Source organism: Nonomuraea sp. NPDC005650, assembly GCF_040605375.1.
GTDB lineage: Bacteria > Actinomycetota > Actinomycetes > Streptosporangiales > Streptosporangiaceae > Nonomuraea.
Genome location: NZ_JBEXCR010000008.1, coordinates 168,018 through 382,646 on the forward strand (window position 1 = coordinate 168,018; position 214,629 = coordinate 382,646).

Here is a 214,629-nt window from a genome sequence, read left to right on the forward strand (position 1 = left end):
GGCCGGGGCCTGTTCCTTGGCGGGTTCGGGCAGGTCGAGGCTGTCGCGGAGCCTGGCCGGTTTGAGGAAGGCCGCGGCGACGAGGCCGACGGTGGCGATCGCGGCCGAGATGAGGAAGATGTGGCCGGTGGCGTCGCCGTACGCGGACCTGACGATCAGCTTGATCGGCTCGGGCAGCGCGGCGATGTTGAGGCTGCCGCCCGCAGTCTGCCCGCCCGCCGGGAGGCCGGCCTTGGCCAGGCCCTCGGCGATGTTGGAGGCCACCCGGTTGGCCAGGACGGCGCCGAGCACCGACACGCCGACGGTGCCGCCGAGCGAGCGGAAGAAGGTGATCGAGCCGCTGGCCGCGCCGATCTCGCGCAGCGGGACGGTGTTCTGGATGACGAGGACGAGGTTCTGCATCGACATGCCGACGCCGATGCCCACGGCCAGCATGTACGCGGAGATCAGCACCAACGAGGTCTGGTGGTCGATGGTGGCCAGGCCGGCGAAGCCGAGCGTCAGGACGACCAGGCCGGCCAGGATGTACGGCTTGGTCTGGCCGCTCCTGGAGACCATCCGGCCGCTGATGGTCGAGGAGAGCAGCACGCCCGCCATCATCGGGATGGTCAGCAGGCCCGCGGCGGTCGGGCCGTACCCGCGCCCGATCTGGAAGTACTGGCCCAGGAAGACCGAGCCGCCGAACATCGCCATGCCGACCGCGAGGCTGGCCAGGATGGCCAGGGCAGGAGTGCGCCTGCTGATGACGTGCAGCGGCACGACCGGCTCCTTGACCCGGGACTCGACCCAGGTGGCCAGGGCGAGCAGGAGCGCGCCGCCGCCCGCCATGGCCGCGGTCTGCCAGGACAGCCAGTCGAACTCGTTGCCGACGAAGGTGACCCAGATGAGCAGGACGCTGACGCCGGCGGCGATGAGGGCGGCGCCCCAGTAGTCGATGCTCACGTCCGAGCGGCGCACGGTCGGGACGCGCAGGGTCTTGGTCAGCAGGGCGAAGGCGATGACGGTGAACGGCACGGCGATGAAGAAGCACCAGCGCCAGCCCAGCCAGGAGGTGTCGGCGATGAGGCCGCCGAGCAGCGGGCCGCCGACGGTGGCCACGGCCATGACCGCGCCGAGGTAGCCGTTGTAACGGCCGCGCTCCTTGGGGCTGATCATCGCGGCGATGATCACCTGCGTGAGGATCTGCAGGGCGCCCATGCCCAGGCCCTGGATCGCGCGGAAGGCGATGAGCTGCCCGGTGTTCTGGGCGAAGCCGCAGGCCAGCGAGCTGACCATGAAGATCACGATGGAGATCTGCAGGAGCAGCTTCTTGTTGAACAGGTCGGCCAGCTTGCCCCAGATGGGGGTGGAGGCGGTCGAGGCCAGCAGGGAGGCCGTGACCACCCACGTGTACTGCGACTGGCTGCCGTCGAGCGCGCCGATGATCTGGGGGAGCGCGACCGAGACGACCGTGCCGCTGATCATCGCCACGAAGAGGACGAGCAACAGGCCGCTGAGGGCCTCGAGAACCTGGCGGTGGGCCATCGGCTCCGCCGCCGACGACGGCGCTGCCGTCTGTGCGCTCATGCGCTGACCTCCAAGAGAGTACGTGAGACCGGGACACCATACATGCTCAATGGGAAACTTTGCGCACTGGGCATCTATTCCCGCCAGGTAAGCTTGCCTGCGTCATGGACAGCACAATGGGGTTGCGCGAGCGCAAGAAGGCCGAGACCCGCACGGCGGTGCACGAGGCCACGCTGCGGCTGGCGATCGAGCACGGCCTGGACAACGTCACGGTCGAGGCCATCGCCGACGCCGCCAACATCTCGCGCCGGACGTTCTCCAACTACTTCGACGGCAAGGAGGAGGCGCTGCTCCACGGCGACGAGCAGCGCCTGCTCGAACTGGTCCGGCGGGTGCGCGAGCAGCCGGCCGAGCTGTCGGCCTGGCAGGCGCTGCGCGGCGCGCTGGACATCTTCGACACCGAGAACGGCGGCCTCGACCGGGAGTGGCTGGTGCGCGCGAGGCTGGTCATGCGCCACCCCTCGCTGCTGGGCCGGCAGCTGGCCAGCCGGATGCGCCTGGAGAAGGAGTTGATCCAGGCGGTGGCCGGGCGCGAGCAGGCCGGGGGCGTCGATCCCACGGTGATCGCCGCCGCCTTCCTGGTCGCGATGCGCATCGCCACGCAGAAGTGGCTCGACGACGAGACCCGTACGCTGCGGGAGCTCACGGACGAGGTGCTGGACCAGGTGGCCCAGCCGTTCGCCTGACGTAGTGCCGGGAAGGGTCGGTGCCGGCCCGCGTCTAGCCAGCTAACTCACTAGTACGTACATTAGGAGCGTCCAACCGAGAGGAAGAACCGATGGCCTCGTTCCTGACAGGGCTGGTCGGCTCGGGCATCGGCCCCTCGCTCAGCCCGCCGCTGCACGAGCGGGAGGCCGTCCACCACGGGCTGCACTACGTCTACCGGCTGCTCGACACCGACGTGCTCGGGCTCGACGTGGGGGAGCTGGTACGCACCGCGCGCCGCTTCGGCTACGACGGGCTCAACATCACCCACCCGTGCAAGCAGAGCGTCATCCCGCACCTGGACGACCTGTCGCCGGACGCCCGCATGCTCGGCGCCGTCAACACCGTCGTGTTCGACGGCGAGCGCGCCATCGGGCACAACACGGACTGGACCGGGTTCGCCGAGTCGTTCGCCCGGGGCCTGCCCGACGCGCCCACCCGCCGGGTCGTGCAGCTCGGCGCGGGCGGCGCGGGGGCCGCGGTCGGGCACGCGCTGCTCACCCTGGGCGCCGACCGGGTGACCCTCGTCGACGCCGACCCCGGCCGGGCGGTGCGGCTGGCGGCGGAGCTGAGCTCCCGGTTCGGCGCCGGCCGGGCCCGCGCCGCCGGCCGCGACGACCTGCCCGCGCTGCTCGCCGAGGCGGACGGGCTGGCGCACGCCACGCCCACCGGCATGGCGCACCACCCGGGGCTGCCGCTGCCCGCCGCGCTGCTGCGCCCCGGCCTGTGGGTGGCCGACATCGTGTACCGGCCGCTGGAGACGGAGCTGCTCAAGCAGGCCCGCGCGGCGGGCTGCCGGACGCTGGACGGCGGCGGCATGGTCGTCTTCCAGGCCGCGCACGCCTTCCGCCTGTTCACCGGCCGCGAGCCCGACACCGAGCGCATGCTCGCCCACCTGACCGACCTGGTGACCGTCTGAGGAGAAGTCGTGCGCAAGTCCATCGCCACCGTGTCGGTGAGCGGCACCCTGACCGAGAAGCTGGACGCCATCGCCGCCGCCGGGTTCGACGGCGTGGAGATCTTCGAGAACGACCTGCTCGTCTGCCCGCTGCCACCCGAGGAGATCCGGGCCCGCGCCGCGGACCTGGGGCTCTCCATCGACCTCTACCAGCCGTTCCGCGACTTCGAGGCGGTGCCCGCCGACCTGCTGGCCCGCAACCTGCGCCGCGCCGAGCACAAGTTCCGGACCATGGAACGCCTGGGCGCCGACCTGCTGCTGGTCTGCTCCAACGTCTCGCCGGCGGCGATCGGCGACGACGAGCTGGCCGCGGCCCAGCTGCGGCTGCTGGCCGAACGGGCCGCCGAGCACGGCATCCGCATCGCGTACGAGGCGCTGGCCTGGGGCCGGCACGTCAACGAGTATCTGCACGCCTGGCGCCTGGTGCGCCTGGCCGACCACCCGAACCTGGGCACCTGCCTGGACAGCTTCCACATCCTCTCGCGCGGCTCCGACCCGATCGGCATCGAGGCGATCCCCGGCGAGAAGATCTTCTTCCTCCAGCTCGCCGACGCGCCGCTGCTGGCCATGGACGTGCTGCAGTGGAGCCGCCATTACCGCTGCTTCCCCGGCCAGGGCAACTTCGACGTCGCCGGGCTGGTCCGGCACGTCCTCGACGCCGGATACACCGGGCCGCTCTCGCTGGAGGTGTTCAACGACCACTTCCGCCAGGCCGGCACCGCCCGCACGGCCCGCGACGGCATGCGCTCGCTCATCGCCTTGGAGGACACCCTGTACGGGGCCGCGCATCCGGCCGTCCCCACCGGGTTCGCCTTCGCGGAGCTGGCAAACCCGGAAGCCCTCGGCGGGGTGCTGACCGCGCTCGGCTTCCAACGTACCGGGAGGCATCCCACCAAACCCGTCGAGCTGTGGGCGCAGGGCGGGGCGCGACTGCTCCTCAACGGCGCCGGCGGGGACCCCGCGCTGGTCGCCATCGGGCTCGACAGCCCCGACCCCGGCGGGGCGGTCAAGCACGCGGAGTCGCTGCTGTCGCCGGTGCTGCCGCGCGAGCGCGCGCCCAGGGAGGCGCGCCTGGACGCCGTCGCCGCCCCCGACGGCACCCAGATCTTCTTCTGCGACACGGCCTGGCTCGACGACTTCCGCCCATCGGGTCCGGTCGCCGGGGAGATCACCCGCATCGACCACGTCGCCCTCACCCAGCCGTTCCACTATTTCGACGAGGCCGAGCTGTTCTACCGCACCGTGCTCGGCCTCCAGCCGCAGGAGAGCCTGGAGCTGCCCGACCCGTACGGACTGCTCCGCAGCAAGGCGATGTCGGCCGCCGAGGGGGCGGTCCGGATGGTGATCAACCTCGCCCAGGTCGGCGCCAAGGACCAGCCGTGGCAGCACGTTGCGTTCGCCTGCGACGACGTCGTGGCCGTCGCCCGCCGCCTGCGTGCCGAGTGCCCGGAGCTGCTGCTGCCCATCCCCGCCAACTACTACGACGACCTGGAGGCCCGCCACGACCACGTCGACCCCGAGCTCAGGGAGCTGGGCGTGCTGTACGACCGGGACGGGCACGGCGAGTTCCTGCACCTGTACACCGTCACCGTCGGCCGCGTCTTCTTCGAGATCGTCCAGCGTACGGGCGGCTACCAGGGGTACGGCGCAGGGAACGCCCCCATCCGTCTCTCCGTGCAGCACGCCGGACCTCACTAGGATGACCGAATGACCACGCAACCCGTCGCCTCCGAACGCCAGCGGGACGCCGAGCGCACCAAGGCGGAGATCCTCGAGGTCGCCCAGCAGGAGTTCGCCCGCCACGGGTACGCGGGCGCGCGCGTGGACGAGATCGCCGAGCGCATGCGCACGACCAAACGTATGATCTACTACTACTTCGGCAGCAAGGAGCGCCTCTACATCGCGGTCCTGGAGAAGGCCTACACCGAGGTCCGCGCGATGGAGCGGACGATCGACGTCGAGCACCTGGCCCCGGTCGAGGCGATCCGCACCCTGGCGGAGCTGACCTTCGACCACCACGACCTGCACCGCGACTTCATCAAGCTCGTCGCCATCGAGAACGTCCACCAGGCCGAGCACATCCGCAAGTCCGAGGTGCTGGCCAACCTCGGCACGCCGGTGCTCGACGTCATCTCGCGCATCCTGGACGCGGGGCAGGCCTCGGGGGAGTTCGTGACCGAGGCCGACGCGATCGACGTGCACATGATGATCAGCTCGTTCTGCTTCTTTCGGGTGGCCAACCAGCACACGTTCGGCGCGCTGTTCGGGCGTGACATGGCGGCGCCGGAGCACCGCGACCGGCTGCGCCGGATGGTGGGCGAGATGGTCGTCGCCTACCTCCGCGGTCAGGTCTGAGAACCCGGCTCCCAGGTAACCGATTGGCAACACCCTTGTAATGTACGAACCAGTGAGTTAGTTTCCTGCCACTGCGCTATCCCATTCCCCCCGTGAGGAGCATAATCGTGACGGTGCAGGGCAAACCTCGCAAAGCGGCTATAGCGGCATGGATCGGTAGTGCCTTGGAGTACTACGACTTCTTCATCTACGGCACCGCGGCCGCGCTGGTCTTCAGCAAGATCTTCTTTCCGTCCAGCTCTCCCGCCACGGGCACGCTCCTGGCGCTGGCCACCTTCGGCGTCGGCTACCTGGCCAGGCCGGTCGGCGCGTTCGTCCTCGGGCACGTGGGCGACAAGTTCGGCCGCAAGAAAGTCCTGGTCAGCACGCTGGTCATGATGGGCGCCTCGACGTTCCTGGTGGGCTGCCTGCCCACGTACGACCAGGTCGGCGTGCTCGCCCCGGTCCTGCTCGTGGTCCTGCGCCTGCTGCAGGGCTTCTCCGTCTCCGGCGAGCAGGCCGGCGCCAACTCGATGACGCTCGAGCACGCCCCCGACAACCGCCGGGCCTACTACACCAGCTTCACGCTCAACGGCACCCAGGCCGGGCAGATCATCGCCACCGCGATCTTCCTGCCGATCGCCGCGCTGCCCGAGGACCAGCTGCTGAGCTGGGGCTGGCGGGTGCCGTTCTGGCTGAGCATCGGGGTGGCCGCCGTCGGGCTGGTCATCCGCCGCACGCTGGAGGAGACGCCCGCCTTCGAGCAGGAGGTCGCCACCGACAACGTGGCCAGGATGCCGCTGGCCGTGCTCTTCCGCGAGCAGCGCGGGGACGTGCTGCGCGTGGTCGTGGCCGCGGTCATCGCCTCGGTGAGCACGATCTTCACCGTCCACGCGCTGTCGTACGCCGTCAACACCATGCACCTGGACCGCGGCCCCATGCTGTGGGTCGGCGTGCTGGCCAACATCGCCGCGGTGATCACGATCCCGCTGTGGGGGCGGCTGTCGGACCGGATCGGCCGCAAGCCGGTCTTCATCGGCGGCTCGCTGGGCTGCGCGGTGCTGATGTTCGCCTACCTGTGGTCGATCTCCATCGGCAGCTACGCCCTGATCTTCGTGGTGGGCATCCTGATGTTCGGCGTCGTGCACAGCGCCACCAGCGGCGTCTGGCCGTCGTTCTACGGCGAGATGTTCACCACCCGGGTCCGCCTGTCGGGCATGGCGATCGGCACCCAGATCGGCTTCGCGATCGCCGGCTTCGCGCCGACCGTGGCCACGGCGGTGGCGGGCACCGGCCCGGACAGCTGGCTGGGCGTGTCGGTCATCACCGCCGTCGTGTGCCTGGTCAACGTGGCCGCCGTGGCCACCGCCAGGGAGACCTACCGCGTCCCGACCGAGCAGCTCGGGCTCAGGGAAGCGGCGCGGGTGTGACCGGCTTCCGCGTGTACGCCCTGCGCTACGCCGAGCGCGACGCCCGGCGCGGCGAGCACTTCCACGGCTACGACACCAGGGGAGCGGAGCCGCACCCCACGGCCTACTACATCTGGCTGGCCGTCAACGACGAGCACACGGTCGTCGTCGACACCGGCATCGGCCGGGCGCGCGCCGAGCGGGCCACGGGCCTGCGCTACCTGGCCTCGCCGGTGGAGGCGCTGGCCCGGCTGGGCGTGGCGGCGGACGCCGTCGACCACGTGGTGCTGACCCACCTGCACTACGACCACACGGGCACCGCCGGTGAGTTCACCTCGGCCCGCTACGTCCTGCAGCGGGCCGAGCTGGACTACTGGACGGGGCCCTGGGCCGAGCGGGTCGCGGGGGAGCGCTGGCTGCTGAACGACGACGACCTCGCCCACCTCCAGGCCGCCCGCCGGGACGGCCGCGTGTCGCTGCTCGACGGCGACGCGAGCGTGGTGCCCGGCCTGAGCGTGCACCTGGTCGGCGGGCACACGGCGGGCATGCAGGTGGTCCGCGTCCGCACCGCCCGCGGCCACGTCGTGCTGGCCTCCGACGCCAGCCACTTCTACGAGAACATCGAGGGCGACCGCCCGTTCCCGATCCTGCACAGCATGACGGGCATGTACGGCGCCTTCGACCGGATCAAGGAGCTGGCCGACGGCCCCCACCTGGTGGTCGCCGGCCACGACCCGGAGGTCCTCAAGCGCTTCCCCCTGGTGGAGCCGGACATCGCGGAGATCGCCGGCTGACCCGCCCCCCGGCCGCAGGGTGCCGCAGCCGGGGGTCACAGGCCGAGGTAGATGCGGCGGACCTGGGGGTCGTCGCGGAGTTCGGCCGAGGTGCCGGTGGCGGCGATCTCGCCGTTCTCCATCACCAGGCAGGTCGTGGTGACGTCGAAGGTGAGCTTGGCGTTCTGCTCCACCAGCAGGATGGCCAGGCCGTCGGCGTTGAGCCGCTTGAGCACGGCGGCGATCTCGGCGACGAGGATCGGCGACAGCCCCATCGAGGGCTCGTCCAGCAGCATCACCTTGGGACGGCACATCAGCGCCCGCCCGACGGCCAGCATCTGCTGCTGGCCCCCGGACAGGGCCCCCGCCAGCCGGTGGCGCATCTCGCTCAGCACCGGGAAGACCGCGTACACCTCGTCGATGGGCGTGCGCTTCCAGCTCTGGGTGTAGGCCCCGAGCAGGAGGTTCTTCTCGACGCTCAGGCCGGGGAAGACGTGCCGTCCCTCGGGGACGTAGCCGATGCCGTGCCGCACCAGGGTGTGCGCGGGCGCGCGCAGGAGGTCGTGCCCGCCGAAGCGGATCGCGCCGGCCTGCCGGGGCGCCAGGCCCATGACGGCCTTGAGCGTGGAGGTCTTGCCCGCGCCGTTGGCGCCGATGATGCCCAGCGACTGGCCCGGTTCGACGGTGAAGGAGACGTCGTGCGCGGCCCGTACGCCGCCGTAGTGGACGGAGAGGTTCTCGACGGTGAGAGTGCTCAACGGGTGGCCTCCTCGGCGGTGGGGGCGGTCATCGAGTCGCCGAGATAGGCGGCCACGACGTCGGGGTGCACGGCGACCTCGGCGGGCGGGCCGTCGGCGATGACGCGGCCGCCAGACAGGACCGTGACCTGCTCGCACAGCGACATGACCAGGCCCATGTTGTGCTCGATGATCACGACGGTCACGCCGGAGTCCCTGATGGAGCGGACGATCTCGCCGAGCCGGCGCACCTCCTCGCCGTTCATCCCGGCGGCGGGCTCGTCCAGCAGGAGCAGGCTCGGCCGCATGGCCATGGCGCGGGCCAGCTCGATGCGCCGCTGGATCCCGTACGGCAGCGAGCTCGGCTCCGCGTCGGCGACCTCGGCCAGCCCGAACCGCTCGATGAGCTCCTCGGCCCGCTCGCGCAGCGCCCGCTCGTAGCCCAGCACCTTCCAGGGCAGGCTCGGGTAGCGCCAGATCCAGGTGGCCGGCGTGCGGTCCAGGCCGATGAGCAGGTTCTCGCGCACGCTGAGGTCTTCGAACAGGCGCAGGTTCTGGAAGGTCCTGGCCACGCCGCGGTGCGACAGCCGGTACGGCGCCGCCCCGGTCACGTCGCGCCCGAGCAGCCGCACCGACCCCTGGGTGGGCGTGTAGAAGCCGCTGATGACGTTGAACAGCGTCGTCTTGCCCGAGCCGTTGGGCCCCACGACGCCGCGGATCTGCCCGGCGGGCACGGTCAGCGACACCCCGTCGAGCGCGACCAGGCCCTTGAACCGCTTGGTCACGTCCCGGATCTCCAGCACGTCGCCGTCCGAAGTGGCGGGCGCGGCCTCGTACGGCCGGAAGGGGCCGAGCTGGGCCCGCGAGCCGTCGCGGCGCCGCCGCAGGAGCTGGCGGGGGAGTCCGGCCAGGCCCTTGGGCGCGAACACCACCACGAGCACGACCACGAGGCCGTAGCCGAGCTGGGCGTAGGCGGAGGCGTCCAGCAGCGCCTCCCTGACCAGGGAGAGCGCGACCGCGCCGACGACGCAGCCCAGGATGCTGCTCCGGCCGCCGATGATCACCATGGCGAGCAGCAGGAACATGTTGGCGATGTTGAAGGACTCGGGCGCGACGAAGCGGATGAGCCCGGCGTACAGGACGCCCGCGACGCCGCCGTACAGGCCGGACAGGACGAACGCGGTCATGCGCAGCAGCGGGATCTCCGCGCCGAGCGCGCCGGCCGCGAGGTCGTCGTCGCGCATGGCGCGCAGCCTGCGGCCCAGCGGCGAGTGGGTGACGAGCAGGGCGAAGGCCAGGACGAGCGCGAAGACGATCAGCTCGACGTAGTAGAACAGGTAGCCGCTGGACAGGTCGACGCCGAACATGGGCGGCACCGGCAGGTCGCTGATGCCTTCGGCGCGGCCCGCGACGGTGGCGTTGGTGACCCAGTTGGTGAAGGCCAGCGCCAGGCCGAGCGTCACGATGCCCAGGTAGTGCGACTGCATGCGCAGCGCGGGCACGCCCACGAGCGCGCCGAAGACCGCGGCGGCCACCACCGCCAGGACCGCGGCGGTCCAGAAGCCGAAGCCGGCCTGCGTGGTGAGGATGGCCACGGTGTAGGCGCCGACGCCGAAGAAGGCGACCTGGGCCAGGTTGATCTGCCCGGCCACGCCCATGGTCAGGCCGAGGCCGACGGCCAGGATGGCGAAGATGATCGCCACGTCGGCGACGTGCATCGAGTAGCCGTCCAGGCCGTAGGGGAGCAGCCAGGCGGCCACGGCGACGGGGACGAGCCAGGCCAGACGTCTCATGCGCGGTTCACCGTGGCCTCTCCGAAGATGCCGGTCGGGCGGATCATGACCACGACGGCGAACACCAGGAACGTCACCAGCTCGGAGTACTCCTGGAAGTTGCCCGCGGCGAACGAGTCGAGCAGCCCGAAGGCCAGCCCGCCGACGATCGCGCCCGGCATGCTCCCGAAGCCGCCCAGCATGGCGGCGGCGAACCCCTTGATGCCCAGGGTGCCGCCCATGGTCGGGTTGACGTACAACATCGGCCCGACCAGGCTGCCCGCCAGCGCCGCCAGGCCCGCGCCGATGGCGAAGGCCATGGCGTTGCTGCGCCCGACGTGGATGCCGACCGCGGTGGCGGCCTGGTGGTCCATGGCGACCGCCTGCATGGCCGCGCCGCGCTTGGTGCGCTGCAGGAACAGCGCCAGCAGGCCGGTCGCGGCCGCCGCGACCGCGATCACGAGCACGTTGTACGTGGGGATCCGGACACCGGCCAGGTCGATCGGCTCGGTGGCGACGGGGGAGGGCACGGCGTGGCCGGTGGCCCCCCAGACGAGGACCGCCCCCGCCTCCAGCACCGCGCCGAAGCCGATCGTGCCGATCAGCATCAGCGTGAAGTCCTTGTTCTCCAGGGGGCGCAGGAAGCGCTCGATCACCAGGCCGATGAGTCCGGTGACCGCGATGGCCACGACGATCGCGACCGCGAAGGGGAGCCGGCTGGCCAGGTAGAACGTGGACGCGGCGTACGCGCCGATCATCACGACGCTGCCGTGCGCGAAGTTGACCAGCCCCATGGTGCGGTAGACGATCGAGAACCCCATCGCCACCAGCGCGTACACCGCTCCGAACGTGACCCCGCCGATCAGGGTCTGAAGGAATACCTGCACGTCAGCTCGCGGCCTCGGGCACGACCTTGCCCTCCTTGACCAGGCCGATCTTGGTGGTGTGGATGCCGACGCCGTTGGCGTCGTAGTCGTAGTCGCCCAGCAGCCCGGCGCGCTTGACGCCGCGGATGGCGTCGGCGAGCTTCTGCCCGCCCTCGCCGTTGGTCCGCTTGAGCGCCTCGATGAGGATCGACGCGCCGTCGTACGCCTTGGCGACGTGCATGCGGGCCTCCTCGTTGTAGGCGGCCTTGTACTTGGCGGCGAACGCCTTGATGGCGTCGCTGGCGTCGTTGCTCAGGTAGGGCGAGCTGACGATCGAGCCCTCGGCGTTCTTCAGCCCGGCCGTGGTGGCGTACACGTCGGTGCCCATCGGGGCGCCGCCGGCGAAGACGGCCTTGAGCCCCAGCTCGCGGGCCTGCTTGGCGATCAGCCCCGACTGGACCTCCTCGGCGCCGATGAACAGCACCTCCGGGTCCTTCTCGCGGATCTTGGCGAGGTTGGCGTTGAAGTCCTTCTGGTCGGGGGTGACGACCTCGTCGGCCAGCGGGGTGACGTTCCTGGTCTTGAGCGCGTTGAGGAAGGCGTCGTGCTCGCCGCCGCCGTACGCGCCGTTGTTGCTGATCAGCGCGATCTTCTTCTGCCCCTTGTCGTCGACCAGGTACTTGGCGAGCGTCTCGTCGAAGGTGACGCTGGTCGGCGCGTTGAGGAACAGGAACGGGCTCTTCAGCTCGGCCAGCTTGGGCGACTGGCCCGAGGTGATGTTCGGGATCTTGGCGTCCTTGAGGATCGGCGCCATGGCCAGGGTGACCGCGCTCTCGGCGGTGCCCAGCATGGCGATGTAGCCCTCGCCGGCGATCTTCCTGGCCACGTTGGTGCCGACGGTCGGGTCGCCCTGGCTGTCGAACAGGTCGAGCTGGATCTGCCGCCCGTTGACGCCGCCGGCCTTGTTGGCCTCGTCGACGGCCAGCTTCACGCCCTTGTGCTCCCACTGGCCGAGCGAGCTGAGCTGGCCGCTCTGGGCGTTGACGTTCGCGATCTTGATGGGGCCGGTGGCGCCGGCTCCTGACTGGTTCGACTGTCCGGGTGGGGCGCAGGCGGCGAGCAGGAGCAACGCGACCGCGGCGATCGGAAATCTCACGATTCACCTCTGGGGGTAGGTGAGAGAGTTAATTCACGGACTAGTACGTTCGTTATAGCGCCGCACGGATGCGGAGGAAATATCGAACGCGCAACGGTTTCAGTCGGAGAACATCCCCTGATAGATGTCCTTGATGTTCCAGTGGCCGGGTGTCGGCACCGGTTCGTTCACCATCGGCACGTCGATGACCGCGGGACGCCGGTTCGCGACGGCCGCGCGCAGGGCCGCGCCGAGCTCGGCGGGCGTGGTGACGGTGTGGCCGTCGGCGCCGCACGCGACGGCGAGCGCGGCGAAGTCCGGGCTGTAGGGCCGCCCGGCCGGGTCGGTGAAGTCGCAGCCGTGGCTGCGGCCGAAGTGGGCCGCCTGCAGGTCCGAGATGGTCCCGTGCGACCTGTTGTTCATCACGACGAAGATCACGGGGGCGCCCTGCTCGACCGCGAGGGGCACGGCGGGCAGCTGCGCGCTCATGCCGCCGTCGCCGACGAGCGCGACCACCGTCCGCTCCGGCCGGGCCAGCTGCACGCCCACCGCCGCGGCCGGGCCGAACCCCATCGTGGAGGCCCCGCCTGGGGTGATGAAGCGCCCCCGCGGCGGCAGCTCGTAGCACTGGGCGACGCCGTTCTTGTTCCAGCCCACGTCGGTGACCAGCACCGCGTCCGCCGGGATCGCGTCGCGCAGGTCCGCCAGGATGCGCTCCGGCCGCAGCGGGAAGTCCTCGCTCCGGCCGCGCTCCCTGCTCGCGGCGAACAGCCCGGATCTGGCCTGGCGGATCTTCTCTCTCAGCTCCGGCCGCTCGGCCGGGGGATGGGCCTTGGCGGCCTCGGCCAGCGCCCTGACCGCGAGCCCCACGTCGGCGACCGCGCCGATGGTGACCGGATAGTTGCGGCCGAGCTCGGCCGGGTCGATGTCGATCTGGATGAGCGTGGTGCCGCCGGAGAAGTCCCACGTGAAGCGCGGGTCCCAGGAGCTGGCGTCGGTCTCGGCGAAGCGGGTGGCCAGGGCGAGCACGACGTCGGACTCGCGGGCGTACGCGTTCGTCAGCTCCAGCCCCCAGAAGCCGGTCATGCCCAGCACGAGGGGGTGGGCGTCGGGCACGGTGCCCTTGGCCATGAGCGAATGCGCGATGGGGAGGTCCAGATGCTCGGCCAGCGCGATCAGCGCATCGGCTTCCTCGCGCAGGCCGCCGCCGACGTAGAGGAGCGGCCGGTCGGCCGCCGCCAGCGTCGCGGCGATCAGCTCGGCGGTGGCCTCGGGCAGGCCGGGCGGCGCCGCGCGGCTGATCGGCGGGTACGGCGCCGCGGGCCGGGAGAAGACGTCCATCGGCACGTTGACGAGCGTGGCTCCCGGGCGTCCCGACAGCGCCGTCCAGAAGGCCCGTTCCACGGCCCTGCCCAGGTCCTGGGCGCGGTGCACGTTCCAGGCCCGCTTGACGAAGGGGCGGAAGACCGACGCCTGGTCGCCGTCGGCGTGCAGGTTGATCTCCTGGTGCGGGTGGCGGCCCCGGTAGTAGGAGGGGATGTCGCCGGAGATCACGACCAGGGGCACCGAGTCGAGCGCGGCGGTCATGACGCCGGTGGCGGCGTTGGTCAGGCCGGGCCCGACGTGCACGAGCAGCACGCCGGGTTTGCCGCTGGCGCGGGCGTAGCCGTCGGCGGCGTGCGCGGCGGCCTGCTCGTGGCGGGCGATGACGAAGCGGACGCGGCTGTCGGCCAGCGCGTCGAGCACCGCGATGTTGGTGTGCCCGCAGGTGCCGAAGACGTACTCGACGCCGAGCTCCTCCAGTTGCGCCACCAGGGCATGAGCGGCGGTGGTCATTGATCTCCCCAGATGGTCAGCCCTTTGAGCATGAGGGTCTTGGTCACGGTGAAGTCCTCGATCATCCAGCGGGGCGACTCGCGGCCGATGCCGGAGTCCTTCACGCCGCCGAACGGGACGTGGTCGAGGCGGAAGTTGGAGGAGCCGTTGACGATCAGGCCGCCGACCTCCAGCTCCCGCCAGGCGGTGACGATGCGGCGCACGTCGTGCGTGAAGATCCCGGCCTGCAGGCCGTACGTGCTGCGGTTGCACTCCTCGATCACCTCGTCGAAGCCGTCGTAGGGGAGCACGGCCACCAGCGCGCCGAACACCTCCTCCCTGACGACCCGCGCGTCGCGGGGCGGCGCGACCACGACGGTGGGCGCCATCACGGCTCCTTCGCGGCTGCCGCCCGTGGTGATCCGGGCGCCCGCCCCGGCGGCCTCGGCGCTCCAGCGGACCACGCGCTCGGCCGCGGCGTCGTCCACCATCGAGCCCACGTCGGTCGCCGGGTCGAGGGGGTCGCCCACGGCGAGGGCCTTCACCTCGCCGGTCAGGGCGTCGGCGAATTCGTCGAAGCGGGCGCGCTGGACGTAGACGCGCTGGACCGAGATGCAGCTCTGGCCGGAGTTGCTGTAGCCGGTGCGGGCGCAGACCCGGGCCGCCTCGGCGAGGTCGGCGTCCTCGCACACGATGGTCGCGGCATTGCCGCCGAGTTCGAGCAGCACCCGCTTCGGCCCGGCGGCGTGGGCGACGGCGTGCCCGGCCGCGACGCCGCCGGTGAAGCTCACCACCGCGATCTCCGGCGCCGCGCACAGCCGCGCGCCCACCTCGCCGCCGCCGTGCAGGACCTGTACGGCCTCCACCGGCATCCCGGCGTCGAGCAGCAGCTCGACCAGTGCCGTGGAGACGGCCGGGGCCTGCGGCGGCGGCTTGACGACGGTGGTGTTGCCCGCGGCGAAGGAGGCGGCGAGCTTGTGGGCCAGCAGGTTCGCGGGCGCGTTGAACGGCGTGATCGCCAGCACGGGGCCCGCGGGGGCGCGCTGGGTGATCGCGGTGTTGCCGACGCCCCGGCCCCAGCCCGCCACCGGCAGTACCTCGCCGCCGATCCGCCTGGCCTCGGCCGCCGCCACGGACAGGGTGTCGGCCACCCTCAGCACCTCGCCGCGCCCGTCCTTGAGAGGTTTGCCCAGTTCGAGCGCCAGCAGGGCGGCGAACTCCTCGCCCCGCTCGCCGAGCGCGGCGGCGGCGCGGTCCAGGATGTCCGCGCGGGTGGCCGGGGCCAGCCGCGCGATCGCCCTGGCCGAGCGCCGGGCGTAGTCGAGGGCTGCGGTGACGTCCTCGGCCTGTGCCGTTCTGGCCCGGCTGACGACCTGGCGGACGTAGGGGCCGACGCGCTCGGCCTGCGGTCCTTCGGTGAGCCACTTGCCGGCGACTAAGCAGCCGGCCTCGTGGATTGCGTTCATGACGGCTCCATGGATCCGCTAAGCGGTTCGTTTGAACCGCACTGTGGATGAGCTCACGGTATGAGGACCGTCAAGGTTCTGGCAAGACCCTGATCCATGTAGCGGATCATCTGGACCGTCAAGCGGACCGGATGTTAGCCTGCGGAGCGCATGAGAAGGTGGGCAGCAGGTTCACCTTCTACCCACAAGTGAGGACCCGTGCCTTCGAACCTTCCCGCAGAGTCCGGTGAGAGCGGCGGCGTGCGCAGCGTCCAGCGGGCGTTCGACATCCTGGCGCTGCTCGGCGAGGAGCGGCGGACGCTGACCATCCGCGAGGTCGTCGAGGAGACGGGGCTGGCCAAGACGACGGCGCTGCGGCTGCTGCAGACCCTGGAGCACATGGGGCTGCTGTGGAGCACGCCGAAGGGCTACGCGGCCGGTCCCGCCCTGTGGCGCTGGGCCCACCTGGCCCGTTCGGCGTGGGAGCTGCCGCCGGAGACCGTTCAGCTCATGCGCGAGCTGGGCGCGCGGCAGCGGGAGACGGTCAACCTCTACGTGCTGCGCGACGTGCACCGCGTCTGCATCGCCCAGCAGGAGAGCCCGCAGCCGCTGCGTCACGTCGTACGGGTCGGCGACGAGCTGCCGCTGTGGGCGGGGGCCTCCTCGAAGGTCCTGCTCAAGGACGCCCCCGAGCGGCTGCTGTCCCGGGTGGCCCGCTCCTCCCCGTACGGCGAGTCCCACACGGTCACCCTGCGGGAGTGGATCGGCCAGGCGGCGCGCGACGGCTACGCGGTCAGCCACGGCGAACGCGAGCCCGGCCTGTCCGCGGTCGCCGTGCCCGTGACGAGCGGCTCGGGGGCGACCGTGGCGGCGCTGACGCTCAGCGGCCCGACGGTGCGCTTCGGCGACGACCGCGTCGAGGCGTTCGCCGCGGACCTGCGGGAGGTGGCCAAGCGCATGTCGGAGCGCGGCTTCGACCACCCCCTCGCCTGAGCGCCGTCAGTAGACGACGATCTTGCCGGTGTTCTGCGGGAAGATCGCGTCGTTGTAGAAGTACTCGCCCGCGGTGTCGAACGTGTGGGTGAAGGACTGGCCGGGCATCAGCACGCCGCTGTCGAACTCGTACTCGAAGAACGACACGGCGGCGTGCGCGGACTTGTTGTCGGCCGGGTTGACGAAGGTGACCGTCGTGCCCTTCGGCACCCGCAGGTGCTGGGGCGACATGGCGTTCTGGGCGACGGTGTTCTCGGTCGGGCCGGGCCGCTGGTTCGCGGCGTCCCAGATCCGGCCGAGCGTGACGGTGGTGCCGGCGACGGCCCCGGTAACGGCCGGTGCCCTGATGTCGTTGCGCTTCCTGGGCGGCGTGGGCGTGGCCGCCGGGGCCACCTTGCCGCCCAGCTTGAACGCCCACAGATGGTCGCCGCGCGGGATGTCCGGATACGGCAGCCCGTTGCCGCCGGCCAGGACCGCGAGGTACTGCTCGCCGTCGATCTCGTAGCTGATCGGGCTGGTGTGCACGCCGGCGCCGCACTGGAAGCTCCACAGGATCCGGCCGTCGGTGTCGTCCATGGCGTGCAGCAGCCCGTCGGGCCCGCCCTGGAACATCACCCGGCCGCCGGTGGTCAGGATGCCGTTGCCGTGCGCCAGCGACCACTCGCGGTCGAGGGTCCACACCGGCTTGTTCGTGCGCGGGTCCACGGCCGCGATGCCGCCCGCGAAATACTCGCCCAGCGGGCGCGAGGTGTTGACCCGGCCGTCGTGGGTGTTGGAGAAGCCGGAGTTGATCAGCCCGTAGCCGACGTAGATCCAGCCCGTATGCGGGTTGTACGACAGGTGCGCCCAGTCCGCGCCGCCGCCCGCGCCGGGGAAGATGATCGTGGCCCGGTCCCAGTGCGGCGTGTAGAGGCCGCCCCAGGCGTAGAACGGCACCGGTCTGGTCGCCTTGCCGAACTCGGGCGCCTGCGTGATGAACGGCTCCCCGCCGGGGAAGGGCTGCGTCGGCGCGGTCTTCTGCCGGGGGTCCTGCGGCACGGGGCGTTCCTCCACGCCGTGCAGCGGCTCGCCGCTCTCCCGGTCGAGGACGTAGAACATGCCGGCCTTGCTGCCGTAGACGACGGCCTTGCGGGTCCTGCCCTTGACCTTGATGTCCACCAGCACGGGCGCCATGACGTTGTCGAGGTCCCAGATGTCGTGGTGCACCGACTGGAAGTGCCACCTGCGTTCGCCGGTCTTGGCGTCGATGGCCACGATCGAGTTGGCGAACAGGTTGTCGCCGCCCCGGCCGGAGCCGTCCAGGCGCGGGTAGGAGCCGCCGAACGTCCAGTAGACCAGGCCCAGGTCCGGGTCCACGGCCGGGTGGATCCACGGCACCGCGCCACCGGTCTTCCAGGACTCGCCCTCCCAGGTGTCGTTGCCGAACTGGCCCTCGCCGGGGCACGCCCAGAAGGTCCAGGCGACCTCGCCGGTGGCGGCCTTGAGCGCGTACGCCCGGCCGCGTGCCCCGCCGGTGCTGCCCTGCATGCCGACGTAGATCAGCCCGTCGTGGTAGACGACGGCGCCGGCCAGCGTGCCGGTCAGGCCGCCGCACTGGCCGTTCTGCGGGTCGCAGCCGCCGGTGTCGCCGCCGCCCTCGTCGTCGGTGATGAGCTGCCGCTGCCAGACGACCTGGCCGGTGTCCTTCTTCAAGGCATAGACGATGTTGGCGCCCGAGGTGGAGAAGACCAGGCCCTCGCCGAGGGCGACGCCGCGCATGTTGGTCTGCCTGGTGCCGAGGTTGGTCTTCCACCTGATCGCGCCGGTCCTGCCGTCCACGGCGAAGACGTTCTGCTGCGTGGTCTGCACGTACAGGACGCCGTTCTCGACGACGCAGGTGCTCTGCTGGTGCGCCGCTGTGCTGCCGCCCTCCAGGTTGACGTGCCAGGCGCCGCCCAGGCGGCCCAGGTTCCCGGCGGTGATCTGCTTGAGCGGGGAGTGGTTGTGGTTGCCCAGGTTGCCGCAGACCTTGGGGAAGTCCTTGCCGGTGACGCCGAGCGCGGCCGGCTGCTTTTCCGTGCTCGCCAGGGCGGGTTCGGCGGTGGTCGCGGCGGTGCTCAGCGCCGCGGCCGCGCCGATGAGGAAGTTACGTCGTTCCACTGGCACACACACCTTCAGTGGTCCGCTACATGGACCTATTGATCCATATGACGGACGCACCATAAGCCTCGGCCGATCGTGAAGGCAAGAGCTTGTCCTCGCGTCGGACCGTGGTTACGCTCGAACCTCTTAGTGGACCATCCGATCCGCCTAGTGGATCGAGGCATGAGGTGCCCATGCGTACCAGACTGTCGATCGCCGCCCTCACGGGTGCGGCGGCGCTCCTGCTCACCGCCACCGCGCCCGGCTCGGCCGCGCTGTCCTCCGGCGAGGGGGCACGGAATCTCGGCGATCCCGACTACGGCGTGTGCCGCGGCACCGACCCGCGCTGCTACCACGACTGGGGGAACTTCGACCCCGCCAAGGGCTACCGGCTGCTCGTCTACAGCCGCACCGCCGGGCCCCGCCACGCCCACCTGGGCACCCCGCTCGGCCCCGGGCTCAACCCGCCGCTCAACGACGACAACGTCGCGATCAAGGCCGTCCTCAAGCTGGGCCAGGACAACGGCTTCGCCGTCGACTACACCGAGGACGTCACCCAGCTGTCCTCGGCGGGGCGGTTGCTGGCGTACAACGCGGTGATGTTCCTCAGCACCACCCGCGACACCCTCGACGACGCCGCGCAGACCGCGCTGCGGCAGTACATCCGGGCCGGCGGCGGGTTCGTCGGCGTGCACAACGCGTTCGGCACCGAGTACAACTGGCCCTGGTACGAAGGGCTGCTCGGCAATGCCAACTTCTACGACCACGCCGCCAACCAGCCGGGCACCGTCGTCACCGCGGACCGGCGCGACGTCTCCACCCAGGGGCTGCCGCAGCGCTGGGCCTTCACCGACGAGTGGTACAACCTCGTCCCGTTCCCCACCCGCGTCCGCGTCCTGGCCAGGGTCGACGAGAGCACGCTGGCCCGCGGCGTGCGCGGCAACCTCGGACACCCCGGCCACGGCGGCGACCACCCGGTCAGCTGGTGCCAGTACTACGACGGCGGCAGGGCCTGGCTGACCACGCTCGGCCACGATGTCAAGGCGTGGACCGACGAGCCGATGGACGGTGACCAGTACTTCGTCCGGCACCTGCTCGGCGGCGTGCAGTCCGCCATGGGCATGGCGCCCTTCTGCCGCTGAGCAGGCGCCGGCGGGTCATTCCTCGATCCGGATGGCCAGCGCCGGGCACACGGCCGCGGCCTGCCGGACGTCGCCGGCCAGCGCGGCGGGCGGCGCCGGGTCGAGCAGGACCACGACGCCGTCCTCCTCCCGCTGGTCGAACACGTCCATCGCGGCCATGACGCACTGCCCGGAGGCGACGCACTTGTCCTGGTCGATGATTACCTTCACGGCTGATCCTTCCGGGTCACCAGGCGACGGGGAGCTCGTAGACGCCGTAGACCTGGCCGTCGTGCTTGAACGGGATCTGCTCCAGGTCCGCCGCCAGGCGCAGTGACGGGACGCGCCGGTAGAGCGTGCTGTAGGCGACCTGCAGCTCCATCCGCGCCAGCGGCTGGCCCAGGCACTGGTGGACGCCGAAGCCGAAGGCCACGTGACGGCGGGCGTCGCGGCGGATGTCCAGCTCGTCGGGGTCGGGGAAGACCGCGGGGTCGCGGTTGCCGATGTCGTTGGCCAGGATCATCCCCTCGCCCGCGCGGATGACCTGGCCGGCGATCTCGATGTCTTCGAGCGCCACCCGGCGGCGCCCGCTGTGGGTGATGTTGAGGTAGCGCAGCAGCTCCTCCACCGCGCTGGCGACCAGCCGCGGGTCGTCGTTGTGGCGCAGGAGGGCGAGCTGGCCCGGGTGCCGCAGGAGGGCGAGCGTGCCGAGGGCGATCATGTTGGCGGTGGTCTCGTGCCCGGCGACCAGCAGCAGCACGCCCATCTGGGCGGCCTCCTGCCGGGTCATCTCGCCGGCCTTGACCCGCTCGGCCAGCTTCGACAGCAGGTCGTCCGCCGGGGCGGCGAGCTTCTCGCCCATCAGGGAGTCCAGGTACTCGAACAGCCTCGCGCCGGCGGCGGCCCGCTCCTCCGGCGTCGCGCTGCGCCTGATGACGGTCTTGCTGTTGTCCTGGAAGAAGTCGTGGTCGGTGTACGGCACGCCGAGCAGCTCGCAGATCACCAGCGAGGGCACCGGCAGGGCGAACGCCTCCACCAGGTCCACCGGGTTCGGGCCGGCCAGCAGGTCGTCGATCAGCTCGTCCACGATCTTCTGCACGGCCGGGCGCATGGACTCCACCCGCCTGACGGTGAACTGGGCCTGCACCATCCGCCGCAGCCGGGCGTGCTCGGGATCGTCCATCATGATGAAGCTGATCGTCGTGCCGCCGAGGCGGGGCGCCTGGATCGGGTAGCCGGGGCGGGTGGCGTCGGCGCTGACCCTGGGGTCGGCCAGCAGCGCCCGCTGCTCGGCGTACGTGGACACCAGCCACGGGGTGCTGCCGTCCCACAACCTGACCTTGGCCAGCGGCCCCTCCTCCTGCAGGGTCCGCAGGGGCGGCGGCGGGTCGAACGGGCAGCCCTCGGCTCTGGGCATCGGGAACTCGTGGATCTCAGTCATCGCCGGCTTCCTTTGCGTGAGGTCGTTCGGGGGTCGAGATCGTGATGGGTGCGGTCCACAGCCCGACGGTCGCGTCGATCAGCCCGGTCGCCGCGTCGTGCCAGCCGGCACGGGGCGTGGGGGCGTCCTCGGCCAGCGCGCGCTCGCGCTCGGCGCACATCTGCACCATGAGGTGGCTTGTCATGGCCCTGCGCTCGGCCCGTACGCCGGGCGGCAGCTCGGGCAGGCACCGCTTCAGCTCGCCGATGATCTCGACGAGCGCGGGCGAGCTCAGCGCGTCGTCGACCATGATGCCGCGCAGCACGGGATCGGTCATCACCTGCGCGCCGAACCGGGCGAACCAGGTGGGGCTGCCCAGCTCGGCCAGATGCTCGGTGACCGGGCGCACCAGGCACGCCACCCAGTCGCGCACCTCGTCGGACCCGGCCGTCTCCGCCAGCATGCGCCGCCGGATGCGCTCGATCCGCTCGGTGTGCTTGCGCACGATCGCGTGCACCAGGTCGGTCTTCGTGCCGAAGTGGTAGCCGACGGCGGCGTTGTTGCCCTGCCCGGCCGCCTCGCTGACCTGCCGGTTGGACACGGCGAACACCCCGTGCTCGGCGAACAGCCGCTCGGCCGCCGTCAGGATCTGCTCGCGGGTCTCGCCGGCCCGCTCGGTCCGCACCGTCATGGTCACCGCGTCCCGGAGGGGCGGCTCTCACCATGTCCTTGACTCACCATGACCTCCCCGAGTCGACCCCCTCCCTGCCAGCCAATCAGGTGCAGAGTCGTAAGTCAAGCGACTGATTTAACTCGTGATCGGGTACGCGGCGAAAGTGTCGGCGACGCTGGTTAATGTCCCCGCTGTGGATCACTGGGTAGAGATCGAGAAGCTGATCGTGGACCGCCGGGCCGACCGGCTCGCCGAGCGGGTCAAGACGCTGGACGAGCAGGCGCGCAAGGAGGTCGCGGCCCGATTACCGGAGCTGCTGAAGGAGCTACGCGGCCGGTTCGGCCGATGGGGCGATGGCCTGGCCGACTACGGGAGCGCGCTACGGGTGGCGGGCGCGGCCACCTTCGGCGGGGCGGCGGCCGTGGCGTCGTGGCTCTACCGGCGCGACTTCGCGCCGCAGTGGGCCGGCCCCGACGCCGACGTCGGCCTCGTCCTGTCGGTGCTCGCCGACCGGCCCGCCGCCTGGCGCGCCGACCTGGCCGAGCGGCTGGTGCTGCGCCTGCGCGGGTCCGACGACCGCGGCATGGAGCTCGCCCTGGCCCTGCTCCGCAAGAGCGGCATCGAGCCGCCGCCGCACGACCCGCTGGTGGCCGGCTGGGTGGCTCGTGAACCGTCGCCGTCCCTGCCCTACGACCCGCTGCTCGACCACCTGCTGCCGCGCCTGTTCGAGGCCCAGGGGGTCGGCCGGGTGCTCCAGTGGGAGCGGTCGCCGCAGGAGGGCTGGCTGCGGGCGCTGCTGGAGGTGGCCGCGTCGGGCCGGGGCAGGCGCGAGGCGCTGATCGACGGCTGCGTGCGCCGCTTCCTGCTCGGTGGCACGCCCATCGACCTGCGGTTCTTCGTACGCCTGCACGAGGCGCTGGCCCCCTCGCCCGCCGAGGGGGCCGCCCGCGCCCGCGACTACCTGCGCCTGCTGCCCGCCTCCCCGGGCCCCGTCGCCGAGCTGGCGGTGAAGCGGCTGCGCGCCTGCGGCGATCTCGGCGCCGACGACCTGGCCGAGGCGTGGGAGTCGCTGCTGTTCCGCGCCGAGCGCAAGCTGGTGCGTGCCGGGATCTCGTGGCTCGACCGTTCCGTACGGCGCGCGCCCGAGCTCGCCGGCCTGGTCGCCGGGCCGCTGGCCGGCGCCTTCGCCGCCGACTCGGCCGAGCTCCAGGAGAAGGCCGTCGAGCTGGCCGTCGCCCACGCCGGCCGCATGACCGAGGAGGGGCGCGCCACCGTACGCGAGGCGATCGAGCTGCTCCCGCCCCACCTCGGCCTGCGGGCCGCCGCCGCTTTCGCGGGCGGCAGCGTGGCCGAGGCCGAGCCCGTGTTCGTGCCGCCGCCCCTGCCCCCGGCGCCCGAACGCGCCGGCGCGTTCCCGCCCCCGATCGAGTCCGTCGAGGAGCTCGGCCGGCGGATGATGGACAGGGCCGGCTCCTGGCAGGAGTGGGAACGGCTGCTCGCCGGGTTCGTCACGCTCGTCGGCAGCCATCGGGCGGGCGTAAGGGCGGAGCTGCGCTCCCGGCTGATCGACCGGACCGCCTGGATGTACCGGCAGGAGACCTGGGAGCCGGCCGACGTGTGGCTCCAGGGCGCCGCGCATTCCCTGGCCGAGACCGCGACCGTCCCGCGCGCCTGGCAGCGCTTCATGCCGAAGCACGGCCTGCCCGCCCCGCTCCGGCTGCTGCTGCATCGCGCGGCCGAGATCCTGCGAGCCGTCGAGGAGGACACCCTCCCACCGCTGCTGCTGGCCACGCCCACGCACAGCACCGGGCACGTGGCGGCGGCCGAGCTCGTGCGGCGGCTGGAGGTGATCGAGGCGGCCGGGGCCAAGCCGCTGGCCGCCGACCTCCAGCAGGCGCTGCTGCGCCTGCCGCGCACCCCGGATCCCGAGGCCATGCGGCGGGCGGCGCGGCTGACGTCCGGCGCGGGCCGGATCGTCGCCGGGTGGACCTGCCCCGAGGTCGAGATCGAGCTCGAATGGAGGTGCAACGGCCAAGGCGCCGACCACGACTGGCATGACCGGAGCCATTCCCACCACATCCTCCTGGTGCCGTCGGCCACTGCCGCGCCCACCGGGCTGCCGCTGGTCGACCTGATGCTCGGCGTCCCCGGTAACTGGGGCGACGCCGAGCACCGCAACTGGTGGCCCGCCATGCTGCCCTCCCACCGCGAGGCCGCCGCCGCGCACCTCATGCCGTACCTGCTCAGGCGCTACTGGGAGCACGACACCGTCGGGCCGGAGCAGGCCCGCGAGCTCGCCCGCGCGGAGGGGCCGGTCGGGACGGCGTTCGCGGTCGTCCTCGCCCGGGTCCTGGGCGACCCGCGGATGCCCGAGTCGGTCGACGTCCTGCTGGAGACCGCCGCCCGGGACGAGCTGCCCGCCGAGGAGGTTGGCCGCCAGACCGGGCTGCTCCTGGCCAGCGGAGAAGTCCGTCTGATCGACATGATCGCCGCGCTGGAGGCCGCGGCCCGGCGCGGCGCCCACGCGCACGTGTGGCGGATCGCCGCCGCGGCGCTGCCCGAGCTGCTGCCCAGACCGGGCGAGCGCCCCCGCAACGGCCTGGCCGCCTTCGTCGGCCTCGCCGCCGCGGTGGCGGAGTGGGGCGGGGCGCGCGGCGAGATCCCCGAGGTACGCGCCATGGCCGCCCGCAGGGGCGACAGCGGCCTGCTGCGCGAGATCCGCCGGCTGCACGGCCGGCTCACCGGCGACGACGGCAAGGAAGGATGACCATGGCGGCCAGACGGTCCCGTAAGAACAGATACTGGCGCTCCCGGCACGACGAGGGTCACGCCATGCGGATGGCGATCGGCGACCTCGCCCGCGCCGCCGCCGAGCCGGGCTGGACGCGGCTGGCCGTGCGCCGTGCCCAGGTCGGCCCGCACGCGGTGACCACGGTCACCCGCGACGGCCGCGAGATCGCCGCCGAGGGGATGGACGAGCCGTTCCAGCGCCTGCGCGAGCTCTCCTACGAGGCCGACGCCGGCACCTGGTTCACCTGCGAGCTGGCGTTCTCGGCCGGCAGCCGGGGCTACACCGGCAGCGTCGACTCCGCCGCGCCGCCGTTCGAGGACGTGCCCCCGTCGGCGGCGCTGGCGGAGCTGACCACGTTCCCCCGCGCGGAGCCGCCCGGGTGGCTGCTGAGCGCGCTGCCGACCGCCGCGCCCATCGGCCTGCCCACCCCGTGGGGCGACCGCCGCGAGAGGTGGGACCGCAACCTCGGCGACCGCCCCCCGCCTCCACCGCCGCACCACGGGGAGCTCGCCTACCTCCCGGCCACGACCATGGCCTGCCGCGACTTCGGCACGAGGGACAAGCACAACCGGCACCTGGTCTACCTGGTGGAACAGGTCGACGATCGCGAGGCCGAGCAACTCGTCGTGATCGGCTACGAGGAGGCCTACCGGGTCGCGCGGCACGGCCTGCGCGACACCGATGAGGGAGTGCGCTCGATCACCCTGGACGGCGCGGCGCTCCGGTTCGAGCTGACCGGGGAGGCCGCCGACGCGCTGGGGACGGAGACCACCTTCGAGGTCCGCCTCGAACTGCCGCCCGAGGCGATCGCCGAGCTGGGCGCCGCCCTGGGGAAGGCGCTCGCACCCGTCGCGGGGGCGCTGGAGCGCATCGGCTTCTGAACGGGCCTCTCGCCACCGGCCGCGGCGTGCTACCCCGAGGGAGGCGGGGTCGCGCGGGCCCGCGAGGTGGTGAGGGCGTCGAGCAGCCCGGGGAACGCCTCGTCCATGTCCGCCCGGCGCAGGGTGTTCATCCGCGAGGTCCCGACGTAGTACTGCCGGATCAGGCCCGCCTCGCGCAGCACGTTGAAGTGGTGGGTGGCGGTGGACTTGCTGACCGGTATGTCGAAGTCGCCGCACTTGATGTCCTCGCCGGACGCGTCGAGCTGCGTGACGATGCTCCGGCGTACCGGATCGACGAGGGCCTCCAGCACCTGCTGGAGGCCGAACTGCGACACCTCGGGGTGCGGCGGTGTACGTGCCATGAGCCAATGGTACGACATTCATCGAAGTTTGACGCTCATCGTACTTCTCTCTACAGTGGGCCGCGTTCGCAGCGAGACGAGGACGGTGTCATGGCCAGGGCTGTGCGGTTTCACGAGGTCGGCGGGCCCGAGGTGATGCGGCTGGAGGAGGTGGAGCCGGGCGAGCCGGGGCCGGGCGAGGTGCGGATCCGGGTGGACGCGATCGGGATCAACCGGGCGGAGGCGCTGTTCCGGAGCGGCCGGTACATCGAGTCGATCGAGCGGTTTCCGGCCGGGCTCGGCTCCGAGGCCGCCGGTGTGATCGAGGCGGTCGGTCCCGAGGTGGCCGGGTTCGAGGAGGGCCAGGCGGTCAGCGTCGTGCCGAGCTTCTCGTACAACGACTACGGCATGTACGCCGAACGGGCGATCGCGCCGGCGAGCGCGCTCGTGCCGCGCCCCGACGGGGTGGACGCGGTGTCCGGCGCCGCGGTGTGGATGCCGTACCTGACGGCCTACGGCGCGATGGTGGAGGTCGGCGGGATGCGGGCGGGCGACGTGGTGGTGGTGAACGCGGCCTCCAGCAGCGTCGGCCTGGCCGCGATCCACACGGCCGGTCGCGTGGGCGCCACGCCGATCGCCGTCACCCGGACCCGTGCCAAGAGGTCGCGGCTGATCGAGGAGGGCGCCGCCGAGGTGATCGTCTCGGACGAGGAGGACGTGGCGGGCCGCATCCTGGCGCTGACCGGCGGGCGGGGCGCGGAGTACGTCTTCGACGCCGTCGCCGGGCCGGGCGTGACGGAGCTGGCCGGAGCCGTGGCGGCCGGTGGGACGCTGTTCCTGTGGGGCGCGCAGAGCGGGCAGCCGACGCCCTATCCGGGGTTCGAGCTGGGCATGCCGGCGCTGAACCTGCGCACGTACACGGTGCACGAGATCACCAGAGATCCCCTGCGGATGCGCCGCGCCACGGCGTTCGTCGCCTCGGGGCTGCGCGGCGGGGCCTTCCGCGCGGTGGTGGATCGCCTGTTTCCGCTGGAGGAGATCGTGGAGGCGCACCGGCACATGGAGTCGAACACCCGGTTCGGCAAGATCGTCGTCACGGTGTAGTTGCCTTCTGTACCTACTAGTATGTACGCTCATGACGTGGACATGAGGGAAAAGCTGATCGAGAGCACCCGCGAGCTGCTGTGGGAGCGCGGATACGTGGGCACCTCGCCGAAGGCGATCCAGCAGCGGTCCGGGGCGGGCCAGGGCAGCATGTACCACCATTTCCGCGGCAAGCCCGACCTGGCGCTGGCCGCGATCGCCCGCAGCGCCGAGGAGATGCGCGCCCGCGCGGAGGCGGAGCTGTCCGGGCCGGGCGGCCCGGTCCAGCGGATCACCGTCTACCTGCGCCGGGAGCGCGACGCGCTGCGGGGCTGCCCGGTCGGCCGCCTGACGCAGGACCCGGACGTGATGGACGATCCCGAGCTGCGCCGTCCGGTCGAGGAGACCTTCTCCTGGCTGCGGACCAGGCTCGCCGCCGTCCTCGCGGAAGCGCGGGCGGCCGGTGAGCTCGGGGCCGGGCCCGACCCGGCCGCCACCGCCACCGCGCTCGTCGCGGTGCTGCAGGGCGGATACGTGCTCGCCCGCGCCGCCGCTGACGCCGAGGTGTACGCGCAGGCCGTGGACGGCGCGCTCGGCCTGCTCGCCGGGCACGTCCGCTGAACGGCACGAAGGGAGCACCCGCATGAACATCGGCCGCGAGCACCTGGTCACCGGCGACCTGACCGGCCGGCCCGGGCGGATCGACCGGGTGGAGACCCACCGGGTCACCCTGCCGCCGGGGGCGGCGAGCGGCCCGCACACCCACCCCGGCGGCGTCGCCGGCTACGTCACCGGCGGCCGGATCGTGTACGAGCTCGACGGCCACCCCGCGCTGGAGCTCCGGGCGGGGAGCGCCTTCTTCGAGCCCGCGGGCGCGACCGTCCGCCGCTTCGACAACCTCTCCGCCACCGAGCCTGCCACCTTCGTCGCCAGTTACCTGCTCACCGGTGACCAGCCACTGATCGAATCGCTGTGAAAGAAGGAACCAATGCCCTTTGTTCGTATTGACGCGCTCCGTGCTGACCGGCAGCGGCTGGAGGCCCTGGGCCGGGCCGTGCACGACGCCCTGGTCGAGGCCATCGGCATCCCGCAGGACGACCTGTTCCAGGTGCTCACCAGCCATGACGGCACGCGGGGCACGTTCCGCTACGACGACGGCTACCTCGGCATCCACCGGGACGACGACCTCGTGTTCGTGGCCGTCACCATGCGCGCGGGACGCACCGCCGACCAGAAGCAGGCCCTCTACCGCAGGATCGCCGAGCTCGCCGAGGAGTACGCGGGCACCGAGCCGCGGAACGTGTTCGTCACGATCACCGAGAACACGCTGCTCGACTGGTCGTTCGGCGAGGGCGTGGCGCAGTACGCCGCCGCCGGCGCCTGACTAGAGCTCGCCGCGGCGCCAGGCCTCGGTCTCGGCCCTCAGCGCGTCCTCGTCCGGCCGCGGCGGTCGTGCCCGGTCGATCCAGTGGCGCAGCGCCCGCGCGAGCCGGTCCGCGTGCTCCGGCCGGACGGATCCGTGCACGGCGAAGTACGTGACGACCGGCCCGGCGGCGGGATCGCCGGCGTCGCAGCGGGCGCACAACAGGACCTCGCTGACGCCCCTGACCTCGTGCCCCGACGCGTTCGTCCAGGTGTGGGGCAGGCGCAGGACGGCGAGGACGTCGCCGGCGCGGCACCGGGGGCAGATCCGGCCGCCGGTCATGCTCCGCCGATCGCGTCCGCGCCGAGCAGGGCCTTGACGTCGCCGTAGAGCGCCGGCTCCGCGGTGACCCGGAACGGCCGCAGGTCCAGCAGCACGCTCCTGGCGCCGGGGCGGTGCAGGCGCACGTGTACGGGCGCGCGCCCCGGATGGGTGGTCAGGATGTGCTTGAACTCCTGGACGAGCCGCGGGCTCAGCTGGGTCTCCTGGATCGAGATCACCACGGGAGGCTCGGTGTCCGCCCGGGAGACGTCGAGGAGGGCGATCTCCTCGCCGTACACGCTCATCGTCTCGTCGCGCACGTTGATCCGGCCCCGCACGGAGATCACGCGGTCCTGGGCCAGCGTCTCGCCGTACAGGGTGTAGGTCTTGGGGAAGACGAGGACCTCCACGGCGGCGTCGTGGTCCTCCAGGGTGACGATCGCCCACGGGCTGCCCTGCTTGGTGACCTTGCGCTGCAGGCCGGAGACGATGCCGCTGATCCGGACCGCCCCGTCCTGCCGCCCGGAGGCCAGCAGGTCGGCGACGGTGGTGTCGCGGTTGGCGTCCAGGACGCGTTCGGCGCCGTCGAGGGGGTGGCTGGAGACGTACAGGCCGAGCATCTCGCGCTCGAAGGCCAGCAGGGTCACGCTGTCCCATTCGCCCTCGGGGATCGCGATCGAGAAGGCGTCGCTCTGGCTCGGCTCCCCGAACAGCGAGTCCTGGCCGCGGGCCTCGTTCCGCTTCACGTCGATGATCGCGTCCACGGCCTGCTCGTGGACCGCGACCAGGGCCTTGCGTTGGTGCCCCAGGCTGTCGAACGCGCCGGCCTTGGCCAGCGACTCGATGACGCGCTTGTTGCAGACGGCGGACGGGACCTTGGAGAGGAAGTCGTTGAAGTCGGTGTAGTGGCCCCGGGCCTCCCGGGCGGCGACGACGGCGTCCACGACGCCGGCTCCGACGTTGCGTACGGCGCCGAGCCCGAAGCGGATGTCGGACCCGACGGCGGCGAAGTCGAGCCGGCTGGCGTTGACGTCCGGGGGCAGCACCTTGATGCCGAGGCGGCGGCAGTCCGACAGGTAGACGGCCATCTTGTCCTTGTCGTCGCCGACGGAGGTGAGCAGCGCGGCGAGGTACTCCTGGGGGTGGTTGGCCTTGAGGTAGGCGGTCCAGTAGGAGACCAGGCCGTACCCGGCGGTGTGGGACTTGTTGAAGCCGTAGCCGCTGAAGGGGACGAGGACGTCCCAGACGGCCTTGATCGCCTCGGCGGAGAAGCCGCGCTCGCTCATGCCGGCGCGGAAGCGGTCCCATTCGGCGTCCAGGACCTCTTTCTTCTTCTTGCCCATGGCCCGGCGCAGCATGTCGGCCGCGCCCAGGGAGTAGCCGGCCAGCTGCTGGGCGATGGCCATGACCTGCTCCTGGAAGACGACCAGGTGGTAGGTGTCGCCCAGGATGGGCTCCAGCACCTCCGCCAGCTCGGGGTGGATCGCCTCGACCGGCTGCTTGCCGGTCTTGCGCAGGGCGTAGTTGGTGTGGGCGTTCATCTCCATCGGTCCGGGCCGGTACAGCGCGTTCACCGCGGCGATGTCGGTGAACGTGGTGGGCTGCATGAGCTTCAGCAGGACCCGCATGCCGCCGCCGTCCAGCTGGAAGACCCCGAGCGTGTCGCCGCGCGCCAGCAGCCGGTACGTGGTGGCGTCGTCGAGCGGGATGTCCAGGATGTCGATGTCGACGCCCTTGTTGGCGCGGACGTTGGCGATCGCGTCGCCGATCACGGTGAGGTTGCGCAGGCCGAGGAAGTCCATCTTCAGCAGGCCCATGTCCTCGGCCTGGGTGAAGGGGAAGCCGGTCACGATCGGGCCGTCGGCCTTGGGCTTGACCAGCGGGATCACGTCGATCAGAGGCTCGCTGGACAGGATCACGCCCGCGGCGTGGATGCCGGTGCCGCGGGTGAGGCCCTCGATGCCGGCCGCGGTGTCGAGCACCCGTTTGACGTCGGGGTCCTGCTCGTACATCTGGCGCAGCTCGGCCGCCTCACCGTGGCGCGGATGGCCCTTGTCGTGGACGGCCGCCAGCGGGATCTCCTTGCCGCCGACCGCCGCGGGGAACGCCTTGGTGATGCGGTCGCCCAGCGCGTACGGCAGGCCCAGCACGCGGCAGGAGTCCTTGACGGCGGCCTTGGCCTTGATGGTGCCGAAGGTGACGATCTGGCAGACGCGGTCCTCGCCGTACCTGCGGGTGACGTAGTCGATCATCTCGTCGCGCCGCCGGTCGTCGAAGTCGAGGTCGACGTCCGGCATGGAGATGCGCTCGGGGTTGAGGAAGCGTTCGAAGATCAGTTTGTGCTCGATCGGGTCGAGCTGGGTGATCCCCGTGCAGTACGCGACGATCGACCCGGTCGCCGAGCCGCGGCCGGGGCCCAGGCCGATGCCGCGCTCGCGGGCGTGCCGGCAGATGTCGGCCACCACCAGGAAGTACCCGGGAAAGCCCATGGCGCCGATGACCGACAGCTCGTAGTCGATGCGGTCGAGCACCTCCTGCGACGGCTCGCCGCCGTAGCGGCGGCGGGCGCCTTCGAGGGTCTCCCTGCGCAGCCAGCTCGACTCGCTCTCGCCCTCGGGCACGGGGAAGCGCGGCGTCAGGTCCCGGTGGGCGAACACCTCGCCGTAGTCGCCGACCCGCTCGGCGATCAGGAGCGTGTTGTCGCAGGCGCCCGGCACCTCGGCGTCCCACAGCGCGCGCATCTCCGCGGCGGACTTGACGTAGTAGCCGCTGCCGCTGAACCGGAACCGCTCGGCGTCGGCCAGCCGCTTGCCGGTGCCCACGCACAGCAGCGCGTCGTGCGCCGGGGCCTGGCCCTCGGTGACGTAGTGCGAGTCGTTGGTGGCCAGGGGCGGCAGGCCGAGCTCCTTGCCGAGCCTGAGCAGCTCCTCGCGGACCCGGCGCTCGATGGCCAGGCCGTGGTCCATCAGCTCCAGGAAGTAGTTGTCCCTGCCGAAGATGTCGCGGTAGCGGGCCGCGGCCTCGACGGCCTCGGCGTACTGGCCGAGTCGCAGCCGGGTCTGCACCTCGCCGGACGGGCAGCCGGTCGTGGCGATGATGCCCTGGCCGTACTCGGCGAGCAGCTCATCATCCATACGCGGATATTTCTGGACATGGCCTTCCAGCCAGGCCCGCGACTGCAGCCGGAACAGGTTCCGCAGCCCCTGCGCGCCGGCCGCCCACATCGTCATGTGCGTGTAGAGGCCGCGCCCGGAGACGTCGCCGCCCTCGCCGGTCTCGTCGTTGGAGCGGCGCAGCGCGAGGTTGTCGCTGTAGTACACCGCCCGCCGGTGATGCCGCGAGAGCGGGGCGACGTAGCTCTCGATGCCGATGATCGGCTTGACCCCCGCCTTCCGCGCCGCCTGATAGAACTCGTACGCCCCGTGCACGTTGCCGTGGTCGCTCATCGCCACCGCGGGCATCCCCTGCCGGGAGACCTCATCCATCAGCAGCCCGACCTTGGCGGCGCCGTCGAGCATGCTGTACTCCGTGTGCACGTGGAGATGCACGAAAGATCCCACCGAATCCACGCCCCCTGGTTGTAGGCTCAGCCGCGAACCCGAGCATTCGACCCGAGAGCAGGCCCGGTTGTCCAACAACCGACACACCGACGAGCCACAACCATCGGTTGTCCAGGAACCGGCGACCGACCTGGACCTCGCGGCCGTCCGCGCCTTCGTCGCCGTCACCGAGGACCGCTACTTCAGCGAGGCCGCCGCCAGGCTGGGCATCAGCCAGCAGGCCGTCTCCAAGCGGATCGCGAGGCTCGAGTCCGACCTGGGCGCGCGGCTGTTCTCCCGCACCCGCACGGGGGCCGACCTCACCGAGGACGGCAAGGCGTTCCTGCACCACGCCCGCGCCCTCGTAGGCATCGCCGACCAGGCACGGGAGGTGCTGCGCGGCCGGCGGCGCTCGCTCCGGGTCGACGTCCTGGACACCCGGCTGTGGTCCAGTGACCTGGTCCGCACCTTCCACGAGACGGTCGAGGACGTGGACGTCGAGATCATCACCTCGAACGGGCTCAGGTCGGCACGCGGCGCGCTCGCCCGGGGGGCCGTCGACGCCGCCTTCGTCCGCGTCGGCGGGACGCCGGAGGAGGACCTCCGGCACGTGCCCGCCTATCTCGAACCCGTGCATCTGCTGGTCAGCCGCGACCATCCCTTTGCCGGCCTGCGGGAGGTGGAGGTGGCACGCCTGTCCGGGTCGACCGTGTGGATGCCCGGCAACGCCCCGGACAGCGAGTGGGCCGAGTTCTACCGCCTCATGAGCGCCGCGTTCGACATCCCGATCGACACCACGGGGCCGGACTTCGGCTGGGAGTATTTCGCGGAGCAGATCGGCTCCGGCGAACGCGTCGGGTTCGTGGGCGAGTGGCTCCGGATGCCCTGGCATCCGCGCACCGTCCAGATCCCGGTCGTCGACCCCGTCCCCGTGTACCCGTGCTCGCTCCTCTTCCACCGGCACAGCCACCATCCGGTGCTGGCCCGGCTCGTCCGGTACGTCATGGACGAATACCGGCCGTTCGACCCGGGCCGCCAGTGGCTGCCGGACCCCGACCGCGCCGCCTTCACCACGGCCCAGACGTGAGCACGGCAGGGTCGCGGTGCCCGGCCGGGCCGGGCACCGCGACCGGTCACGTGCGGGTCGTGAGGGCGAGGACCTTGACGTTGGGCACCGCGGGGCTGGTGAACGAGACCGTCTCACGGGCCGCGTCCACCGGCACGGACACCCGCCAGATGCTCACCTTGCGGCCGTCGGCGGTGCCGTTGACGTTGTAGCGGGTGTCGGCCGTGATCGCCGCCTCCTCGCCGAAGTGCGGTGACGTGCTCGCCCAGCCGGTCACCTTCAGCGGTGTTGTGGCCCCTTGATCCGGGAGCGGGTCAAGGTCGCTCCGGTGCCCGTATCCGGCACGGCCAGGCAGGAGGACCTGACGGTGCGAGAAGGCGAACGGTGTCGCACCAGCCGGGCCCGGAATGGCGAAGATGCGGGCGGACGGTGTTCGGTGGGCGCGTATCGCTCAAATATTCTACCCGAGCATGCAAACTGCTGGTAGTTTTACGGTCACACATCGTCGAGGAGGTGGGCGGGATGCAGGGCGAGAGGCACACGCATCGATGCCATCTCCGGGCGAGGGGTGGTGCATGAGCAAGCTCACCGCGACCGCGACCTGCACCGCCTACTGCGCCACGGTGGAAAAGACCGGCGAGAGCGTCTGTCACGCCCTGCTGGTGCGGCGGATCGCCCGGATGGCCAGTCTGGTGACCGACCTGGCCGTCCGACTGGTCACCGCCCGGTGGAATACGGCTGATCTGGACGTGCTCGCCTCCGGGGTCGGCCTGGACGGGCGGGCGTTGCCGTCAAAGGGGTGGATGGCCCTGCGCCGACTCGGCTGGGGCGTGAGCCCGGAGCCAGGCGTGTACGCCTGCGATCGAGTGCTGCGGTGTGCGCAGGAGCAGGCCGCCCGTGCCATGCGGTTCACGTTGCACCGGCGTCGTCTGATGGCGGCGATCGTGGCGACCTGGCCGCGCAACCCGCGCGCCCGTACCCCCGCCGAGTGGGTGGCGCTGCGCGCAGTGCTGCCGGACGGGGTGATGGCGGCGGAGGTCCGCAATCGGACCCGGCAGATCCGCGCCTACCGCGACGAGCACGGCGGCGTGTTGCCGGGTGATCTGACCGAGTTGGAGGAGCCGCCGGGCGTTGCGGCGCAGATCGTACTGGCGGCGGCCGACCGGCAACTGGTCACCCTGGAGCGCACCGGCCAGCGCAGTGCCCGCCTGCGGGTGCGGCTTCCCCTGGTCGAAGCTCCTGCCTGCCGCAGGGACTGGGCCTGGCACGTGCTGTCGATCGCCTTGCCACCGACCGTCGGGCCGGAGGCCAAGCTGTGTGCCCCCACCCTGTGGGTTAAAAACGGCCGGGTGCGCGTCGATCTGCCGTTCCAGACCCCGATCGACTTCGCGCCCGCCACAGGCCACCTGACCGCATGCGGCTTCGACTGGGGCCTCAACACGCTGCTGACCGGCACCGCCGCGCGACTGGCCGACGGCCGCATCATCTCCGATGGACGTCCGCTGACCTACGACGCCACCGGCATCTCCGCCAAACTGCACCGCCTGCGGGCCAAGCGTGAACACCTCGCCGCCAAACGCCAGCACCAGGAAACGCTGGTGGCCGGGATCACGCCCGCCGATCCCCGCTGCACGCAACTGGCCGCGGCCTGCAAGGTGCTCGGGGTCGAACACGAGCGCGTGTGCGCGCGCATCCGCAACCTGAATCACGCACTGGCTTGGTCGGCCGCGCGCTGGGCGGTCGACCAGGCCGTCGCGACCGGGACGACGGTTATCTACCTGGAAGACCTGGCAACCTTGGAAGCACGCGGACGGCGAGGGGGCGCGAACGCGCGCCTGTCGGGGCAGGTACGCGGGCAGATCGCCGAGGCGATCCGGCACCTGGCGGCCAAGCACACCATCGCCGTGGTCACCGTCCCGGCCCGTGGCACCTCCAAGTACTGCCCTCGCTGCGGCCAAGGCACGTCGGTGCTTCGGCATTGCCCGGCCCCGGACCGGCTCGCCGAGCGGGGCTGGGCGTGGGCCTGGTGTCCGGGCTGCGGTCTGTCGTGTGATCGGGATCAGACCGCGGCCGAGCGGATTGTCGCGCGCGGCCTGCTTGGCCAGCACGCCACCCGCACTCACCGCACCACCGGCACCCGCACCATCGGCAAGGCGGTGGAGGGCAACGTGGTCCGCGCCCGCCGACCCCGCAAGGCGACCAGGGCGGCCCGGCGCGCCCGCCGCACCCGGACCGACCTGCACCCCCGACCGGCAGCACGGGACCGATCCAAGAGCGGCCCCACCCCGAAACGGCCGACCCGCGCCGCGAAGAACACGAAGAACAATGTGATGACCTCCAGCCGTGTGCCTGACCGGCGCACGGTGCCCGCCCCCTCCCCTCAGGGGAGTGGACAGCGTCCGGCGGGCCATGCACCCCAGCCGGGACGGCACCAGCCGAACCGGACAGGGCATGTCAGGAATTCTCACCACCGGACCGGCTTCCACCACGCCCAAGCCACCCCAGTACTCACACTCACTGAGCACGGGAGCAGCCAGGCCAGGCCACGCCCGCCCGAGTTGCCTGATCCCTTCAGGGAACCACAGAGAATTCAAGACGCTGTGGAAGTTGCCCGATCAGCGGGCGTGGGCCGCGGCCGCCGGGACGGCGACGGCCGTGCCGAGCACCATGCCGATGATCGCGGCGGCGAGCCACGAGCGGGGAGTTGACACCTGGTGATCACACCGGCTCACACTAACTGGGCCATGAACAGCCGCGTAAGGGTATAAGTCCGGACAAATAATCCCACGGAGTCAGTACCCCCGCACCTGGGGCCAGGCCAGCTCGAAACCGTCGGCGACCAGCTCGGCCTGGAACCGTTCGAGCGCGGCGGGATCCTCGTGGACCTGCGCCGGTTCGAGCCGATTCTGCAGGCAGTGCGCCGCCAGCGCGCCGGCCGCCTCGCCGACGTTCCACTCCACCGGGTGCAGGCGGTAGCAGCCGTTGGTGATGTGAGTGGTGCCGAGATTCTTCCCTGCGGCCAGCACGTTGCGCGCGCGTACCGGCAGCAGCGCGCCCAGGGGGATCTGGAACGGGCAGCTCGCCACGTCTATGTAGTTGTCGCCGCCGGTGGAGGGGTGCAGGTCGATGCGGTACATCCCGACGCCCACGGTGTCGTGGTAGGCGACCGCGCCGCGCTCGCCGCGCACCGCCAGCGACAGGTCGTGCTCCACGACCGTGCGGCGGGCGCGGATGCGCCGCGACTCGCGGATGTAGGGGCTCTTGGCCAGGCCGTCGGCGGTGCCCATGACGTCGGGGCGCAGCCGCAGCCCGGACCAGCCGGTGCCGCCGTCGGGCCGGGGCGCCTCGGTCTGCAGCCAGTAGAGCATGCTGAGCGCCTGGTCCCTGGCGCCCTGGAGGTGCCGGGCCCGCTCGTCCTCGGTGACGCCGATCAGCGGCCCGGGAAGGTAGTCGATCTGCGGCCAGTTGACGATGACGACGTCGCTGACCGCGAAGCCGGGCTCGAACACCTCGCGGCACAGGATGCGCCGGAACACCCACAGGTCCGTGTCGCCCGGGTCGCGGCTCTGGTCGGCGACGACCGGCCCCGACGAGCCGTGCGGCACGAACGTGCGCGGCTTCGGCTCCAGCGTGCGCGGGTCGGGCGCGACGAGGCTGAGCAGCCGGTCCGGCCAGAACGGCGGCCGGTAGTCGCGCCAGAAGGCGTAGTCCTTGGGCCGGTCGACGGTGTGGTCCTCGCCGGCGCGGTGCTCGACGGCGAAGACCCAGGAGAACGCCTGCATGTTGGCCGGCTGGGCCTGCTCGGGGGCGCTGGGCTCGCCGGTCTCCGCGGCCGACTCGAAGCCGGTGACGTGCTCGATCCCCGCCAGCGGCAGCAGGTCGCCCAGCTCGGTGGCGTCGAGCACGTACGCCGCGCGGACGTGGAACGGCTCGCCGTCCGGGCCCGCGAAGGTCACCCCGGTCACCCGGTCGCCGTCCACGTCGGCGGCCACCGGCCGGTGCAGGTAGCGGATCGTCAGCCGCCCGGCGGCGAGGTAGGGGCCGACCAGGTCGGCCAGCACCGCGGCGGCCACCCGCGGCTCGCAGCAGAGCCTGCTGACCGTGCCGCGCCCGGGGTTGAGGTCGGGCGCCTCCCGCGACTCCCGGGTCAGCGGGTACCACGTGCGGTAATGATCGCGGATCGCCCCGCGCAACCTGCGGTAGGAGCGGGTCGCGCCGAACTGCTCGATCCACGGATGCTCGTCCGGCGGCACGCCCTGGCTGGTGAGCTGCCCGCCCAGCCAGTCGGTCTCCTCGGTCAGCACGACGGTCCGGCCGCGCCGCAGCGCCGCCAGCGCCGCGGCGACCCCGCCCATCCCGCCCCCGACCACCAGGACGTCGGCTTCGGCGCCGGTCACGCCGCACCACCTTTCTCGAAGAAGTCGACCTCGCCGCGTTCCATGAGGACGATGAGGCTCAGCAGCGCGCCCCAGGTCTGGAACGGCTCGCTGTTCGGCTTGTCGCACGCGCCGCCGTGGCTGCTGGAGTAGTTCTCGTGCACGTGGCGGTGCTGGTTCCATTCCTTCAGCACGAGCCGGGAGCTGCCCTCGGCCAGCCACGCGGCCGCCGGCCGTTCCCCGGCGCGCAGCAGCCCCAGGTAGACGAGGAAGTTCACGGGCGGCCACGCCCGTCCCTCCCAGTAGCTGTGCTCGCCGACGTCGATCGGCTCGCTGCGGGGCGAGGTGGGCAGCAGCCACTCGCCGCCGAAGCCGTCGTCGGTCATCAGGTGCCCGGACACCATGCGCCGGGTCCGTTCCCCCGCGCCGACGCCGGCCAGCAGGGGATAGAAGCTCATCGTGGACAGCCGCTCGGTCGGAAGCCCGGTGTCGGTGCGCCTGCTGCGGTAGATGCCGCTCGGCTCGTCCCACAGGGACTCCATCGCCGCCACGACGGCCGCGTGCCGCTCGCGCAGCTCCGCCGCGGCCGCCCGCTCGCCGAGGACGTCGGCGAGGTCGGCGAGCGCCTCGCAGTCGGCCGCGTACAGGCTGTTCATCCCCACGTCGTGGGCGGCGAGCAGGCTCTTGGCCTGGTCGAAGGGCACGTCGTCGAAGACGGGGTGCCCGTCCCAGCCGGTCTCGCAGGTCGCGCCGAAATGCTGGTGGATGCGCGGGATGTCCTGCGGCGAGGGGAACTCGGGGTCGAAGTACGTCGAGCCGGCGCACAGCAGGTCGCCGTCCCGGCGCACCCGCCACCACCAGCGGTTCCAGGACAGCAGCGGCGCGAAGCACTCCTCCAGGAACCACCGGTCGCCGAACCTGCGATAGAGCTCCCGGGTCACCAGCGAGCCCACCGGCGGCTGGGACCCGTCATAGGTCTTGCGGCCGGTGCCCTGCTCGACGTTGGGGACGAAGCCCTCCGGCGTCAGGGCCCGCAGCATCTCGACGGTGTTGACGTAGGCGAGCTCCTTGCTCGACACGGCCGCCAGCAGCGCGTTGAAGAACGCGTCCCAGCAGAACAGGGCGTAGCCGCCGCGCTTGCCGACGTTCCAGAGCCGGCTGACCGTCGTGATCACCCGGGACTTCGCGGGGTCGTAGATCGTGTTCCAGGAGATGGCGTCCCGGACGATCTCGCGGTGCTGCGCCAGGGGATCGGCGCCGGCCGTGCCGATCCCGGCCGAGGCGCGGGCGACGATCTCCGCGATCTCCGGCAGCTCGCGGGCGCGGCCGGTGCTGATCCCGACCGCTCCGGTCAGCTCCATCGCCAGGTACGGCCCGTCGACGTCGGCGTAGGGGTCGTCGACGTGCGGGGCGGTGCAGAAGACCTGGACGGTTCCGCCGGGCCCGTCGGCGGTGATCCGGTCTCCGTCGCGGGTGACGGAGCCGGGCCGGTTCCACAGGTAGGCGACGCCGGCGGTCAGCAGCGCGCTCCTGTGCTGGTTGGCCGTGGGCGTCACCAGCACGACCAGGTCGTCGCCCGCGTGCGCGGTCTGCACCCGGATCGTGACGCCCGCCCACGTCACGGTCGTCTCGGTGTAGCCGCCGTCGTAGGCGTGCCGGCCCAGGGTGACCGTCTCCGCGCCCTCGGTTCGGCGGCCGATCTGGGCGGCGCGCAGCGACGTGCCCCGGTAGTACTCCTTCAGGCCGAGGGACAGGCCCAGGGCGTCGGGAAGTCGGACATGGGTGAGCACGCTGCGCGTGTCCCAGGTGTTCCAGCCCCGGGCGAGCGAGGTCTGGATGTCGGCGTAATTCGTCATTTCTCCTTCAGGCGGTCAGCTGGGGGATCCACACCCGCATGGCGTGCGGGCCGCGGTTGGCCCAGGCGTAGTAGGGGATCAGCGTGATGTCCACGGGGCTCGCCGGCGGAGCCGGCTGCCCATGGGGCCGGTAGGGGGACTCCGCGGGCCCCCGCGCGAGCGCGCCGCCGGCCCGCAGCACGACCACGCCGCCGAGCAGGTCCGGCCGGTGTTCGGGCCGCGGCGCGGTGGCGGGGTCGATGCGGACGTCCTCCAGGACGACGCCGGACGGTTGGTCGGGCTGTTCCATCGCGTAGACCAGCGGCCCCCGGGTCACGGCCACGCACCCCCGCGTGGCGTCGATCCGGTCGTCGGCCACCATGAGCCGGGCGGGCATGGGCATCCGCAGCAGCACCCGGTCGCCGGGCCGGAACACCCGGCGGAGGCGGGCGTAGCCGCCGGGCGGCACCGGCTTGTCGTCCACGGTGGCCCCCTCCGCCCAGTCCGGTACGCGCAGCGCCAGCTCGGCCTCCCGCGCGGGCGCCTCGCGCACGGTCACCGTGACCAGGCCGTCCCACGGGTACTCGGTGTCGACGTCCACCGTGAGGTCGCCGGAGGTCAGCGTGCTCTGCGCGTACAGGTGCACCTGGAGCCCGTCTTGCGTGCCGGTCGCCAGGTACGCCGGGAGGCCGGCCAGCGTACGCATCACGTTGGGCGGGCAGCAGGCGCAGTTGAACCACGGGCGGCGGCCGTGCGCCGGTGAGCGCTGCACGTCACCCCGCGCGCCGGTCCGGCGGTGGAGCGTGTTGACGTAGAAGTAGTCCGCCTCGGCCAGCGACACCGCCGGCAGCAGCGCGTTGTAGAGCAGCAGCTCGATCTGGTCGGCGTACAGGGACTCGCCGGTGGCCAGCAGCAGCCGCCACGCCCACTGCATCGCCCCGATCGCGGCGCACGTCTCCGCGTAGGCCCGGTCGGGCGGCAGCTCGTACGCCTCGCCGAACGCCTCGCCGTCCCAGCGCGAGCCGACGGCGCCGGTGATGTGCTGCTTCTGGCGGCGCATCGTGTCGTACAGCCGGCGAACCGTGTCCAGCAGCCCGGTGTCGCCGGTCTCGATGGCGACGTCGGTGGCGCCCGCGGCGAAGTAGACGGCGCGCACGGCGTGCCCCTCCACCGTCTCCGCCTCGCGCACGGGCACCCGGTCGGAGTAGTGGGCGGGGTCGCCGTAGTGCGACGGATCGAAGCCCGGCTTGCCGGCCCGGCCGTGCCCGCGGGCCTCGACGAAGTGACGGGCCAGGTCCAGGTACCGACGCTCGCCGGTCTCCCGATACAGCTCGACGAGCGCCATCTCCACCACGGGGTGGCCGTCTGTTTCCTCTCGCAGGCCCGGTCCGAACGTGCCGGCGAGATGGTCGGCCAGCCGGGTGGCGACCCGCAGCAGCTCCGTCTCGCCGGTGGCCCGGGCCGCGGCCACGGCCGCCTGCATCAGGTGGCCGGCGCAGTAGTGCTCGTGGCTCATCCACAGCCGCTCGTACCGCTCCTCGCCGCGGACCTGGATGGCGGAGTTGAGGTAGCCGTCCGCGCATTGCGCCGCCGCGATCGTACGGCTGAGCGTGCGCAGGCGGTCCAGCAGCGCGTCGTCGGGGCTGCGCGCGCACTCCCAGGCCACCGCCTCCAGCCATTTGTAGACGTCGGAGTCGCGGAAGCTCGCCCCCTGGGCCGCGCCGGTGGCCTCGCCCGCGGCGATCCGGAGATTGCCGAGGTTGCCCGCCTCGACCAGCCATTCATGGCCGAGCGGGATCGCGGCCCGGTTGGCCGCCAGCCGCCCGGCCCAGAACCCGCCGGCCACCCGGCAGGCCGAGACCGGCAGCGGGCGCAGGGCCACCGCGGCGGCAGAGCTGGGAACGGCCGTCATGCGGGCGCCTGCCGGCGGAACCGGACGGCGTCGGCGATGACCACACCGTTGGCCGCGTCGCTGAGCTCGACATATCCCTCGAGGCCGGCCCGGAAGGAGAAGGTGCCCAGCGACGTCCACTCGCCCATGCGGGGGTCGGGCACGCCGCGCACCTGCTGGTTGACGGCCACCGCGGTCGTGCCTGCGGCGTGGTGGACGACGTACGGGGCGTCGGTCGCCCGGTTGGGGTCGGCCGCGTAGGCGACGAGCACCTCGTACCGGTCGTCGCCCGGGAGCGCCGGCCGCCACCGCGCGGTGTTGGCGCCGGTGCCCTTGGCGTGCGTCAGGTAGTTGAACCCGTAGTAGCCGCTGACGCCCCTGCTGCTCGGCCAGGTGCCGGTGGTCTCGAAACCGAGCCCGCCGTTGTCGACGGTGACCTCCTCGCGTACGTCCGGCGCGGCGGACACCCGGATGACGCTCAGCTGGTCGAGCGAGATGGCCGTGCCGCCGCCCCGGCCGGCGCCGGCCAGCGTGAAGCGGATGGTGTGCGGGCCGGGCCGCAACGCCATCCGGCCCAGGAGGGCGACGTCGTAGCCGTCGGCGCGGAACGCCGTCAGATCCAGCGTGGAGTTGCGGGGCGCCTTCCCGTCCACGGTCACCGTCACGAGGCCCCCGTCGCCGGACCGGAAGTAGCGCAGCCACAGCTCGTCCCGCCCGCCGGGGGCGAGGATGAAGGGGTACTCGATGTAGTCCCCGACCGCGCCGGGGGTGAAGACGGCGCGGGCGCCGCCGCGCGCGGTGGCCTCGTTCACCACGCTCACCGTTCCGCCCGAGCGGCGGGCCCGCTCGGCCGGGCGGCCCAGGTCGTACGCCCGCTCGGTCAGCTTCGGACCCGTGGCCAGGCTGTCGCGCCCCTGCGTCAGCCACTCCAGGTTGAACCGGGCGGCGGCCACGCGCCGCGGACTGCCGTCGAGGTCGCCGTCGCAGCCGTAGAGGAGCACGATCGTGCCGTCGGACAGGCACGCCAGGTCCGAGTAGTATCCCCGGCCCGGGTTGACCGAGCGGCTGTACCTGAAGGAGTGGCCGTCGTCGTAGCTCACCGCGACGGTCATGTTCCAGCGCATCGGCGAGTCGGGCCGGCTGAACAGCACGCGGTTGACGTCCCGGCTGCCCGGCCCGCCGGTGTAGCGGATGAGGCCCGTGTCGACGCCGTTGAAGAGCGAGGGGCTGAAGTCCATCCTGGGCGGCGACCAGGTCACGCCGCCGTCCTGGCTGACCGCGATGTCCCGTGGCCAGTCGTTGCCCGAGCCGGGCCGGCTGTTCATCACCACCGTGCCGTCCGCGCGCTGCACCAGCCTGGCCTCCCCGACGACGGGATAGCCGTCGCCCATCGGCACCTCGCCGCCGGCCTGCCACGTGACGCCGTGGTCGTCGCTGTAGACGGTGGAGGCGCCGTAGTGGCGGTCCGTGGTGGGGACGCCGGTGATGATGGTGCGGTGGGAGACGGTGAGGAGCAGCCGGCCCGAGTCGAGCTGGATGCCGTGACCGGGCCCCGGGCCGTGCATCGCCCAGTTGTACGGGAAGTGGTCGAAGAGGCCGGCCAGGCTGCGCCGCTCGCTCCAGGTGACGCCGCCGTCCTTGCTGGAGATGACATACACCGTGCTGGAGTCGGCCGAGCAGCTGGTGTTCTCCGGTAACTGCTCGCAGAGCCCGTGGAAGAGGAACACCTCACCGGTCTCGCGGTCCACCACGAAGGTCGGGTTGGACCAGCTCTGGCCGTCGACGGACGGCTCCACCGCCTCGGACGGGGTCCACGTCTGGCCCTTGTCGGTGCTGCGGCGGACGAGCAGGTCGTGCGGTCCGGCGTCGCACACCTTGTGCCGCCCTTCGGTGCAGGCCAGGATCGTGTCGTCGGGCAGGACCGCGAGGCCGTACACGTGATAGCTGGCCAGCGGGTCCACGGCGGAGTCCCACAGGGTGGCCTCGGCGAAGAACGGTTCGGCCGCGTTCGACGAGGCGGCCGCGGGGGAGGGCAGGGCGGCCGCGGCGGCGCCCGCGGCGAGCCCGAGGGCGAAGGCCCGCCGGCTGATGGGCATGGTCATGCGACTCTCCTCGGGAGGAGCTTCCTGGAGGCAGGACTGGGGGGTGGCTCAGATCGGTTGCGGGTCGTGGGGGCGTACGAGGTCGTGGATCCGGGCCAGCGCGGCGCGCAGCCCGGCGAGCTCGGTCTCGGTGAGGGGCAGGAACGGCGCCGCGGCGTGCGGCGGGCAGAGCCCCAGCAGGTGCAGCGCGGTCTTGATGACGACCACGCCGCTGGCTCCGGGCCGGACTCCGAAGAGCGCGGCCAGCCGGTCGACGTCGTGCTGGAGCGCCGTCGCGGTGGCGTGGTCCCCGTGGCGGCCGGCCTTGAGCAGGTCGACGCAGAGCGCCGGCGCGAGCATGCCCACGCCCGGCACCAGCCCGGCGGCCCCGGCGCGCAGCCCGTCGGCGAGCTGCCGCTCCACGCCCTGGGCCACCTGGAAGCCGGGACGCTCCCCGGTCAGGGCGCAGAACCCGGCGAACAGGGCGGCGTCCCCCGAGCTGTCCTTCAGGCCGACGATCGCCGGCTCGTCGAGCAGGCGGCGCATCACGGACACGGGGATGGGGTTGCCGGTGTAGCCGGGGCTGTTGTAGACGACCACGGGGCGGCCGTGGCTGGCGGCGTCGCGGAAGTGCGCGTGCAGCTCGCCCTCGGTGTGCCGGAAGTAGGTCGGCGCGAGCACGACCACGGCGTCCAGGTCGAGGCCGTCGAGGCGCTCCATGCGCTCCAGGGTCTCCCGGGTGCCCGTGCCGGTGGCGGCCACCATGATCCGGGCGGACGCCCCGGCCAGCTCGCGCCACATGACGGACACCTCCGCCGCGTACGTCCGGACGGCGCCGGCGGTCAGCAGCGGGCCCTCGCCGTTGGTGCCGGCCAGCATCAGCGTGGTGACGCCCGCGCCGGCGAGGTGCGCCAGCAGCGGCCGGACGGCCGGCGGGTCGGGCCGCCCGCGCGGGTCGAGCGCGGTGACGAGCGGGATGATCACTCCGGCGACCGGATGGTCGGAACGGTCGATGTCGGTGGCCATGGCACCTCCCTCGGCAAACGCTCCGGACGGTATCCGTGATCCGCTCGGGACGCTAGATGCTTATAGGTATTAGCAATTCGCCACTGTTTCCTGCGTTCTTTCTCGCCCAGGTCCATTGACACCTCACAGAAGCGAGAGCCAGACTTTGCGTCCATCGCGTTAGGCGTATTAGCAGGAGGCCCGGGATGAGTCGCGGACCGGTGCGGAGGCCGACTCAGGCCGACATCGCGCGCCTCGCTGGAGTCAGCCAGGCCACCGTCTCGCTCGTGCTGAACGAGCGGGATTCGGACGTGCGGATCAGCCCGGCGACCCGCGAGCGGGTGCTGGCGGCGATGCGCGAGTGGGGCTACGTCGCCAATGCCTCGGCGAGGTCCCTCGCCGGCGGCCAGAACAAGATCATCGGCGTGTTCACCTTCGAACCCGTCTTCCCGACGACCAGCGTCGACTTCTACTTCCCGTTCCTGCTCGGCATGGAGCAGGCGGCGGCGGAGGTCGGTTACGACCTGCTGCTGTTCACCAGCCTCGGCGGCGAGCGGCAGGTCTTCCGCGACGGGTCGACCCGGTTGTCGCTCGCGGACGGCGCGCTGCTGCTCGGGCGTGACCCGAACGTCGAGGAGATCCAGCGGCTGCGCGACACCGGCTTCCCCTTCGTCTACGTCGGGCACCGCGAGGTGTCGGGCGAGCCGGTCTCCTACGTGGCGGCCGACTACGCCACGGCCACCCAGCAGCTCACCGAACGGCTCTTCGAGCTCGGGCACCGGCGCGTCGCGTACGCCCGCATCGGCGACGGTGACGCGCAGCCCAGCCGGGACCGGGAGAAGGGATTCCGGCGGGCCATGCCGGCCGGTGAGACCAGGCGGCTCACCGGCCCGGTGTGGACGCTGGAATCCGCCGACGACGTGGCGGGTCTCCTGGCGGAGATCCGGCACGGCGGCATCACCGCCGTGGTGGCCGAGCAGGTCCTCCTGGCGGAGGAGCTGCTGGCGTGCGCGCGACGGCAGGAAATGTCGGTCCCGGACGACCTGAGCATCGTCGTGCTCGGCGACTCCACCGGCGCCCACCGCACCGACACACCCTGGACCGGCCTGGTGGTCCCGCGGGAGCAGATGGGCCGGCAGGCCACCCACCTGCTGGTGCGGCAACTGGAGTCACCCGAGCCGGAGGCTCGCAGAGAGAACGTCGAGTGCCCCCTCGTGCCGGGCGCGACCGTGGCCCCACCAAGGAGAGAGCAGTGACCGAACCAGGGAAGCCCACATGATCAGGGTCATCGCCAGACGGCTGCTCGTGGGCGTGCTGGTGATGTGGGGCGCCGCCTCACTCATCTTCCTCATCGTCCGCGTCGCACCGGGCGATCCGGCGACGATCCTGCTGGGCCCGGACGCGAGCCGGGAGCAGGTGGCCGAGCTCACCGGGAAGCTCGGGCTCGACCGGTCGGTGTTCAGCCAGTACCTCGCCTACCTCGGCGACGTGGCCCGGTTACAGTTCGGCGACTCCTACCGCTTCGATCGGCCGGCGATGTCGGAGGTGTTCGAGCGCCTGCCCGCGACCGCCGACCTGATGCTCGCCGCCACCCTCATCGCCGTGTCCCTCGGCCTCGTGCTCGGACTGGTGGCCGGCGCCCGTCCCGGCGGCGCCGTCGACCGGCTGGTCACCGCCTGCACCATCGCCCTTCAGTCGTTCCCCACCTTCTGGATGGGCATCATGCTGATCCTGGTCTTCGCGCTGGCGTTGCGCATGCTGCCCAGCGCGGGGGCGGGCTCGGCCGCGCACCTGGTCCTGCCGGCGGTCACGCTGGCGCTGCCGTTCACCGCCATCGTGGCCCGCCTGACCAGGACCAGCGTCGCGGAGACGATGGGCGAGCCGTACATCCAGACGGCCCGCTCCAAAGGGCTCACCGAGCAGCAGGTGCTGCTCGGGCACGCGCTGCGCAACTCCCTCATCCCCGTGGTGACCATCGTCGGGCTGCACATGGGCGGCCTGATGGGCGGCGCGGTCGTCGTCGAGAACGTCTTCGCCTGGCCGGGGCTCGGCACGCTGGTGGTGGACGCGGTCTCCAACCGCGACTACGCGGTCGTGCAGGCGGCCACCTTTCTGATCGCGGGCATCGTGATGCTGTTCAACCTCGTCGCGGACCTGCTGTACTCCCAGCTCGATCCGCGCATCAAACTGGACGGTGCAGCATGACCGTTGTTGCCGGTGCCCTTCGCCGGCCCGTGGTGCGTGGCCGGTGGCTCGGCCGGATCCCGTACGCCGTGCTCGGCCTCTACCTGGTGGTCGCGGGGCTGGGCCCGCTGGTCATCGACTACAACCCCGTGCGCGTCTCCCTCGACGACCGGCTGCTCGGCCCGGGATCGCGGCTCGCGTCCGGCGGCGTCGCCTGGCTGGGCACCGACGGCCTCGGCCGTGACGTCCTCGCCCAGGTCGTCTACGGCGCCCGCACGTCGATGATCATCGGTGTCGCGACCGTCGCCGTCTGCTGCGTGATCGGCGTGAGCGTCGGCATCGTCGCCGGCTATGTCCGCGGCCGGCTGGACACGGTGCTCGCCCGCGGCATCGACATCCTGCTCGCCTTCCCGGCCATCCTGCTGACCATCGTGATCGCGGGCGCCTTCGAGCGCAGCGTCCTGGTGGTGGTGATCGCGCTCTCCGCGACGGCCTGGATCTCCTTCGCGCGGGTCACCCGCGGCGTCGCCCTGTCGGTGCGGGAACGGGCCTGGATCGACGCGGCCCGCGTGCTCGGCGTGCGGCCGGCGTCCATCCTGGTGCGGCACATCCTGCCGCTCACGGTCGGCCCGGTGGTCGCGCTGGCCACGCTGGAGTTCGCCCTCGTCGTGCTGGCCGAAGCCGGGCTCAGCTTCCTCGGCATCGGCCTGCCCAACTCGGCGGTGTCCTGGGGTCAGACCATCGCCAACGGAAAGCAGTACCTCGAAACCGCCTGGTGGATCTCGGCTCTGCCCGGCGTCGCACTGTCGCTGCTGATCATCAACATCGGGATCCTCGGCGACCAGCTCACCGCCCGATACGGACGCGGACACCTCAGGTGAGGCCCCGACCGCCGTCCGGCCGGCGGAAATCCCCTTCCATCACGAGCACCCCCCGAAGAACCATCCCCGGAAGGCGGGAAGACGTCCATGACCAGACCCCTTGCCTCACGTAGGCCGCGGCTCGCGGCACTGGCCCTCGTCGCGGCCGCGGCCCTCGTGCTCAGCGGCTGCAGCGCCGCCAGCGGCGGCGGCACGGGCGACGGCGGCGGTGGCGGCGGCGAGATCACCGTCGCCGGCACCTACGCGATCGACAGCCTCGACCCGGCCAGCCCCACGGGCGGCAGCGCCACCGGCACCCAGCTGGCGTCCAAGGCGATCTTCAGCCGGCTGTTGCGGCCGCGCGCGGACGGCACCCTGGAGGGCGACCTCGCCACCTCGTGGAAGCCCGACAGCTCCGCCTCGCAGTGGACGTTCACGCTGCGCCAGGGCGTGAAGTTCAGCGACGGCAAGCCCGTCACCGCGGACGACGTCGTGGCCTCGTTCAAGCGGATGATGGATCTCAAGAGCACGAACGCGGCCAACTTCGTCGGTTACACGATGACCGCCTCGTCGCCCACCGAGGTGGTGCTGAAGGCGCCGAAACCGGACGCGGCGGTCCCGTACAAGCTCGCCATCTTCTACGTGCTGCCCGGCAGCCTGACGGGTGAGAATCCGGCGTTCTTCCAGAACCCGGTCGGATCGGGGCCGTTCAAGGTGGAGAAGTTCGACCCGTCCGGGACGCTCGTGCTGGTGCCGAACCCCGGCCACTACGGCGGCGCGCCCCAGGTCAAGCGGGTGACCATCCGCAAGATGCCCGAGCTCGCGGCCCGGCTGACCGCGCTGCGGACCGGCGAGGTGGACCTCGCCTGGGGCATCCCCGACGACCAGCTCACGGAGCTGCAGAGCGACTCCAACCTCAAGGTCGAGACGGTGCCGAGCACCGCCGTGTTCACCATGTGGTTCAACTCCTCCACGCCCGCGCTGAAGGACGCCAAGGTGCGACGGGCCCTGTGGCAGGCGGTCGACTTCGCGACCATCATCAAGCGGCTGTATCCGCAGACAGGCACCCTGGCCGACGCCCCGGTCTCGCCCGTCACCCTCGGCTACGTCCCCCAGGAGCCCGTGCGCTACGACCCGGACGCGGCCAAGGCCGCGCTGAAGGACGCCGGTTTCGACTTCTCCGCCAAGCTGCGCCTGCAGTTCGCCAACGCCGAGTTCCGGCCCTTCAACCAGGCCATCGTCTCCGACCTGCAGAAGATCGGCGTCCAGGTGGACCTGCTGGAGAAGGAGCAGGCGGTGTTCACCAAGGACCTGCTGGCCCTGAACTGGGACGTCAACTTCCAGCAGCTCTCGAACCCCACGTTCGACGCGGCGAACACGCTCGGCCGGCTCTATCCCTGCGCGGCCAAGCGCAACGGCTACTGCAACCCCGAGCTCGACAAGCTGCTCGCCGCCGCCGGGGGGAGCTCGAACACCGACGAGCGGGTCAAGCTGTACGGCGAAGCCAGCAAGATCATCTGGCAGGACGCGGTCGGCATGTTCCCGATGGCGGTCAAGTACGCCTACGCCTGGAACCACCGCCTCACCGGCGTCGCACCGGACCCGAACGGGCTGCCCGACTTCGCCGGCGTGCGGATCAGCAGCTCATGAGCCGCACGCGGACCCCGGTCGAGGCAGCGGTCGAGGTGGACGAGCTGCTCGAGGTGGACGGGCTGGTCGTCGACCTGCCCGTCGCCGGCGGTGCCGTCCGCGTCGTCGACCGGGTGACGTTCGAGATCCCGCCGGCGACGACGGTCGGGCTCATCGGCGAATCGGGCAGCGGCAAGACGATGACCGCGAACGCCGTCATCGGCCTGCTCCCGGACGGCGCGGCGACCGGCGGGGAGCTGCGCTGGCGGGGCGAGGACCTGCTCCGGGCGAGCCCCGCCCGCCGGCGCCGGCTGCGGGGCCACGAGATCGCGATGATCTTTCAGGACCCGCTGGCCGCGCTCAACCCCACCCAGACGATCGCCCGCCAGGTGGGCGAGATACTCCGCCGCGCCGGCCGCCCCCGCGCCGAGGTGCGCCGGCGGGTGCTCGAACTGCTGGAGCGGGCGGGAATCCCCGAGCCGGCCAGAAGGATGCGCAGCTACCCCCACGAGTTCTCCGGCGGGATGCGGCAACGGGCCATGATCGCCCTCGCCCTGGCGGGCAGCCCGGCGCTGCTGCTCGCCGACGAGCCCACCACCGCGCTCGACGTGACCGTACAGGCGCGCATCCTGCGCCTGCTGCGCTCCATCCAGCAGGACGAGGGGCTGTCGATGCTCCTCGTCAGCCATGACCTGCGGGTCGTGGCGCACGTCGCGCACCAGGTCGTCGTCATGTACGCCGGGCGGGTCGCCGAGCGCGGCCCCACCGCGGAGGTGCTGGCCGGCCCGGCTCACCCGTATACCCGAGCGCTGGTCGACAGCGTGCCCGCGGTGCGGACCCGGACCGCGCTGGCGCACCCGTTGCCGGGCACGCCGGCCACCCCGGCGAGCCGGCCGCCGGGATGCGCGTTCCACCCGCGGTGCCCGCTGGCCCGCGAGCGGTGCCGCACCGAGGAGCCGGAGACCAGAGCCGTCGCGCCCGGCCGGTGGGCCGCGTGCCACTTCGCCGAGGAGCTGCTGCAGCGATGAGCGTCGATCTGCTCGAGGTGCGTGACCTGCGGGTCAGCTTCGGCCGGCGGGGCCCGTGGTTCCGGTCGCGCGCCGCCCGCCGGTCGGGGGAGTTCGTCGCGGTCGACGGCGTGAGCCTCACGGTGGCCCCCGACGAGATCGTGGGGGTCGTGGGGGAGTCGGGGTCGGGCAAGACCACGGTGGCCCGCGCGATCGTCGGCCTCGTCCGGCCCGACTCCGGCGCCGTCCTGCTCGACGGCGTGCCCCTGGGGCCGGTCGGGCGGCGTACGACGGCGCAGCAACGTGCCGCGCAGATGGTGTTCCAGGACCCGCGGTCCTCGCTCAGCCCGCGCATGACCGTCGCCGCGATCATCGACGAGGCCTGGCGCACCCATCCGAGCTCAGCCCCGCCCGGCGACCGCACCGCGGCGCTGCACCGCCTGCTCGACGACGTCGGCCTCGACGCGAGCGTCGCCCGGCACCGGGCGGCCGAGCTGTCCGGGGGGCAGTGCCAACGGGTCAGCATCGCCCGCGCGCTCGCCGTCCGGCCCCGGCTGCTGGTGTGCGACGAAGCGGTGTCCGCCCTGGACGTCTCGGTCCAGGCGCAGATCCTCCGGCTGCTGGTCGACCTGCGCGAGCGGCACCATCTGGCGATGCTCTTCATCTCCCACGACCTCGGCGTGGTGCACCAGATCGCCGACCGGATCGCCGTCATGCGCCAGGGCGTGGTGGTGGAGGAGGGGCAGGCGACGGACGTGCTGGGGGCGCCGCGGCATGAGTACACCCGCAGCCTGCTCGACGCCGCCCTTGAGCTGTCCGGCGCGGACTCCCCCGAGTAGACGGTCTCGGCCGCGGACACCCGTACCGCTCATCGGGGACGACTGAGGGAATCGGCCAGTTCGAGGACCCGTCGCAGGGCCGCGTCCGCGCGGGCGGGGTCGGGTGACTCGGAGAGGAAGACGAGGGCCAGCATCACCGCCGCGTCGAGCCGGCACAGCAGCGCCGGCGGCCCGGCGGCGGGCGGCGGCTCGGCGTGGCGTGCGTAGCCGGCGCGCAACGCCTGGAGGTCGAGCTGGTTCTCCGGGAGCCGGGCGAACTCTTCCAGGCGCCCGAACTCCAGGGCCGGGTGGGCATGCAGGGCGTTGGACCAGTCGAGCAGGGCGCGTACCCCGCCCTTGTGGCAGCGTACGTTGGCCCGGCGGACGTCCAGGTGGAGCAGGGCGGCGCGGCTCAGCGGCGCGGCGATCGGGAGCAGCCGCCCGGGGGAGGGCGGCGGCGGCCAGCCGTCCCTGAGGCGGGCGATCTCGCGCCAGCGGCGCAGGATCCTGCCGACCACGAGCCGGGGCGCCGGCAGGTGTTCGGCGGCGACGGGGCGCGGCCCGGGGAGCGAGAGCGTGTGGAGACGCGCCAGGAGCTCGCCGAGGTGGAAGCAGTCCAGCTCCGATCCGTCGTCGTCCACGTAGCGGCTGACCAGGAGGTCCGGCTCGTCGGAGGTTTCGGCGAGGACCAGCGTGACGGGCTCGGGCACGGGCAGCCCGTGGTCGCTCAGCCATCGGGTGAGCCGGTGTTCCTGGCTCAGCAGGGCGCGGGTGTCGACCCAGGGGTCGTTGACGTTGGAGTCGAAGCGCCGCTCGCCGACGCGGACGGCGAGCGGGGCCCCGCCGCCGACCGGCTCGGCGCGGAAGACGGAGAACTCCAGGCCCCGCCCCAGCGGTTCGAGGCGGGTGATCCCGAGGTCGGCCAGGCGCTCGTCCAGGCCCCTTGCCATGGGGGTACCTCCATCCAGGGCGCGGACCTGCGGCCCTGCCGGGCTCAGTGGTCGTCCTCCGCCTCCAGCCAGAACCCGGACCGCTCCAGCCACAGCTCAAGCAGGGCCGAATCCCCGGAAACCGCGACGTTCGGCGCGGGACGCCGGTAGACGAACAGGAGCAGCTCGCTCACCGGCCCGCGAACCGTCACGGAGGCGTCCCCGCGCCCGCGCCTCCACGCGGGCGCGTCCCCGCCGAGATCGACCAGCCACTCGTCGTTGAAGCTCAGGCCCCGCCCCGGGCCGAGGAGCCCGTGGCCCTCGTACGCCTCCGGCACGCAGCTGAACCCCAGCCACTCCTCCAGCCCCTCGGCGGCCACCTCGTCGTCGACCCGGAAGCCGGCCCCGAGGGCGAGCGCGGCGTCGGCCCGGTGCAGCACGGTCTCGTACAACGCCCGCCGGGCCCAGAACGCCGGCGTGTCCAGCCCCTGCGGCGTCCACAGTGGCCCCTCGGTCCCGCGCAACGCCTCCACCAGGCGCTCCGCGCCCTCCGCCAGCCAGGGGTCGAGCTCGCTCGCCACCTCGTCCGTGTAGCCGTCGAGGTCGTCGACCAGCTCGTCGGACACCGGCTCCACGGCCCGCGTGGCCGCGACCGTCTCCACCCAGCGATGAACCCCGCCGACATGCCGGACCAGCTGCCCCAGACACCATCCGGGGCAGGTGGGGACGGGGGTCTTCATGTCCGCGTTCTTGATCAGCGATCTCAGCAGCTCGGTCTGCCCGATGATCTCGGCCGGCATCCGGTCGTGGCTCGACAAGGACATGCCCGCCACCCTAGGGCGATCGGCAAGCCTCAGCAATCGCTCACGGCTCCGGCGGCTCAGGGGTGCGGTTCACCAGGACGCGGGCGAGGACGACCGTGACGGCGCCGGCCAGGACGACGGAGAGCAGGCCGACGCGCAGGCTGCTGAGGTCGGCCACGAACCCGACGAGGGGCGGGGACAGCAGGAACCCGCCGCGCAGCAGCCAGCTGACGATGGTCAGACCGGCCCCGTCGGGCAGTCCGGGCAGTTCGTCGGCGGTGTGCATGGCGGCCGGGATGAGGGTGGCCACGCCGAGCCCGGCGAGGGCGAAGCCGGCCAGCGCGGTCGGGATCGACGGCGCGGCGAGGGCGGCGCCCATGCCGATCGCGGCCAGCGCCCCTCCGGCACGCACGACGGTGCGCTGACCGAAGCGGTCCACGACGCGGTCGCCGGTGAGACGGCCGACGGTCATGGCGACCTGGAGGGCCACGACGCCCAGACCGGCGGTGGCGGCGTCGGCCCGCAGGTCGCCGCCGAGGTAGAGAGCGCCCCAGGACGCGCCGGCGTCCTCGACGAGGGCGCCGCACGCGGCCAGCACGCCGAGCGCGGCCAGCATCCGCACGGCGGAGCCCGTGAACGAGCGCCGCTCACCCTGCTGGGCCGGTGCGCCGTCGGCGGGGCGTTCGGCGTCTTCCGGGCCGGGGAGCAGGAAGCGGTAGGCGACGAGGGCGACGACGCTGAACAGCGCCCCCGAGATGCTCAGGTGCACCGCGAGGGGGAGGTCGAGGCCGGCGGCGGCCGAGCCCATCAGGCCGCCCAGGACCGCGCCGATGCTCCACACGCCGTGCAGCGAATTGACGATGGACCGGCCGTAGAGGCGCTGCACCCGCAGGCCGTGCGTGTTCTGGGCGACATCGACGATCGCGTCGAGGGCGCCCACGACGAACAGCACGCCGGCGAAGGCGATCCAGTTCGGTGCGAAGGGGATGAACAGCGTCACGACAGTGGTCACGACGATCCCGAACGACGCCACGCGCGCGGAGCGGAACCTGCGGATGGCGGCGACGGCGAGCAGCCCGGCCAGCAGCGCCCCGATCGGGGGCGCGGCCAGCGCGGTTCCGAAGGCGGCGTTGCTCAGCTCGAGGTCGGCCTTGATCTGCGGGTATCGCGGGACGATGTTGAAGTACACGGCGCCGTTGGTGAGAAACAGCGCGGCGACGGCGGCGCGGGCCCGGCGGGTCTGGCGAGTGGGCGCGGTGAGGGGGACAGCGGGCATCGGCTTTCCGATCGCGGAGGCGCAGAGGAGGGGATCAGCGCAGGTAGCGGTGGATGGCGTGGCGGATCTGCTCGGGCGTCATCGGGTCGGTCGACAGGGCGCTGTGCAGCACGAGTCCTTCGATGAGCGCGTCGAGCTCCCGGGCGGTGGTGGCGTCGAAGTGGCGTTCCAGAGCCCGGCGGCTGCGCGCCATCCACGCCTGGGTGACGGCCCGCAGGGCCGGGTTGCGCGCCGCGGCCACGTACAGCTCCACGGAGAGGACGAGGTCGTGCCGCGAGCCGAGCAGGTCGTCCGACACCAGCGCGATGACGGCCTCGATCGCCGCGTCGGGATCCGGGGCGGCGTTCAGCCGCTCGTCGAAGACGCGGGCCACCGAGTCGGCGTGCCGGGTGAACGCCTCGGCGAGCACTTCCTCCAGGGACGTGAAGTGGTAGGTCATCGAGCCCAGCGGCACGTCCGCGACGCGGGCGATCTCCCGGTGCGTCGTCCCGGCGACGCCGCGCTCGGCGATGACGGTGAGCGCGGCGTCGATCAGCCGGTCCCGCCGCCCGGGGTCGTGCCGGCGCGGACGCCGCAGGGGTTTGCTCATGTCGTGCCGGGCTCGATCGTGCGGATCACGCGGGCGGGATTGCCCACCGCGACGACGTTCGGCGGGAGGTCCCGGGTGACCACCGCGCCGGCGCCGACCACCGTGTTCTCCCCGATCGTGACACCGCCCAGGACGATCGCCCCGCTGCCCAGCCACACGTTGTCGCCGATGACGATCGGCCTGGCCGCCTCCCACTTCGCCCGGCGGGGCTCGGGGTCGACCGGGTGCGTCGGCGTCATGAGCTGCACGTAGGACCCGATCTGCACGTCGTCGCCGATGGTGATCGGCGCGACGTCCAGGGCGACGAGACCGAAGTTGGCGAACGTACGGGCGCCGATGCGCAGGTGGCTGCCGTAGTCGACCCGCAGCGGCGGCCGGATCTCCGTGCCCTCACCGATCGCGCCCAGCAGCTCGGTGAGCAGCCGCCGCCGCTCCCTCGGGTCGCGGGCCGAGGTCGCGTTGTAGGCGTCCATCAGGTCCATGGCCCGCAGGTTGTGCTCGGCCAGCTCCGGGTCGTCGGCGAGGTAGAGGTCACCGGCGAGCATCCGTTCGCGCATCGAACGGCCGTCAAAGTCGGTCATCATACGTACAAGCGTACACATCCAATGTACGTCCGTACATATCCGGCGGCGGGATGTCCTATAGATCGACCCCTTCACTCTGTGCGACGACTGAACTACTTTGAGTAGCGGACGGGTCGCGGAGTGCGACCTCAGCCTCGGAGGTGCCCACCCCCATGCCACGCATCCTCACCAGGATCGCCGCCGCCCTCGTGGCAGTCGCGACGCTCGGCCTCGGCTGCCCCGCCCAGGCGGCCGAAAGAGCCAACTTCGAGTTCACCGACATCACCGGCGAAAGGTTCGTCCTCCAGCTCACCAACCCGGAGAAGATCCAGCATGCCCGCGACCTGCTCTCCGGTGCGACACGGGATCAGCCTCACGTGATCGGGCGGATCGTCAAGCGTCCCGCCTTCTACAACCCGCGCTGGAGCTACCACTACGACCCCGACACGGTCAGCTTCTTCGACATGGCGATCGAGGTGTGCGACGCGACGATCCCGTACGTCGAAGACCACCTGGACGAGGCCGGCGGCGCCTTCCTGCCCGGCCTCCACTGGTGTCCGTGGAGCTCCAGGCTGGTGCGTGAGCTGCCCGTCTAGCCACGTCCTGTCCCGTGCCCGGGATCTTGTTGACACCACCGTGGCGCGCCGGAATGATCAATGCGCACAAGTGAATCGACGAAGACAGCGCCATGGTGGCAGGTGGGTGCGCTGTCGTGTTCGCGCACGTCGCGAACACGACCGACACCCAGGAGGTTGCATGTCCCACCACCGTCCAGGCGTTGACGTCATCGTGGTCGGCGCAGGTATGGCCGGCCTCGTGTGCGCGGAGCGCCTGCGCCGCAGCGGCTGTGAAGTCCTTCTCCTCGAAGCCCGTGACCAGGTCGGTGGCCGTACGGCCGGCACCGAGGTCGACGGCGAGAACGTCGATCTCGGCGGCCAGTTCGTCGGACCGGGCCAGGACCGGATGTACGCGCTGGCCGCCGAACTCGGCGTGGCCGTCTTCCCGACGCACACCGCGGGCGCGAACCTGCTGGAGACCGAGACCGGGCGGTTGCGCAGGTTCCGCGGCATGGTGCCGAAGCTCGGCCCGCTTGCCCTGCTGGACGTGGCGCGCGCCCAGTCCCGCCTCGACCGGCTCGCCCGTACCGTGGACGCCGAGGCCCCGTGGCGCGGCCCGGACGCCGCCGCGCTCGACGGGCAGACCCTGCGATCCTGGATCGACCGTACGCTCAGGACCGAGGGCGGGCGTCGGTTCCTGACCCTCGCCTGCCGGGCGATCTGGGCCTGCGAACCCAGCGAGCTGTCCCTGCTGCACGCGCTGTTCTACGTCAAGGCCGCGGGCGGCCTGGCCGCGGTGACCGACGTCGAAGGGGGCGCGCAGCAGGACCGGCTGGACGGCGGTGCGTACGGCGTGGCCGCCAAGCTCGCCGAACGGCTGGGCGCCGCGATCCGGCTGAACGCGCCGGTCCGGCGGATCGAGCAGGACGACTCCGGCGTCGTGGTCACCGCCGAGGACGGGACCGCCTGGCGCGCCGGTCGCGTGGTGGTCGCGGTTCCTCCGCCGCTCGCGGCCCGGATCACCTTCCACCCGCCGCTGCCGGCCGCGCGTGACAACCTGCTGCAGCGGCTCCCGATGGGCAGCGTGATCAAGTACGTCGTCGGCTACCCGGCGCCGTTCTGGCGGCAGGCCGGCCTGAGCGGCGCGGTCCTCAGCCTGCGCGGCCCCGTGGCGATGACCGCGGACAGCAGCCCGCGGTCCGGCCGGCGTGGCGTGCTGATCGCCTTCGTCAACGGCGCACCCGCCCGCGACCTCGCCGCCCGCGCCCCCGAGGAGCGCCGGAGGGTGCTGCTCGACGGGCTCGGCCGCCTGTTCGGCCCTGAGGCGGCGACACCGGCGAGCTTCGTCGAGCGGAACTGGAACGAGGAGCCCTTCGCCCGCGGGGCGTACTCGGCGCTGTTCCCGCCGGGCGCGTGGACCGGGCTCGGCGCCACGTGGCGCGCGCCCGTCGGCCGGATCCACTGGGCGGGGGCGGAGACCTCGCCGCGCTGGTACGGCTACATCGACGGCGCCGTACGATCCGGCGAGGCCGCCGCGGACGAGATAACGCAGGCCGAACCCCGCTGACGCGACCGGCCATCCGGGAGTCCCGCGCCATCCGGGAGTCCCGCGCCGACCGGCGGTCCGCGCCGACACGGCCGAACCGCTGCCGCCGATTCGCACCCCGCGCCGGGTCGGTGGCGCGGGATTCGTGGGCCGACCCGCGCGGCGGTCAGGACAGCAACCCGCCCGCGCGGCGGTCAGGACCGCAACCCGCCCGCGAGGGCCAGCGTGACCGCCACGGACAGCGCCGCCATCATCGCCATGGCCGTCGTCACCGAGGTGACCTGCGCGACCACCCCCGCGAGCGTGGCGCCCACGCCCTGCATGGTGAGCATGCCCGAGGAGTGCAGCCCGAGGGCGTGCCCGCTCATCTCCTCCGGCGTCAGCGCCATCAGCCGCTCCTGCAGCAGCAGGCTCGCCGCGTACCCGACCGACGCCAGCGCCACGGCCACCGCCGCCACGGGCATCCCCGGCTCCAGCGCGAAGACCAGATACGGTACGGCCAGCAGCAGCCGCAACGGGGCACCCAGGCGCCCCCGCCACCCGGCCGGGACGAACCGGCCCACCAGCACGTCCCCCGCCAGCATGCCCGCCGCCGCGACGGCGAACAGCATCCCCGCGTGCTCCGGCGCGTAGGAGACGAAGAGCGACTCGCTGCCGACGATCAGCCCGTTGGGCACCCAGAGCGCGAGGTACACGTAGCGGCGGGGGACCGAGGACCACAGCCGGGCGTTCGTCCGCCAGGTCTCGGCGACCGACGGCCGCCCGGCGGCCCGCGCGGGCCGGTCGCCGAGCCCGTACCGGGTGATGGCCGCCTCCGTCAGGTAGAGCGCGGCGCTGACGAGCAGGGCGCCGCGCGCGGAGAGCACGGTCACCAGCACGCCTCCGGCCGCGAACCCGCAGATCTGCAGGACTCCCACGCTCATGTTCAGCACCGACCGGCCCAGCAGGTAGCCGCTGCGCGGCAGGAGCTCGTTGAGCAGCCCCCACCGCACCCCGCCGCCCAGCGAGGAGACCAGCCCGAGCCCCAGCACGATCGCGAAGACCCCCCACACCGGCAGCCCCGGGGCGGCCAGCACCGCGGTGCCCAGGCCGAAGACCACGGCGATGCCCGTCAGCGCGGCCCGGGGCGGCAGCCGGTCGGCGGCCGACAGCAGCGCCGTCGCTCCGATCACCTGCGCCAGAGAGGGGCCGAACATGCTCAGCGCGGCCAGCAGCGGCGAACGCGTCGCCCCGTACACGAGCACGCCCAACGCCAGGCCGCTCACCGTCGAGGCCGCCACCTGCGCCGACGACGCCGCGAAGAGGGGCGTGAACTCGGGCGTCCGGAGAAGCTGTCCATAGGTTCGCATGCCGAGAGCTTCAAGGTCACGCCTGCCCGGGCGTTAAAGTTTCGCCGGGAGGCGAAACCATGGGATGGTGGCAGCTCAACACCGACACGCTGGCCGGCAGCAGGTTCGTGGTCTCGCCGCTGGCCGAGGCCACCGCGAGCCTGCTGACCCTGGCTGCAGGAGCGGCGGCGCATCCAGCCGGGAAAGAGTGGCTCGCCGCCCACGCGCCCGCCTACCGCGAGCGGCTCGACCCCATCACCGCGTCGCTCGTCCGGGCCGCGCTGGGCCAGGAGTGGCTCGCCGACTTCTGCACGCCTCCGCCCACCGGGGATCAGCGCACCTTCGCCGAGGAGCTGGACCAGATCCGCCGGACGCCGCCGGAGGTCGCCCGCGCGGATGTGGCCGTGTCCATGCGCGGCTCGCTGCCCGCCGAGCTCGACCGCTCCGATCTCCCTGAACGCATCGCCGACCTGCTGGAATGGGTGTGGACCCGGACGGTGCTGCCCCACTGGCCGCGCCGCCGCCGCATCATCGAGGCCGACGTCGTCTCCCGTACGTCCCAGCTCGGCCAGGGCGGCTGGGCCGCGGCCCTTGAGGACCTGCGCCCCGGGCTTCGCTGGCTGGGGGAAGGCCGCCTGCAGATCAACGCCCGCAACTACCCGCCGCGGGAGATCTCCGGCGCCCGGCTGCTGTTCGTCCCCGTCACCCCCGGCCACGCCTGGGTCGCCTGGGACGAGCCCCACACGTACGCCGTGATCTACCCGTGCTCGGGCGTGCTGGCCGAGCCGGACCGGCCGCCGGTGCCCGAGTCACTGGGCAGGCTGCTCGGCGCCGCGCGGGCCGGTGTCCTCGTCCTCCTCGGCACGCCGAAGAGCACCACCCAGCTCGTGGCGCTGACCGGGCAGGGCCTGGGGTCGGTGGGCCGCCACCTGAGCGTGCTCCTCGACGCCCACCTGGTGCGCCGCCGCCGAGCCGGGCGATCCGTGCTGTACTACCGCACCGAGGCCGGGGACGTCCTGGTACGGGCCCAGGGCGAAGGGTGAGGACGGGTTACTGAGGTGATGCGTCAGCCCGCGACCGTACGACCGAACCACACGTTTCGAGCGCGGAAATAGGTGTCGCCGTCGGGGCCGGGCCGCTGGTTGGCCCAGCCGGCGTCGCCCTCCTCGATATTGGAGGAATAGGCGCCCATCTGAAGATTGATGATGAGCGTCTGCGGGACATTGACCCAGCCGGGCACCGTGTGGGTGTCCACATAATCCCCGTCGAAATAGTAGTCGAGCTTCACGTCGGTGCCGCTCTTGTACATCCAGACGCGATACTTGTAAAACCGGGCGTTGGGGTCGTCGACGGGGACCTCGGAACGGTGGTAGGTCGAGTCTCCGCTGGCCGGCTGATACCAGGAATTGAAGAAATTGACGGCATTGCCCTGGTCATTGACGCCGACATATTCCAGGATGTCGCTCTCCGGCGGCCAGGTCGGCTCCATTCCGGTGGTCCAGAAAGCCGGCCAGATGCCGGGTCCGGTCTGTGTCTGGAACTCGCCTTCGATGTCGTATTCGGGATACTTGTCGCTGACGATGATCTTCTTCTGGGCGTGGATGGCTCCGGAGCGGTACCACAGCGGAGCGTGCGGATTGTGCGGGCTGAGCCCGGGCGACGTGGACAACCGGGTCGCCTTGAGGGTCAGCACGCCCTGGTTGAGGGAGATCTGGCCGGCGTTCATCTGGGCGGCGCCATTGTGGGTGTCGGAGTCCGCCCAGGGGTAGAGATAATTCCACGACTGGGTGAAAGCCGCCTGGCTGTTGAAGGAGGATTTCTCGACGAGGTTCTCCCAGGTGGCCGCGGCACGGCGGGTGCGGCCGGCCGCCGAGGATTCTGCCTGGGCCCCGGACGGGATGAGTGAAATCCCCAGGCTCATTCCGCCGGCGGTCGCCGCCGAGGCCAAGAATTTACGCCGATTGATTCCCTGATCGGGCATGTATTTCCCTTCCATCGCTTCCGGCAATGCCGAATACGGCCCTTTGTACAGCTAATGATCATGGTCGGGCGGAATCAGTATGCCGTACGGGCCGCCGCATTCGCGACAGATGGGAATAACTAACATTGCATGGTGGCAGAGGAGGGTCGCCGACCCGGCGGCGACGGCAGCGGGCCCGGCGACCCGTGGTGGGTCGCCGGGCCCGGCAAACTGGTGGTCAGCTCGGGATCGGGCTGCCTCCGCAACCCTTGCCGATCCGGCCCGTCTCGAAGTACCGCACCACGTCGGCGGCGCACTTGGGCATCCGGGTGGTCGACACGTGCACGTCGTCGGCGACCGTGTAGACGGTGCCGCCGATGGCCCGCCGCGTCTGCAGCGTCCAGTCGTACACGGACATGAACTCGTACAGGTGCCCCGCCAGCACCAGCGACCCGCTGCTCCGCTTCAGCGTGGCCTCCTGCACCGGAAGCGGCCAGCCGGCGCACATGACACCCAGTCCCCAGGACCGGCCGGTCGCCGGGTTGCGCTTCACGAGCTGCTGGTAGGCGCGCCAGGCGGTGTCGAAACCGGCCCGGCTGCTGTCCTCGTTGCACGCGACGGCCAGGTTCATGGTCATGTTCAGGGTTTCGGGCGCGCCGGGAAGGGGCGCCCCCATCATCGGAGCGCCGAGCAGCTCCTTGACGGTGGGCGGGGCGGTGGTGCCCGTAGCCGTCCGCAGTTCGGCCAGCGCCTTGCCCACGCTCACCCACTCGGTCGAGTTGCGCTTGGCCAGGTCGGCGACGGCCGAGCCGTCGACGGGCCGCTGCATGTCGGTGTAGATCTTGGGGCTCTTGTCGTACGCGCGGACCAGCTTGGCCACCTCCTGGCGCACCTGCCGGGCGGTGGCACCAAGACCGTAGGTCTCGTCGCGGCGGGCCAGCCAGGCGGCCATGCGCCCGAAGTCGCGCTCGGCCGCCGCCGCGCTGTCCTTGACGTGCTCGTCGAAGCGGGTCCACGGCGGCGCCACGCTGTCCAGGAAGGCCCGTCCGGTGTGCCCGGGGAACTGGCTGCGGTACACCATGCCCAGATAGGTGCCCCAGGAGAAGCCGAGCAGGTTGAACGTGCGCTCGCCCAGGGCGGCCCGCACCAGGTCCAGGTCCTTGGCCACGTTCGTGGTGGTGAGCTGTCCGAGGAAGGCGGGGTCGGAGCCGGCGCACTTCTGGTTGGTGGCGACCTGGCCGTCGTAGATCTGCTTGGCCGCCTCCTCGGTCATCGCGCCCGGCTGCTGCGGGCCGGTGGGCGAGAGGGAGCAGGCGACCTTGGAGCTGTAGCCCACCCCGCGCGGGTCGAAGCCGATGATGTCGTATCGCTCGTTGAGCTTGGCCATCTCCTGGTTCCTGAGCACGACCCTCAGGACCGGGTCCAGGTAGCCGTTGTTGCCCGGCCCTCCCGGCAGGACGGCGGTGGCGCCGAGCCGGTGGGCCTTGTCCGTGGCGGCCAGCCGGGTCACCGCGATGTCGATCTTCCGCCCGCCGGGGTCGCGATGGTTCAGCGGGACGCTGACCGTCCCGCACTCCAGGCGCTTCATCAAGGCGCGGAAGGCCGGAATCTGCTCCTCCGTCACGCGCAGGCTCCGGATCACCTCATCGGAGTAGGCCGGGCAGGCTTTCCACTGGACGGACGGCACGTCGGGGGCCGTGGTGGCGCCCGCCGCTGAAGGGTGCGCCGCCAGCCCCGCCAGCGCCAGTGCCAGCGCCGTCAGTGAAGTTCGGTACGTCATGCGGATCAGTAGTAGAGCAGCGGTTGTTTCCTCACCGTTTCCATGAGGACGGCCGCCACGAGCGGCCCGGCCCAGGACCATGGCGCCAGCGGGACCCCGGCGATCAGTCCTCCTCGGCGGGGACGGGCCGCTTGCCAGGTGGAGGCGGGGGCGGGAGGGCGAGGACGGCGCGGACCGCGGCCTCCAGGCGTTCTCGTCTGTCGGATCCGATCATGGGCCGGCCGTCCGCGGAGGGCTCGGACAGCGCGCGGCGGAAGAAGGCCGTCGGCAGGTCGACCACGCACATCGTCACCACCTCGACGCTCGCCCGGTCCGCCCGGCCCCACAACGCCCGCGACAGGCGGGTCAGCAGGGCGATCAGGCGCCTGTCCAGGGCGTACATCGCCTCGGCGAGCTCGTCGGGCACCTTGGGGCCGAGCAGTTGGTCGCGGCGCACCGTCGTGAGCATCCGCGCCGCCGCGGGCCGCCGGTCGGCGAGGATGGCGGGCACCATCGCCGCCGCCGCCACCGCCTCGACCGCCGCCTCGTGGCCGCTCCCCGGTGTCGCGTCGACGAGCTCGACCTGGAGATCCAGAAAGTCTCCCGCCGCTCTCAGCCACAGCCGTCCGAGCAGCACGGGAAGTGAGCCGAACGCGTGGTAGATGGCTCCGTTCGACACCCCGGAGGCGGCCGCGAGCCCGCGCACCGTGAACCCCTCCGGACCGCCGTCGGCCACGAGCTGCTCGGCGACGTCCAGCAGTTGATCGAGATCGTGCATCCGGGGACGAGGCATGTTCACCAGAATAATAGCAGAGCGTGCGCTCTAAAACTGGAATCGGATCATAAGCCCAGGCCAAGGAGCACCGTGTGGGCGTTCTCCGGGCCGTGGACGTGCTTTCGCAGCTTCGCCAAGGAGGACACCTTCTCCGCCTTGAGGACCTCGACGAGGTGCCGCGCCAGCCGATCGCCGTCCACGTCGCCCGGGCCGCCCGCGTCGAGCGTCCACGAGCGTACGGTCCGCTCGACCTGCTGCGACCAGCCCTGGTCCGCGTCCGGCGAGAAGTGCTTGAACCAGCCCTTGACGGTGAGCCGCTCGCCGGAGCGGATGGCGAGGACGGAGCGGGTTCCGGCGAACAGGGTGACGCCTACGTGCCTGCCGATCGCGCCCGTCTCGGCGGGCAGCGTGCGGAGGAGCGCCCCGAGCAGGGGCGGGAGCGCCGCCCACCGGGGCACCCGCCATCCACCCGGCGTGCTGAGCCCCTCATTGGCGGCGGTCGGATATTCGATGACGAACCCACCCGGCGCCTGCGACGGCTCTCCCCACTCGAACGTGGCGTGCCGCCACTCCTCATAGGGCTCCGTCGGCTGCAGGGAGAGCTCCGCGCCGGTCACGGTGGCACGTAATTCGAGCGATTCTGCGCCCGGCCGCCGCCAGCGCAGGAACGGGGCTCCCCAGTCCGGCGACGCCTCGTACCAGGGGCCGATCGGGCCGTGGCTCCCGACGCTGTCGGCCGGGCCGATCGCGGCCTCCACCGCCTCGGCATGCCGCCGGAAAGCGGCGGCCGGTTCGCCTTCCAGGGCGAGGGGGACGGCGAGGCCGCGATGTTCCCGGTCGCCCGCGTACCTCCGCTCGTGCTCCGCCACCGGGACCAGCCGGCCGCGCCCCTCGGCCGCCGGCCCCAGCGCCGCCCCCGACCAGTCGCCGGGATCCACCTCGTGCCACAGCCACCCGGCGATGCCGGCGGTGTCGTCCTTCGTCATGGGCGCGATCTTAGGCGGCCCCGCGTCCGCCGTTCCGAAGATCGCGGGTCGCGCCCGGCCGTCCGGGCTCGGGTGCCGGGGTCAGGTCTTCTCGGGGTGGCGCTGCCGTACGGGCGTGGCCAGCGCGATCAGCGCCAGCAGCAGGCACGACGCCCCGGCGACGACGAACACCGTCGTCGCGCCGTAACGCGCGGCGCCCCAGCCGAGGGCGGCCGCGCCCACCGGCCCGAGCGAGAAGTGGATGGTCCAGAACGCCGACGTCACCCGGCCCAGCAGGTGAGGGGGCGTCACCTGCTGCCGCAGCGACATGGAGTTGATGCCGGCCAGGCTCACACATGCCAGGTAGAGGGCCATGATGGCGGCCACGCCCCACACCGAGCCGGCGAGCCCGAGGCTGAGGATGGCGAGCCCCGACACGATCTGCGCCCCGATCCACAACGGCCCGAACCCGAGCATCCGCCGCATCCGCGCCACCAGCGCCGAACCGGCCATCGTGCCGACCGCCGCGACCCCCAGCACGACGCCCACCACGGAGTCCGGCTGGCCGAGGTCGTGCTTGAGCCGGTAGATGACGATGTCCGTCAGCCCGAGCGTCATGAAGATGAAGAACGACAGCAGGATGGTCAGGGTGCGCAGCACCGGGTGCCGGAGCAGGAACTCCGCCCCGGCCAGCAGCTCCCGCCACGGCCGCCGGCCGGGCGCGGGCTCGGCCGGCTCGACGGCCTCGACGGTGTACCGGGAGGCGTGGGTCAGCAGGACGCCGAGTGCCGACAGCCCGAAGCTGCCGGCGTTGATGGCGATCGCGGCGGTCGGGCCCAGGTGACCGCTCACCACGCCGGCCAGGGTGGGGCCGAGGATGCCCGCCGCGGCGGCTGTGGCGTACAGCATGCTGTTGGCCTCGGTGACGCGCTGCTCGCCGGCCAGGCCGCGGACCGCCGCCACGTACGTGACCTGGAAGACCATGCCCACGGCGGCGGCCAGCGGCAGCACCACGTACAGGAGCCAGACGTACTGGCCGAACACCCAGGCCACCGGGATCGCCACATACAGGACGAGCCGGATGACGTCGCAGGCGATGAGCAGCCGGCGCCGGTCGAACCGGTCGGCGAGCACCCCCGCGAACACCCCGGCCGCCACCGACGCCACCCCCGACACGCCGGTGAGCAGGCCCATCTGGGCGACGGAGCCGGTGACGTTCAGGATGAGGAGGGGCACCGCGATGAGCGCGAACGAGTCGCCCGCCACGGACAGCGTCTGGGCGCACCAGAAGATCAGGAAGTCGCGATCCCGCCACAGCGAGCGCGTCACCGGCCGCGCGTCAGCGCGCATCGGTCACGGCGGGGGAGGGGCCTGCCTGGGGCGATCGGTACGTGCCGAGCCGGGGGAAAATCACGCGGGCAACCTTATCCCGCCCGGTTCCGGCCACGCCGCTCAATTTCCGGCAGCCCGCGAGGACCGACGGGCCCGGCCGGTGGCTCCGTCGTGGTTCTCAAGGTCATGGCGGCCATCGTGCCGGATCGCGGACCCGTCGAGCAGCCCGGGGCACCATGGTCGTCATGACCGAGGAACCTCTCACCGGCGGCAACAACGCCCTGGAGGTCGTACGGGTCGGCGACACGGTGCGCCGCGCCCGCGACGCCGGAGCCGCGTTCGCCGCCCGCGTGCTGACCCAGCTGGAAGCCGCCGGCTACCCCCACGCGCCACGACACCTCGGGATCGACGAGCGCGGACGCGACATCCTGAGCTTCATCCCCGGCACCACCACCGACCACCCCGCGCAGCGGGCGCCCGGCGCGTACGCGGCCGGCGGCCGGATGCTGCGCGAGCTGCACGAGGTGACCGCCGGGCACGTCCTGGCCGCCGGCCGGGAGTGCGTGATCCACGGCGACCCCGGCCCGTTCAACGCCATCTTCCGGGAGGGCCTGCCGGTGGCCTTCATCGACTGGTCCTCCTGCCGCCCGGGGGACCGGCTCGACGACCTGGGGTACATGGCGTGGACCTGGTGCATCCTGTCGCAGGGCCGGGTGCCGCCCGTCGAACAGGCCCGGCAGCTGCGCGAGCTGCGTGACGGGTACGGGCCCGTCGAGCCGGGGCGGCTCCTGGACGCGATGGTGCGCGCGCAGTCGCGCATCGTCCACGCGGAGGCGGCGAACGTCGACGACCTCACGCTCCCGCCCACGCGCCGCCGCCACGCGCAAGCGGCCGTCGCCTGGGCGACGGCCGATCGCGAGTTCGTCCGGCGGCACCGGACCCTGCTGCTGTCCGCACTTCGGTAAGGCGAGAGCCGCGGTGCTGTCCGGACTTCGGCGAAACGAGAGGTGCTGTGGTGAGGGGCGCGGCGCCCCCGCGATCAGTTGCCGCGTAGCACCGTCGTGGCCTTGTTGCCGGCGTAGTCCTCCAGGACCGCGACCACCTTGCTCCCGCTCCCGGACATGGTGACCGTTTCGGCGGCCCGGGTGGTGCGGCCGCGGACGATGTACGGCTTGGCGCCCGACCCGTACGTCGTCGCGAACGACTTCGTCTGCCCGTCCTCCAGGATCGTCAGGGTGTGCCAGTCCGGCAGGGCCGGCCGGGAGAAGGTGAACGTGTTCCCGCTGATCTTCACCGCCGACGCCGGGTAGGGCGCGATCTCGGTGTCGGCGAACCTCCCGCGTACGGCGGTCGCCGTGCCCGGTCCGGCCCGCAGGGTGAGCAGGTAGCCGTCGCCGTTGACGGGCACCCCGGTCAGCGTCGTGCCGGTGCTCGTCGCGGGCAGCTCGACCTCCTTGCTGTAGGGACGGGAGGTGTCCAGGCTCTGGACCTTCAGCGTGACGGGCCGGCCGTTCGACGGGGCGGTCCAGGACGCGGCCAGCGTGCCGTCCGGCTTCGCCGCCGCCGTCACCTTGCCCGGCGCCGTGGCCAGGTCGAACGAGGTGGTCGCCGCCGGGCTCTCGGACCCGTCCGGGCCGACCGCCACCAGCCTGATCGTCCCCGAGGTGGCCGTGAAGCGCTTGACGTAGTAGACGTCGTCGTAGATCCCGCCGAGATAGGTGTCGTCCAGGTAGACGTCGTAACGGCGCACCTTGTCGTATCCGGCGCGCTTCCAGGACAGGAACAGCTCGCCCGTCTCGGGGAGCAGCTGGGTGATGCGCAGGTCCTCCGGCGCCGCGGGGGTGTGATCCTTGCCGTCCCGCAGGGCCAGCGCGCCGAGGTTGACCTGGTAGCCCTGGACGGGGCCGGCGCCGGCGGCGACGACCAGGCCGAGCGCGGCCACGCGCTGACCGGCGTACGCCGACAGGTCCACCGACCGCGTGGTCCAGCCCGTGGTGCGCCGGCCCGAGCCGGTCAGCGGCAGCTGGACCACCTTGGTGGGGTCGGAGGCGAGGACGAGGCCGAGCCGCAGCTCGGAGTCGTCGGTGGCCGAGGGCTTGTTGTAGGTCAGGTCGAGGGCCGAGCCCTTGGCGAGCTGCAGGTCCGTCTTGTAGAGCCGTACGGTGTTGTCGCCGTCGAGCGTGCCACTGAGCACCAGGGAGCTGCCGCCGTTGTAGGCGCCGATCTTCTGGTACGAGAACCGGCTCGCCGGCGTGTACGCGGGACCGTAGTCGAAGTCGGCGCGGAGCGGCGTTCCGGCCGCGTCGATCCACCACTGCCAGGTCACCGGGAGGTCCTGGAGGTTGATGTTGCCCCACTCCTTCGGGCTGGACAGCCGGCCCTTGGTCCAGGTGGACAGGCCGTGCCCGGTGTTGAAGGAGGTGGCGAACGTGGTGCCGCCGATGACGGAGCGCTCGGCGACGTACTTGGAGATGCCCTTCCAGGTGCCCTCCGGGGTGGTGGCGCCCGTCGAGGAGCCGGTCCACCAGCGGCGCTCCCGGTCGAAGACGTCCCGCTGGGCGGCGTCGTCGGTCTTGTTCGCGTAGTCGGAGGAGACGAAGTCGGCGCCGAGCGTGGCGATGGCGTTCATCGGCGCGCCGCCGGCGTCGAGGTTGTCCTCCAGGTTGTACGGCTGGTTGAACTGGTACTGCCCGGCCTCGACCCCGGCGAAGACGCTCTTGCGCGAGTCCAGGCCGAGCCCGGCGGCGTAGCTCTTGGAGTTGGTGAGCTTGGTCCGGTTCCACCAGTAGTTGAGGAAGATGGAGTCGGACACGTCGCCGAGCCGCGCGTCGCGCACGAACGGGCCGTTGACCGCGTTGAACTCGTTCTGGTACGAGATGGCGCCCGTCGAGTTGTCGATGGAGTCGTACCACTGCACGTAGAGGCCGCCGTCGCGCAGCTGCTTCAGGAACTGCTTGTACACCGGGATGTCGGCCGGGGCGACCCGCGCCTCCTGATTGATGAAGTAGCCGTCGAACCCGTAGAACTTCGCGACCTGGACGAGCTTGGCGGCGACCGGGAACCCGCCGGCGGCGTCGCGGGCCAGCAGCTCGGAGTAGGTCTGGTCGCCGCGGTCGTTGTCGGAGAAGAAGATGCAGCCCAGCGAGCGCACCCCGTTCGCGTGGGCGGCGTTGGTGTACCCGGGGTTGGGCAGGTTGAGCATCCCGAACTCGAACCACTTCTCCCGCCAGTCCGCGGCCGGGTCGTAGTAGTTCACCGGGACGCCCTGGGTGGGCATGCCGTGCCAGGAGCCGTAGAAGTCGGCGTACTGCCAGTAGTTGAACAGGTACTGGCTGAACTCGTTGGTGTAGTGGTGGCTCTCGAAGAAGGCGTTGCCGTAGTCGCCGGCCAGGGTCAGCAACTGGGTGCCGGCGGGCAGCGCCGGGTTGCGCTGCGTGGCGGCGTTGGCGGCGTTGCGCTGCTGGAGCGGCACCTTGGCGCGCAGCAACTCGGCGCCGGCGTCGTCGGCGGGGTTCCAGCGCAGCAGGTCCGTGGTGGAGTAGCCGTGCTGGTAGGGCTGGTTCGCACTGACGGCACTCTCGCCCGTCCAGGGCAGCGTGTCGCTGGCCGCGGCGCCGGTGGCGGTCAGCGCGACGGCGAGCATCGCGGCCAGTACGGCGGTGCCGGCGCGCGTCACCGCCCTTCTGCGGATGCGATGTGATCGGGCCATCACGACTCCTCACTGTTGGGAAGGGGGTCGGCCGGTCCGGGGGGACGGACGGCCGGGCGGATGGTTGCGTGCAGGTCCGCGAGGTAGAGGTCGGTACGCGCCCGGCCCGCCGCGCCCTCGGCGAAGCAGCGCGCGGCGGGCAGGTCCCAGGCGACGGTGGCACGGTCGCCCGCCGGGACGGTGACCCTGCGGAAGGCGAGCAGCTCGCGGACGCGCGGCAGCACCCCGCCTCCCGCCCGGTGTCCGAACAGCGGCACGACGACCTCGGCCGGGCCGCCGCCGGGGTTGGTGACCTCGACGCTCACCCGGACCGTGTCCGCGCCGGCCTCGGCGGTGAGGCGGGCGAAGTGCACGGGCCGGTAGCGCAGGCCGTGGCCGAACGGGAAGAGCACCGGGTCCGGCGCGTCCCGGTAGACGTCGCCGGCCGGGTGCCGGTCGTTGTAGCGGACCGGCACCGCGCCCGGATGGCCGGGCGCGGTGAACGGCAGGCGCCCGACCGGCTCGTACGCGCCGAACAGCGCGTCGACGATCGCGTGGCTTCCGTGCGGGCCGGGGTAACCGGCCCACAGCAGCGCGTCGGTGTGCGCCAGGACGCCGGTGAGCACATGCGGCCGGCCCGCGATGACGACGGCCACCACGGGGCAGCAGGCCCGCTCCCGTACGGCGGCGACCAGGTCGTCCTGGTCGCCGGGCAGGGAGAGGCCGGCCAGGTCGACGCCTTCCCCGGCGGTCGCCGTGGCCGCCTGGCCGGCGATCGCGCCGTTGGCGGCGAACTCCTCGGCGTACGAGCGGTGGCTCGTCCCGCCGAGCGCCAGGATCACGAGGTCGGCGCCGCTCAGGTCGGCCGCCGTGGGGATGCCCGGCGGGCACACCACCTCGGCATCCGGCAGGGCCTGCCGCAGGGCGAGGTCCAGGCCGGCGGCCGAACCCGGCGGCAGGGGCGGCACGTAGTCGCCCAGCAGGGCGGTGACGTCGCGGGCGTTCGGACCGGCGAGGACGACCTTGGCCGGCGACCGCGGTTCGAGGGGGAGGAGGCCGCCGGCGTTGTGGAGCAGGACCAGGGACTGCCGGGCCAGGCGCCGCGACAGGCCGTCGGCGGCGCGCCCGGCCAGGACGAGCGCCTCACGGCGGCCCCCCAGAGCGGCCCCAAGCACGCCGTCGGGTGTGGTGTCCCCGAGGAGGCCGACGCGGTGCTTGAGGGTGAGCACCCGGCGGCAGGCGGCGTCGACCAGCTCGGCCACCCGCGGATCCGCCACCGCGGCCTGCTCCAGCAGCGGGAAGGACTCGTCCCAGAGCGACAGGTCCACCCCCGCCTCGATCGCGGCCACGGCGGCGCTCACCGGGTCGCCCGTCATCGTGCTCAGCCGGTCCACCGCCAGGCCGTCGGCCATGACGATCCCGTCGAATCCGCATTCGTCCCGCAGGAAACCCGTGAGCAGCCCGCGGTTGGCGCAGCACGGCACCCCGTCGATGTCGTTGTAGGCCGCCATGAACCCCAGCGCCCCCGCCTCCACCGCGGCCCGGGCCGCCGGAAGATGCAGCTCGCGCAGGTCGCGGGGGCCGATGACGGCGGACTGGCCGTTGCGCCCGCCGACCGCCTCGCCCTGGGCGGCCAGGTGCTTGAGCACGATCGCGACCCCGCCGCGGCCCACCGCACCGCGCTCGGCGCCCTGCATGCCGATCACCAGCGCCCTGGTGAGCTCGGCGGCCAGCAGCGGATCCTCTCCGAAGCACTCCTCCGCCCGGCCCCAGCGCGGGTCCCGCAGCAGGTCGAGCGCGGAAACCAGGGCCAGGTGCACCCCGCTCGCGGCGAGCTCGGCCGCGACGGCGGCCGCGGCCTCGGCCAGCAGGGCCGGATCCCATCCGGCGGCCACCGCGAGGTTGGTGGGCAGCAGCGTCCCGCCGAGCGCCTGGTGCCCGTGGGGTGCCTCCTCCGACAGCAGCACGCCGATGCCGTGCCCGCCGGCCCGCGACACCTCGTCCTGGACGAGGGCGGCGACCTCGGCGCGTTCCTCCGGCCGGATCCCGTCGGCCCAGGTGCGGCCCGACCAGGCGTCGGCGCGGAAGACCCCGTACAGGGCGCCGAGCCCGCCCCACCGGTCGAGCTCGGCGCGGGCGAGGCCGGTGAGCCGGAACCCGCCCCGAGGGTCCCGCTCGACGGCCTGCCAGCCGTAAAGGCGCTGGTTGAGCTGGCCGACCTTCTCGCGCGGCGACAGCTTGGCGAGCAGCCGCTCGACCCGCGAGGTCCGCGACGGCGTGCTCGCCGGGCCGGCCTCAGCGCTCGGCATGGGCGGCCATCCGGTCCAGGACCTCCTCGTCGCTGACCGAGCTGTAGAAGGTGCGGCCCGTCGGCTCGGCGTGGACGAGCCGTTCGACGCCGCGCGCGCGCAGCTCGGCCGGGTCACCCGCGCTCGCGGAGGTGACCAGGGCGGGGCGGGCCCCGGCACGGGCGCGGCCCATCCACGTCTCGAAGACGCCGCCGCCGGGGGAGAGCTCCGCCCGCGACACGGGGACGTCGTCGGCGTCGACGGGGACCACGACGGCCTCGGTGCGCGGGGCGGGGCGCGGCCGGTCGCGCAGCTCTGCGGCCAGCTCGGCGAAGCGCCGCCCGATCGGCTTGACCGCGCCGTCCGCGCCGATCAGGCCGAGGCTGTGTTCCAGGTCGGGGAAGTCGGCCAGCCGGCGCGTCACGTCGTGGGAGCACCACCACGTGACCCCCCACAGGGCGTCGCTGTCGGCCGCCGCCCGCACGGTCCCCTCGCAGAAGCCGGGCGCCTGCTCCTCCGTCAGGTGGTTGAGCGGCGCGCCGACCTCCTGCAGCCACACCGGGCGCGCCGGGTCGAGGGCGAAGGCGCGCGACAGCTCGATGAGGTACGCGGCATGGGTGACGCTCTCGTACGACATCGCCCCGTACCCCTGGGCCGTGCCGTTGAAGATCCACGAGTGGATCACGCTCATCTGGCCGTGCCGGGTGGAGTGCGCGGGGGTGAAGGGGTGGTCGTCGGCGTACCAGACGGCGTCGTACTCGGCGTTGAGCCGGAAGTGGCGCGGGTCGCGCGGGCCCTCGCCGTGCAGGGCCCGCAGCCAGGCCGTCACCTGCTGCGAGGTGGCCGGCATCGGGCTCGGGTGCAGGGCGGAGGTGAACTGGTTGACCTCGTTGCCCAGGGTCAGGCCGAGGAAGTTGGGCAGGTCGCGCAGGTGCCCGTCGAGCGCCTCCACCAGCTCTGCCTGCGCGGCGATCGCGTCGGGGTCGGTGAACATGCTGCGCCGGTGCCAGTCCGTCAGCCAGCTCGGCACGAAGTCGAAGCCGGACAGGTGCCCCTGCAGGACGTCGACGCTCGCGTCGAGGCCGGCTTCGCCGGCGATCTCCACGACGCGGCGCACGTCGTCGAGGGCGCGGCGGCGGATCAGCGTCCGGTTCGGCTGCAGCACGGGCCACAGCGGCAGGACGCGTACGTGATCCAGGCCCAGCCCGGCCAGGGCCGCCAGGTCCCGCCGGGTGGCCGCCCAGTCCGGATCCAGCCAGGAGTAGAACCAGTCCTGGGAAGGCGTGTAGTTGACCCCGAATCTCAGCATTTCAACCTTTCAAGCCTCCCGCTTCGAGCCCGCGGAAGAAGTAGCGCTGCAAGATGGCGAAGAACGTGACGATGGGAACCAGGGCGATGATCGTGCCGGCCGCGATGAGGCGCGGATCGTCGTAGAAGGTGCCGCGCAGGCGGTTCAGGCCGACGGTGAGGGTGTAGTTGTCCTCGTCGGACAGGACGATGAGGGGCCACAGGAAGTCGTTCCACGAGCCGACGAACGCGAAGATCGCCACGACCGTGATGACGCCCTTGACCTGGGGGACGGAGACGCGGATGAACCGCTGCCAGGCGTTGGCGCCGTCGACGATGGCCGCCTCCTCGAATTCGGCCGGCAGGTTGCGGAACGCGTTGCGCATGAGCAGCACGTTCAGGGCGGCCACGATCGTCGGCAGGACGACGCCCAGCAGGGTGTTGGCCAGCCCGGCCGCCCTGACCAGCAGGAACTGGGAGATCAGCACGGTCTCGGCCGGGACGAGCAGGGCCGCGACGCAGATCCCGGCCGCCACCCCGCGCCCGCGGAAGCGCAGCTTGCCCAGCGCGTACCCGGCGCAGGTGGCGCCCACGACGTTGCCGGTGACCGCCATGGCGGCCACGACCAGGGAGTTGAGCAGGTAGTGGGGCACCGGGACGCGGTCGAGCACCGTCGCGAAGTTCCCCAGCGTGGGATGGCCGGGGATCAGCTCGGGCGGCCGGGTGTAGAGCGCGTCGCCGGCGCCCTTGAGCGACAGCGAGACCTGCCACAGCAGGGGGCCCGCCAGCAGCACGGCCATCAGCAGGAGGATCAGGTAGCGCACGACCAGGCCCGGCGAGAAGCGGCGTCGTGCGGACGGACCGGACATCAGGAGGACCTCTGCTTGCGTTGCAGGACGAGCTGCGCGACCAGCAGCCCGCCGAGGATGACGAACATGACCAGGCTGATCGCGCCCGCGTACCCGGTGCGGGCCTGCAGGCCGGTGCCTTCGCGCTGGATGAGCATGGTCATCGTGAGATCGCCGCCGCCCACGCCGCCCGTGCCGTCCGTGAGCACGTAGATCTCGCCGAACACCCGGAAGGCCGCCACCGAGGACAGCACGCCGATGAGCCCCATCGTGGAGCGCACGCCCGGGACGGTGACGTTGAGGAAGGTACGCACCGGGCCCGCGCCGTCCATCGCCGCCGCGTCGTACAGGCTCGGGTCGATGTTCGCCAGCGCGGCCAGGTAGATGACCATGTAGTAGCCCAGGCCCATCCACACGGTCACGAACATCGCGCTGAACAGCAGCAGCCACCGGTCGGTCAGGAAGGGGACCGGCGCGGTGACCGCTTTGAGCGTGCCGAGCAGCTCGTTCACCAGGCCGCGCTTGTCGAGCATGTTCGTCCAGATCAGCCCGACGACGACCGGCGACATGATCACCGGCAGGTACATCGTGGTGCGGAAGAACCCCATCAGCCGCCCGGCGCCGCTCAGCAGCGAGGCGAGCACGAGCGGCAGCGCCACCATGAGCGGCACCACGCACACCGTGTAGAGCGTGGAGTTCAGCAGCGCGGTGGTGAAGCGCTCATCGGTGAACATCCGCAGGAAGTTGTCCAGCCCGGTGAACTCCCCGGTCCTGAGCAGGGTGGAGTCCGTGAACGCCAGCCGCAGCGTGTTCAGGAACGGCACCAGGACCAGGACCACGATGACGGCCAGCGCGGGCAGCAGGAAGAGCCACGGGGTCGCGCGCCACCGATGCGTGGCCGGCGCGCTGCCCCCGTCGTTCTGGGCGGAGCCGGTCATCCGTGCGCGGCCAGCCGGTCGTTGGAGTACTTGACCGACTCGTCCAGCGCCTGCTGCACCGTCTTCTTGCCCAGCAGCGCCTGGGCGATCTGCTCGCGCAGCGTGTCGGCGTCGGCGGAGCCGGAGAACGCCGGAGGCCACCACACGACCGCCTTCTTGACCTGGGCCGCGCTCTCCAGGCGCACCTTCGTGGCGGGGTCGCCGTCGTCCTTGGTGAAGTACTCGTCGTCCATCGACCCGGCCGAGGAGGGGAACACCGAGGCCTTCTTGGCGAAGGCGAGCTGGTTGGCGGTGTTGGTGACGTACTTGGCGAAGGCCGTGGCCAGCGGCTGGTTCTTGCCGGCGGCGTTCACGACCAGCGACTCGATGTACATGTTGGGGGCGGCGTTGCTGATCCGTGGCCCGATCCCGAGCGTCTTGTAGACGTCGGGCGCGGTGTCCTTCAGGTCGTTGAGGGTGTACGAGCTGCCCGACAGGTACGCCAGCCGCCCGGCCTTGAACTCCTCGACCTCCTTGGTCTGCAGGTTGTTCAGCGCCTCCTGGGTCAGGCCCTTGCTGGCGAACAGCTTGCGGAACCGCTCGACGAACTCCGCGCCCTTGGCGTCGTTGTAGGTGAACTTCTTGCCCGCGGCGTCCATGAGGGGCACGCCGTACTCGCCGAACATCTCGATGACGGGCATCCGGGCGATCATCGACACGTCCGAGCAGTTCTTGGCCATGGTCTCGGCCTGGTTGAAGAGCTCGTCGTAGGTGGCGGGCAGCTTGGCCGGGTCGAGACCGCACTTCTTGAACAGCGCCGTGTTGAAGAACGCCGGCCCGGTGTTCAGGTACCACGGGTAGCCGTAGGTCCCGCCGCCCAGCCCGCCGAACGTCATCGCCTGCCACGCCTTGTCCAGGTACAGGCCCTTGGCCTGCGGGTCGGCCTTGTTGAGGTCGAGCAGGACGCCTGCCTGGGCCAGCGTGTAGGCGGCCTCGGGCCCCATGTCCACGACGTCGGGCAGCGCCCCCGCCGCGGCGTCGGCCGACAGCTTGTCCTGGTAGCCCTCGGCGGGCTGGTCCACCCAGGTGATCTTCGTGCCCGGGTGCTCGTTCTCGAAGGCCGCGATCAGCTCGGTGAAGTAGGGCGTGAACTTCTCGTTCTTCAGGTTCCACGTCTGGAACTTGATCGATCCCGCCAGCGCCCCGCCCGAGGCCTGCGGCGTCGCGTCGCCGCCGCACCCGGACAGCAGCAGCGATCCCAGGGCCAGTGTCGCGACGCAGGTCCATTTTCTCATTGGACGTCCTCCTTGAGTGATGCATGAGTGGCGATCCGCAGGGTCGCCACCTGGAAGGGGCCGAGGTCCAGGCGCGCCTCGCCCACGGGACGGCGCGTGCCCGCCGGGCCTATGGCGGCGGGCAGGTCCCCGTCCGCGGCGAGCTCCCGTTCGAGCAGGTCGGTCTCCCACACGACCGCTCCCGCGCCGAGCTCCTCGTGGCAGTGCAGCCGGGCGCCCGCCCGTGCTCCCCGCGTCTCGTACACCCGTACGACCAGGTCTCCGGAGCCGTCGTCGGCCTGCTTCACCCAGTCGACGAGGGCGTGACCCGTGAGGAGCTCCAGCCGCACCAGCGGCGCCGGCAGCCCGGCGAGGTCGGGGGCGTTGAACGCGTACGCGGCCTCGACCGCGGCCGGCACGTCCGCGCCGGGCAGCACCGCCCAGCGGAAGGTGTGCGTGCCCGCGTCGGCGCGGGGGTCGGGGAAGCGCGCGCCCCGGAGCAGGGACAGCCGGACGACGGTGGAGTCGCCGTCGGCGCGGGCGTCGGCCCCGTACATCGTGTCGTTGACGATCGCGACGCCGAAGCCGCCGTCGTCCACGTGCACGTAGCGGTGCATCGCGGCCTCGAACATCGCCTCCTCGGCCGCGGTGTTCGTGAGCAGCGGGCGCTCGACGTAGCCGTACTGGGTCTCGAACCGCGCGGTCCGTGCCAGGACCCGCACCGGGACCGCGACCTTCAGCAGGCGTTCGCGCTCCTGCCAGTCCACGGTGCACTCGGTCTCGAACCGCCCGGTGCCGGCCCGCAGCCACATGGTCAGCGTGATCGTGGACGCGCCGGTCCGCCGGATCACCTCCACGCCCGCGTCGGGCCCGCTGCGGACGACCCTGCGGCCGGTGACGTCGTCGAGCGCCTGGGGGTGGCGCAGCACGTGGCGGTCCACGTCCCAGGCGTCCCAGCGCACCGGCTCGTCGCGGAAGAGCTGCAGCTCGTTGAGGCGCCGGCCGGGCGGGACGACCTCCCGGCCGCCGCGCAGGTCGAGGAGCGAGACGACGTGGCCGCCGCCGTCCACCACGACCCGCAGCAGGCCGTCGTCCAGTACGGTGGCGCCGGCCTCGCCGTCGGTGACCGCGACGGCGGCCGCACCCGGATTCGCCGGCGTGACGAACGGGGGCAGCCCGCCTTCGGCCCGCTCGCCGCCCAGCGCCGCGCCGGCCTGCTTGATCAGGTCGTGCAGGCGTTCCTCCAGCACCTGATAGGTGTCGCGGGCCTCGCGGTGCACCCAGCTGATCGACGTCCCCGGGAGGATGTCGTGGAACTGGTGCAGCAGCACGGTGCGCCAGATCTCGTCGAGCTCCGCACGCGGATACGGGGCGCCGCGCAGCGCGCTCGCCGCCGTGCTGAGATATTCGGCCGCCCGCAGCAGCGACTCGCAGCGCCGGTTGTGCCGCTTCATCTCCGCCTGGGAGGTCAGGGTGCCCCGGTGCAGCTCCAGGTAGAGCTCGCCGCGGTAGACCGGCTGCAGCGCCCCGGCCTCGCGCAGCTCGGCCTCGGCGTCCTCGAAGAACTCCGCCGGAGGCCGGGAGATCACGCGTGGCGCGCCCTCCAGATCGCCGAAGCGGCGCAGCCGCTCGGCCATCTCCCGGGTGGGGCCGCCGCCTCCGTCGCCGTAGCCGTAGGGGAGCAGCGAATGGGAGGCGATCGCCTTGTCCTTGAACGTGGCGACCGCGTGGTGCAGCTCGCGGGCGCTCACCTCGGCGGCGTACGTCTCCGCGGGCGGGAAGTGGGTGAAGATGCGCGTCCCGTCGATGCCCTCCCACCAGAAGGAGTGGTGCGGGAAGACCGTGCTGTCGTTCCAGGAGATCTTCTGCGTCAGGAACCAGCGGGACCCGGCCCTGCGGGCCAGCTGCGGCAGGGCGCCCGAGTAGCCGAAGGAGTCGGGCAGCCACATCTCACGGGGCTCGCGGCCGAAGCGGCTGAGGAAGTACCTCTTGCCGTAGGTCAGCTGGCGCACCATCGACTCGCCGGTGGGGATGACGCCGTCCGCCTCCACCCACATGCCCCCGACGGGCACGAACCGGCCCTGCTCCACGTAGTGCCGCACCCGGGCGAACAGCTCCGGATAGTGCTCTTCGAGCCAGCTGAAGTGCTGCGCCGCCGACATCGTGTAGACGAGGGCGGGGTCGGCGTCGAGGAGGGCGAGGGCGTTGGAGACCGTACGGGCGAGCTTGCGGACCGTCTCGCGCAGCGGCCACAGCCAGGCCGTGTCCATGTGCGCGTGCCCGACGGCGGTGATCCGGTGGGCGCTGGCGTGCGCGGGCGTGGCCAGGAGGGGAGCGAGGACCGCCCGCGCCCGCCGGGCGCTCTCCTCGGCGTCCGCCTCGTCGTAGACGTCCAGGGCCTCCTCGATCGCGCGCAGCAGCCGCCAGTGCCGCGGCTCGTCCGCGCTCAGCTCGGCGGCCAGGCCGCCGGCCACGTCCAGGTCGCAGCACAGGGCGTGGATCTCGGGCGAGAACGCGGCGATCTCCGCGCGGCGCAGCCTGAACTGCTCGAACGGCTCCCGCGCGCCCTTCTCGCCGTGCTCGGTGACGACGAAGGGCGGCAGGCCGAGCAGCAGGGGATTGGCCGCGGCCTCGACGTGGAGCACGAACGAGCCGTCGGCGCCGACCAGCCCGTCTTCGCCGTCGCGTAACCGGACGGCGGACTGGCGAGGGTGCAGACCCTTGACGATCGTCCCGTCCGGGGTGAAGACCAGCCCCTCGCAGTGACCGCCCACGGAGTGGTCGAACCAGCCCAGGTCGAACACGAGGTCGATCGGCCCGGTCAGCCGCGGATCGACCGTGCCCCGGACCCGGAACCACGTCGTGGACCAGGCCTCGCCCCAGGCGGTGCCCAGGGGGAAGGGGCGGTATTCGGGGGCGCTCCGGCCGGCTTCGGGTTCGAGCCCGAGGGCATGGCGGGCCCGCACCGGCTCCCCGTCGTCCGGGACCGTCCAGGCCTCGACCTCGACGCCGCCCAGCCGGGTGTGGAGCCGGGGCTCGATCCGTTCCCGCCGCACGCGGGCGAGCCTCTCTAGCGTGCGGCTGAGGTGGTTGTGCATCTCGTACCTCTCCGTAGCGGAGGTATCACAATCGGCCTAATACGTTTTAGTACGTTATGATCAGCAAGCGACCGCAGACTAATACGTTTTAGGTCCAGCGGTCACCCGGGGGGCTCATCAAGTTTGCATAACGACGGCGATGGAGGAGCGATGCTGCCGAACGACCAGGTTCCGCCCCAGGACCCTGCCGCCGCCGCGCCGGAGCCTGCCGAGCCCTCTCTGGCGGGTGCCGCCCCGGCCCGCCTGCGGAGCACCGACATCGCGCGGCTGGCGGGGGTCTCGGTGTCGGCGGTGTCGCTGGCGTTCAACGCCCGCCCCGGCATCAGCGACGCCACGCGCAAGCGCATCCTCGACGTCGCCGAGGAGCTCAACTGGCGCCCGCACCGGGCCGCCCGCGCCCTCAAGGGGGCCAACAACGACGTGGCCGGCATCGTCATCGCCCGGCCCGCCCGGACGCTGGGCGTCGAGCCGTTCTTCGCCCACTTCCTGTCCGGCCTGCAGTCCCGCCTGTCCAACGGGGGCATCGCCACGCAGCTCCTCATCGTCGAGGACACGCAGGCGGAGGTGGCGGTCTACCGCCGCTGGGCCGCCGAGAACCGCGTCGACGGGCTCGTCCTGCTCGACCTCACGGTCGACGACGTCCGGCCCCGGGTCGTCGCCGACCTGCGCGTCCCCGCCGTCATCCTGGGCGGCCACGGGGGCCCGTTGCCGCTGAGCAGCGTCTGGGTGGACGACCATGCGGCGATGACCCGCATCCTGGAATATCTCGCCGGGCTCGGCCACCGGTTCATCGGGCACGTCAGCGGCATACCGTCCTACCAGCACACGCGCCGGCGCCTGGAGGCCATCGGCGACGCCCGCGAGGCGCTCGGCCTCGAGATTGCCAGCGTGGCCACCGACTACTCCGACACCCAGGGCGCCTCGGCCACCCGCCGCCTCCTGCAGGCGAGCCCGCGCTGCACGGCGATCATCTACGACAGCGACGTCATGGCCGCCGCGGGCCTCGGCGTGGCCACCGAGATGGCCGTGCCGGTCCCGGGCGAGGTGTCCATCGTGTCGTTCGACGACTCCATCCTCACTCATCTGCCGCATCCGCCGATCACCGCCCTGACCCGCGACACGTACGCGCTGGGCATGCTGACGGCGACCGAGCTGCTCCACACGATGGCCGAGCGCCCGGAACCCCGCGCGGTCCAGGCTCCGACGCCCGATCTCGTCGTCCGCGGGAGCACCGCCCCGCCGCCCCATGGATGATCGCCTCAGAGCCACCGGTCGAACCACGCGCGGGTGCGCCTGAGGAGGTCGAGCTGGTGGCCGCGGCCCTGGATGGAGTGGCCTTCCCCCGGATAGACGACGAACCGGTGCTCGACCCCGAACCGCCGCAGGGCGCGGTGGAAGTACACGGCCTGGCCGACCGGCACGTTCGTGTCGTCAGCGCCGTGCAGGATCAGCACCGGGGTGCGGATCCGCGAGGCGTAGGAGATGGGGCTGACCTGGTCGTGGCGGTGCGGGCCCGGGCCCTCCCAGCCGCAGCTGCCGCCGAGCCCCGCCTCCAGGGTCCCGCCTTCGCCCGTCGCGACGAGCATGCCCCAGTCGCTGATCCCGGCGCCCATCAGCGCGGCCTTGAAGCGGCCGGTCTGCCCCACGGCCCACGCGGCCATGAATCCGCCGTGGCTCCATCCGCCGATCCCGAGCCGGTCCGGGTCCGCGACCCCGTCGGCGATCAGCAGGTCGATGCCGCGGAGGATGTCCGTCCATTCCGCCCCGCCGACCGCGCCCGCGACGGCCGCCGCGAAGTCGTGCCCGTGGCCCTCGCCGCCGCGCGGGTTGGGCAGGAAGACCGCGTACCCGGCGGTCGCGAGCCACTGCCCCGACGGGATCGGGCCGAGCATGAACTGGTCGGCGTGCCTGGCGTACGGGCCGCCGTGCACCAGCGTGACGAGCGGGAACGGGCCGTCGCCGCGGCTCCTTCCGGGCGGCAGGATCAGCAGCCCGTCGAGGTCGAGCCCGTCGGACGCCTGGTACGAGAGGCGTTCCTGGCTGCCCCAGCCGACCCGGCGCAGCTCGGGCCGGGTGTCGCTGAGCCGGGTGAGCGGGCCGGCGGGCGGCCCGGCGTGGACGTTCACCGGCTCGTACGACGTGCTCGCCAGCACGGCGGCGACCTCGCCCGACCGGCTCACGACCAGTGCACCGGCGAGGCCCCGCACGGAGGACACCTGCCCGAACCCCCGCGACTCGGGATCGAGCCGGTGGATCGCGCTGTCGAGCCCGTCGGCGAACAGCGCCAGCGGCGGCCCGTCCGCGACCTGCGCCAGGCCGGACGGGCAGACGGTCATCCCGAGGGTCAGGTTGCGATGTCCCCCCGCGGGGCCGGGCCCGGAGCCGGTCTCGGGGACCGCCACGTCGAAGACCGCGCGGCCCCCGACCGGGCCGGGCGGGGTCGTCGCCAGGTAGCACAGGTGCCAGCCGCCGACCGCGTTCCACCAGGTCGGACAGGACGCCTCCGGCATGGTCCCGCCGAGCTCCCGGACGTCGCCGGTCTCCGGGTCGACCACGTGCAGCCGGCAGTCGAGGCTGCCGGGGTCGAGGTCCGGGGTGGCCCAGCTGAGCACCGCCAGCGGGCCGCCGTCCGGCCGCTGCCGCACCTCGACGACGTGCCTGTCGCCGAGCCCGTCCACCGCCCGCGACCGGCCGGTGTCCAGGTCGAGCAGCCGCAACCGGGCGTACGGCACCCCCTCGCCCCACACCACGACGTCCTCATGCGCCGGCCGATCCGCGGCCACCACCGCGACCAGCCGGCCGCAGGCGAGCGGGAGGTGATCGGAGATCCCGCCCGCCCAGGCGGTCAGGGCCTCGGCCGCCCCGCCGTCGAGCGGGATCCGATGCACCTGGAGGGGGCCCCGCCGTACCCGGTCCGACCCGAAGAAGAGCGTGGCTGAGTCCGGGGCCCAGCGCGGGAGGCAGTCCCTGGCCGCACCGGCGGTCAGCTTCCTGGGCGGCGAGCTCCCGTCGGTCGCGGCGACCCAGATCGCGCTGCGCGGATGCTCTTCCCCGCGCCCGATCACGGTGACCGGGTAGGCGACCCAGCGGCCGTCCGGGGAGATCGCGGGCGGCAGCGGCACGGCACCGTCCACGACCAGCTCCGGCGTGAGTTCGCCCATCAGCCCTGCCCTTCGTGATTACGCGCGAAAGCGGAGACCCTCGATGATCTAATATCCAACTTTATGATCATTCGTCTATTAGCCGGGACGGCCGCCGGCCTGGCGCTCTTCTCCGGTACGGCGCTCGCCGCGCCGGTCAAGGGCGCTCCCGAGCTCACCAACAACGACCTCTACAAGGCGGCCGGCCTGCGTACGGCCGCCTGCAAGCTGGACAAGGGCACGAGCGCCGCGTCGACCAGGAAGTACATCACCAAGCTGGTCGGCTGCCTGAACACGGCGTGGAAGCCGGCGATCAAGGGTTTCACGCCGGTGAAGGTGGAGTTCAAGGCCGCGGACGACAAGGAGTCCTGCTCCACCGGCATGGACGTCTCCGGCTCGTTCTCGGAGATCTGCACCACGTCCATCCGCGTCCGAGTGGCCGATGACTGGATCAAGGCCAAGAACGACCTCGCGGTGTTCACGTCGATCACGCGGACGTGGGGCGGGGTCGTGACCGGGCAGAGCGGCATCGGGCAGGCCTGGTGGGGGCTCGAGAACGATGCGGACGAAGCGGTCATGAACGAGCAGAACCGCCGTTACTACCTGCAGATCGACTGCTTCGTGGGCGTGTCGGCGAAGGCCGTGGGGCGGGCGGTCAAGGACTGGAAGCCCGTCGCCAAGGTCCCGGTGTTCTGGAAGAACCGGTACCAGGGCAAGACCGCCAACCGCCTCTACTGGCTGGAGAAGGGTTACAAGTCCGGCAAGCCGGGCGCCTGCAACACCTGGACGGCGAGCTCTTCCAAGGTCGCCTGAGCCGCCTCACTGGCCACCGCCCCGTGCGGTGGCCGTCACCTCAACCGTTCTCCTTCGCGATCGCCTCGCGTACGGACGGGGCGATCTCCCGGGCCCAGCGGCCGAGGGTGACGGGGTCCGGCGAGCCGTGATCGGGGGAGAAGAGCATGAACCCCGACGCGCCGTGCTCCAGCACGGCCCCGGTCAGCTCCTCGACCCACTGGCCGGCCGATCCGCCGATCCACCGGCCGTCGCGGTCACGCGTGGCGGGCAGCGGCCGGTCGGTGATGCGCCCGGGGAAGTTGAAGACCGTCCGGATCTCGCGCGGATCGCGGCCCACGGCCGCCGCCGCCTCGTCGATGACCGGCCGCGACTCCCGGTACCGCTCGCTGAGCCAGTCCGCCGCGTGGCCCGGGAGCCAGCCGTCGGCCACCCGGCCGGTGGCGGCCAGGGATTTGCGGCCGACCGATCCGGTCCACACGGGCGGCGCGGCCACAGGAGCCGGCTCGATGCGCTCCACCCGGTAGTGACGCCCCCGGAAGGTGGCCGGCGGGCCGCCGCCCGACAGCGACTTGACCAGGACGATCGCCTCCTCGAAGGCGTCCACGGCGTCGGACGGCGACAGCCGCGGCACTCCCATGTCGGAGATCCGGTCCCACAGCCCGCCCGCGCCCATGCCGAGCACGACGCGGCCGCCCGAAAGCGCAGACAGCGACGTCACCGCACGCGCCAGCATGGGAGCCGGCCGGGTCGGCAGGTTGGTGACGTTGGCGAAGCCCGAGAGGTGTCGCGTGCGTCCGAGGACGAAGCCGATGGTGGCGTACGCGTCCAGCCGCCGGCCGAGGTAGGGGTGGTCGGACAGGGAGAAGAGGTCGAGCCCGTCGCGGTCGGCCTGTTCGGCCATGCGCAGCAGCTCCGGCCCCTCGTCGATGTCGCTGTGCGCGCCGAAGCCGAACACGACTTCTGGTAGAGACAATGTTCTGCCCTTCTCCGAGATATGCGGTTCGGTATACGAACTATATTAGTTCGTATACCGAACCGCAAATTCCCGGTGGTGGCAGGCGGACGGCCCGCCGCGGCGGGCCGTCCGGTTCAGTAGCGTTCGCTGAGGTTGAGGTTGATCTCGGTCAGTACGGTCGTCGCCTTGGTGTACTTGAGCAGGTTCGCGAGGTCGTCCGGCAGCAGCAGGGTGACGTGCGCGTGGCGGGCGGCCTGGGCCACGGACTTCAGCTCCAGCGCGGCGGCGACCAGCGACGAGATCTTCGTCGCCGCGTTGATCCGCCGGTCGGCGAGGTTGAGGTAGGTCGTCAGCAGCTGGGCCCGGAGGAGGTCCGACTGCCTGATCGACAGGGCGAAGACGGCGTTCACCTCGGCCCGGGAGAGAGCGCCGTCCGGGGCCGAGCCGTCGGCGCCGTCGAAGCGGGCGTCGGTCGCCTGGATCCGGGCCAGCACCTCGGGAGTCTGCTGGTCGGGGTGCAGCTGCCAGATCAGCTGGGCCCACGGGTTCCTGGTGGGGGTGACTTCGGTGACGGTGGTGGAGGCGGTCGCGGTGACCGGCTCATAGACGCAGCCGTTCCCGTTCTGGTACGAGGTCGAGGCGGAGTCGGGGAGCGCGTTCCCGGCGACGAACAGCAGGCTCGGCCGGGCGGTGAACTGCACGCTGGAGGTCGCGCCGCCTTCGAGCGACCCGAGCGACCAGGTGAGCGTGGTCGTGCCGTCCGGGTTGGCGGTGACCGACGAGGGCTTGGGCCCCGTGCCCTGGTCGAGGGCGCGGCTGTAGGTGACCTCGGCAGGGAGCGTGTCGGTGAGGGCCACGTGGGTGGCGGTGCCGCTGCCCGCGTTGGTGACCTTCAGGTCGATCGTCATGGCCTCGCCCGCGTTGACCGTGCGTGGCGCGGTCTTGGCCAGGGTGAGCTTCGGGGCGTGCACGGTCGTCTCGGCCTTCGCGGTGTTGTTGGCCGTGTTCGCCTCGGCTCCGCCGCCGGTGTCCTTGGCGGTCGCCGTCGCCGTGTTGGTCAGGACGGTCCCGTTGGCGGTGTCGCAGGGGATCGCGTAGGTGAACGTCTCGGTCGTGGACAGTCCCGAGCCGAGGTAGGGCACCTGGCGCGTCTGATCCGGGCCGCCGGGCGGGGTGTCGGTCAGGCCGATCGCCGTCGCGGCGCCGGTGCCGACGTTGTCGAGCTTCACCTGGTAGGTGAGGGTGTCGCCGGGCTCGGCGTCGTGCTTGTCGACGGACTTCGTCGTGGCGACGTCGGGGTCGTACTGGTTGAAGAAGGAGATCTCCTGCCGTACCGACGTGTCGAAGTCGAGCTCCCTTTCTGACCCGCCGCCCGCGCCGGCGCAGAGCGACCCGTGGGTGCCGGTTCTGTAGCCACTGCAGGCGAGCCCATCGGCGGTGGGGGACAGGTCCGCCCGGAACTCGATGTCCGACCAGTCGTCGTGATCGGTGAGGGGAGGGCTGCCCTTGGTGTCGTTGATGTCCACGTCCACCGTGCCCGGATCGATGATCGGCCTGCCGGCGGCGTCCTGGTTGTCGTTCCAGTTGAGCGGCCCGTTGCCGATGCCCGTCCGCAACAGCCTGGGGCCGCCCGCGGTGGGGTTGTCATGCCACCAGAAGGTGTAGTCGGTGCCGTCCTTTATCCCCTTCGACTCATCCAGCTGTCCCTCCTTCAGCTCGTCCAGCTTTCCGAGCGAGTAGCCGAGGCGGACCGCCCCCTTCTTCCAGTCCCGCATCGCGTCGACCAGCAGCGGCGGCGGGCTGTTGGGAATGCCTGTCTGGAAGAAGTAGTTCATGACGCTGAGGTAGTTGGGCTTCCAGTTCTCCTCGGAGTTGCCGCCGTGGCGCAGGCTCAGCGCGTGGCCGAGCTCGTGCATGATGGTGCCGGCCTGGTCCTGCACGGTGCCGAGCCTGGCGTCGTCGGCGCCCGTGCCAGGCGTGAGCACCTGCCGGTCGGTCGGGTGCGCGCTGGTCGTGTCGCACTTGCGGTCGGGGCCCACGTGGATCTGGGTCCCGCCCACCAACTCGTCGTCGCCGGCCGGCGAGGTCTGCAGTCTGCCGTCGCCCCCGTAGTCGCGGCCGAAGTCTGCCACGCACATGGTTCGCCATGAGCCGAGGGTGACGATGAAGTCCTTGTTGTTGTCCCTGGTGGGTTCGCAGCACTCCCCCGACGTTCCCGGGTCGGGCCTGCTCGCGGTTCCGCTGCCACGCATGATGTCATGCGCGAAGATCGCATAATGGGCGTACCGGGCCAGTTCCTCGGGGAGGTCGGCGTTGCGGGCATTGCGGAAGTCGCCGTTGTTGTCCAGGCCCATGGTCGGCTGTTCGGCTATCTGCCTGCCCGGGATGTGGATGAAGTCGATGCCGTCCGGATGCGTCCCCGGATAGGGGCATGGATTCGCCGCCTTCGTCGGCGCCGCGGCGAAGGCGTTCTTCACCAGGGCGATCGCCGCGTCCTTGGGCCGATGCGAGTGGTTGCCGTTCGCCATCCAGTCGGTCTGCAGGATGATCGTCTTGCGGCACGGGTCGGCGCCGAGTGCCGGAAGGTCGGCGAGCACCGTGCCGTTCCGGTCCCGCACCCCGGAAAGCTCGACGATGTCCGGGATGCCGTCCTGGTCGGTGTCGGGCTGCACGGTGGTGACGCTGATGCCGATCTTGGTGATCCTTCCGTCGTTGTCCTCGGGGTAGCCGTGGTCGCCGTTGCCCTGGACGCAGCTCTGGCCCCTGGACCGGCCGTTCGTGTCGACGCAGGGCGTGCCGGGGACGAGGCCGTCCCCCGAAAGGGTGCCGGAGCGGAAGTCGTAGACGAGGTTCAGCTCGTTGTCCTGGGGCTGGGGGCTGATGTCCATCCGGTCGTCGTTGGTGCGCAGGCCGTTGTCCCAGTCCCACATGGCGACGGTGATGTTCACGGTCGGCTTGTCGCCGGGCAGGTCCGACTTGGTGAAGACCCAGCCGTTGGGCGCCTCGGGCAGGCCCAAGGGTGAGAATTCGTCGTCCTCGATCCGCGGGCCTTCCTGGATGGGCCCGTCGGCGATCTGGACTTTCGGGTAGTAGTCCCCGTCTCCCCCGTCTCCCAGGAGCCCGTCGTCGGGGTTCTCGATCTGGCGGAGATAGTCGATGGAGAAGGTCAGGGAGAGGTTCGGGGCCGCCGCCGCGGCAGGCGTGGCCAGCGCCGGGATCGATGCGACGACCAGCGCGCCGATCGCCCCGATGGTGAGCCGCCGGCGCCATAAGGCCGGCCGCCCCCGCCACGTTCTCGGTCCATGTTTGACGCCCACGGTCGTTTCCTCCAGAAGAGTTCGCCTTCCGGAGGATCGTCCGGCTTCTTGCCGCTCTCGCGCATGAGTAGCCCCTACTCAGGTTGGGAGCGCTTCCCCCTCACCGGCCGCCGCCACACGCCCGCCCGGCTCGGCCGCGCCGTCGCCGAACCGTCCGAGCAGCGCAGGCAGGCACCCTGATCGGCGACCGCCCGAGCGGCGTCGGTGGACCTCCTGATCGCCGAGCCGCCTGGAGAGCTGCCTGGAGGGACGCCTCGACGGCCCGTCGGCGTCGAGACCGTGGAGCCGGCGGGTTCACCGTCGTGGATCGATGTGGATCTTCGGACCGGGGCCGGCGCCGGCGGGGCGGCGGCCGGACAGGGCGTCGGCGGTTTCGGCCAGGCCGATGGTGGCGGCCACGAGCGGGCGGGCGTCGACCGAGCCGTCGGCGTACGCGGCGATGGCCCCGGCCAGGCCCGCCGAGCCGCCCAGGATGCCGACGGCGGTGACGTCCTTGAGGAGCAGGTCGCGGGTGTCCAGGGTGCTCGGGGTGCCGGCCAGGCCGATGTAGACCACCCGCCCGGCCGGTTCGACGAGGTCGAGCGCGAGCGCGGGTAACTCGGGCGCGTTGGAGGCGTCGACGACGGCGTCCCACCGCAGCGCGGGCAGCGACGACCGGGTCCACGCGCCCGTGAAGCCCAGGGACCGCGCCAGGTCCAGCCCCGCGACATCGCGGCCCAGCAGGTGGACCTCGATCCCCTGAGCCCGTGCGAACAGCGCCCCCAGCAGGCCGATCGCGCCCGTGCCCAGGATCAGCAGCCGCTCGCCGGGTCGCAGGCCGGCGCCGCGGACGGCGCGCAGCGCGTTGCCCCCGGGCTCGACGAGCGCGCCCAGCGTGGGGTCCAGCGGGTCCGGCAGCGCGTGCAGCGCCGTCACCGGCACGGTGAGTTGCTCGGCCAGCGCCCCGGCCCGGCCGAGGCTGATGCCGATCTCCGACAGCTCGGCGCACACGTGGTGGCGGCCGGCACGGCAGCGCTCGCAGTGCCCGCAGCCGAGCATGGTGTCACCGGTGACGCGGCGGCCCAGCCAGCCGGTGTCCACGCCTTCGCCCACGGCGGTGACGTGACCGCACCACTCGTGGCCGGGGCGCAGCGGATACCACGACCGTCCGGTGTGCAGGTAGCTCATCTCGCCCGTGAACAGCTCCATGTCGGTGCCGCACACCCCGGCCCGCTCGACGTCCACGATCACCTGCCCCGGCGCGGCGACGGGCGGCTCGACCTCCTGGACCTCGGCCTTGCCCGGGCCGGTCAGGACCAGCGCGCGCACTACCGGGGCCTCGGGACGAGCGGGCCGGGGGTGAGGTCATCCATGCGGAGGAGGGGCAACTTGGACATGTTCCGAAGGCTAGACCACCGTTCCGGAAAGTGGAAGTTATCCGCAATGGGAGCTTCCTCCGATGAGTGAGTATCGGCTAATCTCGCAGCAACTTCCAGAAAATAAATCCTCGTTCCAATTATTGAAATATTGGCTGCGGACCGTCGGCCCGGTGCCGTACGAATCCCACGGAAAGGACCCCATGACCTCCTGCCGCACCGCCCTCATCACCGGAGGCGTCAGCGGCCTGGGCAAGGCCGCCGCGCTCCGCCTGGAGAAGGAAGGCGTCTCGATCATCACCGCCGACGTCGCCGAGGGTGCCGACCTCGTCCTCGACGTCACCGACGCCGCCGCCGTGCAGGCCGCCGCCGACCGGGTGGGACCGGTCGACATCCTCGTCAACTCCGCCGGGATCGTCGGTCCCAACGCGCCGCTGTGGGAGATCCCGCTGGACGGCTGGCTGCGCACGTTCGAGGTGAACGTGCACGGCACCTTCAACACCTGCCGCGCCTTCGTCCCGGGCATGCGCGAGCGCGGCTGGGGGCGCGTCGTCAACATCGCCAGCATGGCCGGCAAGGACGGCAACCCGAACATGTCGCCGTACTCCGCCTCCAAGGCCGCCGTCATCGCGCTGACCAAGTCCCTCGGCAAGGAGCTGGCCACCAGCGGCGTGCTCGCCAACGTCATCGCCCCGGCCGTCATCGCCACCCCGATGAACGCCAGCACCGGCCCCGAGGCCCTGGCCCACATCACCGGCCTCATCCCGATGGGCCGCATCGGCCGGCCCGAGGAGGTCGCCGAACTGATCGCCTGGCTCACCTCCGACAAGGTCAGCTTCTCCACCGGCGCCGTCTACGACATCAGCGGCGGCCGGGCCACGTACTGACGCTTCGCGAGGACCGCGACGATCGATGAGCCCACGGCATGGTTGTCAAAGGCGGCGATCGTGATCGACGATTGATCCGTGGAGCTGCAACAGATGCGCTATGTGGTCGCGGTGGCGGAGACCGCGAACTTCACCCGGGCCGCCGAGCGTTGCCAGGTCGTCCAGTCCGCGCTGAGCCACCAGATCGCCCGCCTGGAGCGGGAGCTGGGCGCCCGGCTGTTCGACCGCACCAGCCGCCGGGTCACGCTGACCCCCGCCGGGGAGGCGTTCCTGCCCGCCGCCCGGCAGGCTCTCGACGCCGCCGAACGGGCCCGCGCCGAGGTGGCGGCCGCCTCCGGCGAGCTTCGCGGCCGGCTCGCCATCGGCACCATCCCCACCGTCACCGCGGTCGACCTGCCGAGCGCACTGAAGAGCTTTCACGTGCGCCATCCGCAGGTGCGCATCACGCTGCGCGTCGGGGCCAGCGACGAGCTGGCCGAACAGGTGCGGCAGGGCACGCTGGACATCGCGTTTCTCGGGCTGCCGCCGAGCGTGCGGCCGAAGGGCGTACGGGGCCGCGCCCTGGCCCGGGGCGAGCTGGTCGCGGTGGTGGCGCCCGGCCACCCGCTGGCCGACGCGGCGGGCGTGGATCTGCACCGGCTGTCGAGCGAGGTGTTCGTCGACTTCCCCGTCGGCACGGCCGCGCGCGCCCAGTCGGACGAGGCGTTCGCCGCCGCCGGGGTCAGCCGCGAGGTCGCCTTCGAGATCACGAACGCCGACCTCATGGCGCGGCTGGTCCGGCTGGGCCTGGGCATCGCCATGATGCCCGCCGCCTTCGCGCCCGAGCTCCCCGGCGTGCGCCTCGTCGAGCTCCGCGATCCGCCCACCCGGGTGGAGCACCTGATCTGGAGCCGCCTGCGCCCCTCGCCGCCCGCCGCCGCGTTCCTGGCCGCACTGGACATCGGGGCCACGGGGGAGACGCCGGAGCCGCCGCCCTCCGAGTAAAGGTCGTCAGGGGGCGGTCAGCGGTTCGGCCTGGTAGGCGCGGTGCAGCAACCGTACGAAGGACTCCGCCTCCGGCAGGGGCGCGGAGCCGATCCGGTGGACGGGCACCCCCGGCATCCACGAGTTCATGACCACGGCCCCGGCCAGGTCGGGCAGGTCGGCGAGGGTGAGCTCCTGGGCGCGCTGGGGGATGCCGAGGCGATCCAACTGGCGGCGGACGACGGCCATCGTGGTCCCGGTCAGCATGTCGGCCACGGGCCACACGACGGCGGTGCCGTCCCAGAAGGCCAGGTTCCAGATCGAGCCCTCGCTGAGCCGGCCGCGCCGGTCGACGAAGGCGGCGTCGTCGAAGCCCTGCCCGGCGGCCTGGCGGAGGAAGTACGTCTTGGCCACCTCGCCGACGTGCTTCACCGCGGGCAGGACCCGCTCGTGCTCGACCGCCGCCAGCGTCAGCGGGCCCGCCGGGCCGGAGGCGGCGGGGCCCGTACGCACCAGCACCTCGGGCTCCACCTCGGGCCCGGCCACGGTGAATTCACCCGCCGGTGAATACACCGTGGCCGTCAGCGAGACGTCGGCCGGCCCGGCCCGCAGCGCCGCCCGCAGGGCGGACAGCACCCGATCGTCGGGCAACGCCCGGCCGAACAGCTCCACCGAGGCGCGCCGCAGCCGTTCCAGGTGCAGGTCCAGGCCGCGGACCCGGCCTCCGCGCACCTGCATGGCGGTGAAATGCGCATAGCCCGCGAAGGCCAGCGGCGCCAGCTCCTCGGCGGTCACGGGCCGGCCGTCGCGTTGAGCGGTGAACATCGAAATCTCCCCTTCACCTGGTGGTCAGGGAAGTCGAGCCTGCCGCAGCCCGGCCGGATCACCCAGAACCCCGCTGGTCCTACTACTGGCAGGGTCAGCCTTGTCCGGCGTCCTATGCGTACGATCGGGTGTTATGACGGAAATAGCCGATATCGGGGAGTTCCTGCGTAGCCGCCGGGCGCGGTTGAGGCCGGAGGACGTCGGGCTGCCGGTCTTCAACCGGCACCGGCGCGTGCCGGGGCTGCGCCGCGAGGAACTGGCCCAGCTCGCCGGCGTGTCCGTCGCCTACCTCACGCGGCTGGAACAGGGCAAGGGCAACAACGTGTCGGCCGAGGTGATCGGGGCGATCACGCGCGCGCTGCGGCTGAGCGACACCGAGCACGAGCACCTCACGCGGCTCGTCAAGTGCCAGGACCGCAGGAAGTACGGGCCGCCGCCGCTGCAGCAGGTACGCACCGCGCTCGGGCAGCTGCTCGCCTCCTTGGAAGGGGTTCCGGCGTACGTGACCGGGCCGCGCTCGGACCTCCTGGGCTGGAACCCGATGGCGGCGGCCCTGTTCGGCGACTGGGACCGGCTGCCGCCCCAGGAGCGCAACTGGGCGCGGCTGGTGTTCCTGGAGCCCGGCCATCGGCGGCTGTTCGCGGACTGGGAGTCGAAGGCGGCCGACGTCGTCGGAGCGCTGCGCCTGTACGCCGGCTGCTATCCCGACGACCCGCGGCTGCTGACCCTGGTGGGCGAGCTGTCGGTGAAGAGCGAGACGTTCCGCCGCCTGTGGGCCGGGCACGACGTCAAGGAGAGCAACCACGGGGTCCAGCGCCTGCGGCACCCCCTGGTGGGCGAGCTCACGCTCTCCTTCGAGTCGTTCCGCCTGCCCGACGACCCCGAGCAGTCCCTGACCGTCTACCACGCCCCGCCCGGCTCCGCGGCGGCGGAGAACCTGCGGCTGCTGGCCAGCTGGGACGCCTCCGTCAGCACTCGATGACGTTGACGGCCAGGCCGCCGCGCGAGGTCTCCTTGTACTTGTCGAGCATGTCGCGGCCGGTGTCGCGCATGGTCTTGATCGCCTTGTCCAGCGAGACGAAGTGGCGGCCGTCGCCGCGCAGGGCGATGCGGGCGGCGGCGATCGCCTTGATGGAGGCCACCGCGTTGCGCTCGATGCACGGGATCTGGACCAGGCCGCCGATCGGGTCGCAGGTCAGGCCCAGGTTGTGCTCGATGCCGATCTCGGCGGAGTTCTCCACCTGCTCCGGGGTGCCGCCCAGCACCTCGGTCAGCCCGGCCGAGGCCATCGAGCAGGCCGAGCCCACCTCGCCCTGGCAGCCCACCTCGGCGCCGGAGATCGAGGCGTTCTCCTTGAACAGCACGCCGATCGCCGCCGCCGTCAGCAGGAAGCGCACCACGCCGTCGTCGTCGGCGCCGGGGACGAACCGCGTGTAGTAGGTGAGCACCGCCGGGATGATGCCCGCGGCGCCGTTGGTGGGCGCGGTGACGACGCGGCCCCCGGCGGCGTTCTCCTCGTTGACCGCCAGCGCGAACAGCGACACCCAGTCCATCGCGTGCAGCGGGTCCTTCTCCGGCGCCTCCGCCAGCAGGCGCCGGTGCAGCCCGTGGGCGCGGCGGCGCACGCGGAGCCCGCCCGGCAGCACGCCCTCGGAGGCGATGCCGCGGCGGACGCACTCGCCCATCACCCGCCACAGGTCCAGGATGCCCGCGCGGATCTCCTCCTCGGTGCGGCCGAACGCCTTCTCGTTCGCCAGCATCAGCCCGGAGATCGACAGCCCGGTGTTCGAGCAGTGCTTGAGCAGCTCCTCCGCGGTCGTGAACGGGTAGGGCAGGACCGTGTCGTCCGCCTTGACGCGGTCGGCGCCGGTGGCCGTCTCGTCGACGACGAAGCCGCCGCCGACCGAGAAGTACACCTTCTCCCGCAGGACCCCGCCGTCGGCCCCGAGGGCGGTGAAGCGCATCCCGTTGGGGTGGCCGGGCAGGGAGATCCTGCGCTCGAAGACCAGGTCCTCGCCGATCACGAACGGCACCGGGTGCGTGCCGCAGAGCGCCACGGTGCCCGACTCCCGCATGGCCAGCAGCCGGGCGTCGACGGAGTCCACGTCGACCAGCTCCGGCTGCTCGCCGGACAGGCCGAGCAGCACGGCCTTGTCGCTGCCGTGGCCCTTGCCGGTCAGCCCGAGCGAGCCGTAAAGGATCACCCCGACCCGGGCGACGGACTCCAGCAGCCCGTCCTGCCGCAGGCCCCGGACGAACCGGTGCGCCGCCGCCATCGGCCCGCCCGTGTGCGAGCTGGACGGCCCGATGCCGATCTTGAACAGGTCGAAGACCCCGATGCTCACGTCACGTACTCCGCCGCCGCGTCCAGCAGCCACTCCGCCAGGTAGGCGGCGAAGGACGAGCGCACCAGCACCAGGAACCCGTCCTCCCGCGGCACGAGCACGACCTGCGCCCGCGCCAGCACGGTCTGCGCGCACCGGCCGGGCCCGAACCCGCTCGGGTGCAGGTCCAGCGCGCAGCCGTGGGCGAGCAGGTCACGCGCCCTGGGCCCGCCCACGAACAGGGTGGTGCGCTGCGCCGAGACGTCCACGGTCGAGCCGTGCCGCTCGCCGAGCGCCTTGCGCAGCAGCTCGGGCCGATACCCGGGCGGGGCGATCACCAGCCACTCGTCCGGCCCCAGCCAGGCAGTGGTGACCTCGCCGGAGGTCACCGCGGTGTTGGGCTCGACCGGCAGCGGGACGCCGAGCTCGGTCCCTGGTCCCACCCGCACGTTGACATGGGTGAGGAAGGGGATCTCCCGCAGCGTCAACGCCCCGCTCCGCGAGGCCGCCTCGAAACGGCCGGCGAACGCCGCGGCCGGACTCCTGCGCTCAACCATCGCGACGCGCTCCTTCGGGGTCATAAAGGACGTGGGACGTGACGGTCACCGGCACCATGGCGTCGCCGACGGGCGCGTACAGCCGCTCGCCGTGCCGCGACTGCCCGCCCTTGAGCAGGGCCAGCGCGAACGTACGGCCGAGCGCCGCGCTGCGGTAGCTGGAGGTGACGTGGCCCAGCATGGGCACCGGCGGCTCGGGCAGTTCGGCGGAGGCGACCAGGTGGGCGCCCTCGGGCAGCAGGAAGCCATGGTCGTCCGGCAGCAGCCCGACGAGCTGCTTGCGGTCGGGCCGGGAGGTGTCGGCCCTGGCGTGGGAGCGCTTGCCCACGAAGTCGGGCTTCTTCTTCGACACCACCCACGACATGCCCAGGTCCTGCGGCGTGACGGTGCCGTCGGTGTCCTGGCCGACGATCGGGTAGCCCTTCTCGGCCCGCAGCACGTGCATGGTCTCGGTGCCGTACGGGGTGACGCGGCCGTCGGACATGATCGCGCTCCACAGGCGGAGCCCGTCCCAGGAGGTCACGTTGATCTCGTAGGCCAGCTCGCCGGAGAAGCTGATGCGGCACACCCGGGCGGGGATCCCGGCCACGCCGGCCTCGCGCCAGGTCATGAACGGGAAGTCGGCCGCCGAGACCGCCAGGTCGGGCGCCAGCGAGCCGAGCACCTCGCGCGAACGCGGCCCGACCAGCGCGACCGTCGCCCACTGCTCGGTCACCGAGGTGAAGTGCACCCGCAGCGACGGCCACTCGGTCTGCAGCCATTCCTCCATCCAGTCCAGCACCGCGGCGGCGTTGCCGGTCGTGGTGGTGACCAGGAAGTGGTCGGCCGCCAGGCGGATGACGGTGCCGTCGTCGAAGACCATGCCGTCGGCCCGGCACATCACGCCGTACCGGATCGAGCCGACGGCCAGGGAGCTCATCAGGTTCGTGTAGATCCGGTCGAGGAACTCGCCCGCGTCCGGGCCGATCACGTCGATCTTGCCGAGCGTGGAGGCGTCCATCGCCGCCACGTCCTCGCGGGCGGCGCGGCATTCGCGCAGCACGGCGGCCTCCATGTCCTCGCCCGGGCGCGGGTAGTACCAGGGCCGCCGCCACTGCCCGACGTTCTCGAACAGGGCTCCGTGCCCGGCGTGCCACTCGTGCAGCGCCGTCACCCTGACGGGGTCGTGCAGCGCCCCGCGGTCGCGCCCGGCCAGCGCCGCGAAGCTCACCGGCGTGTACGGTGCCCGGTAGGAGGTGACCCCGACCTCGCCTACCGGCACGCCCAGCGCGTGGGCCACCACGGCCGAGGTCAGCAGCCCCGACGTCTTGCCCTGGTCGTGCGCGGTCCCGGCGGTGGTGTAGCGCTTGACATGCTCGACCGAGCGCAGCCCCGCGCCGGTGGCGCGCAGCACGTCGGCCGCGGTGACGTCCCGCTGCAGGTCCACGAAGTGCCCGCCCCACCCTCCGACAGGGTCGTCCGCCGGCACCAGCCAGTACGGCATCCCGCCGGGCCCTGGAGGCACCGGCTCGCCGTCCCCTGCGCCGTCGATCAGGCAGCCCTCCAGCGTGAACACGCCCCTGGCGGCCCCGGCCACGCGGACGGCCTGCCGCGAGACCCCGGGCACCAGCGCGGCCAGGTCCTCGTCGTAGCGCAGCGTCCCGCCCGACTGGCTGAACAGGTGCACCACCGGGTTCCACCCGCCGGACACCAGCAGCAGATCGGCCTCGATCTCGGTGCCGCCGGCCAGGACGGAGGAGACCTCGCCCGCGCCCCTGGCGGCCTCGATCGCCTGCCCGGCCAGCACCTCGATGCCGCGCCGCCGGGCTTCGTGCAGCGGCCCGGGGGAGGGGCGCACGTCCACGATCGCGGCCACGTCCAGGCCCGCGTCCGCCAGGTCGAAGGCGGCCTCGTACGCGCTGTCGTTGGTGGTGAAGACCACGGCCCGGCGGCCGGGCAGCACGCCGTACCTGACGGCGTAGGTGCGCGCGGCGCCGGCCAGCATCACGCCGGGCAGGTCGTTGCCCGCGAAGGCGATCGGCCGCTCGTGCGCGCCGGTGGCCAGCACGACCCGGCCCGCCCGGATGCGCCAGATCCGCTCCCTGGCCACGTGGGCGGGGGCGGCCGCGCCGAGGTGGTTGGTACGGCGCTCGACGGCCATGAGGTAGTTGTCGTCGTAGTAGCCGAAGACCGTGGTGCGGCGGAGCACCGTGACGTCCGGCAGACGTTCCAGCTCGGCCGCCACCGCCGCCGCCCACTCGTGGCCGCTGACCTGCTCGTCTCCGGAGGACACCCGCTCGGTGCCGCCCAGCAGGCTGCCGCCCGGCCGGGGCTGCTCGTCGGCCAGGATCACCCGGGCCCCGTCCCTGGCGGCGGCCCGGGCGGCGGCCAGCCCGGCCGGTCCGGCGCCGACCACCAGCACGTCGCAGTGGGCGTGCACGGCGTCGTAGCGGGCCGGGTCGGGCCCGTCGGCCAGGCGGCCCCGGCCGGGCAGGCCGCTCGCCACGAGCCCGTCGTACAGCTCGACCGTGGTGGCCGGCTGCATCGGCTCGGGGAAGGGCCACTCGATCTGGACGAGCGCGCTGGGCTCCTCGCTGCCCGCGGCGAAGATGCCGCGCGGGCGGCCCAGCCTGACGCTGGTGGCGGCCTGCCGCACGCCGTTGGCCAGCAGCGCGGAGGCCAGGGTGTCGCCGGGGTGACCGGTCAGCTCGCGGCCGTCGAAGCGGAAGCGCAGCGTGTGGCCGCGGTCGATCAGCCCGCCGGTGGACAGCCTCATCGGGCCTCCAGGATCTCGTTGGTGGCGGTGTCGCGGACCAGGTTGAACCAGCGGCGGCAGCCCGCCGAGTGACTCCACCGCTCGGCGAAGGGGCCCTTGGGGTTGTCGCGGAAGAACAGGTAGCGCGCCCACTCCTCGTCCGACAGCGCGGCCGGATCGGCCGGGTAGGCGACGTGGGCCTGCCCGCCGTAGTGGAACTCGGCCTCGTCGCGAGGGCCGCACCAGGGGCATGGGATCTGCAGCATCGGCGGCTCCTCAGTGCGCGACCGCGGCGGCGCCGTGCTCGTCCACGAGCGCCCCGGTGGTGAATCGGTCAAGGGAGAAGGGGGCGTTGAGCGGGTGCGGCTCGTCGTTGGCCACCGTGTGCGCGAAGCACCAGCCCACGCCGGGCGTCGCCTTGAAGCCGCCCGTGCCCCAGCCGCAGTTGAGGTAGAGGTTCCGGACCGGGGTCAGGCCGACGATCGGCGAGGCGTCGGGCGAGACGTCCACCACGCCGCCCCAGGTACGCAGCACGTGCGCGCGGGCGAAGATCGGGAACAGCTCCAGCGCGGCGGCCATCTGCCGCTCGATGATGTGGAAGGCGCCCCGCTGCCGGTAGGAGTTGGCCGCGTCGATGCCGGCGCCCATGACCAGCTCGCCCTTGTGAGCCTGGCTGACGTAGACGTGCACGGCGTTGGACATGACGACCGTCGGGTGCACGGGTTCGAGCAGCTCGGACACCAGCGCCTGGAGCGGGTGGCTCTGCAGCGGCAGGTCGATCCCCGCGGTCTTGGCCACGACCGAGGAGTGCCCCGCCGCGCACAGCGCCACCCGGCCGGCCGCGATCGTGCCCCGGGTGGTCTCCACGCCGGTGACCCGGCCGTCGCTCACCTCCAGCCCGGTGACCTCGCAGTGCTCGATGAAGTCCACGCCGAGGGCCGCCGCGGCGCGCGCGTACCCCCAGGCGACGTGGTCGTGCTTGGCGATGCCGGCGCGGGGCTGGAAGGTGGCGCCGAGCACCGGGTAGCGCACGTGGGGCGAGATGTCGACGATCGGGCACACCTCGCGGACCTGCTCGGGGTCCAGCCACTCGGCGTCGACGCCGTTGAGCCGGTTGGCCTCGACGCGGCGCACGCTGTCGCGCACGTCCTGGAGGCTGTGCGCGAGGTTGAGCACGCCGCGCTGGCTGAACAGCAGGTCGTAGCCGAGCTCCTCCTCCAAGCCCTCCCACAGCTTGAGCGCGTGCTCGTAGATGCCCGCGCTCTCGTCCCACAGGTAGTTGGAGCGGATGATCGTGGTGTTGCGCGCCATGTTCCCGCCGGCCAGCCAGCCGCGCTCCAGGACCGCGATGTCCGTGATGCCGTGGTTCTTGGCCAGGTAGTAGGCGGTGGCCAGGCCGTGGCCGCCGGCTCCGACGATGACCACGTCGTAGGAGCGCTTGGGCTCGGCGGCGCGCCACAGCCACTCGGGGTGCTCGGGCAGGTTCATCGCGCCTCTCCGTACAGCGGGTGCTTGCCGGCCAGGACCTCGACCCTGTCGCGCAGGAACGACAGGTCGGCCTCCGGCGTCAGCGCGGTGGCGATGATGTCGGAGACCTCCGCGAAGTCGGCCGCCTCGAATCCGCGCGTGGCCAGCGCCGGGGTGCCGATCCGCAGGCCCGAGGTGACCATCGGCGGGCGCGGGTCGAACGGCACGGCGTTGCGGTTGACCGTGATCCCGGCCGCGTGCAGCCGGTCCTCGGCCTGCTTGCCGTCCAGCTCGGACTCGCGCAGGTCGACCAGGACCAGGTGCACGTCGGTGCCGCCGGTCAGCACCTTGACACCCGCGGCCGCCGCGTCGGGCGCCAGCAGCCGCTCGGCCAGGATGCGCGCGCCCTCCAGCGTGCGGCGCTGCCGCTCCCCGAACGCGTCCCCGGCGGCGATCTTGAAGGACACCGCCTTGGCCGCGATCACGTGCTCCAGCGGGCCGCCCTGCTGGCCGGGGAAGACCGAGGAGTTGATCTTCTTGGCGAGCTCCGCGGTGGACAGGATCACCCCGCCGCGCGGGCCGCCGAGCGTCTTGTGCGTGGTCGTGGTCGTGATGTGCGCGTGCGGCACGGGGGAGGGGTGCAGCCCCGCCGCCACCAGCCCGGCGAAGTGCGCCATGTCCACCATCAGGTACGCCCCCACCTCGTCGGCGATCCGGCGGAAGGCCGCGAAGTCCAGGTGCCGGGGGTAGGCCGACCAGCCGGCGATGATGAGCCTGGGCCGGTGCTCGCGCGCCAGGCGCTCGACCTCGTCCATGTCCACCAGGTGGTCGCTCTCGCGCACGTGGTAGGCGACCACGTTGTAGAGGCGGCCGGAGAAGTTGATGCGCATCCCGTGCGTCAGGTGGCCGCCGTGGGCCAGGTCGAGGCCCAGGATGGTGTCGCCGGGCTCCAGCAGCGCGGCCATCGCCGCGGCGTTGGCCTGGGCTCCGGAGTGCGGCTGCACATTGGCCGCCTCGGCGCCGAACAGCGCCTTGATCCGGTCGATGGTGATCTGCTCGATCACGTCCACGTGCTCGCAGCCGCCGTAGTAGCGCCGGCCCGGGTAGCCCTCGGCGTACTTGTTGGTGAGCACCGAGCCCTGGGCCGCCATCACGGCGGCGGGCGCGAAGTTCTCGGAGGCGATCATCTCCAGCGTCGAGCGCTGCCTGGCCAGCTCGGCGCCGATCAGGGCGTGGACCTCGGGGTCCACCACGTCCAGCGGGGTGTCGATCATATGAGGTCCTTTCCCTAACCGCGCAGCCGGGTCATCGCCGGGTCGAAGAGCGGCTCCTCCGCCACGACGGCCGGGACGCGCTGGTCGAAGTAGCCGATGTGCAGGGCCTGGCCCGGGTTCGCGAGAGCGGCGGGCAGCCAGGCGTAGGCGATGCCCCGGCCGACGGTGTAGCCGTAGGCGGCGCTGGTGACGTAGCCGGCGACCCGGTCGCCGTCGTAGACCGGCTCCTTGCCCATGACCACCTCGTCGGTCAGCAGGCAGGTGAGCTTCCTGCCGACCGACTCCTTGCGCTCCAGCAGCGCCCGGCGGCCGACGAAGTCGCCCTTGTCCAGCTTGACGGCGAAGCCGAGGCCGGCCTCGTACGGGTCGTGCTCGAAGGTCATGTCGGTGCCGAAGGAGCGGTAGCCCTTCTCCAGGCGCAGGCTGGTGAAGGCGCCCCGGCCGCCGGCCAGCACGCCGTGCTCGCCGCCCGCGGACCAGAGCGTGTCCCAGAGCTTGAGCCCCATGTCGGCGGTCGTGTAGATCTCCCAGCCCAGCTCCCCGACGTAGGACAGTCGCAGCATGGTGACGGGCACGTTGCCGATGAAGCCGCGGGCGCCGCGGAAGTACTTCAACGCGGTCAGGTCGATCCCGGTCAGCGGCTGGACCAGGTCGCGGGCCCTGGGGCCCCACACGCCCAGGCAGCAGGTGCCGGCGGTGATGTCGCGGATGAACACGTCGGCGGAGCGGTGCCGCTCCAGCCAGTCCAGGTCCAGGTTGCCGTTCGCGCCGACCTGGAAGCGGTCGGGGCCGAGCCGGGCCACGGTGACGTCGCTGCGGATGCCGCCGTCGGTGTCGAGCAGCAGGCAGTACGTCACCGAGCCGACTGACTTGTACACGTCGCCGGTGGTCATCCGCTGCAGGAACGCCAGTGCGCCGGGGCCGCTGATCTCCAGCCGCTTGAGCGCGCTCATGTCGTACAGCGCGACCGTCTCGCGGGTGGCCTGCGCCTCGGCGCCGACGACCGGCGACCAGTACTGCGCGGCCCACGGTCCGGGCGTGGGGAGGTCGCGCCCGTCCAGCAGGGGCGCGTTGGCGCCGTACCACTGCGGGCGCTCCCAGCCCGAGGCCTCCAGGAAGACGGCCCCCAGGTCCCGCTGGCGCGGGTGGAAGGGGCTCAGCCGCAGCGGGCGCGGGTGCTCCATCGGCTGCAGCGGGTGGATGATGTCGTAGACCTCGACGTAGTTCTGGCAGCCGCGCTCGCGCACGTAGTCGGGCGCGAGCTGGTGCGGCTCGAACCGGTTGACGTCGCACTCGTGCAGGTCGAACGAGGAGCAGTGGCCGTCGACCAGCCACTCGGCCATCGCCCGCCCGACGCCCGCTGAGTGGGTGACCCAGACCGCCTCGGCCACCCAGAAGCCCTCGACGTCCGGGGACTGCCCCATCAGCGGCAGGTGGTCGGTGGTGAAGGAGAACAGCCCGTTGATGCCGGACTCGACCTCCGCCTTCTGCATGTCGGGCAGCAGCGCCTGGGTCTCGTCCCAGGCCGCGGCGAAGTCGTCGGGCGTGAAGGTGAGCACCGACGGCATCACCTCCGCCTCGTCCACGGAGAGGATCTCGTCGGCGCCGATCGGCATCGGCCGGTGGCCGTAGTAGCCGATGCCGAGCGTGTCGTAGCGCTCGCGGTAGTACAGGTCGGCGTCCTGGTGGCGGAGGATCGGCCGGGTCGCCTCCTCGGTCTGGCCGGCCAGCCCCGGCACCTGCCCGGTCCAGGCGAGCTGGTGGGCCAGCGGGGTGAGCGGCAGCTCCATGCCGACCATGCGGGCCACCCGCGGGCCCCAGATCCCGGCGCAGCACACGACCACCTCGGCGGGGAGGTCGCCGTGGTCGGTCACCACCGCGCACACCCTGCCGTCCTGGGTCCTGATGTCGAGGACCTCGTGCCGGGGCAGCACCCGCACGCCGCGCTCCTGTGCCCTGGCCAGCTGGGCGTCGACCGCCTTGACCGCCTTGGCCAGCCCGTCCGTGGGGATGAACAGCCCGCCGAGCACCTTGGCCTCGTCCAGCAGCGAGTGCTTGGCGAGACACTCCTCCGGCGTGAGCAGATGGGCCTCGAGCCCCCACGCGACCGCCCAGCCGTGCCGGCGGCGCAGCTCGGCCAGCCGCTGCGGGCTCGTGGCCACCTCAAGCCCGCCGACCTGCAGGAAGCTGTCGAGCTCGACGAACTTCTCCGCGGTGTAGCGGGCCATCTCGGTCATCGTCTTCGATCCGTTGACCTGGAAGACCAGGCCGGGGGCGTGCGAGGAGGAGCCGCCCGTGGCGGGCACATCTCCCTGGTCGACGACGGTGACGTCGGTCCAGCCTCGGGCGGACAGCTCGTCGGCCAGGGCGGCGCCGACCACGCCCGCGCCGATGATGACCACGCTCGGGCCCGTCATAGCCACCTCCGTTGTTGCGGTATATGCAACCAAACGCGCTTTCCGCAACAAGCGTCGCTCGCTGCATTCCGGGTGTCAAGAGGTATTCCGTACGGCTTTCGGCCGGTGAACGCACACGTACGCCCGGCCCGATCGCGGCAGGACGATCGGGCCGGGCGCACGGCGGAGGAGCGGTCAGGTCGCGGGGAGCCAGGCCTTGACCTTGTCCGGGTTGGCGGCGACCCACTTGGCGGCCGCCTCCTCGGGAGTCATCTTGTCCTCGGCGATGTAGCGGGCCACCAGGTTCTGGTCGTCGTTGGTCCAGGTGAAGTTCTTGACCAGCGTGTAGGCGGGGCTGCCGGAGTCCGCGAACTTCTTGCTCACGATCTTGTCCAGCTCGTACGGCGGATAGTCGCAGGCCACCTTGGCCGCGTCGGCGTCACACCCCTCGGTGTACGCGGGCAGGTTGACCTTGACCAGCTTCACCTCCGACAGGAACCACTGCGGGTCGTAGAAGTAGCCGATGAGCGGCGTCTGCTGCTTCTCCGCCTGCCGGAAGGCCTGGATGAGCGCGGTCTCGCTGCCCGCGTAGACGACCTTGTAGTCCAGGTCGAGGTTCTTGACCAGCGCCGCGTCGTTGGTGACGAAGGACGGGTCGCCGTCGAGCAGCTGGCCCTTGCCCCCGGACTCGGAGGTCTTGAACAGCGAGGCGTACTTGTTGAGGTTCTTCGAGTCGGTGATGTCGGGGTACTTCTTGGCCATCCACGGCGGCACGAACCAGCCGATGACGCCCTTGTTGCCGGTCGGCCCCGCCGAGACGGCGACCTTCTGCTCGTCGATGTACTTCTTCTTCAGGTCGTCGTGGGCCCAGTTCTCCACGACCGCGTCGACCTCGCCGGTGGCGAAGCCCTGCCAGGACACCTCCTCCTTCAGGTCCTTCTTCACGACCTTGCAGCCGAGGTTCTTCTCCGCGACGAGCGCGATCACCGCGGCGTTGGCCTCGTAGCCCACCCACGGGTTGACCGCGAGGTTGAACGTGCCGCACGTCTTGCCGCCTCCCGCGGCGGCCTGCTGGGTTTCGCCGACCTTCGCTCCGCTGCACGCGCTGAGCAGGAGGCCGCCGCCGGTCACGAGCGCGAGCGCCCTGATCCTGCCGCTTCTCGACATCGCCACTTGGTCCTCCTGTGTTCCTGTTCCTTATTTGTTCGCAAGCCCTCCGTGGGCGGCGGCGTCGGCCCGTTGCGTGGCGGCGCGCATGACGCGGTCGAGCACGATGCCGAGCACGACGATCGCGATCCCGGCGGCCAGCCCCTTCCCGCGGAGCTCGTGCTGGGAGAACCCGGCCACCACGTCGTAGCCGAGCGCCCCCGCGCCCACCAGGCCGCCCACGACGACCATCGAGAGCACGTAGATGAGTCCCTGGCTCGCGGCCAGTGTCACGCCGCTGCGCGCCATCGGCAGCTGCACCTTGGAGATCAGCTGCCAGGTGCCCGCCCCGGCCGAGAGCGCCGCCTCCACCGTGGTGGGCGAGACCCGCCTGATGCCCTCGGCCACCAGCTTGATCGCCACCGGCGCGGCGAAGACCACGGCGGCGATGATCGCGGTGAACCGCGTCGGGCCGAACAGGCCGAGGATGGGCACCAGGTACACGAAGGCGGGCATGGTCTGTCCCGCGTCGAGCACGGGGCGCAGCAGGGTGTCGGCCCGGTCGCTGCGGCCCATCCACACGCCGACGACCACGCCGAGCACCATCACCAGGATGGTCGCGACCAGCGTGGAGGCCAGCGTCACCATGCTGTCCTGCCAGAGCCCGAGCGCCAGCACCATCAGCAGCCCGATGGCGGTGACCAGCGCGGCCCGCGCGCTGCCCACCAGCAGGGCCACGGCCACCGCCACCAGGCAGACCAGCCACCAGGGCGAGCCGGTCAGCAGGGCCTCGAACGGGTTGAGCAGCCCGTTGGTGAGCGCGTTCTTGAGTGCGTCGGTGTAGGTCACCAGGCTGTCCTGCACCCAGGCGCTGGCGGTGTCCGCGGCGTTGCGCACGTACGAGCCGATGTTCGCCTCGACGGGGAAGTCCGCGGCCCAGAGGTAGGTGTAGGACTGGTACGCCAGCACGGCCGCGATCCCGAGCACGCCCGCCACCTCGATGCGGCGCCGGCGCGCGGTCCGCAGCCGGCCCGCGCGGCGCTGGACCTCCACCCGGCGGCTGGCGGCGGAGGTCACCCGGTCGAGCACCACGGCCATGATCACGATCGCCAGGCCGGCGTTGAAGGCGGTGCCGACGTCCAGCGTCTGCAGCGCCTTGAGCACGGTCTTGCCCAGGCCGGGCGCGTCGATCAGGGCCGCGATGGTGGCCATGGACAGTGCGGCCATGATCGTCTGGTTGACGCCCACGATGATCGTCTGCCTGGCCATCGGCAGCCGCACGTGCCGCAGCGCCTGCGCGGGCGTGGCGCCGAGCGACGTGCCCGCCTCCATCGTCTCCGGCGAGACCTGCCGGATGGCGTGCGCGGTGATGCGGATCGCCGGCGGGACCGCGTAGATCATCGTGGCCACGGTCGCGCTGGCCGGGCCGATGAGGAAGAACAGCGTCAGTGGCGCCAGATAGACGAACGTCGGCATCGTCTGCATGAAGTCGAGCACCGGCGTGACCAGCCGCAGGAACCGGTCGCTCAGCCCCGCCCAGATCCCGAGCGGGATGCCCACGGCCAGCGACAGCACGACCGCCGTCAGCGTGAGGGCGAGCGTGTCCATGCTCTCCTGCCACAGGCCGAGCAGCCCGAAGGACAGGAAGCCCGCGGCCGTCAGCGCCGCCACCTTCCTGTTGCCGTACAGCAGGGCGACGGCCGTGGCGATCGCCACCACGCCGAGCCAGCCCAGCACGGGCAGGGGGCGGCCGAAGGACGGCTGGCTGATCAGCGCCTGGACGAAGGTCACGGCGTCGTCCAGGAAGAGCCGGATGTAGTTGACGAAGTAGAGGAAGAACGGGTTGCTGTTGCGGCTGTCGTCGATGACGTCCATGGCCTGGCTGAGGTCGCGGTGCAGCGGGGTCAGCTCGGCGCCGCCCAGCTGCTGGGTGTCGCGCCCGCCGAACACCGCCCAGCCCACCACCCAGGCGGCGACGACCAGGGCCAGCAGCAACCGGCGGTCGGGCAGCTTGTGCAGCCTTGCGGCGACCGCCGTGACGGCCGCCATCAGTGCTGCCCTCCGGCGATCACTTCGAGGATCTCCGCGCTGGTGACCACGCCGAGCAGGGTGCCGTCCCCGACCACGCGCACCGGGCGGTCCGCCGACAGCACGGTGTGCACGGCGTCGCGGATGACCACGTCGGGCCCGAGCTCCGGGCCGTCGAGCGGCTCGTCGACCAGCGGCGGGCGCATGATCCACGACAGGGTCAGCACGTGCGAGCGCGGGACGTCGCTGACGAAGTTGGCGACGTACTCGTCGGCGGGCGCGCCCACCACCTCGTCGGGCGTGCCGACCTGGACCAGCTCGCCGTCGCGCATGATGAGGATCCGGTCGCCCAGCTTGAGCGCCTCGCTCAGGTCGTGGGTGATGAAGATCATCGTCTTGCCCACCTCGTGGTGCAGGCGGATGACCTCGTTCTGCATCTCGCGCCTGATCAGCGGGTCGAGCGCCGAGAACGGCTCGTCGAACAGCAGCATGTCGGGATCGGCCGCGAGCGCGCGGGCCAGGCCGACGCGCTGCTGCATGCCGCCGGAGAGCTGGTCGGGGTAGGAGTTCTCGAAGCCGGTCAGCCCGACCAGCCCGAGCACCTCGCGGGCCCGCGCGTAGCGGTCCTTCTTGGGGGTGCCGCGGATCTCCAGCCCGAAGGCCACGTTCTCCAGCACGCACCGGTGCGGCAGCAGCCCGAAGTGCTGGAAGACCATCGCCATCCGGTGCCTGCGCAGCTCGCGCAGCTTGCGGGCGTCGGCCGCGCGGATGTCCTCGCCGTCGAGGACGATCTCGCCCGCCGTGGGCTCGATCAGCCGGGTCAGGCAGCGCACCAGGGTGGACTTGCCCGAGCCCGACAGGCCCATGACGACGAACACCTCGCCCCGCCGGACCGAGAAGGAGACGTCGCGGACCGCGGCGACGCAGCCGGTCTGCTCCTTGAGCTCCGCGCGGCTCAGGGTGCTGCCGACCACGCGGCCGGCCTTGGGGCCGAACACCTTCCACAGCCCTCGGACGTCGAGAATGGGGGGTGCCTCGGTGTTGAGTGGTGTGCTTTCGGTCAGTGACGGGACGGTCATGACCACCTCTTCGTCGTCGGAGCGTCAGTTCTCTGGGAACCACCGCTGTGGGCGCGGGCGGATGTTCTGCCAGACGTGCTTGATCTCTCGGTACTCGTCCAGGCCGGTCGGGCCGAGCTCGCGGCCGTTGCCGGACTGCTTGAACCCACCCCACTCGGCCTGCGGCACGTAGGGGTGGTAGTCGTTGATCCACACCGTGCCGTGCCGCAGCCGGCCGGCGACCCGCTGCGCCCTGCCGGCGTCCTGGGTCCAGACCGCGCCGGCCAGGCCGTACTCGGTGTCGTTGGCGAGGCGGACGGCCTCGTCCTCGGTCGTGAAGCGCTCGACGGTCAGGACGGGGCCGAAGGACTCCTCGCGTACGACGCGCATGTCCTGCCTGCACTCGTCCAGGACGGTGGGCCGGTAGAAGTGTCCGGGCCCGTCGAGGCGGTGGCCGCCGCAGCGCAGCACGGCTCCCTCGGCCAGGCCCGCCGCCACGTACTCCTCGACCTTGGCCAGGTGGGCGGCGGAGATGAGCGGGCCGGTGTTGGCCTTCGGGTCGAAGGGGCCGCCCAGGCGGATCAGCTCGGCCCGCCGTACGACCTCGTCGACGAACGCGTCGTGCAGGGAGTCCTCCACCAGCAGGCGCGCGCCCGCCGAGCAGACCTGGCCGGAGTGCAGGAAGACCGCGGTGAGCGCGAAGTCGACGGCCGTGTCGAAGTCGGCGTCGGCGAAGACGATGTTGGGGTTCTTGCCGCCCAGCTCCAGCGCCACCCGCTTCACGGTGGCCGCGGCGGCGGCCATGACGCGCCGCCCGGTGGCCAGGCCGCCGGTGAAGGAGACCATGTCCACGTCCGGGTGCTCGGCCAGCGGCGCGCCCACCTCCGGGCCGGTGCCGAGCACGAGGTTGGCCACGCCGTCCGGCAGCCCGGCCTCGGCCAGCGCGCGCATCAGCAGGATGGCCGTGCTGGGGGTCAGCTCGCTCGGCTTGAGCACGAAGGTGTTGCCCGCGGCCAGCGCCGGGGCGACCTTCCACGTGGTCTGGAGCAGGGGGTAGTTCCACGGCGTGATGAGGCCGCAGACGCCGATCGGCTCGTGGACGATGCGGCTGATCGCGTCGTCGCGGCCGGTGTCGACCACCCGGCCCGCGTCGGTGCCCGCCACGCCGGCGAAGTAGCGCAGGCTGGCCACGCAGTCGTCGATGTCGTACTCGCTCTCCACCAGGCGCTTGCCGGTGTCGCCCGACTCGGCGTGGGCGAAGGCGTGGCGGTCGCGTTCCAGCAGGTCGGCTACCTTGGACAGCAGCGCGCCGCGCTCGCGGGCCGGTGTCGCGGGCCAGGGGCCGCTGTCGAAGGCGCGCCTGGCCGCCGCGATCGCCGCCTCGGTGTCAGCGGCGGTGCCCTCGGCCACGGTGGCCACGAGGCTTCCGTCGGCGGGCGAGTGGATGCGCCGCTGACCGCCGGCGAGTGGCCTGGTCCACACGCCTGCGATGTAGAGCTCGGTCATCGACACACCTTTGATCGTTGCGTATCGCGCAAGGCGCTGCTCAATGAGGAACAGGATTGACTTGTCTTCGAGCGTTCGTCAAGGGTTTGCCGGAATCACTGCCCAAATAAATACGTTGTGCTGACGTTTGCCCTTCTCTCCCCTTGACGCGGTAGCCCCCCGCCTGCAGTCTGTTGCGTATAAATCTCTTATTTGCGTCATACGCAACACCGGGAGGGTGTGATGTCTCCACGTCCCGATCCTGGCCGCGAGTTCATCCTCACGGTGTCCTGCTCCGACAAGCCGGGCATCGTGTACGCGGTCAGCAGCTTCCTCGTCCAGCACGGCGGGAACATGCTGCAGAGCAAGCAGTTCAACGACCGCAGGGGTGGCGGCTTCTTCATGCGGGTGCACTTCGCCGCGCATGACGAGATCGAGCGGCTGCGCGAGGGGTTCACCTACGTCGCCGAGTCCTTCCAGATGAACTGGCAGCTGAAGGACGCGGCCACGCCCACCCGCACGCTGGTCATGGTCTCCAAGTTCGGCCACTGCCTGAACGACCTGCTGTACCGCCGCCAGGTGGGCGCGCTCAACATCGAGATCCCCGCGATCGTCTCCAACCACCCCGACATGGAGGCGCTCGCCGCCTCGTACGGCGTGCCGTACCACCACGTGCCCGTCACGGCCGCCACCAAGGCGGAGGCCGAGGCGCGGATCCTGGAGCTGGTCGAGGAGTGCGACGCGGAGCTGGTGGTCCTGGCGCGGTACATGCAGATCCTCTCCGACGAGCTGTGCAAGCGGCTGGAGGGGCGGGCCATCAACATCCACCACTCCTTCCTGCCGGGTTTCAAGGGCGCCAAGCCGTACCACCAGGCGCACGAGCGCGGGGTGAAGCTCATCGGGGCGACCGCGCACTACGTCACGGCGGACCTGGACGAGGGGCCCATCATCGAGCAGGACGTGGCCAGGGTCGACCACGAGCTCGACTCCGAGGACCTGGTCGCGGCCGGCCGGGACGTGGAGGCGCAGGTGCTGGCCAGGGCCGTGAAGTGGCACAGCGAGCAGCGCGTCCTGCTCAACGGCAACCGCACGGTGGTCTTCCGCTGATCACCATGAGGAAAGGGCGGTGGGGGGAGCCCCACCGCCCTTTCCTCATGCCCGGTGACGGTAGAACTCGGTCGTCTGCGGCGCCAGCGGCGTGTTGCCCAGGATGAGGTCGGCCGCCTTCTCCGCCAGCATCATGACCGGCGCGTAGATGTTGCCGTTGGTCACGTACGGCATGGCCGAGGCGTCCACCACGCGCAGCCCGTCGACGCCGTGCACCCGCATGGTGTCCGGGTCGAGCACCGACATCGCGTCCACGCCCATCCTGGCCGTGCACGAGGGGTGCAGGGCGGTCTCGCCGTCCCTGGCCACCCAGTCCAGGATCTCCTCGTCGGTCTCCACGGACGCTCCGGGCGACACCTCGCCCGTGCTGAACTCGGCCAGCGCCGGCGCCCCCAGGATCTTGCGGGCCACCCGGACGGCCTCCACCCACTCGCGCCGGTCCTGCTCGGTGGACAGGTAGTTGAAGCGCAGCGCGGGATGCCGCCGCGGATCCGTGCTCTTGATCTTCACCGAGCCGCGGGCGTCGGAGTACATGGGCCCGACGTGCACCTGGTAGCCGTGCCCGCCCGCCGGCGCCGAGCCGTCGTAGCGCACGGCCAGCGGCAGGAAGTGGAACATCAGGTTGGGGTAGTCGACCTCGTCGTTGCCGCGCACGAAGCCGCCCGCCTCGAAGTGGTTGGTCGCGCCCGGCCCGCCGCGCAGGAACAGCCACTGCGCGCCGATCCACGGGTGGCGCCACTTCTGCAGGTTCGGCTGCATCGAGACGGGCTTGCCGCAGCCGTGCTGGATGTAGACCTCGAGGTGGTCCTGCAGGTTCTCGCCCACGCCCGGCAGGTCGTGCACGACGTCCACGCCGAGCTCGCGCAGCTCGCCGGCGTTGCCGATCCCGGACAGCTGCAGCAGCTGCGGCGTGTTGATCGCGCCGCCGCACAGGATGACCTCGCCCGCGCGGACCCGGCCGCCGTCGAACTCGACGCCGACGGCCCTGGTCCCCTCGAAAACGACCTTGGTCACCAGTACGCGCGTCTTGACGGTCAGGTTGGGCCGCTTCATGACCGGGTGCAGGTACGCCCTGGCGGCGCTGAGCCGGCGCCCGCGCCGGATGTTGCGGTCGAAGCGGGCGAAGCCCTCCTGCCGGTAGCCGTTCACGTCGTCGGTCAGGGGATAGCCGGCCTGCTGCACCGCCTGGAAGAACGCGTCGTACAGCGGCGTGCCGGCCGCCCCGCGCTCCAGCACCAGCGGCCCGCCGTGGCCGCGCCACGGGGTGTCGGGGTCGGCCAGGCAGTTCTCCATCCGCTTGAAGTACGGCAGGCAGTGGGCGTAGTCCCAGCTCTTCATCCCGGGATCGGCGCCCCACCGCTCGTAGTCCAGCGGGTTGCCGCGCTGGAAGATCATGCCGTTGATGCTGCTGGAGCCGCCGAGCACCTTGCCGCGAGCGTGGTAGATCCGGCGGCCGTGCATGTTCGGCTCGGGCTCCGACTCGTAACGCCAGTCGTAGAAGCGGTTGCCGATGGGGAACGGCAGGGCCGCGGGCATGTGGATGAACACGTCCCACGGGTAGTCCGATCGGCCCGCCTCCAGGACGAGCACCCGCGTGGCAGGGTCCGCGGAGAGCCGGTTCGCCAGCGCGCTGCCGGCCGAGCCGCCTCCGACGATGACGAAGTCGTACTGATTGGGCGTCATGGTGCCTCGTCTCGCTCGCGCGTTTCGCCAAATCGTAGCGCTATACGCATTGCGTTTCACTACTCGCAACAGGAGATCTTTTGGGCTTGTGTTAGACGGAGTTCCCTCTAGCACTTAGAGTTTCGCTATGGGCAACGATTCGGGCAGTGGGGGCGTGCAGTCGGTCGATCGGGCCATCAGCGTGCTGGAGATCCTCTCCCGGCGGGGCGAAGCGGGAGTCAGCGAGGTCGCCGCGGAGATCGACGTGCACAAGTCGACCGCGTTCCGCCTGCTCGGCGCGCTCGAGGCGCGCGGCCTGGTCGAACAGGCCGAGGAGCGCGGCAAATACCGGCTCGGGTTCGGCATCATCCGCCTGGCCGGCGGGGTCAACACCCAGCTCGACGTCACCCAGCGGGGGCGCCCGGTCTGCCAGCGCCTGGCGGAGGAGATCGGTGAGACGGTCAACATCGCCGTGCTCCGCTCCAGCTACGCGGTCAACCTCGACCAGGTGCGCGGCGGCTCGGCGGTCACCGCGTACAACTGGGTCGGGCAGATCACGCCGTTGCACGCCACCTCCAGCGGGAAGGTGCTGATGGCCCATCAGGACGAGCGCCAGCGCCGGCGGGTGCTCGCCGACGGAGCCCTGGAGTCCTTCACGCCCCGCACCGTCACCGACGTCGCCAAGCTGGAGGAGCAGCTGGTCGAGATCAAGCGGACGGGATACGGCTACTGCCTGGAGGAGCTGGAGGAGGGGTTGAACGCCATGGCGGCGCCCATCCGCTCCTACCACGGCGACGTCGTCGCCGCGGTGAGCGCCTCCGGCCCCGCCTACCGCTTCACGGCCGAGCGCATGCACGAGCTGGCTCCCGTCCTGATCGAAGGGGCCGACGAGATCAGCCGCCGCCTCGGGTACGCCGGCTGAGCCGGATCACGATGCTCTTGGAGGCCGGGGTGTCGGAGGTCTCGGCCACCGAGTCGAGCGGCACCAGCACGTCGTCGTGCTCTCTCACCTGAGGCGGTCCTGGACCCACTCGTGGAAGAGGCCGATGTGGTGCTCGCTGGGCACCAGCACGCCGCCCTTGGCGTACGTGCGCGAGCCCATCTGCGGCTGGCACCGCTCGCACGCCTCGAAGTCCTGCTCGTTGACCCGGTGGAACAGCTCCACCGACTTGTCCAGGTCCTTGCCGCCCGCCACGACCTCCGGCAGGTAGAGCCAGTCGCACTCGACCACCGTGCGGTCCACCGCCAGCGGGAACATGCGATGGACGATCACGTGGTCGGGCACCAGGTTGATGAACACCTGCGGCTTGATGGTGATCGCGTAGTAGCGGCGGTCCTGGTCCTCGCTGACGCCGGGGATGCGGTCGAGGCCCTGGGACCCGTCGACGGTGAAGCCCTGGATGTCCGTGCCGAACTCGGCGCCGTGGCCCACGAAGTACTGAGCCGCGTAGCCGTCGGCGAACTCCGGCAGCACCTCGGTCAGCTCGGGATGGATCGTGGCGCAGTGGTAGCACTCCATGAAGTTCTCGATGATGAGCTTCCAGTTCGCCTTGACGTCGTAGACGATCCGGCGGCCCACCTCCAGACCGGCCACGTCGTAGTTGTCGATCAGCTCCAGCGAGCCGAGCCGCTCGGTCACCGCGCCCAGCACGTCCTGCTCGAAGGAGGGCGGCTCGTCGGCCAGGCACACCCAGACGTAGCCGAGCCACTCGCGCACGTGCACCTTCACCAGGCCGTACTCCACCCGGTCCAGGTCGGCCATCTTGGTCAGGTTGGGCGCGGCGACCAGCTTGCCGTCCAGGTCGTAGGTCCAGGCGTGGTACGGGCACTGGAAGGCCCGCTTGACCTCGCCCGACTCCTCCGTGCGCAACGTCGCGCCGCGGTGGCGGCAGACGTTGAAGAACGCGCGCACCGCCCCGTCGCGCGCCCTGGTGACGAGGATGCTCTCGGAGCCGACCTGAACGGTCTTGAACGAGCCCGGCTTGGGCAGGTCGGACGAGCGCACCACGCAGAACCACATCGACTCGAAGATCTTCCGCTGCTCCGCGGCGAAGATCTCGGGGTCCACGTAGTAGCGACCGGGGAGGGTGGGGATCACGCTGGACGTGGTGGTGGTCACGGGCAGTACTCCTCTGAGATGGCCGGGTCAGTGCCCTCGGCGGATCCAGTCCTCGAGCTGCGGAGCCTCGGCTCCGATGCTGGTGTCCTCACCGTGTCCGGTGTGCACCACGGTCTCGCCGGGCAGCGTCAGCAGCGTCCGGCTGATCGACGAGATGATCGTCGGGAAGTCGCTGAACGACCTGCCCGTCGCGCCGGGGCCGCCGTTGAACAGCGTGTCCCCGGAGAACAGCACGCCGAGCTCCGGCACGTACAGGCACACCGCGCCCGGCGCGTGCCCCGGCGTGTGCAGCACGTGCACGGCGGAGCCGGCCACCCGCAGGAGCTGCCCGTTGGCCAGCCGCCCGCCGGGCACGGCCGTCCGGTGGGTGAGCTTCCACAGCTCCTCGTCGTCGGGGTGCAGCAGCACGGGCGCGCCGGTGCGCGCGGACAGCTCGGGGGCGGCGTTGACGTGGTCGTCGTGCGCGTGCGTGCACGCGATCGCGGTCACCCGGCGCTCGCCCACGGCCTCGGCGACGGCGGAGGCGTCGTGGGCGGCGTCGATGACCAGGACCTCCTTGTCGTCGCCCACCAGCCACACGTTGTTGTCGACCTCCCACGTCCCGCCGTCCAGGCTGAACGTGCCCGAGGTCACCAGACGTTCGACGCGCATCACTGTGCCTCCTTGGCCGTGCTCCGCCCGGCGAGGACGTCCATCACAGCACCACCACCGAGCGCAGCACCTCGCCGCGGTGCATCTTGGCGAAGGCGTCCTCGACGTCGTCCAGCCCGATGGTCTCGCTGACGAACGCGTCGAGGTCGAACCGTCCCTGCAGGTAGAGGGAGATCAGCATGGGGAAGTCGCGGCTCGGCAGGCAGTCGCCGTACCAGCTGGACTTCAGCGCCCCGCCGCGGCCGAACACGTCCAGCAGCGGCAGCTCCAGCGTCATCTCCGGCGTGGGCACGCCGACCAGGACCACGGTCCCGGCCAGGTCGCGGGCGTAGAAGGCCTGCTTGTAGGTCTCCGGCCGGCCGACCGCGTCGATCACGACGTCCGCGCCGAACCCGCCGGTCAGCTCCCTGATCGCCTCGACCGGGTCGCCGTCCTTGGCGTTGACCGTGTGCGTCGCGCCCAGGCCGCGGGCCCACTCCAGCTTCCTGCCGTCCACGTCGACCGCGATGATCGTGGTCGCGCCGACCAGCCGCGCGCCCGCGATGGCCGCGTTGCCGACGCCGCCGCAGCCGATCACCGCCACCGAGTCGCCCCTGCTGACCCCGCCGGTGTTCACCGCGGCGCCGAGACCGGCCATCACGCCGCAGCCGAGCAGGCCCGCCGCGGCCGGGGAGGCGGCCGGGTCGACCTTGGTGCACTGGCCTGCGGCCACGAGCGTCTTGTCGGCGAACGCGCCGATGCCCAGCGCCGGGCTGAGCGGCGTGCCGTCGGCCAGCGTCATCTTCTGGGTGGCGTTGTGCGTGGCGAAGCAGTACTGCGGGCGGCCGCGCAGGCACGCCCGGCACGAGCCGCACACGGCCCGCCAGTTCAGGATCACAAAATCGCCGGGCGCCACGTCGGTGACGCCCTCGCCGACGGACTCCACCACGCCGGCCGCCTCATGGCCGAGCAGGAACGGGAAGTCGTCGCTGATGTCGCCCTCGCGGTAGTGCAGGTCCGTGTGGCAGACGCCGCAGGCCTGCACCTGGACCAGTGCCTCGCCGGGCCCCGGGTCCGGCACCAGGATCGTCTCCAGGCTGACCGGCTTGCCCTTGCCGGTCGCGACGACCCCGCGTACTTCATGAGCCATGATCCACTCCTGTTCTCAGCCGACCTGAACCGGCGCCGTCTCAAGCTGCCGCCGCCAGCGGGTGAACAGCCGTACCTGGTTGACCCCGAGGACCGCGACCGGGCGCTCGCCCTGCCGGTAGACCGCGAGGAAGCTGTGCGCGGCCGGATCCCCGGCCTCCACACTGACCGTATCCGCGTCCGCGGCGTGCCCGATGAACTGGATCTTCACGTCGAACTGATCGGACCAGATGTAGGTGGGCCGCCGGGCCTCCGCGCGGGCGGTCCCGCCGGACAGCAGCGTGGCCGCCGCCACCGAGGCGCGCTGCCGGGCTCCCGTCCAGTGCTCGACCCTGTGGTGCCTGCCCTGGACGGGGTCGAACCAGGCGGCGCAGTCGCCCACGGCCACCACGCCGGGGACCGAGGCGCCGCCCGCCTCGTCGCACAGCACCCCGTCGCCCAGGTCGAGGCCGCTGCCCTGGAGCCAGCCGATCGTGGGTACGGCGCCGATCCCGACGACCACGACGTCCGCGGGCAGCAGGGTGCCGTCCGCCAGCCGTACCCCGTCCACCCGGTCCTCGCCGGTGAGGCCGGACACGACCGCGCCGGACAGCAGCCGCACGCCGCGCCGCACGTGCAGCGCGGCCAGCGCCTCGGCCATCGGCACGCCGACGACGCGGGCCAGCGGTGCCGGGCCGGACTCGACCAGCGTCACGTCCAGGCCGAGGTCGCGGGCGGTGGCGGCGACCTCGGCGCCGACGAAGCCGCCGCCGATCACCACCAGGCGCCCGGCTTCCTCCAGGTCGGCGCGCAGGGCGCGGGCGTCGTCGAGGGTGCGCAGCGTGTGGACGCCGGCCAGGTGATCGGCGCCGGGCAGCCGGCGGGCGGTGGCGCCGGTGGCGATGACGATGCCGTCGGCCCGTACCGAGGTGCCGTCGCTCAGCTCGACGCGGCGTTCCCTGGCGTCCAGGGCCACGGCGGCCACGCCGAGCCGCCACTCCGCGTCCAGCTCCTCGCCCTCGCCCTCCAGAGCCAGGTCGGCCTCGGCCAGGTCGCCGCGCAGGAAGTCCTTCGACAGCGGCGGGCGGTCGTAGGGGCGGTGGCGCTCGTCGCCGACCAGCACCAGCCTGCCCTCATATCCCTGGGCGCGCAGCGCCCTGGCGGTCAGCAGCCCGGCCAGCGAGGCGCCGACGACGCAGATCGTGTTCACGCCTGCCCCTTGACGGTGACGCCTGGCGGCAGGTTGGGTGGCGCTTCGGACTGCTTGACATAGATGACGCCGTCGTCGACCACCACCTCGTGCGTGCGCACGGGGAGCTTGGCCGGCGGCGCGTCCACCCGGCCGGTGCGCAGGTCGAAACGCGAGGCGTGCAGCGGGCACTCGATCTCGCACCCCTCCAGCCAGCCGTCGGCGAGCGAGGCGTCCTGGTGGGTACAGGTGTCATCGATGGCGAAGATCTCGCCGTCCTCGGTGTGGAACACCGCGATCGGCGGGTCGGCCTCGACGCGAAGGGCCTCGCCTCGAGGGAGTGACGCCAGTGGGCACGCTGGGATCATGCTGTCACCCCGGTTTCGTAAAGAGAAACGTCTAGCGCTATACGCAACAGAGTGAAGGTGGGGCGGGGAGATGTCAAGGATGATTTGTCGGACTTGTGGCCCTGGTGTCCTGTGGAAATCGGCAGAGCGGTCCATGGGCCGCCAGGCCGGTCCACCAGTCCCGCGTCCCAGCGCGCGGGTCGTCCTCATCGACGCCTCGGATCGGCTCCTGCTGTTCTCCAGCCGCAACCGCGACGGCACGCTGCGCTGGTACACGCCGGGTGGCGGCCTCCAGCCCGGGGAGCGCCATCGCGACGCGGCCCTGCGCGAGCTGTACGAGGAGATCGGGTTGACGGATGTGGCGCTGGGGCCGGAGGTGTGGCGAGGGCGCCCCGCCGGGCTGCCGCGCCTGCTGGCCGCGCTCCTCGCCGCCGGCCGGCCCCGCCGACCGGTCCTCGTCGACGGGTGACCGAGGGTGTCGTCCGGTCAGCGGCGCGTCGCGGGCGTCTCATTTGTCGTAGTCGCGGCGTACCGTGCCCACCATGACGGACACGCACGCACCGCTCGATGGCGAGCAATGGCAGCCTGGAGACCTTGTCGTCGATGCCGAGGGTGGTCTGTTCACCCGCGCGAGCGCGCAGGACCAGGACAGCGGCCGGCCGTGGGGGCATCCGGGTGACGTGACACGCCGTCCCGACGGCGGCGTTCAGGTGCCGGACGGCGAGGTGGGGGAGACGGTCCCCGTCCGGCCGCTCACGCTCCTGATCCGCGACGGACAGCCGGCCTTGCCCGCCGCGCCCGCGAACGCCTCCACGGTCCTCGGCACCCAGGCCCAGCAGGTCGCCACCTTGGCGGGCGTCGGCGGCCTGTTCCTGGCCGCCACCGCCTTCGACCCTGACGGGGCAGGCGATCCGAGAGCGGCGAGGCTGCGCGCGGACCTGCTCGACACCGTCGTGGTGGTGGACAGCGAACAGGCGCTCACCGCCATGTTCGGCGGGGCCGCCGACGGGCTGCTGGTCGAGCTGGCGGAATGGCACCGGCGAAGCGTCGAGGAAAGCGCCTGAGGGGCCGTCGCGGGTCCCTGGCGACAGGTGGTGCGCAGGGAGCCCGCAGAATGGCCGGTCGCGAGGAAAGCGGGAAGGCTAGTTTACTTTTCCAAAAGTGAGAAGGAAGCCCTCCCATGGCCTCGCGATCCCCACGTTATCAGGCGGGGATCGGCTCGCGCCGGGAATGGAGCCGAGGAGGCGGAAACGGGCTCCCGGCGCTTCTACGCGCGGGCGCGGAGGGGCAGTCTACGCGCGGGCGCGGACGGCCAGCCAGCCGGCCATCGCGCGGACGCCGTGGCCGATGGCCCGCTCGTCCGGGTCGAAGGGGCCGAAGTGCGGGGAGCCGGTCTCGATGGCGGCGCCGGGCGCCCGGACGCCGAGGAAGGTGTACGTGCCGGGCATCCGGTCAAGGAACAGCGCGAAGTCCTCGCCGTTGAACGGGAACGCGGCCCGCATCGTACGCACCCGGCCGGAGCCGGCGGTCCGCTCCAGGTACCGCTTGATCGCCTGGCCCTCCCGTTCTGGACAGACCATCGCGGGGAACGGGGCGTCGGGGAAGATCACCGCCGCCGCGCCATGCGCTCGCGCGAGACGGCGGACGTCCTCGCGGATCTCGACGTGCCGGCTCTCCGGCCAGCAGCGGTAGAACACCCGGACCTCCGCGTCGGACGCCTGGGCCTGCATGAAGACGAACCTGCTCAACGGCCCGTCCGGGATCTGGACGTCGGCCACGAGCCGTTCGAGGTCCGCGGGGGTGACGGGAGGCGAGACCGTGCCGAGCGCGCCGATCTCGCCGGCGAGCCGCCGCGCCCGCTCCGTCGCGTCGGGACCGGCGAACGTGACGACGCCCCGGTCCAGGCCGGGAAGCCCGAACCCGGCTGTGACGCCGAACTGGCCGACCGGGAAGGGGCCGCAGTGCAGCGCGTGGATCTCCGCGGGACGGGTCCGGGCGAACACGCCGTCGTCGAGCATCGCGGCGGCGCCGGTGAGCGCCTCCTCGGCAGGCTGGAAGACGAACACGACGGTGCCGGCGAGCCGCCGGCGCAGGCGCGCCAGCACCTGCGCCACGCCCACGCCCACCGCCGTGTGCACGTCGTGCCCGCACAGGTGAGCCGCCTGCGGGCCGCCGCCGATCTGCTCGTCCGGCGGCACCGCGTCCATGTCCGCCCGGTAGGCGACCGTACGGCCGCGGTGGGCGCCGGCGAGGACGGCGACGAGCCCGTGCCCCCCGACGCCCGTGGTGACGTCGAGGCCGGCCGCGCGAAGGCGCTGCGCGACCACTGCGGCGGTTCGCTCCTCCTGACCCGCGGTCTCGGGGTGGCGGTGGAGGTCCCGGCGTAACTCGATCAGCTCGCGGTCCAGCCGGGAGGCCACCGCGTCCACGGAATCGGCGTCGATCGGCCGGCCCGCCGGGCCGGCGGCGGCCCGCGCCGCCCAGGCCGGCGCCAGCCCGGCTCCCGCCAGGCCGAGAGCGGCGCCCCTGAGCACGGCGCGCCGGCTGACGAGATGATCTTCTGAGCTCGACATGGTCCCTCCAGAGCAGGTCTGTTGAGAGAAAACCTGTCGCACCCGGCCGCCGGAAGCATTGACGCCAGCACTCCAGTCCGCCGTGGGGTACCCCCTACTTGACCGGGCAGACCTCCTGGTATGCCACATCGGCGCCCACGTGCTCGCGCCACTCCTCCCGGGTGAGCCGGCGGCCCGCCCGCTCGCACACCGTCCGGACGGCCGGCGCGGGGTCGACCGGCAGCTCCTGGTACGCCCCGTCCAGCCCCACCACGCGCAGGGCCGAGCCGTCGGATGTGAAGGCGAGCGCGGGCATCGGGTCGTCCAGCGCGTACGGGTCGAACGCGCCGGTGGTCACGGTCCAGGCGGCGCCCAGCCGGCGGCCCGCGACCGTGTCGAACAACGTCACCCTGGTGTCGTGGGCGACCGCCAGGACCCGCCCGTCGGGGGAGAACCGGGCCCCCACGATGTCCCCCGGCACCCTGAACACCTGACCCGTCGTACGCCAGGTGCGGGTGTCCCACAGCACCACCGCCCTGCTCCCGTACGGCGAGGCGCCCAGCGGGCCCTTCGGCGCGAGCATCATCCACTTCTCCGCCAGCGTGCCGGGCCCTTCCGCATGGGGGAGCACCTTGCGGGAGACCAGGTCGATGACGTCGGCGCCCCCCTTGTCGGCGGTCACCAGGAACCTGCCGTCGGGGCTGAAGGACAGCGGGCCTCCCGCGACCGGGCCGAACCGCATGACCCGCTCGCGCCGCGCGATGTCGATGACGACGACGTCGCCCGCGCCGTAGTTGTCGTTGGCGATGGCCGAGCTGAGGGCGAGCAGGCGGCCGTCGGGGCTGATCTGCATGTCCGCCCTGGTGTCCGAAGACTCCAGGGCCAGCCGGCCCAGCTTCCGCCCGGATGCCGCGTCCCAGAACGTGGGCCCCGTGGTGAGATCCTCCGAGGAGATCGTGACGACCGTGCGCCCGTCGGGGCTGACCCGCATGATCGGCGCGCCCTGCCTGGCGACGTCGAGCCGCCCGGTCTCGGTGAAGCCGGGCACCGCCCAGCCGCGCACGGTGTCGCCCGTCCGGGCGAGCAGCAGGCTCCCGGAGGCGGTGAAGCGCGTCTGCGCAGCGCCGGCGGGCACGACCTGCCGGGGGCCCGTCTGCCGGCTGATGTCGTAGGTGGTCACCTGGCCGGCGTCGTCGAGGATGCTGAGCGTGCGGTTCCCGGGGCCGAGCCGCGGGGGCCCGGCGAGCTCGGAGGCGACGGTGAGCCGCAGGAGCGGGGCCGCGTCGCTCAGCCGCCACAGGGTGACGCGGCCGCCCGCCCAGTTGGCGAAGGTGATCAGGAAGCGGCCGTCGTCGCTGAAGACGGCTTCGGTGGCCTGGCCGGGGAAGCTGCGCCGGTCACGCCTGCCGGTGGACAGGCTCCACAGCGTCGTGCCCTTCGCCCCGCCCACGGCGGCCAGCGCACCGTCGGGGCTGATGGCCGTGACCAGCCCCGGCAGGCCACGGCCAGGGAGCCGCTTGCCCGCGGGCGTCCCCCCTCCGGGCAACGTCCGCAGCACCGACACGGTGCGGTCGTCGGTGATCTCCAGGGCGGCGAAGCGGTCGCCGGGACCGATCCGCGCGCTGCTCACGTAGCCGTCCTGCTTCTCCAGTGCCCGCCGCGCCACGTTCCACAGCCCGACGTACGGGCCGCCCAGGTTGGCGCGGACGACGATGTAGCCCCCGCCGGGGCTGAATTCGAGGCTCTCCGGGCGGCCGTCGTAGCCCGCCGCATCGTCGGTCGTCCAGCGGCCCTCGCCCAGCCGTTCGCCGGTGCGCAGGCTCCACAGCTCCAGCCCGCCGCCCCCCGCGAGCGCCAGCGTGTCACCGTCCGGACCCACCGCGGCGGTGACGGGCGCCTCGCCGATCCCGCCGAAGGTCCTGAACGGCCGGCCCGTCGCCACGTCGTAGGCGGTCACCCGGCCGGCGCCCGCGCTGACCAGCGTCCGCCCGTCCGGGGTCAGCGCCCGCCCCTCGTTGGCCGCGGTGGGATCCGTGAAGACCGAGCGCTCCTGCTGGGCGAGCGAGCTCAGCACCGCCGAGCGCGCCTCGGGAACTGGCGCGACGCGGTAGGCCGCCACGCTCAGCAGCATCGCCTTCACCGGATCGGTCGCGCGCAGCGCGTCCGCCTGCAGCGCCACCCGCCGGGCCGTGGCCTGCGACCGCTCCTCGGCCAGGCGCCTGCCGGCCTCGTCGCTCCTGAGCGACTGCTGCCAGGCGAGGGTGCCGGCGGTGAGCGAGGCCACGAGCAGGACCACCACGCCGGTGGTGACCAGGCGCCGCAGCCGGCTCTGCCGCGCCGACCCGGCCCTGCTCGCCTCGACGAACTCGCGCTCCGTGGCGTTCAGGGTCAGCTGCGTGGAGCCGGTCCACTCCAGCGCGTGCCCCAGCGCGGTGCCGCGGAGCAGGTCCTCGGGGCGGCGGCCGCCCCGGGCCCAGCGGCGGGCGGCCTCGCCCAGCTCCCGGTGGCGGCCGAGCGCGTCGCGGTCGCCGGTCACCCACTCGTGCAGCCGGGGCCAGGCGTACAGCAGGGCGGCGCTGCCGATGGCGACCCCGTCCCCCTGGCGGCGGACCAACGTGGCCCGCTCCAACGCGGTGAGCACCCGCTCGGCGGCCTCGTGCCGTACCTCGAGCAGCTCGTCCACGGTGGCGGTGCGCGGCACCTCGTCGTCCTCGCGGACGTCCACCAGCCGCAGCAGCAGGTCGCGCGCCACCTGGCGCTCGGACGCCGGCAGCCCGGCGTAGAACCGCTCGGCCACCGCGCCGAGCGCCGGGTCGGCGACCGGCCCGCCGGGCGGCCGCACCCCCGCGGCGGCCCGCGCGCCCTCGGCCAGCACCGCGCGCCCGCCGCCGCCGAGCAGCGTCAGCAGCAGGCGCTGCGCGGACGGACGCGCGGCCGGGTCCTTCGACAGCGCCGCGCGCACCAGCTCGCGCAGCCCCTCTGGCAGGACCTCGGCCTCCGGATCGTGATTGAGCAGGCGGTTGATGACCGCGACCGTCGTCGGGGCGGTGAACGCGTCGCGTCCCGTCGCGGCGAACAGGACCACCGCGCCCCAGGCGAACACGTCGGCCGCCGGCTCGGCCCGGCCCCCGGAGAACAACTCCGGCGCCATGTACATCGGGGTCCCGGCCAGCTCGCCCGTCGAGGTCATCGACAGGCCCGCGGCCCGGGCGATGCCGAAGTCGATCACCCGTGGCCCGTCGGGCCCCAGCAGGACGTTCTCGGGCTTCAGATCGCGGTGCACCACGCCCGCCTGGTGGATGGCGGCCAGCGCGGTGGCCACGCCCACGGCCAGCCGGTGCAGCGCGTCACCCGAGAGCGGCGCCCCCTCCGCCACGGCCGCGCGCAGGCTCGGGCCCGGGACGAACTCGCTGACGATGTGGGGGCGCTCGCCTTCGAGGTCGTGATCCAGGATGCGGGCCGTGCAGAACGAGGCCACCTGCTGCGCGGCGGTGACCTCCCGGGTGAAGCGGCGGCGCAGGGGAGAGTCGCCCGACAGGTAGGCGTGCAGCACCTTGACCGCCACGCGGTTGGCCGCCTCGTCGTAGCCCTCGTAGACGACGCCCTGGCCGCCCGAGCCGAGCCTGCTCGCCAGCCGGTAGCTGCCCAGCCGCGACGGGTCCCCCGGGCGCAGCGGGTCTGCTGTCATGATTGCTTAGATGATCGGTCACCGCGGATGGTTCGGCTGTGACAGTGGGTCACCCCGGTTTTCCCGACGCAGGTCGCGCGCGGCTCCGGGATCGCGAACGCCCTCCGCCGCCTTTCCAAGCTTCACAAGATCACTAAAGGGGGCAAGGCCATGGTCGCCACCGGGCTCACCACCGAGGAACAAGCCGTCGTCGACACGGTCCGCGAATTCGTCGAGCGTGCGGTCCGGCCCGTCGCCCGGGACCTGGAACACGCCGACGCCTACCCCGCCGACCTCATCGACCAGATGAAGCAGCTGGGCGTCTTCGGCCTGGCCATCCCCGAGCCCTGGGGCGAGGCGCCGGTGTCCATGCCGTGCTACGCCCTGGTCACCGCCGAGCTCGCCCGCGGCTGGATGAGCCTGGCCGGCGCCATGGGCGGGCACACCGTGGTGGCCAAGCTCATCCTCGCCTTCGGCACGCGGGAGCAGAAGGACCACTACCTGCCCAGGATGGCGACCGGCGAGATCCGCGCCACCATGGCGCTCACCGAACCGGGCGGCGGCTCCGACCTGCAGGCCATGACCACCACCGCGCGCGAGGACGGCGACGGCTACGCGATCGACGGCGCCAAGACCTGGATCACCAACGCCCGCCGCTCCCAGTTGATCGCCCTGATGTGCAAGACCGACCCCGCCGCGCGCCCCCGCCACAAAGGCATCTCCATCCTGCTCGTCGAGCACGGGCCGGGCCTGACGGTCTCGCGCGACCTGCCCAAGCTCGGCTACAAGGGCGTCGAGAGCTGCGAGCTGGTCTTCGACGGCTTCCGGGCGCCGCGCACCGCCCTCCTCGGCGCCGAGGAAGGCCACGGCTTCGCGCAGATGATGAAGGGCCTGGAGGTCGGCCGCATCCAGGTCGCCGCCCGCGCGCTGGGGGTGGGCCGGGCGGCGTTCGACGACTCCCTGCGCTACGCGCAGGAGCGGGAGAGCTTCGGCAAGCCCATCTGGAAGCACCAGGCCGTCGGCAACCACCTCGCCGACATGGCCACCGAGCTCACCGCCGCCCGCCAGCTCATCCTGCACGCCGCCGAACGGTACGAGAGCGGCGCGCGCTGCGACATGGAGGCCGGCATGGCCAAGCTGTTCGCCTCGGAGGCCGCCATGAAAGCCGCGCTCAACGCCGTACGGATCCACGGCGGCTACGGCTACTCCACCGAGTTCGACGTGGAACGCTACTTCCGCGACGCGCCGCTGATGATCGTCGGCGAGGGCACCAACGAGATCCAGCGCAACGTCATCGCCGCCCAGCTCGTCAAGCGCGGGGGTCTGGATTGACCTCGGCCACGTCGGCGGCCGGTCCGCCGCGGGCGCGTACCCACCTGAAGACCGACGGCCCGCCCGCGAAGCACCACAGCGCCACCACCGGGTCGCAGATGGCGCAGCCGAAGGAGGAGAGCGCGGCGAAGGGCAGGATCGGGTTCCCCTGGAGATGGTGCAGGACGTCCCAGGCGGTGTGGAGCAGCCAGCCGATGCCGATCCAGGTCCAGCTGCCGAGCCCCCGGTAGGCTACGTAGGTCATCACGACCGGCAGGACGAACTCCCAGTACCCGAGCCCGCCGCCGCTCAGGTAGGCGGCCCCCGCGCCGCCGACCAGCACGGCGTTGACCTGGCGCCGATGCGGCTCGGGGATCAGGGACAGGAGGCAGACGCAGATCAGCCCGATGACGATCGGCATGATGACGGACATGGGATTCGGCAATCCGTTCTGAGGTAGGCGGTCTCTCGCAGCGCAACGCTAGACCGGGCGTCCACGGCTCCCCACGGGCTGAATCGACAATTTCCAACGGGTTCTCGCCATCCGGCTCACCTGCGGGATCTGTGGCTACCGTGTCCTCATGCACACGGTGGCGGTCCTGGCCCTGGACCAGGTGGTGGCGGCCGACCTGGCGACGCCGATCGAGGTGTTCGGGCGGGCCCGGCTGGCGGACGGGCGCCGGCCGTACCGGATCCTGGTCTGCGCCGCGACGCCGCAGGTGTCCAGCGGCGCCTTCACGCTCATCGCCCCGCACGGACTCGACGCGCTGCGCGAGGCGGACACGATCGTCGTGCCGGGCTGCTCCGAGCAGGCCGCCCCGCCCGCCAGGGAGGCGCTCGACGCCCTGCGCGCCGCCGCCGCGGCGGGCACCCGGATCGCCTCCATCTGCGCGGGGGCGTTCACCCTGGCCGCGGCGGGCCTGCTGGACGGGCTGAGCGCGACCACGCACTGGGTGGCGGCCGGCCGGCTGGCCCAGCGCTTCCCGAAGGTGGACGTGCGGCCGGATGTCCTGTACGTCGACAACGGCCAGATCCTGACCTCGGCCGGGGCCGCCGCCGGCCTGGACCTGTGCCTGCACATCATCCGGCGGGACTTCGGCTCCGCGGTCGCCGCCGACTCGGCCCGGCTGTCGGTGATGCCCCTGGAACGGGAGGGCGGGCAGGCGCAGTTCATCCTCCACGCCCGGCCGCCGGTGCCCCAGGGGTCGCTGCTGGAGCCGGTGCTGTCGTGGATCGAGGACAACCTCGCCCAGGAAGTGACATTGGCCGACATGGCCGTGCGCGGCGGGATGAGCGAGCGGACCTTCAGCCGCCGCTTCCGTGAGCAGACCGGCACCACCCCGCTGCAGTGGCTGCTGCGCGCCCGCGTGCGGCGGGCGCAGCTCCTGCTGGAGACCACCGACCAGGGCGTCGAGCGCATCGCCGCGCAGGCCGGGTTCGGCTCGGCCACCGCGTTCCGGGAGCGGTTCAAACGCGTCGTCGGCGTCACGCCGCAGTCCTACCGCTCCTCCTTCAGGACGAGCACCTCCTGAGCGGCCGTCGTGCGCGAGCGGCGGGACGGTCCGGGTCCTGACGGTCCGGGCGCGCGGCCTCAGGTGCCCTGCGTGGTGGCGCGGGCGAGGCCGGCCTCGATCTGTCCGAGCACTCTGAGGGCCTCGGCCTGCTGGTCGGGGGTCAGGTCGCCGGTGACGCTGCGTTCGAGCTCGGCCCAGATGCCCTCGACCTCGCGGCGCAGGGCCTGGCTGGCGGGGGTGGGCTCGATGATGGTGGCGCGTTTGTCGGTGGCGCTGGGGCGGCGGCGGACGAAGCCGGCGTGCTCCAGGCGCTGGACGGTGCGGGTCATGGTGGCGGCGTCGGAGCCGAGCATCCGCACCAGGTCGGTCTGACGCTGGGGGCCCAGGTCCCACAGCTGCATCATGACCAGCTCCTGGCTGGGGTGGAGGCCGACGCGGCGCAGGAGCTGCGCGGCGAGCATGCGGTGCAGGCGCGCGACCCGGAGGATCGCGTGGTTGAGCGGGCCGGCCTGGACGGAGGGCGGCAGCGGCGTGCCGGCCGTCGTGGCGGGCTCGTTCGCGGTGCCCATCGGCCTCTCCTCGGGTAAGTAGCTGCTCGGACAAATGGTCATCCTAGCGTGCCCGCGCGAACGGCTTCGAGCCGCAGGTGGCGCAGGTCACAGAGTCGCCGGGAATGGATCCGCGAACTTACTTGCTCGAACAGGTAACTCTGGGTGGTGCCAGAGCGCCGCATTCTCGGAACAAGGAACGTGATCATGCCAACGGCATTCGACTCTTTCGAGCTGGCCGGCAAGCGCCTGGCCAACCGCATCGTCATGGCCCCGATGACCCGCAGCCGCGCCTACGGCCCCGGCGCCGGCGCGACCGACCTGATGGCCACCTACTACGCGCAGCGGGCCGGCGCCGGCCTGATCGTCACCGAGGGCACCCAGCCGTCGGTGGTCGGCCAGGGCTACCCCGACACCCCCGGGCTGCACTCCGGCGACCAGGTCGCGGCCTGGCGGCAGGTCACCGACGCCGTCCACGACGCGGGCGGCGTGATCTTCGCGCAGCTCATGCACACCGGCCGGATCGGCCACCCCAGCCTCCTGCCCGACGGCCTGCACCCGGTCGCCCCCTCCGCCGTGCCGGCCAAGGGACAGATCTACACCCACCAGGGCCCCAAGGACTTCGTCACCCCCAAAGAGCTGACCGAGGCCGAGATCGGCCGGACCGTCGACGACTTCGCCGCCGCGGCGCGCAACGCCGTGGCCGCCGGGTTCGACGGAGTGGAACTCCACGGCGCCAACGGCTACCTGATCCAGCAGTTCCTCGCCCCCAACGCCAACCGCCGCACCGACGCCTGGGGCGGCACGGTCGACGGCCGCATCCGCTTCGCCGTCGAGGTGGCCACCGCCGTGGCAGAGGCCGTCGGCGGGCAACGGGTGGGCATTCGCCTCTCCCCGGGCAACCCCTACAACGACATCGCCGAGGACGACCTGGAGGAGACCTACGGCGCCCTGGTGACCCGGCTGGCCCCGCTCGGCCTGGCCTACCTGCACCTGGTGGAGGGCCCGGACCGCGACCTGACGCGCCGCCTGCGCAAGGACTGGCCCGGCGCGCTCATCCTCAACCCGTACACCCATCCCGCGGCCACCGGACCCGACGCCCTGCAGCTGGTGGAGGACGGCACCGCCGACATGGTCGCCTTCGGCGCGCTGTTCCTGGCCAACCCCGACCTGCCCGCCCGCCTCGCCGCCGGCGGCCCGTACAACACCCCCGACCCCGCCGCCTTCTTCGGCGGCGACCACCGCGGCTACACCGACTACCCCGCCCTCGGCTGACCTCGGCCCCAGGGGGCTCGCGCCACGGCGCCCGGCCGGACACCCGGCCGGGCGCCGCCGTGTGATCCCGCTTCCCCCGGCGCTCAGTCGTACGGGTTGTGGTCCCGGCGCTCGTAGCCGCGCTGCTGCTCATAGCCGCGCTGTTCGTAGTCGCGCGAGCGCTCGTGCCTGGGCTGCTCGTATCGGGGCTGCTCATACCTGGGCTGCTCGTATCCCCGCGGCTGCTCGTACGGGTACGGCCCCGGATCCGGCACATCCTCGATGGCCGTGCGCCCGATCGACGCCAGCAGCGAGAGGATCGCGACGCAGATGATCAGATTGATGACGGCCGTGGCGATCTGCTCGATGAGGCCGGCGGAGTTCATGAACGGCAGGATCGTGAGGATCACGCTGCCGAGCCCGGCGATCCACCCGAAGAACCTGGTCGGCTCCGGGGTGGACAGCATGAGGATGTAGAGCAGCAGCGTGGCGATGAGCGCCACCGCCGCGGCCGAGATCGCGTACCCCGTGGTCGCCGCGCTGCCGTAGGCGGGGGCGCCGTCGGGCGTGAGCACGCGGATGCCGAGCAGATTCTTGCTGATCATGACGCCGACCACCACGATCAGTGCGGCCACCACGGCGGCCGCCACGCCGCCTCCCCACACTCGCGCGGGATTCACTCTCGGCCGGGACGAGGCCGGGCGGCGATCGTAGCCATCGTGGGAGGGGTATGACATGCGAATCACCCTTGTCGCGGATGCTGATCAGGCACTTCGAGCACCTTACACGCGCAGTCAAGAGGGCAAAGCGGCTTTCCGGCCCAGCAGGGCGTCCGCCTCCGCACCCGCGTCCTGGGTCCGGGCGACCCCGCAGGTCAGCGGCGCCCGCGGCGGGCGGTGCCGAAGATGGATCTGGTGATCTCCCGGCCGAGGGCGGAGGCCGCCGAGCGGGCCATGGAACGGAACTCCTTCGACTCCAGCACGCTCTCCAGCATGGACGGCTTCTGCGCCGGTTCCCTGGGCCGCTCCGGCTCGCGCTGGGCTTCGGGGACCCCGGCCTGTTGCTGGTCGGCCAGCTTCGCGGACAGGATCTCGTAGGCCGACTGGCGGTCGACCGCCGCGCCGTACTTCTGCTGCAGCGGCGAGGCCGCGATGACGCCTTCGACCACGTCCGGGCTCGACGGCGCCATGAGCGTCTGCGGGGCGCGCAGGCGGGTCCAGGCCACGGGGGTCGGCGCGCCCGTCTCCGACAGGACCGTGACGACGGCCTCGCCGATGCCGAGCTCGGTGAGCAGCCGTTCCAGGTCGTACGAGGACGCGGGGAAGGTCGAGACGGTGGCCTTGAGCGCCTTGGCGTCCTGGGGGGTGAAGGCGCGCAGGGCGTGCTGCACGCGCGCGCCGAGCTGGGCCAGCACGTCGGACGGCACGTCGTTCGGCGTCTGGGTGACGAAGAACACGCCCACGCCCTTCGACCGGATCAGCCGCACGGTCTGGGTGATCGACTGCAGGAACGCCTTGGACGCGTTGTTGAACAGCAGGTGCGCCTCGTCGAAGAAGAACACGAGCTTCGGCTTGTCGACATCGCCCACCTCGGGGAGCACCTGGAAGAGATCGGCGAGCAGCCACATCAGGAAGGTGGAGAAGAGCTGCGGCCGGTCCTGCACGGCGGGCAGCTCCAGAATGGAGACCATCCCCCTGCCGTCGCCCGTCACGCGCAGCAGGTCGCGTACGTCGATCTCCGGCTCGCCGAAGAACGCCTCCGCCCCCTGCGCCTCGAAGTTGGTCAGCGCCCGCAGGATGACCCCGGCCGTCGCCACCGACAGCCCGCCGATCCCGCTCAGCGCCTCCGGGGTGTCGGTCAGGTACCGGATGACCGCGATCAGGTCCTTGAGGTCGAGCAGGGGCAGCCCGTGCTTGTCGGCGAAGTAGAAGATCAGGCCGAGCGAGGACTCCTGCGTCTCGTTGAGCCCGAGGACCTTGGCGAGCAGCGTCGGCCCGAAGGCGGTCATGGTGGCGCGGATCGGCACCCCGGTTCCCAGGCCGCCCAGGGAGAAGAACTCCGCAGGACAGGCCACGGGCTGCCACGTCTGCCCCACCTCGGTGGCCCGCCGGGTGACGCGGTCGGACGCCGTACCCGGCGAGGCGAGCCCCGACAGGTCGCCCTTGACGTCGGCGAGGAACACCGGGACGCCCTGGGCCGCGAGCTGCTCGGCCATGAGCTGGAGGGTCTTGGTCTTGCCCGTTCCGGTGGCGCCGGCCACGAGTCCGTGCCGGTTCAGCATGCTCAGGGAGATCCGGATCTGCTCGGAGGGGTCGGCGGTGCCGTCCGCACGCACCAGGGCTCCGAGTTCCAGCGCTGGTCCCTCGACGTCGTACCCCTTCATCGGATCTCCCCGTTCGGCTGCTCACCTGCGAAATCGCGGCGCGTCCCCGCACTGGTGTTTACCCATCGTGACGTATATGTCACGAAAAAGAGCGTAAAAGGGAAGTCCTCGGCGGGGCCGGATTGGCGACGCCACCGTCCCTCCATCCATGAGAAGATCAACACGATGATGATTGGTCTGACTGCCGGCTGCGGCGGCGAGGTCTTCACGACGGCCGCGGCAGCGATCGCCATGGCCGCGTCGCCGACCCGCGGCCATGCGGTTCCGCCGTGCCCCGCCGATGTCACCGCCGACGTCACCGCCGACGTCCGCGTCGGCGGGGGAGACCCCCGCGCCGCTGCGCCCCGACCGGCGTTCGCGTGGTGAACATGTCGTACGCGCCCGCGGGAGGAGCGAACGCGCCGGCGGCCGAGGCCCGGGCCGCGCGCCGGCGCTCCAAGTCCGGCGTCGGGCAGATCGCCGGATTGCGCCCCCGCGCCGATGTCGAGCTCATCGACTCCCTGGACCAGCACACGCGGCGGACGGTGGCCGCCTGGCTGAGCGACCGGCCCAGCGCGGCCGCGCGGCAGGCCTGCCTGCAGACCCTGGCCGCGTTCGTGCGCTGGCTGCAGGCCGCCGAGCCGGGCCTGGGGCTGCTCGCCGCCACAGGAGCGCACCTGGACGCCTACTGCGAGCAGGCCCGGAGCGGCGCGCTCACCGTCGGCGTTCGCAACCCCGGCAAGGCCCTCTCCGGCGCGACCGTGACGAAGAAGCACCGCGCCCTGTCCTCCTTCTACTGGTTCGCCTGGTCGATCGGCGCGATCCGGCAGGGTGCCGCCGTCGCCCGGCCCGCGGGCGAGCCCCAGGTCGCCGACCACCCGCCGACGATCACCCGCCAGGAACGGCGGCTGCTGCGCCACGGCGCCTCCCGGCTGGCCGAGGACGGCCGCGTGGCGGAGGCGGTGGCCGTCGCCCTGATCGAGGCCACCGGCGCGGGAGCGGCCGCGCTCGCCTGCCTGAGCAGCGAGGACCTGCACGCCGTGGGTCACGGGTCGGGAGACCCGCTGGTGCTCGTCACCATGCGCGACGATCGAGGCGACATCGTCAGCTTCCCGGTCCCCGCCTGGGTGCATCCCTGGCTGAGGGTGCTGAGCTCCACCCGATCCGCCGGCGATCCGCTCATCAAGCAGGACGACGGCCGGCCCGTGAGCACGGAGTGGCTCACCACCGCCCTTCAGGACGCGGGGTCCGCCGGCGGCATCCCGGCGCCGCGGACCAAGCTGCTGCACCCGTGGAAGCTGCGCGCCGTCAACCGCGCCTGAGGCTCAGGGGGCGGCGCCGGCCAGGGCGAGCAGGTTGGTGACGGCGTGCGCGCCGACGCACAACGACAGGTTGCGGCGTTGACGATCAGATGGACGCTCTGGACGACCGACAGCCGGGCCATGATCTGACCCGACTGCGACTCCTGCCCGGAGCCCCCGCCCGCGAGGAGGGGCGGGACGCGCCGGCCGGCGGGGTTCACCGCGTCTCCCCGGCCACGACCTTGGTCCCGACCAGGCGATCGAGCACGCGTCGCCGGTCGCCCCACACCACGGGCGCCCAGTCCAGCCAGGCGAACGGCCCCAGCAGCAGGCTGAGCCTGCGCGCGATGCCGGTGACCGGGTGGATGCGCAGCCCGGCCTCGGTCACCACCCGGAGTCTCATCGCGCGCTTGCCCGGCGTCGTGCCGGTCCACGCCTCCAGCAGGCCCAGGCCGACGATCGACCAGGCCAGCGCGAGGGGAACGCCCAGGGTGTAGAGCAGCCCGGCGGAGTCGTAGGCACCGGTGTCGCACCCCAGGGGTAAGAGGGACACGCAGACGTCGCCGATCCTGACGTACACGAAGGGCGGGAACGCCAGCTCGAACCCGCCGCCCTGCCCGAGCGCCCGGGCCAGCCCCTGGACGAGCAGCGCGATCGTGACGCCGGCGAGCGGCAGGTTGTCGATCAGCACGGCGGCGAACCTGGTGTCCACGCGGGCGGGCGGCGCGGCCGGGAGCTCGGCGAACGTGGCCGCCGCCGCTTCCGGGGCGCCGAGCCGGCTCAGGGCCTCGGCCAGCTCGCCCGCCTCCGCCGCGCCGGACAGGTGCTCGCCCAGCTCCGCCTTCACCCTGTCCCGGGCCGGGCCGGTCAGATGGCGTCCGGCCCTGTCCACGTAGTCGTCGATGATCCGCTGGTTGTCGCTCATTCCTGCACCTCGCCAAGGGTGTCGAGTAGCTGTCGCATGCCGTCCACCAGGCCGCTCCATTCGGCCCGCAGCATGGCGAGGTAGGTGCGACCGTCGGGGGTGATGACGTAGTACTTGCGCGGCCTGGCCCGCCCTTCCGCCTCCCAGGTCGCCAGGATGTGGCCGGCGTCCTCCAGCCGGTGCAGCAGCGGGTAGAGCGTGCCCTCCTTGACCTCCAGGACCCCCTCGCCCGCCTGCCGCAGCAGCTTCAGCAGCTCGTAGCCGTACCGGCGGCGGACGTCGAGGACGGACAGCACGGCCAGCTCGGTCGTGCCCCGCGCGAGCTCGCGGCGGAGCCGCGCGACGGTGGCCGACCCCGGCGTCGCCTCGGTGTCCTCAGGCATATGAGCACTGTACGACCCGATACCTTGCGTGACAAGGTATGCGGTCGCCCTCGGTATGAAGGAGGTCATTGTTCCGGTCGAGGCTGAGTCAGCATTTGTCCCGCCATTGCCGAGCCGTCTTCTGCGTCCCCTCGTTCCGTGCCTAAAAGGGAGCGTTGCTGATCTACGTCGGGAAGACCGGGGGACACGTTGACGACCAAGGTTGGACGAATCGCCGCCGGTGTGGCTCTGCTCGCCGTCGTGTGCGTACCGGGGCAGGCCACCGCCACCCCCGAACGACGCCCGTCCACGGTGACGGCGCCCGCGGTGCCGCCGCAGGCGCCGCAGGCACTGAGCCTGGTGCTGGACGGCGGCTCCTTCTCCTTGCGGGACGCCTTCGCGATCCTCGCGGGCCGCCCCGTCACCGCGCAGCTCGCGGCGACCGTGCCGGCGGCCATGAACCGGACGCGCCAGGGGGCGCTCGCCGCCCTGACCACGCAGCGCGTGTACGGCTGGAACCAGGCGCTCGGCCCGCTCAAGGACCGCCCGCTCTCGCCAGAACAGGCCGAGCAGTTCCAGCGCAACGTCCTGCGCTCCCACGCCGCGGGCGTCGGCGAGCCGCTGTCCGACGACGTGGCCAGGCTGGCCCTGATCCTCAAAGCGAACCAGATGGCCAGGGGAACGTACGGTGTGCGGCCCGAGGTGCCCCAGCGCCTGCTGTCGATGGTCAACGCCGGAGTCATACCGCGGATGCCGCAGATCGGGTCGCTGGGCACCGGAGACCTGCAACCGCAGGCCGCCGCGGGACTGGCGGCGCTCGGCGAGGAGGCGCCCGTGCGCTACATGGGCAGGGAGGGGCCCGCCTCCGAGATCCTGCCGCAGGCCGGGCTGCCCAGGGAGTTCGTCTTCCAGGCAGGGGAGGCGCTGCCCATCATCAGCGGCAGCACCGTCGTGGCCGCCATGCTGATGGACGCCGTGTACCGGGCCACCGCGCTCGCCGACCAGGCGGAGGGCGCCTTCGCCCTGTTCATGGAGGCGACGAGGGCCGAGCAGGGGTCGCTCGACGCGCGTACCCACAAGGAACGCCACATTCCCGCGGAGGACGCGGTGGCCGCGCGGCTGCGTACGATGATCTCGGGCTCGGGCTGGATGACGGAGGAGGGCCGCAGGCGCCTCGACCCGGCGAACTACGAGCCGCGCATCCAGGACGCGGTGTCCGTGCGCGCGGCGCCGCACATCATGGCCGGGCTGCGGCACGTGCTGGCCGACCTGCGCCGCGCCCTGGTGCGGGAGGCCAACTCCTCGACCTCCAACCCGCTGGTCTTCCAGCGCGCGGACGGGCGCGGGTACGAGTTCGTGATGGGCGGCAACTGGGACGGCTCCGTCATGGGACACCTGGCCGACAGCCTGAACGCGGAGATCACCGACGTCGGGGTGCTGTCGCAGGAGCTGACCGGGCGGCTGCTGTCGCCCCGGTGGAGCTACGGCCTGCCGGCGAACCTCGCCGGCGGGACCGTCGGCCTCAACTCCGGCATGGTGCAGGTCCAGACGGTGGCCGCCGCGCTGATCCCGGAGATGCAGGCCAGAGCCACGCCGGCGGGAACGCTGTCCCGGCCGGTCAAGGACGGGCAGGAGGACCACAACACGATGGCGATGGCCTCGGTCAGGCACCTCCAGGAGAACCTGGACCGCCTCGCGATCATCCTGGCCGTCGAATACCTGATGGCGGCGCAGGGCATCGACCTCATCGCGCAGCAGATGGCGGGCCTGCCGCTCGGCGCCGTCACGCGGGCCCTGCACGCGGAGCTCAGGCGGTACGTCGCGCCTCTGGGCGACGACCGCTACATGACCCCTGACCTGGAGCGCGCCATCTGGCTCGTCCGCAACCGGCGCCTCATCCCGTCCGCCGCACGCTGATGGACGCCGGCGCCCCCTGGAACATACGCCCGACGGGCGGCCATCTTGATCGTGGGAAGTGCCGCGCTTGATCGGCTGTTGGCCCCGCGGCCCGTATGGTCCGGACATGCTTGCAGACACCGCTGGGGCGGACGCGGCCGGACCGTGGGGCGCTGCGGGGATGGCGTCGATCGGCATCGTGCTGCTGCTGGGAGCCTGCGCGGCACTGGTCCGGTGGAGGATCCGGCGCCGCGCCGCCCGCCGGGAACGGGCTCGCCAGGCCGTCCTGGCGCTGGCCACCGCGGTCGAGGACGTCCGCACGGGCATGCGCGACGCCACGACGCGGCAGGAGCGCGGCATCGCCCTGGCGCGGTGGCGATCTCGATGGATGTACGCCGCCGCCATGATCGCCCTCGTCGACCCCGCCGTCGCGAAGGACGTGCGAGCCCAAGGACGACGCCTGTACGCGGACCTCATGGCCGTCGAGGTGCTCGGCGCCGCCTGGCCGGTCGGCGGCATGCGGCGCGAGTCGGGCCAGCTCCTTCACGCCAGCGCCCGCGACCTCTACGCCCGCTGCTGCGGCCGAAACTGACGGGCCTCGGCGCTGCGGCGCGTCGGGCTCGATCGATAGAGTCGCGGTGTGCCCGACCTGATCGCGCCCGCCGCGCGGCTGCACACCGCCTGGCTCGACGCGCATGCCGAGTGGGGTCCCGGCGTTCACGAGGACGGCTTCGGGCTGCTGGCGACCGACGAGGTCGAGTCGCCGGCCGGGTTCGCGGCCTGGGTGGCGCGGTTGGCCGGCGAGCCGGCGTGCACGTACCGGTGGATCGTGGAAGATGACCAGGTGCTCGGCGGGATCGCGCTGAGGCACGGGTCCGGCGAGTTCGTGCGGTGGGCCGGCCACATCGGCTACGGGGTCCGGCCGTCCGCGCGCCGGCGCGGGCTGGCCGCCTGGGCGCTGGGCCGGATGCTCGACGAGGCGCGGGCACTCGGCATGGACCGGGTGCTGCTCGTCTGCGCGGCCGATAACGTCGCCTCGGTGAAGACGATCGAGCGCCACGGCGGCGTCCTCGAAGGCGTCCGGGACACCGCGCTCGGTCCTGCGCGACGCTACTGGATCAACGTGGCCGCCTGAAGACAAAGGCCGAGGGCCTGAACCCGTGAGGAGAGGTCCAGGCCCGGTGACTCAGCAGCCGTCGGTCACGTAGCAGCCCTTCACGTACCACTTGCCGCTGTAGTAGGCGCCGCTGGTGACCTTGCTCGTGCTGCCCACGGAGACCAGGCCGCCCGGCAGGTAGGAGCAGGACGAGGTGGAGCAGAAGTAGCCGTACACGCGGAAGTAGGTCTCAAGTCCGCTGGTGCACCTGACGCTCACGGAGTGGTCGGTGCTCGCGGTCTTGGAGCAGCCGCTCACGGCGGCCGCGGGGGAGGCGGTGCCGCCGATGAGGGCGGCGGCCCCGAGAACGGAGTATCTGTGGATTGTTCCTTGAACGCTTGCATGGCATCCAATACATCTGTATAGAATCTTGGACGTGCGACCAATATCTGAAGAGGACCTCACAACGCGGGCCCGCATCCGGGACGCCGCGATGGCGTTGTTCGCCGAGCAAGGGGTCAAGGCCACCACGATCCGCGGGATCGCCGAGGCGGCCAAGGTCTCGCCCGGCCTGGTGCAGCACCACTTCGGCACCAAGGAGGCGCTGAGGGAGGCCTGCGACGAGTACGTCCTCAGCTACGTACGCGAGCAGGTCACCGCGGGCGTCAGCGACCACAACCTGGAAAAGCCCGAATTCATCGAGCACGTCCACCGCACCGCGCCGCCCCTGATGAAATACCTCGGCCGCGCGCTCGTGGAGGGCTCCCCGGCGGCCGCGGCCATGTTCGACGACCTCGTGAGCGTGACCGAGCAGCATCTCGCCAACGACGACCAGCACTCCGAGGCCGACCACCGCGCCCGCGCGACCGTGCTGACGGCGATGAAGCTCGGCATCACGGTGCTGCACGAGCACGTCTCCCGCGCGCTCGGCACGGACCTCTACGCCCCGCAGGGCGCGCTGCGCGTCGGCAAGGCCCAGCTTGACCTGATCAAACCGGAATTCCTCGGCCGCGAGCTGTTCGAACAGGCGCGTACGGGGCTCGAGAAGTTCGAGGGACAACAATGAACGCCGCGGTACACGTCGACGGCCTGGTCAAGACCTTCGGCCAGGCCAGAGCCCTGGACGGGCTCGACCTCACCGTCAAGACGGGGGAGGTGCACGGCTTCCTCGGCCCCAACGGGGCGGGCAAGACCACCACGATCCGCATCCTGCTGGGCCAGATGCGCGCCGACGGCGGCCGGATCGAGCTGCTCGGCGGCGACCCCTGGCACGACGCCACCGAGCTGCACCGAAGGCTCGCCTACGTGCCCGGCGACGTCACCCTGTGGCCCTCGCTCACCGGTGGCGAGGTCATCGACCTCCTGGGCCGGGTACGAGGCGGCCTCGACCCCGCGCGGCGTGCCGAACTGCTCGACCGGTTCGAACTCGACCCGCGCAAGAAATGCCGCACCTACTCCAAGGGCAACCGGCAGAAGGTGGCGCTGGTGGCCGCCTTCGCCTCCGACGTGGAGCTGCTGGTGCTGGACGAGCCGACCTCCGGCCTGGACCCGCTGATGGAGGCGGTCTTCAACGACTGCGTCCTGCACGAGAAGCGCGACGGCCGCACCGTGCTGCTGTCCAGCCACATCCTCTCCGAGGTCGAGACGCTGTGCGACCGGGTCAGCATCATCCGCGCCGGCCGTACCGTCGAGTCCGGCAGCCTGGCCGACCTGCGCCACCTCACCCGCACCTCGGTGACGGCCGAGCTGATCGGGCCCGCGCCCGGCCTGGCCGCGCTGCCCGGCGTACACGATCTGACCATGGACGGCGCCCGGCTGCGCTGCCAGGTGGACGGCGGCGCGCTCACCGCGGTGCTCGCCGAGCTGGCCAGGGCGGGCGTACGCACCCTGACCACGCAGCCGCCGACGCTGGAGGAGCTGTTCCTGCGCCACTACGAGGGAGCCGCAGCATGACCGGCACCTGGGTGCTGATCCGGCTCATCCTGCGCAGGGACCGCGTGCTGCTGGCGGTGTGGATCGCGATCACCGCGCTGATGCCGGCGAGCATCGCCTCCGCCACCACCGACCTGTACGCCGACCAGGCCGCCCGCGACGCCTTCGCGGCGGCCTCGTCGAGCAACCCCGCGCAGCTGGCCATGCGCGGGCACATCTACGACTCGAGCGTCGGCGGCCTGACCGCCTGGACGCTCGGCTCGTCCCTCGCGCTGATCGGCGGGCTGATCAGCATCCTGCTGCTGACCAGGCACACCCGGGTCGAGGAGGAGACCGGCCGGCGCGAGCTGCTGTCGTCGGGCGTCATCGGCCGCCACGCCCCGCTGGCCGCCGCGCTCGCGGTCGTGCTGGCCGCCAACCTGCTGCTGGGCCTGCTGTCGGTGCTCAGCCTGGTCGGCAACGGCCTGCCCGCGGGCTCCTCGCTGCTGTTCGGGCTGTCCATCGCCGGGGGCGGCTGGGCGTTCACGGCCGTGGCCGCGGTCACCGCGCAGCTCACCTCGTCGTCCGGTACGGCGCGCGGCATCGCGATGGCCGTCGGCGGCCTGCTCTTCGCGGTGCGTTCGCTGGCCGACAGCGGCGGCATCGGCTGGCTCGCCTGGCTGTCGCCGTTCGGCTGGGTCCGGCTGACCAAGCCCTACGCCGACGACCATTGGTGGGTGCTGGGGGTGATCGCGCTGTTCGTCGCCGCCGTGGTGACGGCCGCCTTCGTGCTGTCCACCCGGCGTGACGTGGCCGGCGGCCTGATGCCCGTCCGCCAGGGGCCCGCCACCGGAGCGCTGCCTGGCGCGTTCGGCCTGGCCGGGCGGCTGCACCGGAGCACGCTCGCGGGCTTCGCGATCGGGTTCGGGCTGCTGGGCGCCATGCTCGGCGTGTCGGCGCGCGGGCTGGACAGCCAGCTGGACACACCGCAGTTCCAGCAGCTGGCCGCGACCGTCGGCGGCTCCGGCGCCCGCATCTCGGACGTGTTCTTCACGTTCGTGATGTACGTGCTCAGCCAGCTCGTCACGGGCGCGGCCCTGGTGTCGGCGCTGCGCGCCCGCGGCGAGGAGGCGGCCGGCCGGGCCGAACTCCTGCTGTCCACCCCCGTCGGCCGGCTGCGCTGGGCGCTGAGCCACCTGGTGTTCGCCGTCGTGAGCCCGGCGCTGCTGCTGGCCGTGCTGGGCGCGGCTGCGGGGCTCACCTACGACGGCGACGTGGTCCGCGTGGCCGGGGCCACGCTGGCGTACCTGCCCGCGGTCTGGACCGTGGTCGGGATCGCGACGCTGGTGTTCGGCCTGCTGCCACGGCTGGCGGTGGCCGTGAGCTGGACCGCGCTGGGCCTCTTCCTGGTCGTGGACCTGCTGGCGGAGTTCAAGCTGGCCACCGGGGCCGTCCTGGAGCTTTCGCCGTTCGTGCACGTGCCGGCGATGCTGCTGGGCGACGCCTCCTCGTCGGTGGCGCCGCTGCTGGGCCTGACCGCGGTGGCCGCCGCGCTGGCCGCGGCGGGCCTGGTGTTCCTGGGCCGCCGCAACCTGGTGCCGTCCGCCTGAACGCGCGCGCGCACGGTGCCGCTGTCACTCGCTCAGGCGAGGCTTCTCCGGGGCGGTCGGGGTGTCGGTTCAAGGACATTCCGGCCGCCCCTGGCCGGGGTCAGTGGCCGGTGGGTTCCCACCAGGTGAGGTTGGCGGTCGCCTGGGCCACCGGCTCGATGATCTCCCACGCCTCGGCGATCAGCCCGTCGTCGAGCCGCCAGATGTCGACGACCGCGATCTCCGGGCCGGCCCCGGGCAGCCGGCGCCGGGAGTACATCACGACGTGATCGCCGTCGGCCAGCACGTGCTGGACCTCGACCCGCATGCCGGCGAGCGGGACGAGCGCGGCGCCGACGGCGGCGAGCCATTCGGCCTTGGTCGACGAGGTCGAGTCCGGCCGGTGGTGGACGAAGTCTTCGCGAAGCAACGGTTCCAGCGCGGCGACGTCGCCGGTCTCGACCAGTCCCGCCAGGGCCCGCTGGACGATGCTCTTGTTCTCAGTGGTCATGGCGGCAGTGTTCCGGCCGCCGCGACGGGTGTCGATGAACTCCCATTTCATGGCGCATCGCGGCACGAGGAGTAGCATCGGCGGTCATGCACACGGTCGGAGAGCTGCTGCGGCAGTGGCGGCACCGCCGGCGTCTGAGCCAGCTCGATCTCGCGATCGCCGCCGACGTCTCGGCTCGTCACGTCAGCCTGGTGGAGACCGGCAAGTCCAACCCGAGCGCCGACATGATCCTCCGGCTCGCGGATCAGCTCGATGTGCCGCTGCGTGAGCGCAACCGGCTGTTGCTCGCCGCCGGCTTCGCACCCCGGTACGCCGAGCGGCCGCCCGGCGGGGAGGCGCTGTCGACGGCCTGGGGCGCGGTCGAGAGGGTGCTCCGTGCGCACGAGCCGTACCCGGCGCTGGTCCACGATCGCCGGTGGAACATCGTGATGAGCAACCGCGCTCTCGACCCGTTCCTCGCGGACGTCGCGCCCGAGCTGCTGCGACCGCCGATCAACCTGGTGCGGCTGGGGCTGGACCCGCGTGGGCTCGCTCCGCGGATCGTCAATCTGGCCGAGGTGCGTGCGGTGCTCCGCGCCCGGATCGGGCGTCAGCTCGCCGCCGCCCCCGACCCCGAGCTCGCCGGGCTCTACGAGGAACTGCTGGCGCCCGGCCCCGAGGACGTGAGCCGCCCGGTCGAGTCCGAGGTCGTGATCTCGATGATCTTCCGCTTCGGCGGGCGGGAACTGCGGCTGTTCTCGACCACCACCACGTTCGGCACCCCGACGGACATCACGCTGGACGAGATCGCGATCGAGTCGTACTACCCGGTGGACGCGGAGAGCGCCGCCTACTTCACCAAGGCCCGAGCCGACCGGTCAGGGGGCGAGGTGGTCGCTCGGCACGACCACGTACTGCCGCAGATACAGGTCGCGGAAGCTCACCGGCCCCCGCGGGCCGGGCACCCGGTCGATGTTGATGCCGGTCTCCGGCAGCCGTAGCAGCTTGAACCCGTCCAGCAGCCGCGTGGTGGAGTTCCAGAAGACCCCGGAGCCGGTGTAGGCGTCGATGAACCGCGTGGCGGCGGCCGGGTCCTCGGACGCGACGGCGGCGGCCAGCCCCGAGGTCTCCTCGTTGGCGATCCGGGCCGCGTGGAGCGGGCCGTCGGCGACGTCGACGGTCACGGTGGCCGCGCGGTCCGGGTCGAGCGACCACTCGTACCCGCGGGGGTGGGCGTGCGGGGGGAGGGACGCGGTGATGTCGAGGTGGTCCAGGAGTTCGAGGACGCGGGGCAGCCGCTCGTCGTAGCCGGACCGGTCGATGAGCAGCAGGTTGAGCCGGTTGCACACGCCGAGCCGGTCGAGGCTGTCGGCGATGAGCCGGTGGACGGTGTCGTCGGTCGCGCTGGGGTGCACGTACAGGACGCCGCCGCCGTCGGCGTGGGCGAGGGTGCGCACGCCGTGCCGGGCGGCCTCGCGGCCGAGGTCGCGGGTGCTGTCGCCGCTGCCGCGCAGGATGACCAGCGGGATGAGCTCGGGCAGGGCCACCAGCGCGTACGCCGCCGCGCGGTCCTCGCTGGGGACGAGCTGGACGGCGTCCGGGTCGAGCCCGGCTTCGCCGAGGGCCGGCGCGACGACGTGGCCGACGATGGCCTGGGACGAGCGCAGCGCGGCGGAGCCCGTGCGCAGGACGCCCGCGTTGCGTGATTTGAGGAGCTGGGAGGCGATGTCGAGGGTGACGTTGGGGCGGGCTTCGAAGTTGGCGCCGATGACGCCGACGGGGCGGCGGCGCTCCAGCAGGGTGAGGTGGTCCGGGCGCCTTTCGAGGACCTTGTCGCGGGGCTCGTACGGCACGTCGGCCAGGGTGCGCAGCTCCGCGGCCATGGCGTCGAGCCGGTCGGGGGTCAGACGCAGGCGGTCCTGGAGGGCGGGGGACATTCCGGCGGAGGCGGCCGCGGCGAGGTCCTGCTCGTTGGCGGAGATGAGGGTGTGCCGGGCGGTCCTGAGCCGTTCGGCCATGCCGCGCAGCGCCGTGTCGATGCCGGTGTCCGTCGCGCGCTCGAGGGAGGGACAGCTCTGCCTGGCCCTGGTCGCGCAGGCGCGCACGGTGTCTTCGACGCTGGTCAAGGATGTCCTTTCGGCGGCGGGGCGCGGGATGGGGCTGATCGTAGCATTGTTCAACAATCCTCTTACTGAACGCCCACGAGAACCGGCCATCCGCCCTGCCGGGTGAAGGCCGCGGCGGTGGGCATGCGTAGTTCGAGGCGTTCGCCCCGGGCCCTGGCGAGGAGGCGGAAGTCGCCGAGCAGGCGGTCGCCCACCGTCACGGAGCGGTCGACGCGCAACGACTCCAGCACCCACATGTGGGCGTCGAAGATCTGCTGGACGGTGAATTCCGCCTCCCGCCCGTTCGGGATCAGCTGGGTGAGCAGGCGGGTTTTGAGACTGTGGACGTAGGCGATGGCGTTGCCGGGCATTTTCGCGGCGATCGCGGGATTCTTGGGAATGACCATGGCCATGCCTTCCCGGTGAGCAGCGGGCCGGTCGCGATCCGCATGCTGTCGCGCCGGTGCGCACCCCTCCCGGACTCCGGCTCAGTCTGTGGAGCTACGCTGCGCATCCCCCGAGACTTGTCGCGCACATGTTCTACCCGGCAGGGTCAACTCTTGGTATCGTTACGGCAACTCAGCGTGAAATCCCGGGGGTGAGCCAGTCATGTCGGCGTGCTTCGGCCGCGATCCAGCAGCGCTGACCGCCCGTGCGCGTCGGCCGGTCACCGACCGCACTGGCATCATGCCGGAGCACCTTCAGCATGGCTGAGCTGCGCCCGATCGCGCCCGCCTTCGTCGTGCCCGGCCCGTCCGGCGTCGCCGTCCGCGACCGGCTCAAACACCTCACCTCGGAGGATGACAAGATGTTGCGCCTGGTCGGCGCGCATTTGGGCGCGCTGGCCTCCGCCGACCTGAAGACCAGGTGCGCCGACAGGCTGGAGCACTGCGCCGACACCTGGGCGGCCCGCAAGCGCGACCTGACCGCGCAGTCGTCGGCGCGCTGGGCTGGGGCCATCACCAAGTCGTCCCACGATCAGTGGGCGCTGGCCCGCCGCGGCCAGGCCGACCACATCCGCGACCTCCAGGCCGCCATCGCCACGATCACCCGTCGGCTGTCCCTGCCCGTCGGGACGAAGGGCACCGGCAAGGAGCCGGGCGGCTACCGCTCCGGGCGGGAGTGGTTCGCCAAGTCCCGCCGCTTACACCTGCTGCACGATCGGCTGAAGCGGCGGCGGGCCGACCAGCAGACCGGGTGGGTCCGTGTGGTGCGGGGCGGCAAACGGCTCGCCCGGACCCGGCACCACCTGGAGGCCGCCGGGCTCACCGAGGACGGGTGGCGGCAGCGGTGGGAGGCCGAGCGCTGGTTTCTGGCCGCCGACGGCGAGTCCGGCAAACGCTACGGCAACGAGACCATCCGCGTCACCCCGACCGGCGAGGTGTCGATCAAGCTGCCCGCGCCGCTGGCGCACCTGGCGAACGCGCCGCACGGCCGCTATGCGCTGGCCTGCCGGGTGGCCTTCGCCCACCGGGGTGTGGCATGGCGGGATCGTATCGAGGCTAACCGGGCGGTGGCCTACCGCATCCACCTGGACGCGCAACGCGGACGCTGGTACATCACCGCCTCCTGGCAGCTTCCTGCAGCCCCGACTGTGCCCCTCTCGGCTGCGCTCGCCGCAGGCGTGATCGGCGTGGACACCAACGCCGATCACCTGGCCGCCTGGCGTCTGGATGCCCACGGCAACCCGATCGGCAACCCCCGCCGCTTCACCTACGACCTGTCCGGCAACGCCGAGCATCGCGACGCCCAGGTCCGCCACGCCCTGACCCGGCTGCTGCACTGGGCTAAAACCTGCGGCGTGCACACCATCGCCATCGAAGACCTCGACTTCGAAGCCGACAAGACCCGGGAAAAGCACGGCCGCCGCAAACGCTTCCGCAAGCTGATCTCCGGCATGCCCACGAGCAGGCTGCGCGCCCGACTGACGTCAATGGCCGACCAGAGCGGGATCGCGATCATCGCCGCCGACCCCGCCTACACCTCCAAATGGGGTGCTCAGCACTGGCAGGCCCCACTGACCGGCAAGACCCGCACTACCAGCCGCCACGACGCAGCCGCCGTGGCGATCGGCAGACGTGCCCAAGGGCATGCGATCCGGCGTCGGACGGCACCGCCCCCTGCTCACCGGAGCGATGGGCAGGGGCATCGGACCGTCCAGGCCGGACCGGACGCCCGCGGGCGTGAGGGACCCCGCCCCCGCATCCCCGGACCACGGACGCGATCCGTGCCGCCCGGACGCGGCGCGAACGCGGGCGACCAGAACGCTCACCACCGTTCGGAGCGTTCGGCTGAGCACGTGCCACTTATGCTCAGTCCATAGGAACGGTAGGTCACGAAGGTCATGTGCTCCCACTCGAAGAAGCGCACGTACGGTCCCGGCGATGCCGGCCGGGGCGACCTCGCCCTTGGTGTGGGGGACGCGGCCGTCCAGCGGGATCGGCGGCAGCGGGACGGTGCCGCCCGTCCCGAGCGTGCCCCAGCCGGTCGTGACGGGGGTCTGCACGGTGACGAGCGCCTCGCCGACGCGCAGGAAGGACTGGCGCACCGGGTGTCCCGCGACCGTTTCCAGCTGGGTCACCGTCGTGGCCAGGTCGGCTTCGAGCCGGTGGGTGAGCCGGTCGAGGGGCACGGCGGTCAGGTCGAGGCCGCGTTCGGTGAGCAGCGTACGGGTGGCCGCGGACAGCTGCTGGTTGGCCGTCGGCAGCAGCACGAACCCGACCTCGGGCGTCGGGGTCGGCCGGAACTCCGTGCGGCCGCGCAGCACCGGGGCGGGCGTCTGCAACAGGGACTGCGCGACCGGCGCGCTGACCACGTCGGTGGTCCCGCCGGTCGGCTCCTCGTCGCCCGCGCCCGCGCCGCCCGTGTCCGCCTCCCCGATGATCGGCGGGGACGGGGCCACCCGCTCGCGCAGGTTGCCGTGGAAGGCGCTCAGCGCCGTGGCCATGTTCGTCAGCCGCACCTGAGCCACACGTCGACGTTCTCCATCTCGTCCAGGCGCGCGGTGAGCCGGTCGAGCTCGGCGCCCAGCGGGGTGTCGGCCGGGTCCCCGATGAAGTCCGGCCCCGCCACGTACGCGGTGGCGGCCGCTTCTATGGCGGTACGCCGCTGGGCCGCCCCGACGGCCTCGCGCAGCGACTGCTGGAACGGCGTGTCCTGGCCCAGCGGGATGCTGGGATTGCCCGGGTCCTGGGCCACGGCCGGCCGGGTGAGCATCAATCGGAAGAGATTCTCCATGGGCTTGTTTTCCTCCGCCCCCGTTTTTTCGAGGCGCCGTGTTCGTGCGGCGCCCCCCCTGTGCTGACTAAGGCGTTCCATGCCGTTCCGGCCGGAGACAGGAGACGTATCGGGCCGACGCGGGCGTGGCACCACAAGCCCGTACGATCCCGCGTGATAGATGTGAGTCGTACGCCGGACCAGCAGCTCCCCCCACCGAGGGGGACACATGACCACGATCAGCTTCGATCACGCGGCCACCGGCTACAGCCTGGCGCACGCGCGCTGCCTGGCCTACGCCGCTGAGCTGGCCTACAAGGACGAGCAGCGGGTCGAGGCTGTGGCGAACAGCTGGGGCTTCGACCGCGTGGCCTCTTTCCGCGTGCCGCACGTCCCGCCGTTCCCGCTGGTGGACACGCAGGCGTACATCGCGGCCAACGATCGCATGATCATCGCGGCGTTCCGCGGCACCCAGCCAGAGGAACTGCGCGACTGGCTGTCGGACGCCAACACGCTGCTGACGCCGTACGCCGCGGGGAGCGGCATGATCCACTCCGGCTTCTACCGCGCCCTGGACGTGGTGCACCCGGCCATGCTGGACACGCTGGAGGACTGGCGCACCGACGGGCAGTCACTGTGGTTCACCGGGCACAGCCTGGGCGGCGCGCTGGCCATGCTGGCGGCGACGCGTACGTACTTCGAGGACCCGAGCCTGCTGGCCGACGGGGTCTACACCTTCGGCCAGCCCCGCACCTGCTGCCCGGTGCTGGCCGCCGCCTACGACAAGGCGTTCCGGGGGCGGATGTTCCGCTTCGTCAACAACAACGACGTCGTCGCCCAGCTCCCGCCGCCGCCGCTGTTCCAGCACGTGGCCGAGGAGCGTTACTTCGACGCCAAGGGCAAGTTGCGGGACAAGAAGATGCCGCTCGTGGCGGGCCTGGCCGACCGGCTCAACGGCCGCACCGCCGACGTGCTGGCGCCCGGCACCGACGGGGTGCGCGACCACTTCATCAACGCCTACCTGGCGAACTTCGACGCCAACCTCCGCTGAGCCGCCACGCGTCGTACCCGCCGGTGGGGCCGGGCGCGCTCAACGGGGCGGCGCCGGGCCTAAGCGCGGCCGGTCACCACGTCGCCGGCCGTGCGGGGGAGAAGCAGCGCGGGGATCGCCAGGAGGGCCAGGAGGATCGAGAGCAGGACGAAAGCCACGCGGTACGGCCCGGCGGCGCCCGCTGCCACGGGGACCGCCTCGCCCAGCCGGACGAGCAGCGCGCCGACGGCCACGCCGAGGCCCGCGCCCAGCTCCTGCAGCGTCGACAGCAGCGTGTTGGCGTGGTTCATCCGGTTCTGGTCGACGTCGGCGAAGGCCACGCTGTTGTACGCGGTGAACCCCGTCGACCGGACGATCCCGCTCACCAGCAGCAGCGCGAGGATCACCGGCAGCGGGGTCGTGGCCTGGAGGAAGGCCATCCCGAACAGGCAAACGGCGCCGATCGCGATCGACCAGAGCAGGATGGCGCGGATCCCGAGCCGGCGCATCAGCGGCGTGGTGGCGGGCTTGATCCCGACGTTCCCCACGAACAGCGCGATCACCACCAGCCCTGCCTGCGCCGCCGACCAGCCGAACCCCAGCTGGAAGAGCAGCGGCAGCACGAAGGGGATCGCGATGATCACGCCGCGGTAGACCGACCCGCTCGCCGCCGTGGCCCGGAACGTCGTCACCCGCAGGATCCGCAGGTCGACGAGCGGGCGCGGAGCCCGCAACAGGTGCCGCACCGCCAGCCCGAGGCCCGCGCAGGCGACCGCCAGCGCCACCGCCGTCGCCGGGCCGAACCCCGAGCCGAGCCCCTCCAGCCCCACGATCAGCCCGGCGACACCCACCGCGATGAGCGCGAACCCCGGGCGGTCCAGCGGGTCCGGGGCGTCGGGGCGCAGGTCGGGCACGATCCGCAGCGCCACGAACAGGGCCACGAGCCCGAGGGGCACGTTGATCACGAAGATCCACCGCCAGGACGCGTAGTCGGCCAGCAACCCGCCGATGACCGGGGCCAGCACCGGCGCGAACAGGCCCGGCCAGGTCAGGTACGCGATCGCCCGGACCAGATCGGACTTCTCCGTCGTCCGCAGCACCACGAGCCGCCCGACCGGCACCATCATCGCCCCGCCCGCCCCCTGCACCACCCGCGCGACCGTGAGCACGGGCAGGTTCGGGGCCATCGCGCAGGCGAGAGAGGCCAGTACGAACAGCGCGATCGCCGCCGTGAACACCCGGCGCGGGCCGAACCGGTCGGCCAGCCAGCCGCTGATCGGTATCAGCACGCCGATGGTGAGCACGTACGCGGTGATCGCGACGTTGACGTCGATCGGCGCGATCCCGAGCTCCGCGGCGATGTGCGGCGCGGCGGGGGTGATCACCGTGCCGTCGAGTATCTCCATGAAGAACGCGCCGGCGACCAGTAACGCCAGACCTCTCTGGAATTCCACGTCGGCAAGGGTATAGACAGCACAAAACCGGCAATTCGCCGACTCCGCTCATCGTCGTGGAGCCGGCGGCTGTTCACGGCCGGCCGGGCGAACCTTCCGCACCAGGGGCGGAGTCATGCTTGCGCAGCCGCCAGGCGGCCTGGGCGCCGAGGCTGGTGTCGATGTGCTCGCGCATGACGGCCGCCGCCGACTCCACGTCGCCGGCGATCACGTACTCCAGCAGGGCCTCGTGCTCGGCCGCCTTGCTGTCGCGGGCCGCCTGGCCGCGCTCGACCTCCAGGGCGAGGCGGCGGTAGCGGTCGGCCTTGTCCCACAGCCCGTCGAGCGTCTGGATGAGCAGGTCGTTGTGCGAGGCGGAGTAGAGGGCGGCGTGGAACTTGCGGTGGGCGACCAGCTCCTCGTACGCGGGGTTGCCGGGCAGGGGTTCGAGGCCCTCGTGGGCGGCGCGGATCGCGGCGATGTCGGCCTTGGTGCGGCGCTCGGCCGCCAGCGCGACCGCGAGCGGGTCGAGGGAACGCCGCAGCTCCAGCAGGTCGCGGGCCTCCTCGGCGGCCAGCGGCGCGACGCGGGCGTCGCGGTGGGCGTCGAGCTCGACCAGCCCCTCGCTCTTGAGCCGGCGCAGCGCCTCGCGCAGGGGAGTGGTGCTGATGCCGATGTCGCGGGCCAGCTGCGCCTGCGCGATGACGGAGCCGGGGGCCAGCTTCCCGGACAGGATCAGCTCCTTGACGCGCAGATAGGCGTAGTCCGCCTTCGTCGTGTAGAGGTCGGCCGCTGATTCGCTCATCGCTGTCCTGTCTCGTCGGTGACGGTTATAACCTACACCGCCATCCGGGCCGGTCGGCAAGAACAGGGATCCTCTGCAAGTGCGCAACACTCTCGTAGCGTGGCCGATATAAGACGTTGAGAAGGCTTGTCGCGTTACATTCCGGAAACGAAGGCTTGACGTCATAGGTTATAACGAAGCAGAGTGTGCGGCATCGCAGGCGACGGCTGGTCGGTCTCGCCTGGTCAAGGAGGAAGCACATGACCACCTTCCACCCCACCTTCCGCGCCCTCGGCGGCGCCGTACTCGCGCTCGGCCTTCTCACGGCCTGCGGCGGTGGTGGCAGTGATGGCGACGCGGCGGCGAAGCAGCCGCCGCCGAACACGATCGCGACGGGACAGGCCCCGTCCTACTACCCGGGCGATTACGCCCAGCTCATCGAGGCGTCCAAGAAGGAGGGCGGCACCCTCACCATCTACTCCAACACCGACCAGGAGAACTGGTCGCCGATCTTCCGGGACTTCGAGAAGAAGTACCCCTGGGTCACGAAGATCGCGGCCAACAACCTGGACAGCGACGAGGTGTTCCAGCGGGTGCTCAGCGAGCAGGCCACCGGCAACTCGCCGGCCGACCTGGTCGTGTCGAACGCCGCCCAGGCGTGGGCCGACTTCGCCGCCCGGCCGGGCACCCTGATGGAGTACGCCTCACCGGAGAAGGGCAAGCTCCCGGACTTCGGCGAGCCGCTGCCCAACGTCTACGCCATGTCGACGGATCCGCTGTCGATCGCGTACAACACCTCGCTGCTGCCCGAGAAGCCGACCGGGCTGAAGAGCCTGGCGGCGATCCTGGCCAAGGACCCCGCCCAGTACAAGAGCAAGATCACCACGCGGGACGTGAGCGGCGCGTTCGGCTTCACCGTCTCGCACGCCTTCACCACGGCCCGCCCCGACTCCTGGACCTCGCTGCAGTCGGTGCTGCCGCTGGCCAGGCCGGAGACCTCGTCCGGCACCCAGCTGGAGAAGATCACCTCCGGCGAGTACGTGGCCGGCTTCTTCGTCAGCGCCGCCCCGGCGTACCCCGTGGTGGCCAAGAGCGGCGGCCTGCTGGCGATCTCCTTCCTCGACGACGGCACGGTCGTGCTGCCGCGCGGCATCGGCATCGCCGCCAAGGCGCCGCACCCGGCGACCTCGAAGCTGTTCGTGGACTTCGTCCTGTCCCAGGAGGGCCAGCGGGCGGTGGCCGAGGGCGGGCTCACCTCCTACCGCGACGGCGTCGCGACGGGTGACGGGCTGCACACCTACCAGGAGCTGGTGAAGTCCGTAGGCCAGGCCAACGTGATCCTCGCCAAGTACGAGAAGGTCCCCGACGCCGAGGTCAAGTCCTTCACCGCCAAGTGGAACGGCCTGCTCGGCCGCTGAGCGGAACCCCGAGAGCGACGCCGAGAGGAACGCTGAGAGGAATACGATGACCACCCTGTCCCCGCCGCGTCCGCCGGTCCATCCGCCGCCGCGCTACCGCAGGCCGCTGGGGCTGGCCCGGGAGAGCTGGCTGCAGTACTCCGTGCTGGTGCTGCTGGCGGTCCTGGTGCTGGCGCCGGTCGTCCCGACGCTGTACCAGTCCTTCCTCGACCGCCCCCTGTACGAGGCGGGCGGCGTGCTGGGCGCCGGCAACTACGCGCGGCTGTTCACCGAGGCGGGATTCGGCCGCGTCGTGCTCAACACGGCGCTGTTCGCGGGGCTGACCACCCTGCTCAGTCTGATCATCGCGGTGCCGATGGCCGTGGTCGTGGTGCGGACGAAGCTGCCCGGCGGCCGCGTGTTCGCCGCCGCCATGCAGTGGCCGTTCTTCATCTCCTCGCTGATCCTCGGCTTCGGCTGGATCACCATGTACGGCCCGGCCGGGTTCGTCAGCGTGGAGGTACGCCGCCTGCTCGGTTTCCTGCCGTGGAACCTGTACTCCATCCCCGGCATGGCGCTGACCGAGGCCGTGGCGCTGGCCCCGATCGTCTACACCTTCTGCGCCAACGCGCTGCGGCAGAGCGACGCCTCGCTGGAGGCCGCCGCCCAGGTGTGCGGGGCCGGGCCGCTGCGCATCCTGCGCTCGGTGATCCTGCCGCTGCTGCGCCCGCCGGTCGTCTACAGCTCGATCCTGGTGGTCAGCATGTCGGTGGAGACGCTGAGCGTGCCGCTGCTGTTCGGCCAGCCGGTCGGCATCGACGTCTTCTCCACGTTCCTGTACCGCAACGGCCTGCAGTCCATCAACCCGGACTACGGGGTGCTGGGCGCGGCGTCGGCGATCATCCTGCTGGTCACGGTCAGCCTGGTCGCGCTGCAGGCCAAGCTGCTCAAGAACGCCCAGCGGTTCGTCTCGGTGCGCGGGAAGGCCACCCGGCCGCGGCCCCTGGACCTGGGGTGGCTGAAGTGGGTGAGCGTGGCCGCCATCGGCTTCTACGTGGTGATGGGCGCCCTGGTGCCGATCGGCGGGCTGGTGTTCCGCTCCTTCACCCAGGTGTTCACGCCGCTGCAGTCGCCGTTCAAGACCCTCACCGGGGACAACTACGAGCGGATCTTCACCTATCCGGTGTACGTGCAGTCCATCGTCAACAGCCTGCTGGTCGCCGCGATCGGCGCGGTCCTGGTCAGCGCGCTGTCCCTGCTGGCGGTCATGGTGGCCAGGCGCTCGACCTTCCGCTTCGCCCGCGCGGTGGAGTATCTGGCGCTCGCCCCGCAGGCGATGCCCGGCATCATCGTCGGCATCGGCCTGTTCTGGGCGCTGGCCTTCGCCCCGTTCGGGCTGGGCAGCCTGATCCAGGGCACGCTGTGGGCGCTGATCATCGGTTTCGGGCTGCGCGCGCTGCCCAGCGGGTTCGGCTCCATCTCGCCGTCGATCATGCAGATCGGCCGGGAGCTCGACAACGCCGCCCGGGTGTCCGGCGCCGACTGGGTGCGCACGTTCACCCGCATCCTGGCCGCGCTGCTGCGGCCGGCCTTCGCCGGGGCGCTGATCCTGACGTTCGTGACGCTGCTCAAGGAGTACTCACCCGCGGTGTTCCTGGGCTCGGCGGACTCCAACATCATCGGCACGACCATGCTCGAACTGTGGGTGCAGGGCAACACCGGCTCCGTGGCCGCGCTGGCCAGCCTGCAGATCGCCATCACGGCGACGTTCGTCGGGCTGGCCGGACTACTTCTCAAGGGACGCCCCAAGAAAGAAGGCACGGATGCCTGAGGTCAAGGTCGCCAACCTGTCCAAGCGGTTCGGCGACAACGCCGTCCTGAACGACATCACTTTCACCATCGCCGACGGCGAGTTCTTCACCCTGCTCGGCCCCAGCGGCTGCGGCAAGTCCACCACCCTGGCGTGCATCGCCGGTCTGGAGCGGCCCACCGGCGGCAGCATCGCGGTCGGCCCGGCGACCTTCGTCGACGCCGGCACGTTCGTGCCGCCCGAGGCGCGCAACCTCGGGATGGTGTTCCAGTCGTACGCGCTGTGGCCGCACATGACGGTCGCCCAGAACCTGGCCATGCCGCTCAAGATTCGCAAGGTCGACCGGCGCGAGCAGGACACGCTCATCGCCGAGGCGCTCGGCAAGGTGGGCCTGGCCGAGCTGAAGGACCGCTACCCGCACCAGCTGTCCGGCGGCCAGCAGCAGCGCGTCGCCCTCGCCCGCGCCCTGGTCTACTCGCCCGGCGTGCTGCTGCTGGACGAGCCGCTGTCCAACCTCGACGCCAAGCTCCGCGACCAGGCCCGCGCCTGGCTCAAGCGGCTGCAGACCGAGCTCGGCATCACCACCGTGTACGTCACGCACGACCAGGACGAGGCCCTGGCCCTGAGCGACCGCATCGCGGTGATGTCCAGGGGCGACATGCTCCAGATCGGCACGCCGACCGAGATCTACGAGACCCCGGCGACCGCCGAGGTGGCCGCCTTCGTCGGCCGCTGCAACTTCCTCACGGGCACGATGACCGGCCCGGCGGAGGTGCGGCTGGACTGCACCGGCCAGACCATCGCCGTCCCCGCGCAGGCCGTCGAAGGCCGGGTCACCGTGGCCGTCCGGCCCGAACGGCTGCGGATCCTCCCGCCCGGTGAGACCGGCGAGACCGGTGAGAACGTGCTCACCGCCGAGGTGCTCACCAGCTCCTACGTCGGCTCCCGCCACGAGTACGACCTGCGCCTGGGCGACCACGTCATCCAGGCCGAGACCAACCGCTCCGGGCTGAGCGGCGAGGTCACGCTCGTCGTCGAGCCCGCCGCCTGCCTGCTCTACCCGACCACCGGCGTGCTGTCCGAGGACGCCGAAGCACTCGTAAGGACGTAAATTTCGTGACTTCTTACCGTCTTGGCGTACTCGAAGGCGACGGCATCGGCCCCGAGATCGTCCCCGCGTCCGTCCTGGTCGTGGACGCCGCGCTGGCCGCCGCCGGCGCCGCCCCCGCCGAGTGGGTCGAGCTGCCGCTCGGCGCCGCCGCCATCGACACCCATGGCGACGCCACGCCGGAGACGACGCTGGCCGCGCTCGCCGAGCTGGACGCCTGGCTGCTCGGCCCGCACGACAGCGCCGCCTACCCCGAGCCGCACCGCTCCAAGCTCAACCCCAGCGGCACCATCCGCAAGCGCTTCGACCTGTTCGCCAACATCCGCCCGGCCAAGTCGTTCGAGGGCGCCGACGCCGTCGTCCCCGGCACCGACCTGGTCATCGTCCGGGAGAACACCCAGGGCTTCTACGCCGACCGCAGCACCTACAAGGGAACCGGCGAGTTCATGCCCAGCCCGGACGTGGCCATCGCCATGGGCATCATCACCCGGCCCGCCGTCGAGCGGATCGCCGTCGAGGCGTTCGAGCTGGCCACCCGCAGGCGCGGCAAGCTCACCATCGTCCACAAGGCCAACGTCCTCAAGCTGACCACCGGCATGTTCCGCGACGTCTGCCGGGAGGTCGCCGCCCGCTACCCCGGCGTGGCCGTGGACGACTTCCACATCGACGCGATGACCGTGCACCTGGTGCGGCGGGCGGACGAGTTCGACGTGATCGTCACCGAGAACATGTTCGGCGACATCCTGTCCGACCTGGCCGGCGAGATCGCCGGATCGCTCGGCATCGCCCCGTCCATCAACGCCTCCCACGAGCGCGCCATGGCCCAGGCCGCGCACGGCTCCGCCCCCGACATCGCCGGCCAGGACGTCGCCAACCCCATCGCGATGATCCTGTCCAGCGCCATGCTGCTCGACTGGCTCGGCGCCCGCCACCAGGACCCGGCCCTGGCCCAGGCCGCCGCCCTGATCGAGACGGCGGTCGCCGACACCGTCCGGGCCGGCACCCGTACCCGCGACATGGGCGGCACGGCGGGCACCAGGGCCTTCGCCGAGGCCGTCGCCGCCGCGGTGAAGCGATGAGCCCGACGGTCGCCGTCGTCAACGCCACCCCCGCCTCCGTCCAGCCCGCCGCCGACGGGCTCGCCGAAGGGTTTCCCGAGGCCACGCCCTGGCACCTCATGGACGACCGGCTCGTCACCGAGGCCGACGCGGCCGGCGGGCTGACACCCGCGCTGGCGCGCCGCATGCTCGCCCTCGTCGACTACGCGGTCCGCGGCGGCGCCGACGCGGTGCTGCTGTCCTGCTCGATGTACGGGCCGGCGGCGGCGCTCGCGCGGCGGCTGCACGAGGTGCCGGTGACGGGCTCGGACGAGGCCGCGTTCGCCGAGGTCGCCGGCCGGCGGCCCGGCGCCGTGCTCGTGCTCGGCTCGCTCGATTCCGCGGCGGCCGACTCGGCACGGCGGCTCAAGGAGGTGGCGGACGGCGTCGAGGTGCGGGCGATCGCGGCGCAGGGAGCCGCCGCGGCCGCCGCCGCCCGCGACTGGCCGGACCTGACGGACGTGCTCGCGCGGGCCGCCGCGCCCGCCCTCGACGGCGTCGAGCTGGTCCTGCTCGGGCAGTACTCGATCAGCCCGGTGCACGCCGAGCTGGCCGGCCGGCTCGGCCTGCCCGTGCTGAGCCCGCCGCTGGCGGCGGCCCGGGCGCTGCGCGGGGCGCTGGCATGAGCCCGGTGCTGGGGTGCGTGGCCGACGACTACACCGGCGGCACCGACGTCGCCGCCGCCCTGCGGCGCTCGGGCCTGCGTACGGTGCTGATCTTCGGCGCCCCCGGGCCCGCGACGGTGCTCCCGGACACCGACGCCGTCGTGGTCGCGCTCAAGACCCGCTCGATCCCGGCGGGGGAGGCGGTCGCCGCCTCGCTCGCCGTGCGGCAATGGCTGCACGGACAAGGGGTCCGGCGCCTGTACTTCAAGTACTGCTCCACCTTCGACTCCACCGACGAGGGCAACATCGGCCCGGTCGCCGACGCGCTGACCCAGGCGAGCGGGGCCCCGCTGACCGTGGTGTGCCCGGCCGCTCCCGAGCACGGCCGCACCGTCTACCAGGGGCACCTGTTCGTCGGCGACCGGCTGCTGTCGGAGTCGCCGATGCGCCACCACCCGCTCACCCCGATGACCGACCCCGACCTCGTCCGCGTCCTGGGCCGGCAGACCCCGCACCGCGTCGCGCTGGTCGCGCACCGGACGGTCCGGTCCGGCGCCGAGGCGGTACGCGCGGCGCTCGACACGCTGCGCGCCCAGGACGTCCGGTACGCGGTCACCGACGCCCTCGACGACGGCGACCTCGACGTCATCGCCCGCGCCACCGCGGACCTGCCCGTCATCACCGGCGCGGCGGGCCTGGCCGGGGCGGCGGGCGCCCTGGCGAGTGCCGGGCGGGAGCCGGGCGGCCCGGCCGTGCCCGCCCTCCCGCAGGGGCCGGGGGTGGTGCTCGCGGGCAGCTGCTCGGCCGCCACGCTGGAGCAGGTGGCCCTGGCCCGCCGGCGCATGCCCTCCTACCGGCTGCGTCCCGAGCAGGACGGGCTGGTCGAGGAGGCCCTCGGCTGGCTGGAGGACCGCCTCGCGGCGGAGGACCGCGTCATGGTCTACTCCTCCGCGCCCCCTGAGGAGCGCTCGCCCGGCTCGGCCGAGCTGCTGGAGCAGGCGCTGGCGGCCGTCGCCGCCCGCGCCGCCCAGCTCGGCGCCCGGCGCATCGTCGTCGCCGGCGGCGAGACCTCCGGCGCTGTGGTCAACGCCCTCGGGGTGACCGGGGCGGTCGTGGGCGCCGAAGCCGACCGGGGCGTCCCCTGGCTGCTCACCACCGGCCACCCGAGCCTGGCCCTGCTGCTCAAATCCGGCAACTTCGGCCGGCCCGACCTGCTCGTCACAGCTCTGGAAGCATCATGACCGACATCTCCGTACAGATCGCCGAGCTGGGCGCGTCCCTGTTCCACCGGCGGCTGACGCACGGCCGCACCGGCAACATCAGCGCGCGCACCGGCGACGCCTTCCTCATCACCCCGACCGGCGGCTCGCTCGGCGACGTCTCACCCGACGACCTGTCGCTGGTCAGCCTGGCGGGCGAGCACCTGGACGGGCCGCGCCCGTCGAAGGAGGCGTTCCTGCACGCCGCGCTCTACCGTGCCCGCCCGGGCGACGGGGCGGTCGTCCACCTGCACAGCACGTACTCCGTCGCCGTGTCCTGCCACGACGGCCTCGACCCGGAGGACGCGCTGCCGCCGCTGACCGCGTACTACGTGATGCGGGTCGGGCGGCTGCCGCTGCTGCCCTACCACGCGCCCGGCGACCCGGCGCTGGGGCCGATCGCCGAACGGGCCGCCCGCACCGCGCACGCCCTGCTGCTGGCCAACCACGGCCCCATCGCCGCCGGCGCCGACCTCGCCGCCGCCGCGGACGTCATCGAGGAACTGGAGGAGACGGCGCGGCTGTGGCTGCTGCTGCGCGACCGCCCCACCCGGCCTCTCACCGCCGACCAGGTCAGGAGCCTGTCGTGATCCCTGCCTCCGAGCTGATCTCCTTCGGGATCGAGGTGCTGACCTCGCTCGGCGTCCCCGAGCCGGACGCGCGGCTGGTGGCCGACAGCCTGGTCACGGCCGACGCGTGGGGGCATCCCTCGCACGGCCTGCTGCGCCTGGAGTGGTACGCCGACCGCCTGCGCTCCGGAGTCATGCGCGCGGTCACCGACGTGGCCACCGTGCTCGACGGCGGCGCGGTCGCCGTCCTCGACGGCCGCGACGGCATCGGCCAGGTCGTCACCGCGTACGCGGCCCGCGAGGCCGTACGCCGCGCCGGCGAGCACGGCGTCGGCCTGGTCGCGGTGCGCGACAGCAACCATTTCGGCACCGCCGCCTACTTCACCCGCATGATCGCCGCCGAGGGCTGCGTCGCCCTGCTGACCACCAACGGCAGCCCCGCCATGGCCCCCTGGGGCGGGCGGGACAAGAGCGTGGGCGCCAACCCGTGGTCCATCGCGGTACCCGGCGGCCGGCGCGGCCCGGTCGTGCTGGACATCGCCAACACCACGGTCGCCCGCGGCAAGATCTACGCCGCCCTGGAACGCGGGCAGGCCATCCCCGAAGGCTGGGCCCAGACGGCCGACGGCGTCCCCACCACCGACCCCGTCCAGGCCATCGACGGGCTCATCCTGCCCATGGCCGGGCACAAGGGGTACGGCATCTCGTTCATGATGGACGTGCTGTCGGGCGTGCTGACCGGCAGCTCCTACGCCACCGACGTGGCCGGCCCCTACGTCCCCGACCGCCGCAGCGGCTGCGGCCACCTGCTGCTCGCGCTGCGCGTGGACGCCGTGGCCGACCCCGCCGACTACGCCCGCCGCCTCGACGACCTCATCGACCGCACCAAGGCCGTGCCGCTCGCGCCCGGCTTCGGCGAGATCTTCTACCCCGGCGAGATCGAGGACCGCAACGCCGCCGAAGCCGCCCTGACCGGCGTGCGCCTGCCCGACCGGACGCTGAGCGGCCTGCGCGGGCTCGCCAAGGCGTGCGCGATCCCGCAACCCGCCTGGATGAGCGCATGTTCGTCGTGATCGTCCAGCTACAGGTGCGGCCCGGCCACCTGGACGCGTTCCTCGACGGCATCAGGGCCAACGCCGACGCCACCCGAGGTGAGCCCGGCTGCCTCCGCTTCGACGTGCTGCGCGGCGACGACGACCCGCACCGGTTCATCCTGTACGAGATCTACCGGGACGAGGCCGCCTTCTTCACCGAACACCGCGCCGCGCCGCACTACGCCGCCTGGCGGCAGGTGGCCGAGGCGTGCGTGATCGAGCACCTCAACACCTTCTGCCATCCCGTCTCGCTCCAAGGGCAGGCCACGTGACCGACTACCTGGCGGTGGGCACCCGCCGCCACCGCATCCACCGCGTCGACGCGCCCGCGCGCCTGCCGTACAGCCTGCGCATCATGCTGGAGAACCTGCTCCGGCACGCCGCGCCCGACGAGCAGGTGCGCGCGCTGACCGGATGGCGGCCACGCGCCGACCGGACCGCCGCCGTGGACCTGCATCCCGCCCGGGTGTTCCTGCACGACACCAACGGCGTGCCGGTGCTGGCCGACCTGGCCTCCATGCGGGACGCCATGGCAGCACTCGGCGGCGACCCCGACCGGGTCAACCCGGCCATCCCCGCCGAGCTGGTCGTCGACCACTCCATCATCGCCGACGTCTTCGGCCGCCCCGACGCCCTGGCCCGCAACGCCGACCGGGAGTACGAGCGCAACGCCGAGCGCTACCGCTTCCTGCGCTGGGGCCAGGCGTCGCTGCGGGAGTTCACCGTGGTGCCGCCGGGCAAGGGCATCATGCACCAGATCAACGTGGAATACCTGGCCCGGGTGGTCATGACCCGCGACGACGAGGCGTACCCGGACCTGTGCCTGGGCACCGACTCGCACACCACCATGGTCAACGGCCTCGGCACGCTCGGCTGGGGCATCGGCGGCATCGAGGCCGAGGCCGCCATGCTGGGCCAGTCGGTGTCCATCCTCGTGCCCGACGTGGTGGGCGTGCGCCTGCACGGCGGGCTGCCGGTCGCCGCCACCGCGACCGACCTCGTGCTGACCCTCACCGAGCTGCTGCGCGAGCACGGCGTGGTCGGCAAGATCGTCGAGTTCCACGGGCCGGGGGTCACCCCGCTGCCGGTGACCGACCGGGTGACGATCTCCAACATGAGCCCCGAGTTCGGCTCCACCGCCGCGCTGTTCCCCATCGACGCCGAGACCATCCGCTACCTGCGCTTCACCGGCCGCGACAGCGACCACGCCGACCTCGTCGAGGCGTACGCCAAGGCGCAGGGCCTGTGGCACGACCCCGACGCGCCGCCCGCCTACACCGCCGAGCTCGATCTCGACCTGGCCACCGTCGTGCCGTCCGTCGCCGGCCCGCGCCGCCCCCAGGACCGCATTCCCCTGGAGGGGGTCAAGTCCGCCTTCCGCGCCCAGGAACGGCCGCCCGTCGCGGCGGACCGGGAGATCACGCACGGGACCGTCGCCATCGCCGCGATCACCTCCTGCACCAACACCTCCAACCCGTCGGTCATGGTGGCCGCCGGGCTGCTGGCCAAGAAGGCCGCCGAGCGCGGGCTGCGCGCCAAGCCGTGGGTGAAGACCACCCTGTCGCCCGGCTCGCGCGTCGTCATGGACTACTACGGCGAGGCGGGCCTGACCCCGTACCTGGAGCGGCTCGGCTTCACGCTGGCCGGGTTCGGCTGCATGACCTGCATCGGTGCCTCCGGCCCGCTGGTCGAAGAGGTGTCCGAGGCCGTGGCCGAGCACGATCTCGACGTCGCCGCGGTCCTGTCCGGCAACCGCAACTTCGAGGGCCGCATCCAGCCGGAGGTCCGCTCCAACTACCTCGCCTCGCCGCCGCTCGTCGTCGCCTACGCCATCGCCGGCACCATGGACCTCGACCTCACCACCGAGCCTCTCGGCACCGACCCCGACGGCCGTCCCGTACACCTGCGTGACCTGTGGCCCGCCCCGGAGGAGGTGGGCGAGGTCATCGAGCGGGTGATCAGGCCGGAGATGTTCGCCCACGCCTACGCCGACGTCCTCGACGGCGACCGGCGCTGGCAGGCCCTGGACGTCTCCCGCTCCGCCACCTACCCCTGGGACCCCGACTCCACCTACGTGCGCCGCGCCCCCTACCTCGACGGCATGTCGCCCGAGCCGCGGCCCGTCACCGACCTCACCGGCGCCCGCGTCCTGGCCAAGCTGGGCGACTTCATCACGACCGACCACATCTCGCCGGCCGGGGCCATCCTCCCGTCCAGCCCCGCCGGCCGCTACCTCGCCGACCTCGGCGTGCCGCGCCACCAGCTCAACACCTACGCCTCCCGCCGCGGCAACCACGAGGTCATGATGCGCGGCGCCTTCGCCAACGTGCGCCTGCGCAACCAGCTCGCCCCCGGCACCGAGGGCGGCTTCACCTGCGACTTCCTGGACGGCGCCACGATCACCACCGTGTACGGGGCCGCCCGCGCCTACCAGGAGGCCGGGGTGCCGGTCGTGGTGCTGGCGGGGGAGGGGTACGGCGCCGGATCCTCCCGCGACTGGGCCGCCAAAGGCCCCGCGCTGCTCGGCGTGCGGGCCGTCATCGCCAGGTCGTTCGAGCGCATCCACCGCTCGAACCTGGTCGGCATGGGCGTCCTGCCGCTGCAGTTCCTCCCCGGCCAGGGCCCGGACGAGCTCGGCCTCACCGGCCGGGAGGTCATCGGCGTCACCGGCCTCACCGCGCTCGACGGACCGGACCTCCCACAGGCCCTGACCGTCACCGCCGACGCCATCACCTTCCAGGTCCGGCTCCGCCTCGACACACCGCGCGAGGTCGACTACTACCGGCACGGCGGGATCATGCCCTATGTCCTGCGCGACCTGCTCGCGCGCGGATCGGGCTGACTCAGCTGGATTTCTGCCCGTCGAGCGCCTCGCGCAGGATGTCGGCGTGCCCGGCGTGCTGGGAGGTCTCGGCGATGACGTGCATCAGCACCGCGCGCACGCTGAGCACCCCTCCCGGCTCGTGCCAGGGCGCCGTCGGCAGCGGGTGCGTCGCCGACAGGTCGGGGACGGCGGCGACGATCTCCGCGCTGCGGGCGGCGACCTGCTCGTAACGCGCGAGGATCCCGGCCGAGGTGTCGCCGGGCAGCATGCGGAACTCGTTGTCGTGGTCGATCATCCACTGCGGGAACTCGCGGGCGGTGCCGGCCATGATGTCGGCCCAGGTGACACCGTCGGGCAGGTCGTGGCGCATCGCCGAGGGGCCCTCCAGCGCGAAGCGCAGCCACGATTCCTCCATGGACGCGACGTGCTTGATCAGCCCGCCCAGGCACAGCGCGCTGACCGTCGGGCGCTCGCCGAGCTGCTCGTCGCCGAGCCCCTGAACGGTCCTGGTCAGGGCGGATCGCGCGGTCGCGATCATGGCGAGCAGGTCGGCCCGCTCGGCGTCGAGGGTTGCGGGTGAGGCGGTCATGGCGTTCGGGCCCTTCTTGTTGTCGTCGTTGACTGGCACGTGGAAACAGTCGCAGGGGAAGCGGCCAGGTAGTGGCCGCTTCTCAGGGCATCATGGGAATCGTGCCGAAGACTTCAGCGCGACTGCTGGCGCTGCTCTCGCTGCTCCAGGCCCGCCGCGACTGGCCGGGGGCGCTGCTGGCCGAGCGGCTGGACGTCAGCCCGCGCACCGTCCGCCGTGACGTCGACCGCCTGCGCGAGCTGGGCTATCCCATCGTGGCCTTCAAAGGGCCCGACGGCGGATACCGGCTCGAAGCCGGCACGGAGCTGCCCCCGCTGCTGTTCGACGACGAGCAGGCCGTCGCGCTGGCCATCGCGCTCCAGCTCGCCGCCACCGCCGGCGCCGGCATCGAGGAGGCGGCGGCCCGCGCGCTGAACACCGTCCGGCAGGTCATGCCCGCCCGGCTGCGCCGCCGGATCGACACCCTCCAGGTCACCGCCGTCGGGCGGCCGGTGACCCGGCAGGGCCCGAACGCCGACGCCGGCGTGCTCATGGCGCTCAGCGCCGCCGTCCACGCCCGCGAGGTGCTGCGCTTCGACTATCCGCCGGGGGCGGACGACGACGGGGCGCCGCGCCCGCCCCGCCGGGCGCAGCCCCATCACCTCGTCACCTGGGGCGGGCGCTGGTACCTCATCGCCTGGGACCTCGACCGGGAGGACTGGCGGATCTTCCGCGCCGATCGGATCATCCCGCGCACCCCCACGGGGCCCCGCTTCACCCCGCGCGAGCTGCCCGGAGGCGACGTGGCCGCCTTCGTGATCAGCAAGTTCCGGGGCTCCGACGGGACCGGCGCCTGGTCCTGCCGCGGCGAGGTGATCATCGACCTGCCCGCCGCCGCCGTGTCCCGCTACACCCGCGACGGAGTCGTCGAGGCGCTAGGCCCGGACCGCTGCCGGCTCATCCTGGGCTCGTGGTCATGGCCCGGCCTGGCCGCCGCCATCGGCGTGTTCGACGCCGACATCGAGGTCGTCGGCCCGGACGAGCTCAAGCAGGTCTTCGCGCGCCTGGCCCGCCGCTACGCCGACGCCGCATCCTGATCATCGGGGGATGCCCGGAGCGATCTGCGCGCCGATCCCGTCGAGCACGCGGTCCAGCCCGTGCCGGAAGCGCTCGGCGGGGGCCAGGTGGGCGGTCCTGGATTCCCGTACGGACCGGCTGAACAGGGGATAGGCGCCCGACTCGACGACCTGCCGCACGTACGGCCCGGCATAGTCGCGTTTCCAGCGCTCCGGGTCCATGCCGGTACGGCGGGCCTCCTCCAGCCAGGCGATCTCGCGGCGGATCGCGCTGTGGACGTAGTCGTTCACCATGCTGACGAAGCCGGTCATCTCGTCGATGTCGAGGCCGAGCCCGTCGAGCGCGCCCAGGGCGAACTCGTGCGCGCGCAGCAGGTTCGGGCCCAGGGTCGGGCGGCTGTTGAGCAGCGGGGTCAGCCAGGGGTGGCGCAGCCCGGCCGCCCGGGTCCGGTGGGCGACCAGGGAGAGGTCATCGCGCCAGTCACCGGACGGTTTGACGGGGAGATCGAGCTCGCTCATCGCCAGGTCGATCATGAGGTCGAACAGGTCATCGCGTTTGGGCACGTAGCGGTAGAGGGACATGGCGCCGGTGCCCAGCTCGCCCCCGATCCGGCGCATCGTCGCGGCCTCCACCCCTTCGGCGTCGGCGATCCGGACGGCCGCCCGGGTGATCTGCTCGCGGCTGTAGCCGGGCCGCCGTCCGGGCCCCGAGCGCTCCAGGCGCTCGGGTCGCATCCAGATGCTGACCAGTTCCTCGTCGGACATCCCGCTGCCCCTCCTTAACTTGCGTACACAGTACTCGAATGGCTATGGTCCTATTTCGAGTACGAAGTACGCGAATAAGGAGTACGCCATGTCCGAGAGCCCGCTGCGGCTGGCCGTCATCGTGGGCAGCGTCCGCGACGGCCGGTTCGGCCCGACCGCGGCCACCTGGTTCGCCGGCGAGGCGGCCAGGCGCGCCGACCTCGAAGTCGACCTGATCGATCTGGCGGACGTGCCGATCGGCGGCGCCGCCCCGTCCATGTCCCCGCCGGCGGGGGTGCTCACGGCTTTGAGCGATCTGACGCCGCGGCTGGAGGCGGCCGACGCCTTCGTGGTGGTGACCCCGGAGTACAACCACAGCTATCCGGCGTCGTTGAAGAACGCGATCGACTGGCACAACGCGCAGTTCCACGCCAAGCCGGTGGCGTTCGTGTCCTACGGAGGACTGTCGGGCGGCCTGCGCGCGGTGGAACACCTGCGCGCGGTCTTCGCCGAGCTGCACGCCGTCACCACCCGGGACACGGTGAGCTTCCACGGCGCATGGGACTGCTTCGGCCCCGACGGCCTGCCCAAGGACCCGCACGGGCCCGCCACGGCCGCCAAGACCCTGCTCGACCAGTTGACGTGGTGGGCGCGCGTGCTGCGCGACGCCAAGGTCACCACTCCCTACGGCGCCTGACGGAAAGGCACGATCGACGATGACGACATTGACCGGCAAGACGGCACTCGTGACCGGAGCCAGCAGGGGAATCGGCCGGGCCGTCGCCGTCCGGCTCGCCGGCGAGGGCGCCCGGGTCGCCGTCCACTACGGCGGCAACGAGACGGCGGCCAAGGAGACGGTCGCGGCCATCGAGGCGGCCGGAGGGCGGGCGTTCACCGTGCGCGCCGAGCTGGGCGTGCCGGAAGACGCCGAAGCGCTGTGGGCCGCCTTCGACGAGCACGCCGACGGCCTGGACATCCTGGTCAACAACGCGGGCATCCTCGGCGACCAGGCCGAGATCGACGGGGTGACCAGGGAGGGCTTCGAGCGGTTGTTCGCGGTCAACACGACCGCTCCGTTCTTCATCACCCGGCTCGCGCTGCCCCGGCTGCGGGACGGCGGCCGGATCATCACCGTCGGCACGATGCTGACCCGGGGCGCGGCCATGCCCCGGGCGATCGGCTACGCCATGTCCAAGGCCGCGCTCGACGTGCTGACCACCGCGCTGGCCAAGCAGCTCGGGCCGCGCGGGATCACGGTCAACACCGTGGCCCCCGGGGTCATCGACACCGACATGCACGAGGGACGCCTGGTCGGCGAGGCCCTGGCCTGGCTGTCGTCGCAGTCGCCGCTGGGCCGCCTGGGCACGCCGCAGGACGTCGCCGACACGGTGGCCTTCCTGGCCGGGGACGACAGCCGGTACATGACCGGACACCGCCTGGACGTCTCCGGCGGGACGACCATGTGACCCGTACGTCCTAGGATCGGGCAGGTGAAGTACTTGCTGCTGATATGCGGAGACAGCAAGGCCTACGAGGCGATGCTGGCCGACCCGGAGCGGCGGGTCCCGCTCGCCTCGACGCGCGGGCGGCTCAGGGCGGCAGGCCCCCGCGCTGATCCCTAGAGGGACAGGTACGCGTAGGCCCGCAACCGGTCGGGGGAGAGTGGGTCGGGGGAGACCCGGACCCGGGTGTAAGGGGTGGCCGGGTCCGGGTGGTGGGGCAGGTGGCGGATGACCAGGCGGCCCGCGCCGGTGAGGAGGCCGTCCAGGGTCGCCTCCGCGATCAGGTGGTTGACGTGGATCAGGTAGTCCTCGACCGTCAGCGTGGCCACCGGGACGTCGAGGCGCGCGACCGCGCCGGCCCCGGCCAGGGGGACCTCCCGCAGGAGCGGGGAGGCCAGGCCGTGCGGGCCGCGGAAGGGCCGCAGCATGCGGCGCAGCCCTTCGCGGGCGGGCAGCGGGGCGGGGGCGTACCAGGCGATGGAGGAGTCGGCGGACAGGTGGTCGCAGGGGTGGCGGTCGAGGAGGTTGCCGGGGTCGCCGGCCAGGAAGATCGTTCTGGTGAAGGCGGCGTACCAGAGCGCGCCCCGTGGCTCGATGAGGTCGCGGGCGAACGCGTACGCCGAGCCGGCGAAGGTCACCGGGTCGAACGCGCGCAGCACCGCGATCGCGCCCACGCCGTGGGCCGACTGCGGCGGCCGAACGCGGCGGACGCGGGCCATCCGCGCGTCGAAGTGCTCGCGCAGCAGGTCCTGGGCGGGAGTGAGGCGTGTCATGGGCGGCCGTTCGTGCGGTGGGTTCATAGGGCGGCGAGGCGGGCGATCTCGGTGGTCACGTCCGGGGCGGAGCGGCCGTCGACGCGGACGCGGTGCACCCGTACCGGGAGCGCCTTGAGTGCCTCCTCGTAGCCGTCCCTGATCCGGGCCAGCAGGTCGGGGCGCTCGTGTGGCTCTGGGCGGCGGTCGCGGGCCCGGACCCGGCGGACGGCCTCGGCGACGTCGATGTCGAGCAGGATCGCGACGTCGGGTGGCGCGACCGCGAAGCGGTCCGCCAGCTCGGCGATCAGCTCCCCGGGCGGCAGCCGCAGCAGGCCGACGAGCTCGGCGCCGAGCGTGTCGAGCCGCGGCGCGCGCCCGCCGGGTCGCCGGCCCAGCCTCTCGCACCAGGCGAGCGCGGCCTCGACGGCGCTCTCCGGCATGCGCCCGAGCTGCTCGCGCAGCGTCGCCGGGCGGCCGGGGACGCTCATCCGCTCGATGACGTCGCGGTAGAGCGGCAGGTAGGTGAGCGCGTCGATGAGCGGGTGGCGTTCGGTGACGATCGCGCGGGCCGGACCGCGCAGGAAGTGTCGCTCCGCCACCCCGTAGGTGCACATCTGCAGGTAGAGGACGGCCAGCTTGAGGTCGGGACTGCCGACGAGATCGGCCTGCGCCGACAGCGTGTCGAGGTGACGGGACAGCTCGTGGAGCGGCCCGCCGGGGTTCTCGTGCGGGCGCAGGCACGACAGCACGACGTGGTCCCGCCCGGGGAGCCCGGCGAGCAGCCGGGCGCAGGTGCTCTTGCCGGACCCGTCGATGCCGACCAGCGCCACCCGCGCCAGCTCGACGCGGCGCTCAGCCCGCACTGTCGTCCCCGGCGGCGGCGTCCTCGATGGCGATCAGGCGCAGGGTCGTTGCCATGAGGCGGGGCAGGAACGGCAGCTCCCGTTGCCCGTGCACCATGACGTAGAGCAGGAGCCGCGTGACCGCGAAGTCCCACAGCGCCAGGCGGTAGCCCTCCCGCCACGCCCGTGGGCCGGCCGCGTGGCCCGTCGCCTCGCGGTGCAGGTCGAGGAACGCGACGACCTCCGATTCGCGTACGTCCGGCGGCAGCACGAAGGCCAGCAGCTCCGCCAGGTCCCGCTGCGGCACGTGCAGGGTCGCCAGCTCCCAGTCGTAGGCCACCAGGCTCGAGCACGCGGAGCGCAGGGCGATGTTGCGCGGATTGAAGTCGTTGTGCGCCAGCGTGCGGGGCATCGACTCCAGCCGCCGCCACCACTCGGGGATCCCGGCCACGATCCGCCGCAGCCGGTGCGCCGCGGCGCCGTCCAGCAGCTCCGGGTGCTCGGCCGCGCCGTGCTCCAGCAGCGCCGTCCACAGCTCGCGCATGGCCGCCATGCGCTCGGCGGTCTGCACCGGCCCGACCAGGGCGCGCAGCTCGTCGTGGCGGCCCAGCCAGGCCGCGTGCACGCCCGCGATGCCGCGCACGGCCGCCGCCACGTCCTGCGTGCGCCAGCGTTCCGGCGTGTCCGCGGTGTCCTTGAGCCGCACGCCGGGCCCGAGCCGCTCCATCGCGATCACGTACGCCTCCCGCCCGGGGTCCTCGTGCACCCCGTACGTGAAGGGCAGCACCGAGCGCAGCGCGGGCTCCGTCGTCCGGTAGACGGCCAGCTCCCGGGTGTGCAGGCCCTTGAAGCCGGTCCACTCGCGCCAGCGCGGATAGACGTCGGCGAGCCGGCCGCCGCTCAGCGAGGCGATCTTGGCCGCCTCGATGATCACCTCCTGGTCGAGCGGCTTGACCTTGAGCACGAGGTCGGCCTGCTCGGCGTCGCCGCCCGCGTCCCGCTCCCAGGCCACGCGGACGGGCAGGACGCCGGTGGTCTTGCGGCGTTCGGCGCGGGAGGTGAGCTCGGTGATCAGGCTCGACCCCGGCGCGTCGTCGATCCAGTCGACCCCGGTCACCTCCAGGGCCGGCGCGTCCATGACCTGAGCCAGCATCGGCCGCAGCAGGGGCGCGCCGAGGTCCGCGCGGGTGAGCCAGCTCACCCGGCGCCCGCGGCCGAGCCGTTCGTGCGCGTCGGCGAACTGGCCGCCCGCGATGGCCGCCATCGTGGACAGGTTGAGCGCCAGAGCGAAACCGCAGATGATCTCCGCGAAGCGGCCGGAGTGCCCGTTGCCGCGGCAGCCGAGCACCTCCAGGTAGTCGCGCTGCCGCGCCAGTCTCGTGCCGCCCCCGACGACACCCGTGACCAGGCTCGGCAGGACCAGCGTGGCCCGCAGGTCGCCCTCCGACACGTCCACCGAGAACAGGCCGGTGCCGGACTCGTACACACTGGCGATGTCCTGCCCGGTCGCGACGAAGATGGCCGCGATGACGTTCGCCGCGTCGATGTCGTGGCCCGCCATGCCGGCCTGCTGCCCGGCGACCACGCTGTGCCGGTAGAGCCGGTCGACCGCCTCGGGGGTGCTCTTGAGCACGCGGCGGATCGTCGTGCGGTCCAGCACGCACTCCGCCACCACCCGGGTGCCCCGGCCGGCGATCATGTTGAGGTTCGTGAACTTCTTGTCGCCGCTCAGGTTCGCCTCGATGGCGAACCAGGTCGGCGCGAGCCCCGGCATGGCGGCGAGCCGCTCGTTGATCCACTGGCAGGCCCGCCAGGTGGCCGCGGTCGTCATGTTCTGCCCGCCGGCGTCGGCCGTCTCGTAGCAGAACCGCACGTGTACGGCCCTGCCGAGCTGGACCGGGTCGACCAGGGTCAGCCGCGAGTGCGCCGACACCTCGGCCACCCGCCGCTGCAGCTCATCCTCGTGCCGCACGATCCACCGGGCGAACTCGGCCGCCTCGCTCAGCCCGGCGAACTCGAACACCGGTGCCCGCGTCATCCGCTGCGCGATGACCTGGCTCGTCACCCCGCCCGCCAGGGTGATCGCCTTGGCGCCGCGCGACACCGACGCCACCAGCGCGCCCTCGGTGGTGGCCAGCGGCGCCGTGATCAGCCCCTGCGCGTCGCGGCCGGTGAACAGCAGCGGCCCGGCCAGGCCGACCGGGACCTCGACCACGCCCACGAAGTTCTCCACGTTGCCCGGCAGCGAGCGCGGGTCGATCGTGGACTGCTCCAGCGAGCGCAGCGGGGCGCTCGTGGTGGCCCGCAGCCACTCCAGCAGGGTGCGTCTGGCCCGTTCGGTGTACTGGCCGCGGCCCGGCATGCTCGGGTACGCCGCCTGGCTCAGCGGGCCGGCCTGGGGTTCGAGGGTCTCAGCCAACGCCGGCCTCCTCGGCTCCGCCCAGCACGCGCGTCCACACCTGCGGGTCGGCGCGGAACACCCGGTCCTTGACGCGGGTGGGCCGCTCGCCCGCCTCCACGCGGCGCCGCCACTCCCGCCAGAACGCCTCCGGGGCCACCGGGTGCACCAGCGGCGCGGCCAGGGCGCCCGAGCGGCGCGCGCCGGCGTAACCGGGCGCCTCCCGGCACAGCTCCTCGTCGAGCGCGGCACGGAACGCCCGCACCTCCGGCTCGGAAAGCGGCACCTCGAAGGCCACGGCCGCCTCATGCCCGCCCGGCAACGCCCGGTCCGCGGGGATGTCCGAGCCCGGCCGGGCACGGTCCGCGCCGGGCAGCGCGCGGTACATCACGTCGCGGGCGGCCAGGCCGGTGACCTCGGACGCCGCCGCGACCGCGCGCAGGACGTGCGACTCGCGCACCCGCTCGCCCGCCACGGAGACCAGGCCGGCGCGGCAGGAGTACTCCACCAGCGGCGTCGCCCCGGCGAACCCGATCACCTTGACGACGTCGCGCACCGCGCACCGGTACATGCCTCCGACGTGCGACACCACCACGTGGTACTCCTGGCCCTCCACGAGCTCGTGCGGCTCCAGGGTGTCGCTCCACGGGGTGATCGGCTCGTCGGCGGGAATGAACTCGTACAGGCAACCGGTCACCATCAACGCCCCGCCGCTCTCCCGCTCGCCCACCGGTACGGCCAGCGGCCCCTCCGACGACCCGATGGGTGCGGGGCGGATCCGCAGCTCGGCGCCATAGTCCTCGCGCAGCCGCGGCAGGTAGAGGCGGGAGACGTAGGTGTTCCAGGTCAGCAGGAGCTCCAGCCGCGGCCACACGTCGGCGGGCCGCAGCCCGCCACGGCGCTCGGCGATGCGCTCCAGCTCGGCGGCCCGCCCGGGATCGGGAGGCCACGTCGCCACGCCGCCGACCGTCCCGTCCCTGATCTCCTGGACGATGCGGGGCCACCAGTGCGCGAGCTGGTGCGGCAGGGCGGCGGCGATCGCCGGGTTGACCGCGATGACGCCGCGCACGTCGTGCTCGGCGGCCAGCCGCAGCCGCAGGTAGGAGCGTTCCCATGGCCCGGCTTCCGCGAGCTCGCCGGGCAGGCGGCTCCACGGGGCCCGGTTGCCGAGCCCGACGGCCAGCTCCTCGCCCGCCTTGGCGAAGTCGAGCTGGCTCGGCCCGATGTGCGGCCGGCCCCCGGCGGTGCGGCCGGTCGGCGAGTGCGGGTCCTGCCACAGGTTCAGGACGGCGTCGTCGCGTTGCAGCAGGTCCGGATGATGCCGTACGAGCTGCGCGAACCCCGCGAAGTAGAACGGCAGGAAGCAGCGCCGCAGGAAGGTCGCGGTCACGGGGATGCTCTTCTCCCCGCCGGTCGTGCCGCTGCTGGCGAAGAACGCCGCGGGCTCCTCGCTCGTCAGCACCTGCCGCTCGCCCGCGTGCACGCGCTCCAGCCACGGCCGGAACTCCTCGTGGCCGCGGATCGGCGTGGCCCGTCGGTAGCCGGCCACGTCCCGCACCTTGCCCAGGTCGTGCTCGCGGCCGAAGGCGGTGCCCGCGTTGGCCGCGAGGATCTCGGCCAGCACCGCGTCCTGCGCGGCGCGAGGGCTGTCCAGCGAGCCGAGCGCCTTGCCGCTTTCCTGCAGGACCCGCCGCCGGTACGCCGCGGCGCGCTCCGCGGGGGAGGCGAGCGAAAGGTCGGTGGTCATGGCTCTCCTGGTTCTCGTCGGCGCGTCACAGGTAGACCTGGCCGAGCAGGGACGCCGAGGCGCGCCGCGCGAACAGGCCGTCGGTGAGGCGGTAGGGGTCGATCCAGCCCGCGGGCGTGGCGCATCCGAGCAGCCGGTCGGCCGGCTCAAGCCGGCCGTCGGCCTCGCGCAGCATCCGGGCGGCCCGCGTCAGGGCGCGGCGCAGCAGGTCGAGGCGGAACGGCTCGGCGGAGGTGCGTTTGAGCATGGCGATGAAGTACAGCCGCATCCCGAGCCGGTAGGCGGCCTCGTCGAACTCCTCCAGGCACAGGCCGGCCAGGCGGCCGATGGTGTGGCCGTCCCAGCCGCCGTGCCGGCTGGAGCGGATGACGCCGCCGAGCGGGACGCGGCCCAGCGGCAGCCGCGACGGGCGTGCTCCCAGCGCGCCGAGCACCCGCGCCAGCAGCGCGTAGTCGTGGGACAGGTCGTCGTCGTAGACCAGCAGCACCCGGTCGCCGTCGGCCAGGCGGGGGAGCAGGTCCCGCAGGATGACCAGCAGGTAGTTGGCATGACCGTCGGTGCCGACCACCGTGCGCAGCGGCATCCCCCACCGGGTGCCGTCCAGGTAGGCGGGCCCGCCGTGGCCGCGGTGGTCCACGCACAGGTGGCGCCGCGCCAGCAGCTCGACGGTCTCGTCGATGGACAGCCGCGCTGGCCGGTCGGCGGTCAGGCCGGGGTCGTGCACGCCGAGCAGGTCGAGCTGCCGTTTCCAGTCGCTGGTGGCCGCGCGGGTGGCCGGGTGCACCCAGCCCTCGCGCTCGATCCGTTCGGTGTAGTCCCGCAGCAGGTTCATCGGGCGGGCGTCGCCGGAGGCGTGGAAGCTCACGTACAGGCGGCCGAGCTCGTCGGCGGACAGGGCGTCGTGGTCGAGGTGCGCGTGGCGGCGGTCGAGGTGGTCCCAGAACTGGATCGTCTGCCCGGTCAGGTTCGCGGCGCGCGGATTCCAGTAGTACTCCAGGTCGCGCACCAGCCGCGTCCCCCGATAGAGCGTGTCCACCCACAGGAAGCCCTTGATGTGGGTGGGCAGCAGCGGCTTGGTGGCGGTGATGGTGACGGGCGCGAGCAGCAGCCGGGCGGCACCACGCGAGTACGCCGTCACGCATCCTCCTCTCGGTCCGGCCCCGGCGGCTAGCGCTGCCGCCATCCCTGGCCCCGCAGTGCCTTGCTCAGCGGCGCGGCCAGGCCGGGTGTGACGCTGATGTGGACCAGGCCGGCCGGCTGGCCGGTGGCGTGCTCGATGCGGACGTCCTCGATGTTCACCCCGGCGTGTCCGGCGTCGGCGAACAGGCGGGCCAGCTCGCCTGGCTGGTCCCCGATCACGACGGTGACCAGCTCGAACCGTTCAGGCTGGGCGTCGTGCTTGCCGGAGATGCGGGCGCGTCCCGAGCGGCCGCGGCGCAGGACGTCCTCGACCGCGGTCAGGCCCGCCGCCCGTGCGGCGGCGTCGCCGTCGGCCGCGGCGCGCAGCGCGGCGACCACGCGTTCGAGGTCGGCGCCGAGCTCTTCGAGCAGGCCGGCCACCACCCGGGCGTTGGCGCCCAGGATGTCCAGCCACAGCGCGGGGTCGGCCTCGGCGATCCTGGTCAGGTCCCGCAGCCCGGGTCCGGCCAGGCTCACCTCGCGCTCTCCTGCGCCCTCCATGCGCATGGCGACCAGGCTGGCCACGACGTGCGGCGCGTGCGAGACCAGCGCGACGGCCCGGTCGTGCGCGGCGGCCTGCATGACCACCGGCACCGCGTCGCACAGCGCCACCAGCTCCAGAGCCGTGTTGAGCGTCTCGGTGCCGGTGTCGGCCGTCGGCGTGAGCGCCCACATCCGCCCCTCGAACAGGTCGGCCCTGGCCTTGAGCGGGCCGCTGTGCGCGGCTCCGGCCATCGGATGCCCGCCGATGTAGCGCGAGGTGTCGCAGCCCAGATTGATGGCCTCCTGCTGGGGTTCGGCCTTCACGCTGGCCAGGTCGGTGTGATGGACGGCCACGCCCTCCGCCTGCACCTCCGCCAGCACCCTGGCGACGTGGGGCGGGGGCACCGCCACGACCGCCAGGTCCACGGGCCGCGACGGCGGGAGCTCGGTGCCGGCGCCCAGCGAGGCCGCGGTCCGCGCCGCGCCGGGGTCGACGTCGCGCAGGTGCACGGTCACGGCGTGGGCGCGCAGGGCGAGGGCCACCGAGGTGCCCATCAGTCCTGTGCCGATCACCAAAGCCGAGTGCATAACGGCAGCGCCCATCCCGTCCGGAGAATCGGGCGTCGAGTGCCCGGTCGGTTTCGGACCATAGACGTACGGTGGTGCCGTATTCCACCGCGCGGCCCGCGTATTGCGAAATCGGCGTGCCGTTCTTTTTCGCATTTCCGCGTTCAAGTGCCGCCGCGCGACAGTTGAACAGACGCCTTGCCCGCTCACGCGTGCCCAGGTCATTCTTCGGTTCGCCGGGTGGTGGGTCCATTTTGCAGTTGTCGGGTTCTCCTGGAAGGAGGCGCGCAGATGGCTGATGAGCAGTTGTTTCTGCGGTCGAAAGTCATAGTCGAACCACTGGTGGACAGGTTCTTCGCCTGGCCGCACACCATCGCGCCCGTGCAGGCCGCGATGAATCTGGCGTTTCTCCAGGTGCCGATGCTGGAGTCGTACCTGCAGTCGCCGGCGGTGCACGTGGCGGCCAGCAACAACCCGGAGCTGCGCGGCGGCTACTTCATCAACATCGCCGAGAGCCGCGCCGACGAGGTGCGTGACCTGCTCGCCACGATCCGGCGGGACCGGGCCGACATGCTGCGCTTCGCCGACGCCGTCGTCTCCGGTCAGGAGATCCTGCGCGCGAGCGCGACCGGGTTCGATCTCACGCCGGTCTACCCGAAGCTTCCCGCCGAGCTCGGCGGGCTGGTCGAGCTGGCGTACGACACCGACAACCAGGCGCAGCTGCGCTTCATGGAGCCGCTCGTCTACCGCAGCAACGTCTACGCCGAGGCCCGCCAGTCGGTGCAGCTGTCCTTCGAGACCGGGATCGAGCGCCCGTTCATCCTCAGCACGCCGCGCCTGCCCTCGCCGGACGTGCTCGAGCTGGACATCCCCTTCCGCCACCCCGGCCTGGAGGAGCTGTTCAAGACCCGCGTGCGGTCCACCACGCTGAGCCACCTGCGCGAGGCGCTCGGGCTCGACGACGCCCAGGCGGCGCAGCTGTCGACGATGCTCAGCGACCGCCCCAGCCTGGCCCCCGACCGGCACATCCAGTCCGGCGGCCGGGTGCGGTACTTCGGGCACGCCTGCCTCGTGCTCCAGACGCCCGAGGCCGCCATCGTGACCGACCCGTTCATCAGCGCCGACAGCACGGCGGGTGACCGCTACACGCTGGACGACCTGCCCGACTACATCGACCTGGTGCTGATCACGCACGGGCACCAGGATCACATCGTGCTGGAGACGCTGCTCCAGCTCCGCGGCCGCGTCGGCGCCGTCGTGGTGCCGCGGTCCTCGCGCGGCAACCTGTGCGACCCGTCGATGGCCCTGATGCTCCGGCACCAGGGCTTCCCGGTGGTCGAGGTGGACGACTTCGACGAGGTGCCGTTCCCGGGCGGCAAGGTGACCGCCACGCCGTTCCTCGGCGAGCACTGCGACCTGGACATCCGCGCCAAGTCGACCTACTGGGCGGAGGTGGCCGGCAAGAACGTCTTCATCGGCGCCGACTCCTCCGGCATCGACCCGACGCTCTACCGCTACATCAAGAACCACCTGGGCACGGCGGACCTGGCCTTCCTCGGCATGGAGTGCGACGGCGCGCCGCTCACCTGGCTCTATCAGGCGCTGCTCACCATCCCGATCCCCAAGAAGATGAGCGACTCGCGCAAGCTGTCGGGCTCGAACGCCGAGCAGGCCGCCGCGATCATGACGGAGCTGGGCGCCAAGGAGGCCTACATCTACGCCATGGGCGAGGAGGACTGGCTCGGCCACGTCATGGCCACCACCTACAACGAGGACACGTACCAGATCAAGCAGATCGAGGAGTTCCTCACCTGGTGCGCCGATCGCAACATCAAGGCCGGTCACCTGTTCAAGAAGCAGGAGTGGCGCTGGTAGCCGCCTGACAGCCTGCCCCCGGACATCCCCACGAAGTGGCCATCGGTTCTGCAGGAGGTATCCCATGGCTGTGCAAGACATCTCGTACGTCGAGCTGTACGTGCGCGACAAGATCTCGGCGGTCGACTACTTCGTCACGGCCATGGGCTTCACCCGCGTCGCCGACTCCGTGGAGGTGGACCGGAGCTCCGTGCTGCTGCGGCAGGGCCAGGTGCAACTGGTCGTCACCTCCGGCCACGGGATCTGGAAGTTCCTGGACGACCACGGCGACGGCATCGCCGACCTGGGCATGACCTGCGACGACGTGGCGCGTACCCGCGACGCGGTCGTCGCGGCGGGCGCCGGGCCGGTCAGCGAGGCGCGCGGCAACCCGGTCGTGCCCGGGTTCGGCGGCGTCACCCACACCCTGCACCCGCCCATGGACGACCCGGCCGCGGTGGCGCCCCCCGGACGCAACTGGGTCACCTCCCCGGGCGCGTCCTCCACGTACGAGGGCCGCGTCAGGCTCCTGGACCACGTGGCCGTCTGCGTCGAAGGCGGCCGGCTCGACGAGTACGCCGACTACTACCACGACGCCTTCGGCTTCTCCCGCTACTCCTCCGAGTACGTGGCCGTGGGCGGGCAGGCGATGGACTCCATCGTCGTGCGCAGCGCGTCGGAACGCGTCACGTTCACCCTGGTCGCGCCGGACCCGGCCAAGGACGGCGGGCAGCTCGACGCGTTCCTGGAGCGCAACGGCGGGCCCGGCGTGCAGCACCTGGCCTTCCTCGTGGAGGACATCGTCGCGGCCGTGTACGAGTGCCGCGAGCGCGGCGTCGACTTCCTGACCACCCCCGACTCCTACTACGACCTGCTCGCCGAGCGTTTCGACGGCGGCGAGGCGCAGATCGCCGACCTGCGGAAGGCGCAGGTGCTGGCCGACCACGACGAGTGGGGGCAGCTGCTCCAGCTGTTCAGCCGCTCGCCGTACGAGCGCAACACGCTCTTCTACGAGCTTATCCAGCGGCTGGGCTCGCGCGGATTCGGCAGCGCCAACATCAAGGCCCTGTACGAGGCCGTCCAGCGCGACCGGCTGAGTGCCGGATGACGACCCCGCTGACCCTGGCGGACTACGCCGCCGCCGCGCGGGAGCGGCTCGACCTCGCCGTCTGGGACTTCGTGGAAGGCGGCGCGGGCGGCGAACGCACGCTCTCCGCCAACGTGGCGGCCTTCGACCGGGTACGGCTGCGGCCCCGCGTCCTGACCGGGCTCGGCCTGCCGCACACCAAGACCGAGGTCCTCGGGCGGGTGTGGGCAGCGCCGGTCGGCATCGCGCCCATGGCCTACCACACGCTCGCGCATCCTGAGGGCGAGGTCGCCACGGCGAGGGCCGGTGTGCCGTTCGTGGTGAGCACCTTCGCCGGCCGGACCTTCGAGGACATCGCCGCGGTCGCCGGCGGGCCGCTGTGGCTGCAGGTGTACTGCTTCCGCGACCGCGCCGGCACGCGGCGGCTCGTGGAGCGCGCGGAGCGGGCCGGGTTCGAGGCGCTGGTCCTCACCGCCGACGCGCCCAGGCTCGGCCGCCGGGTTCGCGACCTGCGCAACGGCTTCCGGCTGCCGCCCGGCGTCGAGCCGGCCAACCTCGACGGCACCGGCTTCTCCTCACCCGGCGGGCACGCGCTCGCCGAGTTCGACGCCGCGCTCGACTGGTCCGCCGTCGCGTGGCTGCGCTCGATCAGCTCGCTTCCGGTGCTGGTCAAGGGCGTACTGACCGGCTCCGACGCGGTGCGGGCGATCGAGGCGGGCGCGTGCGGCGTCGTGGTCTCCAACCACGGCGGCAGGCAGCTCGACGGCGCCCCCGCCACGCTCGACGTGCTGCCGGAGGTCGCGGCGGCGGTGTCCGGGCGCGGGGCCGTGCTCCTCGACGGCGGGGTCCGCCGCGGGGGCGACGTCCTGGTGGCGCTGGCCCTGGGGGCCGACGCCGTGCTGCTCGGCCGGCCCGTGCTGCACGGCCTGGCGGCCGGCGGGGCGGACGGGGTGGCGGGCGTCCTCGCCATCGTCACCGAGGAGCTGACGGAGGCCATGCTGCTCACCGGCGTCCCCACGCCCCGCGACGCCGGACCCGCTCTCGTCGGTGCTCCCGCCCAGGTCGCGGTTCAAGCTCCCGAGCAGGCTCCCGTGCCGGTCGCGGGCGCGCCCGCCCCGGCCGTCCAGGCGGGCGGCCGCGTGCTGCGGCGGGAGGACCTGCACGGCAGCCTCAACGACCCGCTGCTCGACACCATGACGTTCCTCAACGAGATCACCCACCGCTACCCGGACGCGATCTCCTTCGCCCCCGGCCGCCCGTACGACGGGTTCTTCGAGACCGAGCACGTCTTCACGCACCTGCGCCGCTACATCCGCCATCTGGAGGACGGCGGCGCCACGCCCGGCCAGGTCCGCTCCGCGCTCTTCCAGTACGGCCCGACCAGCGGCCAGATCCGGGAGCTGATCGCCGCCTCGCTGCGCGCCGAGGAGAACGTGGACGTGCCCGCCGAGGCCATCGTGGTGACCGTCGGCGCCCAGGAGGCGATGCTGCTCGCCGTGCGCGCCCTCATCTCGGGGCCCGAGGACGTGCTGCTCGTCTCCAGCCCCTGCTACGTCGGCATCACCGGCGCGGCCCGCCTGCTCGACGTCACCACGGCCGTGGTGGAGGAGGGCGCGGACGGGCTGCGCTGCGCCGACCTGGAAGCGGCGATCCGCGCAGAGCGGGCCCGCGGCCGCCGCCCCCGCGCCTTCTACGTGGTGCCCGACCACTCGAACCCGTCCGGCGCCACCATGCCCCTGCGCGCGCGGGAGGAACTGCTCGAACTGGCCGCGCGGCACGACATCCTGATCCTGGAGGACAGCCCGTACCGGCTGGTCAGCCCCGGCCGGCAGCTGCCGACGCTGAAGTCCCTCGACCGGGAGCGGCGAGTGGTGCAGCTCGGCTCGTTCGCCAAGACGCTCTTCCCCGGCGCCCGCGTCGGATACGCGGTCGCCGACCAGCCGGTCGCGGGCGGCGGGCTGCTGGCGGACGAGCTGTCCAAGATCAAGAGCATGGTGACGGTGAACACCTCGCCGGTGAGCCAGGCGGTCGTGGCGGGTATGCTGCTGGCCGCGGACGGGCGTACCGCGGAGCTGAACGCCGAGACGGCCGCGTACTACGGCGACGCGATGCGGACCACGCTCCGCGAGCTCGGCGCGTGGTTCCCGGAGGAGGAGCGCGAGGCGCTCGGCGTGAGCTGGAACGAGCCCACCGGCGGCTTCTTCCTGACCGTCCGGGTGCGATTCCGCGTGGACAATGCCGCGCTGGAGCGTTCGGCGGAGGAGTTCGGGGTGATCTGGACGCCGATGTCGTACTTCTACCCGCAGGGTGGCGGCGACCGCAGCCTCCGGCTGTCCGTCAGCTACCTGCCGCACGACCAGATCGCCGACGGGTGCGAGCGGCTGGCCCGGTTCGTCCGGGCGCAGACCGGCTGATCAGTACTTGTCGAGAAACTCGATGACGGCGGCGTTCACCGCGTCGGGACGCTCCAGATTGCCCAGGTGACCGCAGTCGGGGATCTCCACCAGGTCGCAGTCGGGGATGGCGTCGGCCACCTCGGCGACCAGATGCGGCGGGCAGACCAGGTCGTCGGCGAAGGCGATCGCCCGGCACGGCACGCTCACCCGCCGCAGCGCCTCGCGCCGGTCGCCGACGGTGTCCACGCCGAGCTGTCCCTCCGCGCCGCGACCGGTGCCCCCCGTCAGCTCGAAGATCTCCAGCCAGCCGGTGGCGGCCTGGTCGTCGTTCAGCGTCGCCGGCGAGAGCATCTCCAGGACCGTGCGCATCGCCTGGTACGCCGCGGGCAGCTCGATGCCGCTCTCCCGCAGCGCCCGGTCCGCCTTGGACAGCGCCCGCCTGGCCACGTCCGACCGCGACCTGGTGGCGATCAGGACCGCCGAGCGCACCAGCTCGGGGCACTCCAGCGCCAGCTCCTGAGCGATCATGGCGCCCATGGACGTGCCCACGACGCGGCACGGCCCGAGTCCCAGGGCCTTGATCAGTCCTCGGGTGTCGGCCACCATGTCCGCGAGCGAGTAGTCGCCGGGCGGCACGCTCGACGGCGCTATGCCCCGGTTGTCGAACACGATCGTCTCGTACCCGGCCGCGTTGAGCGCCGGCGTCTGATGCATGGTCCAGACGTGACCCGCGGCCCCCGAGCCCATGATCAGCAGCACGGGGTCGCCGGTGCCCGAGCGCTGATAGGAGAGCCGGATCCCGTTGGTGCTCACGAACGGCATGGCGCGCTCCTGGTCGTCGTAGGGATTCGGCTCACCATGACACGCCGCCCTGCGGCCCGTCGAACCCCCGTGCAACTGGCGCGACGCCGCACTTGAACGCCCCTCGCCGGGCCCACCCGCGGACCCGCATACTCGCCCGAGGTGTGACCGATCACGAAGGGGCTACGTCATGAGCGCGCAGAGCGACTGGAGACCGCGGGAAGTCCGGCCCGGCGGCGAGGGAACCGGCGCGGACGGGCTGCGGCACGCGCTGGCCGCGCTGGGCGATTTCGGGGACGTGCTGACGGAGGCCAAGGTCGTGGTGTTCCGCGACTTCCAGGTCGCCGAGCAGGAGCTGGACACCGTGATGGACCTGCTGCTGCCGAACCGGCTGGCGTACACGCACGGCACGTCGCCGCGGACGAAGGTCGCCGCGGGCAACGTGTACACCTCCACCGAATACCCCAGCGAACAGACCATCGCGATGCACAACGAACTGTCCTACAGCCACACCTGGCCCGCACGGCTGCTGTTCTACTGCGCCACCACACCCGGCTCGGGTGGCGCGACGCCCGTCGTGGACGGCGAGCTGTGGCTGGAGTCCCTGGACGAGGAGGTACGCGACGCCTTCGCCGGCGGGATCCGCTACTCCCAGAACCTGCACGACGGGTTCGGCCTGGGCAGGAGCTGGAAGCAGACGTTCGAGACCGACGACCGCGCGGTGGTGGAGGCGTTCCTGGACGCGGGGAGCTTCGACTGGAAGTGGACCGCCGACGGCGGCCTGCGCATGGTCAGCCCCGTCCGGCCAGCCTGGATCAAGCATCCGGCGACGGGGACCGAGGTCTGGTTCAACCAGGCCGACCACTTCCACCCGGCCGCGCTCGGCGACGACGTCGCGCGGGAGCTGGCGCAGATCCTGGCGCCCGAGGAACTGCCGCAGTCCGTCACCTTCGCCGACGGCGGCCCGATCCCCGACGCGTACGTGCGGCATGTGTACGACCGGGGGCTGGAGCTGGCCGTGGACGTGGACTGGCGGCAGGGCGACCTGATGGTGATCGACAACGTCGCCGTGGGTCACGGCCGCCGCCCCTACACGGGCGACCGCCGCGTCCTGGTCGCCATGTCGGACTAGGCGTTCCCCCGCGTCATGGTCACCGGGAGCAGTTCGGGGCCGTTGACCACGATCGAGTCCAGCAGCTTTGGCTCGCCGGCCGGCTCGACGCGTACGGACCTGGCGAGCAGCTCCCCGTACAGCAGCCGCAGTTCGACCCGGGCGAGCACGCTGCCCAGGCAGAAGTGCTCGCCGAAGCCCAGCGACAGATGCCGGTTGGGCTGCCGCCGCACGTCGAACTCGTCCGGGTCGTCGAAGACGCTCTCGTCCCGGTTGGCCGACGGCAGCCAGAACACCACCTTGTCGCCGGCCGCGATCCGCCGGCCGCGGATCTCGGTGGGGCGTGCCGCGGTGCGCATGATGTGCGTGGCGGTGGACGTCCACCGCAGCACCTCCTCGACCGCCGACGGCAGCAGGTCCGGGCTCTCCTCCAGCGCCCGCCACTGGCCGGGGTGCTCCATGAACGACAGCATGCCGCCCGCGGCCGCGATCCGCGTGTTCTCGGTGCCGCCGACCAGCAGGTTGTCGCAGTTGAGGATCACGTCGTCCGGGCTGAGCCGCTCGCCGTCCACCTCGGCCGTGGCCAGCACGCTGACCAGGTCGTCTCCGGGCCGGGCCGCCTTGGCCGCCTGCAGCGTCTCGAAGTAGCCGAGGATCTCCAGGTGGGCGAACCTGCGCGTGAGCGGGTCGCCGGCGCCGAACGCCTGGCTGGTCAGCTGGTACAGGTGCTCCCAGTCGGACTCGGGCACGCCCATCATCTGGCAGATCACGTACAGCGGGACGCGGGCCGCGACGTCCGCGACGAAGTCGACGCCGCCCCGGTCGAGCGCCCGGTCCACCACGCCGCGCGTGATGTCGCGCATCTCCGGCTCCAGCGCGCGGATCGAGCGGACCGCGAACCACTCGTCGACCAGCACCCGCAGCTTGCGGTGCCGCGGCGGGTCCGTCAGCGCCAGCGTGCGCCCGCCCCCCGGGTCCGCCCCGTGCTCTACCGGGCGCAGCAGGATTCCCTGCGCCGAGCTGAAGGTCTCCGCGTCCCGGTACGCGGTGCGCACGTCGTCGTACCGGGTCAGCGACCAGAACCCCGGCAGGTCGGAGGGCGGCTGCCAGTGCACCGGCGCGTTCGCGCGCAGCCAGCGCCATTGCGTGAACGGGTCACCGTGTGAGTAGAGTTCGGGATCCACCAGGTCGATATGCGGCGGCGCTGACATCTCCGGCATGCCGGTGCCTCACATTCTTTTCCTTTTGCGCGGCCGGTGGACCGCGGGACGCCTTACCGTGTCAGGGCCTTTCTCAGCCCGTCAAGCGCGCCTTTTGCGCTGCTCCGGGGCGTACAACTGCGGCAGCGAGGCAGTTGAACGGCAATGTTGATCCCGCGCTCGGCCCTGCGTCATAGTGGGCGGCGCGCAATCCCGAATTGAATTGGCCAGGGATTTGGCTTTGCGTGCGCACGTGCACGGATTTCCGCCCGGAGCAGGCGCCGTCGAATTCTGCGCAACGGTCAGTCTGACGCCGATCGAGAAAGGGGGAGCCGCCTTCATGAGCGACCCAGATCACGGTCCAGGGCAGTTCGAGGGCCGGCCCGCCGGCCAGGTGGGTGCCGGCACAGCCGCACGCGAACCGTTCTCGCTCGTAAAGCGCAAGGATCGGGCCAAACTGCCGCATGCGGTTTCGGATGCCTATCCCATGTCCACGCTGCAGCTGGGCATCGTCTACCACACGCTGTCAGGCGGAGACGAACCGCCTTATCTGAATGCCTGCAGTCTGCGCGTCCGCGGAGTCGGGCTCGACCTGGAGCTGTTCGATCAGGCCGTCCAGGACGTGGTGGACAGGCATGCCGTCTTGCGGACCTCCTTCGACCTGACCACCTGCGGTGAGGCGATGCAACTCGTTCACGCGGTGGCGACGGTGCAGCGCGAGGTTCACGATCTACGTGGCGTGCCCGAGCAGGAGCGAGAGCGGCAGCTCCGCGCCGCGCTTCGCGCTGAGGGGCGTCGGCCGTTCGATCTCGCCGAGGCACCCCTCCTGCGCTGCGTGCTGCACCGCTGGGCGGAGGATGAGTTCCAGTGGACCGTCGTGTACCACCAGGCGATTCTCGACAGGGAGAGCCTGCATAGGGTGCTCGGCGAGATGCTGGGCCGTTACGCGGACCTCCTCGCCGATCCGGGGGCCGCGACCTCCGCTCCGCCTGCCGAGGTTTTCGCGGAGTTCATCTCGTCGGAGCGGGCGGCCATCGGCTGCGCGGAGCACGGCGGGCGCTGGCGGGATCACCTCTCCGGCTACACCCTCAAGCCCTTGCCGGCGGCGGCTGCCCCGGCCTCCGCGGCGACAAGCGACGGCGACGCCACCGCGTACCGGTCGATCGAGTCGCCCGTCCCGGACGGAATCACCGCCGCACTGCGAGAACTGAGCGGTGAAGCGGGCGTGCCGGTCGAAGACGTCCTGCTGGCGGCGCACCTGAAAGTGATGAGCCTGCTGACCGGCGACAACGACGTCGCCACGGGAGTGGCCATGCGTCCACTCCATGAGGGCCCTTCCGCCCACGCCGCCGGAGGCGTCTTCCTGAACGTCCTGCCGCTCCGGGTGGACGTGTCTGGAGGACGATGGCTGGATCTGGTTCGGCGGGTGTCCGGCCGCGGAAAGGCCATGCTCCCGTACTGTCGATACCCGCTCTCCCGAATTACGTCGGACCTGGGCGGCGCCGAGCTGGTCGACTCCATGTTTGAATATGCCTCGTCAGGCACTGACGCCGCCGTTGACGTTTCGATCACACATCGGATCGAGCCCAACAACTTCACGCTCTCGACGCGGTTCATCCGGAACTCCCGGTCCGGGCGGTTGTCCTTGGCGCTGGATTATCAGGCCGCCAGGCTGGACGACGCACAGGCGATGCTGATCCGCGACTATTACTTCGCGACGTTGACCGCCATGGCCGAGCCGGACGGTCTGCCTGACGCCTTTTCGCCGCTGAGCGCCGCGGAGAGAAAGCGCATGCTGGTGGACTGGAACGGGCCGACCCGCGACCTTTCGCGTCGGGGATGCGTGCACGAGCTCGTCGAGCAGCAGGTCGTCAAGACTCCGGACGCGCTCGCGGTGCTGAGCGACGAAGCCGAGCTCAGTTATGCCGAGCTCAATGCCAGGGCGAATCGGCTGGCCAGGGAGCTGCGCGACCTCGGGGCCGGACCGGAGTCCGTGGTCGGCGTATATGCCGAGCGGGACGCGGACATGATCGTCACCTTGCTCGGCGTGCTCAAGTCCGGTGCCGCCTACCTGCCGCTGGACCCCGGCTACCCGGAAGAACGGCTCCGATTTCTGCTCGACGACGCCCAGGCCCGCCTCATCGTCACCAAAGCGAAATTCGCGGCGCAGCTTCCGAAGGGGGACTGGCGGGTTCTGTGCACCGACACGCGGGCCGCGGACATTCTTCGTCATCCCGCTCATGACCTCAGCCCGCTGAGCACGCCCGACAACCTGGCGTACGTCATGTACACGTCTGGATCGACCGGCCAGCCGAAGGGCGTCCAGGTTCCGCATTCCGGCGTGGTCAACTATCTGAACTGGTGTGTCGAGGCGTACGCGAGCCGGGGAAACGGCGGGGCACCGGTGTTCTCCTCTTTCTCCTTCGACATGATCGTGCCCAACATGTACACCCCGCTGATCATGGGTGAGCGCGTCTGCATGCTGCCGGAGACGCTGCCGGTCCACGAACTCGGATCCCGCCTGGAGCGGCTGGCGCCGTTCAATTTCATCAAGATGACCCCGGGCCACCTGGACCTTCTTTCGGAATCGCTCGGACGGGCCGCGGCCAGGAACCTCGCCGGCACCCTCGTCGTCGGTGCGGACGCCTTTCCCAGCCGCAATCTTGCCCACTGGCGGCGGCTGGACCCCGACACGGTCGTCCTCAATGAGTACGGCCCGACAGAGGCCTCGGTGGGCAACTGCGTCTTCCATACCCAGGGCCGCGTCGAGCGCGATCTGCTGCCCATCGGGCGTGCCATTACGAACACCACCATGTACGTGCTGGACTCGGCGATGAATCCCGTGCCGGTGGGCGTCACGGGAGAGCTCTTCATCGGCGGGGACTGCGTGGTGCGTGGCTACGCCGGCCGACCGGCGCTGACGGCGAGCTGCTTCCTGCCGGATCCTTTCGTCAGCGACCGCCCCGGCGCCCGGATGTATCGCACCGGCGATCTGGGCAGATGGCTGCCGGATGGAAATCTCGAATTCCTGGGCAGGGTCGACGATCAGGTGAAGCTGAACGGCTACCGGGTCGAGCTGGGCGAGGTCGAGTCCGTGCTGGCCGAGCACCCGTCCGTCGCGCAGTCCGTGGCCGCGATTCTCGGCAAGGACTCCCAGCGCCGGCTGGTCGGCTACTACGTGCCCCGCGCAGAGGTGAGCGCCGAGGAACTCATGGCGTATCTCGCCGACCGGGTGCCCCACTATCTGATGCCGTCGGTGCTGCACGCCATAGACGCCGTACCGCTCAACGCGAACGGAAAGGTCGATCGCAAGCTGCTGCCCGACCCCCGGGAGCGGCGAGGGCAGGCGGCGACCACGTTCATCTCCCCCCGCACCCCCATGGAGCTGGCGCTCGCCGGCATCTGGGAGGACCTGCTCGGGGTGGAGCCGGTGGGCGTGGAGGACAACTTCGCAGCCCTGGGCGGTGACTCGATCCTGGCCACCAGAATGGTCTTCAGGATAAAGAAAGACCTCGGTCTCGACCTCGCGACCGCAGATATACAGAACAGTCGCGACCTGGCGGAGCTGGCAGATCGTCTGACCTTCTCGGCGGCTCGGTGAGGGGGTGGCAGCCTGTGGACATGCGCTTTATGGCTGTGCTAGTAAAGATATGTGGCAGCCGAAATTAATTCGGATTCGCTGATGCCGGCGAAATGGGCCGCATAGCCGAAGGGCTCTCCGCCGCGAAGAGGCGGGCCGATCACCAAGTATCACCTTTCGCAACTCCGCCGCGAGGTCGACCTCCGTGACCGACTGAAAGTGGCCGCCTTCGCCCACCGAAACAGGTTAGTGGGTAATTATGAGAGACAGAGTGACGACGCGTTCCGGCCGGGCCATGCGGGTCGCCGGCGATCGATTACTGGCCAACATACAAAGCCTCGCCAAGATAGGCGCCACGGCCGATGGCGGCGTCACCAGGCTCGCCTTCACCGCGGAGGACGCCCGTGGGCGAGAGCTGGTTCGCGACCTCATGATCGAAGCAGGGCTTGAGACCCGCATCGACAGCGCGGCGAACATCATCGGATACAGGCCAGGGGAGCGTCAGGACCTACCTGCTCTCATGCTCGGGTCTCATATCGACACGGTGCCCAACGGGGGCACCCTGGACGGTGCGTACGGAGTCCTGGCAGCCATAGAAGTCGCCCGCGCGCTCAACGATCACGACACCCCGATGTCCCACCCCCTGGCCATCGTGGCCTTCAACAACGAGGAAGGCGCGTTCGGCACCCGCGGCATGTGGGGGGCGCACGCGTTGGTAGGGGCCCTCGACGACGCTGATCTGGCCGCGGTGGACGATCGCGGCAGACCCGTGGCAGATCTGCTCTTCGAGATGGGCGGCGACGCCGGTCAGATCGACCGGGCCGGGTGGAGCGCGGACAGGGTGGCGGCCTATCTCGAGCTGCATATCGAACAAGGGCCGGTGCTCGAGAGCCGGAACGTCGCGATCGGGGTGGTGGAGGCCATCACGGGCCGGTCAACCCTCGACATCTCGGTACGCGGGAAGGCCTCGCACGCCGGGACCACGCCGATGGAGCTACGCCAGGACGCACTCGTGGCAGCGGCGCAAGTGATACTCGCGGTGCGTGACCTCGCCTACCCGGACGGGCCGGTGCGGGTCGCCACCGTCGGCTCGCTCTCGTTGGCCCCGAACGCCTGGAATGTCGTACCTGGGGCCGTCACGATGCAGGCGGACCTGCGAGACGTATCCGACGTGGCCATGCGGCAGGCGATCTCACGTCTCCGGGGCGAAGTCCTGGAAATCGCCATGAGAACCGGTACGGCGATCGAAGTGGAGAGCCAGCGCGGCGTGACCGCGGTGTCCTGCGACCCGGGTCTGCGAGACGTCATCGTGGAGGCGAGCGAGAGCCTGGACCTGAGCCACTTGTCCCTTCCCAGCGGCGCCGGCCACGACGCGCAGGTCATCGGGCGCATAGCGCCGATAGGCATGATCTTCGTGCCCAGTAAGGGCGGTGTCAGCCATACACCGGAGGAGTGCAGCGCCGAGGACGATCTGATAGCGGGCGCGAACGTGCTCTTGCAGTCCGTGCTCACCTATGACGAAAGATACGGCGGGACATTCTGATCTCCAGACTTTGGACCGGCCCGCTGACGGGACTACAGGGACTCATCAGACTCGTTTTGGAGAAAAGTATGTCGAGCAGCCCCCCTCAGGGAAAAGCCATCGCCGTCTTCTGCGGCGCTCGCGCGGGCGTCCAAGCGAAATACCTTCAGGTAGCCGAGAAGTTCGGCGAGGCATTGGTGCGACGAGGCGCGGGGCTGGTCTACGGTGCCTCCGGCGTCGGAATCATGGGGGCGGTCGCCGGCGCCGTCTCCACGGCCGGCGGATCCGTGACAGGTGTGATTCCGCACCACCTGTATGAGCGGGAGAAGCCGGAGCTCGCGTGCGGCAACATCTACGTGGTCCGGTCCATGCATGAGAGGAAAGCGCTCATGTATGAGCTGTCCATGGGGTTCGCGGTTCTTCCCGGCGGGCTCGGCACGTTGGACGAGTTGATGGAGGTCGCCACCTGGAACCAGCTTCGCATCCATGAGAAACCCATCGTCCTCCTCAATCAAGGAGGCTTTTTCGACCCGCTGAACGCCATGCTCGATCACGTGGTCGCCGAGGGCTTTCTCACGCAGGACGAACGCTCCGCCATCCGCGTCACGACCGATATCGAACACGCCCTGGACTGGCTCGGGCTGCCCAGCGCACCAGTACCGATGGCTCTGCCGGCCGATGCACCGGCCCCACTGCAAGAGAGCCTGGCGGAGTTGGAGTCGGCGCAGCCGGCTGTATGACGGCGGCCGCGGTGAGCGTCGGCCGCCGCTGAGGTCGTCGTACCGTGCCGGCGACCAGAACCCCGGCAGGCCGGAGGGCGGCTGCCGGCGCGATTGATATGCGGCGGCGCTGACATCTCCGCTATGTCTGCGCCGCACATTCTTTTCCCTTTCCGTGTCAGGGCCTTTCTCGGCGCGCGCCTTTTGCGCTGCTCAGGGGCGTACAACTGCGGCGGCGAAGCAGTTGAACGGCAATGTTGATCCCGCGCTCGGCCCTGAGCCATAGTGGGCGCGCGCAATCCCGAATTGAATTGGCTTTGCGCGCGCACGTGCACGGATTTCCGCCCGGAGAAGGCTTGGCGCGGGGCCGCCCGTCCAGCCGGCGTGTCGAACGAATTGGGGTGCTCGGGAATGGCTGCAGCTCACGGCGAACTCCGCGAACTGATGTCCGGCCAGCTCGCCATGTGGTACGCCCAGCGATTCGCGCCCGACAACTGGAGCTTCCGCATCGCGGAGTACATGGAGATCCGCGGCGAGGTGGACCTCGTGCTGCTGGAGCGCGCCGCGCGCCGGAGGCTGGAAGAGGTCGAGACGTTCCGGCTGCGCTTCCGGGTGGTCGACGGCGTCCCGATGCAGTACCTGCACGACGCGAGCGACTACCCCGTGCCCGTCGTCGACGTCAGCGCCGAACCCGACCCGCGCGCCGCCGCCGAGGAGTGGATGCAGGCCGACCTGCGGCGGGCCGTGGACCTCGACGGCGGCGAGCTGTCCGGGACCGCCCTCATCAAGCTCGCCGGCGATCTCGTCTACTGGTACTCGTGGGCCCACCACTGCGCCATGGACGGGCAGGGCGGCCTGCTGATCGCCGGTCGGGGCGCGGAGCTCTACACCGCGCTCCTGGAGGGCCGTTCGGTCGAGGACGGGGCAGTGGAGCCGGTGTCCGTGCTGTTCGACGCGGACCGGGCCTACCGGGAGTCCGAAGGTTTCGAGCAGGATCGCCAGTACTGGCTCGGCCGGCTCGCCGACCTCCCGATCGTGATGGCCGGCGGCTCGAACCGTACCCGCCGCGCCCAGGACGCCCCCCTCCGGTACACCGACGCCGTCGGCCCGTCGGAGGCCGCCGAGCTCAAGACCGCCGCGCGCGGCCTGAAGACGAGCCTCGCCGGCCTGTCCATCGCCGCGGCGGCCCTCTACCAGCACCGGATGACCGGGGAACGGGACGTCGTGGTCGGCATTCCCGTACGCGCCCGCACCGGCAAGCGGGAGATGGCGATCCCCGGCATGACCTCCAACATCCTGCCGCTGCGCCTCACCATCGACCCGGACACGACTGTCGGCGACCTGCTGCGGCAGACCTCCCAGGCGATCAGGGAGGGGCTGCGTCGGCAGCGCTACCGGTACGAGGACATGCACACCGACCTGCGGATCGCCGAGGGCGAGCTGTGCGGGCTGCTCATCAACGTCATGTCCTTCGACTACGACCTGCGCTTCGGCGACTGCGCCATCACCGCGCACAACCTGTCCACCGGGCCCGTCAACGGGGTGCGGATCGATCTCTATGAGCGGTCGGGGTTGCAGGTCAATGTCGATGTGAATCCGGATCTGCACGACCTGGGGGCGGCTTCGGATGTGTCGCGACGGTATCTGAGCGTGTTGCGGTGGCTGGGGGCGGCTGCCGGGGAGGAGCGCGTCGGCGGGGTGGAACTGCTCGACGCCGAGGAGCGGCGGCTGGTGGTGGAGGAGTGGAACGACACGGGTGTCGAGGTGTCGTCGGGGTCGTTGGTGGAGTTGTTCGAGGCGCGGGTGGCTGCGGTTCCGGATGCGGTGGCGGTGGTCGGGGACGGGGTGGAGTTGTCGTTCGCGGAGGTGGATGGGCGGGCGAATCGGTTGGCGCGGTTGTTGGTGGGGCGGGGTGTCGGGGTGGAGTCGGTGGTGGGGGTGTGTTTGGAGCGTGGTGTCGATCTGGTGGTCGCGCTGCTGGCTGTGCTCAAGGCGGGGGGCGCCTATCTGCCGGTGGACCCGGAGTATCCGGCTGAGCGGATGGCCTACCTGGTGGGTCAGGCCGGTGCGGTCTGTGTGATCACGTCGTGCGGTGTGGAGGCGCCGGGTGGCGTGGCGCGGGTCGAGATGGATGATCCGGCGGTGGTGGCGGAGCTGGGAGGTCTGCCTGGTGGGGCGTTGAGCGCTGATGAGCGTGGTGGGGTGCTGTCGGGTGGGAGTGCGGCGTATGTGATGTTCACGTCGGGGTCGACGGGGCGGCCCAAGGGCGTGGTGGTGCCGCATGCGGGCGTGGTGAATCGGCTGGTTTGGATGCAGGAGCGCTTGCGGTTGGCCCCTGGTGAGCGGGTGCTGCAGAAGACGTCGTTCGGGTTCGACGTGTCGGTGTGGGAGTTCTTCTGGCCGTTGTTGTGGGGTGGGGTGTTGGTGCTGGCGCGGCCGGGTGGGCAGCGGGATGCCGCCTATCTGGCGGAGTTGATTCAGCGGGAGAACGTGCGGGTGGCGCATTTTGTGCCGTCGATGTTGGAGGCGTTCCTGGCTGAGCCGGCCGCTGCACAGTGTGGTGGCCTGGAATGGGTGGTGTGTTCGGGTGAGGCGCTGCCGGTGCATGTGATGCGGCGGTTCTTCGAGGTGCTGGGTGGGGTGGGGCTGGAGAACTATTACGGCCCGACGGAGGCGTCGATCGATGTGACCGCTTGGCGGTGTGTGCCTGGCGAGTCGGTGCCGATCGGGCGGCCGGTGGCCAATACGCGGGCGTTTGTGCTGGATGAGTTCCTTCGGCCGGTGCCGCCGGGGGTGGTGGGCGAGTTGTATGTGGCCGGGGTGCAGCTGGCGCGCGGCTATACCGGCCGTCCCGGGCTGACGGCTGAGCGGTTTGTGGCGTGCCCGTTCGGGGCGGGCGAGCGGATGTATCGGACCGGGGATCGGGCGTGCTGGGACGCCGAGGGCGAGCTGATGTTCGCCGGTCGGGTGGATGACCAGGTCAAGATCCGTGGGTTCCGGGTGGAGCCGGGTGAGGTCAGCACGGTGCTGGCCGCCTGCCCCGGTGTCGGCCAGGTCGTGGTGGTGGCGCGGGAGGACGTGCCGGGGGACGTGCGGCTGGTGGCGTATGTGGTTGCCGGTGGTGAGACGGTCGATGTGGAGGTGGTGCGGGGGTTTGCGGCGGAGCGGTTGCCGGGGTACATGGTGCCGTCGGCGGTGGTGGTGCTGGAGGCGTTGCCGGTGTCGGTCAACGGCAAGCTTGACCGCCGGGCTCTGCCGGCTCCTGAGTACACCGCCGGGGTAGGTCGTGCCCCGGCCAACCTCCGCGAAGAGATCGTCTGCGCGGCCTTCGCCGAAGTGCTCGGCCTGGAGAGCGTGAGCGCAGACGACGACTTCTACCGGCTGGGCGGGCATTCGCTGCTGGTGATCCGGCTCGTGGAGGTCCTACGTTCTCGCGGTGTCTCGGTTTCCGCACGGGCCCTCTTCGACACACCCACGCCGGCCGGCCTGGCCGCATCCGTGAGCGCCGGGCAGAGAGAGGTGCCCGACAATCTGATTCCGGCCGACGCGACCGCCATCACGCCGGAGATGTTGCCCCTGGTGGAGCTGACCGGCGAAGAGATCGAGCGGATCGTGGCCACGGTCGAGGGTGGTGCGGCGAACGTGGCCGACATCTATCCGCTGGCGCCTTTGCAGGAAGGGCTGCTGTTCCACCACCTGCTGGCCGACGGCGGTGAGGACGCCTATGTCACGCCGGCGGTGCTGGAGTTCGACTCGCGGGGGCGGGTGGGGCAGTTCGTCGAGGCGTTGCAACGGGTGGTGGATCGACACGACATCTATCGCACGTCGCTGGTGTGGGAGGGGCTCAGGGAGCCGGTGCAGGTGGTGCGGCGTCGGGCCGTGTTGCCGGTCGAGGAGGTGGTGCTGGAGCCCGGCTGTGTTGATCCTGCTGGTGCGCTGGTGGAGTTGGCGGGTTCGGTGATGGATCTTCATCGGGCGCCGTTGATGGGTGTGCATGTGGCGGCGGTGCCGGGTGGTGAGCGGTGGCTGGTGCTTGTGCGGATGCATCATGTGGTCAGGGATCACACCGCGCTGGAGGTGCTGTTCGCCGAGGTGCGGGCGTTCCTGGCCGGGCGGGGGGCGGAGCTGGCCGAGCCGCTGCCGTTCCGGAACTTCGTGGCGCAGGCACGTCACGGGACCACGGACGCCGAGCACAGCCACTATTTCGCTGAGCTGCTGGGGGATGTCGAGGAGCCGACGGCGCCGTTCGGGCTGGTGGATGTGCGGGGTAACGGTGTCGATTCCGTGCATGAGGTGGTGCCGTTCGCCGCTGAGCTGCATGGGCGGTTGCGGGAGGTGGCCCGGCGGCTTGGGGTGAGCCCGGCGACGGTGTTGCATGTGGCGTGGGCGCGGGTTCTGGCTACGGCTTCCGGGCGGCAGGACGTGGTGTTCGGCACGGTGCTGTTCGGCCGGATGAATGCCGGTGCCGGGGCGGATCGGGTGCCGGGCCCGTTCATGAACACGTTGCCGGTGCGGTTGCGTACGGGTGAGCTTGGTGTGCTGGCGGCGGTGTCGGCCATGCGCGGCCAGCTTGCCGAGCTGTTGGAGCACGAGCATGCGCCGCTCACCCTGGCGCAGCAGGCCAGCGGGGTGGCGGGTGATACGCCGCTGTTCACTTCCTTCCTGAACTACCGGCACAACACCGGCGCCGGCGTGGACGGGGAGATAGAGGGGGCGCGGCTGCTGTTCGTGCGCGAGCGCACCAACTATCCCCTGGTCATCTTGATCGATGACAACGGCGACAGCATGTCAGTGGGTGTCGATGCGGTCGCGCCGATCGACGCCCGGAGCGTGGGGCTGCTGGTCCGTACTGCTACCGACAATCTGGTGGTCGCGCTGGAACTGGCCCTGGACGGCGGACCGGACGTGCCGCTGAACAGCGTGGACGTACTGGATGCCAAGGCGCGGCGGCTGGTGGTGGAGGAGTGGAATGACACCTCTGCCGATAGGCCGTCCGGGACGTTGGCGGAGTTGTTCGAGGCGCGGGTGGCTTCGGGGCCGGATGCGGTGGCGGTGGTCGGCGACGAGATGGAGTTGTCGTTCGCGGAGGTGGATGCGCGGGCGAATCGGTTGGCGCGGTTGCTGGTGGCTCGTGGTGTCGGGGTGGAGTCGGTGGTGGGGGTGTGTTTGGAGCGTGGTGTTGATCTGGTGGTGGCGCTGCTGGCCGTGTTGAAGGCCGGGGCCGCTTATCTGCCGGTGGACCCGGAGTATCCGGCTGAGCGGATGGCCTACCTGGTGGAGCAGGCTGGTGCTGCGTGTGTGATTGCTTCGGCGGGGGTGGGGTTGCCTGCCGGTGTGGTGCGGGTCGGGGTGGGGGATGCGGCGGGGTTGTCGGGCGAGCCGCTGAGGGAGGACGAGCGCGGCGGCGTGCTGGATGGGGGGAACGCGGCGTATGTGATGTTCACCTCGGGCTCGACCGGACGGCCTAAGGGCGTGGTGGTGCCGCACGCCGGGGTGGTGAATCGGCTGGTTTGGATGCAGGAGCGCTTGCGGTTGGCCCCGGGTGAGCGGGTGCTGCAGAAGACGTCGTTCGGGTTCGACGTGTCGGTGTGGGAGTTCTTCTGGCCGTTGTTGTGGGGTGGGGTGTTGGTGTTGGCGCGGCCGGGTGGGCAGCGGGATGCGGCTTATCTGGCGGAGTTGATTCAGCGGGAGAACGTGCGGGTGGCGCATTTTGTGCCGTCGATGTTGGAGGTGTTCCTGGCTGAGCCGGCCGCTGCACAGTGTGGTGGCCTGGAATGGGTGGTGTGTTCGGGTGAGGCGCTGCCGGCCCATGCGGTGCGGCGGTTCTTCGAGGTGCTGGGTGGGGTGGGGCTGGAGAACTACTACGGCCCGACAGAAGCTTCGATCGATGTGACGGCCTGGCGGTGTGTGCCCGGCGAGTCGGTGCCGATCGGGCGGCCGGTGGCCAATACGCGGGCGTTTGTGCTGGATGAGTTCCTTCGGCCGGTGCCGCCGGGGGTGGTGGGCGAGTTGTACGTGGCCGGGATACAGCTGGCGCGCGGCTATGTCGGTCGTGCGGGGTTGAGTGCCGAGCGGTTTGTGGCGTGTCCGTTCGAGCCCGGTGCGCGGATGTATCGGACCGGGGATCGGGTGAGCTGGAACGCCGACGGCGAGCTCCTGTTCGCCGGTCGGGTGGATGATCAGGTCAAGATCCGTGGGTTCCGGGTGGAGCCGGGTGAGGTCGGTTCGGTGCTGGCCGCTTGCCCTGGTGTCGGCCAGGTCGTGGTGGTGGCGCGGGAGGATGTGCCGGGGGACGTGCGGCTGGTGGCGTACGTGGTCCCTGCCCTGGTCGACGCCGAGGCGGTGCGGGGGTTTGCGGCGGAGCGGTTGCCGGGATACATGGTGCCGTCCGCTGTGGTGGTGCTGGAGGCGCTGCCGGTGTCGGTCAACGGCAAGCTCGATCGCAAGGCTCTGCCGGCTCCTCACTACACCGCCGGGGTGGGCCGTGCCCCCGCCAACCTCCGTGAAGAGGTGTTGTGCGCGGCCTTCGCCGAGGTGCTGGGGCTGGACAGCGTGGGGGTGGAGGACGACTTCTTCCGGCTGGGCGGGCATTCGCTGCTGGTGATCCGGCTCGTGGAGATATTGCGGTCGCGTGGTGTGTCGGTGTCGGTGCGGGCGTTGTTCGAGACGCCGACGGTGACCGGGCTGGCTGCGGCGGCCGGGCCTCGGCAGGTGGAGGTTCCGGAGAACCGAATCCCGGCCGACGCGACCGCCATCACGCCGGAGATGTTGCCCCTGGTGGAGCTGACCGTCGAAGAGATCGAGCGGATCGTGGCCACGGTCGAGGGTGGTGCGGCGAACGTGGCCGACATCTATCCGCTGGCGCCCTTGCAGGAAGGGTTGCTGTTCCACCACTTGCTGGCCGACGGCGGTGAGGACGCGTACGTGCTGCGGGCGGTGCTGGAGTTCGACTCGCGGGGGCGGGTGGGGCAGTTCGTCGAGGCGTTGCAGCGGGTGGTGGATCGGCACGACATCTATCGCACGTCGCTGGTGTGGGAGGGGCTCAGGGAGCCGGTGCAGGTGGTGCGGCGTCGGGCTGTGTTGCCGGTCGAGGAAGTGGTGCTGGAGCCGGGCTGCGTTGATCCTGCTGGTGCGCTGGTGGAGCTGGCGGGTTCGGTGATGGATCTTCATCGGGCGCCGTTGATGGGTGTGCATGTGGCGGCGGTGCCGGGTGGTGAGCGGTGGCTGGTGCTTGTGCGGATGCATCATGTGGTCAGGGATCACACCGCGCTGGAGGTGTTGCTCGCCGAGGTGCGGGCGTTCCTGGCCGGGCGGGGGGCGGAGCTGGCCGAGCCGCTGCCGTTCCGGAACTTCGTGGCGCAGGCACGCGGTGGCGTCGAGGACGCCGAGCATTCGCGGTACTTCGCGGAGCTGCTGGGTGACGTGCAGGAGCCGACGGCGCCGTTCGGGCTGGTGGATGTGCGGGGCGACGGTGTCGATTCCGTGCATGAGGTGGTGCCGTTCGCCGCTGGGTTGCATGGGCGGTTGCGGGAGGTGGCCCGGCGGCTTGGGGTGAGCCCGGCGACGGTGTTGCATGTGGCGTGGGCGCGGGTTCTGGCTACGGCTTCCGGCCGGCAGGACGTGGTGTTCGGCACGGTGCTGTTCGGCCGGATGAATGCCGGTGCCGGGGCGGATCGGGTGCCGGGCCCGTTCATGAACACGTTGCCGGTGCGGTTGCGTACGGGCGAGCTCGGTGTGCTGGCGGCGGTGTCGGCCATGCGCGGCCAGCTTGGCAAGCTGCTGGAGCACGAGCATGCGCCGCTCACCCTGGCCCAGCAGGCCAGCGGGGTGGCGGGTGATACGCCGCTGTTCACCTCCTTCCTGAACTACCGGCACAACACCGGCGCCGGCGTGGACGGGGAGATGGAAGGCGTGCGGCTGCTGTCCGTGCGTGAGCGCACCAACTATCCCCTCGTCATCCTGATCGATGACAACGGCGACAGCACGTCGGTGGCCGTCGACGCGGTCGCGCCGATCGACGCCCGGAGCGTGGGGCTGCTGGTCCGCACCGCTACCGACAACCTGGTGGCCGCGCTGGAACTGGCCCTGGACGGCGGACCGGATCTGCCGCTGAACAGCGTGGACGTGCTCGACGCCGAGGAGCGGCGTCTGGTGGTGGAGGACTGGAACAGCACGGCGGTCGAGGGTCTCGACACTCCGGTGGTGGAGTCGTTCGAGGCGCAGGAGCCTGGCGCGGTCGCGGTGGTCGCCGACGGGGTCGAGGTCTCGTATGCGGAGTTGGACGAGCGGGCGAACCGGCTGGCGCATGTCCTGATCGGCGAGGGGGTTCGGGCCGAGTCGGTGGTGGGGGTGTGCCTGGAGCGAGGCGTCGATCTGATCGCGGCGCTGCTGGCGGTGTGGAAGGCCGGGGCGGCATACGTGCCGATCGATCCGCGACAGCCGGTGGAGCGGATCGCGTTCATGCTGGCCGACAGCCGCGCCGTGCTCACGGTGACGAGTGAGGAGATCGCCGAGGAGTTGCCCGCGGGCCGGGCCCGGATGCTCACCCTGGACGACACGTTCACGAAGATGCGGCTGGCCGCCGCGCCGGCCACCAAGCCCGAGCGGGCGATGCTCGGTGAGCAGGCCGCGTATGTCATCTACACCTCGGGCTCGACAGGCAGGCCGAAGGGCGTGGTGGTCACCCAGGCCGGCCTGGCGAACTACGTCGCTTCGGTGCCCGGACGGCTGGGGATGGCCGGGGGCCGGTACGCGCTGGTGCAGGGGCAGGCGACCGACCTGGGCAACACGATCGTCTTCGCCGCCCTGACCACGGGTGGGCGATTGCACATCGTGCCGGAAGACGCCGCCACCGATCCGGTCGCGCTGAGCGCGTTGCAGGTGGACTACCTGAAGATGGTGCCTTCCCACCTGGCGGCGTTGGGCGAGCTGGAGCCGCTGCTGCCCGATCGGGCGTTGGTGCTGGGCGGGGAGGCGGCGGCGCCGGGCTGGGTGGAGCAACTGCTCACGGCGGCCGGGCGGCGTGGCTGCGCGGTGTTCAACCACTACGGCCCCACCGAGACCACCATCGGCGTCGCGACGACCCGCCTGCGGGCCGGGGGAGTGGTCCCGATCGGGACACCGGTCGCGAACACCCGCATGTACGTGCTGGACGAGAACCTGGCACCGGTGCCTCCGGGCGTGGTCGGGGAGCTCTACATCGCCGGGGCGCAGCTTGCCCGGGGCTACCTCGGACGCTTCAGCCTGACGGGTGAACGGTTCGTGGCCTGTCCCTTCGACGGCGGGCGCATGTATCGCACCGGCGACCGGGCTCGCTGGACCCACGACGGTGAGCTGGTCTTCGCCGGGCGGGTGGATGACCAGGTCAAGATCCGTGGCTTCCGGGTGGAGCCGGGTGAGGTCCGAGCCGTGCTGGCCAGGTGCCAGGGCGTCGATCAGGTCGCGGTGGTGGCCCGCGAGGAGTCGCCGGGTGACCTGCGCCTGGTCGGTTACCTGGTGGCGCAGGATGCGGAGAGCGCCAGTGAGCTGCCGTCGGTGGTGCGCGCGTTCGCGGCCGAGCGGCTGCCGGACCACATGGTTCCGTCGGCCTGGGTGGTGCTGGACGCGTTGCCGCTGACGGCCAACGGCAAGCTGGACCGCCACGCCCTGCCCGCACCCGACCGCGCCGCCACCACCGGAGCCGGTCGCGGGCCGTCCAGCCCGCGCGAGGAGGCGCTGTGCGCCGCGTTCGCCGAGGTGCTCGGGGTGCCCGCCGTCGGGGTCGATGACGACTTCTTCGAGTTGGGCGGCCATTCACTGCTCGCCGTCCGGCTGGTCGAGCTGCTGCGGACCCGAGGTGTCTCCGTGTCGGTGCGGACGTTGTTCGACACGCCGACGGTGGCGGCGCTCGCCGGTTCCGCGGGCATCGAACGGGTGGTGCCGCCGGCCAACCTGATCCCCGCGGACGCCACGGCCATCACGCCGGACCTGCTGCCGATGGTGGACCTGGACGCCGACGAGGTGGCGCGGATCGTGGCCACCGTCGAGGGCGGCGCGGCGAACGTGGCCGACGTCTACCCGCTCGCGCCCCTCCAGGAAGGACTGCTGTTCCACCACCTGCTGGCGGACGGCGGCGACGACGCATACGTGATGCCGGCTGTGCTGCGGTTCGATTCGAGAGCGCGGCTCGACGCCTTCCTCGACGCGCTGCAGCAGGTGGTGGCCCGGCACGACATCTACCGCACCTCCTACGTATGGGAAGGGCTGCGCGAGCCGGTCCAGGTGGTGTGGCGCCGTGCCGTACTGCCGGTCGAGGAGGTGGCCCTGGACCCGCGGGCCGCCGATCCGGTGGCCGAGCTGGTGGCGGCCGGCGGGCAGACCATGGACCTGGGGCGGCCGCCAATGCTCGACGCCCACATCGCGGCCGAGCCGCGGAGCGACCGATGGCTGGTGCTGGTGCGCGCTCATCACATGGTGCGCGACGGCACCGCGCTGGAAGTACTGCTCGCGGAGATCCTCGCCATCATGACCGGACGGGGTGACGAACTGCCGCGGCCGCTGCCGTTCCGCGACTTCGTCGCGCAGGCCCGCGGCGGGGTGCGGCGGTCCGAGCACGAGCGGTACTTCAGGGAGCTGCTGGGCGACGTCGAGGAGCCGACCGCCCCGTACGGCGTGGCGGATGTGCGGGGCGACGGCGCCGGCGTCGTGCGCGCGCAGATCGGGGCGTCGCCGGAGCTGATCGACCGCCTGCGCGAGGTGTCGCGGCGCCTGGGGGTCAGCCCGGCGACGGTGCTGCACGTGGTGTGGGCCCGGGTGGTGGCGGTGGTCTCCGGCCGGGACGACGTGGTGTTCGGCACCGTGCTGTTCGGGCGGATGAACGCCGGCATGGGCGCGGACCGCGTGCCCGGGCCGTTCATCAACACGCTTCCGGTACGCGTCCGCACGGGCCTGCTCGGCGCGCGGGACGCCGTGTTCGAGATGCGGTCCCAGCTCGGAGAACTGCTGGAGCACGAGCACGCCCCGCTGGCCCTGGCGCAGCAGGCGAGCGGGGTGGCGGGGGACACGCCGCTGTTCACCACCATCCTCAACTACCGGCGGAACACCGGACAGGACCTGGGCCGGCGCTGGGACGAGTCGATGGAGGGCGCCCGCCTCGTGTACGCCCGCGAGCGCACGAACTATCCGCTCGCGCTGCTGGCGGACGACGACGGCGACGCCATCAGGCTGGCGGTGGACGCCGTCGCACCGATCGACGCTCATGCCGTGGGCGCGCTCGTGCGGACGGGGGCGGAGAACCTGGTGTCCGCGCTGGAGTTGGCGCTGGACGAAGGGTCTGACCTGCCGCTGCACGCCGTGTCCGTGCTGGACGAGGCCGAGTGCCACCGGGTGCTGGCGGAGTGGAACGGCGCGGCGGTGGAGGTGGAGCCGGCGACGCTGGTCGAGTTGTTCGAGGCGCAGGCGAGGCGGACGCCTGAGGTGGTCGCGGTGGCTTCCGGACAGGTGGAGCTGTCGTACGCGGCGCTGGACGAGCGGGCGAACCGGCTGGCCCGGTTGCTGGTCGGCCGAGGCGTGAAGGTGGAGTCGACGGTCGGCCTGGTGCTGGGGCGGGGGGTGGAGTGGGTCGTCGCGGTGTTGGGCGTGTTGAAGGCGGGGGCCGCGTTCCTGCCGCTCGATCCGGTGTACCCGGCGGATCGGATCGCGTTCTCCCTGGCCGACGCGGGGGCGGCGACGGTGGTGACCTCCTCGGCGCTGGCCGGGCGGTCGCCTGAGGGCGTGCAGAAGGTGGTGCTCGACGATCCGGCGGTCGTGACGGAGCTGGCCGGGCTGGCCGGTGCGGGGCTGACCGCCGGGGAACGCATCGGGCGGCTGGTGCCGGGGTGCATGGCGTACGTGATCTACACGTCGGGGTCGACCGGGCGCCCCAAGGGGGTGATGGTCACCCATGACGGTGCGGTCAATCTGATCACGGCCGGGGGATGGCAGGTGGAAGCCGGGGACCGGGTGCTGCAACTCGCCTCGCCGGGGTTTGACGCCGCCTGCTGGGAGGTGCTGGTGGCGTTGTGGTCGGGCGGCTGCCTGGTGGTGGCGGACGCGCAGGACCTGCTGCCGGGCGCCGGACTGGCCGAGGTCGTGGCCCGGCTCGAGGTGAGTCACGCGCTGGTGCCGCCCTCGTCGCTGAGCGTGCTGGCGCCCGCGGATCTGGCCGGCATACGGACGCTGGTGGCCGGCGGAGAGGCGCTGGGGCCGGAGCTGGTGGCGCGATGGGGTGTGGGGCGCCGGCTGGTGAACGCCTACGGCCCGACCGAGGTGACGGTCTGTTCGGCGATGACGGACGAGCCGATGTCGGGGGACGAGGTGTCGATCGGCCGGCCCAACGTGAACACGCGGGCGTACGTGCTGGATGGCTTCCTCCGGCCGGTGCCGCCCGGGGTGGCCGGGGATCTGTACCTTGCCGGCGCGCAGGTGGCCCGCGGGTACGCCGGTCGCCCGGGATTGAGCGCCGAGCGGTTCCTGGCCGATCCGTTCGGCCCGGTGGGTGAGCGGATGTATCGGACCGGGGACCGGGTGCGGTGGACCGAGGCCGGACGGCTGGTGTTCGCCGGACGCAGTGATGATCAGGTCAAGATCCGGGGGTTCCGGATCGAGCCGGGCGAGGTGCAGGCGGCCGTGGCCGCCCACCCCCGCGTGGTCCAGGCGGCGGTGATCGCCCGGGAGGATGTGCCGGGCGAGAAGTCCCTGGTCGCCTACGTCGTTCCGGAGGAGGACGACGCGCGGCTGGCGGAGTCGGTGCGGGCGTTCGCGGCCGAGCGGCTGCCGGCGCACATGGTGCCCTCCGCCATCGTGACGCTGGACGCCCTGCCCGTGACCACCAGCGGCAAACTCGATCGCAAGGCCCTGCCCGCGCCCGCGTACAAGGCGGGAGCCGGCCGAGGGCCGGCCGACGCGCGGGAGGAGATCCTGTGCGACCTGTTCGCCCAGGTGCTCGGGCTGCCCGCGGTCGGGGTGGATGACGACTTCTTCGCGCTGGGCGGGCATTCGTTGCTGGCGGTGCGGTTCGTCAGCCGGGTGCGTACGGCGCTCGGCGTCGAGGTGCCGTTGCGGACGCTCTTCAAGGCGCGGACGGTGGCTGAGCTCGCACGCCAGTTCGGAGACAAGAAGCCGGCCAGGCCGGCGCTACGGCCGATGCGTACCCGGGAGGGTTCCTGATGATTCCGTTGTCATTCGCGCAGCGACGGCTCTGGTTCATCGGGCAGCTGGAAGGCCCGAGTGCGATCTACAACATCCGGATCGCGCAGCGGCTGGCCGGCGAGGTGGACCGGGTGGCGCTCGACGCGGCGCTGCGGGACGTGATCGGGCGGCACGAGGTGCTGCGCACGATCTTCCCCGCCGTGGACGACGAGCCCCATCAGCACATCCTGCCGCCGGCCGAGCTGGCCTGGGAGCTGGCGGTGGCCGAGGTGGCGCCCGAGGAGCTGGCGGAGGCGATCGACGCGGCCGCGGGGTATGTGTTCGATCTGTCGGTCGAGGTGCCGGTGCGGGCGTGGCTGTTCTCGCTGTCAAGGGATGAGCATGTGCTGGTGGTGGTCGTCCATCACATCGCGGGCGACGCGTGGTCGCTGGGGCCGTTGGGCCGGGATGTGTCGGTGGCTTATGCGGCTCGGTGCGGGGGTTCGGCTCCGGGGTGGGAGCCGCTCGCTGTGCAGTACGCGGATTATGCGTTGTGGCAGCGGGAGCTGCTCGGGGATCGGCGGGATCCGGAGAGCGTGATCTCGGAGCAGCTCGCCTTCTGGCGGGGGGCGTTGTCCGGCGCGCCGGAGGAGCTGGCGTTGCCCTTCGACCGGCCGCGTCCGGCGGTGGCGTCCTATCGGGGGCACTCGGTGCCGGTGGAGGTCTCGGCCGAGGTGCACGCGCGGGTGGTGGAGGTGGCGCGGGCCGAGGGCGTGACCACGTTCATGGTGGTGCAGGCCGCGCTGGCGGTCCTGTTGTCGCGGTTGGGGGCGGGGGTCGACATTCCGATCGGGTCGGCCAACGCCGGGCGTACGGATGAGGCGTTGGAGGACCTGATCGGGTTCTTCGTCAACACGCTGGTGCTGCGGGCCGACCTGTCGGGGGATCCGACGTTCCGCGAGCTGCTGGACCGGATGCGGGAGTCCAGCCTGTCGGCGTTCGATCACCAGGATGTGCCGTTCGAGCGGCTGGTGGAGGAGCTGGCGCCGTCGCGGTCGATGGCGCGGCATCCGCTGTTCCAGGTGATGCTGAACCTGCAGAACACGGGCGAGGCGGCGCTGGCGCTGCCGGGTGTGCGGGCCACGGGGATGCCGGCGGGCGAATCGGCGGCGAAGTTCGACCTTGAGGTGCTGGTCGGCGAGGAGTTCGACGCGAACGGGGCACCGGCCGGACTGCGGGGGGCGATGGTGGCTGCCGCGGATCTGTTCGATCGGAGGTCGGCCGAGGCGCTGGTGGCTCGCCTGGCGCGGGTGCTGGAGCTGGTGACCGCCGAGCCGCTGGTGCGGTTGAGCGGGGTGGAGCTTCTCGACGGTGAGGAGCGGCGGCGGGTGCTGGAGGAGTGGAACGACACTGCTGGCGACACTGCCGGCGACACCGGCGCTGCGGTGGTGGAGCTGTTCGAGGCGCAGGCGGCTCGGACGCCCGAGGCGGTGGCGGTGCGGTGGGCCGGTGGGCGGGCGTCGTACGCGGAGGTGGACGAGCGGGCCGATCGGCTGGCGCAGGTGCTGGTGAGCGAGGGGGTGGGGGTCGAGTCCGTGGTGGGGGTGTGCCTGGAACGCGGGGTCGAGCTGGTCGTCGCGTTGCTGGCGGTGTGGAAGGCGGGGGCGGCGTATGTGCCGATCGAGCCCGGGCTGCCGGTGGAGCGGATCGCGTTCATGCTGGCCGACAGCCGGGCCGTGCTGACCGTCACCAGCGAGGAGATCGCGGAGGAGCTGACGGAGGGACCGGCGCGGCTGCTCGTGCTCGACGACGCGGTGACGACGCGGCGGCCGGCGGCGGCCCCTGCCGTGCGGCCTGAGCGGGTGACGGCCGGCGGGCAGGCGGCGTACGTCATCTATACGTCAGGGTCGACGGGGCGTCCGAAGGGTGTGGTGGTGCCCCAGGCCGCGCTGGCGAATTACGTGGGGTGGGCGTCCGGGGCTTACGGGGTGGGTGAGGGGGCGCCGCTGCATTCTTCGGTGGCCTTCGATCTGACGGTGACGAGTTTGTGGGTGCCGTTGGTGTCGGGGGCGGCGGTGGTGGTGAGTGCTGAAGGGCCGGCGGGGGTTTTGTCGGGTGGGTTGGTGAAGGTTGTTCCGGCGCATCTGGCGTTGCTGGGCGAGACGGTGCGGGGGGATGTCGGGCGGACGTGGGTGGTGGGTGGGGAGGCGTTGTCGGGCGCGGCGGTTAGGTCGTGGTTGGGCCGGTCGCCGGGGTCGGTGGTGGTGAATGAGTACGGGCCGACGGAGACGACGGTCGGGTGTTGTGTGTTTGAGGTGCGGGCGGGTGATGAGGTCGGTGAGTCGGTGCCGATCGGTCGGCCGATCGCCAATTGCCGGTTGTATGTGCTGGATGAGTGGTTGCGGCCGGTTCCGCCCGGGGTGGCGGGTGAGTTGTACATCGCCGGTGCGCAGGTGGCCCGGGGATACGCGGGCCGGGCCGATCTGACGGCCGAGCGGTTCGTGGCTTGCCCGTACGAGCCCGGCGCCAGGATGTACCGCAGCGGCGACATCGCCCGCCGGCGCAACGACGGGAACCTGGAGTACCTCGGGCGGGCCGATGACCAGGTGAAGATCGGTGAGTTCCGGATCGAGCCGGGTGAGGTGCAGGCCGTGGTGGTGGCGCATCCGCAGGTGTCCCAGGCGGCGGTGATCGCCCGTGAGGACACCCCCGGCGACGTCCGGCTGGTGGCCTATGTCGTGGGCAAGGACGTGCAGCCTCGCCTGGTGCACCGCTACGCCGCCGACCGGCTGCCCAAGTACATGCTGCCGTCCGCGGTGGTCGTGCTCGACGCGCTGCCGCTGACCGCGAACGGCAAGGTGGACCGCGAGGCCCTGCCGGCGCTGGAACAGAAGACGGTCGCGGGGCGGGCTCCCGCCACGGTGCTGGAGGAGCTGCTGTGCCGGGCCTTCGCCGAGGTGCTGGGGGCCTCCGAGGTGGGCGTGGAGGACGACTTCTTCCGGCTGGGCGGGCATTCGCTGCTGGCGGTGCGGCTGGTCAGCCGGGTGCGGGCGGTGCTGGGGATGGAGGTGCCGCTGCGCCTGTTGTTCGAGGCGCCGACGGTGGCGGGGCTGGCGGGCCGGCTTGAGGGCGCCGCGGTGGCACGGCGGGCGCTGCGGGCGGTGGAGCGGCGGCCGGAGCACGTGCCGTTGTCGTTCGCGCAGCAGCGGTTGTGGTTCATCGGCCAGCTCGAAGGGCCGAGCGCGACCTACAACGTGCCGGTCGTGCTCCGGCTGTCCGGCGGTGTCGACCGGGCGGCGTTGAACGCGGCGCTGCGGGATGTGATCGGGCGGCACGAGGTGCTGCGGACGGTCTTCCCCGCTGCGGACGGTGAGCCCCGTCAGCGGATTCTGCCGCTGGACGAGCTCGAATGGGAGCTGACCGCGGTTGAGGTGGCGCCGGAGGACCTTGAGGGAATGACCCGCGCGGCGGTGGGCCAGGTGTTCGATCTGGCGGGTGAGGTGCCGATCCGGGCGTGGTTGCTGTCGGAGTCGGCGGACGAGCAGGTGCTGGTGGTGGTCGTTCATCACATCGCCGGTGACGCGTGGTCGTTGGGGCTGCTGGCGCGGGATGTGTCGGTGGCGTACGCGGCCCGGTGCGGTGGCGCGGCTCCGCGGTGGGAGCCGTTGCCGGTGCAGTACGCGGATTACGCGTTGTGGCAGCGGGAACTGCTGGGCGACGACCAGGACGACGACAGCGTGATCGCACGGCAGCTCGGCTACTGGCGGGACGTGCTGACCGGCCTGCCGGAGGAGCTCGCGCTTCCGGTTGACCGGCCGCGGGCGGCGGTGGCCTCCTACCGGGGGCACACCGTGCCGGTCGAGGTTCCGGCCGAGGTGCACGCGCGGCTGGTGGAAGTGGCGCGGGCCGAGGGCGTCACGACGTTCATGGTGGTGCAGGCCGCGCTCGCCGTGCTGCTGTCGCGGCTCGGAGCCGGGAACGACATCCCGATCGGGTCGCCGAACGCGGGACGCATGGACGAGGCACTGAACGACCTCGTCGGCTTCTTCGTCAACACGCTCGTCCTGCGCACCGATCTGTCCGGGAACCCGACGTTCCGTGAGCTGCTGGGGCGGGTGCGGGAGTCGAGCCTGGCCGCCTTCGACCACCAGGATGTGCCGTTCGAGCGGCTGGTCGAGGAGCTGGCGCCCGCGCGGTCGATGGCCCGGCATCCGCTGTTCCAGGTGCTGCTCACGCTGCAGAACACCGGTGAGGCGGCGCTGGAACTGCCCGGCGTGCGGGTTGCCGGGATGCCGCTGGAGGAGGCGCCGGCCAAGTTCGACCTGGAGCTGAGCCTGACCGAGATGTCCGGCTCCTCGGGAGACCCGTCGGGGCTGCGCGGCGCGCTGCGGGCAGCCGCGGATCTGTTCGACCGGGCGTCGGCCGAAACGCTGGTGGCGCGGTGGATGCGGGTGCTGGACGTGCTGACCGCTGAGCCGGCGACCCGGCTGAGCGGCGTGGACGTGCTGGACGCGGAGGAGCGGCGGCTGGTGGTGGAGGAGTGGAATGACACCTCTGCCGATAGGCCGTCCGGGACGTTGGCGGAGTTGTTCGAGGCGCGGGTGGCTTCGGCGCCGGATGCGGTGGCGGTGGTCGGCGACGGGATGGAGCTGTCTTTCGCGGAGGTGGACGCGCGGGCGAACCGGCTGGCGCGGCTGCTGGTGGCTCACGGTGTCGGGGTGGAGTCGGTGGTGGGGGTGTGTTTGGAGCGTGGTGTCGATCTGGTGGTGGCGTTGCTGGCGGTGTTGAAGGCGGGGGCCGCTTATCTGCCGGTGGATCCGGATTACCCGGTGGAGCGGATGGCGTACCTGGTGGGTCAGGCCGGTGCTGTGTGTGTGATCGCTTCGGCGGGGGTGGGGCTGCCTGCCGGTGCGGTGCGGGTTGGGGTGGAGGATGCGGCGGGGCTGTCGGGCGAGCCGCTGAGGGAAGACGAGCGCGGTGGCGCGCTGGATGGGGGGAATGCGGCGTATGTGATGTTCACGTCGGGCTCGACGGGGCGGCCCAAGGGTGTGGTGGTGCCGCATGCGGGGGTGGTGAACCGGCTGGCTTGGATGCAGGAGCGGTTGGGGTTGCCGCAGGGGACCCGGGTGTTGCAGAAGACGTCGTTCGGGTTCGACGTGTCGGTGTGGGAGTTCTTCTGGCCGCTGCTGTGGGGCGGGGTGCTGGTGCTGGCGCGGCCCGGTGGGCAGCGGGATGCTGCTTATCTGGCGGAGTTGATCCAGCGGGAGAACGTGAAGGTGGCGCATTTCGTGCCGTCGATGTTGGAGGTGTTCCTGGCCGAGCCGGCCGCCGCACAGTGCGGCGGCCTGCAATGGGTGGCCTGTTCGGGTGAGGCGCTGCCGCTCCACGCGACGCGGCGGTTCTTCGAGGTGCTGGACGGCGTGCGGCTGGAGAACTACTACGGGCCCACCGAGGCGTCGATCGAGGTCACCGCCTGGGAGTGCCCGCCTGACTGGGCGGGGAGCTCCGTGCCGATCGGGCGGCCGGTGGCCAACACCCGGGCGTACGTGCTGGATGAGTTCCTCCGGCCGGTGCCACCGGGCGTGGTCGGCGAGCTGCACATCGCCGGGGTGCAGGTCACCCGCGGCTATATCGGCCGTCCCGGGCTGACGGCCGAGCGGTTCGTCGCGTGCCCGTTCGGCCCGGGTGAGCGGATGTACCGGACCGGGGACCGGGTGAGCTGGACGGCCGACGGTGAGCTGCTGTTCGCCGGGCGTGCCGACGACCAGGTCAAGATCCGCGGGTTCCGGGTCGAGCCCAGCGAGATCAGCCTGGTCCTGGCCGCCTGTCCCGAGGTGGGGCAGGTGGCGGTGGTGCCTCGGGAGGATGTGCCGGGGGATGTGCGGCTGGTGGCCTATGTGGTTCCCACTGACGGTGGGGCGGTCGATGTGGAGGTGGTGCGGGGGTTCGCCGCGGAGCGGTTGCCGGAGTACATGGTGCCGTCCGCCGTGGTGGTGCTGGACGCGCTGCCGGTGTCGGTCAACGGCAAGCTCGATCGCAAGGCTCTGCCTGCTCCCGCGTACACCGTGAGTTCCGGGCGGCGGCCGGGCACCCGTGAGGAGGAGGTGCTGTGCGAGGCGTTCGCGCAGGTGCTCCGCCTGGAGAGCGTCGGGGTCGATGACGACTTCTTCCAGCTCGGCGGGCATTCGCTCCTGGCGGTGCGGATGGTCAGCCGGATCCGGGCGGTGCTCGGTGTGGAAGTGCCGTTGAAGGACCTGTTCGAGGCGCCCACGGTCGCGCGGCTCGCCTCCCGGCTGGCCGGTGCCGAGGCCGCCCGCAAGGGGCTCGCGCGGATGGAGCGGCCGGAGCGGGTGCCCCTGTCGTACGCGCAGCAGCGGCTCTGGTTCATCGGCCAGCTCGAAGGGCCGAGCGCGACGTACAACATCCCGGTGTCGTTGTCCCTGTCAGGGGACGTGGACGTGGCGGCGCTCGGCGCGGCGTTCCGGGACGTGATCGGGCGGCACGAGGTGCTGCGCACGATCTTCCCCGTGGTCGACGGCGAGCCCTGCCAGCGGATCCTCCCGGTCGAGGAGCTCGACTGGGAGCTCCCGGTGATCGACGTCACCGCCGCGGAGCTGCCCGGCGCCGTCGCCGAGGCGGCCGGGTACGCCTTCGACCTGTCGTCGGAGGTGCCGATCCGGGCGTGGTTGTTCTCGGCGGCGGCGGGCGAGCACGCGCTGGTGGTCGTGGTCCATCACATCGCCGGGGACGGGGCCTCGATGGGGCCGCTGGCCGCGGACCTCTCCGCGGCCTACCGCGCCAGACGCGCGGGTACGGCTCCAGAGTGGCAGCCGCTGCCCGTGCAGTACGCCGACTACGCGTTGTGGCAGCGGGAGTCGCTCGGCGATGAGCGGGATCCGGAAAGCGTGATCTCCGGGCAGGTCGCGTACTGGCGGGAAGCGCTGGCCGGGGCGCCGGAGGCGCTGGAGCTGCCCTTCGACCGGCCGCGGCCGGAGGTGGCCTCGCATCGCGGGCACCTGGTGCCGATCGAGGTGCCGGCCGACGTGCACGCGCGGCTGGCGGAACTGGCGCGGGGCGAAGGCGTCACCACCTACATGGTGGTGCAGGCCGCGCTCGCCATGCTGCTGTCCCGGCTCGGGGCCGGAACCGACATCCCGATGGGAGCGGCGAACGCCGGGCGGAACGACGAGGCGCTGAACGAGCTCGTCGGCTTCTTCATCAACACGCTCGTCGTGCGTACGGACCTGTCCGGGGACCCGACGTTCCGTGAGCTGCTGGGGCGGGTCCGGGAGCGGAGCCTGGCGGCGTTCGATCACCAGGACGTGCCGTTCGAGCGGTTGGTGGAGGAGCTGGCGCCGTCGCGGTCGATGGCGCGGCATCCGCTGTTCCAGGTGATGTTCAAGGTCCAGAACAACGCCGAGGCGGTGCTGGACCTGCAAGGAGTACGGGCTGAGGGGATCTCGCCGGGGGCGTCGGCGGCCAAGTTCGACCTGGACTTCACGGTGGTGGAGCTGCCGGGGTCGGGCGGGTTGCGGGGGTCGCTGGTGGCGGCGGCCGACCTGTTCGACCGGCACTCGGCGGAGCTGCTGGTGGCGCGGTTGGCAGGGGTGCTGGCTGCGGTGACCGCCGAGCCGTCGACCCGGTTGAGCGGGGTCGAGGTGCTGGACGAGGCCGAGCGGCATCGGGTGCTGGTGGCGTGGAACGACACGGCGGCCGAGGTGGGCGCCGAGTCGTTGGTGGAGCTGTTCGAGGCGCAGGTGGCGCGGTCGCCGGAAGCGGTCGCGCTGGTGGCCGATGGGGTGGGCCTGTCGTACGCGCAGGTGGAGGAGCGGGCGAACCGGCTGGCGCGGTTGCTGGCCGTCAGGGGCGTCGGGCCGGAGTCGGTGGTCGGCGTCTGCCTAGAGCGCGGCGCCGACCTGATCGTGGCGTTGCTGGCGGTGCTCAAGGCGGGTGGCGCCTATGTGGCGCTGGATCCGGCGTATCCGGTGGAGCGGCTGCGGTGGATGGTGGCCGATGCCGCGCCGGTGGTGGTCCTGGCGTCGGCCCGGACGGCGGGTGTGGTCACGGGTGACGTGGTGGCGCTGGACGATCCGGCCGTGGTCGCCGAGCTGGCGGGTCAGGCCGGAGCCGCGCTGGGCGTTCAGGTGGCCAGCGGGAACGCGGCGTACGTGGTGTACACGTCGGGGTCGACGGGGCGGCCGAAGGGGGTGGTGGTGCCGCATCGCGGGGTGGTGAGCCTGTGCGGATGGCTGGGTGAGAACGTGCTGGCGGGGCCGGGGCGGTCGCGGGTGGCGTTGACGACGTCGGTGTCGTTCGACGCGTCGTGGAACCAGCTGGCGGCGTTGTTCACCGGCCATGAGCTGCATGTGGTGGACGGGGAGACGTGGCTGGACGCGGGCCGGCTGGTGGGGTGGCTGGCCGATGGCGGGGTGGATTTCGCCGAGGTGACGCCCTCGTACGCGCAGGTGCTGGTGGAGGCGGGGCTGCTGGAGCGGACCGGGCTGAAGCGGCTGGGCGTGGGCGGGGAGGCGGTGCCGCGAGGGTTGTGGGAGCGGCTGGCCGCGTCCGATGTGCGGGGGTTCAATTTCTACGGTCCGAGCGAGTGCACGGTGGATACCGCGGTCGCGCGGATCGGCGGTGCCGCGGGGCCGGTGGTCGGGCCGCCGGTGGCCAACACGCGGGTGTATGTCCTGGATGAGCGGCTCTCGCCGGTGCCGGCGGGGGTGGCCGGCGAGTTGTACGTGGCGGGTGCTGGCGTGGCGCGAGGATACGCGGGGCGTCCGGCGCTGACGGGTGAGCGGTTCGTGGCCTGCCCGTTCGAGGACGGGCGGATGTACCGGACCGGGGACCGGGTGCGCTGGTCCGCCGACGGCCGGCTCGTCTTCCTGGGCCGGGTGGACGATCAGGTGAAGATACGGGGATTCCGGGTGGAACCGGGCGAGGTCGGCGCGGTGCTGGCGGGTTGTCCGGGGGTCGGGCAGGTCGCGGTGGTGGCACGGGAGGACGCGCCGGGGGATGTGCGGTTGGCGGCCTACGTGGTCCCGGCGGACGCACGGGAGACCGGCCTGAGCGAGACGGCCCGGCGTTTCCTGGGCGAGCGGCTGCCCGAGTACATGGTGCCGTCGGCGGTGGTGGTGCTGGAGGCGCTGCCGTTGACGGCGAACGGGAAGGTGGATCGCGCGGCCCTGCCCGTCCCGGAGTACGCGGCCAAGGCGGGGCGGGGGCCTGCCGACGCCCGGGAAGAAGTGGTGTGCGCCGCGTTCGCCGAAGTGCTGGGCGTCGAAAGCGTGGGAGTGGAGGATGACTTCTTCGCGCTCGGCGGCCAGTCGCTGCTGGCGATCCGGGTGGTGGCGTTGTTGCAGGCGCGTGGGGTGTCGGTGTCGGTGCGTTCGTTCTTCCAGGCGCCGACACCGGCCGGGTTGGCGCGGTCGGTCGGCGAGGCGCGGGTGGCGGTGCCGGACAACGCGATCCCGGCGGACGCCACCGCGATCACACCGGAGATGCTGCCGCTGGTCGAGCTGACGGCGGAGGAGATCGACCGGATCATGGCCACGGTCGAAGGCGGCGCCGCGAACGTCGCCGACATCTACCCCCTCGCACCCCTGCAGGAAGGGCTCCTGTTCCACCACCTGCTCGCCGAGGACGGCCAGGACGCCTACGTGCAGCCCACCGTGGTCGAGTTCGACTCCCGCGCCCGGCTGGACGCCTTCGCCGACGCACTCCAGCAGGTCGTGAACCGCCACGACATCTACCGCACCTCGATCGTCTGGGAAGGGCTGCGTGAGCCCGTCCAGGTCGTGTGGCGGCGGGCGGCGCTCCCCGTGCACGAGGTGGCGCTCGACCCGCAGGACGGCGACGTGGCGCTCGACCCGCAGGACGGCGACGTGGCGCTCGACCCGCAGGGAGGCGACCTCGCCGAACGCCTGGTGGCGCACGTCGGCCGGACGATGGACCTCGGCCGGGCGCCGCTGATGAGCATCCACCGCACGCCCGTCCCCGGCACCGCCCGATGGCTGGGGCTGGTGCGGGTGCATCACATGGCGCAGGACCACACCGCGCTCGAAGTGGTGATCGAGGAGGTGCGGGCGTTCCTCGCGGGACGCGGCGCCGACCTGCCCGAGCCGCTGCCGTTCCGCACCTTCGTGGCCCAGGCCCGAGGCGCCGTCAGCCGCGCCGAGCACGAGCGGTACTTCGCCGGCCTGCTCGGCGACGTGACCGAGCCGACCGCCCCCTACGGCGTGCTGGACGTGCGCGGCCACGGCACCGCCTCCGTACGCGAGATCGTGCCGTTCCCGGTGGAGCTGGACCGGCGGGTGCGCGAGATCTCCAGGCGCGTCAGCGCCAGCCCGGCGACTATCCTGCACGTGGCCTGGGCCAGGCTGCTCTCCGTGCTGTCCGGCCGCGACGACGTGGTGTTCGGCTCGGTGCTGTTCGGCCGCATGAACGCGGGCACCGGCTCCGAGCGCGTGCCGGGCCCGTACATGAACACCCTCCCGGTACGCGTCCGCACCGACGGGACCGGCGTGCTCGAAGCGGTCGCCGCGATGCGCGGCCAGCTCGCCGGGCTCGTCCGGCACGAGCACGCCTCGCTGGCGGTCGCGCAGCAGGCCGCCGGTGTCACGCCGCTGTTCACGGCCCTGTTCAACTACCGCCACAACACGGGCGCGTCGCAGGACGCGGACGACGCGATGGCGGGCATCAGGCTGCGCCACTCCGAGGACCGCGACAACTATCCGCTCACCGTCTCGGTCGACGACGGCGGCGACCGGCTCTCGCTGGCCGTGGACGCCGTCGCGCCGATCGACCCGCGGGCCGTCGGCACGCTGCTGCGCACCACCGCGGGCAATCTGGTCTCCGCGCTGGAGGCGATACTGGACGACGGCGACCCGGACCTGCCGCTGAGCGCCGTGGACGTGCTGGACGACGCCGAACGCGAGCGGTTGCTGCACGCCTGGAACGACACGACGGTCCAGGTCCGCCCGGCAACGGTGACCGAGCTGTTCGAGGACCAGGCGGCCCGGACCCCGGACGCGATCGCGGTGACCTCCGACGGGGAATCCCTCACGTACGCGGAGCTGAACGCGCGGGCCAACCGGCTGGCGCGGCTGCTGGCCGGGCGGGGCGTGGGCCCGGAGTCGGTGGTCGCGCTGGTGATGGAGCGCGGTGTCGAGCTGATGGCCGCGGTGCTGGGCGTGTTGAAGGCGGGAGGCGCGTACCTGCCCGTGGACCCGGAGTACCCGGCCGAGCGGATCGCGTACATGCTGGAGGACGCGGTGCCGGCGGTGGTGCTCGCCACGGCGGGGACGGCGCGGGCGGTGCCCGGCGCGGTGCTCGTGGACTCGGCCGAGACGATCACGGCGCTGCGCGGGCTGCCCGGGGACGACCTGGGGGCGCGGGTGCTGCCCGCCCACCCCGCGTACGTGATCTACACCTCCGGCTCGACCGGCCGCCCCAAGGGCGTGATGCTGACCCACGAGGGGTTCGCCAACACGGCGGAGGCGCTCGCCCGCCGTTACCCGACGAAGGTCGGGCCCGGGTCGCGGATGCTGCAGTTCGCCTCCGTCAGCTTCGACATGTTCTGCTCCGAATGGGCGCTGGCCCTGCCCGCCGGCGCAACCCTCGTCGTCGTCCCGCCGCACCGGCGGCTCGGCGCCGAGCTGGCGGCGTTCATCGCCGGCGAAGGGATCACGCACGCCGCCTTCCCGCCCGCCGTGCTCGCCAGCATGGAGGCCGGCGCGGTCCCCGACGGCGTCGTCATCGACGTGGGCGGCGAGGCCCTGCCGCCCGAGCTGGTCGAGCGGTGGGCGCCCGGCCGGGAGATGTTCAACTCCTACGGTCCCACCGAGACCACCGTGGACGCGGCGGTGTGGGAGTGCCGCGCGGGCCTGGACGACGTGCCGATCGGCACGCCGATCGCCAACACGCAGGTGTACGTGGTGGACGAGCACCTCGCGCCGGTCCCGGTCGGCGTGGCGGGCGAGCTGTACGTCGCCGGGGCCGGGCTGGCCCGCGGCTACCTGGGCCGCCCCGGGCTGAGCGCGGAGCGGTTCGTGGCCGATCCGTTCGGGCCGGCCGGTACGCGGATGTACCGCACCGGCGACCGGGTGCGGTGGAACGCCGACGGCGAGCTCGTCTTCGCCGGGCGGCTGGACGACCAGGTGAAGATCCGCGGCTTCCGGATCGAGCCGGGCGAGGTGCAGGCCGTGATCGCCGTCCACCCGCTGGTCGGGCAGGCGGCGGTGATCGCCCGCGAGGACACCCCGGGCGACGTCCGCCTCGTCGCCTACGTCGTACCGGCCGGGGACGACGCCGGCGATCCGGTCGCGCCGGCGCAGCTCCGTGAGTCCGTACGGCGCCACGCCGCCGAGCGGCTGCCCGGCCACATGGTGCCCGCGGCCGTCGTCACCATGGACGCGCTGCCGATCACGGTCAACGGCAAGCTCGACCGCAGGGCCCTGCCCGTGCCCGACCATGCGGCCGGGCAGGCCGCCCGTCCCGCCACCCCGCAGGAGGAGATCCTGTGCGGTCTGTTCGCCCAGGTCCTCGGCCTGCGCGAGGTCGGCGTGGACGACGACTTCTTCGCGCTCGGCGGCCACTCGCTGCTCGCGGTGCGGGTGATCAGCCGGGTGCGGACGGTCCTGAAGACGGAGGTGCCGCTGCGGGCGCTGTTCGAGGCGCCGACCGTGGCCGGGCTCGCCGCCCACCTCGACGCGACCCGCCGCTCCGGCACCGCCGTGCGGGCCGCGCTCACGCGCGTGGAGCGCCCGGAGCGGGTGCCGCTGTCGTTCGCGCAACGCCGTCTTTGGTTCATCGGCCAGCTCGAGGGCCCGAGCGCCACCTACAACATGCCGGTCGCGATGCGCCTGCGCGGCCCCTTGGACCTCGGCGCGCTCCGCCTGGCGCTGCGCGACGTCGTGGGGCGGCACGAGGTGCTGCGCACCCGGTTCCCGGCCGCCGACGGGGAGCCGTACCAGGAGGTCGTTCCGCTCGCGGAGCTGGCCATCGAGCTGGAGATCGCCGACGTCCCGCCCGCGCGGCTGGACGAAGCGGTCGCCGCCACCGCCGGGCACGTGTTCGACCTGGCCCGCGAGGTGCCCTTCCGGGCGTGGCTGTTCCGCCTGGCACCGGACGAGCACGTGCTGGCCGTGACGATCCACCACATCGCGAGCGACGGCGCGTCCACCGGGCCGCTGGCCCGCGACCTGTCCGTCGCCTACGCCGCGCGCCACGCGGGCCGGCCGCCGCGGTGGGCGCCGCTGCCGCTCCAGTACGCCGACTACACCCTGTGGCAGCGCGAGCTGCTCGGCGACGAGCGGGACCCGGACAGCGTCATCTCCGGTCAGGTCGCCCACTGGCGGCAGGCGCTGGCCGGCGCGCCGGAGGAGCTGCCGCTGCCGTTCGACCACCCGCGCCCGGCCGTCGCCTCCCACCGCGGCCACCCCGTGCCCATGGAGGTCACCGCCGGGACGCATGCCCGGCTGGCGCAGGTGGCCCGCGCCGAGGGCGTCACCATGTTCATGGTCCTGCAGGCCGCGCTCTCCATGCTGCTGTCCCGGCTCGGCGCGGGCACCGACATCCCCATCGGCTCCCCGAACGCGGGCCGCACCGACGAGGCCCTCGACGACCTGGTCGGCTCCTTCGTCAACACGCTCGTCCTGCGTACCGACCTGTCCGGCGACCCCACGTTCGCCGAGGTGCTGGGCCGTGTGCGGGAGACCGGCCTGAGCGCGTTCGCCCACCAGGACGTGCCGTTCGAGCGGCTCGTCGAGGAGCTGGCGCCGAGCCGGTCGATGGCCCGCCACGCCCTGTTCCAGGTCATGCTGACCCTGCAGAACACCCTCGACGAGGATCTCGACCTGCCCGGCCTGCGCACCGAGCTCGTGCAGGCGAACGGGTCCACGGCCAAGTTCGACCTGGACGTCATCATGGGCGAGGCGTTCGACGCGGACGGCGCCCCGGCCGGCGTGCGGGCCCTGATCACCGCCGCGGCGGACCTGTTCGAACCCGCCACCGTCGCCGCGCTGGCCGGACGGCTGGCGCGCGTGCTGGACACCGTCTCCCACGACCCCCTGGTACGCCTCAGCGCCCTGGACGTCCTCGACCCCGCCGAGCGCCACAGCGTCCTGACCGGCTGGAACGACACCGCGGCACCCGACGTGCCACCCGCGACCGTGGCCGACCTGTTCGAGGTCCAGGCCGCGCGAACGCCCGCCGCCGTCGCGGTGTCGGCGGACGACGCGGAGCTGACCTACGCCGAGCTCGACGAGCGGTCGGAACGGCTGGCGCGACTGCTGGCCGGGCGCGGGGTCGGCCCCGAGTCGGTGGTCGGCGTGTGCCTGGAACGCGGCGCCGACCTGATCGTCGCGCTGCTGGGCGTGCTCAAGGCCGGCGGCGCCTACCTGCCGATCGACCCGGCGTACCCGGCGGACCGGATCGCGTACATGGTGGCCGACGCGGCGCCCGCGGTGGTGGTGGCCTCGGCGGCGACGGCGGGCGTGGCGGCGGCCTCGGGCGCGGTCACGCTCATGGTGGACGACCCGTCCCCCACCGACCCCGTCGACAGGTCCGGCAGGTCGGTGGCGCACCCGGCGTACGTCATCTACACCTCCGGCTCGACCGGCCGGCCGAAGGGCGTGCTCGTCTCGCACGCCGGCGTGGCGAGCCTGGTCGCTGGCCAGATCCGCGAGCTCGGCGTCGGACCGGGCAGCCGCGTGGGACAGTTCGCCTCGGCCAGCTTCGACACGTTCGGCTGGGAGTGGATGATGGCGCTGCTGTCCGGCGCGACGCTGGTCGTCGTCCCGTCCGGGCGGCGGCTGGGCGAACAGCTGCCCGCGTTCCTGGCCGAGCGGCGGGTGACGCACGTGACGGTGCCGCCCGCGGTGCTGGCCACGCTGGACGAGCGCTCGCTCGACCCCGGCGTGGTGGTGGTGGTCGCCGGCGAGGCGTGCCCGCCGGACGTCATGACGCGGTGGGCGCGAGGCCGCCGCATGTTCAACTCGTACGGCCCGACCGAGACCACTGTGGACGCCACCCTGTGGCGCTGCGCGCCGGACGCCGGGCAGGTGCTGATCGGCGGGCCGGTGCTCAACACGAGCGTGTACGTCCTGGACGACCGCCTGGCGCCGGCGCCGGTCGGCGTCGTCGGCGAGCTGTACGTCGCCGGGACCGGGCTGGCCCGCGGCTACCTCGGCCGGCCGGGGCTGACCTCGCAACGGTTCGTGGCCTCCCCGTTCGCGACCGGCGAGCGGCTCTACCGCACCGGCGACCTCGCGCGCTGGACGTCGCGGGGCGAGCTGGCCTTCGAGGGACGTGGCGACGACCAGGTCAAGATCCGCGGGTTCCGGATCGAGCCGGGCGAGATCGAGAACGTGCTCCTCACCCACCCCCAGGTCACCCAGGCCGCGGTCATCATGCGCGAGGACGAACCGGGCGACAGGCGGCTCGTCGCGTACGTCGTCATGGCCCCACCGGCGGAGAGCGACCCGGTGCTCGCGCTCGCCGCCGAGCGCCTGCCCGGCTACATGGTGCCCTCGGCCGTCGTCACCATGGACGCGCTGCCGCTGACCGTCAACGGCAAGCTCGACCGCAAGGCCCTGCCGCGGCCCGGCCACTCCACGCACGCGCCCGTCGACCGCCGCCCGCCGGACGCTCGGGAGGAGATCCTCTGCGGGGCGTTCGCGCAGGTGCTGGGGTTGCCCGGGGTGGGGGTCGACGACGACTTCTTCGCGCTCGGCGGTCATTCGCTGCTGGCGGTGCGGCTGGCCAGCCGGATCCGCGCGCTGCTGGGCGTCGATCTGGACATCCGCGTGCTCTTCGAGGCGCCGACGGTGGCCGGGCTCGTCGCCCGCCTCGGCGACGCCGGCCAGGCGCGCCTCCCGCTGACGGCCGTGGCCCGGCCCGAGCGGGTGCCGCTGTCGTTCGCGCAGCAGCGGTTGTGGTTCATCAGCCAGCTCGAAGGGCCGAGCGCCACCTACAACGACCCGATCGCGTTGCGGCTGTCCGGAGATGTGGACACCGGGGCGCTCGGCCAGGCCCTGCGGGACGTGATCGGGCGGCACGAGGTGCTGCGCACGGTCTTCCCCGTCGCCGACGGCGAGCCGTACCAGCGGGTGGTGCCACTCGACGAACTGGCGTGGGAGATGCCGGTGGCGAGGGTCACCCCCGCCGAACTGCCCGCGGCGGTGGCGGAGGCGGCCGGGTACGCCTTCGACCTGTCGGCGGAGGCGCCGATCGGGGCATGGTTCTTCGAGGCCGGTCCGGACGATCGGGTCCTGGTGGTGGTGATCCACCACATCGCGGGCGACGGCTGGTCGATCGGCCCGCTGGCCCGGGACGTGTCACTCGCGTACGCCGCCCGGCGCGGCGGCCGGGCGCCGGTTTGGGAGCCGCTGCCGGTGCAGTACGCCGACTACGCGCTCTGGCAGCGGGAACTGCTCGGCGAGGAGACGGATCCGGACAGCGTGCTGTCCCGCCAGCTCGCCTATTGGCGGGACGCGCTGGCCGGCGCACCGGAGGAGCTGTCGTTGCCGTTCGACCGGCCGCGTCCGGCGGTGGCGTCGCATCGGGGGCACAGTGTGCCGGTGGAGGTTCCGGCGGAGGTGCACGCGCGGTTGGTGGAGGTGGCGCGGGCCGAGGGTGTGACCGTGTTCATGGTGTTGCA

157 protein-coding genes and 1 pseudogene (1 of these 158 cut by a window edge) are annotated in these 214,629 nt (G+C 72.0%); 73 read left to right on the forward strand and 85 right to left on the reverse strand.

Going from position 1 to position 214,629, the window contains the following annotated elements; translation table 11 throughout:
- Positions 1-1,524 carry the 5' portion of an MDR family MFS transporter gene (locus ABZS69_RS16025; RefSeq protein ID WP_355372516.1) on the reverse strand. The gene continues 9 nt to the left of window position 1, outside the view, so only the first 1,524 of its 1,533 coding nucleotides appear in the window; it begins with the start codon at positions 1,522-1,524; its stop codon lies off the left edge, out of view.
- 146 nt (positions 1,525-1,670) lie between these two features.
- Here ABZS69_RS16025 and ABZS69_RS16030 point away from each other — a divergent pair, with 146 nt between their 5' ends.
- The 6 genes from ABZS69_RS16030 (at position 1,671) to ABZS69_RS16055 (ending at position 7,766) form a co-directional block, all read left to right on the forward strand.
- The gene (locus tag ABZS69_RS16030) at positions 1,671-2,252 is read left to right on the forward strand and encodes a TetR family transcriptional regulator (protein ID WP_355372083.1); all 582 of its coding nucleotides are present in this window, start codon (positions 1,671-1,673) and stop codon (positions 2,250-2,252) included.
- Between the two features lie 92 nt (positions 2,253-2,344).
- Positions 2,345-3,190, forward strand: coding sequence for a shikimate dehydrogenase (locus tag ABZS69_RS16035; protein WP_355372085.1), 846 nt, complete (start codon positions 2,345-2,347; stop codon positions 3,188-3,190).
- Positions 3,191-3,199: 9 nt separating this feature from the next.
- Positions 3,200-4,927, forward strand: coding sequence for a TIM barrel protein (locus ABZS69_RS16040; protein ID WP_355372087.1), 1,728 nt, complete (start codon positions 3,200-3,202; stop codon positions 4,925-4,927).
- 9 nt (positions 4,928-4,936) lie between these two features.
- Positions 4,937-5,584, forward strand: coding sequence for a TetR/AcrR family transcriptional regulator (locus tag ABZS69_RS16045; RefSeq protein ID WP_355372089.1), 648 nt, complete (start codon positions 4,937-4,939; stop codon positions 5,582-5,584).
- 164 nt (positions 5,585-5,748) lie between these two features.
- A complete protein-coding gene (locus ABZS69_RS16050; protein WP_355372092.1) occupies positions 5,749-6,993 on the forward strand; it encodes an MFS transporter in 1,245 nt (414 codons plus the stop codon).
- Positions 6,990-7,766 carry an N-acyl homoserine lactonase family protein gene (locus tag ABZS69_RS16055; protein WP_355372095.1) on the forward strand — a complete coding sequence of 259 codons (777 nt, stop codon included), beginning with the start codon at positions 6,990-6,992 and terminating at the stop codon, positions 7,764-7,766. The genes ABZS69_RS16050 and ABZS69_RS16055 overlap by 4 nt, the downstream gene beginning before the upstream one ends.
- Positions 7,767-7,801: 35 nt before the next feature.
- On the opposite strand, the gene ABZS69_RS16060 is transcribed toward ABZS69_RS16055, so the two are convergent.
- The 6 genes from ABZS69_RS16060 to ABZS69_RS16085 form a co-directional block, all read right to left on the reverse strand.
- Positions 7,802-8,503, reverse strand: coding sequence for an ABC transporter ATP-binding protein (locus ABZS69_RS16060; RefSeq protein ID WP_355372098.1), 702 nt, complete (start codon positions 8,501-8,503; stop codon positions 7,802-7,804).
- Positions 8,500-10,275, reverse strand: coding sequence for a branched-chain amino acid ABC transporter ATP-binding protein/permease (locus ABZS69_RS16065; protein WP_355372101.1), 1,776 nt, complete (start codon positions 10,273-10,275; stop codon positions 8,500-8,502). Before ABZS69_RS16065 ends, ABZS69_RS16060 begins: the two co-directional genes overlap by 4 nt.
- Positions 10,272-11,141 (reverse strand): branched-chain amino acid ABC transporter permease, encoded by an 870-nt coding sequence (locus tag ABZS69_RS16070; protein WP_355372104.1) that lies wholly within the window; start codon positions 11,139-11,141, stop codon positions 10,272-10,274. Before ABZS69_RS16070 ends, ABZS69_RS16065 begins: the two co-directional genes overlap by 4 nt.
- A 1-nt stretch (position 11,142) precedes the next feature.
- Complete coding sequence (locus ABZS69_RS16075) at positions 11,143-12,276, reverse strand: ABC transporter substrate-binding protein (protein ID WP_355372108.1); 1,134 nt, start codon at positions 12,274-12,276, stop codon at positions 11,143-11,145.
- Positions 12,277-12,375: 99 nt separating this feature from the next.
- Positions 12,376-14,091: a thiamine pyrophosphate-binding protein gene (locus ABZS69_RS16080; RefSeq protein WP_355372111.1), complete on the reverse strand. Its 1,716-nt coding sequence runs from the start codon at positions 14,089-14,091 to the stop codon at positions 12,376-12,378.
- Positions 14,088-15,536: an aldehyde dehydrogenase family protein gene (locus ABZS69_RS16085; RefSeq protein ID WP_355372113.1), complete on the reverse strand. Its 1,449-nt coding sequence runs from the start codon at positions 15,534-15,536 to the stop codon at positions 14,088-14,090. The genes ABZS69_RS16080 and ABZS69_RS16085 overlap by 4 nt, the downstream gene beginning before the upstream one ends.
- Before the next feature lie 198 nt (positions 15,537-15,734).
- Between ABZS69_RS16085 and ABZS69_RS16090 the strand changes: the two genes are divergently transcribed.
- Complete coding sequence (locus ABZS69_RS16090; protein WP_355372116.1) at positions 15,735-16,508, forward strand: IclR family transcriptional regulator; 774 nt, start codon at positions 15,735-15,737, stop codon at positions 16,506-16,508.
- Positions 16,509-16,514: 6 nt separating this feature from the next.
- On the opposite strand, the gene ABZS69_RS16095 is transcribed toward ABZS69_RS16090, so the two are convergent.
- The gene (locus ABZS69_RS16095) at positions 16,515-18,647 is read right to left on the reverse strand and encodes a PQQ-binding-like beta-propeller repeat protein (protein WP_355372119.1); all 2,133 of its coding nucleotides are present in this window, start codon (positions 18,645-18,647) and stop codon (positions 16,515-16,517) included.
- A 176-nt stretch (positions 18,648-18,823) separates the two neighbouring features.
- Between ABZS69_RS16095 and ABZS69_RS16100 the strand changes: the two genes are divergently transcribed.
- Complete coding sequence (locus ABZS69_RS16100; protein ID WP_355372123.1) at positions 18,824-19,771, forward strand: ThuA domain-containing protein; 948 nt, start codon at positions 18,824-18,826, stop codon at positions 19,769-19,771.
- A gap of 15 nt (positions 19,772-19,786) precedes the next feature.
- Here ABZS69_RS16100 and ABZS69_RS16105 read toward each other — a convergent pair whose 3' ends face one another.
- Genes ABZS69_RS16105 through ABZS69_RS16115 form a run of 3 tightly spaced genes read right to left on the reverse strand, consistent with a single transcriptional unit; the run spans position 19,787 to position 21,861 of the window.
- Positions 19,787-19,981: a ferredoxin gene (locus tag ABZS69_RS16105; RefSeq protein WP_355372126.1), complete on the reverse strand. Its 195-nt coding sequence runs from the start codon at positions 19,979-19,981 to the stop codon at positions 19,787-19,789.
- Positions 19,982-19,997: 16 nt separating this feature from the next.
- The gene (locus ABZS69_RS16110) at positions 19,998-21,191 is read right to left on the reverse strand and encodes a cytochrome P450 (RefSeq protein ID WP_355372128.1); all 1,194 of its coding nucleotides are present in this window, start codon (positions 21,189-21,191) and stop codon (positions 19,998-20,000) included.
- Entirely contained in the window at positions 21,184-21,861 is a 678-nt protein-coding gene (locus ABZS69_RS16115) for a TetR family transcriptional regulator (protein ID WP_355372131.1), read from the reverse strand. The genes ABZS69_RS16110 and ABZS69_RS16115 overlap by 8 nt, the downstream gene beginning before the upstream one ends.
- Positions 21,862-22,036: 175 nt before the next feature.
- Here ABZS69_RS16115 and ABZS69_RS16120 point away from each other — a divergent pair, with 175 nt between their 5' ends.
- Both ABZS69_RS16120 and ABZS69_RS16125 read left to right on the forward strand, forming a co-directional pair.
- Complete coding sequence (locus tag ABZS69_RS16120; RefSeq protein ID WP_355372134.1) at positions 22,037-24,610, forward strand: DUF6493 family protein; 2,574 nt, start codon at positions 22,037-22,039, stop codon at positions 24,608-24,610.
- Positions 24,611-24,612: 2 nt separating this feature from the next.
- On the forward strand, positions 24,613-25,515 hold the full coding sequence (locus ABZS69_RS16125; protein WP_355372136.1) for a hypothetical protein: 903 nt from the start codon (positions 24,613-24,615) through the stop codon (positions 25,513-25,515).
- 29 nt (positions 25,516-25,544) lie between these two features.
- On the opposite strand, the gene ABZS69_RS16130 is transcribed toward ABZS69_RS16125, so the two are convergent.
- The gene (locus ABZS69_RS16130; protein WP_355372139.1) at positions 25,545-25,877 is read right to left on the reverse strand and encodes a helix-turn-helix transcriptional regulator; all 333 of its coding nucleotides are present in this window, start codon (positions 25,875-25,877) and stop codon (positions 25,545-25,547) included.
- Between the two features lie 90 nt (positions 25,878-25,967).
- Here ABZS69_RS16130 and ABZS69_RS16135 point away from each other — a divergent pair, with 90 nt between their 5' ends.
- From ABZS69_RS16135 to ABZS69_RS16150, 4 genes are read left to right on the forward strand one after another with little or no spacing between them, the layout of a single operon-like run.
- Positions 25,968-26,960 (forward strand): zinc-dependent alcohol dehydrogenase family protein, encoded by a 993-nt coding sequence (locus ABZS69_RS16135; RefSeq protein ID WP_355372141.1) that lies wholly within the window; start codon positions 25,968-25,970, stop codon positions 26,958-26,960.
- Between the two features lie 42 nt (positions 26,961-27,002).
- Positions 27,003-27,560: a helix-turn-helix domain-containing protein gene (locus tag ABZS69_RS16140; protein ID WP_355372519.1), complete on the forward strand. Its 558-nt coding sequence runs from the start codon at positions 27,003-27,005 to the stop codon at positions 27,558-27,560.
- Positions 27,561-27,582: 22 nt separating this feature from the next.
- Positions 27,583-27,915 carry a cupin domain-containing protein gene (locus ABZS69_RS16145; RefSeq protein WP_355372143.1) on the forward strand — a complete coding sequence of 111 codons (333 nt, stop codon included), beginning with the start codon at positions 27,583-27,585 and terminating at the stop codon, positions 27,913-27,915.
- 12 nt (positions 27,916-27,927) lie between these two features.
- On the forward strand, positions 27,928-28,323 hold the full coding sequence (locus ABZS69_RS16150; protein ID WP_355372146.1) for a tautomerase family protein: 396 nt from the start codon (positions 27,928-27,930) through the stop codon (positions 28,321-28,323).
- Here ABZS69_RS16150 and ABZS69_RS16155 read toward each other — a convergent pair whose 3' ends face one another.
- A complete protein-coding gene (locus ABZS69_RS16155) occupies positions 28,324-28,644 on the reverse strand; it encodes a DUF6300 family protein (RefSeq protein WP_355372149.1) in 321 nt (106 codons plus the stop codon). It abuts the gene before it with no gap.
- Entirely contained in the window at positions 28,641-32,171 is a 3,531-nt protein-coding gene (dnaE, locus tag ABZS69_RS16160) for a DNA polymerase III subunit alpha (RefSeq protein ID WP_355372152.1), read from the reverse strand. Before dnaE ends, ABZS69_RS16155 begins: the two co-directional genes overlap by 4 nt.
- 79 nt (positions 32,172-32,250) lie before the next feature.
- Between dnaE and ABZS69_RS16165 the strand changes: the two genes are divergently transcribed.
- A complete protein-coding gene (locus tag ABZS69_RS16165) occupies positions 32,251-33,249 on the forward strand; it encodes a LysR family transcriptional regulator (RefSeq protein ID WP_355372154.1) in 999 nt (332 codons plus the stop codon).
- Between the two features lie 46 nt (positions 33,250-33,295).
- Here the strand turns inward: ABZS69_RS16165 and ABZS69_RS16170 are convergent, their stop codons facing one another.
- Positions 33,296-33,505, reverse strand: coding sequence for a hypothetical protein (locus ABZS69_RS16170; RefSeq protein WP_355372157.1), 210 nt, complete (start codon positions 33,503-33,505; stop codon positions 33,296-33,298).
- 298 nt (positions 33,506-33,803) lie between these two features.
- On the opposite strand from ABZS69_RS16170, the gene ABZS69_RS16175 reads away from it, so the two are divergent.
- Positions 33,804-35,936, forward strand: a complete 2,133-nt coding sequence (locus ABZS69_RS16175) for a transposase (RefSeq protein ID WP_355372160.1) — start codon at positions 33,804-33,806, stop codon at positions 35,934-35,936.
- An 84-nt stretch (positions 35,937-36,020) separates the two neighbouring features.
- Here ABZS69_RS16175 and ABZS69_RS16180 read toward each other — a convergent pair whose 3' ends face one another.
- Genes ABZS69_RS16180 through ABZS69_RS16200 form a run of 5 tightly spaced genes read right to left on the reverse strand, consistent with a single transcriptional unit; the run spans position 36,021 to position 44,437 of the window.
- The gene (locus tag ABZS69_RS16180; protein WP_355372163.1) at positions 36,021-37,625 is read right to left on the reverse strand and encodes an FAD-dependent oxidoreductase; all 1,605 of its coding nucleotides are present in this window, start codon (positions 37,623-37,625) and stop codon (positions 36,021-36,023) included.
- The gene (locus tag ABZS69_RS16185) at positions 37,622-39,460 is read right to left on the reverse strand and encodes a trehalase family glycosidase (RefSeq protein WP_355372165.1); all 1,839 of its coding nucleotides are present in this window, start codon (positions 39,458-39,460) and stop codon (positions 37,622-37,624) included. The genes ABZS69_RS16180 and ABZS69_RS16185 overlap by 4 nt, the downstream gene beginning before the upstream one ends.
- Positions 39,461-39,467: 7 nt before the next feature.
- Positions 39,468-41,351, reverse strand: coding sequence for a beta-L-arabinofuranosidase domain-containing protein (locus tag ABZS69_RS16190; protein WP_355372168.1), 1,884 nt, complete (start codon positions 41,349-41,351; stop codon positions 39,468-39,470).
- The gene (locus ABZS69_RS16195; protein WP_355372170.1) at positions 41,348-43,432 is read right to left on the reverse strand and encodes an exo-alpha-sialidase; all 2,085 of its coding nucleotides are present in this window, start codon (positions 43,430-43,432) and stop codon (positions 41,348-41,350) included. Before ABZS69_RS16195 ends, ABZS69_RS16190 begins: the two co-directional genes overlap by 4 nt.
- 48 nt (positions 43,433-43,480) lie before the next feature.
- A complete protein-coding gene (locus tag ABZS69_RS16200) occupies positions 43,481-44,437 on the reverse strand; it encodes a dihydrodipicolinate synthase family protein (protein ID WP_355372173.1) in 957 nt (318 codons plus the stop codon).
- Positions 44,438-44,622: 185 nt separating this feature from the next.
- Here ABZS69_RS16200 and ABZS69_RS16205 point away from each other — a divergent pair, with 185 nt between their 5' ends.
- The 6 genes from ABZS69_RS16205 to ABZS69_RS16230 all read left to right on the forward strand — a co-directional run bounded on the left by ABZS69_RS16205 (position 44,623) and on the right by ABZS69_RS16230 (position 50,935).
- Positions 44,623-45,672 (forward strand): LacI family DNA-binding transcriptional regulator, encoded by a 1,050-nt coding sequence (locus tag ABZS69_RS16205; protein WP_355372175.1) that lies wholly within the window; start codon positions 44,623-44,625, stop codon positions 45,670-45,672.
- A gap of 19 nt (positions 45,673-45,691) precedes the next feature.
- On the forward strand, positions 45,692-46,621 hold the full coding sequence (locus ABZS69_RS16210; protein WP_355372178.1) for an ABC transporter permease: 930 nt from the start codon (positions 45,692-45,694) through the stop codon (positions 46,619-46,621).
- Positions 46,618-47,481, forward strand: coding sequence for an ABC transporter permease (locus ABZS69_RS16215; RefSeq protein ID WP_355372181.1), 864 nt, complete (start codon positions 46,618-46,620; stop codon positions 47,479-47,481). Before ABZS69_RS16210 ends, ABZS69_RS16215 begins: the two co-directional genes overlap by 4 nt.
- Before the next feature lie 87 nt (positions 47,482-47,568).
- The gene (locus ABZS69_RS16220) at positions 47,569-49,110 is read left to right on the forward strand and encodes an ABC transporter substrate-binding protein (protein WP_355372184.1); all 1,542 of its coding nucleotides are present in this window, start codon (positions 47,569-47,571) and stop codon (positions 49,108-49,110) included.
- Positions 49,107-50,117 carry an ABC transporter ATP-binding protein gene (locus ABZS69_RS16225; protein ID WP_355372186.1) on the forward strand — a complete coding sequence of 337 codons (1,011 nt, stop codon included), beginning with the start codon at positions 49,107-49,109 and terminating at the stop codon, positions 50,115-50,117. Before ABZS69_RS16220 ends, ABZS69_RS16225 begins: the two co-directional genes overlap by 4 nt.
- A complete protein-coding gene (locus ABZS69_RS16230; RefSeq protein ID WP_355372189.1) occupies positions 50,114-50,935 on the forward strand; it encodes an ABC transporter ATP-binding protein in 822 nt (273 codons plus the stop codon). Before ABZS69_RS16225 ends, ABZS69_RS16230 begins: the two co-directional genes overlap by 4 nt.
- Positions 50,936-50,964: 29 nt before the next feature.
- Here ABZS69_RS16230 and ABZS69_RS16235 read toward each other — a convergent pair whose 3' ends face one another.
- The 5 genes from ABZS69_RS16235 to ABZS69_RS16255 are packed head-to-tail and all read right to left on the reverse strand — an operon-like array spanning position 50,965 to position 55,095.
- Entirely contained in the window at positions 50,965-51,864 is a 900-nt protein-coding gene (locus ABZS69_RS16235) for a hypothetical protein (RefSeq protein WP_355372192.1), read from the reverse strand.
- 44 nt (positions 51,865-51,908) lie between these two features.
- Positions 51,909-52,667 (reverse strand): maleylpyruvate isomerase family mycothiol-dependent enzyme, encoded by a 759-nt coding sequence (locus ABZS69_RS16240; protein WP_355372194.1) that lies wholly within the window; start codon positions 52,665-52,667, stop codon positions 51,909-51,911.
- Positions 52,668-52,707: 40 nt separating this feature from the next.
- The gene (locus ABZS69_RS16245; protein ID WP_355372197.1) at positions 52,708-53,922 is read right to left on the reverse strand and encodes an MFS transporter; all 1,215 of its coding nucleotides are present in this window, start codon (positions 53,920-53,922) and stop codon (positions 52,708-52,710) included.
- Positions 53,923-53,956: 34 nt separating this feature from the next.
- A complete protein-coding gene (locus tag ABZS69_RS16250) occupies positions 53,957-54,511 on the reverse strand; it encodes a TetR family transcriptional regulator (RefSeq protein WP_355372199.1) in 555 nt (184 codons plus the stop codon).
- Entirely contained in the window at positions 54,508-55,095 is a 588-nt protein-coding gene (locus ABZS69_RS16255; RefSeq protein ID WP_355372201.1) for a sugar O-acetyltransferase, read from the reverse strand. The genes ABZS69_RS16250 and ABZS69_RS16255 overlap by 4 nt, the downstream gene beginning before the upstream one ends.
- A gap of 152 nt (positions 55,096-55,247) precedes the next feature.
- On the opposite strand from ABZS69_RS16255, the gene ABZS69_RS16260 reads away from it, so the two are divergent.
- Complete coding sequence (locus ABZS69_RS16260) at positions 55,248-55,670, forward strand: calmodulin-binding protein (RefSeq protein WP_355372204.1); 423 nt, start codon at positions 55,248-55,250, stop codon at positions 55,668-55,670.
- A gap of 160 nt (positions 55,671-55,830) precedes the next feature.
- Positions 55,831-57,198, forward strand: coding sequence for a flavin monoamine oxidase family protein (locus ABZS69_RS16265; RefSeq protein ID WP_355372207.1), 1,368 nt, complete (start codon positions 55,831-55,833; stop codon positions 57,196-57,198).
- A gap of 173 nt (positions 57,199-57,371) precedes the next feature.
- On the opposite strand, the gene ABZS69_RS16270 is transcribed toward ABZS69_RS16265, so the two are convergent.
- Complete coding sequence (locus ABZS69_RS16270; RefSeq protein ID WP_355372209.1) at positions 57,372-58,526, reverse strand: MFS transporter; 1,155 nt, start codon at positions 58,524-58,526, stop codon at positions 57,372-57,374.
- Positions 58,527-58,585: 59 nt separating this feature from the next.
- Here ABZS69_RS16270 and ABZS69_RS16275 point away from each other — a divergent pair, with 59 nt between their 5' ends.
- Complete coding sequence (locus ABZS69_RS16275; protein WP_355372212.1) at positions 58,586-59,548, forward strand: helix-turn-helix domain-containing protein; 963 nt, start codon at positions 58,586-58,588, stop codon at positions 59,546-59,548.
- A gap of 23 nt (positions 59,549-59,571) precedes the next feature.
- On the opposite strand, the gene ABZS69_RS16280 is transcribed toward ABZS69_RS16275, so the two are convergent.
- From ABZS69_RS16280 to ABZS69_RS16300, 5 genes are all read right to left on the reverse strand, one after another.
- The gene (locus ABZS69_RS16280) at positions 59,572-60,486 is read right to left on the reverse strand and encodes a glycoside hydrolase family 16 protein (RefSeq protein WP_355372214.1); all 915 of its coding nucleotides are present in this window, start codon (positions 60,484-60,486) and stop codon (positions 59,572-59,574) included.
- 217 nt (positions 60,487-60,703) lie between these two features.
- Positions 60,704-62,245: an alpha/beta fold hydrolase gene (locus tag ABZS69_RS16285; protein WP_355372217.1), complete on the reverse strand. Its 1,542-nt coding sequence runs from the start codon at positions 62,243-62,245 to the stop codon at positions 60,704-60,706.
- Between the two features lie 103 nt (positions 62,246-62,348).
- Positions 62,349-63,017, reverse strand: a complete 669-nt coding sequence (locus ABZS69_RS16290; protein WP_355372220.1) for a helix-turn-helix domain-containing protein — start codon at positions 63,015-63,017, stop codon at positions 62,349-62,351.
- A 47-nt stretch (positions 63,018-63,064) separates the two neighbouring features.
- On the reverse strand, positions 63,065-63,985 hold the full coding sequence (locus tag ABZS69_RS16295; RefSeq protein ID WP_355372223.1) for a hypothetical protein: 921 nt from the start codon (positions 63,983-63,985) through the stop codon (positions 63,065-63,067).
- 81 nt (positions 63,986-64,066) lie between these two features.
- The gene (locus tag ABZS69_RS16300) at positions 64,067-65,314 is read right to left on the reverse strand and encodes an MFS transporter (protein ID WP_355372226.1); all 1,248 of its coding nucleotides are present in this window, start codon (positions 65,312-65,314) and stop codon (positions 64,067-64,069) included.
- A 227-nt stretch (positions 65,315-65,541) separates the two neighbouring features.
- Here ABZS69_RS16300 and ABZS69_RS16305 point away from each other — a divergent pair, with 227 nt between their 5' ends.
- Positions 65,542-66,261, forward strand: coding sequence for an aminoglycoside phosphotransferase family protein (locus ABZS69_RS16305; protein ID WP_355372229.1), 720 nt, complete (start codon positions 65,542-65,544; stop codon positions 66,259-66,261).
- 74 nt (positions 66,262-66,335) lie between these two features.
- On the opposite strand, the gene ABZS69_RS16310 is transcribed toward ABZS69_RS16305, so the two are convergent.
- From ABZS69_RS16310 to ABZS69_RS16340, 7 genes are read right to left on the reverse strand one after another with little or no spacing between them, the layout of a single operon-like run.
- Positions 66,336-69,005 (reverse strand): hypothetical protein, encoded by a 2,670-nt coding sequence (locus tag ABZS69_RS16310; protein ID WP_355372231.1) that lies wholly within the window; start codon positions 69,003-69,005, stop codon positions 66,336-66,338.
- Complete coding sequence (locus ABZS69_RS16315; protein ID WP_355372234.1) at positions 69,005-71,293, reverse strand: glycoside hydrolase family 3 N-terminal domain-containing protein; 2,289 nt, start codon at positions 71,291-71,293, stop codon at positions 69,005-69,007. The genes ABZS69_RS16310 and ABZS69_RS16315 overlap by 1 nt, the downstream gene beginning before the upstream one ends.
- Positions 71,280-72,581 carry a glycosyl hydrolase gene (locus ABZS69_RS16320; RefSeq protein ID WP_355372236.1) on the reverse strand — a complete coding sequence of 434 codons (1,302 nt, stop codon included), beginning with the start codon at positions 72,579-72,581 and terminating at the stop codon, positions 71,280-71,282. The genes ABZS69_RS16315 and ABZS69_RS16320 overlap by 14 nt, the downstream gene beginning before the upstream one ends.
- 1 nt (position 72,582) lies before the next feature.
- The gene (locus ABZS69_RS16325) at positions 72,583-73,428 is read right to left on the reverse strand and encodes a carbohydrate ABC transporter permease (protein WP_355372239.1); all 846 of its coding nucleotides are present in this window, start codon (positions 73,426-73,428) and stop codon (positions 72,583-72,585) included.
- Complete coding sequence (locus ABZS69_RS16330) at positions 73,428-74,345, reverse strand: sugar ABC transporter permease (protein ID WP_355372242.1); 918 nt, start codon at positions 74,343-74,345, stop codon at positions 73,428-73,430. Before ABZS69_RS16330 ends, ABZS69_RS16325 begins: the two co-directional genes overlap by 1 nt.
- Complete coding sequence (locus ABZS69_RS16335; RefSeq protein ID WP_355372244.1) at positions 74,342-75,619, reverse strand: extracellular solute-binding protein; 1,278 nt, start codon at positions 75,617-75,619, stop codon at positions 74,342-74,344. Before ABZS69_RS16335 ends, ABZS69_RS16330 begins: the two co-directional genes overlap by 4 nt.
- A complete protein-coding gene (locus ABZS69_RS16340; protein WP_355372246.1) occupies positions 75,616-78,696 on the reverse strand; it encodes a glycoside hydrolase family 38 C-terminal domain-containing protein in 3,081 nt (1,026 codons plus the stop codon). The genes ABZS69_RS16335 and ABZS69_RS16340 overlap by 4 nt, the downstream gene beginning before the upstream one ends.
- Before the next feature lie 150 nt (positions 78,697-78,846).
- Between ABZS69_RS16340 and ABZS69_RS16345 the strand changes: the two genes are divergently transcribed.
- The gene (locus ABZS69_RS16345) at positions 78,847-79,950 is read left to right on the forward strand and encodes a LacI family DNA-binding transcriptional regulator (protein ID WP_355372249.1); all 1,104 of its coding nucleotides are present in this window, start codon (positions 78,847-78,849) and stop codon (positions 79,948-79,950) included.
- 5 nt (positions 79,951-79,955) lie between these two features.
- Here the strand turns inward: ABZS69_RS16345 and ABZS69_RS16350 are convergent, their stop codons facing one another.
- Positions 79,956-81,857 carry a prolyl oligopeptidase family serine peptidase gene (locus ABZS69_RS16350; protein ID WP_355372252.1) on the reverse strand — a complete coding sequence of 634 codons (1,902 nt, stop codon included), beginning with the start codon at positions 81,855-81,857 and terminating at the stop codon, positions 79,956-79,958.
- Positions 81,858-81,920: 63 nt separating this feature from the next.
- Here ABZS69_RS16350 and ABZS69_RS16355 point away from each other — a divergent pair, with 63 nt between their 5' ends.
- On the forward strand, positions 81,921-82,649 hold the full coding sequence (locus tag ABZS69_RS16355; protein WP_355372254.1) for a hypothetical protein: 729 nt from the start codon (positions 81,921-81,923) through the stop codon (positions 82,647-82,649).
- Between the two features lie 40 nt (positions 82,650-82,689).
- On the opposite strand, the gene ABZS69_RS16360 is transcribed toward ABZS69_RS16355, so the two are convergent.
- The 3 genes from ABZS69_RS16360 to ABZS69_RS16370 all read right to left on the reverse strand — a co-directional run bounded on the left by ABZS69_RS16360 (position 82,690) and on the right by ABZS69_RS16370 (position 88,211).
- Complete coding sequence (locus ABZS69_RS16360; RefSeq protein ID WP_355372256.1) at positions 82,690-83,604, reverse strand: LLM class flavin-dependent oxidoreductase; 915 nt, start codon at positions 83,602-83,604, stop codon at positions 82,690-82,692.
- 116 nt (positions 83,605-83,720) lie between these two features.
- Positions 83,721-86,903, reverse strand: a complete 3,183-nt coding sequence (locus ABZS69_RS16365; RefSeq protein WP_355372258.1) for a CARDB domain-containing protein — start codon at positions 86,901-86,903, stop codon at positions 83,721-83,723.
- 294 nt (positions 86,904-87,197) lie between these two features.
- Entirely contained in the window at positions 87,198-88,211 is a 1,014-nt protein-coding gene (locus ABZS69_RS16370) for an alcohol dehydrogenase catalytic domain-containing protein (RefSeq protein WP_355372261.1), read from the reverse strand.
- 220 nt (positions 88,212-88,431) lie between these two features.
- Between ABZS69_RS16370 and ABZS69_RS16375 the strand changes: the two genes are divergently transcribed.
- Positions 88,432-89,145: an SDR family NAD(P)-dependent oxidoreductase gene (locus tag ABZS69_RS16375; RefSeq protein WP_355372264.1), complete on the forward strand. Its 714-nt coding sequence runs from the start codon at positions 88,432-88,434 to the stop codon at positions 89,143-89,145.
- Positions 89,146-89,223: 78 nt separating this feature from the next.
- Positions 89,224-90,129, forward strand: a complete 906-nt coding sequence (locus ABZS69_RS16380; protein WP_355372267.1) for a LysR family transcriptional regulator — start codon at positions 89,224-89,226, stop codon at positions 90,127-90,129.
- A gap of 6 nt (positions 90,130-90,135) precedes the next feature.
- Here the strand turns inward: ABZS69_RS16380 and ABZS69_RS16385 are convergent, their stop codons facing one another.
- Positions 90,136-90,933 (reverse strand): aminotransferase class IV family protein, encoded by a 798-nt coding sequence (locus ABZS69_RS16385; protein ID WP_355372270.1) that lies wholly within the window; start codon positions 90,931-90,933, stop codon positions 90,136-90,138.
- A gap of 133 nt (positions 90,934-91,066) precedes the next feature.
- Here ABZS69_RS16385 and ABZS69_RS16390 point away from each other — a divergent pair, with 133 nt between their 5' ends.
- Positions 91,067-91,915: a helix-turn-helix transcriptional regulator gene (locus ABZS69_RS16390; RefSeq protein WP_355372273.1), complete on the forward strand. Its 849-nt coding sequence runs from the start codon at positions 91,067-91,069 to the stop codon at positions 91,913-91,915.
- Here ABZS69_RS16390 and ABZS69_RS16395 read toward each other — a convergent pair.
- The 11 genes from ABZS69_RS16395 to ABZS69_RS16445 form a co-directional block, all read right to left on the reverse strand.
- A complete protein-coding gene (locus tag ABZS69_RS16395) occupies positions 91,902-93,278 on the reverse strand; it encodes an L-serine ammonia-lyase (RefSeq protein ID WP_355372276.1) in 1,377 nt (458 codons plus the stop codon). The two genes, ABZS69_RS16390 and ABZS69_RS16395, sit on opposite strands and share 14 nt — an antisense overlap.
- Positions 93,275-93,814 carry a sarcosine oxidase subunit gamma family protein gene (locus tag ABZS69_RS16400; RefSeq protein ID WP_355372279.1) on the reverse strand — a complete coding sequence of 180 codons (540 nt, stop codon included), beginning with the start codon at positions 93,812-93,814 and terminating at the stop codon, positions 93,275-93,277. Before ABZS69_RS16400 ends, ABZS69_RS16395 begins: the two co-directional genes overlap by 4 nt.
- Positions 93,807-96,569 (reverse strand): 2Fe-2S iron-sulfur cluster-binding protein, encoded by a 2,763-nt coding sequence (locus ABZS69_RS16405; protein ID WP_355372283.1) that lies wholly within the window; start codon positions 96,567-96,569, stop codon positions 93,807-93,809. The genes ABZS69_RS16400 and ABZS69_RS16405 overlap by 8 nt, the downstream gene beginning before the upstream one ends.
- Positions 96,566-96,814 carry a sarcosine oxidase subunit delta gene (locus ABZS69_RS16410; protein ID WP_355372286.1) on the reverse strand — a complete coding sequence of 83 codons (249 nt, stop codon included), beginning with the start codon at positions 96,812-96,814 and terminating at the stop codon, positions 96,566-96,568. The genes ABZS69_RS16405 and ABZS69_RS16410 overlap by 4 nt, the downstream gene beginning before the upstream one ends.
- Before the next feature lie 10 nt (positions 96,815-96,824).
- Positions 96,825-98,036 carry a sarcosine oxidase subunit beta family protein gene (locus ABZS69_RS16415; RefSeq protein WP_355372289.1) on the reverse strand — a complete coding sequence of 404 codons (1,212 nt, stop codon included), beginning with the start codon at positions 98,034-98,036 and terminating at the stop codon, positions 96,825-96,827.
- A complete protein-coding gene (gene glyA, locus ABZS69_RS16420; RefSeq protein ID WP_355372292.1) occupies positions 98,033-99,289 on the reverse strand; it encodes a serine hydroxymethyltransferase in 1,257 nt (418 codons plus the stop codon). Before glyA ends, ABZS69_RS16415 begins: the two co-directional genes overlap by 4 nt.
- A 14-nt stretch (positions 99,290-99,303) precedes the next feature.
- Complete coding sequence (locus ABZS69_RS16425; RefSeq protein ID WP_355372295.1) at positions 99,304-101,706, reverse strand: FAD-dependent oxidoreductase; 2,403 nt, start codon at positions 101,704-101,706, stop codon at positions 99,304-99,306.
- Positions 101,707-101,880: 174 nt separating this feature from the next.
- Positions 101,881-102,852, reverse strand: coding sequence for an ABC transporter substrate-binding protein (locus tag ABZS69_RS16430; RefSeq protein ID WP_355372522.1), 972 nt, complete (start codon positions 102,850-102,852; stop codon positions 101,881-101,883).
- A gap of 30 nt (positions 102,853-102,882) precedes the next feature.
- Entirely contained in the window at positions 102,883-104,880 is a 1,998-nt protein-coding gene (locus ABZS69_RS16435; RefSeq protein WP_355372298.1) for an ABC transporter permease subunit, read from the reverse strand.
- Complete coding sequence (locus ABZS69_RS16440) at positions 104,880-105,938, reverse strand: glycine betaine/L-proline ABC transporter ATP-binding protein (protein WP_355372300.1); 1,059 nt, start codon at positions 105,936-105,938, stop codon at positions 104,880-104,882. The genes ABZS69_RS16435 and ABZS69_RS16440 overlap by 1 nt, the downstream gene beginning before the upstream one ends.
- Before the next feature lie 24 nt (positions 105,939-105,962).
- On the reverse strand, positions 105,963-107,423 hold the full coding sequence (locus ABZS69_RS16445; protein ID WP_355372303.1) for an aldehyde dehydrogenase family protein: 1,461 nt from the start codon (positions 107,421-107,423) through the stop codon (positions 105,963-105,965).
- Between the two features lie 222 nt (positions 107,424-107,645).
- Between ABZS69_RS16445 and purU the strand changes: the two genes are divergently transcribed.
- Positions 107,646-108,509 (forward strand): formyltetrahydrofolate deformylase, encoded by an 864-nt coding sequence (purU, locus tag ABZS69_RS16450; protein WP_355372307.1) that lies wholly within the window; start codon positions 107,646-107,648, stop codon positions 108,507-108,509.
- Positions 108,510-108,554: 45 nt separating this feature from the next.
- Here purU and betA read toward each other — a convergent pair whose 3' ends face one another.
- Complete coding sequence (gene betA, locus ABZS69_RS16455) at positions 108,555-110,192, reverse strand: choline dehydrogenase (RefSeq protein ID WP_355372310.1); 1,638 nt, start codon at positions 110,190-110,192, stop codon at positions 108,555-108,557.
- Positions 110,193-110,319: 127 nt separating this feature from the next.
- Between betA and ABZS69_RS16460 the strand changes: the two genes are divergently transcribed.
- The gene (locus tag ABZS69_RS16460; RefSeq protein WP_355372312.1) at positions 110,320-111,093 is read left to right on the forward strand and encodes an IclR family transcriptional regulator; all 774 of its coding nucleotides are present in this window, start codon (positions 110,320-110,322) and stop codon (positions 111,091-111,093) included.
- An 84-nt stretch (positions 111,094-111,177) separates the two neighbouring features.
- Here ABZS69_RS16460 and ABZS69_RS16465 read toward each other — a convergent pair whose 3' ends face one another.
- The 5 genes from ABZS69_RS16465 to ABZS69_RS16485 are packed head-to-tail and all read right to left on the reverse strand — an operon-like array spanning position 111,178 to position 115,605.
- Positions 111,178-112,290 (reverse strand): aromatic ring-hydroxylating dioxygenase subunit alpha, encoded by a 1,113-nt coding sequence (locus ABZS69_RS16465; RefSeq protein WP_355372315.1) that lies wholly within the window; start codon positions 112,288-112,290, stop codon positions 111,178-111,180.
- A 27-nt stretch (positions 112,291-112,317) separates the two neighbouring features.
- Positions 112,318-112,941: an MBL fold metallo-hydrolase gene (locus ABZS69_RS16470; protein WP_355372318.1), complete on the reverse strand. Its 624-nt coding sequence runs from the start codon at positions 112,939-112,941 to the stop codon at positions 112,318-112,320.
- Positions 112,942-112,984: 43 nt separating this feature from the next.
- On the reverse strand, positions 112,985-114,070 hold the full coding sequence (locus tag ABZS69_RS16475; protein ID WP_355372320.1) for an S-(hydroxymethyl)mycothiol dehydrogenase: 1,086 nt from the start codon (positions 114,068-114,070) through the stop codon (positions 112,985-112,987).
- A 15-nt stretch (positions 114,071-114,085) separates the two neighbouring features.
- Positions 114,086-115,258 (reverse strand): FAD-dependent oxidoreductase, encoded by a 1,173-nt coding sequence (locus ABZS69_RS16480; protein WP_355372323.1) that lies wholly within the window; start codon positions 115,256-115,258, stop codon positions 114,086-114,088.
- Complete coding sequence (locus ABZS69_RS16485; protein ID WP_355372326.1) at positions 115,255-115,605, reverse strand: bifunctional 3-phenylpropionate/cinnamic acid dioxygenase ferredoxin subunit; 351 nt, start codon at positions 115,603-115,605, stop codon at positions 115,255-115,257. Before ABZS69_RS16485 ends, ABZS69_RS16480 begins: the two co-directional genes overlap by 4 nt.
- A 133-nt stretch (positions 115,606-115,738) precedes the next feature.
- Between ABZS69_RS16485 and ABZS69_RS16490 the strand changes: the two genes are divergently transcribed.
- On the forward strand, positions 115,739-116,053 hold the full coding sequence (locus ABZS69_RS16490; RefSeq protein ID WP_355372329.1) for an NUDIX domain-containing protein: 315 nt from the start codon (positions 115,739-115,741) through the stop codon (positions 116,051-116,053).
- Between the two features lie 73 nt (positions 116,054-116,126).
- Entirely contained in the window at positions 116,127-116,648 is a 522-nt protein-coding gene (locus ABZS69_RS16495; protein WP_355372332.1) for a hypothetical protein, read from the forward strand.
- 228 nt (positions 116,649-116,876) lie between these two features.
- Here ABZS69_RS16495 and ABZS69_RS16500 read toward each other — a convergent pair whose 3' ends face one another.
- Positions 116,877-118,157, reverse strand: coding sequence for a M20/M25/M40 family metallo-hydrolase (locus ABZS69_RS16500; protein ID WP_355372335.1), 1,281 nt, complete (start codon positions 118,155-118,157; stop codon positions 116,877-116,879).
- 94 nt (positions 118,158-118,251) lie between these two features.
- A complete protein-coding gene (locus ABZS69_RS16505) occupies positions 118,252-121,824 on the reverse strand; it encodes a serine/threonine-protein kinase (protein ID WP_355372338.1) in 3,573 nt (1,190 codons plus the stop codon).
- Between the two features lie 150 nt (positions 121,825-121,974).
- Between ABZS69_RS16505 and ABZS69_RS16510 the strand changes: the two genes are divergently transcribed.
- The gene (locus ABZS69_RS16510; RefSeq protein WP_355372341.1) at positions 121,975-123,135 is read left to right on the forward strand and encodes an acyl-CoA dehydrogenase family protein; all 1,161 of its coding nucleotides are present in this window, start codon (positions 121,975-121,977) and stop codon (positions 123,133-123,135) included.
- On the opposite strand, the gene ABZS69_RS16515 is transcribed toward ABZS69_RS16510, so the two are convergent.
- Positions 123,113-123,547 (reverse strand): DUF6010 family protein, encoded by a 435-nt coding sequence (locus tag ABZS69_RS16515; protein ID WP_355372344.1) that lies wholly within the window; start codon positions 123,545-123,547, stop codon positions 123,113-123,115. The two genes, ABZS69_RS16510 and ABZS69_RS16515, sit on opposite strands and share 23 nt — an antisense overlap.
- Before the next feature lie 148 nt (positions 123,548-123,695).
- Here ABZS69_RS16515 and ABZS69_RS16520 point away from each other — a divergent pair, with 148 nt between their 5' ends.
- Positions 123,696-124,646: a helix-turn-helix domain-containing protein gene (locus tag ABZS69_RS16520; protein ID WP_355372346.1), complete on the forward strand. Its 951-nt coding sequence runs from the start codon at positions 123,696-123,698 to the stop codon at positions 124,644-124,646.
- Between the two features lie 59 nt (positions 124,647-124,705).
- Here ABZS69_RS16520 and ABZS69_RS16525 read toward each other — a convergent pair whose 3' ends face one another.
- Positions 124,706-125,197 carry a MarR family winged helix-turn-helix transcriptional regulator gene (locus tag ABZS69_RS16525; protein ID WP_355372350.1) on the reverse strand — a complete coding sequence of 164 codons (492 nt, stop codon included), beginning with the start codon at positions 125,195-125,197 and terminating at the stop codon, positions 124,706-124,708.
- Positions 125,198-125,383: 186 nt separating this feature from the next.
- On the opposite strand from ABZS69_RS16525, the gene ABZS69_RS16530 reads away from it, so the two are divergent.
- Positions 125,384-126,451, forward strand: coding sequence for an alkene reductase (locus ABZS69_RS16530; RefSeq protein WP_355372352.1), 1,068 nt, complete (start codon positions 125,384-125,386; stop codon positions 126,449-126,451).
- Positions 126,452-126,534: 83 nt separating this feature from the next.
- On the opposite strand, the gene ABZS69_RS16535 is transcribed toward ABZS69_RS16530, so the two are convergent.
- The gene (locus ABZS69_RS16535; RefSeq protein ID WP_355372354.1) at positions 126,535-127,167 is read right to left on the reverse strand and encodes a DUF6069 family protein; all 633 of its coding nucleotides are present in this window, start codon (positions 127,165-127,167) and stop codon (positions 126,535-126,537) included.
- Between the two features lie 137 nt (positions 127,168-127,304).
- Entirely contained in the window at positions 127,305-128,813 is a 1,509-nt protein-coding gene (locus tag ABZS69_RS16540) for a helicase HerA-like domain-containing protein (protein ID WP_355372357.1), read from the reverse strand.
- Positions 128,814-128,978: 165 nt separating this feature from the next.
- Between ABZS69_RS16540 and ABZS69_RS16545 the strand changes: the two genes are divergently transcribed.
- Both ABZS69_RS16545 and ABZS69_RS16550 read left to right on the forward strand, forming a co-directional pair.
- Positions 128,979-129,179 (forward strand): hypothetical protein, encoded by a 201-nt coding sequence (locus tag ABZS69_RS16545; protein ID WP_355372359.1) that lies wholly within the window; start codon positions 128,979-128,981, stop codon positions 129,177-129,179.
- 2 nt (positions 129,180-129,181) lie between these two features.
- Positions 129,182-130,114: a hypothetical protein gene (locus ABZS69_RS16550; RefSeq protein WP_355372361.1), complete on the forward strand. Its 933-nt coding sequence runs from the start codon at positions 129,182-129,184 to the stop codon at positions 130,112-130,114.
- 196 nt (positions 130,115-130,310) lie between these two features.
- On the opposite strand, the gene ABZS69_RS16555 is transcribed toward ABZS69_RS16550, so the two are convergent.
- Positions 130,311-131,018, reverse strand: coding sequence for an RDD family protein (locus tag ABZS69_RS16555; RefSeq protein ID WP_355372363.1), 708 nt, complete (start codon positions 131,016-131,018; stop codon positions 130,311-130,313).
- Positions 131,015-131,401, reverse strand: coding sequence for a PadR family transcriptional regulator (locus tag ABZS69_RS16560; RefSeq protein WP_355372366.1), 387 nt, complete (start codon positions 131,399-131,401; stop codon positions 131,015-131,017). The genes ABZS69_RS16555 and ABZS69_RS16560 overlap by 4 nt, the downstream gene beginning before the upstream one ends.
- Positions 131,402-131,590: 189 nt before the next feature.
- On the opposite strand from ABZS69_RS16560, the gene ABZS69_RS16565 reads away from it, so the two are divergent.
- The 3 genes from ABZS69_RS16565 to ABZS69_RS16575 all read left to right on the forward strand — a co-directional run bounded on the left by ABZS69_RS16565 (position 131,591) and on the right by ABZS69_RS16575 (position 134,411).
- Positions 131,591-133,297, forward strand: a complete 1,707-nt coding sequence (locus tag ABZS69_RS16565; protein WP_355372369.1) for an aromatic amino acid ammonia-lyase — start codon at positions 131,591-131,593, stop codon at positions 133,295-133,297.
- 106 nt (positions 133,298-133,403) lie between these two features.
- Positions 133,404-133,868 (forward strand): hypothetical protein, encoded by a 465-nt coding sequence (locus tag ABZS69_RS16570; protein WP_355372372.1) that lies wholly within the window; start codon positions 133,404-133,406, stop codon positions 133,866-133,868.
- A 48-nt stretch (positions 133,869-133,916) separates the two neighbouring features.
- Entirely contained in the window at positions 133,917-134,411 is a 495-nt protein-coding gene (locus tag ABZS69_RS16575; RefSeq protein ID WP_355372375.1) for a GNAT family N-acetyltransferase, read from the forward strand.
- A gap of 51 nt (positions 134,412-134,462) precedes the next feature.
- Here the strand turns inward: ABZS69_RS16575 and ABZS69_RS16580 are convergent, their stop codons facing one another.
- The gene (locus tag ABZS69_RS16580) at positions 134,463-134,651 is read right to left on the reverse strand and encodes a hypothetical protein (protein WP_355372377.1); all 189 of its coding nucleotides are present in this window, start codon (positions 134,649-134,651) and stop codon (positions 134,463-134,465) included.
- Between the two features lie 157 nt (positions 134,652-134,808).
- On the opposite strand from ABZS69_RS16580, the gene ABZS69_RS16585 reads away from it, so the two are divergent.
- From ABZS69_RS16585 to ABZS69_RS16595, 3 genes are read left to right on the forward strand one after another with little or no spacing between them, the layout of a single operon-like run.
- Positions 134,809-135,438, forward strand: a complete 630-nt coding sequence (locus tag ABZS69_RS16585; RefSeq protein WP_355372379.1) for a TetR/AcrR family transcriptional regulator — start codon at positions 134,809-134,811, stop codon at positions 135,436-135,438.
- Positions 135,435-136,325, forward strand: a complete 891-nt coding sequence (locus ABZS69_RS16590; RefSeq protein WP_355372382.1) for an ABC transporter ATP-binding protein — start codon at positions 135,435-135,437, stop codon at positions 136,323-136,325. Before ABZS69_RS16585 ends, ABZS69_RS16590 begins: the two co-directional genes overlap by 4 nt.
- Positions 136,322-137,893, forward strand: a complete 1,572-nt coding sequence (locus ABZS69_RS16595) for a hypothetical protein (RefSeq protein ID WP_355372386.1) — start codon at positions 136,322-136,324, stop codon at positions 137,891-137,893. Before ABZS69_RS16590 ends, ABZS69_RS16595 begins: the two co-directional genes overlap by 4 nt.
- A gap of 100 nt (positions 137,894-137,993) precedes the next feature.
- Here ABZS69_RS16595 and ABZS69_RS16600 read toward each other — a convergent pair whose 3' ends face one another.
- On the reverse strand, positions 137,994-138,383 hold the full coding sequence (locus tag ABZS69_RS16600; RefSeq protein WP_355372389.1) for a nuclear transport factor 2 family protein: 390 nt from the start codon (positions 138,381-138,383) through the stop codon (positions 137,994-137,996).
- An 86-nt stretch (positions 138,384-138,469) separates the two neighbouring features.
- On the opposite strand from ABZS69_RS16600, the gene ABZS69_RS16605 reads away from it, so the two are divergent.
- On the forward strand, positions 138,470-139,363 hold the full coding sequence (locus tag ABZS69_RS16605) for a helix-turn-helix transcriptional regulator (RefSeq protein WP_355372392.1): 894 nt from the start codon (positions 138,470-138,472) through the stop codon (positions 139,361-139,363).
- 264 nt (positions 139,364-139,627) lie between these two features.
- On the opposite strand, the pseudogene ABZS69_RS16610 reads toward ABZS69_RS16605, so the two are convergent.
- Together ABZS69_RS16610 and ABZS69_RS16615 are read right to left on the reverse strand one after the other, a co-directional pair.
- Positions 139,628-140,578, reverse strand: a pseudogene (locus ABZS69_RS16610) (aldehyde dehydrogenase family protein); the annotation flags it as partial.
- The gene (locus tag ABZS69_RS16615) at positions 140,551-140,874 is read right to left on the reverse strand and encodes a hypothetical protein (protein WP_355372394.1); all 324 of its coding nucleotides are present in this window, start codon (positions 140,872-140,874) and stop codon (positions 140,551-140,553) included. The pseudogene ABZS69_RS16610 and the gene ABZS69_RS16615, both read right to left, overlap by 28 nt.
- Positions 140,875-141,173: 299 nt before the next feature.
- Here ABZS69_RS16615 and ABZS69_RS16620 point away from each other — a divergent pair, with 299 nt between their 5' ends.
- Entirely contained in the window at positions 141,174-142,790 is a 1,617-nt protein-coding gene (locus tag ABZS69_RS16620; RefSeq protein WP_355372397.1) for an IS200/IS605 family accessory protein TnpB-related protein, read from the forward strand.
- A 61-nt stretch (positions 142,791-142,851) separates the two neighbouring features.
- Positions 142,852-143,433 (forward strand): hypothetical protein, encoded by a 582-nt coding sequence (locus ABZS69_RS16625; RefSeq protein ID WP_355372400.1) that lies wholly within the window; start codon positions 142,852-142,854, stop codon positions 143,431-143,433.
- On the opposite strand, the gene ABZS69_RS16630 is transcribed toward ABZS69_RS16625, so the two are convergent.
- The gene (locus tag ABZS69_RS16630) at positions 143,420-143,704 is read right to left on the reverse strand and encodes a hypothetical protein (RefSeq protein ID WP_355372403.1); all 285 of its coding nucleotides are present in this window, start codon (positions 143,702-143,704) and stop codon (positions 143,420-143,422) included. The genes ABZS69_RS16625 and ABZS69_RS16630 overlap by 14 nt on opposite strands.
- Positions 143,705-143,912: 208 nt before the next feature.
- On the opposite strand from ABZS69_RS16630, the gene ABZS69_RS16635 reads away from it, so the two are divergent.
- Entirely contained in the window at positions 143,913-144,734 is an 822-nt protein-coding gene (locus ABZS69_RS16635; protein WP_355372405.1) for a lipase family protein, read from the forward strand.
- A gap of 59 nt (positions 144,735-144,793) precedes the next feature.
- Here the strand turns inward: ABZS69_RS16635 and ABZS69_RS16640 are convergent, their stop codons facing one another.
- Both ABZS69_RS16640 and ABZS69_RS16645 read right to left on the reverse strand, forming a co-directional pair.
- Positions 144,794-146,167 (reverse strand): MFS transporter, encoded by a 1,374-nt coding sequence (locus ABZS69_RS16640; protein WP_355372408.1) that lies wholly within the window; start codon positions 146,165-146,167, stop codon positions 144,794-144,796.
- 73 nt (positions 146,168-146,240) lie between these two features.
- The gene (locus ABZS69_RS16645; RefSeq protein WP_355372411.1) at positions 146,241-146,951 is read right to left on the reverse strand and encodes a GntR family transcriptional regulator; all 711 of its coding nucleotides are present in this window, start codon (positions 146,949-146,951) and stop codon (positions 146,241-146,243) included.
- 239 nt (positions 146,952-147,190) lie between these two features.
- On the opposite strand from ABZS69_RS16645, the gene ABZS69_RS16650 reads away from it, so the two are divergent.
- Genes ABZS69_RS16650 through acnA form a run of 10 tightly spaced genes read left to right on the forward strand, consistent with a single transcriptional unit; the run spans position 147,191 to position 158,711 of the window.
- The gene (locus tag ABZS69_RS16650) at positions 147,191-148,348 is read left to right on the forward strand and encodes an extracellular solute-binding protein (protein WP_355372414.1); all 1,158 of its coding nucleotides are present in this window, start codon (positions 147,191-147,193) and stop codon (positions 148,346-148,348) included.
- A gap of 46 nt (positions 148,349-148,394) precedes the next feature.
- Positions 148,395-150,158 carry an iron ABC transporter permease gene (locus ABZS69_RS16655; protein ID WP_355372417.1) on the forward strand — a complete coding sequence of 588 codons (1,764 nt, stop codon included), beginning with the start codon at positions 148,395-148,397 and terminating at the stop codon, positions 150,156-150,158.
- A complete protein-coding gene (locus tag ABZS69_RS16660) occupies positions 150,151-151,248 on the forward strand; it encodes an ABC transporter ATP-binding protein (protein WP_355372420.1) in 1,098 nt (365 codons plus the stop codon). Before ABZS69_RS16655 ends, ABZS69_RS16660 begins: the two co-directional genes overlap by 8 nt.
- A 5-nt stretch (positions 151,249-151,253) precedes the next feature.
- The gene (locus ABZS69_RS16665) at positions 151,254-152,324 is read left to right on the forward strand and encodes an isocitrate/isopropylmalate dehydrogenase family protein (RefSeq protein WP_355372423.1); all 1,071 of its coding nucleotides are present in this window, start codon (positions 151,254-151,256) and stop codon (positions 152,322-152,324) included.
- Complete coding sequence (locus ABZS69_RS16670) at positions 152,321-152,968, forward strand: aspartate/glutamate racemase family protein (protein ID WP_355372425.1); 648 nt, start codon at positions 152,321-152,323, stop codon at positions 152,966-152,968. Before ABZS69_RS16665 ends, ABZS69_RS16670 begins: the two co-directional genes overlap by 4 nt.
- The gene (otnK, locus tag ABZS69_RS16675; protein WP_355372428.1) at positions 152,965-154,188 is read left to right on the forward strand and encodes a 3-oxo-tetronate kinase; all 1,224 of its coding nucleotides are present in this window, start codon (positions 152,965-152,967) and stop codon (positions 154,186-154,188) included. The genes ABZS69_RS16670 and otnK overlap by 4 nt, the downstream gene beginning before the upstream one ends.
- Positions 154,185-154,796 (forward strand): 3-oxo-tetronate 4-phosphate decarboxylase, encoded by a 612-nt coding sequence (gene otnC, locus ABZS69_RS16680; RefSeq protein ID WP_355372431.1) that lies wholly within the window; start codon positions 154,185-154,187, stop codon positions 154,794-154,796. The genes otnK and otnC overlap by 4 nt, the downstream gene beginning before the upstream one ends.
- Complete coding sequence (locus ABZS69_RS16685) at positions 154,793-155,848, forward strand: Ldh family oxidoreductase (RefSeq protein WP_355372434.1); 1,056 nt, start codon at positions 154,793-154,795, stop codon at positions 155,846-155,848. Before otnC ends, ABZS69_RS16685 begins: the two co-directional genes overlap by 4 nt.
- The gene (locus ABZS69_RS16690; protein ID WP_355372437.1) at positions 155,836-156,141 is read left to right on the forward strand and encodes a putative quinol monooxygenase; all 306 of its coding nucleotides are present in this window, start codon (positions 155,836-155,838) and stop codon (positions 156,139-156,141) included. Before ABZS69_RS16685 ends, ABZS69_RS16690 begins: the two co-directional genes overlap by 13 nt.
- Before the next feature lie 14 nt (positions 156,142-156,155).
- The gene (gene acnA, locus ABZS69_RS16695) at positions 156,156-158,711 is read left to right on the forward strand and encodes an aconitate hydratase AcnA (RefSeq protein WP_355372524.1); all 2,556 of its coding nucleotides are present in this window, start codon (positions 156,156-156,158) and stop codon (positions 158,709-158,711) included.
- 1 nt (position 158,712) lies between these two features.
- On the opposite strand, the gene ABZS69_RS16700 is transcribed toward acnA, so the two are convergent.
- Entirely contained in the window at positions 158,713-159,321 is a 609-nt protein-coding gene (locus ABZS69_RS16700; protein ID WP_355372440.1) for a DinB family protein, read from the reverse strand.
- 62 nt (positions 159,322-159,383) lie between these two features.
- On the opposite strand from ABZS69_RS16700, the gene ABZS69_RS16705 reads away from it, so the two are divergent.
- Positions 159,384-160,358, forward strand: coding sequence for a WYL domain-containing protein (locus ABZS69_RS16705; protein WP_355372443.1), 975 nt, complete (start codon positions 159,384-159,386; stop codon positions 160,356-160,358).
- Here ABZS69_RS16705 and ABZS69_RS16710 read toward each other — a convergent pair whose 3' ends face one another.
- Positions 160,359-161,102, reverse strand: coding sequence for a TetR/AcrR family transcriptional regulator (locus ABZS69_RS16710; protein ID WP_355372446.1), 744 nt, complete (start codon positions 161,100-161,102; stop codon positions 160,359-160,361). It abuts the gene before it with no gap.
- Positions 161,103-161,190: 88 nt separating this feature from the next.
- Here ABZS69_RS16710 and ABZS69_RS16715 point away from each other — a divergent pair, with 88 nt between their 5' ends.
- Genes ABZS69_RS16715 through ABZS69_RS16725 form a run of 3 tightly spaced genes read left to right on the forward strand, consistent with a single transcriptional unit; the run spans position 161,191 to position 162,703 of the window.
- Positions 161,191-161,778, forward strand: coding sequence for an NAD(P)H-dependent oxidoreductase (locus ABZS69_RS16715; RefSeq protein ID WP_355372449.1), 588 nt, complete (start codon positions 161,191-161,193; stop codon positions 161,776-161,778).
- A 19-nt stretch (positions 161,779-161,797) separates the two neighbouring features.
- The gene (locus tag ABZS69_RS16720) at positions 161,798-162,547 is read left to right on the forward strand and encodes an SDR family oxidoreductase (RefSeq protein WP_355372452.1); all 750 of its coding nucleotides are present in this window, start codon (positions 161,798-161,800) and stop codon (positions 162,545-162,547) included.
- Positions 162,548-162,571: 24 nt separating this feature from the next.
- Complete coding sequence (locus tag ABZS69_RS16725) at positions 162,572-162,703, forward strand: hypothetical protein (protein WP_355372455.1); 132 nt, start codon at positions 162,572-162,574, stop codon at positions 162,701-162,703.
- Here the strand turns inward: ABZS69_RS16725 and ABZS69_RS16730 are convergent.
- The 6 genes from ABZS69_RS16730 to ABZS69_RS16755 are packed head-to-tail and all read right to left on the reverse strand — an operon-like array spanning position 162,700 to position 170,590.
- Complete coding sequence (locus ABZS69_RS16730; RefSeq protein WP_355372458.1) at positions 162,700-163,356, reverse strand: DUF6182 family protein; 657 nt, start codon at positions 163,354-163,356, stop codon at positions 162,700-162,702. The two genes, ABZS69_RS16725 and ABZS69_RS16730, sit on opposite strands and share 4 nt — an antisense overlap.
- A gap of 23 nt (positions 163,357-163,379) precedes the next feature.
- On the reverse strand, positions 163,380-164,201 hold the full coding sequence (locus ABZS69_RS16735; protein WP_355372461.1) for a hypothetical protein: 822 nt from the start codon (positions 164,199-164,201) through the stop codon (positions 163,380-163,382).
- Positions 164,191-166,599 carry a phosphotransferase gene (locus tag ABZS69_RS16740; protein WP_355372464.1) on the reverse strand — a complete coding sequence of 803 codons (2,409 nt, stop codon included), beginning with the start codon at positions 166,597-166,599 and terminating at the stop codon, positions 164,191-164,193. Before ABZS69_RS16740 ends, ABZS69_RS16735 begins: the two co-directional genes overlap by 11 nt.
- Entirely contained in the window at positions 166,592-168,325 is a 1,734-nt protein-coding gene (locus ABZS69_RS16745) for a GH3 auxin-responsive promoter family protein (protein ID WP_355372467.1), read from the reverse strand. Before ABZS69_RS16745 ends, ABZS69_RS16740 begins: the two co-directional genes overlap by 8 nt.
- 25 nt (positions 168,326-168,350) lie before the next feature.
- Entirely contained in the window at positions 168,351-169,463 is a 1,113-nt protein-coding gene (locus ABZS69_RS16750) for a hypothetical protein (RefSeq protein WP_355372470.1), read from the reverse strand.
- Positions 169,464-169,492: 29 nt separating this feature from the next.
- Positions 169,493-170,590, reverse strand: a complete 1,098-nt coding sequence (locus tag ABZS69_RS16755; RefSeq protein ID WP_355372473.1) for a prephenate dehydrogenase — start codon at positions 170,588-170,590, stop codon at positions 169,493-169,495.
- 255 nt (positions 170,591-170,845) lie between these two features.
- Between ABZS69_RS16755 and ABZS69_RS16760 the strand changes: the two genes are divergently transcribed.
- The 3 genes from ABZS69_RS16760 (at position 170,846) to ABZS69_RS16770 (ending at position 175,909) form a co-directional block, all read left to right on the forward strand.
- A complete protein-coding gene (locus ABZS69_RS16760) occupies positions 170,846-172,429 on the forward strand; it encodes an MBL fold metallo-hydrolase (RefSeq protein WP_355372476.1) in 1,584 nt (527 codons plus the stop codon).
- Between the two features lie 64 nt (positions 172,430-172,493).
- Positions 172,494-173,516 carry a 4-hydroxyphenylpyruvate dioxygenase gene (gene hppD, locus ABZS69_RS16765; RefSeq protein WP_355372479.1) on the forward strand — a complete coding sequence of 341 codons (1,023 nt, stop codon included), beginning with the start codon at positions 172,494-172,496 and terminating at the stop codon, positions 173,514-173,516.
- Entirely contained in the window at positions 173,513-175,909 is a 2,397-nt protein-coding gene (locus tag ABZS69_RS16770; RefSeq protein WP_355372482.1) for an aminotransferase class I/II-fold pyridoxal phosphate-dependent enzyme, read from the forward strand. Before hppD ends, ABZS69_RS16770 begins: the two co-directional genes overlap by 4 nt.
- Here ABZS69_RS16770 and ABZS69_RS16775 read toward each other — a convergent pair whose 3' ends face one another.
- Positions 175,910-176,713: an alpha/beta fold hydrolase gene (locus tag ABZS69_RS16775; protein ID WP_355372484.1), complete on the reverse strand. Its 804-nt coding sequence runs from the start codon at positions 176,711-176,713 to the stop codon at positions 175,910-175,912.
- Between the two features lie 169 nt (positions 176,714-176,882).
- Here ABZS69_RS16775 and ABZS69_RS16780 point away from each other — a divergent pair, with 169 nt between their 5' ends.
- A complete protein-coding gene (locus ABZS69_RS16780) occupies positions 176,883-177,824 on the forward strand; it encodes a TauD/TfdA family dioxygenase (protein WP_355372487.1) in 942 nt (313 codons plus the stop codon).
- Here the strand turns inward: ABZS69_RS16780 and ABZS69_RS16785 are convergent.
- Positions 177,821-179,023 (reverse strand): cytochrome P450, encoded by a 1,203-nt coding sequence (locus tag ABZS69_RS16785; RefSeq protein WP_355372491.1) that lies wholly within the window; start codon positions 179,021-179,023, stop codon positions 177,821-177,823. The two genes, ABZS69_RS16780 and ABZS69_RS16785, sit on opposite strands and share 4 nt — an antisense overlap.
- Positions 179,024-179,243: 220 nt before the next feature.
- Here ABZS69_RS16785 and ABZS69_RS16790 point away from each other — a divergent pair, with 220 nt between their 5' ends.
- The 5 genes from ABZS69_RS16790 to ABZS69_RS16810 form a co-directional block, all read left to right on the forward strand.
- Positions 179,244-182,603 (forward strand): amino acid adenylation domain-containing protein, encoded by a 3,360-nt coding sequence (locus ABZS69_RS16790; protein WP_355372494.1) that lies wholly within the window; start codon positions 179,244-179,246, stop codon positions 182,601-182,603.
- 250 nt (positions 182,604-182,853) lie between these two features.
- Positions 182,854-184,125, forward strand: coding sequence for a Zn-dependent hydrolase (locus tag ABZS69_RS16795; RefSeq protein WP_355372496.1), 1,272 nt, complete (start codon positions 182,854-182,856; stop codon positions 184,123-184,125).
- A 68-nt stretch (positions 184,126-184,193) separates the two neighbouring features.
- Positions 184,194-184,844, forward strand: coding sequence for a TIGR00730 family Rossman fold protein (locus ABZS69_RS16800; RefSeq protein WP_355372499.1), 651 nt, complete (start codon positions 184,194-184,196; stop codon positions 184,842-184,844).
- Positions 184,845-185,234: 390 nt separating this feature from the next.
- On the forward strand, positions 185,235-198,008 hold the full coding sequence (locus ABZS69_RS16805) for an amino acid adenylation domain-containing protein (protein ID WP_355372502.1): 12,774 nt from the start codon (positions 185,235-185,237) through the stop codon (positions 198,006-198,008).
- Positions 198,008-214,629, forward strand: a 16,622-nt coding sequence (locus tag ABZS69_RS16810; protein WP_355372505.1) for an amino acid adenylation domain-containing protein, incomplete at its 3' end; no start/stop codon positions are given. The genes ABZS69_RS16805 and ABZS69_RS16810, both read left to right, overlap by 1 nt.

Excerpts from the sequence above, each read along its gene's own strand:
- ABZS69_RS16030 (WP_355372083.1), top strand. The coding sequence starts at position 1,671 with ATGGACAGCACAATGGGGTTGCGCGAGCGCAAGAAGGCCGAGACCCGC.
- ABZS69_RS16035 (WP_355372085.1), top strand. The coding sequence starts at position 2,345 with ATGGCCTCGTTCCTGACAGGGCTGGTCGGCTCGGGCATCGGCCCCTCG.
- ABZS69_RS16045 (WP_355372089.1), top strand. The coding sequence starts at position 4,937 with ATGACCACGCAACCCGTCGCCTCCGAACGCCAGCGGGACGCCGAGCGC.
- ABZS69_RS16065 (WP_355372101.1), bottom strand. The coding sequence starts at position 10,275 with ATGAGACGTCTGGCCTGGCTCGTCCCCGTCGCCGTGGCCGCCTGGCTG.
- ABZS69_RS16080 (WP_355372111.1), bottom strand. The coding sequence starts at position 14,091 with ATGACCACCGCCGCTCATGCCCTGGTGGCGCAACTGGAGGAGCTCGGC.
- ABZS69_RS16085 (WP_355372113.1), bottom strand. The coding sequence starts at position 15,536 with ATGAACGCAATCCACGAGGCCGGCTGCTTAGTCGCCGGCAAGTGGCTC.
- ABZS69_RS16100 (WP_355372123.1), top strand. The coding sequence starts at position 18,824 with ATGCGTACCAGACTGTCGATCGCCGCCCTCACGGGTGCGGCGGCGCTC.
- ABZS69_RS16110 (WP_355372128.1), bottom strand. The coding sequence starts at position 21,191 with ATGACTGAGATCCACGAGTTCCCGATGCCCAGAGCCGAGGGCTGCCCG.
- ABZS69_RS16115 (WP_355372131.1), bottom strand. The coding sequence starts at position 21,861 with ATGACGGTGCGGACCGAGCGGGCCGGCGAGACCCGCGAGCAGATCCTG.
- ABZS69_RS16125 (WP_355372136.1), top strand. The coding sequence starts at position 24,613 with ATGGCGGCCAGACGGTCCCGTAAGAACAGATACTGGCGCTCCCGGCAC.
- ABZS69_RS16130 (WP_355372139.1), bottom strand. The coding sequence starts at position 25,877 with ATGGCACGTACACCGCCGCACCCCGAGGTGTCGCAGTTCGGCCTCCAG.
- ABZS69_RS16135 (WP_355372141.1), top strand. The coding sequence starts at position 25,968 with ATGGCCAGGGCTGTGCGGTTTCACGAGGTCGGCGGGCCCGAGGTGATG.
- ABZS69_RS16140 (WP_355372519.1), top strand. The coding sequence starts at position 27,003 with ATGAGGGAAAAGCTGATCGAGAGCACCCGCGAGCTGCTGTGGGAGCGC.
- ABZS69_RS16145 (WP_355372143.1), top strand. The coding sequence starts at position 27,583 with ATGAACATCGGCCGCGAGCACCTGGTCACCGGCGACCTGACCGGCCGG.
- ABZS69_RS16150 (WP_355372146.1), top strand. The coding sequence starts at position 27,928 with ATGCCCTTTGTTCGTATTGACGCGCTCCGTGCTGACCGGCAGCGGCTG.
- ABZS69_RS16155 (WP_355372149.1), bottom strand. The coding sequence starts at position 28,644 with ATGACCGGCGGCCGGATCTGCCCCCGGTGCCGCGCCGGCGACGTCCTC.
- ABZS69_RS16175 (WP_355372160.1), top strand. The coding sequence starts at position 33,804 with ATGAGCAAGCTCACCGCGACCGCGACCTGCACCGCCTACTGCGCCACG.
- ABZS69_RS16185 (WP_355372165.1), bottom strand. The coding sequence starts at position 39,460 with ATGACGAATTACGCCGACATCCAGACCTCGCTCGCCCGGGGCTGGAAC.
- ABZS69_RS16190 (WP_355372168.1), bottom strand. The coding sequence starts at position 41,351 with ATGACGGCCGTTCCCAGCTCTGCCGCCGCGGTGGCCCTGCGCCCGCTG.
- ABZS69_RS16195 (WP_355372170.1), bottom strand. The coding sequence starts at position 43,432 with ATGACCATGCCCATCAGCCGGCGGGCCTTCGCCCTCGGGCTCGCCGCG.
- ABZS69_RS16200 (WP_355372173.1), bottom strand. The coding sequence starts at position 44,437 with ATGGCCACCGACATCGACCGTTCCGACCATCCGGTCGCCGGAGTGATC.
- ABZS69_RS16205 (WP_355372175.1), top strand. The coding sequence starts at position 44,623 with ATGAGTCGCGGACCGGTGCGGAGGCCGACTCAGGCCGACATCGCGCGC.
- ABZS69_RS16210 (WP_355372178.1), top strand. The coding sequence starts at position 45,692 with ATGATCAGGGTCATCGCCAGACGGCTGCTCGTGGGCGTGCTGGTGATG.
- ABZS69_RS16215 (WP_355372181.1), top strand. The coding sequence starts at position 46,618 with ATGACCGTTGTTGCCGGTGCCCTTCGCCGGCCCGTGGTGCGTGGCCGG.
- ABZS69_RS16220 (WP_355372184.1), top strand. The coding sequence starts at position 47,569 with ATGACCAGACCCCTTGCCTCACGTAGGCCGCGGCTCGCGGCACTGGCC.
- ABZS69_RS16225 (WP_355372186.1), top strand. The coding sequence starts at position 49,107 with ATGAGCCGCACGCGGACCCCGGTCGAGGCAGCGGTCGAGGTGGACGAG.
- ABZS69_RS16230 (WP_355372189.1), top strand. The coding sequence starts at position 50,114 with ATGAGCGTCGATCTGCTCGAGGTGCGTGACCTGCGGGTCAGCTTCGGC.
- ABZS69_RS16235 (WP_355372192.1), bottom strand. The coding sequence starts at position 51,864 with ATGGCAAGGGGCCTGGACGAGCGCCTGGCCGACCTCGGGATCACCCGC.
- ABZS69_RS16240 (WP_355372194.1), bottom strand. The coding sequence starts at position 52,667 with ATGTCCTTGTCGAGCCACGACCGGATGCCGGCCGAGATCATCGGGCAG.
- ABZS69_RS16245 (WP_355372197.1), bottom strand. The coding sequence starts at position 53,922 with ATGCCCGCTGTCCCCCTCACCGCGCCCACTCGCCAGACCCGCCGGGCC.
- ABZS69_RS16250 (WP_355372199.1), bottom strand. The coding sequence starts at position 54,511 with ATGAGCAAACCCCTGCGGCGTCCGCGCCGGCACGACCCCGGGCGGCGG.
- ABZS69_RS16255 (WP_355372201.1), bottom strand. The coding sequence starts at position 55,095 with ATGATGACCGACTTTGACGGCCGTTCGATGCGCGAACGGATGCTCGCC.
- ABZS69_RS16260 (WP_355372204.1), top strand. The coding sequence starts at position 55,248 with ATGCCACGCATCCTCACCAGGATCGCCGCCGCCCTCGTGGCAGTCGCG.
- ABZS69_RS16265 (WP_355372207.1), top strand. The coding sequence starts at position 55,831 with ATGTCCCACCACCGTCCAGGCGTTGACGTCATCGTGGTCGGCGCAGGT.
- ABZS69_RS16270 (WP_355372209.1), bottom strand. The coding sequence starts at position 58,526 with ATGCGAACCTATGGACAGCTTCTCCGGACGCCCGAGTTCACGCCCCTC.
- ABZS69_RS16275 (WP_355372212.1), top strand. The coding sequence starts at position 58,586 with ATGGGATGGTGGCAGCTCAACACCGACACGCTGGCCGGCAGCAGGTTC.
- ABZS69_RS16280 (WP_355372214.1), bottom strand. The coding sequence starts at position 60,486 with ATGCCCGATCAGGGAATCAATCGGCGTAAATTCTTGGCCTCGGCGGCG.
- ABZS69_RS16285 (WP_355372217.1), bottom strand. The coding sequence starts at position 62,245 with ATGACGTACCGAACTTCACTGACGGCGCTGGCACTGGCGCTGGCGGGG.
- ABZS69_RS16290 (WP_355372220.1), bottom strand. The coding sequence starts at position 63,017 with ATGCCTCGTCCCCGGATGCACGATCTCGATCAACTGCTGGACGTCGCC.
- ABZS69_RS16295 (WP_355372223.1), bottom strand. The coding sequence starts at position 63,985 with ATGACGAAGGACGACACCGCCGGCATCGCCGGGTGGCTGTGGCACGAG.
- ABZS69_RS16300 (WP_355372226.1), bottom strand. The coding sequence starts at position 65,314 with ATGCGCGCTGACGCGCGGCCGGTGACGCGCTCGCTGTGGCGGGATCGC.
- ABZS69_RS16305 (WP_355372229.1), top strand. The coding sequence starts at position 65,542 with ATGACCGAGGAACCTCTCACCGGCGGCAACAACGCCCTGGAGGTCGTA.
- ABZS69_RS16310 (WP_355372231.1), bottom strand. The coding sequence starts at position 69,005 with ATGGCCCGATCACATCGCATCCGCAGAAGGGCGGTGACGCGCGCCGGC.
- ABZS69_RS16315 (WP_355372234.1), bottom strand. The coding sequence starts at position 71,293 with ATGCCGAGCGCTGAGGCCGGCCCGGCGAGCACGCCGTCGCGGACCTCG.
- ABZS69_RS16320 (WP_355372236.1), bottom strand. The coding sequence starts at position 72,581 with ATGCTGAGATTCGGGGTCAACTACACGCCTTCCCAGGACTGGTTCTAC.
- ABZS69_RS16325 (WP_355372239.1), bottom strand. The coding sequence starts at position 73,428 with ATGTCCGGTCCGTCCGCACGACGCCGCTTCTCGCCGGGCCTGGTCGTG.
- ABZS69_RS16330 (WP_355372242.1), bottom strand. The coding sequence starts at position 74,345 with ATGACCGGCTCCGCCCAGAACGACGGGGGCAGCGCGCCGGCCACGCAT.
- ABZS69_RS16335 (WP_355372244.1), bottom strand. The coding sequence starts at position 75,619 with ATGAGAAAATGGACCTGCGTCGCGACACTGGCCCTGGGATCGCTGCTG.
- ABZS69_RS16340 (WP_355372246.1), bottom strand. The coding sequence starts at position 78,696 with ATGCACAACCACCTCAGCCGCACGCTAGAGAGGCTCGCCCGCGTGCGG.
- ABZS69_RS16345 (WP_355372249.1), top strand. The coding sequence starts at position 78,847 with ATGCTGCCGAACGACCAGGTTCCGCCCCAGGACCCTGCCGCCGCCGCG.
- ABZS69_RS16350 (WP_355372252.1), bottom strand. The coding sequence starts at position 81,857 with ATGGGCGAACTCACGCCGGAGCTGGTCGTGGACGGTGCCGTGCCGCTG.
- ABZS69_RS16355 (WP_355372254.1), top strand. The coding sequence starts at position 81,921 with ATGATCATTCGTCTATTAGCCGGGACGGCCGCCGGCCTGGCGCTCTTC.
- ABZS69_RS16385 (WP_355372270.1), bottom strand. The coding sequence starts at position 90,933 with ATGTTCACCGCTCAACGCGACGGCCGGCCCGTGACCGCCGAGGAGCTG.
- ABZS69_RS16390 (WP_355372273.1), top strand. The coding sequence starts at position 91,067 with ATGACGGAAATAGCCGATATCGGGGAGTTCCTGCGTAGCCGCCGGGCG.
- ABZS69_RS16400 (WP_355372279.1), bottom strand. The coding sequence starts at position 93,814 with ATGGTTGAGCGCAGGAGTCCGGCCGCGGCGTTCGCCGGCCGTTTCGAG.
- ABZS69_RS16405 (WP_355372283.1), bottom strand. The coding sequence starts at position 96,569 with ATGAGGCTGTCCACCGGCGGGCTGATCGACCGCGGCCACACGCTGCGC.
- ABZS69_RS16410 (WP_355372286.1), bottom strand. The coding sequence starts at position 96,814 with ATGCTGCAGATCCCATGCCCCTGGTGCGGCCCTCGCGACGAGGCCGAG.
- ABZS69_RS16415 (WP_355372289.1), bottom strand. The coding sequence starts at position 98,036 with ATGAACCTGCCCGAGCACCCCGAGTGGCTGTGGCGCGCCGCCGAGCCC.
- glyA (WP_355372292.1), bottom strand. The coding sequence starts at position 99,289 with ATGATCGACACCCCGCTGGACGTGGTGGACCCCGAGGTCCACGCCCTG.
- ABZS69_RS16425 (WP_355372295.1), bottom strand. The coding sequence starts at position 101,706 with ATGACGGGCCCGAGCGTGGTCATCATCGGCGCGGGCGTGGTCGGCGCC.
- ABZS69_RS16430 (WP_355372522.1), bottom strand. The coding sequence starts at position 102,852 with ATGTCGAGAAGCGGCAGGATCAGGGCGCTCGCGCTCGTGACCGGCGGC.
- ABZS69_RS16435 (WP_355372298.1), bottom strand. The coding sequence starts at position 104,880 with ATGGCGGCCGTCACGGCGGTCGCCGCAAGGCTGCACAAGCTGCCCGAC.
- ABZS69_RS16440 (WP_355372300.1), bottom strand. The coding sequence starts at position 105,938 with ATGACCGTCCCGTCACTGACCGAAAGCACACCACTCAACACCGAGGCA.
- ABZS69_RS16445 (WP_355372303.1), bottom strand. The coding sequence starts at position 107,423 with ATGACCGAGCTCTACATCGCAGGCGTGTGGACCAGGCCACTCGCCGGC.
- purU (WP_355372307.1), top strand. The coding sequence starts at position 107,646 with ATGTCTCCACGTCCCGATCCTGGCCGCGAGTTCATCCTCACGGTGTCC.
- betA (WP_355372310.1), bottom strand. The coding sequence starts at position 110,192 with ATGACGCCCAATCAGTACGACTTCGTCATCGTCGGAGGCGGCTCGGCC.
- ABZS69_RS16460 (WP_355372312.1), top strand. The coding sequence starts at position 110,320 with ATGGGCAACGATTCGGGCAGTGGGGGCGTGCAGTCGGTCGATCGGGCC.
- ABZS69_RS16470 (WP_355372318.1), bottom strand. The coding sequence starts at position 112,941 with ATGCGCGTCGAACGTCTGGTGACCTCGGGCACGTTCAGCCTGGACGGC.
- ABZS69_RS16475 (WP_355372320.1), bottom strand. The coding sequence starts at position 114,070 with ATGGCTCATGAAGTACGCGGGGTCGTCGCGACCGGCAAGGGCAAGCCG.
- ABZS69_RS16485 (WP_355372326.1), bottom strand. The coding sequence starts at position 115,605 with ATGATCCCAGCGTGCCCACTGGCGTCACTCCCTCGAGGCGAGGCCCTT.
- ABZS69_RS16490 (WP_355372329.1), top strand. The coding sequence starts at position 115,739 with ATGGGCCGCCAGGCCGGTCCACCAGTCCCGCGTCCCAGCGCGCGGGTC.
- ABZS69_RS16495 (WP_355372332.1), top strand. The coding sequence starts at position 116,127 with ATGACGGACACGCACGCACCGCTCGATGGCGAGCAATGGCAGCCTGGA.
- ABZS69_RS16500 (WP_355372335.1), bottom strand. The coding sequence starts at position 118,157 with ATGTCGAGCTCAGAAGATCATCTCGTCAGCCGGCGCGCCGTGCTCAGG.
- ABZS69_RS16505 (WP_355372338.1), bottom strand. The coding sequence starts at position 121,824 with ATGACAGCAGACCCGCTGCGCCCGGGGGACCCGTCGCGGCTGGGCAGC.
- ABZS69_RS16510 (WP_355372341.1), top strand. The coding sequence starts at position 121,975 with ATGGTCGCCACCGGGCTCACCACCGAGGAACAAGCCGTCGTCGACACG.
- ABZS69_RS16515 (WP_355372344.1), bottom strand. The coding sequence starts at position 123,547 with ATGTCCGTCATCATGCCGATCGTCATCGGGCTGATCTGCGTCTGCCTC.
- ABZS69_RS16520 (WP_355372346.1), top strand. The coding sequence starts at position 123,696 with ATGCACACGGTGGCGGTCCTGGCCCTGGACCAGGTGGTGGCGGCCGAC.
- ABZS69_RS16525 (WP_355372350.1), bottom strand. The coding sequence starts at position 125,197 with ATGGGCACCGCGAACGAGCCCGCCACGACGGCCGGCACGCCGCTGCCG.
- ABZS69_RS16530 (WP_355372352.1), top strand. The coding sequence starts at position 125,384 with ATGCCAACGGCATTCGACTCTTTCGAGCTGGCCGGCAAGCGCCTGGCC.
- ABZS69_RS16535 (WP_355372354.1), bottom strand. The coding sequence starts at position 127,167 with ATGTCATACCCCTCCCACGATGGCTACGATCGCCGCCCGGCCTCGTCC.
- ABZS69_RS16540 (WP_355372357.1), bottom strand. The coding sequence starts at position 128,813 with ATGAAGGGGTACGACGTCGAGGGACCAGCGCTGGAACTCGGAGCCCTG.
- ABZS69_RS16545 (WP_355372359.1), top strand. The coding sequence starts at position 128,979 with ATGATGATTGGTCTGACTGCCGGCTGCGGCGGCGAGGTCTTCACGACG.
- ABZS69_RS16550 (WP_355372361.1), top strand. The coding sequence starts at position 129,182 with ATGTCGTACGCGCCCGCGGGAGGAGCGAACGCGCCGGCGGCCGAGGCC.
- ABZS69_RS16555 (WP_355372363.1), bottom strand. The coding sequence starts at position 131,018 with ATGAGCGACAACCAGCGGATCATCGACGACTACGTGGACAGGGCCGGA.
- ABZS69_RS16560 (WP_355372366.1), bottom strand. The coding sequence starts at position 131,401 with ATGCCTGAGGACACCGAGGCGACGCCGGGGTCGGCCACCGTCGCGCGG.
- ABZS69_RS16570 (WP_355372372.1), top strand. The coding sequence starts at position 133,404 with ATGCTTGCAGACACCGCTGGGGCGGACGCGGCCGGACCGTGGGGCGCT.
- ABZS69_RS16590 (WP_355372382.1), top strand. The coding sequence starts at position 135,435 with ATGAACGCCGCGGTACACGTCGACGGCCTGGTCAAGACCTTCGGCCAG.
- ABZS69_RS16595 (WP_355372386.1), top strand. The coding sequence starts at position 136,322 with ATGACCGGCACCTGGGTGCTGATCCGGCTCATCCTGCGCAGGGACCGC.
- ABZS69_RS16600 (WP_355372389.1), bottom strand. The coding sequence starts at position 138,383 with ATGACCACTGAGAACAAGAGCATCGTCCAGCGGGCCCTGGCGGGACTG.
- ABZS69_RS16605 (WP_355372392.1), top strand. The coding sequence starts at position 138,470 with ATGCACACGGTCGGAGAGCTGCTGCGGCAGTGGCGGCACCGCCGGCGT.
- ABZS69_RS16615 (WP_355372394.1), bottom strand. The coding sequence starts at position 140,874 with ATGGTCATTCCCAAGAATCCCGCGATCGCCGCGAAAATGCCCGGCAAC.
- ABZS69_RS16620 (WP_355372397.1), top strand. The coding sequence starts at position 141,174 with ATGGCTGAGCTGCGCCCGATCGCGCCCGCCTTCGTCGTGCCCGGCCCG.
- ABZS69_RS16625 (WP_355372400.1), top strand. The coding sequence starts at position 142,852 with ATGCCGGCCGGGGCGACCTCGCCCTTGGTGTGGGGGACGCGGCCGTCC.
- ABZS69_RS16630 (WP_355372403.1), bottom strand. The coding sequence starts at position 143,704 with ATGGAGAATCTCTTCCGATTGATGCTCACCCGGCCGGCCGTGGCCCAG.
- ABZS69_RS16635 (WP_355372405.1), top strand. The coding sequence starts at position 143,913 with ATGACCACGATCAGCTTCGATCACGCGGCCACCGGCTACAGCCTGGCG.
- ABZS69_RS16645 (WP_355372411.1), bottom strand. The coding sequence starts at position 146,951 with ATGAGCGAATCAGCGGCCGACCTCTACACGACGAAGGCGGACTACGCC.
- ABZS69_RS16650 (WP_355372414.1), top strand. The coding sequence starts at position 147,191 with ATGACCACCTTCCACCCCACCTTCCGCGCCCTCGGCGGCGCCGTACTC.
- ABZS69_RS16655 (WP_355372417.1), top strand. The coding sequence starts at position 148,395 with ATGACCACCCTGTCCCCGCCGCGTCCGCCGGTCCATCCGCCGCCGCGC.
- ABZS69_RS16660 (WP_355372420.1), top strand. The coding sequence starts at position 150,151 with ATGCCTGAGGTCAAGGTCGCCAACCTGTCCAAGCGGTTCGGCGACAAC.
- ABZS69_RS16670 (WP_355372425.1), top strand. The coding sequence starts at position 152,321 with ATGAGCCCGACGGTCGCCGTCGTCAACGCCACCCCCGCCTCCGTCCAG.
- otnK (WP_355372428.1), top strand. The coding sequence starts at position 152,965 with ATGAGCCCGGTGCTGGGGTGCGTGGCCGACGACTACACCGGCGGCACC.
- otnC (WP_355372431.1), top strand. The coding sequence starts at position 154,185 with ATGACCGACATCTCCGTACAGATCGCCGAGCTGGGCGCGTCCCTGTTC.
- ABZS69_RS16690 (WP_355372437.1), top strand. The coding sequence starts at position 155,836 with ATGTTCGTCGTGATCGTCCAGCTACAGGTGCGGCCCGGCCACCTGGAC.
- ABZS69_RS16710 (WP_355372446.1), bottom strand. The coding sequence starts at position 161,102 with ATGTCCGACGAGGAACTGGTCAGCATCTGGATGCGACCCGAGCGCCTG.
- ABZS69_RS16715 (WP_355372449.1), top strand. The coding sequence starts at position 161,191 with ATGTCCGAGAGCCCGCTGCGGCTGGCCGTCATCGTGGGCAGCGTCCGC.
- ABZS69_RS16720 (WP_355372452.1), top strand. The coding sequence starts at position 161,798 with ATGACGACATTGACCGGCAAGACGGCACTCGTGACCGGAGCCAGCAGG.
- ABZS69_RS16730 (WP_355372458.1), bottom strand. The coding sequence starts at position 163,356 with ATGACACGCCTCACTCCCGCCCAGGACCTGCTGCGCGAGCACTTCGAC.
- ABZS69_RS16745 (WP_355372467.1), bottom strand. The coding sequence starts at position 168,325 with ATGACCACCGACCTTTCGCTCGCCTCCCCCGCGGAGCGCGCCGCGGCG.
- ABZS69_RS16755 (WP_355372473.1), bottom strand. The coding sequence starts at position 170,590 with ATGGGCGCTGCCGTTATGCACTCGGCTTTGGTGATCGGCACAGGACTG.
- ABZS69_RS16760 (WP_355372476.1), top strand. The coding sequence starts at position 170,846 with ATGGCTGATGAGCAGTTGTTTCTGCGGTCGAAAGTCATAGTCGAACCA.
- hppD (WP_355372479.1), top strand. The coding sequence starts at position 172,494 with ATGGCTGTGCAAGACATCTCGTACGTCGAGCTGTACGTGCGCGACAAG.
- ABZS69_RS16770 (WP_355372482.1), top strand. The coding sequence starts at position 173,513 with ATGACGACCCCGCTGACCCTGGCGGACTACGCCGCCGCCGCGCGGGAG.
- ABZS69_RS16775 (WP_355372484.1), bottom strand. The coding sequence starts at position 176,713 with ATGCCGTTCGTGAGCACCAACGGGATCCGGCTCTCCTATCAGCGCTCG.
- ABZS69_RS16780 (WP_355372487.1), top strand. The coding sequence starts at position 176,883 with ATGAGCGCGCAGAGCGACTGGAGACCGCGGGAAGTCCGGCCCGGCGGC.
- ABZS69_RS16785 (WP_355372491.1), bottom strand. The coding sequence starts at position 179,023 with ATGCCGGAGATGTCAGCGCCGCCGCATATCGACCTGGTGGATCCCGAA.
- ABZS69_RS16800 (WP_355372499.1), top strand. The coding sequence starts at position 184,194 with ATGTCGAGCAGCCCCCCTCAGGGAAAAGCCATCGCCGTCTTCTGCGGC.
- ABZS69_RS16805 (WP_355372502.1), top strand. The coding sequence starts at position 185,235 with ATGGCTGCAGCTCACGGCGAACTCCGCGAACTGATGTCCGGCCAGCTC.